This window comes from Arthrobacter sp. ISL-72 (genome assembly GCF_018613755.1).
Taxonomy (GTDB): Bacteria; Actinomycetota; Actinomycetes; order Actinomycetales; family Micrococcaceae; genus Arthrobacter.
This window is the reverse complement of the sequence record NZ_JAGGPP010000001.1, coordinates 55,126-281,935: the sequence shown is the minus strand read 5'-3', so window position 1 is coordinate 281,935 and position 226,810 is coordinate 55,126. Positions and strand designations below refer to the sequence as shown.

The window sequence follows — 226,810 nt, the reverse complement described above, 5'->3', positions numbered from 1 at the left end:
GGACGGCGATGACGACTGATCCGTCCTTCGGGTCCAGGGCGCGGTTGACGATCAGCTCGTCCCCGTCGCTGATCCCCGCCCCCTCCATCGAGTCCCCGGACACCCGCACGACATACGTGCTGGTGATGTCCTTGATGAGGTGTTCATTGAGGTCGATCCTGCCGTCGAAGTAGTCCTGTGCCGGCGACGGGTAGCCCGCTGCTACCGGAACCGGGGAGATCAGCACCGACAACAGGGAAGTTCCCGCATCTATCACGCGGGGACCGATATCTATGCCCACAACACACCTTTATTCGAATATATGTTCGATATCTTTAGTGTAGACCCTGGGCCCGACAATGTTTACTCCCCGGCAGAGATCCAAGAGTGCTTCACTGGAAGGTACGTCGGCGGTCACTCCGCCTTTCGCTGCCACTGGAGGTGCCTGAATTCGCAAGATCGTGCTGATGTCGATGGTGTCTTTGGACGGGTTCTTCGAAGGGCTCGACCGGGACATCAGCTGGCATCTGGTGGACGACGAGCTCCACCGCCACTTCAACGAGCAGTTCCGGGCGACGGGCGCCTTCATGTTCGGGCGTGTCACCTTTGAGCTGATGGCCAGTGTCTGGCCGACGGCGGAACAGGATCCGGACCTCTCGGCGCCCCTGGTGGAGTTCGCCGGGATCTGGCGCGACATGCCCAAATTCGTGTTTTCGCGAACCCTTACCCAGGCGGGCTGGAACACGACGGCGATCCACCGTCGTGCCTGAACAAATCGCTGAACTGAAGGCCCAGCCGGGCGGCGACATAATCGTTAGCGGGCCCAATTTGGCCTCGACCTTCATGCGGCACCGCCTGATCGACGAACTCCGCATTTACGTGAATCCCGTGGTTCTGGGGCAAGGCCGGCCGCTGTTCGAGGCACCCGATGTGCGGATGAACCTTCGGCTCGAGGAGACGAGGTCGTTTGGCAACGGAGTCGTTCTGCTCCGTTACTCGAGCGACAGCGCCTAAAGTCCAAGGCGCTGCGATTCGCTATTTCGGTCCCGTCATCCGACGGTGATCCGAATCCCGGCGGTCGAGTGCCAACGGCTCCGCGCTCGACCCTGGGCGGGAGAGGAAGATTTGCGCCTCCGTCATGCCTACGCAAGCGGCCGTAACGGTATACGCCCCGGCGGTCTTCACCGTTGCGGACTGACTAAAGCCCACCCCGGGTCCGTCGGCAGGGCCGGAAGCGGCAAGGAGCACGGACCCCCGCGCAACCGCGAGGCGCTTTTCCAGTTCGGCATAGTTGCCCTCTTCGACATCCAGTATCTCCGGACCCTTCGTCGGGACGGAAGGAGCAGGCCGCCTGCTGCGCTCAGGGTTTGCCGCGGGCAGAGCATCGCCCGCATCCTCGTAGGCGCAGCCTGCAATGCCGCCAGCCAGCAACACGCCCAACACCAGTGCCGCGCAACAGCAAACCCGTCTCGTTCCCCCACGACCTGACATGGGCCGAGTCTACGGTCCGTTCGCCGAAAGGCAAGGAGGCGGCGTCTGATGTAGGCCGCCCAAAACGCAGGGCTCAAGTTATTTTCGTCACGCTTTCTGCGTCCTGCCGGGTTCCGGGTTTCCCTGCCCTCATACTGAGATTGACGCGGTGATATCCAGCGGCAAACCAGTCAGGAGGAAGAGCATTGAATACTGTGATGACCGTAGTGACAAACGAGTATTTCCCTGCCGCCGCGGTGCTCTTTGGCGTGGTGCTTTTTTGGACGGTTGCATTCTTCGGCGGCCTGTCACTACTCAGCACCAGCCAGCCCCCTATAGCGACCCTCACCTGGATGCTTTTCGTCTACGCCGCGGCTGTTCTGTCGCCGCTCGCGGGACTGCTTGCCATGGTGGACCTCCTCCGTCGCTGGCTCCGGAACCGCCGCTCTGCCCGTGCAGCGGGCCGCGTGGCCGGGACCGAATCCGCCTAGGCAGACCGGACAAAAACGGGTAGCGTCCACTCGCCCGCAGCGAGGCGGAATCTCCTAAAATTGTTATGGGGCCGGCGGCGAAAAGCCCGCTGAGACCCGGGCTGTCCCCAGTCGCCGTCGGCCCTTTCGACCGGAAGCTTTTTGTGCAGGGCGGGACACCCGGCCGCGATCCCGGACGCCACGGTGCATGTTATGGCCGGAAGGCCGTGTGCTGCGGAGCCCGCCTGCGGTAGTCTGGCTTCGGGTTATGAAGGCAGCCTCCCGATTCTTCGCTGAGGACGCCCGTGGACCCGAAACTATATGCCATCGCTGCACCTGCTGCCGGTTCCGGTGTTCCTGCCGTCTCCGCTGTTCGTCCCCGTACTCTGAGGCTGCCCGCGAGGTGCATGTGACCGCGCGCAGGGGCCGCCGCGCCGGCCTTGCCGAACTGCGCGTCTTCAAGTCCTACGCATCACTGTCCTCAGTCCCCACGGATTAGCTCGAAGTCCTCGCCGGCTTCGTGAGGAACAGCGCCACCAACCCGGGCCCGAACCATGCAGGGCTGGTGGGGCCGGTGGTCATGGCCGAGTTGGCGCGGCGCAGTGGGGCCGAGTGTCACGGCGGCCCGCCCCCGGGCGATCCCGACCGCTAACAGCAGTCATTCACCCGGTTCTGTACCCCAGAGGGCCTTCTGAAGCAGGGCCTTGAGCTGTGCCGATTCGTCGGCGGCCAGGCCGCGGAGCGCTTCCGCCTCTGCCCGTTGAGCCGCCTCCGTGGCCTCCTGCAGCAGCTTTTCCCCTCTGGGGGTGGCGGTGACAGTCTTCGCCCGGCGGTCCTGTTTCCCCGGCGCCCTCACCACAAGCCCCCGTTTCTCCAGCTCATCCACCAGGGCCACGATCTGGCTCGGGTCCAGGCTGAGGAAGTCCGCCATTTCGCGCTGCGTCGGCTCCAGCCCGGTGTTTGCGAGGATCAGGATCGAGTACGAGCGCTCCTTGAGGTCGAATGCCGCCAGCGCGCGGTTGTTCAGCACCGAACCCGCCGCGTGCAATTTGGCGAGCAGGAACCCGAGGTCCTGGCTGATGGACGCGGCGCCCAGCCGGTGGGCCGGTTCCGTGCGCTGACCGCCCTGTGTTTCCGTCGTCATGCCCAGCTCCAATAATCCGCAAAATAAATCGTTGACTTTTTCAACTATCCATATTTTCATGGATACAGAACAGCATCCCACGCCGACGGCTTGGATGCACAAGGTCAGCTAGCAAAGGAGCAGCCATGAGCCTGTCAGGAAAAGTAGCAATCGTCACCGGAAGCGGCAGGGGACTGGGCTTGGCCTATGCCCGGGAGCTCGCCCGCCAGGGCGCCGCGATCGTCATCAACGACGTGGATGCCGGCGTGGCTGCGGAGGCGGTCCGGACCATCGAGGCCGACGGCGGAAAGGCCGCCGCCGTTGTTGCTCCCGTCGGCAGCACCGAAGTCGCCAAGAAGCTCGTCGAGGCAGCAATCAAGGAATTCGGAGGCCTGGACATCCTGGTCACCAACGCCGGCATCCTGCGAGACAAGAACCTGCTGAAAATGACCGACGACGATTTCGACGCAGTCATCAACGTCCACCTCCGCGGCACCTTCACCTGCGTCCGCGAGGCCTTCGCATACTTCAAGGAAAACAACATCGCGGGCCGGATCATCACGATCGGTTCGCCCACCGGCCAGCGCGGCAACTTCGGCCAGACCAACTACGCCGCCGCCAAGGCAGGCATCGTGGGCATGGTGCGCACCTGGGCGCTGGAAATGAAGAAGGCAGGCGTTACCGTCAACGCCGTCATCCCCGTGGCCGCCACCGCGATGACCAAAACCGTCCCATACTTCCAGAAGGCCGTTGAGGCGGACGAACGCGGCGAAGCGATGCCGGCCTTCTTCCGCCATGAACTCGGTTTCGGAACGGCCGACGACGTCTCCGGACTGGTCGCGTTCCTCGCCTCCGACGCTGCTTCCGGCATCACCGGCCAGGCCATCGGCGCCGGCGGCGACCGCCTGCAGCTCTGGACACATCCGGAGGCCGCAGCCACCGAATACCGCGACGGCGGCTGGCGTTATCAGGACCTGGTGGACAACTTCGGTCCGCTGTTTGGTGACAAGCTGCAGACCGTCGGCGAGGAGTTCCTGCCGCTGCCCGACGAGCTGCAGCCTGAAGCGCGTCCTGCCCAGCAGAACCAGCCAGTGGCTGCGAAGGTCGGCTAGCCATGGCTTCCACGCGTTATGAACTGGGCATCGACGCCGCCAAGATCGACGCCGTCGACATGCACGTCCACCTTGAGGTGGACAGCTGCGGGCACGGCTCCCTGCCCGAAGCCCTCACGGAAGCCTCGGCCAAGTACTTCAAGGCCGAGGACCGCACCCCGTCCCTGGACCGCATCGCGGAGGTGTACCGGGAACTGAACATGGCCGCCGTCGTGTTCACTGTCGACGCACGCACCCAGCTCAAACACGAGCCCAACAGCATCCCGGAACTGATCGCCGGCGCTGCCCGGAACAACGATGTCCTGATCCCCTTCGGCAGCGTCGACCCCCGCACCGGCGAGGACGCCATCGCCGGCGCGAAGCACCAGGCAGTGGAACTGGGTGCGCGGGGCTTCAAGTTCCACCCCAGCCTGCAGGGCTTCGACCCCTCCAATGAACGCTTCTACCCCCTCTGGGAGACACTCCAGGAGCTCGGCCTGCCCGCCATTTTCCACACCGGGCAGAACGGCATGGGCGCCGGGCTGCCGGGAGGCTACGGCATCAAGCTGGCCTACTCCAACCCGCTGCTGCTCGACGCGGTCGCCGCCGATTTCCCTGGCCTGCAGATCATTATGGCCCACCCTTCGGTGCCCTGGCAGGACGAGGCCAACTCCATAGCCACGCACAAAGCCAATGTGTTCATCGACCTCTCGGGCTGGTCGCCCAAGTACTTTCCGGAGTCCCTCGTGAAGGCTTCCAACTCCGTGCTGCAGGACAAGGTTCTCTTCGGCACCGACTTCCCGCTCATCACACCGCAGAAGTGGCTCGGCGCGTTCGCGGACCTGCCGCTCAAGGACGAGGTGCGGCCGAAAATCCTGAAGCACAACGCAGTCCGACTCCTCGGTTTGGGAGCCTGAAATGAATACGACGACGGCGGAGCCCGCCGTGGTTGACCCGGAAAACACAAGGCTCTACGACGTTGCCGACTGGTACGACGCAGAGTCCCTCCTGACCGACGGCGAACGCCGCGTGCTGGGACGGCTCCGCGACTTCCTGGACCGGGAAGCAAAACCGTTGCTGGCCGACTACTGGGAGCGCGGCGAGTTTCCGGAGCAGCTCGCACAACCCCTGATCGACCTCGACCTTATGGAGCCCGCTGAACTGACGGGCCGGGGTCTGGAACGCGGCCCCGCCCGTGGCCTCTACCAGGGCTTCCGCATCTTCGAGCTCGCCCGTACGGACGCCTCGCTGGCCACCTGGTACACCGCCCAGGCCGGGCTCTTCCGCACTGCCATCCGCGTGGGCGCCTCGCCGGAGCAGCAGGCCGAATGGATGCCGAAGGTCATTGACTTCACGCTCAAGGGCGTCTTCTCACTCACCGAACCGGAGTCCGGTTCAGACATCGCCGGCGGCCTGGCCACCACCGCGTGCCGGCAAGGTGACGGCACATGGGTCCTGGACGGCGCCAAGCGCTGGATCGGCGGCGCCGCCACGGCGGATGTGCTTGCCGTGTTCGCCCGGGACTTGGCGGACGGACAGGTCAAGGCCTTCCTCGTCGACCGGGAAGCGGAGGGCGTTACCCTGCAGAAGATCCACGGCAAGACCGCGCTGCGGATGATGCAGAACGCCCACATCACCCTGGAGGGCGTTCGCGTTTCCGAGGCCATGCGGCTGCACAACGTGAACTCGTTCCGGGACGTCGCCGCGATGCTCCGGGCCATGCGCTCCGACGTCGCCTGGATCGCCACCGGCATCCAGGCCGGAGCGTTCGAAGCCGCCCTGGCCTATGTCACCGAACGGAACCAGTTCGGCCGCCCGCTGGGATCGTTTCAGCTGGTCCAGGAAAAACTGGCCCGGATGCTCGGCAACGTCACGGCCAGCCTGTCTCTGGTGGTCCGGCTGACCGAACAGCAGGCCAAAGGGACCTACCGCGACCAGGACTCTGCCCTGGCCAAAATGCACACGTCCCTGCTGATGCGTGAAACCGTGGCGCTCGCCCGGGAAGTGGTGGGCGGCAACGGCATCACGCTCGCCGCCGGCGCCGCCCGGTTCCACGCCGACGCCGAAGCCGTCTACTCCTATGAAGGCACGCACGAAATCAACGCCCTCATCGTCGGCCGCGCCCTCACCGGCGAAAGCGCCTTCGCACGCTAGCCGCGCGAACCCGACTCAACCACAACTGAACCCCGACGGCGGCGGCACCGCACCGCCGTCGTACTTCAGCAACTCCAAAAACCGCAACCGAAACACCGCCACAGGAGGCAAAGATGCCCAATCTCGTCGTCGACTTCGACAAACTGCTCACGCTCGCCGGAACCGACCTCGGCGTGACCGAATACCGCGAAATCACGCAGGAACAGATCAACAAATTTGCCGACGCCACCGGCGATGACCAGTGGATCCATGTGGACCCCGAACGTGCCAAGGAGGGCCCGTTCGGCACCCCGATCGCGCACGGCTTCCTCACGCTCTCGCTCATCATCCCGTTCTGGGGCGAGCTGTTCGACGTCGACGGCGTGACCACCAAAGTGAACTACGGACTGGACAAGGTCCGCTTCACGTCACCGGTGAAGGTGGGCTCGCGGATCCGGATGCAGGCCACCATCGCCGAAGTCACCGAGGTCAAGGGCGGCGCCCAGATCAAGGTGTCCAACACCATCGAAATCGAAGGCCAGGAGCGGCCCGCCGTCGTGGCCGAATTCCTCGCCCGCTTCTACAAGTAGACCGCCCTTATCCCTCTGTCCTAAGGAACAGCCATGTCAGGACGCACCACGCTCGCACCTGCGGCGACGGCCGCGAAGCGCAAAGAAGCGCGCACGGTCATTATGTCCAGCTATCTGGGCAGCACCATCGAGTTCTACGACTTCCTGCTGTACGCCACGGCCGCTGCCGTGGCCTTCCCGAAGGTCTTCTTTGCCGGGACGGACGAGTGGGTGGGCGTCGTCGCCGCCTACGCCACGTTCGCCGCCGGCTACCTTGCCCGGCCGCTCGGCGGCGTCATTTTCGGCCACTTCGGCGACCGCGTGGGCCGCAAGGGCATGCTCATCGTCTCCATGGCGGTGATGGGCATTGCCTCCACTCTTATCGGCCTGATTCCCGGCGCCGGCATGATCGGCCCCTGGGGCGGCGTCATCCTGGTACTCCTCCGGGTCTGCCAGGGAATCGCCGTCGGCGGTGAGTGGGGCGGCGCCGCGCTCATGGCCCTGGAACACTCTGATCCCAAACGGCGGGGCTTTGCAGCGTCCTTCGTCAACGCCGGCGCCCCCACCGGCGCCGTGCTCGGCACGGTAGTGATGGGCATCTTCTCCGCCTTGCCGCAGGAGGCCTTCCTTGCCTGGGGCTGGCGGGTGCCGTTCCTGCTGTCCTTTGTGCTCCTGATTGTCGGGATGTTCGTCAGGTTGCGGGTCTCCGAGAGCCCCATCTTCGCCGAGGCAGTGGCCAAGGAAAGCAGGGATGGCGCCAAGCGCAAGATTCCGCTGCTTGAAGTGCTGCGCCGCCCCAAGGCCCTGATCATGATCATGTTCGCCGGTGCCGCGGGCTTCGGTTTGCAGGTGGTGCTGCCCACGTTCTCCATTACCTACGCGGTGTCCAAAGGTGCCCCGCAGCAGGGCGTGCTGTACGCCTTCGCCGGTGCTTCGGCCATCTCCATCCTGTTCGTCCTGCTCGGCGGAAGGCTGTCCGACCGCTTTGGCCGCCGGCCCGTGATGGTTGCCGGACTGGCCCTGTTCGTCGCCTACCTGTTCCCGATGTTCGGAATGCTCGGCTCCGGGAACGTCGGCCTGGTCTTCCTGGCGTTTACCGTGGCCCTGGTGCTGCACTCGAGCCTGTACGGACCGCTGGCGGCGTTTGTGTCGGAGCAGTTTGGCACCACCTCCCGTTACACCGGCGCCGCGGTGGGCTACCAGCTGGCCACGCTGATCGGCGCGGGCTTCACACCGGGAATCGTTGCCGGCCTGTACAAGGATTCCGGACAGAGCGTCGTCCCCGTGGTGGTCTTCCTGTCCGTCATGGCAACGGTTTCGATTGTCTTCATCCTGCTGACGCGGGAGTCTAAGAATAACGACCTCACTTCGGTCGATTAGGAGCACAAGCATGGACAACAACGGAGTTGGATCCTGGCTGCACCGCCGCCGCCAGAAGTCCGGACCCAAGACAGCCCTCGTGTCGGCGGACCGAGCCGTCAGCTACGGCCAGCTCGCCGAGCGCACGGACCGGCTGGCCAACGCCCTTGGCTGCAGGGGAGTGGCCAAGGGCGATAGGGTGGCGTACCTCGGCGAGAACGATCCGTCCTTCGTGGAGACCTTCTTCGCCTGCGGGCTGCTGGGTGCCATCTTCGTCCCGCTGAACACGCGGCTTGCGGCTCCCGAGCTGCAGTTCCAGCTGCAGGACTCCGGGGCTCGGCTGCTGGTGAACGCGAGCGCACTTGATGCCGTGGCGGCAGCGTCCGTCGTGGACACCGCGGTGACCCACCGCTTCGTTGTGGCGTCCGACGGCGGTACGGAAAGTTCCGCTGTTGGGCTGCCATCCGGCGTCGAACATTATGAAGGGGTGCTTCAGGCGGCTGCCGCGACTCCGCTGGACGTGGCCGTAGGCCTCGAGGACGGCGCCATGATTCTCTACACCTCCGGCACCACCGGCAGGCCGAAGGGTGCGTTGCTGACGCACGGCAACATCACCTGGAACTGCTTTAACACCGTGGTGGACATGGACCTGAGCCGGAACGACGTGGCGCTGATGATCTCCCCGCTATTCCACGTGGCGTCACTGGATATGGGGCTGCTCCCGATGCTGCTCAAGGGCGCCACGGTGGTCCTCGAAGCCAAGTTCGACGCCGGCAGGGTGCTTGGACTGGTCAGCCAGCACAAGGTCACCACCCTGAATGGCGTTCCCACGACGTTCCAGATGCTCTGCGACCATCCGGACTGGCCGACGGCGGACCTCGGCTCCCTGGACAAGCTCACGTGCGGCGGGTCGGCAATTCCACGACGCGTGCTGGACGCCTACGAGGAGCGCGGCATCGGCTTCACCAGCTGCTACGGCATGACCGAAACCGCGCCCGGCGCCACCATGCTGCCCGTGGCACGATCCCGGGAGAAAGCGGGGTCCGCAGGCTTGCCGCACTTCTTCACCGACGTTCGCATCGCCAATCCCTTGGGCGGACCGGCCGAGGTGGGGCAGGTGGGGGAGATCCAGGTCTCCGGGCCCAACGTCATCAGGGAGTACTGGAACCGTCCCGATGCCACCGCCGATAGCTATGCGGATTGCACCTGGTTCCGCTCCGGCGACCTGGGCTTCCAGGACGAGGAGGGCTTCCTGTTTGTCTCGGACCGCATCAAGGACATGATCATCTCCGGCGGCGAGAACATCTATCCGGCGGAGGTCGAGGCAGCCATCGCCGAACTGGAAGCTGTGGGCAGCGTAGCGGTGATCGGCGTCCCGGACGACAAATGGGGTGAGGTTCCCCGGGCGGTGGTGACCCTTCGCGAGGGAGCGCAGCTGAGCGAAGAGCAGCTGCGTGCTCACCTGGAGGGCCGGCTGGCCCGCTACAAGATCCCCAAGTCAGTGGTGTTCGTGGACGAGATGCCCCGGACAGCCAGCGGGAAGATCCGGAAAACGGACCTGCGGAAGCTCATGCCAGCGAACGGCCAGCTGCAGTAGCGTGCAAGTTCGCCGGCGGCATCCTGAACAGAGGCCGTTTCCGTTGAGGAGGGGTGACCCTAGGCGGCTGTGAAGAACGCCCATTCAGGGAAGGGATCCACCGGTAGTGGCGGGCCGAGGCCCCCGGCGTCGTAAGGGTTTTCCGCGCTCTCCACCCAATCCGTCCAGTCGGACAGGTCGGGCGGTTCGCTGCCTTGGTCTTCGTCCCCGGGGCCGGTCAACTCGGGCCAGTGTGGTGGTTCCCAGTCCTGGTGTTCGCTGCGGTAGGACCGTCCGGCGGGTGAAGTCCAGCCGGGTGGTTCGTTGGCTGTCGCGCCGACGGGGGTCCAGGCTGTGGTGTGTTTCAGTCGGTGGTGCCTGCGGCAGGGCTGGCCGAGGTTGCTGATCCCGGTAGTTCCGCCGTCTGCCCAGGCCAGGAGGTGGTCCGCGTCGTTGTCCAGGGAGGGGTTGTTGCACCCGGGAAAAGGGCAGCGCCCGTCCCGGAGCCGGAGCCATTGCCGCAAGGTCGGCGGGATCCGGTAGGTGCTGCGTCCGATTTCCAAGGGTGCCCCGTTACGCGGGTCGGTCAGGACCCGCCGGAACGAGGCGGCGCCGTCCGCGACGAGGCGGCGGGCCATGGACGGCGGGATCGGCCCGTACCCGTCCAGCATGGCCGGTTCCTCCGTCAGACCGAGCAGCGAAAACACCGGGACGGTGACCAGGACCTGCGCGGCCGGGGACGGGGTTCCCTCCATCACACCGCCCAGCAGCCACTCGGAAGCAACATCCACCCGGAGCTGCGTCAGGGTCCGTGATTCTGCGGGGCCCTGCAAGGCACGTGCGGCGGTGGTGGCCCGGTCCCAGATCCCCGCCGCGGTATCGGCCGGCAGGTACGCCGAAAGCCACGCCATCCCGTCCCGGTCCGGAACATACTCCAGCCGCCGGTCCGCGGCGCCCTTGGTATGACGGGTCTCGATGCTCACCGGGTGGTGCCGCTCCCGCCAGGCCCGTGCCTTGGCCCGGAACCGGCCAGGCACCAGTTCCCCGGCCGGGCAACCCCGGGCCGGGTTCACCGCGTCCGGGTCCAGGAAATGCGCTTCCAACGCGGCGGCGGCGGCCGGTTCCAGGTTCGCTGTTTCATCACACAGGATCCGTGCGTGCTGCCACGAAATGGTCCCGGCCTGCAACGCGGCCAGCGTCAACGGCAGCCCGGCGGTCAGGGTGCGGGCCTCACACAGCAAGGCACCGGCACTGCGTTCACTGACCGTCAGCACACACGCGACCTCCGCGGTCACCGCCATCTCCTGCGCCGTGTGCTCCTGCGGGGACTTTGCCGGTGCCGCCAAAGCCTCCGCCGCGGCGGCGTAGCCCGCGGCCAGGTGCACCTTCAGCGCGGCCAGCCGGGCCTCCGCCCTGCCCGCCTCCGCCAGGCCGTCCAGGAACGCATCCGCCTGATCCCGCAACGGATCCCCGCCGGCCGGATCCCCGCCCGCCGGATCCCCGCCCGCCGGATCAACACCGGTCGGGGCCACCTCACCGGCCGCGCCGCGGACACAAACAGCCAACGCAGCGACGGAGGACTCGATGCCCTCCAACGCCACCACAGCTGCTCTGCTTTCCATACCCACAGCATGACAGGGGGCACCGACATTTTTGCCGGGATCCGGAATGTGGGTTGTGGCCCCGGCACCTACGGATGCCCTGCACGGGGCTTTGGCGGGAAATTGCCCTGCCCGCCGCGGCCCCGGCTAGTGGATCAGCGCGAGCATGATTCCGACGGCCACGAAAAGCACACCGAAGGTCCGGTTGAGGACCTTCTGCCCTTGCGCGTTATGCGTAAACCGCTGGAACGACTTGGCGGCGGCGGCGAAGAAAAACCACATCACCAGAATGTCGATGACCACCACCGTAGCGGTCAGGGCAAGGTACTGGGGCAGCAGCGGTTGCTCCGGCCTGATGAACTGGGGCATAAACGCCAGGAAAAAGACCACGGCCTTGGGGTTCAGCAGGTTGACCCAAAGCCCACGGCGGAACATGGAGGCGGCCGGTTCGTTCCGGAGTTCGGCCGCTTTCTCCTGGTCCAGGTCCGGCTTGTGCAGGAACTGACGGATGCCCAGATAGACCAAGTAGGCGGCGCCCGCGTACCGGATCACGTTGAAGGCCACCGGCGAGCTTGCAACCAGGACACCTACGCCCAGTGCCACGATCAGAACGTGGACCACCAGCGCGGCCTGCTGGCCCAGGATCCCCCAGATGGAGCGGCGGAAACCCGAATTCAGCGAGTTGCTCATCGTGTTGATGGCACCCGCTCCGGGGGTGAAGCTGATCAGGACGCCGGCGCCGGCCAAGGCCAGCCAAAGGGAGGGTTGCACCCATCCATTTTAGGGGCGGAGGCGGTAGCTGAGGACCATGTTCCCCTTGCTGGTCCGCTGCGAATCCTGGAGCTCCAGCCGCGTCACCGGGTCGCCGTCCTCGAACAACCGCCGCCCGCTCCCGGCCACCACCGGGTGGACCATCAGCATCAGGGAGTCGAGCAGGCCGGCGAACAAGAGCTGCCGCGTCAGGGAGATGCTGGCGAAAACAGCAATGTCGCCGCCGTCGCCCTCCTTGAGGCTGGCCACGAACTCCTCCAGCGGAGCGTCCATGAGGCTCGAGTTCTGCCATCCGAGGTCCCCTGAGAGGGTCCTTGAGGCCACGAACTTCGGCAGCTTGTTGATGAACGTTCCAAAATCGGCGTCATCGGCCGCGCTTGGCCAGTAGCTAACCCATTGCTCGTAGCCCACCCTGCCCATGATGCCGGTGTCCACACGGGCCATCATTTGGTTCATCCCGGCGCCGAGTTCGTCGTCGAAACTGTCGAACTGCCAGAGGTTGGGCGACTCAACCACGCCGTCCACCGAATAGAAAAGTCCTGCCATCAATGTTCGCATTGGGTTCTCCTCGATTGGGTTCCCTCAGCATCCTAGGGACAGACGTGCCCCAGGGGAATGGGCCCAAGGCGATCAGTCAGGCGCCGCAGCGCCGGCACATGTGCGGCACATGTGCTGTAGGTGTGAGCTCTCCCAGTGAGTCATGGTGCATGGGAGGTCATCATGGCTCGGGTATTGATCAAAGTAGTAATGGGCGCCGGCAGACATGTGCCCGGTTTCGTCCTGGCCGAAATGCCCGATCATGCGGAACCCCCGCTGCGCTGCCACGCGCGCCAGCTTCGTCGCCTTACGATGAATTGGATCCTCAGGGTAGTAGTCGCGCTCTGACCAAGTTCCGGCATGGGCGATCGCAAAATACTTGGTCCATTCAGGGTCCAGCGGACTCAGAATTGCATCGAAATGGGGTTCCAGTGACCCGCCGAATTTTTCACTGATAACCTCCAGGCAGTCCAGCTGCATATCGACATCCAGGCCAATCACCACGAGCCTGGGGAGGACAATTCCGTCCTGGACGATGAACGGCCTGGCCAAAATCTCGAGGTCGAAACCTGCTTGAATGATCATTCTCCGAGGCTATGGCTGGCATCGTCCGCGACTCACAGGATTTTTGCCCTATGTGGATATCGCGCCGCCCGGTTGGGGGACCTGACGAACCTAGGCCCGGGCGATGACCTCGCCGTTGGGAATCAGGAACCAGCCGTCGTCCGTGGAGCCCCAGCGGTGCCATCCTGCCGAGATCCGGGCCAGGTCCGCTGCGTTGGCGAAGCCGTACTCCAGCGCCTGGTCCGCGAACGCCGAGTGCAGCACGCGCTCGCCCCACACCCTGGCTTGCCACCTGCGCTGCTGGCCCGTGGCATACAGCCAGTTGCTGCTGGTGGGGGCGACGTCGGTAAAGCCAGCGGCCTGGACCCAAGAAACCAAGCGGCGCCCTGCATCGGGCTCGGCGCCGTTGCGGCGCGCGATCCTCTGGTACAGGTCCATCCACTCGTCCAGTTCGCGGATGGCAGGGTACCAGCTCATGCCGTGGAAATCGGCGTCGCGCACGGCCACAATGCCGCCCGGCTTGGCCACCCGGCGCATTTCGCGCAGCGCCTCCACCGGATCCGTCAGGTGCTGCAGCACCTGGTGGGCATGGACGACGTCGAACGTCCCGTCCTCGAAGTCGAGGTCATAGATGTTGCCGGCCACGAACTCGACGTTCTCCACGCCGCGTTCGGTGGCGAGCTCCGTGGCGCGGGCGATCACGTCCGGGGAGCGGTCCAGCCCGGTCACATGTCCGGGCGCGACGAGCCCGGCAAAATCGCAGGTGATGCTGCCTGGCCCGCATCCTACGTCCAGGACCGACGCACCGCGGGTGAGATGCGGAATCACGAACGCGGCTGAATTCTCAGCCGTCCGCGAGGCATGGGCGCGGACCACCGACTCGTGGTGTCCGTGCGTGTACACGTCTTCAGGCTGCTGCGCACTCATAGGGAAACGCTACAACTCCGGCAGTAAAATGCGATGCAGCGGCGGAACGAAAACCGGGAGTTTATTCTCCGGCCGCTTCCCGGGCTGCGCGGATGGTCGCCTCCATCATTGACCCCATGAAACGCGCGGCCACCTCCAGTCCGCTGGCGTGAATTCTGCCATCGCCGCTCCCATCTCGCGTGCCAGCGGGAGGAACATGGCGCCGCCGTCGCGGTAGGCCTTGGGTGTCATGCGGAGCTGGACCTGCCGGCGATCCGATCCCTGCCGTTCCCGCACCACGTGTCCCGAGTTGTGCAACCGGTCGATGAGCGTCGTGGTGGCGGGCGAGCTGAGGTTCAGCTCTTTCCTGAGCATCCCCGGCGTGACGACCTGGTCCTTGGCGGTGTGCCTCATGATCACGGCGAGCGCGTTGAGGGGTCATTGCGGTGCATGTCGTTGCGGCCGCCGGCCGAATCCACATAACGGTTGGCCTCCAGCGTGAACTCCTGCAGGTGCAGGGCGCCGGCCGCCGGTAGCGCAGTCTCAATCCTGTGCCCGCCACCAGGCAACAGTTGCCGCGGCGGCCTCCGGCAGGGGGGTCGGACGCAATCCCAGGCCCGCCTCGCTCTCCCGGGAGTCCATCACGAACGGCCGCTCGAACTGGTAGAGCATCTCGGCCAGCTCCCGGGTGCCGTGCGAGAACACTCCCATGGCCCGGAGGAGCCAGCCTGGTACGGCGCCCATCTTGGGAGCCGGCACGCCCCCGGCCCCGGCGAAGGCTGCCGCAAGTTGGCGCTGCGTGAGGGCAGGACCGGTGGGCGCGAGCCATACCCGGTTCCACAGTGACGGCGTCCCGGCGGCCCGGATCATGGCTGCGGCAAGATCCGGCACGTACGTGAAGGAGTGCGGCTGCCCCGCACTGCCGATCACCAGCAGCCGCTTCCCGGCCAGGAGCGCGGGCACGATCCGTTCGCCGGCATGCGACGTCCGAACGCGAGGACCAAAGAAATCACCCGCCACGACGCTTACGGTGTTGGTGGGGGAGGCCGCCCGTGCCTTCAGCAGCTCGGTGCGGATGCCGCGTTTGCCGCCCGTTGCCTCCCTCGGGCTGTCCTCCGCCATGACGGTGTCCGGACGGCTGTAGGAGTACAGGCTTTCCGGAAAAACGACGACGGCGCCCGCCTTCCCGGCCGCTGCCAGCGCTGCTTGCTCGATACTTGGGAGCTCCCGCCGCCATGCATCCGCTGTGTAAGCCGAGGCATGAATGCAGTGGAACACGGCCGACGCTCCCGCGAACGCCTGGCCGAGCAGCTGCGGGTCGGAGACATCCAACCGCATCCTGTCCACCAGGGGATGCCGGGGGCCGCTGCCTGAGCGGGTAAGCAGCCGGACCTGCTTTCCCTGGTCCGCAAGCTGTTCAGCGATGGTCCAGCCGACCGGGCCTGCTCCGGTGACAACATACAGTTCGCTCATTTGCTTCTCTTTCGTCTGGCCTCAGCCTGGACTTCCATCCCGGAGAGCGGTGCTCTCGAAATAAGAATGCGCGCCCCATCGCCTCGACGTCAAGAGCGCTGCTCTTATTTGTTGCCGGTGCTCTGAAATGTGGAATGCTAATGGCATGCCAGTCCCCGACTCCACCACGCCGGCCCTCCGCACGCCCCGCGAGCGGGCAAGGGCGCAGACCATCGCCGACATCATCAGGCTGGGCCGCGAGCACCTCGCTGCCCATGGCGCCGCCGCGCTCTCGCTTCGGGCTGTGGCCAGGGACCTGGGCGTCGTCTCCTCCGCCGTGTATAGATACGTGGAAAGCCGCGACGAACTGCTGACCCTCCTGCTGATCGACGCCTATGGAGAGCTGGCTGACGAAGTGGATGCCGCCGTCGCCCGCGTGTCCGAAGTCGACTACGCAGGGCGCTTCCAGGCAGTGGGACGCGCCGTCCGGGGCTGGGCCATCCGCGAGCCGGCCCGCTACGCACTGCTCTTCGGGAGTCCCGTGCCCGGATACCGGGCCCCGGCGGAGCGCACCACCGTTCCGGGGACCCGCGTAATTTACAGCCTGATGGCCATCTTCGACGCCGCCTTCCGGGCCGGCGTGGTGCACGCCGCCGCGGCCGCTCCGGCGGATGCTGCGGCGACGGCTGTGGGCGCAATTCCGGGGCCACTGGCGGCGGACCTGGCCCGAATCCGGGAGGAGCTCGGGCTGGCGATCCCGGACCGGCTGCTGGCCCGCGGCGCGCTGGTGTGGACCTCGCTGTTCGGGGCCATCAGCTTTGAGGTCTTTGGCCAGTATGGTGAGGGCACCTTCGCGGCCAGGGCGGAACTTTTCGAGCATCACCTGCGGGTACTGGCCGGAGTCGGCGGGCTCCAGTAGTATGCGGCCCGCACCCGGGCGCAACAATTTGTGAACGCTAACAAAAACTCTTGAATGTCGATTTACAACGATATAAAGTGTGTGTCAGCCCACAGCCGTCAGGCCCGGCCCTAAGGGCCGGCGTCAGCCGGACGGCCGGCAAACTTTTCCAACGGCTACGTCCATAGGAGAGACGGTGAAGCAAGTTGATTTCCGCCCCACGCAGGTGACCCGCAGGCAATTGCTGCTCGGAGGCGGTGTGCTCGCAGGCAGCCTCGCGCTCGGAGCGGGTCTGACCGGCTGCGGCGGTGCGGCCCAGGCAGCGACGGAGGACATCCGTTTCTGGCACCTGCTCTCCGGCGGCGACGGCATCAAGATGATGGCCATGATCGATAAGGCCAACGCGGACCATACGGAGTACCGGGTCAAGCCCACCGTGCTCGCCTGGGGTGCGCCGTACTACACCAAGCTGGCCATGGCCTCTGCGGGCGGGCGGCCGCCCGAGGTGGCCGTGATGCATGCGGCCAGGGTCCCCGGGTATGCGCCCGGCGGACTGCTGGATGCCTGGGACCTGGACCTGCTGGCGGAGTACGGCGTACGTCCGGAGGACTTCGGCCCGAGAATCTGGGAGAAGAGCCAGTTCAACGGCCAGGTGTTTTCCCTGGCGCTGGACTCGCACCCCTTCGTGATGCTCTACAACACCGAGGTGGCGGACAAGGCCAACGTGCTGGGACGCGATGGCCGAATAGTCGAGATCTCCTCGCCGTCCCAGTTCCTCGAAGTGAGCCGGGAACTTCAGCGCGTCACCGGCAAGCACGGGCTTTCCTACGGATACCTGGGCGACGGTGCGCAGATGTGGCGGCTGTTCTATACCCTCTACCGCCAGCACGGGGCGGAGTTCGTCCTGGGCCCCGGCAATCCGGCCCAGGTGGAGCGCGACGTGGCCATCGACTGCCTGGAATTCATCAAATCGCTGCTGGATAACACCATAGCCACCAAAAGCGGCGACGGCGGCACGGCCATCGCGGAGTTCGCCGGCCAGGGTTCGGGGCTGCTTTTCACCGGCGTGTGGGAGTTGCCCACGATGAAGACGGCGGGTGTTCCGCTGGGCGCAAGCACCATCCCCACCCTTTTCGGCACGCCAGCGGCCTTCGCCGACTCCCACTCGTTTGTGCTGCCGCACCAGGCCAAGCTGGACGAATCCAAGCGCCGCGGGGTGTACCAGTTCGTGGCGTCGATGCTCAAGGGCTCGCTGTCCTGGGCCGAGGCGGGCCATATTCCCGCCTACCAGCCGGTGGTGAAATCCAAGGAGTATGCGGCGCTGAAACCGCAGGCGGACTATGTCCATGCCGCAGACATCATCAACTACGATCCCGAGGCCTGGTTCACGGGTTCCGGATCCGACTTCCAGAGCTATTTCGCCGAGAACGTGCAGAACGTGTTCCTCGGGAGGGACAAAGCCACGGACGGCTGGGACGCGTTTATGAAGCGCATCAATGCGGTCCTCGCCATGCCGAACCCGGTCTAAGCACCCAAACCGGTGTAAGCACCGAACCCTGCCCGGCCCCCGCATCCGGCACCCATGCCGCATCCTGCACGGCCGCCGCATCCCGATTGAGCATCGACCCGTTCGTGACAAAGGAGTCCTCATGAGCACCGCCCCTGCAACAGCGCCCGCCCGGGAATCGTCCGGCATCCGGCGCAGCGACCTTCCGGCACCAGTCGTGAAATCGTCCCGGTCCCGCCGCGACAACATCCACGGCTGGGCCTTCTCAGCCCCATTCCTGGTCTTCTTCCTGATGTTCCTGGTCTGGCCGATGATTTCCGGGGCCATCATGAGCCTCACCGGAAAATCCCTCACCGGCGCCAACAGCGGGTTCATCGGCCTGGCCAACTACACCGAGGCGTTCGCCGACTCGGACATGTGGCGGTCGCTGGGGAACACCCTGTACTTCACCCTCATCAGCACGGTTCCTCTGGTGGTGATCGCCCTGGCCCTGGCAGCCCTCGTCAACATGGGCCTTCCCGCGCAGTGGCTGTGGCGGCTCTCCTTCTTCTCCCCGTTCCTGCTCGCCTCCACCGTGGTGTCGCTCTTCTTTGCCTGGATGTACAACCCGGAGCTCGGCCTGTTCAACGACTTCCTGGCAAAACTGGGCATCCCGCCGGTGGCCTGGCTGAACGATCCCTCGGTGGCGATGTGGGCCATCGTGATCGCAACGGTCTGGTGGACCGTGGGCTTCAACTTCCTGCTGTACCTGGCCGCGCTGCAGAACATCCCGCAGCAGCACTACGAAGCAGCCTCGCTGGACGGCGCCGGCGGCTGGCGGCAGTTCTTCTCCATCAGCCTGCCCCAGCTGGGCCCCACCACGGTGATGATCGTCATCCTGCAGATCCTCGCGTCGCTGAAGGTCTTCGACCAGATCTACCAGATGACCGAAGGCGGGCCGGGCGGGGCGACGCGGTCCATCGTGCAGTACATCTTCGAAGCCGGCTTCACGGGCTACCGGCTGGGCTACTCCGCAGCCATTTCCTACATCTTCTTCGGCCTGATCCTGCTCATTGCGCTGGCCCAGGTCTTCATCACCCGGAAAAGGAGCGCCTAGCCATGGCTACCACCACACTTTCCAAGCCTGCGCTCCAGCCCGAAGGTTCCGCCGAATCGCTGCCAAACCGGCGCCCGAAAACGCCGCTGTCCCGCGCCCTGGCCACCGTCGTGGTGTCCGTCCTCGCCGTGGCGTGGCTCGTGCCCTTTGCCTGGGCCACGGTAACCGCTTTGAAGAGTGAAACGGATGCCGCGTCCACCCCCATCAGCTGGATACCGGCGTCGGGATTCACCTTCGATGCCTTCGCCAAAGTGCTGCAAAGCGGCAACATCCCCACCTGGACGCTCAACTCGCTGTTCACCTCCGCAGCGATCACCGCCATCACCCTGGTGATTTCCGCGTCCGTGGCCTACGCCATTTCCAGGATCGATTTCCGCGGGAAGAGGATGCTGATGGGCGTGATCGTGGCGTCCATCATCATTCCGCCGCCGGTCCTGATCATCCCGCTGTTCCAGCAGATGCAGTCGCTGAACCTCATCGACACCTACTGGGCGCTGATCCTGCCGCAGGTGATCCATTCGCCGATGGTGTTCGTGCTCAAGAAGTTCTTCGACCAGATCCCGCGTGAACTCGAGGAAGCGGCCCTGATGGACGGTGCGGGCCGGCTGCGGATCTTCACCACGATCGTGCTCCCGCTGTCCCGGCCCATCCTCGCCGCCGTCGCCATCTTTGTATTCATCGGCGCCTGGAACAACTTCCTCTGGCCGTTCATCGCCACCAACGAAAGCTCGCTGCTCACCCTGCCCGTCGGCCTGCAGACCATCAAGAGCGCCTACGGCATCCAGTACGCCCAGAACATGGCCTCGGCCCTGCTCGCCGCACTGCCCCTGATCGTGGTGTTCCTGTTCTTCCAGCGCCAGATCATCAGGGGCGTGGCCACCACCGGCCTCGCCGGCACCTGAGCCAGCCCACCACCCAAGCCGTCCCAACCCACACACCAGGACTGGAGCAACATGTCCCGCGCACGAATCACCATTGACCGCGACTTCACCGTAGCCGAGGTTCCCCGCCGGATCTTCGGATCCTTTGTGGAGCACATGGGCCGCTGCGTCTACACCGGCATCTACGAACCGGGCCACCCCCGGGCCGACGAACGCGGCTTCCGCCGTGACGTCATGGATCTCGTCAAGGAGCTCGGAGCAACCGTGGTCCGCTATCCCGGCGGAAACTTCGTCTCCGGATACAACTGGGAGGACGGCGTCGGGCCGGTGGCCGAACGCCCGCGCCGGCTGGACGGCGCCTGGCACACGCTCGAAACCAACGCCTTCGGCCTGCATGAATTCGTGGACTGGTCTCGCGAAGCCGGGGTGGAGGTCATGGAAGCCGTCAACCTGGGCACCCGCGGCGTGGACGCAGCACGCGAGCTGGTGGAATACGCCAACATTCAGTCCGGAACCCGGCTGTCCGACCTGCGCCGCAAGAACGGCCACGAGGATCCGTTCAACATCAAGCTGTGGTGCCTCGGCAACGAGATGGACGGCCCCTGGCAGATCGGCCACAAGACAGCCGAGGAATACGGCCGGCTGGCACAGGAAGCCGCCAAGGCCATGCGCTTCGTGGACCCGGACATTGAACTGGTGGCCTGCGGCAGCTCCAACTCCGGCATGCCTACCTTCGGCGCCTGGGAACAGACCGTCCTCACCCACACCTACGACCAGGTGGACTACGTCTCGCTGCACGCCTACTACCAGGAGCACGACGGCGACGCCGGCAGCTTCCTGGCCAGTGCCGTGGACATGGACTACTTCATCGAATCCGTGGTCGCCACCGCGGACGCCGTCCGCGCCAAGGGCAAGCACAAGAAGCACATCAATCTTTCCTTCGACGAATGGAACGTCTGGTACACCCGCCCCGGTGACGCCGACAGTCCTGCGGAGGTCGGCAGGCACGGCTGGCGCGAGCACCCCCGCGTCATCGAGGACAAATACAACGTGACGGACGCCGTCGTCGTCGGCACCTTCCTCAACTCCCTCCTCCGCCACGGTGACCGGGTCAAGATCGCCAACCAGGCGCAGCTGGTCAACGTGATCGCCCCCATCCTCAGCGAGGAAAACGGGCCGGCATGGAAGCAGACGATCTTCCACCCGTTCGCCCGCATGGCTGAATTGGCGCACGGCCGGATCCTCCGGCTGGCAGTCGATTCGGACAAATACAGCAATGCGAAATTTGGCGACGCCGACCTGGTGGACGTCAGCGCCACCTGGAACGAGGAAACCGGGCGCATCGCACTCTTCCTCGCAAACCGCGGGCTGGACGAAGCGGCGGACGTGGAAGTGGTGCTTCGCGGCTTCGACGCCCGCCAGGTGGTCCGGGCGGAAGTCCTGCGCATCCCCGACGGCGCAGACCGGTTCGTCACCAACACCCAGGGCACCCCGGACGCCGTCGGCCTTGCCCCGCTGGAAGGCGTCAAAGCCGCCGGCGGCGAAGTCCGGGCCAACCTTCCCGCGCTGTCCTGGGCGGCCATCGAACTGGAGGTCGTGCGCAACTGACGTAAGGAACTGAAACGCTGACGGACGACGGCGGGCGGCACGTTTTCGTGTCCGCCCGCCTCGCGTTCCATGGCTGCCGTCCCGCCGCAATCAGTGCCACGCGCCCCTTTTGAAGCGCGTGGCGGATGGATAGACTTCCCGTGCACCCGTCCGGGCGCCAGATGCTTCCAGGAGGGATCCGTCAGTGTCAGAGAACAGTGAATTTGAAGCCGGAAAGCCGCGTACCGGGGAACCCGCCCCGACAACCAAGGGGGAAAGCGGCCAGTATGTCGACGGCGACTACGGCAACGCGGGAATTGCCCACGAGGAGTCAGCGGCCGCCGCAGACGGCGAGTATCCCGAAGGTGACTACGGAGCAGCCGGAGAGGTCGGGGAGCGGGCCGCCGCAGTCGAAGGAGAATACGGGGCCGGTGACTACGGCAGGGCCGGAAAGGCGGGGGAAAACCTGGTGACTGCCGGCGAATCAGAGTATTCGGACGGCGACTATGGCGCTGCCGGAACTGCCGGAACCGCCGGCACTGCCGGAACTGCCGGAGCAGCGGGCCTTGCCTCGGAGCCTGATATTGCTGCGGCGGCCGAGGAACACAGGCTCGAAGAGGATGAAGTGCCGGTGGAGGAAGACACCCTGGACGACGACGTGCCCGGCTCGCTCCCTGAAGACCAGCCGGGGGACCTCCCCTGAGCTTCGCCCGCCTCCTAACCTGCCCACTCTAAGCGCGAACGGACACTTGGGCACCCTCTGCAAGGGGGCCCAAGTGTCCGTTCGCGCTGTCGTTGGGGCCCAAGTGTCCGTTCGCACTTGCCGCCAGATTTTCAAAGTTGAGCGTAGGGGACTCAACTTGGATTGACTTAAGTCCAGCCTTGAGTAAAGTTGAGTCTAGATCGCTCAATGAGTGGGCGTCCCTGAATTTCGACCCAGCCTGAATCGTCCGCCCCGGCGACCGGGCGCCGGATCGTTTCCAAGGAAAGAAGGAAGCAACACATGTCACGTGCAGTAGGTATCGACCTCGGAACCACCAACTCCGTCGTCTCCGTTCTCGAAGGTGGCGAGCCCACCGTTATTGCCAACGCCGAGGGTGGCCGCACCACGCCGTCCGTCGTTGCGTTCTCCAAGGCCGGTGAGGTCCTGGTCGGCGAGATCGCCAAGCGCCAGGCCGTCAACAACATCGAACGCACCATCGCCTCCGTCAAGCGCCACATGGGCACCGACTGGAAGGTCGACATTGACGGCAAGAAGTACACCGCGCAGGAAATCTCCGCCCGTGTGCTGATGAAGCTAAAGAACGACGCCGAGTCCTACCTCGGCGAAAAGGTCACCGACGCCGTCATCACCGTTCCGGCCTACTTCAACGACGCTGAGCGCCAGGCCACCAAGGAAGCCGGCGAAATCGCGGGCATGAACGTCCTGCGCATCGTCAACGAGCCCACCGCCGCTGCACTCGCCTACGGCCTGGACAAGGGCAAGGAAGACGAGCTTATCCTGGTCTTCGACCTCGGCGGCGGAACCTTCGACGTCTCCCTGCTGGAAGTCGGCAAGGACGAAGACGACTTCTCCACCATCCAGGTGCGCGCCACCGCCGGCGACAACCGCCTCGGCGGCGACGACTGGGACAACCGCGTCGTTGAGTACCTGCTCAACCAGCTCAAGGTCAAGGGCATTGACCTCTCCAAGGACAAGATCGCCCTCCAGCGCCTCCGCGAAGCCGCAGAGCAGGCCAAGAAGGAACTCTCCTCCTCCTCCAGCACCAACGTTTCGCTCCAGTACCTCTCCGTCACCCCCGACGGCCCGGTCCACCTGGACGAGCAGCTGACCCGCGCCAAGTTCCAGGACCTCACCAAGGACCTCCTCGAGCGCACCAAGAAGCCGTTCCACGACGTCATCAAGGAAGCCGGCATCAAGCTCTCCGAGATTGACCACATCGTCCTAGTGGGCGGTTCCACCCGTATGCCCGCCGTGTACGAGCTGGTCAAGGAACTGGCCGGCGGCAAGGAGCCCAACAAGGGCGTCAACCCGGATGAGGTCGTGGCTGTCGGCGCCGCATTGCAGGCAGGTGTCCTGAAGGGCGAGCGCAAGGACGTGCTGCTGATCGACGTCACCCCGCTGTCCCTGGGCATCGAAACCAAGGGCGGTGTCATGACGCACCTGATCGAGCGCAACACGGCCATCCCCACCAAGCGGTCCGAGACCTTCACCACGGCCGACGACAACCAGCCGTCCGTGGCCATCCAGGTTTTCCAGGGCGAACGCGAGTTCACCCGCGACAACAAGCCGCTGGGCACCTTCGAACTGACCGGCATCGCTCCGGCTCCCCGCGGCGTCCCGCAGGTCGAGGTCACCTTCGACATCGACGCCAACGGCATTGTGCACGTCTCTGCGAAGGACAAGGGCACCGGCAAGGAACAGTCCATGACCATCACCGGCGGCACCGCGCTCTCCAAGGAAGACATCGACCGCATGGTCAAGGACGCCGAGGAGCACGCAGCGGAGGACAAGGCCCGCCGCGAGGCTACCGACACCCGCAACACGGCCGAGCAGCTCGCCTACTCCGTGGACAAGCTGATCGCCGACAACGCCGACAAGCTGCCTGAAGAGGTCAAGACCGAGGTCCAGGCCGACGTCGACGCCCTCAAGAAGGCGCTCGAAGGCACCGACGACGCCGCCGTGAAGACCGCGTTCGAGAAGCTGCAGGCTTCCCAGACCAAGCTCGGCGAGGCCATCTACGCACAGGCCGGTTCGCCGGACGGTGCCACCGGTGCCGCAGGTGCTGAAGGTGCCGCTGCCGGAGAAAAGAGTGCTGACGAAGACATCGTCGACGCCGAGATCGTTGACGAAGAAGAGAAGAAGTAGCCATGCCGCACCACGGTAACGAGGAAGAGCACAGCTTCTCCAAAGACCAGCAGCAAGGCCGTGACAACGGGGACGGCGGGCAGCAGAAGCCGGTCATCCGGGATAACCGCAAGGTTGACCCGGAGACCGGAGCGGCCCGCCACCCCGAGCAGGCAGCCGGCGCGGACAACACCGCCGAAACCGACGGCGACGCCCTCTCCCAGGCCGAGGAAATCCTCAACCAGGTGGAGGTTCCGGCGGAGGAATCCGTCGCCCAGGGAACCGAAGCGTCCGTGGCAGCCGAGCTGAAGAACGACCTGCTCCGGCTCCAGGCCGAGTACGTCAACTACCGCAAGCGCGTTGAGCGCGACCGCGCCGTGGCAGGGGAGATGGCCGTCATCGGCGTCCTGAACTCGCTGCTTCCGGTCCTGGACGACGTCGACGCCGCCCGCCAGCACGGCGACCTCGCGGACGGCCCGTTCGCCGCGATCGCCGCCAAGCTGGAAAACGCGCTGAAGACCTACGGACTGGTGCGCATCGATGAGACCGGAGTGGAGTTCGACCCCACGATCCACGAGGCCCTCATCCAGCAGCCCGGCGAGGACATCGACACCGACACGGTCAGCCAGGTGCTCCGCTCAGGCTACAAGTCAGGCGAGCGCGTCCTCCGGGCAGCACAGGTTATCGTCGCAGTCCCGGCGTAGGCTTCTTCCGCCTTCGCGGATGAGGGGGCCCCGCCCCTACGCCGGGTGGCCAGGGATCTGCGATCCTTGGCCACCCGGCTCCGGCAGGCCCGATGCCACTCCCGGGCCCCTCATCCGCTACGGCTCAGAGGTAGTCTCGCCTTAACGCTTTTGTACTTTTGAAAGGAAACGCCATTGGCTAGCCAGGATTGGGTGGACAAGGACTTCTACAAGATCCTTGGAGTTGCCAAGGACGCTTCCGACGCCGATATCAAGAAGGCTTACCGGAAGCTTGCGCGGCAGCACCACCCGGACACCAATTCGGGGAACACCGCTTCGGAGAAGAAGTTTAAGGACATCTCCGAGGCGTACTCCGTGCTGTCCGATCCGGATGAGCGGCAGCAGTACGATGCCATCCGCGCCATGGGCGGCGGCGCCCGGTTTGCACCTCACGGTGCCGGCGGTGCCGGTGCCAACGGAGGGTTCGAGGACCTGTTCGGCGGGCTGTTCACCGGCGGCGGCGGACGCCACTCCGGTGGCTACAGCACAGCCGGCGGCATTCCGCCGGAGTTCGCCGACCTGTTCGGCGGAGGGTTCGGCGGCGCCGGCGGTCCGGCCGGCTACCAGCGCGCACCGCAGAAGGGCGCCGACCGTACGGCCACCACCACCATCTCCTTCGCCGGCTCCATCCGCGGGACCACCATCGGCCTGCGCGAGCCGGACGGCGACGTTATCGACGTCCGGATCCCGGCCGGCATCAAGGACGGCCAGAAGGTCCGGGTCCGGGGCAAGGGCCAGTACGGCCCGGCCGGCAACGGTGACCTGATGGTCACCGTCAACGTCAAACCCCACGATTTCTACACGCGCGACGGCGACAACCTCCGCATCCACGTTCCCGTCACCTTCCCGGAGGCGGCACTGGGCGCCGACATCGAGGTGCCGACGATTGATGGCGACAAGGTCAAGGTCCGAGTTCCCGCGGGGACGCCGTCCGGACGCACGCTGCGCGTCAAAGGCCGCGGCGTGAAGCACTCCAAGGCGACCGGCGACCTGCTGGTGACCATCGACGTCGTGGTTCCGCAGAAGCTGACCAAGGAAGCGCAGGACGCCGTGGCGGCCTTCGCCGCGGCCACCAATGGTGAGGACGTCCGGTCCGGACTGGCAGCCAAGGCACGCCTCTAGGGGCCGCAGGTACAGGACAGGGGTTAGGGAGAGGGCCGGCATGGACATTGACTTCGATCAGCCGATCTTCGTCATCTCGGTGGCGGCAGAACTGGCGGACATGCACCCGCAGACCTTGCGGCAGTATGACCGGCTGGGCATCGTCTCGCCGAGCCGCGCGCCCGGAAAGTCCCGCCGGTACTCGCAGCGTGACGTCAACGTGCTCCGGGAGGTGCAGCGGCTTTCCCACGAAGGTGTGTCGCTGGAAGGCATCAAGCGGATCCTGCAGCTGGAGAACCAGGTCGCCGCGCTTCAGCGCCGGGTGACCGAACTGACGGAGGAACTGGGCCGCCGCCGCTCGCCGCTGGATTCACGCATTTTCGCAGCAGGAACAGCCGGGGACGTGGTGAGCCTGGCCCGCGGCCAGCGGCCCCGCGCCCGGTCCCAGGCGCTTGTGGTGTGGCGCCCGCGCCCGTCGGACTGACTGAACCTGCCGGCCGGGACGGGCGGCGCGCCGTTCCTTGACACGGGACGCCGGCCGGAACAGAGTGGGTGGTCACGCCCCGTTCACCGCCCCGGAAGGAACGCCACCATGGCCTTTGTCTCTGTCGGAAAAGAAAACAGCACCGCCGTCGAGCTTTACTACGAGGACCACGGACAGGGACAGTCGGTGGTCCTCATCCACGGTTACCCGCTGGACGGTGCTTCGTGGGAACGGCAAACCGCTGTGCTGCTGGACGCCGGCTACCGCGTGATCACCTACGATCGCCGCGGCTTCGGCAAATCCAGCCAGCCCACCGAGGGCTACGAGTACGACACCTTTGCCGCCGACCTCAACATCCTGCTGACCGAACTGGACCTGTCCGACGCCGTGCTGGTCGGCTTCTCGATGGGAACCGGCGAAGTGGCCCGCTACCTCAGCACCTACGGTTCCGGGAGGGTTTCCAAGGCTGTGTTCCTCGGTTCCCTCGAGCCTTTCATGCTCAAGACGGAGGACAACCCCGACGGCGTTCCGCAGGACGTGTTCGACGGCCTGCTCAGCGCCGTGAAGGAAGACCGCTTCGCGTTCTTCACCGAGTTCTTCAAGAACTTCTTCAACACCGATGACACCCTTGGCAGCCGCCTCAGCGAAGAAGCCTTGCGGGCCAGCTGGGCGACAGCCAGCAAGTCCTCCGCGTACGCCTCCTGGGCGGCGCAGCCCACCTGGCTGACGGACTTCCGGGCGGACATCCCGAAGATCGACGTTCCTGCCCTCATCTTGCACGGAACCGCGGACAACATCCTGCCCATCGACGTCACCGGCCGCCGCTTCAGGGAAGCCCTGCCGGCAGCGGACTACGTCGAAATCGAAGGCGCCCCGCACGGAATGCTGTGGACGCACGCGCAGGAAATCAACGAGGCCCTGCTGGCCTTCCTGAAGAAGTAGCGCCCTGGGAGCGGCACGCTAGCCGGTTGCGGCACTGATCCTGAGCTGCATCAGGGCCAGGTCGATCAGCGGCGTGTCCGCTCCGAGGAGGCGTGCCCGCCGGGTGAAGTCGCCCAGCAGGTGGTCGCTCTCGCCGGCGCGGCCGGCCACCACGTCGCGGTAGAGGGACGAGGTGAAGGTAGATCCGGGCTCGGTGAGCATGCCCAGGGAGAGCTCTGTTTCGCGGTCCGGCACCGGATAACCGGCCGCGGCGGCTACGCTGCCGGCTTCGGCCAGGACCGAGCGCACGAATTCCGTCCCCCCGGGCACTGCGACGATGGCGCCCACGGGTCCCCTCATCAGACAGGTGACGACGCCTGCCGTGACGATGAAAACCCACTTGTGCCACATCGCTGCCAGGGCATCGGCGGTGGCGGACGCCTTGAACCCGGGCACCGTGAGGAGATCCACCGTCCGCAGGACCCGGCCACTCGGCGGGCCGTGCTGTTCCCCGACGGTAAGTGTCGCCAGGGGATTCATCTGCAGGATGTCGCCGTCGTCGGTGAGGGTGGTGACCACCTTGACGATGCCGCCGAGGACGCGCCGGGCGCAGAAGGCCGCCTCCAGCGCGTCCATGTGGGCCATGCCGTTGAGGAACGGAATGAAGACGGTCTCCGGCCCCACCGCGGGTGCAAGGTCTGCCAGGGCCTGGGACAGTCCCGCCGCTTTCACTGTGACCAGCACCAGGTCGTACGGGCCGTCCAGCTCGGCCGCGGTGGCCAGGTTCGGTTCGATGACTTCTTCGCGTCCCAGTCCTACCACGCGCAGGCCGCGTCGGCGCAGCGTCGCGGCACGCCCCTCCCGGACGAGGAAGGTCACGTCCCGGCCGCCCCGCACCAGACACGAGCCGAAGTACCCGCCGGTGGCACCGGCACCGACAACCAGGATCCTTGCTGCGTTCGACTCGGTCGTCATGTTGCTCCTTAGGTGGATGTGTCGGCCCGGATTCGAAGATGACGGCGGCGAAGTTCCCTCAGGTTAGCGTTTCCGCCCCTGTTTTCCGCCATTTGTCAGCGGACTTACTGTCCATGAGCGTTGTGCTAGACGAGTAAGCCCTGCCCGAAATAGCACGGAAACGAACCGTCCTGCCTGCTGAAACAATTCCCTCCTAGATTGAGCGCCATGGGTTCCCATCAGGACCTTTGAACACCAGCCGCTGCCGGGAGGCAGCGCGGAGCGAGAAGCAGGTAATCATGAGGGTTTCAGTAACCAAGCGCTCTTTAATCCCCTTGGCCGCGGCAATAATGGCGACTGCCGTGGCTGGCTGCGGCAGCCAGATTTCGGATCCGGCCGCCGCCAATTCCACCACCAGCGGCGCCAGTTCATGCGTCGACACGTCGGGCAGCAGCGTCAAGGTGGGATTCATCAACTCGCTCTCCGGCACCATGGCCATCAGTGAAAACACGGTTTTCGATTCCCTGAGCCTGGCGGCCGAGGAGATCAATGCCTCCGGCGGCGTGATGGGAAAGCAGCTCCAGGTGATCAGCGAGGACGGCGCCAGTGAACCCACGAAATTCGCGGAACGTGCCGGGAAGCTGATCCAGCAGGACTGCACGGCCGCGGTCTTCGGTGGCTGGACGTCCTCCAGCCGCAAGGCCATGCTCCCCGTCTTCGAAGCCAACGACGCCCTGTTGTTCTACCCGGTGCAGTATGAGGGATTGGAAGCCTCCAAGAACATCTTCTACACCGGCGCCACCACCAACCAGCAGATCATCCCGGCCCTGGACTACCTGGCCGAACAGGGCACCAAATCCATCTTCCTCGTGGGCAGCGACTACGTCTTCCCCCGCACGGCCAACAAGATAATCCAGGCCTACGCCGCCGCGCACGGCATGGAGGTCCTCGGCGAGGAATACGCGCCGCTGGGGTCCACGGAGTTCTCCACCATCGTGAATAAGGTCCGCGATTCCAAGGCCGACGCCGTCTTCAACACCCTTAACGGTGACAGCAACGTGGCCTTCTTCCGGCAATACAAGAGCGTTGGACTGACCGCCGAATCCATGCCCGTGGTCTCGGTATCCATCGCCGAAGAAGAAGTTCCCGGCGTCGGACTGGAAAACGTGGAGGGCCAGCTCACCGCCTGGGACTATTACCAGACGATCGATACCCCTGCCAACAAGAAGTTCGTCGCCGCGTTCAAAACGAAGTTCGGCGCTGAGCGTGTGACCAGCGACCCCATGGAAGCGGCATATACCTCGTTGTACTTGTGGAAGGCCATGGTGGAAAAGGCCGGCTCCTTTGACGTGGACAAGGTCCAGGCAGCCGCCGACGGCGTGACATTCGATGCGCCAGAAGGCACGGTCACCGTGAGCGGGGAGAACAACCACATCACCAAGACTCCCCGCATCGGCAAGATCAACTCAGAGGGCCTGATCGAAACCGTCTGGTCTTCGCCGCAGGCCGTGGAACCTGACCCGTTCCTCGCCAGCTACGAGTGGGCCAAGGAACTGGCCAAGTAGCCGGCTCCACCACGCTGCAGAAAACCCCGGAGGAAAGGCCCACTGGAATGGAACTGCTGATTGGACAGATGTTCGCCGGACTCAGTCTCGGCTCGGTGCTGCTGCTGGCTGCACTGGGGCTGTCACTGACCTTCGGCCAGATGGGGGTCATCAACATGGCCCACGGCGAGCTCATGATGGCCGGTGCATACACGGCCTTCGTGGTGCAGCGGAGCATCTCCGATGCCGGCGTCTCCCTGCTCGTTTCCATTCCAGTGGGCTTCCTGGTGGGTGGTTTGCTGGGGCTGGTGCTCGAGGGCTTACTGCTGCGGCGGATGTACCACCGGCCGCTGGATACGCTGCTGGTCACGTTCGGGGTGGCACTCATCCTGCAGCAGGCCGCCCGGGACATCTTTGGCGCTCCCAGCGTGGACGTCCGGGCACCTGCCTGGCTGCAGGGCAACATGGAACTGCTGGGCGCACCCATCCCGCTCACCCGCCTCTTCATCCTGCTGCTGTCCCTGGTCTGCCTGGCGGGACTCGTGCTGATCCTCAGGGCGACGCCGCTGGGACGCCGCATCAGGGCGGTGGTCCTGAACCGGGACCTGGCCGAAACCAGCGGCATCTCCTCCCGGCGCACCGACCAGCTGACCTTCTTCATCGGATCCGGCCTCGCCGGAGTTGCGGGCGTGGCCGTCACCCTGATCGGCTCCACGGGCCCCTACCTGGGCACCAACTACATTGTGGACGCCTTCCTGGTGGTGGTGGCCGGGGGACTCGGCCAGATCAAGGGAGCCGTGATCGCCGCTTTCGCCCTCGGCGTGCTGCAGTCCGTCTTTGAATTCTCGACAACGGCGAGCATCGGCAAGGTGCTCATCCTTGTCCTGGTCGTGGTTTTCCTTCAGCTCCGGCCGCAGGGCATCTTCAGCCTCAAGACAAGGAGCCTGGCATGAGCACCTTCCTGCAAAGCCGGTGGGCGGCACCGGCCGGCTTGGCCGCCGGCGCGCTGCTGCTGCTTGTGTCAGCTCCCGCAGCGCTCTCGGTCTTCAACCTGGCGCTTCTAGGGAAATTCATCTGCTTCGCGATCGTGGCCGTCGGCATCGGATTGGCATGGGGGCGCGGCGGCATGTTGACCATGGGCCAGGGTGTTTTCTTCGGGCTCGGCGCCTACATCATGGCCATGCACCTGAAGCTGGCGGACGCCTCCCTCTTCGGCGGGTCCGGTGTGCCTGACTTCATGTCGTTGTATGGCAGCGGCGAGGTCCCCGGTTGGTGGGAGCCGTTCCGGAGCCCGGTGGTGACCCTGGCAGCCGTCGTCCTTGCCCCGGCACTGGTAGCCCTGCTCCTGGGCCTCGCCGTGTTCAAGCGCCGGGTCAAGGGTGCGTATTTCGCCATCCTGAGCCAGGCACTTGCGGCAGCTTTCGCAGTGTTCCTGATGGGCCAGCAGGCCACCACCGGCGGTTCCAACGGACTCAGTGGTTTCCGGTCATTCTTTGGATTCGACCTGAAGGACCCGGCCAACAAGCTCATGCTGTATTCGGTGGCCGCCGTTGTGCTGTTGCTGGCCCTGGCTGCGACCCGGCAGCTCATGCACAGCCGTTTTGGCGAACTCCTGGTCGCAGTCCGTGACCAGGAGGAAAGGGTCCGGTTCCTGGGCTACGACCCGGCCACCATCAAGACCCTCACCTACGTGATCGCGGCCGTGATGGCGGGGATCGCCGGTGCCTTGTTCGTGCCCATCGTCGGGATCATCTCGCCGGCAGATGTTGGCGTCATTCCGTCCATCGCCTTCCTGATCGGTGTGGCGATCGGCGGCAGGGCCACTCTGCTGGGGCCGGTCCTTGGCGCGCTTGGCGTGGCCGTTGCCCAGACCAGCCTGGCCTCCACGTTTCCGTCCTTCTGGGTCTATTTCCAGGGCCTGCTTTTCGTACTGGTCATCGGGTTCATGCCGGGCGGCCTCGCGTCGCTGCCGCAACTCGTTTCCCGGCTGAAGCGGCGGCGGATCGAACGCGGCGGCAAGGGGTCGGCCACCGCGCCGGCCACGCACGCGCCGGAACCTGCCCACCCAGCACCAGCCACCGCAGCGAATGTCCCGGAAGAGGCAAGCAGATGACCACCCCCGCGCTGCTGCCCGACGGCGAGCCACGCGCCGGCGGACTCCGCCACGGCCGACCCAAGTACTTGGAGGTACGCGACCTCACCGTGGCCTTCGACGGGTTCGTTGCCGTCGACAGGGTGACCCTCGACGTCATCCAGGGGGATTTGCGGTTCCTGATCGGACCCAACGGGGCCGGCAAGACAACCATCATTGACGCGATCACCGGCTTGGTTCCGGCCGCTGGGTCAGTGAACCACACCGGCACCGAGATCCTGGGCCGGAAGGTGCACAAGATCGCGCGACTGGGCGTCGGCCGGACGTTCCAAACGGCGAGCGTCTTCGAGAACCTCTCAGTGCTTCAGAACCTGGACATAGCCGCCGGCCCCGGCCGGAAGGCCGCGGAGTTGCTGCGGCGCCGGACGAGGGTGGACCCCGCAGTGCAGGAAGCCTTGGAGATCATTGGGCTCGAAAAGGCAGCGGACAAGCAGGCCGGAACGCTGGCGCACGGGCAAAAGCAGTGGCTGGAGATCGGCATGCTGCTTGTCCAGAACGCGGAGGTGCTGCTGCTAGACGAACCCATCGCCGGAATGAGCCAGGACGAGCGTGACGAAACAGGGCTCCTCCTGCGCCGGATCGCTGCGAGCCGCATCACACTGGTGATCGAACATGATATGAATTTCGTCCGGGAGTTCGCCACGTCGGTGACCGTCCTCGCGGCCGGAAAGGTCCTGAGCGAGGGAAGCGTGGCACAGGTGCAGGCTGACAAGAAAGTGCAGGACGTGTATCTGGGAACTGCCGGATTGGAAGGGCACTGATGCTGGAAATCTTGGACCTGCAAACCGGTTACGGGCGCACACAGGTTATTTCCGGAGTGGATCTCACCGTCCCGGACTGCTCACTCGTCTCTGTCCTAGGCCACAACGGAGCCGGAAAGACCACGCTACTGCGCGCCGTCGTCGGACTGCTCAAGCCCACCCGCGGGACCATCAAGCTTGACGGGGAGGATGTGTCCGCCCTCCGGCCGCACCAACGGGTGGCGCGGGGCATGGCCTACGTTCCGCAGGGGCAGCAGTCGTTCGGGCAACTGACCGCCCTCGAGAATCTCCGGCTGGTGGCCGACGGCCGCCGGAACGGCAAGGAACGCGTGGCTGAAGCGCTGGACATGTTTCCGGCGCTCAACCCGCTGCTGGCCCGGCCTGCCGGCCTCCTGTCCGGCGGGCAGCGGCAGCAGCTGGCCATCGCCCGCGCCCTGGTCACGGAACCCACGCTGCTCGTCCTGGACGAGCCCACGGAGGGAATACAGCCCAATGTAGTGGCCGAAATCCAGGAGACCATCATCAAGCTGTCCCAGCGCAGTGGCATGCGTGTCCTGCTGGTGGAACAGCACATCGGCTTTGCGCTGAACGCCGCCGACAGCTACTACCTGCTCGCCGCCGGCCGGGTCAGTTCCCGGGGCACGGGCGGCGCGGAATCCGCGGCAGAAGTACGCGAGGCGATGCTCATCTAACAGCACGCCGCGGCAGGACACCCCCGTCCGGACTGAGTACCCGGAAGAGCGCTCTGCACTCCGCCCCGGAAGAATAGAGTACAGACTACTCGTGACGGACCGGAGCGGCAGCGGCTTCAATGGAGCACAGCTTGGTCTCACAGCTTGTCTCTGGTCTCTGGGGGTATTCCTTATGTGTGTTTTCTGCAGTCCCGTCGTGTCCTGTCCGCGCCCTGAAACGATGGGCGGCGTCCGATGAGCCCGGGGATGGAATCGGTTGCCATGTTCGCCGGATCCATGGCCGGGCAGGTCCTGCTGTCCCTGGGCCAGGCGATGGTGGTGGTGTGCGTCTGCTTCGACATGGTCCGCGCCCTGTCGGTGCCCAGATCCCACCGGCGCTACGTGGCCAGCACCATTTTCCGGACGCTCGCAGTGCCGTCGGTCCTGGTCATGGGCATTAGCGTGCTGATGGACGCCGTGTTCTGGTCCTGGATGGACGTCGTCATGGGTGTCTTTGTAATGGTGATGATCATCTTCCGCCTGCACCACGACAAGGACGAGGACAATTGGTGGAAGGGCAAGGGCAAGAAATTCGCCCGCTGGGCCCGGAAGCAGCTGTCATCCGGACGGTCCCTGGCACCTGCAATGGGCTGACGCCACTCACCAAACTGTCAGTCGTTGAAGAGGCCGGCCAGGTCCTCCGCGGTCAGGGAACCGCCGGAGAGCGCATCGCCCTCCATCACGTCCGCGAACAGCTGCGATTTCTTCGCCTTCAGCGCCATGACCTTTTCCTCGATGGTGTCCTTGGCCACCAGCCGGTAGACCATCACGTTGCGCGCCTGGCCGATCCGGTGGGTGCGGTCCACGGCCTGCGCCTCCGAGGCAGGGTTCCACCACGGGTCCAGCAGGAACACGTAGTCCGCCTCGGTCAGGTTCAGGCCGAAGCCGCCGGCCTTGAGGCTGATCAGGAACACGGGCGCGGAACCGTTCTTGAACTCGTTCACCACGTCGGACCGGTTGCGGGTGCTGCCGTCGAGGTAGCAGAACTCGATCTTCTCTTCGACGAGCCGTTCCCGGACCTTGCCCAGGAAGCCGGTGAACTGGCTGAAGATCAGCGCCCGGTGGCCCTCCGCCACGAGATCCTCCAGCTGCTCGAACAGCACGTCCAGCTTGCTGGACCGGACGCCGGTCAGTGCCGGGTCCACCAGGGACGCGTCCAGGCTGAGCTGGCGCAGCAGGGTGAGCGACTGGAAGATGGTGAAGCGGTTCTTGTTGACGTCGTCGATCAGGCCCAGGATCTTCTGCCGCTCGCGCTGCAGGTGGGTCTGGTACACCTTCTGGTGCCGCGGGTTGAGCACCACCTCGAGGACCTGCTCCTGCTTGGGCGGCAGGTCCTTGATGACCTGGTCCTTCGTCCGCCGCATCATCAGCGGACGGACCCGACGGCGGAGCTTTTCCAGCTGCCCCTTGTCACCGTTCTTTTCCACCGGCTTCTGGTAATACTCAGCGAACCGGCCGGGGCTCGCGAACAGGCCAGGAGCCACGATCGAGGTGAGCGCCCAGAACTCCATCAGGTTGTTTTCCAGCGGGGTGCCGGTGATGGCCAGTTTGAACGCGGCGGGCAGCTTGCGGGCGCACTGGTAGGCCTTGGACTGGTGGTTCTTCACGAACTGGGCCTCGTCCAGCACCAGGGCCGACCATTCCCGTGACGCATACGCCTCGTAGTCGATACGGAACAGGGCGTAGGAGGTGATCACGATGTCAGCGCCGGCCATGGCCTCGGCCGGGTCCGCGCCGCTCTTCGCAAACGTCTCGCCGATCGCGCGGACGGTGAGCCCGGGCGCGAAGCGCGCCGTCTCCGCCTCCCAGTTGCCCACCACGCTGGTGGGGGCCACCACCAAAAAGGGTGCGCCGCCGTCGGCCGCCGTGTCCGCTGCCGTTGCTGGGCCGTCCGCACGGGCGTGCTCCTTCGCGGCGCACGCGAGTGCCAGGGCCTGGACGGTCTTGCCCAGGCCCATGTCGTCAGCCAGCACCCCGCCCAGCCCGTGCCGGTAGAGGAAGCTCAGCCAGTTGAAACCCTCCAGCTGGTACGGACGCAGCTCGGCGTTCAGCGTGGCCGGCAGCGGCAGCCCGTTGATGCCGCCCTCCAGGAGCCCGCCCACCGCCTCGCGCCAGGCCGCGGCCTGATGGTCCACGATGCCCAGGTGCGCCAGCTCATCCCAGAGCCCGGCCTGGAAGCGGCTGATCTGCAGCGGCGCGTCCTTGTTGTCCTGGAGCGAACGGGCCTCCTCGATGAGCGCCCGCAGCTGATGCAGCTCGGGCAGGTCCAGGGAGAAATAGGCGCCACTGGGCAGGAGCATCTTCGTCTGGCCTGCCGCGAGCGCGGAGAACAACGCAGCAAAGGACACCGGCTGGCCCTCGAGGGAAATCTGGATGCCGAGATCGAACCAGTCGCGCTGGTCCGTGGCCTTGGTCGAAATGGAGACCACCGGGGCTTCTTCTGCCTCACGGTAGTCCGCGATGTCGCCCGAGGTATCCACGATCACGTCCGGGGTGTTGCGGAGCCGGGGGAGGACTTCCTCCGTGAACGCCAGGGTGTCCAGCCCGCTCAGCTCGGCCGACGCCGCCAGCCGCGGCGTGCCCCAGCCGGCGGTGGCCGATTCGCCCAGCTTGGGGACGATTTCCCAGGGCTGGCCCACGGCTTCGAGGATGCGGGCTTCCGTGGCGTCGTCGCGGTAGCCGTGGTCGCCCGGGTGCCGCCACAACGGCTGCGCCGTGACCAGGTTCCCGGAGGTGTAGTGCCACTCCCAGTGCAGCCGCACTTTGTGGTCCGTGCCGTAGTTGGCCAGGAGGGACAAAGTGGGAACGGCAAGGGTGGGAAGCTCCACCGACTCGTCCGAGGCGGTGACCCGGGCGGTCTGCTTGAGCTTCGGGTAGAAGCCGGTCAGGAAGCGTGTTTCGTCCCGGGCCGGAATATGCAGGGTGCTGCCGGCCGTGACGAACGTCAAAAGTTCCTCGCTGAGGCCGCCCTCCAGGGGAGCCAGCGTGATGACCGATCCGGCACCCACGCCGGGCAGGGCATCGCTTCCGGACGTCAGGAAGATGCCGTGGGCCGGCCGGCCGATGGTCCCCACGGACGCCGGATCAACCACTTCCCCCACAACGGTGATAGTGGGCGCGAGCGTCAGCCCGCCGTCGTCGGGCGCTTTCCCGTTTTGGGCGGCGGTGCCGGCCGTTTCATCCCCGGCCGTTTCGTCACCGGCCGTCTTATCGCCGGAAGCGCCGGAGCGGGTCAGGTTAAGGCCGACGGCGGCCGGTTCCTCCACGAACCGCACGGGTTCCTGGCTGCCGGCATGGACCAGTGCGACGCCGATCTTCCGGGCCTGGGCGAGCAGGCTCCAGAAATTCTTCCCGGCATAGGTGTTCAGCCCCAGCCAGGGTGCCGTGGAATTGTGCTGGCGGTTCGCGAGGGCGGTGTGGGAGGCCAGGAATTCCTGCATCCACTCCACATGCGCCTCGTTGCATTCACGCCGGTAGTTGAGGTAGCTCAGGGTGTTCCAGGAGACGTCGCCGCGGATCCATTTGCCCTTGGCACCCATGATCACCGGACGCGCCTTCAGCTGGCGGACGCTGCGGAGCGGATCCCGCCGGCCGGTGTAGGAGAAATGCGGAGCGGGCTCTTCAATGTCGAACTGCAGGGCCAGTGGAATGCCGTTGGTGGACGGCGTGATACCCGGCCGGGCAATGAGAGGGCCAAGCGCCTGTTCCCAGTCCGGCATCTCCTGTGCGAGCGGCTCACGGGACAGCCGGGCCCCTTCGGCCGGGGCCAGGAGCTGGACGCGGGTGGCCGGGTTGTCCTCGGCCGCGAACAGCAGCGCGGCCACGTGCTTGCAGTCCTTCCGCACCGGGCAGCTGCACACTCCGACCGTGCAGCTCCAGCCGCCGGCCCTGCGGACCAGCTTCGCGGTGGTCGAATAAGGCGCGTCCGCTCCGCCGCGGACCTTGCCGAGCATCAGTCCGGTGGCCGCGTCAAAGGAAATCGCCGAGACCCGGCTGCCCATGGCGTAGGCGAGCCCGGCCGCCAGGGAGCGGTCGTTGATCGCGGGGGTCTGTATTGCCAGTGCCGCACTCTCGTCCGGTTGGGATGGCATGGTGCGCGCTACTTTCAGCAGGTCAAAAATCTGCAGGTTATCTGATCCATCTTATCGAGCCGGAAGACGCCCTGAAACTTCGCCCAACGTTCAACTCCCCCTCAGCCCAAGGACTGCTCCGGCGCCTAGCGTGAAAGGGTCCTGAGCATGAACCGCTTCAGCAGTGAGGATTCCCCATGAACACCGGCCACCCCGTCAGCAAGCACACCGTCGTCCTGACCGTCGAAAGCGCCGAGGCGGCCAATGAGGATGTTGTTGATTCCAACGTGACGGTGGTCAACGCCATGTACGCCGAGCTGCTGGACGCTCCGGAAATCGCGCCCAACGCCCTGCGCAGCTACTACGTCGACTTCTACCTCACCCAGGCGCTCGCTGGCGGTTTCGCGCAGTACGTCTTCACGGTGCCCCAACGCGAAGAGATCGACGCCTACGTCCGGGAAGGCCTTGAAGGCATGGGCGCCACTGCCCACCTGGCGCTGTTCAACCGCACCGCCGCAGCCTTTGATGCGCTGTCCGAAGACGACGCGGACGCCTATTTGGACGGGGACCCGGAGGGATTTGACGACGGCGAGGGTGACGTTGCGGAGGAGGCACGGTCCCGGGCTGCGGTCCGGGACCTTGAAGAGCTCGACGACGAATTCGAGTCGCTGCTGGAAACGGAGGATATCGTCGCCCTCAACGCCGCGTGGCTGCGCGGCCAGGAAGGCCTGCTGCTGCTGAGCGAGGAGCAGCTGGAGCTGCACATCGCCGAGCGGGTGTCCCAGATCCCCAACCTCGCGGAACGCCGGGCCGAGGCCGCGGAAGAGTCCCTCGAGAATGCTCCGGAGTTCGAACTGATCATCCACGAGCTGTGCGACGTCGCGGGCCATGAGCTGCAGAAAATCACCATGGGCGATCCCAACTACCAGCACAACGGGGAGACCATCCTCGGCTGGCACTTCACCACCGACCAGGGCGATTTCGTCATGGTGGAGGAAGACGACGAGGCCTACATGATCAGCCCCTCGACCAACGAGGTCATTGCCGCAGTGGAGTTCGAAGAGGCCGACGCCTGAGGACCCCCGTCCGGCCCCGGGCTGATGCCAACGGGGCACATGGACGCCGTCCCCTGTAAAATTGAGTGAACTCAGACCAGAATGCAGAACGCCGGCGCCGGCTTTAATCCCGGCGCCGGCGTTTTTTGCATCACGATGATCGGTGTCTATGTCACTCAGGTTTTTTCCCAACAAAATCACTCCGCGGGCCCTGTGGGCCGCGGTGGCCGCTGCCGCAGCCCTGGTGCTGGTGGCCGTGGCCATCGTGGCGGGCGTCGGGTCGCGGCCCGCTCCGCCCGGCCCGGCCGAGGAAGCGCTGGCTGACATCGCCAAGGCACAGTCGGAGGCCAAAAAGGCGAAGGGCCGCTACGGCTCATTCTGGCTGGCCGGCGGGGACCGCAGCCTGGAGGCCCTGGCGCATCCGCTGCGGACGGAGGGGGTCGCAGACCTCCGCACGATCGAATGCGCCGACGGCTGGGTGGCCGCGGCACGGGTGGGGCAGGAAGTCTATGCGCGGTCCAGCGCGGGGGACCAGGTGGTGCTGGCAGGCTCGGCTGACATTCCGCGGCCCGACTGCGTCACCCCCGAAGCGGTGACCGCCATGCTGGCCGACCTTGGCGCCGGACCGGAGCTGCCGGCGCCGGCAGAGTCAGCGTTCGAGCGTCCGGACGGAGCCTCGGCCTACCGTCCCGGCTACCACCTCACGCCGCGGGAAAACTGGATGAACGATCCCCAGCGGCCCTTCTGGCTGGACGGTCAGTGGCACTACTACTACCTCTACAACTCGGGTTACCCGGAGGAAAACGGCACTGAGTGGTACCACGTCACCAGCACCGACCTGGTGCACTGGAGGGACGAAGGCGTGGCCATCGAGAAGTACAAGAACGGCCTCGGCGACATCGAGACGGGCAGTGCCGTGGTGGATTACGGGAACACCGCCGGGTTCGGCGAGGGCGCCGTCATCGCCGTGATGACGCAGCAGGACGAGGGCGTGCAGCGGCAGTCGCTGTTCTATTCGACGGACAAGGGGTATTCGTTCAAGGCCTACGACGGCAACCCCGTGATGGACAACCCCGGGGAACAGCATTGGCGTGATCCGAAAATCATCCGCGATGAAGCCAACAACCAGTGGGTCATGGCTTTGGCAGAGGGGGAGAAGATCGGCCTGTACGCTTCTTCCAACCTGAAGGAATGGCGCTACCTTTCGGGTTTTGAAGGCAAGGGCCTCGGAATCCTCGAGTGCCCGGAACTCTTCCAGCTCGACGTCGACGGCGACCCGTCCAAACGAACGTGGGTGCTGGCCGCCAGCGCCAACGGGGCAGAGGAAGGCAAGACCACCGGGGTGGCTTACTGGACGGGGACCTGGGACGGGACCCGCTTTGAGCCTGCGCATGCGGAGCACCAGTGGCTGGACGACGGCCCGGACTTTTACGCCGCCGTGACCTGGGACGATCCCCGGCTCACGGAGAGCCAGCGGATGGGCTCGCGCCATGCGATCGCCTGGCTGAACAACTGGAGCTACGCCCGCAAGCTGCCCACGAAGGACTGGCACGGCGGCATGGACACCGTGGTCAGGGACATCCGGCTGAAGACAATCGCCGGAAAGCGCACCCTGGTATCCACCCCCACGGATGCGCTGAAGTCACTCGAAGGTGACACCACTACCGTGGAGGACCGCAAGCTTACCCCCGCCGGCGCCGAGGGGCTGCCTCAGCCCGCGGGCGGTGCGTACCGGCTCGACCTGACGCTCGAACGCGCTGCCGGTGATGAAGGCTCCGAAGCCAAGGTGGAACTGCTGGCCGGGAACGGGGTTTTCGCCACGGTGGGCTATGACTTCGAATCAGAAACAGCGTTCGTGTCACGGGACGGAGCCGCCAGGGAAACCGCCGGACTCGCCCCCGAATACGGCACAGTCCGGCGGGCGGAAACCCCTCCCCGGGACGGCAAGGTCCAGCTGACGGTCTTCGTGGACCACAGCTCCGTTGAGGTCTTCGCCAACGGCGGGGAAAAGACCCTGTCGTCGCTGGTCTTTTCTGCCGGTGATCCAAAGGGGCTGCAGGCATTGAGCAAGGACGGAACGCTGACGCTCAAGTCGTTCAGCTACACCCCGATGGCTGCCACGTCCTGAGCTGCCGGCTCCTGGGCTGCCCGGAGTTCGTCGAGCGTCGGCGGGTTGGCGCCCGGACGGCTGACCGTGATGGCGGCAGCTGCCGATGCCGTCCGGCCGATGGCTTCGAGCACCGCGGGGGCCAAGCCGTCGGCGCCCCGGGTCAGCAGGCCCAGGATCAGCGCGGCCATGTAGGAATCCCCGGCGCCGATGGTGTCCGCCACGGTGGTGGCCACCGACGGGATGGTGAGCTGGGTTCCGCTGGTGGCAAGGAGGGACCCTTCGGCTCCGGCGGTAATCACGGCAAGTCCGGTGCCGAGCTGCAGGATCCGCTCCGCCGTCTGTTCCAGATCCTGCCCCGGGTACAGCCAGCGGGCGTCTTCGTCGCTGAGCTTGACGACGTCGGTCAACGGGACGAGTTCCTCGAAAAGGGACTTTGCCTCGCCGTGGCTGCCGAGCAGTGCCGGCCTGATGTTGGGGTCGTAGGTGATCATGCAATCCCGGTGGGCCTGCTCCAGCAGTGACCGGACGGTGCCCGCACCGGGCGCCAGGAACGTGGCGATTGAGCCGGTGTGCAGGACTTTGGGAAAGTAGGCCGGCACTACCGGCTCCAGCCGCCACTCAATGTCAAAGACGTAGCTGGCCGAACCGTCCGCGGCGATAGTGGCCGTTGCCGAGGCGGTGCGTGCCAGTGACCTGGCGGCCGGCAGCAGCTCGACACCCGCGCCGGCGAGGTGGTCCTCAATCGCCGCCCCGCGGGCGTCGTCGCCGATTGCCGTGAGCAGCCCGGTGCTGACGCCCAGCCTCCCGAGCCCGTACGCGACGTTCGCCGGCGAACCGCCGGGGTGCTCCACGTCGCCGTCGGGACGGCTGACGACGTCGATCAGCGCCTCGCCGACCACAACCACATCGAGGCTGCGGGCGGGGGCGGACAGGGAACCGGGGTTGGACATGGCATCTCTTTCGTGAAGCCGTCCGCGGACCGGTGATCCGGTCCGCGGACGGAGCCTGGTGTAGCTGGAGGGGGTGGAACTGCTGCTTCTGGTGAAGACTGCGCGGTGTAACTGCCGGGTGTAACTGCGCGGTGTAATTGCGCCTTTCAGGCGGTGGCCGCGCCGGTCATGATGGCCACGGCGTCAGTCATGCTGTGCGACTCCGGGGTGATCGTGGCCGCGCACTTGCCGAGGCGCTGGATGTGGATGCGGTCGGCGACGTCGAACACGTGCGGCATATTGTGGCTGATCAGGATGACGGGCAGTCCCCGGTCCCGCAGGTCCCGCACAAGCTGCAGGACCTGGTTGGATTCGCGGACACCGAGTGCCGCCGTCGGCTCGTCCAGGACCACCACCTTGGAACCGAACGCCGCGGCCCGCGCCACCGCCACTGCCTGGCGCTGGCCGCCGGAAAGGTTCTCCACTGGCACCGTCACGTCCTGCAGCGTCGAAATACCCAGCCGCGTCAGCTCCTCCTTGGCCTTGCGGCGCATTCCTTTCGTGTCCAGGACGCGGAAGATCTTCCCCAGCGGCCCGGGCAGGCGTTCCTCCCGGCCCAGGAACAGGTTGGAGGCCACGTCCAGGGCCGGCGAGACCGCCAGGTTCTGGTACACGGTTTCGATGCCGTGCGCCCGGGCATCCTGCGGCCGCTTGAAGTGCACCTGCTGGCCGGACACCGTCAGCTCCCCGGAATCGGGAATCTCCGCGCCGGTCAGGCATTTGATCAGGGTGGACTTGCCGGCGCCGTTGTCGCCGATGATGGCGAGGACCTCGCCGGGGTAGAGGTCCAGGCTGACCCCGTCGAGGCCAACCACCCGGCCGAAGGTCTTGACGAGGTTACGGGCCTGGAGGATCGGCTGGCGGGTTTCCGGTTTGGCGGACTGTACGTCTGTTGCGGTCATGACTTGACCTTTCGGATCCACTGGTCAACCGACACAGCGATGATGATCAGGATGCCCACGGCGAGCGTCTGGTACAGCACGTCCAGGCCTGCCAGGGAGAGGCCGTTGCGGAACACGCCCACGATGAGCGCTCCGAGGAGGGATCCCCAGACGGAACCGCGGCCGCCGAACAGGCTGGTGCCGCCGATCACGACGGCGGTGATGGAGTCCAGGTTCAGGTCGACTCCGGCGTTCGGGCTGGCGGCGTTGGTCCGGCCGATCTGGATCCAGGCGCCGATGGCCAGGACGGCACCGGCGGCGAGGTAGACGCTCATGAGGACGCGGTTGACGGGGATGCCGGCGAGCCGGGCGGCTTCCTTGTCATCGCCCACTGCGTAGACGTGCCGTCCCCAGGCTGTCTTGCCCAGGATGAACGCCATCGCCACGTAGAGCAGCAGCATCATCACCACGCCGGTGGAAATCCGCACCGGGCCCACCGGGAAGGTGCTTCCGGTCCAGGTCAGCAGGTCCGGCATGCTGGAGCCGCGGACGGTGGACCCGCCGGAATACAGCAGGGTCAGGGCGATGAAGATGTTCAGGGTTCCCAGCGTCACGATGAACGGGGGGAGCCTGAACCTTGTCACCAGGAAGCCGTTGAAGGCTCCCGCGGCCAGGCCGATGACGAGCCCGGCCAGCAGGGCCAGCGGCCCGGGGAACCCGTTGCCGACGGCAATCTGGGCCACCACCATGGAGGCAAGGATCATCACGGCGCCCACCGAGAGGTCGATGCCGGCGGTGAGGATGATCAGCGTCTGCGCAATGGCGAGGGTGCCGACGACGGCCACCTGCTGGGTGATCAGCGACAGGTTCTCCACGCGCAGGAAGCGGTCGTTGAGAAGCCCGAAGACGATCACGGCCACGAGCAGGACGATGGCCGGGCTGAGGGCAGGGTAGCGGTGCAGGACGTTGCGGATCCGGCTCAGGGGTGTCCGGCGGTCCAGGAACTCCTCGGCCAGGTCATGCCCGGCGGCGGGCGGTCCCGCGGTTTGCTGCTGCGTCACGGTTGCTCCTGTCATGGTCCCGGCCTACTTGCCCCAGCAGATCTGGGAAGCATCCGCCGTCGAGATGCTCTTGACGCCGGAGGCGGCCTTGTCGGTCACCAGTTCGACGCCGGTGTTGAAGAAGTCCAGGCCTTCGGAGTTGGACGGCTTGTTGCCGGTCTTGGCCAGGTCCACGATGGCCTTCACGCCTAGTTCGGCCATCTTGACCGGGTACTGCTGGGCAGTGGCGCCGATGATACCGGACTTGACGTTGTTGACGCCCGTGCAGCCGCCGTCGACCGAAACCACCAGCACGTCCTTTTCCTTGCCGGCGGACTTCAGGGCTTCATAGGCGCCGGCCGCTGCGGGCTCGTTGATGGTGTAGACGACATTGATGTTCGGGTTCTTGGACAGCAGCGTCTCCATCCCGGTACGGCCGCCGTCTTCGGCGCCCTGTGACGCCTGGCTGCCGACGATTTCGTAGTCGCCGCCCTTGCCGCCCGTGTACTTTCCGGTCTTGGCCTCGTCGCCGTTCTTCTTCTTGTCCGCGGTGTCGATGCCGAGTCCGGTGAGGAAGCCCTGGTCCCGGTTGTAATCCACCGAAACGACCTTGTCGTCGAACAGATCCAGCAGCGCAATGGTGGCTTTCTTGCCTTCCAGCTGCGCCGCGGTCCACTGGCCGATGAGCTTGCCGGCCTCGAAGTTGTCCGTGGCGAAGGTGATGTCCACGGCGTCGGCGGGGTCCGGCGGGGTGTCCAGCGCGATGACAAAGAGGCCGGCGTCGCGGGCCTTCTTGAGGGCGTCGACGACGGAGGGGCCGTTGGGCGTGATCAGGATGCCTTTGTCGCCCTTGGAGATGGCGTTTTCGATCGCCTGGATCTGGGTGTCCTCGTCGCCGTCGGCCTTTCCGGCAGCCAGCTTGAGGTCCACGCCGTCGGCCTCGGCGGCCTTCTTGGCGCCGTCCTGCATGGATACGAAGAACGGGTTGGACGTCGTCTTGACGATGAGCGAGACGCCGATCTTCTCATCTGACGCGCCGGTGGAGCCAGCGGAAGTGGAGTTATTCCCGCCGCAGGCCGTCAGGCTGAGACTGCCGAGCGTCAGGACGGCGCCGAGGGCGAGCACGCGGGTTGCGAGGGTCCGTGGGGCTGTGGAACTCAACATTGAATCTCCTGTATCCGTGAGGCGCTAGTTGCGCCTGACAACGATGTCATCCATCATGTAACCAACGTCACAGGGTAGAGTCAAGGGAAATATCGATAATGAAGGACGAGGTTTGACAACGATGTCTAATCGTTACCAATCCGAGGTCGCCGCGGGGAGGCCCACCATGCGCCACGTGGCGGCGCTCGCCGGCGTGGGCATCAAGACGGTGTCGCGGGTCATGAACGACGAACCGGGCGTATCCGAGGCCACCCGGCTCCGGGTCCTCGGCGCCTCGCAGCAGCTGAACTACCAGCTGGACATGGCCGCGGGCAGCCTGCGGCGGACGGGCCGGCAGACGCAGAGCATCGGATTGCTCCTGCCGAGCGTGTCCAACCCGTTCAGCGGCGAAATCCACCGCGCGCTGGAAGACGCCCTGGCCGTACGGGGAATCGCGGTGTTCGCTGCGAGCCTTGATGACGATCCCCAGCGGGAGAAGGCGCTGGTGGCGGCCTTCCTGGGCCGCAGGGTGGATGGCCTGGTGCTGACGCCGATTGCCAAAAGTCAGGCGTACGTTATCCCCGAGCACTCGCGCGAGCTCCCCATGGTCTTCATTGACCGCGAACCCGTGGGGATCGACGCGGACGCCGTGGTGACGGACAACGCCGTCGGCGGCGCGAAGGCGGCGGCCCATCTGCTGGCACACGGCCACCGGAAGCTTGCCTACCTGGGCGACCGCGTCGAAATCCAGACCGCCAGGGAGCGGCGGCGGGGGTTCCTGGAGGAACTGGCAGCGGCGGGGGTCGCGACGTCGGCCGTTCCCGTCCGTGAAGGGCTGCACGACGAGGACTCGGCGAGGCTGGCTGCCCTGGAGCTGCTGACCTCCGACGACCCGCCCACGGCCATCTTTTCCAGCCAGAACCTGGTCACCTTCGGGGTGATGCGGGCGCTCAAGGAGCTGAACGCCAGCAAACACGTGGCCCTCGTCGGGTTCGATGACTTCACCCTGGCGGACATGATGGAGCCCGGAATCACAGTCATTGCCCAGCATCCCGAGCGGATCGGCAAGCGCGCGGCAGAGCGGCTGCTGGCCCGCATCGACGGCGACAGGACAGCCCCTGCAACATACGTGGTGCCCTCGGAACTCATCCAGCGGGGGTCCGGGGAGCTGCCGCCGGCGTGACAGCCAGCAAAGCTTCAAAGACCCCTGCCCGACCATCCCTCCGCAAAACACATCCTGGAAAGGGAACACCATGACCAAAACCCTGTACGCAGAATTCACCGTCAAGCCCGGCAGCGAAGCCCGGGTTGCGGAAATGATGCGCGAGCTCACCGAGCACGTGCGCCGTGAGCCGGGGAACCAGCTGTTCCTCCCGTACGCCCGGGAAAGCAACCCGCGTGAGTACTTTGTCTTCGAGGTTTACGACGACGACGCCGCCTTCCAGGAGCACATCAGCGCGGATTACGGGGCACGGTTTAACGGCGAACTGGCCGGTCACATCGAGGAGGACGGCTCGGTCCTGACCTGGCTCCGGCCCGTCGGCTGACAGGCTGCCCGACCGGCAACGGACGGGACGCATTGCCGGAAACGGCCGGACTGCCTAGCGTCGTATCCATGGCACGATTTCCGGCGATGTCCGGCCGGACCTATCCGGCGGGCGTCCCGTCCTGGGTCGACACCGAGCAGCCCGATGTGGACGCTGCCATCCATTTCTATGGCGGGCTCTTCGGCTGGGAATTCGAAGAAGCGCTTGCCCCCGGTTCCGGCGGCCGGTACGCCGTGGCCAAACTCGACGGCAACGAGGTGGGTGCGATCGGCAGTCCAGGCACCGGGCCTGCCGCCTGGAATACCTATGCGGCGGTCGATGACGCCGATGCCGCTGTTCGGCATCTCATCTCGCTCGGCGCGGCCCTCCAATCGGTGCAGGCCGACAGCGGCGCCGGCGGCGTGCGGGCGTCCCTGACCGATCCCGGGGGTGCCGGTTTCCGCCTTTGGCAGGCAGGGGCGCGACCGGGTTCCCAGACGGTCAACATTCCGGGCAGCTGGAATTTCAGTGACCTGCACACGGCGGACATCTCCGCGGCTACCGGTTTTTACGCTGCGGCATTCGATTGGCAGTTCGATGACCTGGATTACGGGACGATGATCCGCAGGCCGGGCTACGGCGACCACTTGGAGGCCACCGTGGACCCTGATATCAGGGTCCGGCAGGCCGGCGATTTCACTCCCGCCGGCTTTGAGGATGCGGTCGGCTGGGTCATGCCGGCGGATCCCGGGGAACCGGTGCACTGGCATGTCTCGTTCACGGTGACTGACCGGGACCAGGTGGTGGACCTGGCGGTGCGCCTCGGCGCCACGGTCCTTCGGCAATACGAAACCGGGTGGACACGCGCTGCCCTGGTCCGCGACCCCGGGGGAGCAGAGTTCACAGCCAGCCAGTTCACGCCGCCGTCAAGCTGATCCGGGCCGTCAAGCTGATCCGGCTGATCGGGCTTAACGGTGGGCGGGCCTGACGGTTGGGGGCGGGCCTGTCGAAATCCGCTGCGCGGTTTTCGACAGGCCCCACTGACCCGTCCTTACCCGGTGAACATTGCCTTGCCCAGCGGCGTGACCGTCAGCGACTTGATGCTGGCCGTGCCGCCTTCGGCAAACAAGGCCACTTGGCGCGCGCCGGCAGCCGGGAAGACCTGGTCCGTGATGGTGCGCAGCCCGTTTTGGGCGAAGACCTCCACGGACGCGCGGTCAACATACACCCGCAGAGTCACGTTCCCGTTGGCGTCCACGTTTACCGGGGCCGAGTCCACAGAGGTGAATAACGGGTGGAATCCGGTGTTTCCGGAGTTGCTCCGGTCCACGTAGACCTCCCCTGTCGCTGCGTTGTAGCCGATCGTGGTGGACGCTGTCCCGTCGCCGAGGACCGTGATGCCCGACTTCGCCGCTGTCCCCGGCGCAAACGTCACATCGATCCGCTGGACATCGCCCCATGCTGGGGCCGGAAGCGGGTGGACGCCGGGCGCAATGCTGCGGGCTTTCTTCTCGCTGTAGGAAGCCTTGGCGGCCAGCTTGTCCACCTGGGCTGCGGCAATCTGGGTGAGTCTGGGGCCGTCCGCTGTTTGCGTCAGGCCGACTTCCCGCGGCAGCGACATGGCACTGCGCCAGGGGGAGGTGGGGATGAGGTTGGCGTAGTCCCAGTTGTTCATCCATCCCAGCATGACGCGCTTGTCCTGGGGCATGTTGCCGAAGGACACCGAGGCGTAGTAGTCGCGGCCGTAGTCCAGCCAGTCGTAGCCCTGCAGCGGGGGCTTGGCCGGTGCCGCCGAGGCTACGAATTCGTCGGCGAGGATGTGCCCCCAGCCGAAGCGGTTGTTATCAACGATCCGGATGCTGGCCTGCCGCCCCCTGAACTCCGAGACGTTCCAGGAGGCCCAGTCCAGGACCTCGCTGTTGGCGCCCGTAGCGGAGCGGACCACTTGCCCGTCCACCAACAGGTTGACGGTGGTTTCGTCGGACCGGGGAACGGCGGCCTGGTCCGTCAGCATGACGTGGTCCAGCGTGAGGTGTCCTCAGCCGCCGGCTGCCTGGTCCACGATCCTCAGCTGGGCATTCTGTCCGGCGAACTCAGCGACATCCCAGCCCTTCCAGTTGAGGGCTCCGGCGTTGTCTCCGGCGAGGGTCCTGACAACGTTGCCGTCCACCAGGAGCTGGACTTCAAGGACTTCCTTTGAGCCGGCGTCGCGTTGCCCGCCGCCCACGAGCATGCTCATGAATCCCCGCGTGAGAGTGAACTCAGGGGATGTCAAAGTTCCCTGCCGCTCATCGGAGGGAGCTCCGCCTGTTTCGAAGGTGTTGATCCGCTTGGCCCCGATGAAGTAGTCGCCGCCTGCCGTGGCAGGCTGGAACACGGGTGCCAGGTCGGCTGTCCCGGTCCAGCCGGCGTCGGACAGGGTGCTCCCGTCGGGAACCTCGAAGCCATTGAACAGCAGCTCTCCCGCCGGGGGCGTATTGTCCAGCTTGTCCGAGACCCGCGGGTGCTGTCCGCCGCCGACGAGGAAGTTGAGGTAATCGCTGCTGACCGTGAAGTCCGGTGAGCTCGCGGAGCCCAGCGGCCAATCGCCGTCGTTGAACGAATTGACCAGGCCGGCGCCGGCATGGCCGACGACCTGGTTCTGCCCGGGGAGCGTTCCCGACGCCGGTGCGTCACCGAACGGGCCGTTCTTCCAGTTGCCGGGTTCGTTGTTGACCGTCCAGCCGCCGTAGCTGCCGTCGTTGAAGCCCGCCAGCGGGGTTCCGGCCGGGAGGGAGTCCACCGGGTCCGTGGTGTCCGAGGTGAACGTGGTGCCGTCGAAGTCGCCGACGAAGTACTGGCCCGCCGAGCCCCCCGCCACGCCGCCGGGGTTGATGTTGACAACCATGACCCACTTGACGTCCGGGTTGCCGTCGACTGCCAGGGGGAAGAGGTCGGGGCATTCCCAGAGGCCTCCTGTTGCGTTGGCCGGCCCGAATTCACTGAGCTGGGTCCAGTCCTTGAGGTTGCCTGATTTGTACAGGACCACCTTGTGCTCAGTGGCCTCCACCGCGGTCATCACCCAGTAGCCCCCGCCGGGGGTGTCGTACCAGAAGACTTTGGGGTCTCGGAAGTCTGCTGAGTTGCGGTTCAGGACGGGATTCCGGGCGTACTTGGTCCAGGTCTGGCCCTGGTCCAGGCTGTAGGCCAGGGACTGCGCCTGCAGGCCGTGGTAGGGGGACGATGCCTTGTAGGCGCTGGTGAAAATGGCCACCAGGGGAGGATTTTCGGTGGTGCCGAAGCCGGAGGAATTGTTCTTGTCCACCACGACGCTTCCGGAGAAGATGTCCTGCTGGTCATCAGTGGGGATGGCCAGCGGCTGCTCCTTCCAGTGGACCAGGTCCGTGGATGTCGCGTGGCCCCAGGACATGTTGCCCCAGGTGTTTCCGGACGGGTTGTGCTGGTAATACAGGTGGTAGACGCCCTTGTAGAAGACCATTCCGTTGGGATCGTTCATCCAGTTCTTCTCCGGCGAGAAGTGGAACGCCGGCCGATACTGTTCTTCCCCCTGCGTGGTGTCGGCTCCGGCGGGGATGGCCCCGGCCAGGGCACTGCCGAGGGCCAGCCCGGCCAATGCCACGGCTGTCACCGTCCGCAGGCTAATGGTTCGTGATTTGTGCATAGTGCGAGCTCGCCCTTCATCGCGCGTGCCTTTCCTGAAAAAGACAACGTTGTCAGTGCACGGAACGCTAAATTAAGTCCACGAGACAAGTCAACGGTGCGGGACGGGATTGGCCGCCTCATCCTACGGGGGGCTTGCCCTTGGATGGCCTCAGTCCTGCACGTACCCTTGGTCGGTCGCGCCGATCCGGTACGAGCCGAGGAACGTGGCGATCCTGCGCACGGCTTCCTCAATGTCCTCGACGGCCGGAAGGATGACAAAGCGGAAGTGGTCCGGCCGGGGCCAGTTGAACGCCGAGCCGTGTGACACCAGGATCTTCTGTTCCTTCAACAGGTCCAGGACGAACTGTTCGTCGCTTCTGAACGGGTAAAGCTCCGGGTCAAGGCGCGGGAACAGGTACATGGCGCCGGCCGCCGGGACGCACGTGACGCCGGGAATGGCAGTCAGCAGCTCGAACGCGCGGTCGCGCTGCTCGCGCAGCCTGCCGCCAGGCCGGATCAGCGCCTCAATGCTTTGGTAACCGCCAAGGCAGGTCTGGATCGCATGCTGTGCCGGCACGTTGGGGCACAGGCGGAGGGAGGCCAGCAGCTCGAGCCCTTCCCGGTATGCCTGCGTCGCGGCGCGCGGGCCGGTGACGGCCACCCAGCCCGCACGGTAGCCCGGCATCCGGTAGGCCTTGGACAGCCCGCTGAAGGTGAGGCAGCAAACGTCTTCGGCCACCGACGCCGTATGGATGTGCTCGGCGTCCTCGTACCGGATCTTTTCGTAGATTTCATCTGAGAACAGCACCAGGCGGTGCTTGCGCGCCAGCTCGGCAAACTGCTCCAGGATGTGGCGGGGGTAGACGGCCCCCGTGGGATTGTTCGGGTTGATGATCACGATTGCCTTGGTGCGCTTGGTGATCTTTGCTTCGACGTCGGCCATGTCCGGCCACCACTGCTCATCCTCGTCGCACAAGTAGTGCACGGGCTTGCCGCCCGTCAGCGTCACGGCGGCCGTCCAGAGCGGGTAGTCGGGGGCCGGAATGAGGACTTCGTCGCCATTTTCCATAAACGCCTGCAGGCACATGGAAATGAGCTCACTCACGCCGTTGCCGATGAAGATGTCCTCGACGCCGATCTGCATCAGGCCCCGGGTCTGGTAGTACTGCGAAATGGCTGTGCGGGCCGAGAAGATGCCTTTGGAATCGCTGTAGCCCTGCGCGCCGCGCAAGTGGTGGATCATGTCCACCACCACGGACTCGGGCGCCTCCAGCCCGAAGGGTGCGGTGTCGCCAAGGTTCATCTTGAGGATCCGGTGGCCTTCGGCTTCCATCTCCTTTGCCGCCTGGAGGATAGGGCCGCGGAGTTCGTAACGGACATTTTGGAGTTTGCTGGAGTGCTGCATCGGACGCATGCTTGATCTTTTCACAGCGCCCGCGTGCTCAGCTGTTCTGGTGGAGCGCTTTCGCCAGGAGGCCCAGGACTTCGTCGTCCACTTCCTCCACTGAGCCCAGCCGCACCTTGCGGTCGAAGAAGTCGCCTTCGCGCGCTTTGACGGCGCTCAGCCGCCCCTCGGCCAGGGCGTCCAGCCGAAGCGTGACGTCCACCAGTCGACGTCGTGGCCGGACTTGTGCATCAGCAGCGCCCGGTTGTTGTCCACCATGCTCTGCCAGGTCTTCGCGGCGTTCTTCAGATCGGTCGGTGTGCCCATGCCCTGATCCTAATGCTGCCCGCCGGGAGGTCCCCGGAAAAGAATTTCGGGAACCGCGTAACTTTTCCGGAACCCTCAGCGATGTAAGGGGAGTGCGGACCGCGTCCGCACTTGAAGGCCGGATCGTACCTGGCCGTTACTGACACTGTTGTATACGTTTTCGGAGGGTTCCATGTCCTTTTTCACTGTTTTGGCCACCAGTAAAGTTGCTGCCGGCGCATTGGCAGCAGGCACGCTGGCGATCGGCGGCACCGGCGCAGCCGCCTACGCCGGAGCTCTTCCCGCTGATGTCCAGCAGAGCGCTCACGAACTGCTCGGCGCTCCCGCCCCGAAGGTAGGCGGCGTTTCCGAGACCGCCAAGGCCGGTGCCACCGCAGAAGCTTCCGCATCCGCCACCCCGTCCGCTTCCGCCGAAGCCGCTGCTGACGCTGACGGCCAGAAGGCCGACGCCAAAGCTTCGGCAACCCCTGTTGGCCCGGACGCCGCCGGTCCGGCCGCTTACGGCCTGTGCACCGCGTTCATCAACGGCGGCCTCGAAGCCTCCTCGACCGCTTTCAAGTCGCTGGCCGTCGCGGCCGAAGGCGAAGCCAACATCGAAAGCTACTGCGCGGACGTAACTGCCGCAGGCAAGTCAGCCGGCAAGTCCGAGGACCACAAGGTTGAAGGTGCTGTCTCTGCCGACGTCGAGGCCCCGAAGGTCCCGGAAACACCGGAACTGCCCACCCAGGCTGCCGTTCCCGCCGCACCGGAACTCCCCGCCGAGGTCCCCACCGAGCTCCCCACGTCAGTTGGCCGTCAGTAACACAGCCGCCTATGGTTGATCGCGGGACTCCTTCGCTTCGGCAGGAGTCCCGCGGTGCAACAGGCGCCAGTCCGCACCCTTCCGGACCCCGGAGGATGTGACCATGCTGCGCGGAATGGAGGAGCCTGACGGTGCTCGACACTTTGGTAGACGAATATGTACACACGGACGGGACCGACCCCGCCGTGCTGTTCACCCTTCTCTACCGCAAGTTCTCCGGCGCCGTGCTCGGTTACCTGCGGGCCCGGGGAGTGGATGACCCGGAAGCGGTCACCCAGGACGTCTTCCTGGCCTTCTATCCGAAGCTGGACGGCCTGAGCGGCGGGCTGCAGGGTGCCAAGTCGCTCATCTTCTCCATTGCCCACGCGCGGATGGTGGACCACTACCGCCGCAACGAGCGCACTCCGACGCTGAGCCCCTACAAGTCCGACCTTGACGGACGCAGCACAGCATCCGCCGAGGAACTCGCGCTCGCAAACGTGGACGGCGCCGGGGCCCTCCTCGACGGACTAAGCCCGGACCACCAGGAAGTCCTGGCACTCAGGGTGGTTGCGGATCTGTCAGTGGAACAGGCCGCGGAGGTCATGGGGAGAACCCCGGGAGCCGTTAAACAGTTGTATCGACGGGCGCTCAGCGCCCTCAGGGATCGCGCCTCAATAGGAAGCCAGGCACATCATGAGTGACACCTCCTCATCGCGGAACCAGCGGATCATCGACGAACTGCTGGCCGACGCCGGCATGGACAACGCCGGCATGGCCGACGCCGCAGTGCTTGGCCCCGTCCTACTGGAACTGCGTTCCCTGGCAGCCGACAGCCCGCGGCCGTCCGCCGAGGTGGAAGCCCTGATGGCATCATCCGCTGCACTTTCGCGAGTCCCCGCGGCCGCCGCGGCACCCGCCGTCGATGAACTGGCTGCCCGACGTCGGCGCAAACGCCGCATGCCGCTCACCGCCCTTTCCGTGGCGGCAGCCCTGGCCGCCGGCGGTGCCGCCGCCGCAGCTTCGGACGGCAATTTCCGCCAGACGATGGGAAACGTCGGACATGCGGTGACCCTCTTCGTCGGGACCATGACCCCGGGCCACGGTGGAAAGACTGCCGGTCAACCTGCGCAGGAACCGGGCACCCCGGTGCCCGGTTCGCCCACTCCGACACCCGCCACACCGGCGCCCGCTCCTGCAGACGGCGGATCCGCAACCGGCAGCCAAGGTGACCAGGGAGCGACGCACGGCTCCGGCACGCCTTCACCGGGAACGCCCCGCACGCCCGCGCTTAACCTGCCGGCGAAGGCTGATCCCCGGAACCCGGGAACTGTTCCGGGAACCGGCCAGGCGCCTGCCGGGAAGCCGCTTCCGACTGCCCCGGCAAGCCCGGATCCGTCCGGGCTGATCGGCACCCCGCCCGTGGAGCTGCCGGGGCCGGAAGTGCCGAGCCCTTCCCCGAACCGCTAATCCCTCGCCCGATCAGGTCGCGCCTCAAATGCTTGAGTAGCCAGAGGGCCAATATCCGGACAGTCAGTAGCCGCCACCGGTGGCCGCGGTCTTGACCATCTCGCCTTCGGGACTCACGAGGTACCAGACGTCGTTGACGCCCTGGCCGGTGATGTCCCCGGCGGCCTTGTCCTTGACGTAGTAGTACACTGGCAGCCCGTTGACGGTCACCTGTTTTTTGCCCTCAGGCGTCGGGATCGTGCCCACGGTGCCGGTCACCCCGTCAACTTCCGGCGAGTCCGATTCCGTGAGGACGGGCGGCCACGCGGCGATGCACTGGCCGGTGCATGCACTGGTGCCGGAGTCCTTTGCGTCCTTTGTGAAGAAATAGACGCTCATGCCCTTGGCGTCCACCACGATCCGGCCCGCGGCCGATTCCGCCGTCTTGACTTCGGCAGTGCCGGCAGGGACCGGGGAAGACGCAGGTGCGGACGCCGACGTCGGACTTTCCGCTGTGGTGGGTGTGGTGGTTCCGGTGCCGCCGCCACAGCCGGTGAGAACCGTTGCCAGCGCCACAGCGGACAGTCCCAGGCCCAATTGCTTTTTCATGTCCAGCTCCTTGGATGAGTGCCGGCCAAACGGTGCGGCCCGGCTAACCGGTACGACGCGCCTGGGCGGAGAATGGTTCAAAGCGGCGGAGTACTGGATCGGCGCCTCAGTGAATTGGCCATGCACTGAATCAGCGCCGCAGCGAATCGGCGCCGCACTGAACCGTTTGGTCCGCCGCGGCGTCGTAACGGGGGTACGGCGGGCGTCCGGCCTGCCGCAGCGGCACGAGGCAGTACACATAATGCAGGACACCATCAGCACAGCGGGAGGGGCGCGGATGCCGCTCGATGAAGACGTGGTGGCGGCGATCTACCGCGAGCACGGCGCGGCGCTGCGGCGCTTTGTGCTGAGCGCCTCACGGGACCCGCATATGGCCGACGATGTGGTCCAGGAAACCGTGCTCCGCGTCTGGCAGCAGGCACCGGAGATTACGGGCAGCCTGCGGAGCTACCTTTTCCGCACTGCCCGGAACATCATGATCGACAACTACCGCAGGGCCCAGCGCCGCCCGGTTGAAGCGACCGAACGGGACGTCCCGGACACGGCGGAGGCCAGCGAACGGGTTGACGAGCTGCTGAACCGCGTGCTGATGGAGGAAGCCTTGCTGCGGCTGAGCATGGAACACCGGGACGTCCTGGTGGCGCTGCACTACCGCCGCTGCACTGTCACAGAAACGGCCGTGGAACTGAACATCCCCGCGGGGACCGTGAAGTCGCGCGCCTTCTACGCGGTGCGGGCGCTGCGGGCCATCCTTGACGAAATGGGGGTGCAGCGGTGAGCAGTGCTGAACTCCATCACTTCCTGGGCGCCTACCTGCTGGGCGGACTGGAACCCGCCGACGCGCTCAAGTTCGAGCAGCATCTGGCCGGGTGCGCCGATTGCCGCCGGGAGCTGGACGTTCTCGCCAGCCTGCCGGCACTGCTCGATGCGCTGCCGGTCGCCGACGCCCTCGCCCTGACCGGCGCAGCCTCCCCGCCCGCGGCCGTTCCGGACGACCCCGCGCCGCCAGCCGCCGGTTCCCGTGCCGACGGGACCGACAACGTCCCCGTGGAAGCTGCGTCGTTGGGGGCAGCTTCCGCGGGGAGCCCGGCCGCGCTGCTCGACGAACTGGCCGTCCGGCGGCGGAAATCACGACGGCGGTGGACGGCGATCGTCGGCGCGGTGGCCGCCGCGTGCCTGGCACTGGGCGTGCTGGCCGCTCCGATGCTCAACCAGCCGCCCCGGCCGGACGCGAGCTATTCGGTGGAGGCTCCCGGCGGGCTGCAGGTCCAGCTCGCCCTCATGAAGAAGCAATGGGGCACTGAGGTGTCGTTTTCCGGGACCAGCCTGCCCACCAAGGGCACCTTGTCCCTGTGGGTCCTGGGCCAGGACGGCACGGAGGACCGGGCCTGCAGCTGGTCCGCGACCCCCGGGGGACGGTCAAGGATCACCGGTGCAACGCCCACGCAGATGAGCGGCATCAGCAGGGTGGAACTGCGCAACGAGGGGCAGCAGACAGTGGCGGTCATTTCCATGGTGGACGGTACATCCGGCGCCCATTGACGCGGTCCGGACCCGGTGGGACGCTGGGCACATGGTCCGCGGCAGGACCGGGCGCTTTGCCCGGATTCAGCCCTTCGGCATCGACAGGGTGGCAGCCGCCGTCGGTGGTGATCCCGACGTGCTTCGCATGGAGAACCTGGACACGGACGTCGCGCCGCCGCCGTCGGCCATCACCGCCACCCGCGATGCCGTGGGCAGCAGAGCCGCCAACAGCTGGCTCCCGTTCACCGGGGCGCTGGCACTCCGCCAGGCTGTGGCCCACCGGCTCCGGCAGCAGACAGGGCTTGCCTACGATCCGCGCTCCGAGGTGGTGATCACCGGCGGCGCCCTCGCCGGGATGCTCAGCGTGCTGCTGGCAACCGTGGACCACGGCGACGAAGTGATCCTTACGGACCCCACCTATGCGGGCATGATCAACAGGGTCCGGCTTGCGGGGGCGGTGCCGGTGTTCGTCCCGCTGATGGTTTCCGGCGGGCGCTGGCGCCTGGACCCGGCACGGCTGGCGGCAGCGGTTTCCGCCCGCACACGCGCCATCCTGCTGATGAGCCCGTCCATGCCGTCCGGGCACGTGTTCAACGACGCCGAATGGGGCGCCGTCCGCGACGCCTGCCAGCATGCCGACTGCTGGCTGCTGTACGACGCCGCCATGGACCGGATCCTTTTCGATGGCCTGCCATACCGCCATCCAGCATCGTTCCCCGAACTGGCGCCCCGGACCATCACCTTGGGCGGCGTCTCCAAGAACTACCGCATGATCGGCTGGCGGGTGGGCTGGGTGGCCGGGCCTGCCGAGGTCATGGGCGACGTGGCGCTGGCCTCGATCTACAACACCGCCGTTGCCAGCGGCTTCGGCCAGGCCGGTGTCCTGGCTGCCCTGACCTCCCACGACGACGGCATCGCCGGGGCGGTCCATGAGTGGCAGCTACGCCGGGACCTGGTCACCGCCGAGCTGGCCGGGCTTCCCATTGTGGTGCCCGAGGGTGGCTGGTCACTGCTGCTGGATGCCGAGGCGCTGGGGATGCGCGCACCGGAGCTATCCCGGCGGCTCCTGGCTGCCGGCAGGATCGCGGCGACCCCCATGACGGCGTGGGGCCAGGACATCGCACCGCGCTACGTGCGGCTGGTCTACGCGACCGAACCCCTGGAGCGGCTGACGGGGGTCGGCGCGCGCGTCCGGAGCTCGCTCTAGGGTTTCGGCACCCGTGTTCATCCGGGGGTCAGCGGTCCCGGAACTCCGCCACGAGCTGCGGGTCCTCGCATGCCCGGGCGAACGCTTCGATGCGCTTTTCGATCTCGCGGCCCAGCAGCCAGCTGCCGATCCTCTCCGCCACGGGCCGCAGCCAGGCCGGCCGGCAGGAGAAAGTGTACTTCCAGACCGCGCGCGTGCGGCCGTCGTGCGGGGTGAACCGCCACCCGCCACCAAAGTTGGCGAAGAACCACGGCCCGGACACCATGGTCATGCCGACGTTCCGGGGCGGAGCGAAGGAGACGTATTCGCTGACCATCACCAGGCCCATCCTCGAAACCGTCCGGGTGCGGACGCCCTTACCGGCGGACTCGGCGCCGTCCAGCCAGCCCTGCGCCGAGATGAAAGGGTCCCACTTGAGCCGGAACTCCCCGCTGGTCTGCGAGAACGCGAAGGCCGTCTCGGGATCGAGTCGGATGAAGCGTTCGGCGCGTACCTGGGGCATGCCCCCACCCTAGCGGGCCGTGGGCAGCCCGCTTACATCCTGGCCAGTTTTGCCCGCACCACCTGGAATACGCCGTAGCAGATCAGCCCGATTCCGACGGCGGCCAGCAGGTACAGGCCGAACGGCTGGTCCCGCAGGGCCTTCAGCCCGCCGTCGAGCCCGGTGGATTCCTCCGGATGCGCCCGCACGGTGGCAACCACAATCAGCATGCCCACTAGCAGGAGCGCAATGCCCTTGGCGACGTAGCCCGCCACGCCGATGGCTGTCACCAGGGTGCCCGGCGTGCCCGGCGCCGGAAGCCTGAGGTTCTTTTCGAACGACTTCCGGCCGCCGCGGATACCGTACGCAACGCCGGTGATGGCCACCGCTGCACCGATGACGATCAGCAGGGCAATGCCGCCCGGGGCCTTCATCATGGCCAACGTGAAATCACTGGTGGACTGCCTGTTGTCCTTGCCGGTCCCCACGGCAAACGAGGCGAGAGTGCCGGCGAACGCGGCGAAAACCGCAGCCTGCCCGGCCGCCTTGAGCTTCCTGAGGACCTTGTCGCGCTTCGGCAGGTAGCGGTAGTCGAAAATCGCGTCGCTCGTCTGCCAGATGGCCAGGGCGACGCAGGCGGCGAAGCTGGTCCACAGCAGGATGGGGCCCGCCGGCTGGCCGGCAAGCTCCTGCACGGCACCGCTGACATCCGCGTGGCCCTGCCCTCCCGTGGCCAGCCGGATGGCGATGGCACCCACCAGGAAATGCAGGATGCCGCTCACGGCGAACCCGGCACGGGCCATCAGCTCCAGGGGGCGCGAGTTGGTGACTTCCTGAGCCGTTCCGGCGACTTCTCTCAGTTCTTTTTTGATGTCCGGATCCTCGTGCAGTTCTCGTAGCTGCGGGCTGGTCCCGCTGTGGTGTTAGAGGCCAATAGTGCCACGGGATCAGGCTCCGGAACAGCGTCCGGTTCGGTCAACTGCCGGCCTAAACCCGCCGGTAGCAAAGATCGAAGATGAAGCGGCCTGCCTCGTGGGCCTTGTTTTCGAAACTTGTCCGGATGCGGCCTTCGAACCGCGGCGCCCAGCCGCCGGTTTCGTCCACGCCTTCGTTGGGACCGGTGTGTTCGGTGCTCACCGGGGCGCGGCCCTCCTTGACGGGCGCGCCGCCCACCAGGGACTCGACGCCGGACTGCCACACCTGGGTGAGCGGGCTTTCGGGGCCCCTGCGCTCGCCGTCGTGCAGGTTCACGAAGTCGGGAGAGCCTGCCATGACGTAGCGGACGTGGACGGCGTAGTTGGACCAGTCGGTGGCCACGCGGAACAGGCCGCCGGGCTTCAGCGCGGTGGCGACCAGAGCGGCGAACTCGGGCTGGATCAGGCGGCGCTTGTGGTGGCGGGACTTGTGCCAGGGGTCGGGAAAGAAGACCCATACCTCGCTGACGGACCCTGCCGGGAGCATGGTGGCGAGGACCTCCGGCGCGTTGGCTTCAACCACGCGGACGTTGCTGAGCTTCCGGCTGTTGATCTTGATCATCGTGTTGGCGAGGCCGGGCGTGTAGACCTCGACGGCCAGGAAGTCCCAGCCCGGGTTCTCTTCGGCTGCGTGGCACACGGCGTCGCCAAGGCCGGAACCGATTTCCACGATCAGCGGCGCCTTGCGGCCAAACTCGGCCTCGGCGTCGAACCTGTAGTCCGGGTGCACCGAAGTGTTGGCGATGTGCCGCGGGATGTCCACCGCCCAGCGGTCCGAGTGTTCCTCCCAGGCCTGCTGCCGCCGGCCCTGCAGGCGGGTTCCCCGGCGCACGAAGCTGACGGGGCGGCCGCCGTACGTTCCGAACGAGGCCTGGCTGCCGGGGGTCACCGGCCTTGCAGCCTGGGATCTCCCGGCGGCTGCCTCGGGGCCGGGCTCCTCGGTTGCTTCCGGGGCCGTCTCCGGCATCCGGGCGTGCGTCGGTTCGGGGTTTTCTGGGGTTTCACTCATCCTTTCCAGAATATCCCGTCCGGCATGCTCGAGTTTTTGTCCAGATAACGTGACTTTGCCGCACTCCAACTCGCGATAAGTGGACAAAAACTCCACCGGGAGGGGCGGCAGAGGGTGAGCGGCCGCCCGGGCCGGCGCCTTCTAGACTGGATAGTGCTTCACGTAGGCCGGAACGCAGTTCCCCTGACACCATTTCGGAAGCAATCCACTTGCCTGAAGGGGTTCTGAATACTATGGGTGCGCTCGGATATCTCGCGGCTTCTGTTCCGCCACGAATGGCGAGTGCCGGTGCGGCTGTAGCGCTTCCCATCCTGGCCGTGCAGCGGCTGGGTGATGTCGCCGTCGGGGGCCTGCTGGTAGCTGCATCGCTCGGCCCGAGCGTCCTTGCCGCCCCACTGGTTGGTGTCGCCCTGGACCGGGCGGGCCGGCCAGGCCTGCTGGTGGCCGCATCGGGAATGGTGACCGCCGTGGCCTTCGCGGCGGCCGCGTTCATCGGCCAGATGCCACTGCCTGCGGCCTTCGTATTGCTGGTTGCCGCCGGAGCGGTCTCGCCCTTTTACATGGGCGGGTTGTCCAGCTTCGCGGCCGGCGCGATTCCCGATGTACGCCGGGCCTTTGCCTACGACGCATTGTCCTACAACGTCTCTGCCGTAGCCGGGCCGGCGCTGGTGGCCGTCATCGCCGCATTTCTGCCGGCCCAGGCCGCCCTCTGGGTGCTCGCCGCTGCCGCCGCCTTTGGCTCGCTGGCCATACGCGCCGCCGGCCTTCGCCCCCACTCCCGCAGGGGAGGTTCGCCCATGAAGGCCATTAAGTCAGGCCTGCACCGAATCGTTAGCCATCGACCCTTGGCCGTAGTCACCGGCTCGTCCACCCTGACCCAGCTCGGCCAGGGTGGCCTGGCGATTGCGGCGGTGGCCCTTTCAATTGAAAGGGCGGGATCACCCACCGAAGGCGCGGCTGTGGTGACGTCTTTCGCGATTGGCAGCCTCTTTGGCGCACTCTTCGAAACGGCCCGGCCCACGCGCCGCCGCCCGCAGTTCGTCATGATGGCCGGTTTCCTTGCCACCGGTCTGCTGACGATCGCGGCTGCGATGGATTTGGGGATCGCCTGGACTATCATCGCGATTGGACTGTCAGGGTTCTTCACGGCTCCCACCGCGGCGGCGATGCTCTTTCTCCGCAACGGGCACAGTCCGTCCCACCTTAGATCCCAGATTTTCACAGTCAGTGCAGGGTTGCGGGCCAGTGCCTCCGCGGGCGGGGCAGCGTTGGCCGCGTCGGCTACAGGATTCGCGGGAGGGGCGCTGACGGTGGGTGCCGTCGGACTTATCTGGATTGTTTCCGCCGCCCTAATGCTCATCTACCCCAACCCGGCGGCGGGTCCGCCAGGTGCGGGGACGGCGAGCTAAATGCCCCGGCCCGCGCCGTTGCCGCGCAAGGGCGGTTACTCAAAGCGGGTGGCAGAGATGCCCGTATTGCCCCGGATCAGGCCGAACGTTGCAATGACCGCTCCGAGGGCCAGGAGCAGGCTCAGGCCCAGGGCTATAAAGTAATCGGGCGCCGGCCACGTCACCCGGTAGGCGTCGTTGATGCCGGTGACCATCAGCCATGCCACCAGGAACCCGAGCCCGATCGAGAGCAACAGCACGGTCAGCAGCGGAACGGCTGCCTCGCGGGTGATGAGCCGGCGCAGGACGGAGACCGGCATCCCCATCAGCCGCATCAGCCCGAGGACTCTCCTTCGGTCCAGGACAGCGGAGGCGGTGGCCACGGCCAGGGACAGCCCGGCGATGGCGACGGCGACGAACATGCCGAGGTAGGCGAGGACCGCCAGTCCCTGGACTAGCCGGGTGGCCGACTGCAGTTGGATGTCCGATGGGGAAGTGGCCGGCGTGGCCGTGACCCCTGAACGGTTCAGTGTGGTCCGGGCCCGGTCCATGGCCTCGGGAGTACCGTCGGTGCCCACCACCATCACCACCGGCACCAACCCGTCCAGGGTTCCCGCGGGAGCCGGGGCCAGTGCCAGCGGCTGCGTCGAAAAGCGGAGGAACGCCGAGTCAACGGCAACGACCTCCGTTCCCGGGATGTCCTCGAACCCCAGGCCGGGAGCATCCGCTGCGCGAAGGTAGATTTCCGGACCGGCATCCCTTTCGTGGAGGGCGGCCGGGCCATAGCCGACGACGGAACTTCGCACTCCAGGCAGTTCGGCCGCCTTGCTCGCGGCCGCCGTGACCTGGTCCGGAGTCTGTCCGGTGCCCACAGTGGCGTGGAGGCTGGCGGGCTGGAGCAAACCGGGACGGGCAGTGGGCGCTTCCGTTGTTTGGATGATGCTGGAACCGCCGGCGAACACGGACACAACGAACACCGCGATCACCAGCCCCGAGACGGAACGGAACGTTGCCACCGGGGTCCTTTGGATCCTGCTCGCCGCAATGACGGCCGCCGCGCTCCGCGCCCGGCGCAGCCCGACCCGGCTTACGCACAGGGTAAGCCACGGGCCGATGACCACAATGCCCACGAGGATCAGCATAAAACCGCCGATAAGGAGCGGTGATTCGAGCCACGGCACGCGCACCTCCAGGACCCGGATGATGACGACTGCCGCCGTCATGGCACCCAGGCCGGCAAGCAACGGGACCATCCGCCACGGCGTAGGAGTCTTTTCGTGCACCGCCCGCGTCACCCCCAGCGGACCGATGCCTTCGCGGGTAGTGCGGTTCCCCGCCGCCACGGCTGAAGCCGTCACTACCAAGCCGACGACGGCGGTGCCGGCCGCCCACCCGGTGGCCAGGTCGGCGTCGAACATCCTGGTGCCGTTGACCGGTATCTGCGCCGCAACCGGCCTCAGCAAGGCCGCCAGTACAACGCCCAGCGCCGCGCCGAGCAGGCTGGGGACGGCGGTTTCGACGGCGGCGATGCGCGAGACTGCCTGCGGCGAGGCGCCAATCAAGCGCAGGGTCGCGAACCGTTCCCGGCGCTGGGCTGCACCAAGGCCGGTGACAATGCTGATCAGCAGCAGCACGGGGAAGAACACCGCCATGGCGCCGATGAGCAGCACCGTAACGTAAGCCGCCGCGCTGCCGCCGTAGGGGTTGGTGGTGAATCCCGATACCAGGAAGGCAGTCCCGCCCTGACGGAGTTCGGCTTCCGTGGCCCCCGTGACGACGATCAGGGAGTCCGGTCCGGGCAGGGCCGCATCGTCAATCGTTCCGGCGAACTCCCCGAAGCGGTCACCGAGCTGGTCCCTGGGCGTTGATTCGATCAGGCGCTGGAGGGCTGGCGAAGCGTAGTAGCGGCCGGGCGCCGGCGGGCGGCCGACCCCGGGGATCCGGACGTTGGTTGAGCCCAGTGCCGCGAAATCCCGGCGGTTGATCAGCTCACCGCGGAACACCTCCACCGGGTTTGCCCGCATAAGCACCGTGTCCGGGGTCAACGGCAGAGGTGTTGCCTGTTGTGAAGCGGACGGGTCGCTGGCCGGCGGGGCTGCCGGATTGCTGGCCGCCGGAACGGATGCGTCGCTGGCCGCCGGAACGGACACGGCGGGGCTGCCGGTTTCGCGCAGCCAGGCGCCGCGGTTATCGCGTGCGCTCAATCCGTTGGCGCCGCCCCACAGCAACAACAGCAGGCAGACGCCGACGGCTACTCCCGCAGTGATGCCGGCAAGCCTGCCGAGCGACGACCGGCTACCGACCACCGCCAGTTTGAGCAGCCCGGGGTTCATGCGGTCACCCGGTAACCGGCGGCGATATCGCCGTCGCGCACTATGACTTCCCGGTCGGCATAGGCGGCTGTGCGCGCGTCGTGGGTGATCATCACTACTGTCGTGCCGGTTTCCCGGACGAACTCGAGCATGAGGGTCAGCACGTTCTCCGACGCGAGGGAATCCAGGGAGCCGGTCGGCTCATCCGCAAACAGCACGGCCGGGGCTGTCACCAGCGCACGGGCAACGGCGACGCGCTGGGCCTGGCCGCCGGAGAGCTCACCGGGCAGCCTGGCGCCCAGCCCGTCCAGTTCGAGCCGTTCCAGCAGCTCCGACGACCGGCGCATCGCCTCCGGGCGCCTGGTTCCCGCCAGGAGCAGCGGGATGCTGACGTTATCCACCGCACTGAGCTCCGGCAGCAACTGGCCAAACTGAAAGACGAAGCCGAAATCGGTCAGACGCAACCGGGCCCGTTTCGACTCGCGCAACGCACTGATCTCCAGTCCGGACCGTCCGGGAGGACGGTACGTCACTGCACCGGCGTCGGGGATAAAAACGCCGGCCAGGCAATGCAGCAATGTGGACTTGCCCGACCCGGACGGTCCCATGACCGCGAGCACCTCCCCGGCCTGAACGTCGAGGTCGATGCCGCGCAATGCCTGGGTCGGCCCGAAGGAATGGTGCAGTCCGCGGGCACTGAGGATGGGTGAAGTTGTAGACGTGGTTTTCATGCGCTCTGGAGCTCCTTCTTGAGTTGGGTCAAGCGGGCGCCGGTGAGGTCAATCCAACGCAGGTCGGCTTCGATATGGAACAGGCCGTGGTCGCACATCAGTATCTGCAGCAGGTCGCCCTCCTGCTTCAGGCGCGTCAGTTCACGCATCCGGGCCATGTGCTCGCTGCGCTGCAGGTCCAGCAGCTGCTCGGCGTCGTTGCCGAGCAGCAGGGCGATCACCGTCTTGGCGAAGAGGTTGCTTTGCAGGTTTTCCGATGGCACGTCGGGGGTGAACAGCCACTCGTGCACCTTGTCCTCGCCGGCACCGGTGATCTCGTACTTCTTGCGGTCCGGACCGGCGCCGGTTTCCTCTCCCAAGGCCCGGATCAACTCGTCACGGACCATGCGGGCCAGCGTGGAATACACCTGCCCGAAGGCCAAGGCCTTGCCGGTGCCGAAGTATCGGTCGTAGGAGTGCTTGAGGTCGTAGCCGTAGCTCGGCTCCCGGTTCAGGAGGCCCAGGAGGGTGAGGGAGTTGTTCACACGTACATCTATACACCGAGTTCATAGTGAGGCGCCAGCTTCTGAATGCGGCGGGGCGGTGCGTATCGCGGGAGTGGCGCGTCGCCGTCGAGGTTTTTGTCCAGATAACGGGAGTTGCGAGCGCTTTAACCCTCGATAAGTGGACAAAAACTCCCGCGGGAGCTGCCTACACCCGGACCACCGCGTCGATCTGTACTTTTGCCCCGAGCGGCAGGCCGGCCACCTGAAGAGTCGTTCGGACCGGGAAGGGCTTGGCGAGCCGCTGCCCGTAGACGACATTCATGGCTTCGAAGTGCTGGTAGTCCGTCAAATAGACCGTGGTCCGCAGGATGTCGCCCAGGCCCAGCCCCAGTTCGTCCAGCAGAATCTCCAGATTGTCCATCATTGCCGAGCATTGGTCCGCGACATTGTCGGATACCAGCGCTCCGGTTTCGCGGTCCTGGCCGATGATGCCGGCGGTGTACCCGGTCTGGCCGTGCTGGACGAAATGTGAAAACGGGGCGCTGGACTGGTGCAGGCCCGGGCTGAAGTGGAACCGGGTCATAGCTGCCTCAGATCAGACGCAATTTGAGCGAAGGCGGCGGCTGCGCGGCTGCCCGGTTCGGCTGTGTACGTCAGGATGCGGTGCCCGGAATCGTCGGGCAGGGTCAGCACTTCAAAGCCCAGCTCCAGCACTCCCAGATCCGGGTGGTTCATGGTTTTCCGCCCCGACATGCAGTTCTCCACGGGATGTTCCGCCCACATCGCCCCGAATTCCGGACTCTTCAGTGTCAGCTCGCCAACCAGGGCAGCCAATTCGGTGTCGTCCGCGAACCGCCCGGAAAGCAGGCGCAGGGATGCGACCGCGCGGCCAGCCTCCGCGTGCCACTGCGGGTAGAGGCTGCGCGTGGCCTCCTCGAGGAACAGCATCCGCGTCATGTTGGGGCGGCCGACAACTGATTCCGGCGCGTCAAAATCGAGCTGTGAGGCGACCAAACGGTGGCCGGCAGGGTTCCAGGCCAGCACTTCGGTACGTTTGCCCATCACCACAGCGGGCACGCTGCTCATTGCCTCGATCAGCCGCTTTGTCCCCGGCCGCACCTGGTCGGGCCGGCTCCGGGCAGTCTTGGAGCGCGCCTGCCCCCGCCCTCGCCGGATGCCGGAGAGGTCGGCGAGGTGTTTCTTTTCAACCTCGGTCAGGGACAGCGCACGGCTCAGCGAGTCGATGACGGCATCCGAGGCGTTGAGGTGCTGGCCCTGTTCCAGCCGGGCGTAGTAGGTCACGCTCATGCCCGCCATCATCGCCACCTCCTCGCGCCGCAGGCCCGGGACCCGCCGGGTGCCGTAATCCATCAGGCCGACGTCGCCCGGACTCAGGGCGGCGCGGCGCTTGCGCAGGAAGTCGCCCATGGCTGCTGGTTGGTTCATAACCCCGAGTATTCCCGAACTTCGCCGACCGTGGGTAGCACTGCCAGTGCTACCCACAACACGGCGTGGCTGTCCCTGGCGCTGGGCGGCACGGTGGAACGGAACACCTGCCCGCCGTCGTCTGATTGGAACCATTGCCATGACCGCCCAAGACACCCCCGCTGTCCCTCAATTCACTGCGCCACCGGTTGCGGACCACTCATCCGACCAAGCATCCAACCGGGCGCCCAACCGGATGACTGGCCGGCAGCGCCTCATCATGGTCGTGCTGCTGACCGCCAGCTTCACCCTCGCGGTGGACTTCTCCATCCTGAACGTCACCCTGCCAAGGATCGGGGCCGACGTCGGCATCTCCCTGGAACATCTGCAATGGATCGCGACGTCGTTCGCACTGTGCGCAGCCGGCTTCACATTGTTTTTCGGTCGGGTCGCCGACCTGTTCGGGCGCAAGCGACTCTTCATCACGGGGATGGCGCTGCTGGGCCTCGGCTCGCTTCTCGGCGGCCTCGCCGCTGACTCGGGGCTGCTGCTCACCGCCCGCGTGGCCCAGGGCATTGCCACAGCCGCCGTTACCCCGGCCGCCCTGTCGTTGCTCACCACGTCCTTTCCGGAAGGGCCCCTGCGTGCCAAGGCGCTGGGCCTGAACGGATCCCTGATGGCTGCAGGGTTCACCGCCGGCGCGATCCTCGGCGGGCTCCTGACGGATCTTTTGAGCTGGCGGTGGGCGTTCTTCATCAACGTCCCGGTGGCACTGTTCGTCCTCTTCCTCGCCCCGAAGCTCCTGACCGAATCCCGGCGCGGCGGCAGCAACACGCTGGACATGCCGGGCGCTGTCACCGTCACCGGCGCGTTGCTGCTGCTGGTCCTGGGTTTGACGACAGCCGGCGAACGGGGCTGGGCTGATCCGATGGCGTGGGGGCCTTTGGTCCTCGCTGCGGTGCTGTTCGTCATGTTCTACGTCATCGAGAAAAACACTGTCCACGCGCTGGTGCCCGTCACGATCCTGCGCCGAAAGAACATCGCCTGGGGCAACATCGCCGGGATCATCGCGTTCGCCACCGAAACATCGCTGGTCTTCTTCCTCACCCTGTACCTCCAGCAGGTCCTCGGCTACACGCCCCTTGGCGCCGGCCTGTCCTTCGCTGTCCTCGGCGCGGGCACCGTCGTCGGCGGGATTCTCGCACCTCAGCTGATCGGCCGATTCGGTCCCAAGAACACCATCATCACCGGACTCAGCATCCAGGCCGCTGCCACTGCTTCGTTGCTGTTCATCAACACCGGGCCGGTGTCACTCATCGTTGTACTGGTGGCAACCTTCATCGGAGGAGTCGCCAACCTCGCTGCCATCGTCGGCTTTATGGTCACGGCCACCACCGGGCTGCCCAACGCCGAACAGGGCCTTGCCACCGGCCTGGCCACCATGAGCCAGCAGATCGGCATCACCCTCGGCATCCCGGTCATGAGCACCGTCATGGCCGCCACCCTGCAGCACCAGTCCGGGGCGCCCTCCCCGGGGCAGGTCCTGGACAGCGTCCTTCCCGCCGTCGGGACCAACGCCGGACTGTGCTTCGCCGCCGCCCTTGTCCTCGCCTTCGCGCTGCCCCGCAAGGCAACCGGCGCGTGACGTCCCGCCCGCGACCGCCGTCGAGTTTTTGTCCAGATAACGGGCGTTGCGGACGCTTTAACTCGCGATAAGTGGACAAAAACTCAATCCCAAGGGGGCGGCCCTGCGAGAATGGGCCCGTGACCGAAGCCCAGAACGCAGCGTCCAAAACTCAGAACGCAGCTTCCAAAACCGCGGCCTCCGTGCGCGGCCGGCCCGACACCTCCGGAACGCTGGTGGACGCCGAGGTCGACGAACTGCCCGCCGCCGAGCCCACGCAGGTTACCGGGCGGCGCGGCCTGATCTACCTCGGCGTGTGCCTGGTGCTGATCGGGCTGAACCTGCGCACCGTGTTCTCCAGTTTCGCCGCAGTGCTCCCGGAGATAAGGTCCGACGCCGGGCTGCCGGGCTGGGCGGTGGTGGTGCTCACCACCGTGCCGGTCACCCTGCTGGGAGTTTTCGCCCCGCTGGCTCCGGTCCTTGCCAGGCGCTTCGGCGCGGAACGCGTGCTGCTCGGAGCCATGGCCGTGCTAACCGCGGGGCTGCTGCTCCGCCCGGTCGAACTGCCGGGGGCCGGGCACGTGCCCGCGCTGCTTGCCGGAACAGCCGCATGCGGCGCCGCCATTGCCCTCTGCAACGTGCTGCTGCCGGGCCTCGTGAAGCGGGACTTTCCGAACCGGCTGGGGCTGATGGGCGGCCTGTACACCACCGCCATCTGCGCCTCCGCAGCACTGGGCGCCGGATTCACCTTCCCCGTGTTCGCCGCTTCGGGGGAGTGGACCGTGGCGCTGTGGTCCTGGGCGCTGCCCGCCGCCGTCGTGCTTTTGCTGTTCCTTCCGCTAGCCGTCCGGCAGCGGCACCCGCGGCACCAGACCGTTGCCGACGGCGTGAATGTCTGGCGCTCGGCGGTCGCCTGGCAGGTCACCATCTTTATGGTGCTGCAGGCCATGATGTCCTTCAGCGTGTTCGCCTGGCTCGCGCCCATCCTGCGGGAACGGGGAGTGGACGGCGGGACGGCCGGGCTGGTCGTGTCCGCGTCCATCGTGCTGCAGATGCTCGGTTCGCTGTTCGCGCCGGCGCTGGCCGCCAGGTTCCGCGACCAGCGCATGATCAACACCGTCGTCGCGCTGATGACCGGCGGCGGCTTCGCACTGAGCATTTTCGGGCCGCTGGACTTCATCTGGGTGTGGACCGGGCTGCTGGGCCTGGGCCAGGGGAGCCTGACGGCGGTGGCGCTGACCATGATCATGCTGCGCACCCGGGATGGACATACGGCCGCGCACCTGTCAGGCATGATGCAGGGCGTGGGCTACGGCCTCGGCTCCACCGGCACACTCATGGTGGGGCAGCTGCACCAGGCCACGGGATCCTTCGCGGCGGCCGGCATGCTGTTCCTGGCCGTGGGGGCGCTCGCCGCCGGGTTCGGCTACCGCGCTGGCCGCAACCGCTTCATCGGCGGCTGACCCGCGGGCGGGCCTCAGCCCGGTGCCGGTGCGTGGCCGGTGGATCCCCGGACCATGAGCTGCGTGGCGACCAGGTGCAGCCGCTGCGGCAGTTCCGGACGCTCCCGGCGCTCCAGGATGAACTTGCCGGCCTGCAGCCCGACGGCGATATTGCCGTTGTCCACCGACGTCAGGGACAGGTGGCGGATTTTGGCGAGGTACGTGTTGTCGTACCCCACCAGGGAAAGCTCGTCCGGGACACGAAGACCCTGGTCCGCCGCCGCCGAGAGGGCTCCGATGCACGCGATGTCGTTGAACGCGAAGATGGCTGTGGGGCGCTCGCCGCGGGACAGAAGCCGCTGCGTTGCGTCGTACCCGCTTTCCTCGCTCATGCCGCCGGCCACCACCAGCGGCTGGAGGCCGGCCGCCCGCATGGCGGATTCGTACCCTTCGCGCCGGAGTGCGGCGATCAGGCCCGGCCCCTGAAGGTGCGCGATCCGCTGGTGGCCCAGGGAAATCAGGTGCTCCGTTGCCTGGAGCGCGCCCGCTTCATCGTCGTTAACCACGACGTCGGTCCGGCCCAGTTCGGGCTCGCGGGTCCCGGCGAGGACCACGGGAACCGTTGCGGCCGCCGCCTGGAGCGCGGCGGTTTCGGTGGTGGTCCCGACGACGACGATGCCGTCGATGCGCTGCTCGAGCAGGGTTTCCACCGAGTTCCGGCCCACCCGGTGGTCGGTGTAGGAGTCGACGAGGACGGGGGAGACGCCGGCCGAGTGCAGCGAGGCGGCCAACCCCTCCAAAAGTTCCACAAACCACGGATTGCGCAGGTCATTGAGCAGCACGCCGATGGTTCCGCTGCGCGGGCTGGAAAGCCCGCGTGCCAGCTGGTTGGGGCGGTAGTTGAGCTCGGCCATGGCGTCCTGCACGGCCTGGCGGCGGCTCGGGCTCACGCTGGTGGAGCCGCCCAGCACCAGGGACACCAGGGACTTGGAGACGCCGGCGCGGTCCGCTACGTCACGGATGGTGGGGCGGCGCAGCGGTTCGCCGATGGCGGGTGAACTGTCCATGCTGCGTCTCCTCTCAGGTCCCAACTCAGCATAAGGGGTTGACCAACGGCTCTTATCCATCCGATTATGGACCGGTCCAAGAATTTGTCCAAGAGTTGAGGGAACGTTATGAGTGCACCGTATGAACGCCGGCTGGTCGCGGGAATGGTCGGAGGCGGCGCCGGGGCGGACATCGGCAAAACCCACCGCTACGCAATGCGTCTGGACGACCAGTTCGAGCTGAACTCGGGGGTGTTCGGCCGGGACCGGGACCGTTCCCTCGCCGTCGCCGCCGAGCTGGGCATTGCGGAGGACCGGTCGTACCGCGATTACGCGGAAATGGCAGCGGCCGAGGCCGCACGGCCGGACGGCGCCGACGTCGTGGTAGTCGCCACGCCCAACGACAGCCACTTCGACATTGCCCGCACCTTCCTGGAGACCGGAATTTCGGTGGTGTGCGAAAAGCCGCTGACCCGGAACTCGGACACCGCCGCGGAACTGGTGCGCCTTGCCGAGGAGAACGGGGCGTTCCTCGCGGTCCCGCACTGCTATTCGGCGTACGCGATGGTGCGGCACGCGGCGCGTATGGTCCGCGACGGCGACCTCGGCAAGGTGACCTTCGTCGACGTCGAGCATGCCTCCGGGTGGGCGGCCTCGCCGCTGGAGGAACAAGGCCACAAGCAGGCCCGCTGGCGCACCGATCCGGACGTTGCCGGGTTCCCGAGCGTCGTGGCGGACCTGGGGACCCACGCCTATCACCTGCTGCGCTACATCACGGGACTGGACGCGGCCCGTGTGTCCGGCCGGCTCAGCACGCTGGTGCCCGGCCGCAGCGTCTTCGACCACGCCACCGCCGAACTGGAGCTAACCGGCGGAGTGCCCGCCAGGCTCTGGGCAAGCATGGCCGCCACCGGACACAACCATGGCCTGCGCATCAGGGTTTTCGGTGACAAGGGCAGCCTGGAATGGCAGCACGAGGACCCGCACCACCTCACGGTCCAAGACCTGAACGGCGCCACCACCATGCTCACCCACGGCCTGAGCACCCTCTCCGAAGACGCCACCCGCCTCACCCGCGTCGGCCTGGGCCACCCGGAAGGGTTCCTCGAAGCCTTCGCGAACTTCTACCGCGACCTGGCGGACATCCTGCGTTCCCGCCGCGACGGCACTCCGCCGCCGGAGCGGGAACTGACCATCCCCACCGGACGAGATGGACTCATTGGCGTCCAGTTCGTCGAAGCCGTGGCGGCCTCCTGCCACCGTGACTCGGCCTGGGTCGCCCCCGCGTCCACGCTGGCGACATCCACGGCGGCGTCCACCCAGAAGGCAGGAGTCTGACATGCAGCGTTTCGCCCTCCTGGGCGCCGGCTTCATCGGCTCCGTCCACGCCGCCAACCTTGCAGCCCATCAGGGCATCCAGTTTTCACGCATCTACGACATCGACACCGAACGGGCCAAGGCCCTCGCGGAAACCCACGGAACCCAGGCTGTCAGCGACCTGGACGAGGTTTTCGACCCCGACCACGTCGATGCTGTGTTCATTGCCTCCTCCACCGACACGCATGCCGAGCACCTGGTCCGTGCCGCCAACGCGGGCCTGGCGGTGCTGTGCGAAAAGCCGATTGACCTCGACCTGCGCCGCGCCCGGGAGACCGCCGCACATGCGGCCGGACGCGGCGTCCCGGTGATGGTCGACTTCAACCGCCGCTTTGACCGCGACTATCTGGAACTCAAGCGGATCATCGACGCCGGGGAGGTGGGCGACGTCGAACTCCTCCAGCTCTCCACGCGTGGACCGGCAGTGCCGCCGCTGTCCTACATCGCCGCGTCGGGCGGCCAGATGCGGGACCAGACCGTGCACTTCTTCGACCTGGTCCGCTGGCTGACCGGGCTTGACCCGGTGGAGGTGTCCGCCGTCGGGTCCGCCCTGGCGGAACCCCGCCTGGCCGAGTACGACGACGTCGACACCTCCGCCGTGACGCTCCGCCTCCCCACCGGCGCGCTGGTGCAGATCGACAGCATCCGGCGCACCACGTACGGCTACGACGAACGCATCGAGGTGTTCGGCTCCGAAGGGATGGCCGAGACCCAGCGGCGCCGCACCGGCGCGGTTTCCCGCTACCGGGCGGGGCAGGTGGTCGACGACGGCCTGCACTCCGGATGGTTCGAACGGGTTCGGCCCACGTACGCCGCTGCGCTGGCCCACTTCGTTTGCACGTTGGAAAACGGCGCGGCGCCAACCCCCTCGTTGGAGGACGGGCTCAAGGCCCAGGCCATCGCCGAGGCGGCCGTCCGTTCCCTGCGCAGCGGACGGACCGAGCGGATCGAGTACTGAGCGGATGGAACACTGAGTACCCGCCCGCGCTCAGTGCTCCATCCGCAGCCGCTTAGTCCTTGCCGAGGCCGGCAGCACTGACCTTGCTGCCGCCGGCCTCAGCGGTGACGCTGTTCAGGGCGGTGAGGTCGAAGATGCCGTTGATGTCCGCCTGCTTGGTGGTGCCGGCGTCGACGCCGTCCTGCAGCAGCTTCTTGTAGGTTCCGGCCAGCGGATCCACCGTGAAGATGATGTTCTTCAGCGAGCGCTCGACGATGTCCGGCTTCAATTCCGCGCCGGACGCGTCCTTCAGGGCCGCGTTGATGACGGTCGATTTCTCGCCGGGGGCGGCGTCGTTGAGCCATTTCACGGCTTCGGCGTGGCCCTTGAGGAGTGCCTTGACGGTGTCCGGGTGCTCGGCGGCAAACTTCTTGTTCACGGTCAGGATGGTGGTGGGGAACTCGCCCGGCTTGCCCGTCAGGGATCCGTCCCACAGGTCCTTCTCGTCCACCAGGACCTTCGCGCCGGCCTGCAAAACCAGCCGGGACGCCCACGGCTCAGGCAGCCACGCGCCGTCGAGCTTGCCGTCCTGGAACAGCTTCAGGGTCTGCGCGTTCTCAGTCGGGTTGATGGCCACGTCGCCGCTGCCATCGGTATTGGTCTTGTAGCCCTGCCCCGCGAGCCAGGCCCGGAGCGCCACGTCCTGCGTGCCGCCCAGCTGCGGCGAGGCCAGGGTCTTGCCCTTCAAATCCGCCGCCGAAGCAATCCCGGGCTTCACCACCAGCTGCGCCCCGCCGGCCGCGGCGCCGGCGATGATGCTCACGGACTCGCCCTGGCTCTTGACGAACGAGTTGATGGCCGGGTTCGGACCGATGTATGCCGCGTCGATCGCGCCGGCATTCAGCGCCTCGATCGCGGCGGGCCCGGCGTTGAAAACCTGCGTGCTGAGTTTGGTTTCGCCCAGGTTCTTGGCGATGAAGCCCTGCTTGACTCCCACGAGGGCCGGGGCGTGCGTGACATTGCCGAAATAGCCCAGCTTCAACTCTGGGGCAGGGGTGCCGGTCACGGCCGCAACCGGCTGGGATCCGGTGTTGCCGGCCAGCGAAGACGCCACGACCGCCCCTCCGGCGATCAGGGCGACGAGGCCTGCGGCGATGCCGATGCCAAGGGCGCGCTTGCGTTTGGCCTTGGGGGCTTGGCCCGCAACGATGCGGGTGGATCCTTCGGGGTTCTGATGCGACGACATGGGGATTCCTTCACGATTGCGAACGTGGATTGCGGTGCGTGGGACTGAGATTACGGTCCGGCTTCCGCCGGTATCAACGGTTCTCGACGCGCGCGTTCATTGGCGTTCACGCAGTGACTCAGGACGTCATCCAGAGCCCCTGATCAGGCGGCTGGCGGGGCTGCCAGGTATCCGGGCGTCACCTGACGTAACGGCCGTCGTCGTACTTTTCCATCCGCTTTTCGACCCGACGGCCGCAGCGCCTCAACCTGCTGAAGCCCTTGAGTTTTTGTCCAGATAACGTGCTTTGGAGGCACTCCAAGTCGCGATAAATGGACAAAAACTCCAGTGGGGGGAGCGTTCCATGGGTTAAACGCGTGGCGGGCCGGAGTCTCACCGGCCCGCCACGGAGAAACGGAGAAGATTAGTTGCAGAGCTGCCCGAAGGTGGCTCCGGCTTTTTGGTAATCGGCCTGAAGCTGGGCCACCTTTGCGGCGTCGGGGGATTCCTTCGCGGATTCGTCCGCGTAATCCAGGATCGCCTGCACGGCGGGCTTGAGTTCATCGGAAGCACCGGCCACGATGGGGCGGAGCTTGTTGCCCAGGATGACCATTCCGGTCCTGCCGGCGCTGGCGCTGGGGTCGGACACAACGATCTTGAGCCGGTCGCAGGTTTCTGCGGTGGTCAGTTGCGCCGGTGCGGAGCAGGCGGACGCGGAGAGGATGAGCCCGGCGGCGAGCAGGGCCGTGGTGAGTTTCTTCATGGTTCCCTTGGTAGGTTGCTGTCGCTCGATTGTATGCAGATCCCGCCGGGGACTCCTAGGTTGAGGCGATTCGCAGGGCGTGATCGGCCTCGGCCGGCGTCAGCTCTCCGGCGGCGGTCCCGAGGAACTTCCAATGACTGACCACGCCGTCAGGAGCCGTGACGGTCCCCTTGCGCAGAGCCCGTTCTATCCGGCGCCGCACCTCGGATTCGTGTTCCGGCTCCGTGGCGAACACTACCCTCAGCAGAACCGTTCCGCCGTCCCTGCTGGCCCGGGTGTGGTGGGCGGCCAAGGGGCAGGGCGCCGGGTGGTCCCAGCCGCCGCATAATTCCAGGGTGACGGCACCGCCAGGGGCTCCGAGATCGCCGTTGGGAATCATGCGCACGGCGGCCTCATGTACATACGGTGCGCGCATGGCTTGATTCTCCCACACGGGTCAACAGCTAAAGGCCGCCACCAGCTAAATGTTCAACAGCTAAGGGCCGGGCGGCCAAGCCGCCCGGCCCTTAGTCCTTGTCTCGAAAGACTTAGTGGGTCAGGTCCTTGCCCTTGGTCTCCGGGATGGTGAAGACGAACGCGATGCCAATCAGCAGCAGGAGGACCGCGTAGACGTTGAACAGGCTCGCCTGTCCGACCGTGCCGAGCCAGGTCTGCAGGTAGGGGGCCGTGCCGCCGAAGACTGCGACGCAGATGGAATAGGGGACGCCCACCCCGACCGTGCGGATCTTGGTGGGGAAGAGCTCCGCGTAAACAGCAGGAACGATGGCGGCGCTGGCTGCAATGAAGAACAGCATCACTGACATCGAGACGGCCAGCTGCCAGGGGGAGTCCTTCAGGAGCCAGGTCATCGGGAAGTGCAGCAGGGCTGCCCCGGCGGAGCCCATGATCAGGACCGGCTTGCGGCCGATGCGATCGGACAGCTTGCCCCAGAACGGCAGCGCGGCGATGAAGACGATGTTGGCGATGACACCGGCCCACAGGGCTTCACCGCGGTCCATCTTGAGCGCTGTTGCGGCGTAGCTCGGAGTTACCACGCCCCAGATGTAGTAGCTCACTGTGAGGCCCACAGTCAGGCCGATGACCTGCAGGGCCTGCTTGCGGTGCCGCCAGATCTGCGGCCACATGGGCTGGTGCTTCTCTTTGGGGGTCTCGGCTTCGAAGGCCCCGGTTTCCTTCATGCGCGCCCGCATGACCAGGGCGTAGATGCCCAGGGCTCCGCCGATCAGGAACGGGATGCGCCAACCCCAGGCGTTCATGTCCGCCTTGCTGAGCATACCCGTCAGGATGGCGCCGAGCAGGGTGCCTGCCAGGATGCCGGCGGTGCCGGAGGTGTAGATCAGCGTCGCCCAGAAGCCGCGTTTTTCCTTCGGGGCCATCTCGGACAGGTACGTCTGCGACGACGGGAGCTCGCCGCCGTGGGCCAGGCCCTGGATGAGGCGGGCAACCAGCAGCAGCAGGGAGGCAAATGCGCCGACGGCCTCGAAGGTCGGGGCGATGCCGATCAGCAGGCTGCCGAGGGCAGCGAGACCCACTGCGAAGGTCATGGACGTTTTGCGGCCGATCCGGTCCCCGATCCACCCGAAGACGAAGCCGCCGAAGGGACGGGCCACGAAGCCGACGGCGAAGATCGCCAGTGTGGACAGGACGGCGGACGTCGGGTCGGCGCTGCTGAAGAGCTGGCTGGCGATGAACGGGGCGAAGGTTGCGTAAATGGCCCAGTCGTACCATTCCACGGCGTTGCCGATGCCGGTGCCGATGAGGGTCCGCAGGTGGGACTTGTGAACCTGGACCTTGGCGGGGGTGCCTACGGTTGAAGTCATGTGATGCTCCAAAGATTGGTGGGAGGTCAGTTGCCCGCAGCCGCAAGGGCTGCGATACGGGAAACGGCGAGCTCGGCGTACAGGGCTGCACCGTCGGAGAGGACGCCGTCGTCGAAAGTGGCGTACGGGGAGTGGTTGAACGGGGTGGACGTGTGGTCCGCGCCCGGGGCAACGGCACTGAGCCCGATGAAGGTGCCGGGCACCTCCGCCATCACCCGGGAGAAGTCCTCCGAGCCGCTGAGCGGGGTGGCCCAGCGGGTGAGGCGTGAATCCCCAAACAGGTTCCGGATGGTCTTCTCGGCTGTGTGCGTCTCGTCCTCGTCCGTGACGCTGAGCGGATACTCCGAGCGGTAGTCGACGTCCACCTCCAGGCCGTGCGCTGCGGCAATGCCCTTGAGGAGGACCGGGATGGCGGTCATCATCCGTTCCCGGGATTCATCCGAGAAGGTTCGGATGGTGGCTTCGAAGCGCGCGGATTCGGGGATGACGTTGCGCTTGGTGCCGGCCTGCAGGAGGCCGACGGTGAGGACCACGGGATCGAACATGTTGAACTGCCGCGTGATCATCACCTGCAGGGCCGTCACCATTTCCGCGACGGCGGTGACCGGGTCCTTGGCCGAGTGCGGCGCGGAGCCGTGGCCGCCGGCACCAAGGACCGTGACAAAGAGTCCGTCCGAGGCACTCAGCATGACGCCCGGCTTGGTGCAGAACTGGGCGTACGGCTCCAGTGCGGAGAACACGTGCATGGCGTAGGCGGCGTCCACCCGGCGGCCGGCGGCATCCAGGACGCCTTCGCGGATCATGTGGGAGGCCCCGTCGAAGCCTTCCTCGCCGGGCTGGAACATCAGGACAACGTCCCCCGCCAGCTGGTCCTGGCGTTCGGCCAGGAGGCGGGCGGCGCCGGCAAGCATGGAGGTGTGGAGGTCGTGGCCGCAAGCGTGCATGGCACCGTCAATGCGTGAGGTGTAGTCGACGCCGGTGCGTTCCTGGACGGGCAGGCCATCCATGTCCGCGCGCAGCAGGACCGCCGGCTTCCGGGACGAAGCGTGCGGTGCGCCGCCGCGCAGGACCGCGGTGACCGACGTCGTGCTTTCCCCGAGGGTGATTTCGTAGGGCAGTCCGTCCAGCTCCTTGAGGACTTTTTCCTGGGTGCGGGGAAGGTCCAGGCCGATCTCGGGCTCCCGATGAAGCTCATGGCGGAACCGGGCAATTTCGCCTTGCAGTTCCTTGGCATCGGCGGCGATAGACATTGCACTCCTACTTTCCGAACGATTGGTAAGTGACCTGCCATCCATTGTGGAGTGAGCTGATTCACAGGGAAGCAAATGGCCCGAAAAATTCAAAAGTATGATGGTTTTCGCAGGATTCGCGCATTGGAGAGGAAGGATGGCCAGTTGGACGTTAGCGAAGACGATCTCCACCTCATCAACGCGCTGCAGATCGCACCCCGGATCAGCTGGTCCGATGCAGCCGGCATCCTGGGCGTGCACGCCACCACGCTGGCTGCCCGCTGGGACCGGTTGCGGGCATCCGGCGCCGCTTGGACCACGGCTCACCTGATCGGCGATCCCAAACAGATGTGCCTCGCACTGGTGGACGTGGACTGCGAGATGCGCCAGCGCGCCGACGTCACGGCGGCCCTCGCAGCCATCCCGGAAGTGGTCACGGTGGAGGAAGCCGCCAGCAACCGCGACCTGATGCTGACGGTCATCACGCCGACGCTTGGCCGCTTCAGCGACGCCGTGGTGCCGCAGCTCAAGGAGATCCCCGGCCTCCTCAAATACCGGACGTCCCTCTGCACGCGGCTGCATGTGGGCGGCTATGCCTGGCGCCTCAATGTCCTGGACAAGGCCCAGCAGAACGCCCTCAAAGCATTCGCCGGGCCCGAGGCGTCCGGCACGGCGCCGCCCGCCGTGCCGGGTGCGCCGCTGCCGCAGAGCCACCTGGACCTGGTTCCGTTCCTCGCGCAGGACGGCAGGGCGACGGCGGCGGAGATCGCCCGGAGCCTGGGCCGCAACCCGGCCACCGTCCAGCGGCAGCTGAACCGGGTGCTGTCCAGCGGTCTGCTGTCCTTCCGCTGCGAGATCGCACAGCAATATTCGGGCTACCCGGTTACGTGCCAGTGGTTCGCCAACGTTCCGCCCGGCGGGCACGAGGCCGCTGCGGCTGAGCTGCGCAGCTTCCGCAACGTCCGGCTTGCCGCATCGACCACCGGCCGAACCAACTTCGTGATCGTGATGTGGCTGCATTCGCTGGCCGACGTGATGAACGCCGAACTCGCCCTCCAGCAGCGGATTCCCGGGCTGGAACTGGCCGAAAGCGTCGTGGTCCTGAGCGCGGCCAAGAGGGTGGGGTGGATGCTCAATCCGGACTCGACGGCCAGCGGGGCAGTTGTTCCGGCGGTCGGGCTCGGGCTGGAGGGGTAGCCGCTTAACCGTGTCCCTCCTGTTGCGCGCCGCAGGCGTCCGCGGACGTCCGGCAGGCGTCCGGTAGGCGCCCACCCGGTAGGCCAGGCATTACACTCGGGCAGGTAAGCCCGGGCGATGCCCATGACTACCGATCAGGCCACCACCGTGCAACGAAGCGCCCCCGCCTCCGCCCCCGAGGCCGCAGGAATCCTGCACCGCCACTACCTGCTGGTGATGTCCGGCGCGTGCGCCTTGGTTTTCCTGGCTGCCTTCGAGTCCCTGGCGGTCACCACCATCATGCCGCTGGTCAGCCGGGAACTTAACGGTGCCGGGCTGTACGCCCTGGCCTTTGCAGGGCCGCTGGCCACGGGCGTGATCGGCATGGTGGCTGCCGGCAACTGGTCCGACCGGCGGGGACCTGTGGGGCCGCTCTACGCCTCCGTTGCGATGTTCGTGCTGGGCCTGCTGATCGCAGGCACGGCAGGAAGCATGGCGGTCCTGGTGGCCGGGCGCCTGGTGCAGGGCCTGGGCGGCGGCGCCATGACGGTGGCCCTGTACGTCGTGGTGGCGCGTGTCTACCCTCCCGTGCTGCACCCGAAGATCTTCGCCGCCTTCTCCGCAGCGTGGGTCATTCCGTCGCTTGTGGGGCCCTTCGCCGCCGGCATCGTGGCGCAGGCCGCCAGCTGGCACTGGGTGTTCCTGGGCGTGGTGGGGCTGGTGGTGCCGGCCCTCCTGATGATCGTGCCGGCCCTGCGCGGGCTGCGACCTGCCCCGGCAAAGGCCGACGGCCCCGAGTCCAGTGCGAATGAGAAGCGGGGGTCCTACGGCCGGCTGGCGTGGGCTGCCCTCGCGGCGCTCGCCGTCCTGGGCCTGAACCTTTCCTCACACGTTCCGGTGGCCGGCGGCGCGCTGGCCACGGCCGCCGTCGTGATCGCCGTGATAGCGGTGCGGCCGCTGGTGCCGCCCGGCACCCTGCTGGCCCGACGCGGGCTGCCGAGCGTCATCCTGGCCCGCGGTTTGGTCTCGGCGGCGTTCTTCGGGGCCGAGGTGTACCTGCCGTACCTCCTGGTGGAGCGGTACGACTATTCACCTACCTTCGCCGGGCTGACCCTGACGTTCGGGGCGCTGGCCTGGGCCGGCGCGTCCGCTGTCCAAGGCCGGCTCGGCACCAAGCTCAGCCACGTCCGCGCCATGCGGATCGGATCGGCGATGGTGCTTGCCGCCGTCGTCCTTGCCCTGGTGACCACCGTCCTGGGCTGGCCTGCCGTCGTCGCGATTGCCGGCTGGATTTCGGCCGGCGGCGGCATGGGCCTGATGTACCCGCGCCTCAGCGTGATGACCCTGGCCCTGTCCACGCCGGACACCGAGGGGTTCAACAGCTCGGCCATGTCCATTGCGGACTCCCTCGGCGGCGCGCTGGCCCTGGCCACCACCGGGATCGTGTTCAGTTCCTTATCGATAACGGCAACGGCAACGACGACGGCGGGCGGGGTTTCGGGCGCTTCCTTCGCAGGAGTGTTCGCCCTCACGGCCGCCATCGCCGTCGTCGCTGTGGTTGTTGCGCCGCGCGTTGCCGCCCGCAGGAAGCCCTGGCCGGACCGGAATCCTAGCTCAGGGCAGCGGTCTTGTCGGTAGAGGTGACCTTGCCTGCGGCCGTTACGGCCTTCCACTCTTCAATCCGTGCCTGCTGGAGCGGGCTCTTCCGGTTGAAGTACCAGGCTGCGCCCAGAATCAGGAACCAGAGGGGAGCAACCACCAGGGCAAGGCGGGTGTCCTCCGCCTGGGCCAGCGCCACGAGCATAAAGACGAAGAAGGCGAGCACCACGTACGGCATGAAAGCGCCGCCGGGCATCTTGAAAGCGGACACAGCGTGCAGTTCGGGCCGGCGGCGGCGGAACACGATGTAGCTGATCAGGATCATGGACCAGACGAACATGGTGAGCACCGAGGCAACCGAGGTGACCACCGTGAAGGCGCCGATGACGGAATCGCCCGAGTACAGCAGCACCAGTCCGGCCAGCAGGAAGATGCAGGAGAACAGCAGGGCGTTTTGCGGAACCTTGCGGACGCTCAGCTTGCCGAAGGCCTTCGGTGCGTTGCCGTCCTGGGCCAGGCCGTAAACCATGCGCGACGTCGAGTAGATGCCCGAGTTGGCGCTGGAAGCCGCGGAGGTGAGGACCACCAGGTTGATCACCACAGCGGCGATGCCCAGACCGGCCAGGGTGAACATGCCGATGAACGGGCTGCTGGCGGCGTCGATGCTGCGCCACGGGTTGACCGCCATGATGACCACCAGGGCGCCTACGTAGAAGAGCAGGACGCGGATGGGGATCGAGTTGATGGCGCGCGGCAGGTTCTTCTCCGGGTCCTTCGTTTCAGCGGCCGCGGTGCCCACCAGTTCGATGCCGGCGAAGGCGAAGATGGCGATCTGGAAGCCGAGGATGAAACCGAACATGCCGTGCGGGAACATGCCGCCGTCGTTCCACACGTTGGCGAGGCTGGCCACCGCACCGTTGGGGGAGGTGAAGTTCGTTGCGATCATCACGACGCCGGTGGCGATCAGCGCCAGGATGGCAACCACCTTGATGATGGCGAACCAGAACTCGGCTTCACCGAAGGCCTTGACCGTGGGGAGGTTCAGCAGGATCAGCACAACGGGGGTGATGAGTGCGGGGATCCACAACGGGGTTCCGGGCGCGAGCTTGTCGACGTACCCGGCAATGGCGACGATGTCCGCCACGCCGGTGACAACCCAGAAGAACCAGTAGGACCAGCCGGTGAAGAACCCGGCCCATGGGCCCAGGAGGTCACCGGCGAAGTCGCTGAAGGACTTGTAGTTGAGGTTGGAAAGCAGGATTTCGCCCATGGCCCGCATCACGAAGAACAGCATGAAGCCGATGAGCATGTAGACGAAGATGACGGACGGGCCGGCGAGGGAGATGGTCTTGCCGGAACCCATGAACAGGCCCGTACCAATGGCGCCGCCAATGGCCAGCAGCTGGATGTGGCGGTTGCCGAGTGCGCGGGCAAGGTGCGGTTCCTGGCTGTGGCCGCCTCCGCTGGTTTGTTCCGTTGCAGTGTTCCTGGCAACCGTGGTGGTGCGTTCAGACATCAGTGCTTCTTTCCTTGTCTCAGGCGGACGGTGTTACAGGGGTCTGCCCTGGGGGCAGGGTGCATCGCCGTCCGCACGGAGCCGTCACGACTGTGACGGAGGTAACAGTTGGGGGTGGATTAAGACTAGGTGCCGGGTTGCGGCCTTTCCGCCGCGGGCCGTTGCTACTCGGGCCGGGTGGCATCGACCAATTTCGACGGCGGCGGGTCTGGCGGCGCCGCCGGCTTCCGGCCGGGAAAGGGCGTGCTCCGGCGTGGTGCCGCGCTGGGCGTATAGGGCGTGCCCTCCCTGTCTTCGTCTGCCGGAAGGGCGGATCGGGCGCCGTCCGTGTCGTTTGCCCCTCGACAAACGTCGAGACTCAAAGCATCAAGTGTAGTCCGTTGTTGGGCGCTCCACGGTCCTCCCGGGGGAGCCGGGTGGTATGGGCTCAAAAGCGCCGCAGGTGCCGGCCAGGGTCCGCACGGCACGCCCTGCCCGGGCTCGGAAACGCGGAGCGGTCGCGCCGGATGCTAGACTGGTGAAACTTGATGTGCAGTGATGCCCACTTTGCGTTCGGTTGACCGGCTTCGGTTCGTCAACCGGATCCCCCAAGGTTTAGACCGGCGGGAGTGGGTTTTTTCATGTGAGAGGCACATCCTGCGTCGATGAACGCGTTCCATTTGGTCCCGGCCGCCGTCCTGCAAGTGGCAGCTGGCTGGTTGATCACCTGACTTTTCTTCGGCGAACCCTTGGCCCAACCGGCGCCGGGGGCCGATATCCGTATGGATACCGCCTGAAAGACCTTTGACTACATGACTACTTTTGCTGCCCTCGGCACGCCCAAGGCCCTTGCCGACACCCTCACCGCCCAGGGAATCGAAACCCCGTTCCCCATCCAGGTGAAGACCCTCCCTGACACCCTGGCCGGACGCGACGTCCTGGGCCGCGGCCGCACCGGCTCCGGCAAGACCATCGCCTTCGCCATCCCGCTGGTGGCCCGCCTCGCTGAACGCGAAGCTGCCTACTTCCGCAAGCCCGGCCGTCCCATGGGCCTTGTCCTGGCTCCCACCCGCGAGCTGGCCACCCAGATCAACGCCACCATCGAGCCGCTGGCCAAGGCCGCTGGCCTGACCACCACCGTGATCTACGGCGGCATCTCCCAGGCGCGCCAGGAAAAGGCCCTGCGCGCCGGCGTCGACATTATCATCGCCTGCCCGGGCCGCCTGGAGGACCTGATCCGCCAGCGCATCCTCACCCTCGAGGCCGTGGAGATCACCGTCCTGGATGAGGCCGACCACATGGCCGACCTCGGCTTCCTGCCGGTCGTCAAGAAGCTCATGGACATGACCCCGAGCCAGGGCCAGCGCCTGCTGTTCTCCGCCACCCTGGACAACGGCGTGGACAAGATCGTCCAGCGCTACCTGTCCAACCCGCTGACCCACTCCGTGGATGACCCGCAGGCCGCGGTGACCACCATGGAACACCACGTGCTGGTGGTCAACGACCAGACCGTCAAGAAGCAGCTGATCGTCGAGCTCGCCTCGGGCTCCGGCCGCCGCGTGCTCTTCATGCGCACCAAGCACCACGCCCGCAAGCTGGCCAAGACCCTGACCGACGCCGGCATTCCCGCCGTCGACCTGCACGGCAACCTCTCGCAGAACGCCCGTGACCGCAACCTCGCCGAGTTCTCCTCCGGCGACGTCCGCGTCCTGGTGGCCACCGACGTCGCAGCCCGCGGCGTCCACGTGGACGACGTCGAACTGGTCATCCACGTTGACCCGCCCACCGAGCACAAGGCATACCTGCACCGCTCCGGCCGTACGGCCCGTGCGGGTTCGGACGGCACCGTGGTCACGCTGACCCTGCCCGAGCAGCAGTCGGACGTCAAGAAGCTCATGAAGGCTGCCGGCGTCGAGGTCAACTTCGAGCGCGTCACCGCCAACTCCCCGCTGGTTGCGGAACTCGTTGGCGAAATGGCCGACAAGATCGATCCCCGCACCCGCGCCGCACTGCTCGCAGCGAAGGCCGCTCAGCACGGCGGCGGCACCTCCACCGGTGCCAACGCCGAACGCAAGCGCGCCCGCCGCCAGGCGGCACCCACCGCGGGCGGCCGCGGCGGACGTGGCGGACGCGGACGCGTTTCGGCTGAGGCGCCCCGCACGGACCTTCCCCGCGCAGAGCGCCGCGCCGTCGCCTATGAAGGCCAGGCCGCTGCCCGCAACGCCGCTGAACGCGTTGCCGAGAAGAACCAGGACCGCGCCGACGCCGAGCGCGCCGAGCGCCGCAATGCACGCGGCCGTGGCCGTTCCACGGCGTACTCGCACCACAACGATGTTCCCGCAGCAGGCGGCCGTGCATCGGCCGGCCGCGGGTCTGACGCACGTGCGACCGACGGCCGTGGCGACGCCCGCGGCGGCGCAACCCGCACCAGTGCACCCCGCGGTGGCGCACCCCGCAGCGGTGGCGCGCCCCGCACCGGCGGAGCAACGGGTGGCCAGCGCAGCGGACGTCCGGCAACGGGCCAGCGCGCCGCTGCCGGCAGCAAGTCCGGCTCAGCAGGCGGCAACGCTGCAGTCTGGTCCTCCAACACCGGCGGCACCTCGGGCGGTTCCTACTCCGGCGGCGGCAACGGCCGCTCCAGCGAAGGCCGTCCGGCACGCAGCGGCCCCCGCCGCGCGTCGGCTCCGGCGTCGAACGAACGCCGCGGCCGCTAACTAGCAGCTGCCGGCCTACCAGCCGCGGGCGCGCCACTCCGCCAGGTGCGGACGCTCCGCACCCAAGGTGGTGGGCTTGCCGTGGCCCGGATGCACCACGGTGTCATCCGGGTACACGTCGAACAGCCGCTCGCTCACGTCGGTCATCAGCTGGTTGAACCGATCGGGATCCTTCTGGGTGTTGCCCACGCCGCCCGGAAAAAGGGAGTCCCCGGAGAAGATGTACGCAGGGCCTTCCGGGTCCTGGTACACCAGGGCGACCGAACCCGGAGTGTGTCCACGGAGATGTACGGCGGTCACATCGAAGCCGTCGAAGTTGCCCACGTCCCCGTGGTCCAGCAGCACGTCCACCTTCACCGGCAGCTCCGGGGCGTCATCCTTTCCGGCGGCGGTCTTCGCTCCGGTGGCTTCCACCAGCCCCGGCAGGGCCCGCACGTGGTCCCAGTGCTGGTGCGTGGTGGCAATCAGCGCCAGCTTCGGCGGCGCTGAACTGTCCGCGGCCGCATCCGCGAGCATCGTTTGGATGGCGGGCAGGTCATCCGCGGCATCGATCAGCAACTGCGCACCGGACTCCTTGGCGGTGAGCAGGTAAACGTTGTTGTCCATCTCGCTGACGGAAATTCGGCGGATGGTGACGTCGCGGAGTGAATGAATGAGCGTTTCCATGCGCATCAGTCTACGAAGTTGAGCTACGAAGGTTGAGCGCTGACGCTCTTGCAGGGCCGCCGGCTTTCTGCGGATTCCAGTATCGGAATGCGGAGGGCCGGCGTTTCTGCGTTTAATCAGCAAACCCCGCGGTCCACCCCGGCAGGACCCACCCCATAGCCGGGCCGACCCCCGGCAGGACCCAAGCCCTCCCGCGGCGCAAGTCATAGCGACGCAATGCGCAACCGGGCAACCGTGGTAGCTTCCGCTAAGAAGATTCCTAGGGGAGGAACGCTTATTTTGGCGTCGCAGTCTGAAACCGGAGCCGGTATTGCCTTTATCGGCGTCACAAAGTCCTACGGGCGGCGGGTGGTGGTGGACTCGGTGAGCTTCATCTGCCCGCCCGGTTCCATCACCGGGTTTCTGGGCCCGAACGGTGCGGGAAAATCGACAACCCTCCGTATCGCCGCCGGTCTGAGCAGGGCGGACGCCGGCGAAGTCCTCTTCGCCGGGCGCCGGCGTCGTGACCTGGAAAACCCCGGACGCTGCATCGGGTTCGTGCTGGATCCCACCGCCCTGCATCCGGGACGGTCCGTGCAGGAAACCCTCAAGCTCAGTGGCCTGCTCCTTGAGCTCCCCGCTGCCCACATCGACGAAGTCCTCGTCCTGACCGGACTGGTTGCTGTCCGGCGCAAGCGGGTCGCGGCGCTGTCCCTCGGCATGCGCCAGCGGCTGGTCCTGGGCCTTGCCATCCTGGCAAAACCGCAGTTCCTAGTCATGGACGAACCCACCAACGGGCTGGATGCGGACGGTGCCGTGTGGGTGCGCAATTTCCTGACGCACTTCGCCTCTGAAGGCGGGACGGTGCTCCTGTCGAGTCATCTGCTCCGGGACGTGCAGGCTGTGGCGGACCACATCGTGATGATCGACAGGGGCCGCATCGTGGCCGCCGGCGGCGTAGCCGAATTCAGCACAGGCGTCGGAACCAGGGTGGCAGCAGCGGAACCTTGGCGGCTCGCGGAGGTGTGCTCGAAGCAGCAGTGGCCGTTCCGCCGCGATGGCGACACTTTCCTGGTGGAAGCGCCGCCGGAAGAGATCGGCCTGGCCTGCCTGGAGCATCGGGTGGCTCTCATTCACCTCTCCAACGTCACCGAATCGGCGTTGGAAGAGAAATTCCTTGCCCTGACCTCCGGCGAATTCGCCAGCCGAAACAACTCCTTGGAGTCCACCGCATGAGCCGCCGCATCAGTTTCGCCCTGCTGACCTGGGTGGAGATCAGGAAGCTGCTGGACACCCGGAGTTCCCTGGCTATCCTGGCCGTCCTGACCGCTGTCGCCGCGGCCCTTGTGGTGGGCTTCGCCCTGTTCAGCCAGAGCAACGGCACGGCGGTGACCTTCGCGGGGCTCGCGGGAAGCATCGGGCTCTTCACGGCGCTGGCGATGCCCCTGATCGGGATCCTCGGAATGACATCGGACATCGCCCACCGCACCACCCACGTGTACTACCCTTTGCTCGGCGGCAGGAGCGGCCAGTTCTGGGCGAAAGTGACGGCAGCCGCGGCCGTCGCGCTCGCCTTGCAGCTTTTCGTGTTGCTGCTCCTCGCGGCAGTCGCCGCGGCTGCGATGGGGAACGCGGCCGCTCCCGAAGTGTTCCGCGACGCCGCAGGGACCACCGCGCGGGGAGTGGTGTCGTGCCTGTTGAGCACCATGTTCGGCGTCGCCCTGGCTGCGGCCATCCGGCGGACCGCCCTGGCGATCGTCGCCGTCATCCTGGTCACGCTGGTGGGCAACGGCCTCATCCTCACGCTGCTGCCCGACGCCAGCGGCTACTTCAGCACGCTCACGGCCGGGGCCGCCCTGGTGGGTGGCCCCGAGGCGCCGTCGGCGCTGGAGGTGATCACATCGCTGGCGATTTGGTATGCGCTGCCATTGGCCATCGGCTGGTGGATCACCGAAAACGGCGAAGCCTGAAGCCCCTCCCTACTCGCGGCCCTGCGACACCCAGTTGGGGTCCGCTGAACGGGAGCCGACGACGGCGTCCGCGGCGGCGTCGAGCTTCTCCAGCTGCGCCTGGGTGAAGTTGAGCCCCAGTGCGCCGAGGTTCTCGTCAATCCGTTCCGCCTTGCGGGTGCCGGGGATGGGGACCACCGGCAGGCCGAGCCGCCTGCCCTGGGCGAGCAGCCAGGCAAGCGCCACCTGGGCGGGGGTCGCAGGGAGACCTGCCACGGAGTGCTCAGCGGCGACGGACTGGACCGCCGCCACCACCACCTGGTTGGCGTCCGCGGCGGATTCGGCAAAGCGCGGAATCTTCCGGCGGAAGTCGTCGCTGCCCAGCTGCGACGCGTCCACGGTGCCGGTCAGGAATCCGCGGCCCAGCGGCGAGTAGGGCACGAAGCCCACGCCAAGCCCGGCAGCAGCGGGAACAACGTTGCGTTCCACGTCGCGGCTCCAGATCGACCACTCGCTCTGGACGGCGGCGATGGGGTGGATGCTGCTGGCCTCCCGCAGTTCCTCCGCAGTCACTTCCGACAGGCCGAGGTGCCGGACCTTGCCCTGCTGCACCAGCTCCGCCATGGCCTCCACCGTTTCCACAATCGGAACGCGGAGGTCGCGGCGGTGCATGTAGTAGAGGTCGATCGTGTCCGTCCCCAGGCGCCTGAGGCTGGCCTCCACCGCCTGCCGGACGTGGATGCGGTCACCCCGGATGTCCGTGTACCCCGCCGAGGGCGTGCCCACCAGCCCGAACTTGGTGGCCAGCTGCACTTCATCCCTGCGTTCCTTGAGCAACCGGGCGATGAGCTCCTCGTTGCTGCCGCCGCCGTAAATATCCGCGGTGTCGATGAACGTGACGCCGGCATCCACCGCATGGTGGAGGGTGCGCAGGGCATCGTTCTGGTCGACGTCGCCGTAGACCGGAGTGAGGGCCATTCCGCCGAACCCCAGAGGGCTGACGTTGAGGCCGTCGCCGAGGTGGACCGGAGTTGCTGTTGTCATGACGGTTCTCCTTGTTGGTTACGTCCAGGGAATGACTCGGTCCGCGGCAGCGCGGGTGGTTTCGACCAGCCGGGCGTTGGCTTCATCCGAGCCCGCGGCCCATGCCTCCGCCGCTAACCGGTCCATGCCAAAGTGCATATGCCGGTCCACCAGCCGCCGCAGGCGCAGGTCCGCGGGAGTGTCCATAAACCAGACCTCGTCGAGCTGCGCGCGAATCTGCCGCCAGACGGGGTGATCCACCAAAAGGTAATTCCCTTCGGTGATCACTAGCTGCACGGACGCCGGAACGGCGATGGAAGCCGCCACCGGTTCGTCGATCTGGCGGCGGAAATCAGGGGCGTAGACCACGGGCTCGTCCCGCAGCGCCAGCCGGCGCAGCAGCGAGAGGTAACCGCCGGCGTCGAAGGTGTCGAGTGCACCCTTGCGCTGCCGCAGCGGGGTGCCGTCGATGATCGCGTTGCCCAGATGGAATCCGTCCATGGGCACCACCACGGCCGCGCCTGCACCGAATAGGCGGTGCAGGCCGGCCGCGAACGTGGATTTGCCGGAACCCGGCGAACCGGTGATGCCGAGCAGCATCCGCTGCCCTGATTCGAGTCGGGCGCGCAGCTCCGCCACAGCCGCCGTTACGGCCGGATGCTGGACCGCGCCATCCAGGGGCAGCACAGGGTTCGGGTCCACCGGGGAGGTTGCCATGGCCACCAGCCTAATCCGGCTGCCGGGCCTCGCGGGTTTCCCGTCGCCCTGCAGCTGCTACTCATCCTGGAACATTTTACTTGTCCTGAAACACCGCCACAGTGCGGGCGGGCACGGTGAAGGTTCCGGTCGCCGGGTCGTGGACGGCCGACTTGACCACTGAGTCGATGCCCGCTGCCTGTATCGGGTGGAGGGCGTAAGCGGACCCTGCCGTCCCGGCAACTGTCTGGTTCACTGCCTCATCCGAGGCGTTGAAGACCACCACCAGGCCGCGCAGGTTCTTGTCCACGTCCGTGCCGACGGAATCGTCAATGCGCATCACCACCACGCCCGGGGTCTGTTCGGGGCCACCGGCCGGGAAGGAGACCTTCTGCTGGACCAGTCCGGCCTCGCCCAGGTGGAACAGCGGCGTGCTCTTGCGGATCTGCAGCAATTCGGCCGCCCGGCCGCGGGCTTCCGCGATCTCCGCTGAAGCCGGCTTCTGCGCCGGGTCTGCCAGCAACGGGCGCATGTAGTCGTACTTGTCCTCGTTGTCAGTTTTGGGCGGCAAGCCACGGCCGAAGCCGTTGGTGGCATCCGTGTGGTCCAGGACGTTGAACCAGTCGCCGGAATCGTAGCTGTTGCGGTCCAGGGACTTGCTGCGCAGCGATTCGCCTCCGGCGTGCCAGAAGGAGATGCCCTGGCCGAAGGCTGTGGTGCTGAGGGCGAGAGTCTGCATCCGTGTCCGGTCGGCCATTGCCGTGTGTTGGGGAAGCTTCAGGGCAAGGGCGTCGAACAACGTCTCGTTGTCGTGGGCTTCCACGTAAGTGACGGCCTCCTGCGGGTCGCTCGCGTACCCGGCAGGGGCGCCGTTGTACGGCACCGCCGCACCCGTAACGGTCGCGCCCGTGCGGTCAATGAAGGAGTAGTCCTTCAGGTTGCCGGTCAGGCCCACCTTCACAAGGTCCTGGGCGAGGAGCAGGGCGGCTTTTTGCTGTTCGGGGGTGCCGTTGGCCGAGGAGCCGTTGGGATCCGTGAAAAGGCCGGAAGCGAATCCCTGAACCCGCGGATCCGGGTCGAACGGGCTTCCGCCGCGGACGGCGTCGCGCAGGCGGTCGTTGAACGTGCCGATGCCCGTTCCGGCCATGTTCGCCTGGGTGGCCTGGACGAACCTGGCGTTGTTGGCCACTTCGCCGAAGTTCCAGCCCTCGCCGTACAGGGTGATGTTCTTGCCGTCCACTCCGTCCCTGGCCAGGGTCAGCTTATCGAGGGCTGCCCTGACGTCCAGCATGTTCTGCTTGGAGTGGTGCCCCATGAGGTCAAAGCGGAAGCCGTCCAGCTTGTAAGTCTTGGCCAGGGTCACCAGGGAATCGATCATGAGCTTGCCCATCATGGCGTTCTCGGTGGCCGTGTTGGCGCAGCACGTGGACGTCTCGAGGGATCCGGTGGCGGCATTCAGGCGGTGGTAGTAGCCCGGAACAATCCGGTCAAGGTTGTTGCTGCCGGACTGGCCGGCACTCGAGGTGTGATTGTAGACAACGTCCTGGATCACCCGCGCCCCCGCGGTGTTGAGTGCGGCCACCATGCCGCGGAATTCGGTGATCCGAGTGGCTCCGTCCGGGTTGGTGGAATAGGAGCCTTCAGGCGTTGTGTAGTGCAGGGGATCGTAGCCCCAGTTGAAGCCGTCCTTGGCTGCCGTCCCTGCCACGCAGGCCTGCTGCTCCTCTGAATCGGACGGAAGGGCAGCGAGGTCACAGAGCGGTTCACGCTGCTCGCTGCGGCGCTCCTCGATCGTGCCGATGTCGTTGACGGGCAGCAGGTGGACCGCATTCATCCCGGCGTCCACCAGTTCCCGGATCCGACTCATGCCTTTGCTGCCGGGGTCAGTAAACGCCTTGTACGTGCCACGGTGCTCGGCCGGAACTGACGCATCGGTGATGGAGAAGTCGCGCACGTGCAGCTCATAGAGGGAGAGGTCCTCCGGCTTGCCGAGCTCCGGCTTCTTCAGTTTGCCCCAGTTGTCCGGTGCCAGGGACTTGTCCTCCAGGTCCACAAAAAGGCTGCGTTCGGAGTTGGCGGAAAGGCCAACGCTGTAGGGGTCGGTGACGAGGTTCCGCTCGACCTTGCCGGTTTCCGGGACGAAGACCTCTACCTCGTACAGGTAGTAGGTGCCGTTCCAATCCTTGTCCCCGGTGACGGACCAGACGCCGTCCCTGGCGGGTTTCATGGCCTTGCTGGACACGGGGCTGCCACCGGATCCGGAGGCGTACGTGTGGACGGTGACGCTGCGGGCCGTGGGGGCCCACAGGGAAAGCTCCGGGCGCTTGCCCTTCCACGCCAGTCCGAGTTCCTGCTCCGCCGCTCCTTGGTAGAGCATGTCCAGGACTCCGGGGATCTGGACTCCGGTAGTGGCTGTGACCTTGCCGTCCGTCCCGATGGCGGCCACGAGCAGCTGGCCTTTGAGCAGGTCCTTGGCCCGGAGCGCGTCCTCCTCCCCCAGCCGCAGGGAGGCGAGGCCAGCCAGATGGGGATACTTGGCCGCCAGGCCGGCCTCCAGCGCTTCGGCATCCTGCTCGAGCGGTAGGAAAGTGCCTCCGGTGATCTGTCCGTCAGCAACGGTCAGGCCGCCGTCGGGAGCGCTATAAAGCCGGTACGTGGTTCCTTCGGCCGCGGGGGCTTGCCATGCGATGGTGTCCGCCGTCAGCCAGTGAGCCCCGGCATCGGCTCCCAGCGCATCCGGGACGTCGTTGCTGAGGGTGTGGCTGGCGTGGTCGTAGGTGAAGGTCACGGGTCCTCCCGGGGCGGTGAGCACGATGTCGCCGCCTCCGGCCACTCCGCCTGTGCCGTAGTTCTCGTCCCATGAATTGTTGAGGGCAACCTTCATGCCGTAGGTGCCTGCGGGGATCTCGAAGGTGGCTTGGTACAGGGTTGCGGATCCCGCCACCGGCAGTAGCCTGCTGGCGATGCACTCCGGCTGCCAGTCTCCGGGGCAGCCGATTTCGGACTGCAGCGATCCTACGAGCGCCACGGCCTCCGGCACGGCTGTGTGGTCTGCAAACGCTGGGAGGGCAAGGGCTCCCAACGCCAGGGGAGTGACACAGGCCGCTGCCAATGCAGCCGCGAATTTCCTGTTAAGGGTGGGTGGGGGCCCGGGCGGGCGCGAGTGACGAGTCATGGAAGACCTTCCTTGGCAATGCCCCAGAACGGCATCAGCGGTGAGCGGGGATACCGACGAGCCTAGGTATCCGTTCTCAGCACGTCAACCATTTACTGAAAATTTCACGCTTTGTTTTCATGAAACGCAGCACGCGGCTTCCGTACACTGGAAATACGATGACTTCCGGACGGCCGTTCCGGTGAAGGAGCCTGATGAGCATGACTGGGGGCGGGACGGAACCTGCTGCAGCGGAGCGTCCTAAACTGGAGGACCTCGCACGGAAGGTCGGTGTCAGCATCGCCACCGTGTCGCGCGTGGTCAATGGCCGCAAGGGCGTTTCACGGGAGGTGCGGCAGGCAGTTCTCGCCGCGATGGACGACCTGGGCTACGAGCGCCCGGACCGTGCCCGCAGCGCCACCAGGGGACAGGTGGGGATCATCGTCCCGGACCTGACCAATCCCATTTTTCCGGCAATTGCCCAGGCCGTGGTTTCGCTCCTTTCCCAGGAGGACTTCATTCCGATCATCTGTGCCCTGCCGGGCGGCGGACGCTCGGAGGACGAATACATTGAGATGCTCGTGGGGCAGGAGGCGTCCGGCATCATTTTCATCTGCAGTGCACACGCCGATGGCCAGGCCAGCCTGGAGCGCTACCACCGTCTGCGCGGCCGCGGCGTCCCGTTCGTCCTTGTCAACGGCGCCCGGCCGGAACTGGCAGCTGCTTCCGTATCCAACGACGACGCCGCGGCAATCAGCACGGCGGTACAGCACCTTGCCAGCCTGGGGCACCGGAAGGTGGGGCTGGCAATCGGGCCCCACCGCTTCATTCCCAGCCGGCAGAAGCTGGCCGGATTCCGCTCCGCCCTCGCCGAGTACCTGGGTACCGATGACCCGGAACCTCACACGGCCACCAGCATGTTCACGGTGGAAGGCGGTCAGAGCGCGGCCAATGAACTCCTGGACTCCGGCCACACCGCGATTGTGTGTGGCTCCGACGTCATGGCGCTGGGCGCCATCCGCGCGGCGCAGTCCAGGGGATTGCGCGTGCCGGAAGACGTGTCCATCGTCGGCTTCGATGATTCCGCGCTGATGGCGCTCACCAATCCGCCGCTGACCACGCTCCGTCAGCCTGCCGCCGCGATCGCCCACGCCGCCGTCCATGCACTCGCTGCCGAAATTGCCGGCGAACAGTCAACGCGCTCGCCGGTGGTCCTGGCGTCCGACCTTGTGGTGCGCGGCTCTACCGGTCCTGCGGCAGGCGCTTCAGACCCGCAGCGCAGCCCACGATCCCGGCGATGAACAGCAGTTTGAGCGGGCTGGCGGGCTCGACGCCGGTGGCCATGGCCCAGCCCACGGTCAGGGCAGCGCCGATCCCCACCCAGACGGCGTAGGCGGTCCCGAGCGGGATGGTTTTCACGGCGGTCCCAAGGCCACTCATGCTCAGCGCGGCCGTGACCGCAAAGATGGCGGTGGGCAGGGCCTGGGAGAAGCCATCGGACAGCCCCAGGGCGGTGGCCCAGACCGCCTCGAGGACGGCGGAACCGAGCAGGGTCAGCCAGGCAATCGTATTCTTGGTCATTACGCCACCACCTTCAGGCCCACAACGCACGCGGCGATCCCGGCGAGCAGCAGCAGCCGGGCCGTCGTCGCGCGTTCCGCCTTGGTGACGATCGCGTACGCGGAGGTCATCACCACGCCCACGCCTACCCAGACCGCGTAGGCGGTACCGGTGGGAATGGACTGCATCGCGATGGCGAGGCCGCCGGTGCTCGCAATGACGGAAACCAGGAAGATTACCGTGGGCAGCACGCGGCGAAGGCCTTTGGTCTGGGAAGTGCGGTGCAGCGCTGCGGCCCACACGGCCTCGAGCGCCCCGGAGAGAATGAGGATTAACCACGACATGACAGATCCTTTGGCCAGTCTTGTCGCGTGCCGGGTACTGAACCGTCGTCCGGAGGTTCCGGAGGGGGAACCTTGATCCCAGCGTAGCAACGCCCGACGCCGGGAGGCGACCGTTGGTGGTTAAGGTCACCCGTGGGGGAACCGGGCGGTTCCCCCACGGGCACGCGGGATCCGCGCTCCTCGACAGAGCGGGCAGGAACCGCTGTAAGAACCCTGGGTCACAGGGAAGATTGGATGATCACTGGGATGACGGTACCGCCGGCAACCGTGCGAGGAAAAGGCTCCCTACGCAGTGGGGGCGGCGTGTGGGCTCGGCGGGCCGTGGGGGATCGTCGGCCGGTGCGGAATTGACGAGGCGAGGGCAAGCACAATGACGAATGACGCGCCCAGGACGCCGACCCAGGCGCCGCGGGGTTCGGTCAGGGCGAGCGCGGGACCGGCAATCCCGGGCCCGGTCAGGGCAAGTAGTGCGGTGAGGGCGGCGCTGACGAGGCCACAGACGAGCCTGGCCCAGAGCGGCCCTCGACCGGAGAGCGCGTAGCCTCCGCCGAGCCCCATCAACGCGACCGCAATGGCGCCCCCACCCAGCCCTTGAGTCAGTAGCGCCTCAACTGCGCCGGGCATAAGCAGAGGGGCAATGGCGAAGGCCAGCGGCGCAAGGGCCAGCCACCGCCAGCCCCGCCGCCCGCCTGCGCGCCGCAGTGCTTCCGCCCAGCCCAAAAGTCCCCCGGCAACAGCTCCAGGCACAAGGATCGCGCCGAAGGTTCCCCACCAGCTGAAAGCGGACGCGGGACCGGCGAGCTCCACCATGTAGCCACGGAACCCTGCGGCCCAGGCAATCCCGCAGATCACACCAGCCGCAACCGGCGCCGCACTTCTATGGCGGGCCGGGCGGGCCTCAGGTGAAACTTGTACGGACGCTTTTTCGGACATGATCGGCTCCACAATGCGCAGTGTGGCCGTTCGGTCGCTGCCGCCCAGCCGTGCAGGGTCACCGAATGGTCTTGGCTTTGATTCTCCCATCCTCCGCGGGACAATGCGGCGGCTGCGGGAATGCTCAAGGTGCAGCGAGTGGCAACGGAATCCGTTCCACGACGCGCGGCGCAAGGAGGAGCTGCCTTTCCGGGCCCTCTCCACGGCTCAGCAGCGAGGCTCCGCTGCCGTCCAATTCGTGCGTCAGCACGCGGATGACGTGGCGCGCGGCCTCCTCCACGGGCTGGGCGACACTGGAAAGCCCCAGTGCGGCAGCCACGGGAGTATCGTCAAAGCCCACAACCGCTGCCTGTCCGTCCGGCCCGGCAGGGCCTCCGCCGCGGAGGAATGCCCCGGGCCGTGATTCCCGGAGCTGCCCCATGGCCCCCAGCGCCAGTGAGTCGCTGGAGCAGACCATGGCCGTGGCACCCCTCGATGCCAGCACGGCCGTCCCGGCTGCTCCGCCGGCAACAGTGTCTTCCGCCTCCACGTTGAGCGTGACCAGATCCTGGCCGTATCCCGCCGCGCTCATGGCGCGCTTCCAGCCCAGCCGGCGGTCGTTCCCCACCGGGCTGCCCGTGTGCCAGCCCAGGAACCCGATTCTCGTGTGGCCCTGCGCCAGCAGCATCTTCACTGACCCTTCGGTTCCGGCGGCGCCGTCCACGTCCACCCAGGGGTGGTCGGCAGCGACGGGTTGTCCGGCCGAATCCCAGGGCCGGCCGAAAACAGCGAAGGCCGTGCCGCGTGCGTGCAGCCAGCGGGTCCGCGCGTCGTCCGGGGTGCTGGAGGTCAGGATGAAGCCGTCCAGGCCGGCGACGTCGAGAAGCTGTTCGTACTGGCGAATCTCCTCCTCGTCCGACTCTGCGCAGAACAGCGTAAGCCGGTACCCCGCCGACTGGGCCGCCTCCGTGAGCGCATGCAGGAAGCGGTCCAGGATGGCGCCGTTGATGCCGTCCGTGGCGGGCAACAGCCGCATGCCCAGGTTCATCGACCGCTGGGTGCGCAGCTGGCGGGCAGCGGCCGAGGGCCGGTAGCCTGCTGCGGCGATGGCGGCCTGCACGCGCTCCCGGGTGGCAGGCTTGACCCTGTGCGGAGCATTCAGCACATTCGAGATGGTCTGCCGCGACACGGCAAGTTCGCTGGCCAGGCTGGCGAGGGTGGGCCGGGACAAGGGGGCTCCTCAAGACGGGGGTCGGGCCGGGCGGCAGCCGGGGGCGTACCGGAAGACCGCAGCCGGCCTTTTCCTTCTCACAGTAACGTGTGAGACGATTTAAGCTCACAATTTTGATCGATCAAATCCGTGTGCCCAGGTTCACGCCCGGCAATGCGTACGCCATCCTTGCACCCCCCAATCAAGCATCTCCAGGAGTTGTTTTTCCGTGGCCCCTGAACAGCCATACCTGCACAACCTTTCCGGCGTTTTCAGCGCCCCCATCCAAGCCTGGTCTGACGCGCACGGGCAGATCCGCCATGCCGGGGCACAGGGCATCTACTGCGGCGATGATCGCGTGCTCCATACTGCCGTCCTCAGCGTGGACGGCCGGGAGCCGGAGTGGGTCTCCACCCAGCTGCGTTCCACCAAGGAAACCGACTACATCTACTTTGTGCGGGCCGACGCCGAAGTGGCGGACCCCCTGCTCTCCCTGGTGCGCACGCGCACAGTCGAGTCCGGCCGCATCCGCGCGGGCGACGACGGCGAGTCCCCCACCGGCTGCTCCGGCCGGGTGGCCGAGACACTGCACCTCGAATCGGCCATGCGGGAGCCGGTCACGCTCACAGTACGGCTGACCCTCGGCGCGGACAACACCACCATGGAACACATTAAGCAAGGTGGAGCGAACGGCGCCGCAGTGCAGCCGCAGCAGACCACCTGGTCCTGGCGCGACGAGGACACCGCCCTGGCGCTCGCAGCGGAGAATGCAATCATCAGCTTCGAGGGCAGCAAGGTGACCATCGAATGGGCCGTGGAAGTCCTGCCCCGCGTGCCCGTCCAACTGGGCTGGTCCGTTGACCTCACGGATGCAGATTCACCGATGCTCGCAGGGGACGGACAGCCCATCTTCGCTCCGGCCTCGGATGACCCCCGCCTGAACCGGCTCCTGGAACGGTCCGTCAGCGACCTGAACAGCCTGCGCCTGGCGCACTACTCGCACCCGAATGACACCTTCCTGGCGGCCGGTGCCCCCTGGTTCTTCACCATGTTCGGGCGCGATTCGATCATTGCTGCACGCATGCTGCTGCCCATCAACACAGCCATTGCCGGCGGAACGCTCCGTGCGCTTGCCGGCCGGCAGGGAACGGAGACGGACCACACCACCGCCGTCCAGCCGGGCAAGATCCTGCACGAGGTCCGCCGGACCGTGCTGACCATGGCAGAAAGCGACCAGGCGCTGCGCCTGCCGCCGGTTTACTACGGCACCATTGACGCCACTCCCTTGTGGATCTGCCTCCTGCATGATGCCTGGAAAGCTGGCATGCCGGACGCGGAAGTTGAGGAGCTCCTGCCCAACCTGCAGGATGCCCTCGAATGGCTCCGGGACCACGGCGACCTGGACGGGGACGGCTTCCTGGAATACCTCGACGCGTCCGGCGCCGGCCTCGTGAACCAGGGCTGGAAGGACTCCGGTGACGCCATCCGCTGGCACGACGGATCACTCGCGAAAGGACCCATCGCCCTGGCCGAGGTCCAGGCGTACGCGTACGAAGCCGCCGTGGTGGGTGCGGAAATTCTCGATGCTTTCGGACGTCCCGGTGCGCAGGAATGGCGTGATTACGCCGGGCGCATGGCCCGGCGCTTCCGGGCGCAGTTCTGGTGCGAGGACGAGCTGGGTCCGTATCCGGCGCTCGCCCTGGACGCTGACAAGCGCCCGGTGGACGGGGTGACCTCCAATATGGGGCACCTGCTGGGGACCGGAATCCTGAACGAGGAAGAACGGCAGCTGGTGGTGCGCCGGGTCATGGATCCCACCATGTTTTCGGGCTACGGCGTGCGGACCCTGTCCACCACGAACGGCGGCTATTGGCCCACCCGCTACCACGCCGGCGCCGTCTGGAGCCATGACACCGCCCTGATCATCAGTGGCATGCTGGCGGACGGCTTCCCGAAGGAGGCAGCGGAGCTTGCCGCCGGGCTGCTGCGGGTGGCGGAGGCCAACGACTGGCGGCTGCCCGAGCTCTTTGGCGGCCACGGATCAGACACCATGCACACCCCGGTGCCGTTCCCCGCGAGCTGCCGTCCGCAGGCGTGGGCGTCGGCCAGTTCCGTGGTGATCGCCGCGGCGCTCACGCCGGCGGGACCTGCGCAGGAGGACCTCCTGCAGGCGTCAGCCGGCAGCCTGTAACGCGGCGCTAGGCTGCAACGCGGTCGATCGACACGACTGCCAGGAACCCCCGGCCCAGGACTTCGGGCGTCCGGGAGTCGGAGCCGACGACGGCGTCATAGCGGCCCAGCGTCTCCGGCTCGCCGGGCGCCTGCGCTGGTTCGGATGTACCGTTGCTGTCGGAGGCCGGAGCAGCAGTCCCGGCGGTGCCGGGGCTGACCGTGGCCTGTCCTTGGAGCAGGACGCCCAGCTGGCCGTCGAAGACGGGATGGGCGCGTTTCTTGGAGAGCTCGATGATGGACGTGTAACCCTTGAACGCGCCGTTCCGCGTGATGACGTTGAGGTCGCGGATATCCCCGGTGGGAAGTGCGCTGGCGGTGTCGGCGTCGCCGGGGAAACGGAAGGGCCGGTACTTTTCCAGCGGGTGTTCGGCGCCGTCCACGGTCAGCAGCAGCAGCTCGCCGTCGATCACGGTGAGCACGCGCTCCATGCCGGGAAAGGCGGAGAAAGCGCCCGCCTTGGATACCTCCGCGATGCTCACCCGCCAGTCCCACGCGCCGTCCTGTGCGGACGCAGCCTTCGGGTGGCTGGCCAGCTCGCGGGTAACGCCGCCGCCGTTTCGCCACGGTTCGGCCCTGAGTTCTGCATAGCGGATGATCTCCATCCGCCCAGCCTAGCGGCCCCGGGACCGGCCGCGTTTACATGAACGCGGCAAAGGAAAACCACCCCCCGTACGTAACCTCGGCGCGGACTTGCTAACGGCGGACTTGCTAACGTCAGATGGAGGAAAAGGATTGCAGGAGGAACCAGAGATGTTCGTCAAGGTGTGTGGGCTCAGTACCCCGGAGTCCGTGCGGGAAGCGGCCGCAGCCGGTGCGGACGCGGTCGGCTTTGTCCTGACCAAAAGCCCCCGCGAAGTCACACCTGCGCTGGCGCGGGATCTCCTTGCCCACGTTCCGGCCGGAACCCCGGCGGTGGGCGTGTTCCGGCACGAGCCGGTGGTGGACGCCATCGCCGTCGCGCGCGACGCCGGACTGGAGTGGATCCAGCTCCACGGGGAGCGCACCCCGGGGGACGTCAAAACAGCGCACGACGCCGGCATGAAAGTGATCAGGGCAGTCACCATGGGTGCCGCCCCGGAAGCGTTCGACAACTGGGGCGAAGAGCTGCTGCTGATCGATGCCGCCGTGCCCGGCTCGGGCGAGGCCTGGGACTACTCCTCGGTGCAGGCCAGGGGCTTGTCCGGACGGAACTGGCTGCTCGCCGGCGGCCTTGACCCTGTGAACGTTGCCCGGGCGGCGAAGGAAGCCGGCGCCTGGGGAGTGGATGTCTCCTCCGGCGTCGAGAGTTCCCGCGGAGTCAAGGACCTGGCGAAGGTCCGGGCCTTCGTGCTGGCGGCGAAAGCGTAGCCGCAGGCCCGACGGAATGCGGCCGGCCCGCAGCTTGTTGCCCAGTCATGAAGCGCATCGGATTTCTGTCCTTCGGCCACTGGGGCAACGCTGAGGGGTCCATGACCCGAACAGCCCGCGATGCCCTGCTCCAGGGCATCGACCTGGCCGTCGCTGCCGAAGAGCTGGGCATCGATGGCGCCTTTTTCCGGGTGCACCATTTCGCCCGGCAGCTGGCCTCGCCGTTTCCGCTGCTGGCAGCCATCGCCGCCCGCACCAGCCGGATTGAAATGGGCACCGGCGTGATCGACATGCGGTACGAAAATCCCCTGTACATGGCGGAGGAGGCATCCGCCACGGACCTGATCAGCGGCGGACGGCTGCAGCTGGGCATTAGCCGCGGCTCACCCGAACCGGCGAGGGACGGCGCGGCAGTGTTCGGCCACGTTCCTGCCGAAGGCGAGAGCCCCGCGGACATGGCCCGCCGGCATGCCGCGGTGTTCCGCCACGCGATCACCGGCGCAGGGGTGGCTGAGGGGGATCCCCGCTTCGGCGGAGGCACCGGCAAGCTGCCGGTCCAGCCGAACTCACCGGACCTGGCCCGGCGGATCTGGTGGGGAGCAGGATCCCGGGCCACCGCCGTCTGGGCAGCCGGGCAGGGCATGAACCTGATGAGCTCGACGCTGCTTACCGAAGACACCGGGGTGCCTTTCGACGAGCTGCAGGCTGAACAGATCAGCATGTTCCACAAGGCGTGGGCCGATGCGGGCCACCAGCACACGCCTCGCGTGTCGGTCAGCCGCAGCGTCCTCCCCATCGTGGACGAGGAGGACCAGCGGTACTTCGGGCTCAGCGCACTGCGGGAGAAACGGGACCAGGTGGGCATCATCGACGGCCTCGTGGCGAGGTTCGGGAAGAGCTACGTGGGCGAGCCCGGGGCGATCGCCGAGGAGCTGGCGGCGGACGCAGCAGTGCAGGCGGCCGACACTTTGCTCCTCACCGTCCCTAACCAGCTGGGCGTCGATTTCAACGCCAAGCTCCTGGGCAACATTGCCCGCCACATTGCACCCGCGATCGGCTGGCAGCCCAAATGGCCGGCAGCCGCGGGGCCCGGTCCGAAGGCTAGCCGCGGCTGAGCGTCTTCGCTAGCATTCAGCTGGGGAGTACCCCGAAGAACAGGCGGGCCAGGCCTGCCAACCCAGTCGAAGGAGACCGTTGTGACTCTGCCCCAAGGTATTACTCCCGGCATTTGGACCCTCGACACGTCCCACAGCGAAATCGGGTTCAGCGTCCGCCATGCCGGCATCAGCAAGGTCCGCGGCCGTTTCACCGATGCCTCGGCGGAGGCCCACGTGGGGCCGTCCCTGGCTGCCTCCAGCCTGCACGCCACCGTGAAAACGGCCAGCTTCGACTCCGGGGACGCGAACCGTGACGCCCACGTGCGCGGCGCGGAGTTCTTCGACGTTGAGAACTTCCCGGAGATAACCTTCCGGGCCACCGGCATTGAAGGTGACGGCCAGGATTACACCGTCACCGGTGAGCTCACCATCCGCGGCATCACCAAGCCCGTGGAACTCGAGGTGGAGTTCACTGGCGTGGCTGTGGATCCCTTCGGCGCCACGCGGGCAGGCTTCAGCGCCGAGGCTGAAATCAGCCGCAAGGAATTCGGCCTGACGTGGAACGCGGTCCTCGAAACCGGCGGGCTGCTGGTCAGCGACAAGGTCAAGATCAACGTGGACGCGGCCCTGGTAAAGAAGGAGTAGGCGCCTAGATCCATTTGTTGCGCTTGAACGTTATGTACAGGGCCAGTCCCATGGCGACCATCAGCCCCAAGGCCATGGGGTAGCCGAAAATCCAGTCGAGCTCCGGCATGGTGCGGAAGTTCATTCCGTAGATGGTGCCCACCAAAGTGGGCGCGAAGAGGATAGCGGCCCAGGACGAAATGCGTTTGACCTGCTCGCTCTGCGCAAAACTCGATTCCGTCAGGCGCCGCATTTCATCGTTCTGCCGCTGGGCCACAAGCGCGGCGTTGACAGTCAGTGCGTTCTGCAGCAGCGCCCGGAAGGACGTGGTCCGCTCGCCCAGCCGGAGAACGTGGTCCAGGACGTCCCGCAGGTGGTCCTGGAGCTCCGGACCGGGCCTGTGCTCGGGTGTTCCGGAGATCAGGGCCTGCAGGATCCCCGCCAGCGGGCTGGTGCTGCGCTGGAACGTGATGACCTGACGGGAGAGCTCATAGATCCGGCGTGAGACATCCGGGTCGCCGCCGAAGAGGTCATCCTCAATTTCGTCGATGTCGTTTTCCAGCCCGGCGGCCACCGGCTCGTACTCATCCACCACCTGGTCCAGGATGGCGTACAGCACGGCATCGGGTCCCAGGGCCAGGAAATCAGGCTGGGACTCCATCCTCCTGCGGACGCGGCCCAGGTCCGGTGACTCGGCATGGCGGACGGTGACCACAAAATCGGTGCCCACAAAAACGTGGATCTCGCCGAACTCAACCTTTTCGACGTCGTCGAGATAGCGGGCCGGGCGCAGCACCATGAAAAGGGTTTCGCCGTAGTGCTCAAGTTTTGCCCGCTGGTGCCCGGTCAGGGCGTCTTCCACCGCCAGGTGGCTGAGGTCGAACTCGTCAGCCACGGAACGCAGTTCCTGTGAGTCCGGCCGGTAGAGACCGATCCAGGCCATCCCTTCACGCTGCCGGAGCAGGAAGTACGTCTCCTCGAGTCCATCCGGGTCCGTGGTCCGGCGGCCATTCACATAGACGGCATTATCAACAATGGCCACGCTGCGCCTCCTTCTGCGGACGGCCCCTGCTGTGACGGTAACCCTTCGACCGCCTGCTGCCAACAGCATGCAATCCGGCTCGCGGGAAGCCAAGGAGGGCAGCGTAAGGATTTCGTAAAAACCGGGGTACGCCGAAATGAGGCGATGCTACGCTCCGTGATGCGTCGAACATCAGGCGCGGTGCCGGACGGCGTGCGCGCACCCGCCGAAGAGAGGATTCTACCCATGTCGGTACCGCTGACTGGGCCGGCGAAGGTGCGCGCATACATCCGGCCGAAGGAAAGCCGGATCAGGCGCCTGCTCCTGCATCCGGTCAGGTCGCTGCCGATCGCGTTCCTCGCCGTGATCGTGCTGGGGGCTGCCCTGCTGACGCTTCCCGCCTCCCATTACCCCACCGAAGCCGATACCGTGCTGCCCGCCCTCTTCACCTCGGTTTCCGCCGTGTGCGTGACCGGCCTGGTCACGGTCGACACGGCCACCTACTGGACGCCGTTCGGCCAGGGAGTGATTCTCGGACTGATCCAGGTGGGCGGCTTCGGCATTATGACACTGGCAACCCTGCTCGCCTTGCTGGTCCGCAAGAACATCGGACTCCGCGGCCAGCTGGTGGCCCAGTCCGAGACCCACACCCTGAACTTTGGTGATGTCCGGTCGGTGCTCGTGACGGTCGTCAGGATCATGGCGACGATCGAGGCGTCCATAGCTGCGGTGCTGACGGTCCGCTTCTGGATTGCCTACGACAGCAGTCCTGCTACGGCACTCTGGCACGGGGCTTTCCATGCGGTCTCTGCCTTTAACAATGCGGGCTTTTCGCTCTACAGCGACAACCTCATAGGTGTCGCCGAGGATCCGTGGATTATTGTCCCCATCTGCGCCGCAGTGGTGGCCGGCGGGCTCGGATTCCCCGTGATCATGGCTTTGATGCGGGAAGGTGCCCGGATCAAGCGCTGGACGGTCCACGTCCGCCTGACGGTCTTCGGCACGCTGGGACTCCTGCTCGTGGGCAGCGCACTCTTCGCCGCGTTCGAATGGAACAGGCCCGAAACCCTGGGATCACTCTCCACCGGCGGTAAGTTCCTGGGTGCCCTGGCGGGCGGCGTTTTCCCGAGGACCGCCGGGTTCAACAGCATCGACTACGGCGCGGCAACGCCGGAAACCCTGATGGTCACGAACGTCCTCATGTTCATCGGGGGCGGCAGCGCCGGAACTGCGGGCGGAATCAAAATCACCACGTTCCTGATCCTCGGATTTGCGATCTGGAACGAGGTCCGGGGACGCGAGCAGGTCACCATCGCGCACCGTTCCATCAGCTCCTCCGCCCAACGCCAGGCGCTTTCCGTTGCCTTGCTGGGTGTCGCCGCCGTCATCACCGGCACGCTGCTCCTCCTGATGCTCACCGACCACAGCCTCGAGAAGGTGCTCTTCGAATCCATCTCGGCCTTCGCCACGGTCGGAGTGAGCACGGGCATCACCTACCACCTGCCCGCCGGTGCACAGTGGGTGCTGATGGCCCTCATGTTCATCGGCCGCATCGGGACCATTACGGTCGCTTCCACCCTGGCCCTGGCCACGCACCCGCGGCTCTACAATCTGCCGGAGGAACGGCCTATCATCGGGTGACGGCCCATCAAGGGGAGAATGGCGGTATGAAGACACTGCTCAACATCATTTGGCTGGTATTCGGCGGACTCTGGCTCGCCCTCGGGTACTTCTTCGCGGGGATCATCTGCTGCCTCCTCATCGTGACCATTCCGTGGGGCATCGCGTCCTTCCGGATTGCCTCCTACACGCTGTGGCCGTTCGGCCGAATGGTGGTGGAGAAGCCGGGCGGCAACGGCGTGTTCGCGCTGCTGGGGAACGTGATCTGGCTGCTGGTCGCCGGAATCTGGATCGCGATCGGACACGTCGTGACGGCGTTCGCCATGGCCATCACCATCATCGGCATCCCGCTGGCCATCGCCAACCTGAAGCTAATCCCCGTCTCGCTGATGCCCCTCGGCAAGCAGATCGTTGCCACGGACCGGCCGTTCGTCACCGGCTACCGCTAAGCAGCGCTCGACGCCCTACGCCCGGCGGAACGCGCCGTCGTCGAGAAGTGCGACGGCGGCGCTGCCGTTGAGTTCAGCGGCGATCTCCACGTCCTCCTGGTACCCGCCGAACACGAGCTCCCGTCCGCTGGAGCATTCCAGCAGCGTGGCGCCAAGCCGTGGTTCGGCAGCCGCGAACGAGTCCATGGCCCACTGCGCCTCGGGTGAGAACCCGGCCCTGCGGTGTTCGGGGAGCGAGGCCAGGAAGGCGCCCGCCCCCAGCTGGTCCTCCAAAGCCGGGCGGAGCCCGCCGTCGGGCCATTTTTCCCCGGCGGCAACGACAGCGATCACCGCGGCCGGCGGCAGGTTCCGCGCTGCCCAGTCCGCCGTGGCGCGTGCATTCCTGAGGCATACGGCGGCCACGCGGGGCACTGTTCCGGCCAGCGAAAGGGTTAGCGCCGAACTGTTGGGCGAAGGCAGCACCACCCTGTCCAGGCCGGGCGCGGAACGCAGGCTGGCGGCGGAGAGGCTCAGCCCGGTCCCGCCGCGCCGGCCGGCGAGCACTGCTCGCTGCTCCTCAGCCAGATCAGTGGCGCTGCGTTCCTTCCAAGCGCCGTCCTTCCAGGGGAAGGGATACACCTGGGCTCCGCGGTCGACGGCGACGCTCACGCACGTGCTGAAACTCAGAACGTCCACCACCACCGCCAGTTCGGCGCCGGGCGCAACGGCCATGGCGCCGTCGTGCCCCCAGTCGAAGCGGACCGTGAACGGCAGCTGCCGGTGTGCGGCCGGCACTTCTCTCACGCGGGCTCGCCTTGGACGCTGAGCTCACCCTGGAGTTCGCGTTGGCCGTTGAGCTCACCCTGGAGGTTGCGGCGGGCGGCGGTGAGCCAGAGCTCGCGGCCGCGGGCTGTGTTGAAGAGCGGGTCCAGTTCCAGCAGGTGACGGACGACGGCGGCCCGTCCGGCCGCGAAATCGGCATCGCCGATGTGCGCGAAGTCTTCGCGGACGGCGCTGACGTAGCGGCCGTAGGCTTTGGATTCGCCGCCGAGAACGGACAGGTCCGCGTCGCAGAGGAGGGCGCCGTCGTCGTCCCCTGCTTCCGGACGGTGGTCGGCCGTGAGCCGGACCAGCCGCCCCACCTCGAACGCTTCGTCCTCGGACAGCCCGGTCTGCAGGAGCCGGTCCTCGGCCAGCCGTGCCGATTCCTCCTCGTCCTGGCCGGCGATGCCGCGGTACACGGCATCGTGGAACCAGGCGGCGAGGACCACGGTCCGGGGCGGGTCGGCGGGCTCGGTGAGGAGGTCCAGTGCCTCGAGGACGGCCAGCAGGTGGGTGCGTCCGTGGTACTTCCTGTGTTCCTCGCCCCACCGGTCCAGGAGGTCCAGGAAGAGGGCATCATGGCCGGGCAGCACGGCGTTCCAGCGGTTCAGCAGCGGTACTTTGAGTGCTTTGCCGCGCTCGCGGGCGGGGATGCGGAGCCCGCTCGCGATCAGCTTGCGGACCAGGACGCGTGCCTCAACGGGGAGGGCTCCGGCTGCCACCAAATCGTCGTACCTGGCCGCCGAGACGTCGTAATGGTCGCCGTCGAATGCCCGTTCGGGAATGCCGGCGGCCTCTGCGAAGCGGTGCAGCTCGTCGACCGACGTGTCGGAAATCAGGTGCGAAAAGTGGGTTCCGTGGGCTGGCCACAGCGGCGGATCCAAGTAGATGGCCATGAGGGAAGTCTAGTGGGGACGGGAAATTTCGGCCCCAGGTCCCTGCGAGCAGGAGACGTTATTGTCACACCCCTTTGCGAGAGTTATCCCATGGAAGCCGTCGGAGGACCCGCCCCAAACCAGGCCAGGCGCCTTGGGCGGATTTCCGGCGCGCCCTTTGCGCCCGTGCCGAGACGGAACGTGCGCTCCGTGCCTCGGGCTGCCCGTTCCGGCGGCCAGCCCGAGGCCCTTGAAGCCTGCGGTGGTTCCGGTGGTCTGTTCCGGTGCCTTGAGCTGCTGAGGAGCGCGGGTTCGACGGCGGTGGCGGAAGCTGCGCTGTTCAGTTTCGGTGAGGCTGTTGATTTCGCCGCGGGGGTGGAGGAGATCTCCCGTGCCGCGGAGTTCCTGCAGGTGGTCGCGGCCGGAGCGGTGGACCGGACCCGACGGCAGGATGCAATGAGCACCAGCACCGGGGCCAGCACGACTACACCTGCGCCGGCATCAACACTTACGCGGGTGCCGGCGGGATGTTCTGGTTGCCGCGGAAGACGTTGTCCGGGTCATACTCGCGCTTGACCTGCGACAGGCGGATAAAGTTCTCATTCCCGAACGCGGCCTGAATGCGGGCCTGCCCTTCGTCACCGACAAAGTTCAGCCAGACTCCGCCGGTGGCGTACGGCGCAATGTCGTGGCGGAACCTTTTGACCCACGCTTTGGCTTCCTGCCCGCCTTCGGGGGTCTCCTCGATCCCGAAAGGATGGCTGACCCAGTTGGCATTCCGGTTCTGCAGGGGAGTCAGCCCGGCAGCTGGCCCACCCACAGCCCCGCCCCACCGGGCAATCAGCTGTTGCGAGTGCGGTCCAGGCAGGCTGTTGGCCGAGGCGATGAAGATATCGAGTGCCTCGTCCGAGAGCTCGTTGTGGTAGTCCGCGCTCCAGTAGTTGTAGAGGTTTGGCGGGTCGTCGATCATGCATTGGAAATCGGCGTAGTTCATGTCGCCCACAAGGTCCACCGCCGGATTCAACCCTCGGAACGGTTTGGCCTGTTCCGCCCCTTCGGCCGGGTCGCCTGCGAATAGAAACGCCATCCCAACGGCCATCTTCCCAAGCATGTCGTCCGGCACGAAAGGCTCCGGCGGGGCGGTCAGGTAGACCAACGCTGACCCGACAGGATCTGGCGCTTGGAGTGCCAGATCCCGGTAGGCCCTGCTGACCTCCGGCGCGGCATCGCCGGGCCACAGCATCAGCCCGGCATGGACCGTTGGTCCCAGCTTGTGGAGGGCGAAAGTGAAGGACGTGGCAACGCCGAAATTGCCGCCGCCACCGTGCAGTGCCCAGAACAGTTCAGGGTTCTCCTGGGCGCTGGCCGTGACAAGGTCTCCGCTGGCCGTTACCAACTCAACGGAAACCAGGCTGTCGCAGGCGAAACCGTAGGCGCGTTCCAGCCAGCCGGAACCGCCGCCGAGGGTGAAACCTGCCAGGCCGGTCGTGGAGGCCCGTCCGCCCGTCATGGCCAGGCCGTACTCCTGCGTGGCGCGGTCAAACTCCCCGCAGGTGACGCCGGCGCCGGCGCTCACTGTTCGGTTTTCCGGATCCACGGTGATGGTTTTCATCGGGCGCACGTCCACCACCAGGCCGCCGTCGTTGGTGGACATTCCCGCCACCGAATGGCCGCCTGCACGGACAGCCACAGCTAGTTCGTTGTCGCGCGCGTGCTTCAGGGCTTCGGCTACTTCGGCGGGCGTGGAACATTGGGCGATGACGGCCGGCCGGCGGTCGATCATTGCGTTGAATAGCTTCCGCAATTCGTCGTAGTCCGGATTTTCAGGCCTGATCCATTTCATGGAAACGCTCCTCGGCGTTCGCGGCTCCGCCCCCACGACGAATCGTACTGCGGCAGCCGACGGCGGGCTACGGCTGTTTGTTACTCCAAGACCTCACATCCGTGTGGATCCTCATTTGCGGAGCCCGGCCGCTTTCGCATCCGCAAATGAGCCAATAAGCTGGAGGAATGTCAACCATTCGAATTTCGGAAGCTGCCAGGTTCCTCGGCGTCAGCGACGACACCGTGCGCCGCTGGACCGAGAACGGAAGCCTCACTTCCGTGAAGGACGCATCCGGCCGCCTGGCTGTTGACGGATTCGAACTGGCCAAGCTTGCGCGCGACCAGGCCCAGCTGCCCGTTGATCCGACGCGGGTGGGCAGCTCGGCGCGCAACCGGTTCGTCGGCCTGGTCACCGGAATCACTGCGGATAAGGTGATGGCGCAGGTCGAACTGCAGTGCGGGCCGTTCCGCGTGGTGTCGCTGATGAGCAGCGAGGCTGTGCGCGAACTCGGACTCGAACTAGGGTCCGTGGCCACCGCCGTCGTCAAAGCCACCACGGTCATCATCGAGACGCCGCAGGGAAAGAGCATCATTTGAACACCCCGAACCACCGACTCGCCGGACTACTGACGGCGCTCTTGCTCGCCTCCGCCTTGGCCGCCTGTGCGCCCGCACCGCAACCCGCGTCGCCGTCCGGGCCCTCGCTGTCCGGGCCGTCGGCCGAGGGGGCGGAACGACTCTCCGGCACGGTCACCGTCTTCGCGGCGGCTTCCCTCAAGGCAACCTTTACGAAACTCGCCAGCGAGTTCGAGGCACAGAATCCCGGTACCAAGGTGACGCTCAGCTTCGCCGGTTCCTCGGACCTCGCCACCCAGATCGGCCAGGGCGCCCCGGCCGATGTCTTCGCTTCGGCGGACGCCAAGAACATGGCCAAACTGTCCGACGCCGAACTCATCGACGGGACAGCGGCGAACTTCGCCACGAACACGCTGGAGATCGCCGTGCCGCCGTCCAACCCGGCGTCGATCGCCTCCTTCGCCGACCTCGCCAGACCCGGCATCAAAGTGGTGCTGTGCGCAAGCCAGGTCCCGTGCGGGGCCGCCGCGGAGAGCGTAGAAGAGGCCGCCGGCGTCACACTTTCCCCGGTCAGCGAAGAATCATCCGTCACTGACGTCCTGGGCAAGGTCACCTCGGGCGAGGCCGACGCCGGCCTGGTGTACGTCACGGATGTCAAGGCCGCCGGCGGCAGGGTCAGGGGCATCCCGATCCCCGAAGCAGCCACGGCGGTCAACACCTACCCCATCGCCTCAGTGGGTTCGAGCCGGAACAAGGAACTGGCCGCGGCCTTCATCGCGATGGTGACCGGCCCTGACGGCCGGAAAACCTTCTCTGACGCCGGATTCGGCGCACCGTAGGGGGACCATTGGAACAGCCCAGGGCCGGCGGGTATCACGGGATTCCGCGCTGGATCTACGCCCTCGCCGCAGCCGGCGCCCTATTCGTCCTGCTGCCGCTGGCGGCAATGGCGGCCAGGGTCAACTGGCCGCAATTCATCCCGCTGGTAACGTCAGAATCCTCCCTGACGGCCCTCGGGCTCAGCCTGAGGACCTCAGCCGCAAGCACCGCCCTGTGCATCGTCTTCGGAGTGCCGCTGGCATTGGTGCTGGCCCGGTCGAGATTCCGGGGCCAGCAACTGCTGCGCGCCTTCGTGCTGCTGCCTTTGGTGCTGCCGCCGGTGGTGGGCGGCATCGCCCTCCTCTACACCTTCGGCCGCCAGGGTCTGCTGGGCCGGAGCCTGGAGGCGGCCGGCATCCAGATCGCATTTTCGACGACGGCGGTGGTGCTCGCGCAGACCTTCGTGGCACTGCCGTTCCTCGTGGTGAGCCTGGAAGGCGCCCTCCGCACAGCCGGCGGACGGTTCGAGGCGGTGGCCGCAACGCTTGGCGCCGGGCCCACCACTGTGCTCCGCCGCGTCACTGTGCCGCTGGTGCTCCCCGGCCTGGCATCCGGCGCAGTCCTTTCGTTCGCCCGGAGCCTGGGCGAATTCGGTGCCACGCTCACCTTCGCGGGGAGCCTGCAGGGGGTGACCCGGACCCTGCCGCTGGAAATCTACCTGCAGCGGGAAACGGACGCCGATGCCGCCGTTGCACTTTCACTCGTGCTGGTGGCCGTCGCCGTCACCGTGGTGGGGCTGACGTACCGCCGACAGGGGCAGACGGATCGGGGCAGCGCCGCGCCGGCCGGCGAACGGCTGGACGGCACGCAGTGAGCTTTCGGATGCAGGCAACGGTGGACGCCCGCGGATTCGACGTCGGACTGGACCTGGCGCCGGGCGAAACCGTGGCGATCATGGGTCCCAACGGGGCTGGGAAATCGACCCTCCTAAGCGTCATCGCCGGACTCCTCCGGCCGGATTCCGGCAAGGCCGAAATCGACGGAAAAGTGCTGTTTAACCTCGACGGCGGCGCTTCCGTGTGGACTGCCCCGCACCACCGTGGCACGGCCCTCCTGGCGCAGGAACCGCTCTTGTTTCCGCACCTGAGCGCCTTGGAGAACGTGGCTTTCGGACCCCGCAGCTCGGGGACCGCAAAGAAAACAGCTCGCGAGTCGGCCCGGAAATGGCTGGCTGCAGTCGATGCCGGGGAACTCGAAGCGCGGCGCCCGGCGGAACTCTCCGGCGGGCAGGCGCAGCGCGTTGCAGTGGCCCGGGCCCTTGCAGCGAACCCGGAAGTGCTGCTGCTGGACGAGCCCATGGCGGCCCTGGACATCCACGCCGCCCCGCTGCTCCGCAGGCTGCTGAAGAAGGTGCTGGCGGGACGCCGGGCCATCATCATCACCCACGACGTCCTCGATGCCCTGATGCTGGCCGACCGCGTGATCGTCCTTGAAGGCGGCAGGATCACCGAGGAAGGGCCTACCCGGCAGGTCCTGCAGAGGCCGCGGAGCCGGTTCGCGGCCGGGCTATCAGGGCTGAACCTGATTCCGGGAACCCTTACCGCCGCGGGCATCCGGACGGCTGAGGGACTGGAGGTCGCCGGGCACCAGGACGAGGAGGCGGCTCCCGGAGGTGCCGGGCGGCCCGGCGTGGCCGCGTTCCCGCCGTCGGCCGTGTCTGTGTTCCTGAGCGACGCGCACGGCAGTCCGCGGAACTCATTCCGCGTCACAGTCACGGACCTGGAGCAGCATGGCGACCAGATCCGGGTGCGGGCCGGCGGAATGTCCGCCGACGTCACCCCGGCTGCCTCCGCGGATCTGGGGCTGGTCCCGGGAATGAATGTCTACTTCGTCATCAAGGCCGCCGCGGTCGCCGTCTATCCGGCCTAGCTATTGCCTAGCCCTGCGGCTGTTTCTGCGGTTCGGGCTGTTCGTGAGGCCCAGGTTGTTTGTGCGGCTCCGCCTGGTCCTTTGCTTCACGGCGCACGGGGTGCTGGCTGGTCATGGACACACGGTTGAACGCGTTCATGGTGATCACCAGCCAGCTCACGGCCGAATATTCGGCCGTATTCAGGTGCTGCCGGGCGTAGGCGTCCTCCCGTTCACGCGTGTGGGCGTCGGGCAGGGTGGTGATTGACTCCGCAAGGGCGAGGGCCGCGCGTTCCTTGTCCGTGAACAGGGCAGTGTCCCGCCAGGCGGACAGCACGGCCAGCCGCTGTGTGGATTCGCCCTTCTTGATGGCGTCGGCCACGTGCATGTTCAGGCAGTAGGCGCAGCCGTTGATCTGCGAGATGCGGACGTTGAGCAGTTCGGTGAGCGCCCTGCTGATGCCGGCTTCGTCGGCGGCTTCCCGTGCCTTCAACCCCAGCCCGTTCAGCGCCCGCCACACGGAAGGGCTCTCCTTGTCCAGAAAGATGTGCTTGGTGGTGGGACTGCCGGCGTCGGTATTGTGGTCCATGGGCCCACAATACCGATCCGCGAATGACAGGATTTGTCATTGTCGTGACATCTCCACGAAGTCGTTGTAGTGTTTTCAACGGATCGTCGGCGCGCCTCGCGGCGGACGGCGGTCCACCAAAACGAGGTTGTAGCGTGGGGCTCCGTAGCGGGGGTGAGCGGAGAGCCACACCAGCAGGAGGGCGGTTCCTTGGGGGAACCGCCCTCCTGCACGTTGCGGGCCCGGTCCAATCACGCCGGTGGCCGGCCCCCGGACTCACATTCCTGGTATGTCCAGTGCCTCGTAGACCTGGACGCTTGCGCCGGGCAGCATAAGGTGCGGGTGGCCGTCGAGAAGTGCCAGGGCGCCGTCCATGTCATCCGCCTGCAGCACGCTGTAGCCGCCAACGTTGGTTGCCGAGTCCGACGTAGCTGATGCGGTCACTTCCTTTCCTGCGCCGAGCGGCGTCCCGACGTCGACTATGCCGTCACCTGCCTTGTCCGCCCATTGCGTCCACGCCTTCATGCCTTCCTGTGCTGCTTCGGGCGTGCTCTCCGCCATCAGTTCCTGTGCTGACCGTGTCGCGACGTACAGAACTACGAACTTCTTCATGAGGATCCTCGTCTCGGTGGGTGCTGATTGTTGGGCAACTGGCACATTTGCGGTGCCCTCGGCCGCCGGGCATCCTTGGGCAGTGTGGCCGCCCAAGGCAAAAGCGTAGGGTGAAAGCGCTCCCTGCACCACAGGTTCGGGTGAGGAATTGCTTCGGCCTATCGCCGGGGCCGATCGTCCCTAGACAGTCATTTCGCCGTGGGCAAACATTGAACTTAAGGTGTCATTCTCAAACTTGAGCGTTGTACACTCAACTTTAAGAGTTGATCTATACCCGAAAGGAGCTCTCTTTGGACGCCAAGTTCACCACCAAGAGCCAGGAGGCTCTTTCGGCGGCAGCAATGAACGCCTCAACGGCAGGAAATCCGCTGGTTGAGCCGGCCCATCTCCTCAAAGCGCTGATGGACCAGCGGGAGGGCGTCGCCGTCGCCCTTTTGCGTGCCACCGGAGCCGATCCGGATGCCGTCAGCGTCCAGGCCAGCACCGCCATCAAGGCGCTGCCTGCCTCCTCCGGCACTTCCGTGCAGCAGCCCCAGCTGTCCCGCCCCGCCCTGCAGGCCCTCCAGAACGCCCAGAACGAGGCCGACAAACTGGGGGATACCTTCGTCTCCACCGAGCACCTGTTGCTGGGCCTCTCCGCGGGCAGCGACGCCGTTGGAAAGCTAATGCGCGACGCCGGCGCCTCCCATGAGGCCCTGCTCGCCGCACTGCCGGGTGTCCGCGGCGACCGGAAGGTGACCAATGCGGACCCGGAGAATACCTTCCAGGCGCTGGAGAAGTTCGGAACGGACCTGACTGCAGTCGCCCGTTCCGGCAAGCTGGACCCCGTGATCGGCCGCGATGCCGAAATCCGCCGCATCATCCAGGTACTGAGCCGCCGCACCAAGAATAACCCCGTGATCATCGGCGAGCCGGGCGTCGGCAAGACCGCCGTCGTCGAAGGCCTGGCCCAGCGGATCGTGGCGGGCGACGTGCCGGAGAGCCTGCGCGGGAAGACGCTGGTCGCCCTGGACCTCGCCTCGATGGTGGCCGGGGCCAAGTACCGCGGTGAGTTCGAGGAGCGGCTCAAGGCCGTCCTGGAGGAGATCAAGAGCTCCGAAGGCCAGATCGTCACGTTCATTGACGAGCTCCACACCGTGGTGGGAGCCGGTGCTTCGGGCGACAGCTCCATGGATGCCGGCAACATGCTCAAGCCCATGCTGGCCCGCGGCGAGCTGCGCCTGATCGGCGCCACCACCCTGGACGAGTACCGCGAGAACATCGAAAAGGACCCCGCGCTGGAGCGCCGCTTCCAGCAGGTCTTTGTGGGCGAGCCGAGCGTGGACGACACCATCGGCATCCTCCGCGGCCTGAAGGAACGCTACGAGGCCCATCACAAGGTGTCGATCGCCGACTCCGCCCTGGTCGCGGCGGCAACGCTTTCCAACCGCTACATTTCCGGACGGCAGCTGCCGGACAAGGCGATCGACCTCGTGGATGAGGCCGCGTCCCGGCTGCGCATGGAGATCGACTCCGCGCCCGAGGAAATCGACCAGCTGCGCCGCCAAGTGGACCGGCTGACCATGGAAGAACTCGCCCTGCAGGGTGAAACCGACGCGGCCTCGATGGAGCGCCTTGCTGCCCTGCGGGCGGACATGGCGGACAAGAAGGAAGCGCTGTCGGCCCTGAATGCCCGCTGGGAAGCCGAAAAGGCCGGCCTGAACCGCGTGGGTGACCTCCGCGCGAAACTGGACGAATTGCGCTCGACGGCGGACAAGGCACAGCGCGAGGGGGACCTGGAAACGGCATCGCGGATCCTCTACGGCGAGATCCCCGCACTGGAACGCGAACTGAACGCCGCCGCCGAAGCCGAAGCCGCCGTGTCGGACAAGTCATCGCAGATGGTGGCCGAGGAAGTCACGGCGGACGACATTGCCGAGGTGATCTCCGCCTGGACCGGCATCCCGGCCGGCCGCATGCTGCAGGGCGAAAGCCAAAAGCTGCTGCACATGGAAGGGGAACTCGGCAAGCGGCTGATCGGCCAGAAGAAGGCCGTCACTGCCGTGTCCGACGCAGTCCGCCGGGCCCGTGCCGGGATCAGCGACCCCAACCGGCCCACCGGCTCCTTCCTGTTCCTGGGACCCACCGGCGTGGGCAAAACGGAGCTGGCCAAGGCGCTCGCGGACTTCCTGTTCGACGACGAGCGCGCCATGGTGCGGATCGACATGTCCGAGTACGGCGAGAAGCACTCCGTGGCACGGCTGGTCGGTGCACCTCCGGGCTATGTCGGCTACGAGGAAGGCGGCCAGCTGACCGAGGCCGTCCGCCGTCGGCCGTACTCCGTGGTGCTGCTGGACGAAGTGGAGAAGGCCCACCCCGAGGTGTTCGACATCCTCCTGCAAGTGCTCGACGACGGCCGCCTCACCGACGGCCAGGGCCGCACGGTGGACTTCCGCAACACGATCCTGGTGCTGACGTCCAATCTGGGCAGCCAGTTCCTGGTGGATCCCACCCTGGATGCACAGGCCAAGCGGAACGCGGTCATGGCCACCGTGAACGCGTCCTTCAAGCCGGAGTTCCTGAACCGGCTCGACGAAGTGGTGCTGTTCGATGCCCTGTCCGTGGACGAACTCGCCCGGATCGTGGAGCTGCAGGTCGCCGAGCTGGGACGCCGGCTGCACGACCGCCGGCTCACGCTGGACGTGACGGAGGGGGCACGTGCCTGGCTCGCCATGTCGGGCTTCGATTCCGCCTATGGTGCCCGCCCGCTGCGCAGGCTGGTGCAGCGCGAAATCGGCGACCGGCTGGCCAAGGCCATCCTCTCCGGGGATATCGCCGACGGGGACACGGTGCTGGTGGACACCGCGGCCGACGTCGACGAACTCACCATCGAGGGAATCGAGTCCTTGGCCAACCCCGACGGCGGCGTCCTCGCCGGCAGCGGGCTGTCCGTTCGGCGGAAGGGCTAGGCCTCAGGGGAGAAGCGACTCCATGATGACGTTGCCCTTGTCAGCCGTGACGTAGCAGTCCACCCGGCGGTCGCCCTGGTCCCAGCTTGTATCGCTGGGGTACGCGTTGCGCTGCATGAGGACGTAGTTGGCCACGGCGTCGGTCAGTCCGGCGCCCTGGCAAATCTCGCGGCCCTTCTTCCGCAGCGCATCGATGCCAGGATAGGAGTCCGATTCCGCGTAGCGGTGCACTGCGACCAGCTGCGCGGAATGCCCGGTGGTGCAGGCCACCACGCGGGATTCGGTGGCTTCGGGGTCGAAGCTCTCGAAGCAGTCACCCAGCTGGTAGTCGAGCGCACTGACGCCGTCCTGGGGAAGCTGGGAGCGGGTTGGCTGCGCAGACGGCGACGCCGACTCCGACGCGGCGGGGGCCGGCGTGGTGGGCTGGCTTTCGGACTCCCGGCTTCCGCTCGCGAGCAGCGCAACCAGCCCCCAGACGAGCAGTCCCAGCACCACCAGGGCGCCCGCCACGAAGCCGACCTTCAGTAGCGTCTGCCTTCGTTCTGCCGCCGATTTGTTGCTGGTGGGCGGGTTGTCCTTGGCAGGCTTGCCGGTGGCGTTGTCCTTGGGCAGTCTGTTGTTCGTCGGAGGGCCAGCAGGCTGCTGGACGGGAAGGCTGCTGGTCGGCGGCCGGGCAGGCGGGGGCGGAATGACCGGCGGCATTCCGCTGCCCGGGGTTGCCTTCCGGTTCCCGGCGCTGGTGCTTGTGTTCTCGTCAGTCACGTAAGGATTCACCTTCCCGGCGTCTTTTTCCTCGGCCGGCCGCCATGTCTGCAGCCGGTGGCGTGGAGTCGCTCAAACGACTCTACCGAAGAAAAACGGGGACCGGATATGGCCCGGACCAGCGCAAACGTGGCAACAGTTGCCCAGTGGTGCGAAACCGGGGAGCAGTTACCGCTGAAAGCATGTAATCTAGGTGTACGACAAATTGACCAAACATTCCGGGGCCTCACTAACGCCAATGGTGACCACCTCCGGTCCGAGTACAAAAGGGGGTCACGCCATGGGGCGCGGCCGTCAAAAGGCAAAAGCTACCAAGCAGGCTCGGGATATTAAGTACTATTCCCCGAACACTGACTACTCAGCTCTTCAGCGTGAGCTCAAGAGCACGGAGGGTCGTGCACCGAGCCGTTTCTCGAGTGAGCCGGTTGAACCGGATTATTCGGCTTATGTGGACAAGTACGCGGATGATTTGGAAGAGGACGACGACGAGGTAGACACCCGTCGCATCGGCTAGTTGTCGCCCGCTGAGCCTGCCGTCACGGCACTTAGCGGCGCGCCGCCGTCGAACTTCTCACCACCGTGACCCGTACGACGCTTCTGCTCTTCTTTTCCAGCACCCAGTGTGCTGACCTGAGTTATGAGGCCCGTGAGGCCATGCCGGATTCCGGCGTGCTCTCACGGGCCTTTCTGCTGTCAGCTGCCGTCCGCGCCTGCCGCCTGTGCACGCGCTGCGGCCTGTGCACGGCGGATCGGCATTAATGTCCGGGGCGGACCGGCAGCGGCCAAAAAGCTGAGAATGAGGCTGTTGACGGCGGCCGGCTGTTCCAGGGGCAGCCCGTGGGAGGCCCCGGGAACCACCGCCAGCTGGGCGTCAGGCAGGGCTTCGTACAGGGACACGGTGTGCGGCAGCGCGACCATGTCGTCGTCGCCCACCACAACCAGGGCAGGTCGGCTGATTCTGGCGATATCGGCCGTTGTGAGGACCGGCTCGCTACTGAACATCCGGAAACTCTTTTGCAGGACGACCTCCAGGTGCTCGGCTCCGTCAGGGGACCGTTCCGCGTAGGCCCTGCCGAGCTGCTGCGACACCGGAGATTCCGGCTCCATTTCCACTGGCATGCTGCCGTCGAAATGGTAGTTCGCACCGATGGCAACAAGCTTGTTCACCAGGTCCGGACGGCGGAGCGCGACGAGGAGGGCAATGATTCCGCCGTCGCTCCATCCGACAAGATGGGCAGGGCCGCCTACCACTTGTTCCAGTACCGCAATGGTCTCAGCCGCCATGTCCTCGTAGTGGAAGTCGGCGTCGGTGTCGGCGGTGTAGCCATGGCCGCGGCGGTCGAAAGCGATCAGGCGGAAGTGCTCCGAAAGGCCGGGCCCCATGCTGTTCAAGAGGTCATCACTGTTCCCCAGGCCGCCGTGCAGCAGCAGGAGGGGTGTGCCGCCTCCTCCGCGGTCGTCGACCCAGGTAGGGTGCCCGTTAATGTCCACGAGGCCGGCCATAGTGCACTCCGTTCCGGAAAATCTGGCTGGGACCGCACCTAATTGGCGATCCGTTTCGGGGGCTATTCTCCTCTCGAGGCCCGGCCACCACAACGAGTGTCCCTATGTCCGGCCGCGGGAATCCGGTGGGATGTTGTCAGTGTCAGTGGCCGGTACTAGGTTGGGCGTGGGCCGATTCGTCGCCCGATTTCGTCAGCGTGTCCCGTCAGGGTCCAGTAAGCGGTTCTTAGGGGATTGAGTTCGATGCCAGAAGTCCAGAGCTACAAGCAGGGCACATCATGACCGGGCGGACCACGTTTGAGGTAGGCGAAATCTGCTGGACGGACCTGCAGACCAGGGATGTGGAGGCCGCCAAATCGTTCTACGCCGCAGTGTTCGGGTGGCGCTACGAGGACCTGCCCACGCCGGACGGGCGCAGCTACTCGAAGGCGTTCCTGGGCGATGACCTCATCACCGTCATCGCACCCCGGAACCCGCAGCAGGAGGCATCCGGCAAAGCCGCTCAGTGGAACATCTACTTCGCAGCCGTAGATGCCGAGGCCATGGCGGAGGATGTTCGGCATGCGGGCGGTTCCGTGGAGTTCGGGCCGGAAGAAGTGGGGGACACCGGGACCATGGTCTTCCTGGCGCCGCCCGGCGGCGGCACCACGGGAGTATGGCAGCCGGGAACGCATACGGGTGCAGCGCGCTACAACGAACCGGGTGCCCTCTCCTGGGCGGAGCTGCTCACTCCCGAGCCGCAGGCCGCCGTCGCTTTCTTCCAGCAGCTCTTCGGGCACGAGGTCACCGAATATCCCCAGGACGACGGCGGCACGTACACCACGCTGCTGGTGAACGGCGCCGAAGTGGCGGGGATCGCCCCGCTGCCGCAGGAGGACGAGCCGGAGGAGGCCTGGGCGGAGGAGGGCCTGCGGCAGGAGGACCTGGCGCAGACCGGCTGGCAGGTGTATTTCGGCGTCTCCAGCATCGAGGAGGCAGTGGCTGCAGCGGTGGCGGCGGGCGCCGCCGTCCTCGTCGGACCGGAAGTTGAGGGTGACGGTGAGGACGAGGCCGGAAGCGTGGCCACCCTGAAGGATCCGCAGGGCGGTGTGTTCAGCGTGCTGGAGCTTGAAACGCCGAGTGCTCCGATGGGAGTTGGTTAGGCGTAGGCGTTCACCAGTCGGACTGCGCCGCCGTCAACACCCTTGGCACCTTGGACGTAGTCGGGGCCGGTCTTGACGATGGCGTCGGAGTTCTCCTCGACGGTGCCCATGATCCAGGACGGAAGGCCCCGATCGTTGAGGCGGTTCACGGCGGCGTCGGCGGCTTCCGGGGAGACGATGGCCACCATGCCCACGCCCAGGTTGAGCGTGCGCTCGAGGTCGGCCAGCGGGACGTTGCCCAGTTCCGAGACCAGCTTGAAGATGGCGGGCAGTTCCCACGTGGCGCGGTCCACGGTGGCGATGAGGCCCTGGGGGAGGACACGGGCGAGGTTGGCTGCGAGGCCGCCGCCGGTGACATGGCTGAAGCCGTGGACTGCGGCGCCGGCGGTGACCGGGAAGGTACGGGCCAGGTCCAGGCAGTCGGCGGCGTACACGCGGGTGGGTTCCAGCAGTTCCTCGCCCAGGGTGCGCCCTAGCTCGGACACCTGGCGGTCCAGTGCCCAGCCGGCGTGGTTGATGACGCGGCGGACCAGGGAGTAGCCGTTGGAGTGCAGTCCGGAGGAGGCCATGCCGATCACCACGTCGCCGGCGCGGACGCGGTCCGGGCCCAGCAGGGCGTCAGCTTCGACCACACCGGTGGCGGCACCGGCGACGTCGTACTCGTGCTCGCCCAGCAGGCCCGGGTGCTCGGCGGTCTCGCCGCCCACCAGGGCGGTCCCCGCTACGGAGCAGGCAGCTGCGATGCCGCGGACGATGTCGGCGATGCGCTCGGGAACAACCTTGCCGCAGGCGATGTAGTCCGTCATGTAGAGCGGCTCGGCGCCTACCACCACGATGTCGTCAACCACCATGCCCACCAGGTCGAAACCAATGGTGTCGTGGATGTCCATGGCCTGGGCGATGGCCACCTTGGTGCCCACGCCGTCGGTGGACGTTGCCAGCAGGGGCTTCTTGTAGGTCAGCAGCTTGGAGACGTCGTAGAGGCCCGCGAAACCGCCGACGCCGCCGATCACCGATGCATTGTGGGTTGCCTTGACGGCGTCCTTCATCAGTTCAACGGCGCGGTCTCCCGCTTCGACGTCCACGCCGGCAGAGGCGTAGGTGATCCCGGCTTTCTGGGCGGCATTCATGTCAGCAGTGGAGGATGCGGAAGTCATAGGGACTCTTTCTTGTCAGCGCCGGCGGCAGCGGCGTGTACGTCTGGCACGAGGTCGGCTTCGGTGAGCAGGTTTTCAAACTCCGAGTCCGGGCCCGGGTCGCAGCCGGTGGCGCCGGACTTCTCGGCCGGGTCCTCATGGGAGTCCACGGTCAGCGCAGCTGTCTCGCCGGGAAGCGCGGAAGGCGACGGCTTCAGACCGCCCAGGTCCCTGCGTTCCAGCAGGTTCTTGCCCAGCTTGTCCGAACCCGGGAGTTCGATCGGGTACTTGCCCGTGAAGCAGGCGGTGCACAGGCGTTCGCGCGGCTGCTGGGTGGCACCGATCATGCCGTCCTCGGAAATGTACGCCAGCGAATCGGCGCCGATGGCCTGGGAAATTTCCTCGATGGTGGCGCCGTTGGCGATCAGCTCCGCCCGGGAGGCGAAGTCGATGCCGTAGAAGCAGGGCCACTGGACCGGCGGGGAGGAGATCTTGACGTGGACGGCGGCGGCACCGGCTTCGCGGAGCATCCGGACGATGGCGCGCTGCGTGTTGCCGCGGACGATCGAGTCATCCACCACCACCACGCGCTTGCCACGGATCACGGACTCCAGCGCGTTGAGCTTGAGCCGGATGCCCAGCTGGCGCAGCGTCTGCGAGGGCTGGATGAACGTGCGGCCGACGTAGGAGTTCTTGACGAAACCGTGTGCGAACGGGATGCCGGATTCCTCGGCGTAGCCCACGGCGGCGGGCGTGCCCGACTCGGGAACCGGGATGACGATGTCCGCTTCCTGGGTGTTTTCCCGGGCCAGCTGGCGGCCCATCTCCACGCGGGATTCGTACACGGAGCGGCCCGCGATGGCGGCGTCCGGACGGGCAAGGTAGACGTACTCGAAAACGCAACCCGCCGGCGTCGGCTCCGCAAAGCGCTGGGACCGCACGCCCTCTTCGTCGATGGCGATGAACTCGCCGGGTTCGATTTCGCGGATGAAGCTGGCACCGACCGTGGCCAGGGCCGACTGCTCGGAGGCGACCACCCAGCCGCGCTCCAGCCGGCCGAGGACCAGCGGACGGATGCCGTAGGTGTCGCGCGCCGCGTAAAGGGTGCCCTCATCCATGAAGACGAAGCAGAATCCGCCCTTGATCTTAGGCAGCAGCTCAGTGGCCGTCTGCTCGAGGGACTTGCCCTCTTCACCCTCCAGCAGTGCCGTCACCAAAGCGGTGTCAGAGGTGTTGCCCTGCTTCATCTCGCCGCTGAGCTGGCCGCCGTTGCGCTCGTTGATCATGGCGTTGAGCTCGGCGGTGTTGGTCAGGTTGCCGTTGTGGGCCAGGGCCACCGTGCCCGTGGCCGTGGCGCCCAGCGTGGGCTGGGCATTGGCCCAGTGGCTGGCGCCGGTAGTGGAGTAACGGCAGTGGCCGACGGCCAAGTGCCCGGTCAGGGTGTTCAGCGTGGTCTCGTCAAAGACCTGGGATACGAGGCCCATGTCCTTGTAGACGTTGATCCGCTTGCCGTCGCTGGTTGCTATGCCAGCCGACTCCTGACCGCGGTGCTGCAATGCATACAGCCCGTAATAGGTAAGTTTTGCTACTTCTTCACCTGGTGCCCAGACCCCGAAGACGCCGCAAGCGTCCTGGGGGCCTTTTTCGCCAGGGAGAAGATCATGAGAAAGTTTTCCATCGCCGCGTGCCACTGGTCGATTATCTCACGGGATGGGGTAGGACTTTTCCGGCCGCCGGTTTATGACCGGGAGCCCGGCCCGGTGCCGCTGTCGGCGCCGTCTTCCGGGCCGCCGTCGGAATCGGTGTCCGGAACCGCTTCGACGACGGCGTGCCTGGCCCGCCGGACGCTGAGCCGGTCCAGCAGGAGGGCAGCAATGGCGCCCAAAATCACACCGCCGGCGCCGAAAAGGACCATGAAGAACCCGAAGACGGAGCTGGGATCGTAGCTCGCGTCTCCCGGCAGCGCATATGCGATGACCGCCGCCGCAATGATGCCCACGAGTCCGCCCAGTATGAGGAACGGCACGTATCTGGGCGCGCGGCGGACGGTGATATCCCGCCGCTCGGCGGGGGTGTCTTCAGAAGCCATGCCTTCTAGCCTACTGCCCCGCACCGCCCCTCCCGCCCGAGTTTTTGTCCACATAATGGCCTATAAAAGCGTTTTTGGGCGCGTTAAGTGGACAAAAACTCGTCCGGCGGGGGTGGGGGCTGCGGCGGGTTGGGTTAGCTGCCGCGGTACGTTGAGTAGGCGAACGGACTGAGCAGCAGCGGGACGTGGTAGTGCTCACCGGCGTCGGACACTGTGAACACCAGGTCCACCTCCGGGAAGAACGTGGCCGTGCCCAGGCCCTCGTAGTAAGCGCCGGTGGCGAAGTTCAGCCGGTACGTCCCGGCAGGGAGAAGCTCCGGACCAAGGTCCTTCGCCCGGCCGTCACCGTCAGTGGCGCCCGAAGCAATGAGGTTCCATCCGCCGCCGTCGCGCGCGTAAAGCTCGACGGCGACGCCGGCAGCCGGGCGCCCGGCCCCGGTGTCCAGGATGTGGGTGGTCACCTGTGAAACGGTCATTCGCTGATCACTCCTTCGAGCCGGAGCAGGGCGATTTCGCGCAGCTGCTGGGCCACTATGGCGTCTTCTTCGTCGGGGGTGTGGGTGAGGCGTTCGTGCAGTGCTGCCAGGATTTCCGGCGCGGTGCGTCCCGCGGCACGGATCAGGAACACCCGGCCGAACTTTTCCTCGTAGGCCCGGTTGCCCTCGGCCAGGGCCCCGGTCACGTCCTGGTCTGAAGGATCCACGCCGGCCTGCTCCGAGCGGGACATGGAGGCCTCGGTGGTGGCGGCGGTGGGGCGCTCCCCGATGCGCGGGTGGTGGGCCATGGCCGACTCCACCTCGTCCGGCGTGAACGGGGACGCAGCATTCCGGGCGAAGTCCAGCAAAGCCTGGCTGTTGGCGAACGGGCGGGCATCAGCGATCTGGTCTACCCAGCGCTGGACATCAATACAGGGGCGAAGTGCGGCGGTGACTTCCGCGCGGTCCGCCCCGTTGAATACGGCAAGCTCCATGCTTGATCATCCCTCGTGCAAATGCTGGCATCCATGGCGTCGGCTATGCGGAAAGGGGGATGTCCCCGCTGTAGTGGCCCGCGGCAAAGCACGGACACTACATTCCACATCATGGAACTGTTATTTCAGCATGCGTAATAGTCAATCGGAAATTTGCGGTGGATGTCAAGAGAGTACCGCACCCGGGATGACGGCCGTCTACTCCGCTAGATGTCGTGGTGGCCAACATTCCCGCGCTGCAGCGAGAGGGTCGCGTTAGACCGGCGGGATGTGAGAGAGCGTTGCGTTCGATGCGGCGGGATGTGAGAGAGCGTCGGGTTAGGGGCAGGGAGTCAGGGAGCAGGGGTTGGGGAGGCGCCGCCCAGGCGCGCAGTGACCCGGGCCGCGGCTGCCTTGCACGATTCCCCAAGGCTCTGCAGGATGTCCGGGGAGACCCGGAAGCGGGGGGCCGGGATGAGGACCGCCGCCACGATGTCGCCGCGGTGATCGTAGACGGGGGCTGCCAGGCCCACTTCGTCCAGTGAGGACTCGCCGTAGTTGATGGCCCAGCCGCGCTTGGCGACGTCGCCGAGGCGGATCAGGTAGGCCTCGAGGCCTGCGTCGTCCAGGCCCGGGTAGGAGATTTCGCCGCTGCGGAGCAGTACACGTACACGCTCAGCTGGCTCGGCGGCGAGGAAGACCTGCACGGAAGCGCTGAGGGCGTCCCTGTACCGGGCACCCAGCGGGGTGGTGTGCTTGATCTGGTGATGGCTGGCGATCTGCTCCACACACATCGACTCCGACCCGTTCCAGACCATCAAGGCACTGGTTTCGCCGGTCTGCTCCGCAAGTTCGCGCAGGACCGGGTAGGCCACGCGGCGCTCCTCGAGTTCGGCCAGCAGCGGCCCGGCGACGGCGATGAGGCCCAGGCCCAGCCTGAACCGGCGGGTTTCCGGATCGCGCTCCACCAGGTGCTCCTGCTCGAAGGTCGCCAGGATGCGGGAGACGGTGCTCTTGTGCATGCCGACGCGGTTGGCGATCTCGGTGACACCGAGCAGCGGCTCGTCGGCCGTGAAACTGCGCAGGACGGCGATGGCGTTGACGATGACGGACGTGCCCTTGGCATCGCCGTTGCTGCTGGTTTCGGGAGCTTCTGCAGGGGTCATGGTGTCCACCATCATTCCGTATGTGAGCCGAAAGCGGCGCCACGGGTTACGCGGCGCCGCTTCGGAAAGGGCAATGCCCACAGGCAAAACCGGGAAGTAGCTATGCCCCGATGATGTTGTACTCCGGACCGAACGGGAACTTGGTGATGTTCTCCGCGCCGTCCTCGCCCACCACCAGAATGTCGTGCTCGCGGTATCCGCCGGCGCCGGGCTGGCCGTCGAGGACCGTGATCATCGGCTCCATGGAAACCACCATGCCGGGCTCCAGCGCCGTGTCGATGTCCTCGCGGAGCTCCAGCCCTGCTTCGCGGCCGTAGTAGTGGCTGAGGACACCGAAGGAGTGGCCGTAGCCGAAGGTGCGGTTGGCCAGGAGGCCGTGGCCCACGTAGATCTCATTCAGTTCGGCGGCGATGTCCTTGCAGACGGCGCCGGGCTTGATGAGTTCCAGGCCGCGCTTGTGGACCTCCACGTTGATGTTCCAGAGCTCCAGCGAGCGGGCATCCGGTTCGCCGTAGAACAGGGTGCGCTCCAATGCGGTGTAGTAGCCGGAGGTCATGGGGAAGCAGTTCAGGCTCAGGATGTCGTGCTCCTGGATCTTCCGGGTGGTGGCCCAGTTGTGAGCGCCGTCGGTGTTGATGCCGGACTGGAACCACACCCAGGTGTCGCGGATTTCTGAGTCCGGGAAGGTGCGGGCAATCTCGTGCACCATGGCCTCGGTTCCGATCAGGGCAACCTCGTATTCCGTGACGCCCGCCGTGATGGCGTTGCGGATGGCTTCACCGCCGAGGTCGCCGATGCGCGCACCGTGCTTGATGACCTCGATCTCCTCGGCGGACTTGATCATGCGCTGGCGCATGGCGGCCTGGGCGACGTCCACCAGCGCCGCGGACCCGAAGGCGGCCTGGATCTTGTTCCGGTTGTCCAGCGGCAGCGAGTCGTCCTCGACGCCGAGCCGGCGCACGTTGATCCCGCGGGTGCGCAGCACTTCCTGGATCGCGTGGATGTAGTTGTCCCGGCGCCAGTCCGTGTACACGAGGTTGTCGCCGAAGCTGCGGCGCCATGGCATGCCGGCGTCGATATTTGCGGTGACGGTGACAGTGTCGTCCTTCGTGACCACCATGGCGTAGGAACGGCCGAAGTACGTGAACAGGAAGTCGGAGTAGTACTTGATCGAGTGGTAGCTGGTGAGGACGACGGCGTCCAGTTCCTTCTCGGCCATGATCCGGCGGAGCCCCGCCAGCCGGCGTTCGAACTCCGCGTCGGAGAAGGTCAGCTTTACTTTTTCGCCGTTGTTGAGGACCTTCAGTCGGTCCAGCTTGGCGACATCGTTGACGGCCTCGGTTTCGATGGTGGTCATGGGTTTATACCTTTCTTAGTGCTGAAAATATGGTGAGGAAAGAGTGAGGAAGTGCCGGTCAGTCCTGCGTGAGCGGCTTCTTCGAGGTCTCTGCGGCGAACAGGACCGCGACCAGGGAGACGACCGATGCCCCCACCAGGTACCAGCCCGGCGCCACCTTGTTCTGGGTAAGGCCGATCAGCAGCGTGGCCATGAACGGGGCAGTACCGCCGAAGAGTGCATTGGAGAGGTTGAAGCTGACGGCGAACCCGGTGTAGCGCACGCGGGTGGGGAAGAGTTCCGCCAGGAAGCTCGGGAGCGTGCCGTCGTTGAGTGTCAGCATGCCGCCCAGCAGGATCTGGATCAGGACGATCACCAGGAAATTGCCGGTGTCCAGCAGCATGAACGCCGGAACCGTCAGCAGGATGAAGAGCACCGACGCGGTAATCAGCATGCGTTTGCGACCGAACCTGTCCGACGCGATGCCCGTCAGGAAGATGAAGCCGATGTAGCTGGCCAGGGCGATGGTGGTGGCCAGGAAGGATTCCGCCGCCCCGAAGCCCAGTTCCTCCGAGAGGTACGTGGGCATGTAGCTGAGGATCACGTAGAACCCGACCGCGTTGAGGAGGACGGCGCCGGTGGCAATGATGAGCTGCTTGCGGTAAGTCCGGAACATCGCGAAGACCGGAGTCTTGACCGTGTGGTCCTCGGCGGCGAGGGCCTGGAAGGCGGGGGTGTCCTCCAGCTTGGTGCGGATGTAGCGGCCGATCAGGCCCATGGGCGCTGCCAGCAGGAACGGCAGCCGCCAGCCCCACTCGTGAAGTTGCTCCGAGGTGAGCACGGTGCTGAGGAGCGCCGCAATCAAGGAGCCGAGCAGCAGGCCCGCCGCTGTGCTCGCAGGAACGACCGCGGCGTACAGCCCGCGCTTATTGGCCGGCGCGTACTCCACCAGGAAGGCGGACGCGCCGGCGTATTCACCGGCGGCGGAGAAGCCCTGGACGATCCGGACCAAGAGCAGAAGGACAGGTGCCATCACTCCGATGCTGGCGTATCCCGGGATCAGGGCGATGCAGAACGTCGAGACGGACATGATGACGATGGAGAGCGACAGTGCTTTCCGCCGTCCCAGGCGGTCGCCGATGTGCCCCCAGACGAACCCGCCCAGGGGGCGGACGAAGAACGAGACCGCAAAGACGCCGAAGGTGGCCAGCAGGGCTGCCTGGCGGTCGGCTTCCGGGAAGAAGACCGATGAGATGGTCGCGGCGAGATAGCCGTAGACCGCGTAGTCGAACCATTCGACGAAGTTGCCGATGAAGCTGGCCGTGACCACCTTGCGGCGGGTCTCCTTGCTGACGCCGCCGGCCGGAGCTGCAGGACCGCTCAACGCGGGGTGTCCGGAGGATGCACTGCCATGCCCGCCATTCGACTCCAGGCTGACGTCTTCCGCAATGGCCGGGGAAGAGCTTTCGTTTGTCATGTTTCCACCAAAGGGTTGTGGAGTTGCAATGAATGCAACGCTGTTGCAACAAGACTAGGGGTGACCTGGCCCACAGTCAATGCTTTTCTTTCGCTGATTCGACCGACAGAGAAGAACGTGCGGCGAAGAGGGGCTGAAGGAAGCAATCCTCGTGTTGCTATAAACGGAACACGGTTGCAATCAGGAGGAGCGAGGGCGCGGTCACATATCGGGGATGGCCGTAGCACGGCTGCTATCTATTGACACCCCCATGTGATGGCTGTCATATTTTCCAGTACGCGCAAAGCGCATCGTGTTGTGTAATACGCAATTCAGCGATAGACCAGTGCGGCCCCTGGCCGCCCTATCCAAGGCAAGCCGGCGCGCGCCGCGGGTCCGCACGACGTAAGAGGAGGCTGTGCAGAATGACAGGGACGAACTACGACTACGTCATGGTAGGTGGGCGTTCGGGTGGTGCCTGCAGTGGGGCGGTGTCATCTTCGTCGGCGCAGTGGCAGTGGGCGGCGCCCTCCTCTACCGTTTGAGGATCAGGCACCACACCGGCATTCCGGCCGAACACGCCGCCGCGGTGGCCGGCCACCCGTCGTCGGGCCCGCCTGAGCAGCCGCAACCGGCCGAAAACCCGGTCCGCGCCGAAGCGGACAGGGACACGGACCAGGGCCTCGAGCCGCTGGAAGAAGATTTTGAACCGTAACGAGTCAGTTAGATTGGCAACGGATGCCGTTGCCAACGGGTCCCTCGGGACCCAGGAAAGGAACACCGAAATCATGGTTCACAAAGTAAAGGCCGTCGTAGCCAAGGAAAAGAATGCCCCGGTCTCGGTGGAAACCATCCTGGTGCCGGATCCCGGACCGGGTGAGGCGCTGGTGGACATCCTTACCTGCGGTGTCTGCCACACGGACCTGCACTACAAGCAGGGCGGAATTACTGACGATTTCCCCATCCTGCTGGGTCACGAGGCCACGGGTGTGGTCAGCGCCGTCGGTCCTGACGTCACCGACGTGGCCCCCGGCGACCGGGTAATCCTGAACTGGCGCGCCGTGTGCGGCGAGTGCCGGGCCTGCGCCAAGGGGCAGCCGCAGTACTGCTTCAACACGCACAACGCCACCCAGAAGATGACCCTGGAGGACGGCACCGAGCTTTCTCCCGCGCTGGGCATCGGAGCCTTCGCCGAGAAGACGCTGGTCGCCGCCGGACAGTGCACCAAAGTTGACGAGGACGCCGATCCCGCCGCCGTCGGGCTCCTTGGCTGCGGCGTCATGGCAGGCATCGGCGCCGCCATCAACACCGGCGAGGTCAAGCGCGGCGAATCCGTCGCCGTCATCGGCTGCGGCGGTGTGGGCATCGCCGCCATCGCCGGTGCGAAGCTGGCCGGCGCCACCACGATCATCGCGGTGGACATCGACGACAACAAGATCGAGATGGCCAAGTCGCTCGGCGCCACCCATGGCGTGAACTCCAGCAAGGAAGACCCCATCGAGGCCATTCGCGCGCTGACCGGCGGCAACGGTGCCGACGTCGTCATCGAGGCGGTCGGACGCCCGGAAACGTACAAGCAGGCGTTCTACGCCCGCGACCTCGCCGGCCGGGTGGTGCTGGTGGGCGTCCCGACGCCGGACATGAAGCTTGAGCTGCCGCTACTGGACGTCTTCGGCCGTGGCGGGTCCCTGAAGTCCTCCTGGTACGGCGACTGCCTGCCGTCACGCGACTTCCCGATGCTGGTCCAGCATTACAAGCTGGGCAACCTGAACCTCGACGCTTTCGTCACCGAGCGCATCACCATCGACCAGGTGGAAGAGGCCTTCGGCAAGATGCACGAGGGCAAGGTGCTGCGTTCCGTCGTTGAGATCCGTCCAGGCAGTGCCCGCCCGCGCACCGACGCCGCTGCAGTGGCGGCTTCCGCATGAGCGTCACCATCGAGAACCTGGTCACCTCCGGAACGTTTTCGCTCGACGGTGGAACCTGGGACGTGGACAACAACGTCTGGATCGTGGGCAACGACGACGAATGCGTGATCATCGATTCCCCGCATGACGCCGCCGCCATCATCAGCCAGGTCCGGGGCCGGAAGGTCCTGGCCATCCTGCTGACGCACGCCCACAACGACCACATCGGGGCAGCCCGCGAGGTGGCCGAAACCGTCGGCGCGCCCATCTACCTGAACCCCGAGGACCACGTCCTGTGGGAACAGGTTTACCCGGACACTAAGCCGGACCGCAGCCTCGCTGACGGCGACGAGTTCCAGGTGGGCGGCGCCACGCTGAAGGCCATCCACACTCCCGGCCACTCACCCGGCTCCACCTGCTTCCTGCTGGAATCAGAAGGAACCGTCTTCACCGGGGACACCCTGTTCAACGGCGGCCCCGGCGCCACCGGACGGTCCTACAGCGATTATCCGACCATCCTGGCCTCCATCCGCGAACGGCTGCTGACGCTGCCGGCAGAGACGGTGGTCCGCACCGGCCACGGCGACAACACCACCATCGGGGCGGAGCGGGAGACGCTGGCCAGGGTCAGCCAATGAAAGGCATCCCCAAGCTCGGCAGGCAGCCCGCCCCAGTCGCGGACATCAACGAGGACAACCTCGAAGTCCACAAGCCGAAGACCGAGGCGGCCGGGGTCAAGGCCGTGTTGGTTGCGCTGGAGCGCGCCGTGGCGCAGGCGGGTGTGTCCCGGACGGCGCAGTCGCTGCTGCGGCTGAACCAGCGCGGCGGCTTTGACTGCCCGGGCTGTGCGTGGCCGGAGTCGGACAAGAAGCGCAAGGCGGCCGAGTTCTGCGAGAACGGTGCCAAGGCGGTGGCGGAGGAGAACACCCTGCGCACAGTCGGGGCGGAGTTCTGGGCCAGGCATTCCATTGCCGAGCTGTCGGGGAAGACCGAGTACTGGCTGGGCAACCAGGGCCGGCTCAGCGAGCCGGTGGTGATCCGGGAAGGTGAGACGCACTATTCGCCGATTTCCTGGGCGGACGCGTTCGAGCTGATCGGGGAGCATATTCGGGCCAGCACACCGGACCGCTGCGTCTTCTACACCTCCGGCCGCACGGCCAACGAAACAGCATTCATGTACCAGCTGTTCGCGCGGGCCCTGGGCACCAACAACCTGCCGGACTGCTCCAACATGTGCCACGAGTCCTCGGGTTCGGCGCTGAACCCGACCATCGGCATCGGCAAGGGCACCGTTTCGCTGGATGACATCCACGACTCGGAGCTCATCTTCGTCGTCGGACAGAACCCGGGCACCAACCATCCCCGGATGCTCTCCGCGCTGAAGGAATGCAAGGACAAGGGCGGCAAGGTGGTGGCGGTGAACCCGCTGCCCGAGGCCGGCCTGTTCAATTTCAGGGACCCGCAGACGATTTCGGGTGTGGTGGGCGGCGGCACGCCGCTGGCCGACGAGTACCTGCAGATCAAGGTGGGCGGGGACCTGGCGCTCTTCCAGGCACTGGGCCACCTGCTCCTGGCGGAGGAAGAACGGAACCCCGGAACCGTCGTCGACCGTTCCTTCGTTGAGGCGCAGACTGACGGGTTCGAGGCGTACCGCGAGGCACGCCGGGAGCTGGACTGGGAGGAAACCGAAAAGGCCACCGGCCTGGACCGGCAGCAGATCGAGGACGTGGCCGGGATGCTCATGGCGTCCAAGGCCACCATCTTCTGCTGGGCCCTGGGCGTGACCCAGCAGCCGCACTCGGTGGACACCATCAAGGAAATGGTCAACGTCCTGCTCCTGCAGGGCAACTTCGGCAAGCCCGGCGCCGGCGCGTGCCCGGTGCGCGGACACTCCAACGTCCAGGGCGACCGGACCATGGGCATCTGGGAAAAGCCGAAAGAGTGGCTCCTGGAGGCCCTGGACAAGGAGTTCGGCATCGAGTCCCCGCGCGGACACGGCCACGACGCGGTCGAGTCAATGGAGGCGTTCGAACGCAACGAGGTGGACGTGTTCGTCTCGATGGGCGGGAACTTCTCCCTCGCCTGCTCGGACACCGAAACCCTGGAAGCGGGCATGCAACGGATCGGCCTGACCGTGCATATCTCCACCAAGCCCAACCGGTCCCACGTGGTGCACGGGCGCACCTCGCTGATCCTGCCCACACTGGGCCGGACGGACAAGGACGACAAGCACCCCAAGGGCGCCCAGTTCCTGTCCGTGGAGGACTCCATGTCCGTGGTCCACTCCACCCAAGGCCGGCTCCAGCCGGTCTCCGAGCACCTGCTCGCCGAACCGGTAATCGTGGCCCGGATGGCCGAAGCCACCTTCGGCCCGGACCACCCGGTGGACTGGAAGGCCATGGCCGAGGACTACGACGTGATCCGCGACCATATCGCCCGCGTCCTGCCCGGGTTCGAGGACTTCAACGCCAGGGTCCGGACCAGGAACGGCTTTGTGCTGCCCAACCCGCCGCGCGACACCCGCTCCTTCGCCACCGACATCGGCCGCGGCCGCTTCACGGTCAGCCCGCTGGAATACCTCACCCCGCCGAAGGGCCACCTGGTGCTCCAGACCATCCGCAGCCACGACCAGTACAACACCACGTTCTACGGCGTTGATGACCGCTACCGCGGCATCTCGGACGGCCGCCGCGTGATCCTGGTCCACCCCGAGGACCTGGCCGAACTCGGCTTCCAGGACCGCGACCTGGTCGACGTCGTGAGCACTTTCAGGGGCCACGACCGGCAGGCGGACAAGTTCCGGCTGGTGGCCTACCCGACGGCGAAGGGCTGCGCCGCGGCGTACTTCCCTGAGGCCAACGCCCTGGTCCACAAGGAAAACGTGGCCCGCGAATCCAACACCCCCGGGTTCAAGGCCATGTTTGTCCGGTTCGTGCCCCACGCTGCAGAGCAGCACTCTGAAAAAGCAGTTGGGATTCCGGCAGGAGCGGGGACGCCCTAGTCCTTTCCCTTCATCCGGGCCCGCTGCACCAGGTCGGCCATCCAGGGGCGTGTTCCATGATGGAACACCATGCCGTCAGGCAGTCCCTGGATGGCCGCCTCGGAGCCGGAAATGTCGATGGTAATTCGGCCGCCGGCCATGGGGGCGTTGGTGATGTGCAGGTCACCGTAGGCTTCCGGAAGCACGGGATCCATCCAGAGGCCGCCCTCGGAAACGTGCGGGTAGTAGCGCATCAGGTTCGTCACCAGGGAGATCGGCGTGGTGGCCGCCCACGCCTGCGGTGAGCACGCCGTGGGGTAGGGCACGGGGGCGGTGAAGTTTTTCCGGTCGAAGCCGCAGAACAGTTCGGGCAGACGCCCCTCCGAGTACTCGGCCGCTTCCAGCAGAGCCGTGGAGATCCGTTGTGCCTCCTCCACGAACCCGTAGCGCAGGAGGCCGGCCTGGATGACCGCGTTGTCGTGCGGCCAGACCGAGCCGTTGTGGTAGCTCGCGGGATTGTACGCACCCATGTCGGACGCCAGGGTCCGCACACCCCAGCCGCTGAACATTTCCGGGGACATCAGCCGTTCCACCACCATCGGCGCCTTGTCCTCGTCGATGATGCCGTTCCACAGGCAATGGCCCATGTTGGAAGCGCACGCATCGACCGGACGCTTGTCGCGGTCCAGCGCGATGGCATAATAGCCGCGCTCGGGTAGCCAGAACTGTTCGTTGAATTGCTTCTTCAGACGGGCCGCGCAGTCCCGGAGGTCGGCGGCCAAAGCCTCATCGCCGGCGTCGTACGCCAGCCACGACCGCGCCATGTACGCGCCGTAGACGTAACCCTGTACTTCGCACAACGCGATCGGCGCCTCGGCCATGCGGCCGTCGGCGAAATTGACGCCGTCCCAGGAATCCTTCCAGCCCTGGTTGATCAGGCCCTGGTCGTTGAGGCGCGCGTATTCGACGAATCCGTCGCCGTCGCGGTCCCCGTAGTTACGGATCCATTCCAGGGCCCGGTCCGCGTGGGGCAGCAGGGCCGCGATGGTGTCCGCGCCGAAACCCCAGCGGCTCACCTCTCCCAGCACCAGGACGAACAGCGGCGTTGCGTCGGACGTGCCGTAGTAGGCGGTCTTTCCGCCCAGTGCCAGCCCACTGGAGACATCGAGCCGGACCTCGTGCAGGATCTTGCCCGGCTCTTCCTCGCTCATCGGGTCCACCACGCTGCCCTGGCGGTCGGCGAGCGTCTGCACGGTGCCCAGGGCCAGGGACGGATCCACCGGCATCGCCATAATGGAAGCGAACAGCGAGTCCCGCCCGAACAAGGTCATGAACCAGGGTGCGCCGGCCGCCACTACGATCCGGTCCGGGTCGTGCGGATCTTCAATACGGAGCGCCCCGAGATCGTCGTAGCTGCGGCGGAGCGTCCGTTCGATGGAGCGGTTGCCCATGTGCAGCACCGGGATCTTGGACACCCAGGCCTGCCTGCGCCGGTCGCGGGGGGATGTTTCCCCGGCACCGGTATGGGCGAACGGAGCGGCCGGATCGGTGCCGTCCACCTTGGGCACCACGCTGAGCCGCGTGCTCCAGCCCCCGTGCGGCGGGATGACCGTCCGGTACGTCAGGGCATCCGTTCCGACGTCGGCTCCTGCGGCGTTGACCACGACTCCTTTCCGGACGTCCTGCCAGGCGGCCAGGATGGTCAGCGAGTCGCCGTCCGGTTGGCGGATCTCTTCCCACCGCCGTTGGATCCGGGCGTCCTTGACCTCGAACAGGTCCGCGAAATCGGATTCAACAGTCAGCTCCACCACGCACTCGGCAGCATCCGGGGAGTAGTTCCGGACGGTGATCTCCTCCAGGATTCCCGTACCAACTTCACGCAGGCGCTCCACGATCAGCGGGCTGTCCGCATACCCGTCCGAGCGGGGAACACGGCCGGCAAAAAAGGCGCGGTACGGCTCCTTCGTCTCCGCCGCCAGCGGCTCGATGGACTGACCGTTGACGGTCAGGTTCCAGCGGGACAGGATACGGGTGTCTTCAAAGAAAACCCCGTGCGGGTGTTCCGGATGGATGTCTCCGTTGGCCGAGGAAATACAGAATGATGAACCCTCCACCAGCGTGACCGTCCCGGACCCCAAAGGCCCGGCAGCTGTATCCGCGTTCCATCCGGCCATCGCCGACTCCTTCAATGGACTGGCATCGGAGAGGCAGCGCCGGGAATAACTCCTCGGTGGCCGCCTTGGTCTGTTTCATTGACGCTACGCCTAGCCGCCCGCTGATACCAGAGTGGAAGGAGGTCTGATCTTGAGGGAATCCTTTGACCTCCTTGAGCCGATGCTGAGCTGGCCTCGCGACACTCGAAGTGAACAGTTCAAGGAAGAGATCGTCCGCGCACTGGGTGGTGAAGTCCGCATGGAAAAAATTCAAACAGGGCAGAAACTGGTGGCCGATGCACTGGCCGGAGCCCTCCTGCTGGTGAAGCGAAGCCCTGAGTACAAGAGGCGGGCGCTCCACTACCTGAGGCACTCGTGGAAGATGTACTACCTCTCCCGCGCACTGGCCAAAGCCCTGGAAGACTCCTGGGAGGCCTCCAGCTGGCCCGGCGACCGGCTCCAGGTGGGTACGCGCATGTCCCGGCGGGTGGAACTGATCACCCAGCGCCTTCAGCGCGAAAACGACGCCTACGCGGGCTAGCCAGCTGAACAGGACGCTCCCGGCGGCGTGACCCTGAAGATGGCGCTATTGGGCTGAGCGGACCCCTGCCCGCAACTGCAGGTAATCCGGGGCTGTGGCTGAATGATGAACGCAACCGACGGATGTTCCATACGGGCCGCAACCACCTAGGTGGCCGGCGGATTCCAGCTCGGGTATCGCAGCGTTCGGTGCTGACGGCAGGACCATGAGGACGAGGACCGCGGCCGACGCACCTATCGTTTTCAGTCCTTGGAAGAGCGTACGTGCAACGTCAACAGACCCATTCAGGCTGTCGGCGCCCAAAGGGCAGCGGGACGGGGATGACAGGATTTCGAGGATCCGGACAGCCGTGAGTGGTGAGAGCACCGCCGGCAGGAGGCCGGGATTCAGGAGGCCTTGCATTCTGGAACGGACATGCCGCAAACCTTGGAGTGCGCGGCGACAGTTCCGGCACGTGCGGACATGTCCGTCGACTTTGCCCTGGCCTGCCACCGTGGTGCTGTCGAGGGCGGCTTCGGCCAGCATCCGCAGCATGGAGTCGCAGCCGCGGCTTTCGGAGTCGAGCAGATAAACCAGGAGATAGGCCTCTCGAAGTCCCTTGCGGGCGCGCCGGAGGAGGGCGGAGAGTGCGTTGGGGGCGACGTCGAGGAGCGGCGCGGCTTCACGCGGCTTCAGTCCTTCGATCTCGACATACCAAAGGACTTTTTGCCAACGAAGGGGGAGAGTTGCGAAGGCGTCCGCCACGAAGTCGTGCTCCTGGGAGCCGCTATGGAGAGCGTGAGCGTTCTGGCCGTCAGCCAGCTCGACGATTCGCCCTGACGGGTGCTCAGTGGACGAATGACGGTCAAATACCGCAGTGCGGACAGCCCTGAGGAGGTAAGGCCTGACCGGGCCGTCCGGCCCTTTTCCGCGTCGCATCGCGGTCAGGGATTTCAGGAATGCAGTGGCGGCGGCGTCCTCTGCATCATGTGAAGATCTGCTCAGCGCGTTGGCGTAAGCCAAAGCGGGCTCCCAGTGGGTCCTGAACAGTTCCAGAACGGCGCCGGTCTTGCCTTCCCGGCAATCCTGGACGAGCCTCGCTTCGGAGTCTGCCGCGGCGGCGCCGCCCATGCCCGCGGACGTTACGTCCTGCGGGGTCGCAGGGGCCTTCATGGACGGGAAGCTGGGTACCATAGTGACTCCGGGCGGACGCTGAATTCCTGGCGGCACGCAATGTGTTAGCGCTCACTCAATCACCTAATCAAAAGCCCAGGGCGTTTTGATCATAAAAAACATGAACAAGTCAGCGGGTGACGGCGCTGGCCCCTACTCGCGGCGGTCGGCGCCGGCCGGGTATGGTGCCTTGCTGTTCTAGTCGGACCACTCACGGTTCACTTGCTCGAACTCCCGCAGGCCCACTGATAAGGTCAGCCGCCCCTCAAGCCCTTCCGGCATACCGGACACCCCCCATTGCTACGTATGCTGATTGGTCCTCATTTTACGGGTCAGCGTTGATCCGGTCTGTCGACTGGCCAGGAGATTCCGTGCAGGAACGGCACCCCGCAGTTGCGCTCCTGCCAGCCGCCAACGGATTGCCGGCCACGATCCGTCAGTCGGCAGTCGTTCCATGAGTGTTGTTGGCCCCCGCAGCAGGCAGGGACCAGAGTGAACTGCGAAAACCTGCAAATCTTCATTGAAACCCGTCCGCCTCTTTCAAGACCGGCAGACCGGCCAACCAGGCCTGGTGATTCCGGGCATGCCGGCTGAGCGGACGCCCATACTGGAAAGCTCTTCCGGCGGCGGCGAGGTTCAGGCCTTCCCGCTTCAGGGCTTTCTCTATTTCGCTGATGCTGCCGCTCCCGAGGCCGTGAATCTCGTTCTTTAGATCCTGCCGCGAACGTGCAATCAGCTGTCCGACGGTGTTCACGCCGTGCCGGGCGAGGCCGTTGGCTGCCCGTGCAGGGAGGCACAGTTCAGAGATCGGACGAGCCAGCTGCAGCTCGATGGAACTCGGTGACAATGACCTCTGGCCATCCGGCATCACAAGAATCCTCCCGCAGTAATTTTGGACCCCGCCACGTCGGGGGAATCCACGGACTTAACCGTGCTGCCTTAACCGTGCTGCCCGGAGTCCGTGACGGACAATTGCGCGCCGGACTCCAGCGGCCCGGACGGGCAACCCCTGCAGGCGCTTTAGCAACGATTTTGGTTTCGGCGTCATGAAACGGGCTCACCCGGGGTGAATAGTGTGAGGCGCCTGAAGTGCGTTCTCGCTTTCCGGCGTCGAGGGCAGGCAACCACATGGAAACAATCGAGTACGTTTCACCCGGGGGCGGGGATCTGCGCCGTGCTACATCCGAGGAGCCATCCGGCGTCCAGGGCGATGAATCGGATTTGATTGCCCGCGTCCGGGCCGGTGACGGTGCGTCCATGGCGGTGCTGTATGAAAGGTATCGCGGGCCGGGGCTGCGGTTTATCGGCAGCCTGATGTCTGGCGCACAGGAATCCGAGGATGTGCTCCATGACGCGTTTACGAAGGCTGTTGGCGCGATCAGGAACGGATATGGGCCCTCGGATGTGTTTGGCCCGTACCTGAGCACCGCAATCCGTTCCGTAGCGATGACCTTCTGGAACAAGCGCGTTCGGGAGCGGCCGGCACCTGACGAAGACCTGGATCCCGGATCTGCCGATGACCCGGGACTCGAGGCGGTACTGACTGTGTTCGAGCAGGAACACGTCGCTGCAGCGATGCGTTCCCTGCCGGAACGGTGGCGGACGGTGCTCTGGTACGCCGAGGTCATGGGCGAGAAACCACGAAACATAGCGCCGATCCTGGGCATCGAAGCCAACGCGGTGTCCGCGTTGCTAATCCGTGCCAAGGCGGGGCTGCGCACCGCGTACGAGCAACAGAGCGGATCGAAACCGGGTTCCGTCAGTGGAGCGAACTGACACTGACGGGGAAAGCCGGCGGAATATCGGCTGGCCCCGGAGGCACGCTGCCAGTGAGATCCACAATGCTCCCCGTGACTGCTGCCTCCCGCACGGCCCAGATTCCGGCAATGGCGACGTCCTCGTAGGCGTAAGCCTCCGAGGTGAGCATCACCTCACCATCCTCTGCGACAAGTCGGAACCTGAAGCAATCGTCCGCGTCCATATACAGTTCGAACAAAGCGGCCAAGGGTCGTTCTCCTAACGTGATGATGCGAGTTGTTCACAACGCAGGGTCTTAACCGCGTGAAGAGGGGATCATGACGGGCACCGCCGTTGACCTTCCTTAAACCAAGAACGACGGCGACACTCCGGACAAGCCGGAGTGTCGCCGTCGTTCTCTCGCAATAGGGGGTCAGGACGGCGGGAGGCGTCAGCCGCGGAGCCGCTCCATTCCGGGGTCGAACAGCGGCTCGGCGGTCACGGTAGCGGCCACGCGCTCGCCGAAGTACTCGACCTCCACGGCGTCACCGACCCCGACGGCGGCCGGCAGCCAGGCGTACGCGATCGGCTTGCGCACCGAGTAGCCGTAGGCGGCGCTGGTCACGTACCCGGCGGCTTCGCCGTTGACGTACACAGGCTCCTTGCCCAGCACGATGGAGGTGCCGTCGTCCACGGTCAGGCACCGCAGCACCTTCCCGGCGGGCTGTTCCTTGCGGGCGGCCAAGGCCTCGGCCCCGACGAAGCCCACCTTGTCCATGGCCACCGAGAAGCCGAGGCCGGACTGGTACGGGTGGTGCTCGGACGTCATGTCCGTGCCCCACAGCCGGTAGCCCTTCTCGAGCCGCATGCTGTTGAAGGCGCCGCGCCCGGCAGCGATGATGCCGTGCTCCTGCCCGGCCTCGAACAGCAGGTCCCAGAGCTTGAGCCCGTACTCAGCGGTGGTGTACAGCTCCCAGCCGAGTTCGCCCACGTACGAGAGCCGCATGGCCGTGACCGGGATGCCGCCCACCGAGATTTCCTTGGTGCGGAAGTACTTCAGGCCGTCGTTGGAGAGGTCGTCGCCACTTACCTTGCCGATCACTTCACGTGCCAGCGGACCCCACAGGCCGATGCAGCAGGTGCTGCCGGTGATGTCCGAAACATGCGCCCACTGGGCCGGATCCGCGGCCGTCTGCTTCCTGGCCTCGACGCGCAGGTAGTCGAAGTCCACGTTGCTGTTCACACCGAGCTGGAAGTCCTCTTCCCCAAGCCGGGCCACCGTCACGTCGCTGCGGATGCCGCCGTCCTCCTCCAGCAGGAGGCAGTAGGTGACGGCCCCCGGCTTTTTGGTGATGTTTCCGGTGCTGAGCCGGTGCAGCAGGGCCAGCGCGCCGGGACCGGTCACCGCCAGCCGCTTGAGCGGCGTCATGTCATAAAGCCCGACGGCGGTGCGCGTCTTCCACGCTTCGGCCGCCGAAATGGGGGAGGAGAACATCGCTGCCCAGGGTTCGCGTTCAGGCGCCTGCCACTCGGCCGGAAGCTCCTCGAGCAGGCCGCGGTTGGCCTCGAACCAGTGCGGACGCTCCCAGCCGGCGGATTCCAGGAAGAACGCGCCCAGCTCCTTCTGCCGGACGTTGAACGGGCTCACCCGCAGGTCCCGGGGGGATTCCTTGGGCTGCAGCGGGTGCAGGACATCGTAGATCTCCACGAAGTTCTGCTGCGACGTTTCGCTGACGTATTCGTCGCTGGTCTGGACCTTCTCGAAGCGGGTCAGCTCGCAGCCGTGCAGGTCGGTGTGCGACTGGCCTTCGATGAGCAGTTCGGCCATGGCCTTCGCGACGCCGGCGGAGTGGGTAACCCACACGGCTTCGGCCACGAAGAAGCCCTCGAGGTCGGGTGCCTCGCCCATGAGCGGGCCGCCGTCGGGCGTGAAGGAGAAGATGCCGTTGAACCCGTCCTCGATCTGTGCCCGGTGCAGCGCCGGCAGCAGGTCCTGGCTGTCCTGCCAGGACTGCGCGAAGTCTTCGAGCGTGAAGTCCAGCCGGGACGGCATGCGGTGCTCGGACATCTGGTCGGCGGCGACGCGGGGCAGGGTGTCCATGTCCACGGGCATGGGGCGGTGGGCGTAGCTGCCGATGCCGATGCGGTCGCCGTGCTCGCGGTAGTAGAGGTCGCGGTCCTGGAATCGCAGGATGGGCATGCTGGCCCCGTTGGGCATCTGGTTGCGGCCGGCGAGCTCGGCGATGGGAGTGGACTTGACGTACTGGTGGGCCAAGGGAAGCAGGGGCACCTTCATGCCCACCTGCTTGCCGAGTTCACGTCCCCAGAAGCCGGCACAGGACACCACAATGTCCGCCGGGATCACGCCGTTGGCAGTTTCGACGCCGGTGACCTTGCCCCCTGTTTGCTCGATGCCCGTCACAGCGGTGGAACCGAGGTAGGTTACGCCGGCTTCCCGGGTGCGGCTGATCAGCAGCTGGACAGCACGTGCGGCTGATGCCAGGCCGTCCGAGGGGACGTAGAGGCCGCCGAGGACTGTGCGGCCATCGGCGAGGGCCCCGCTGTTCAGCAGCGGCCAGTGCTTCTCGCACTCGTCGGCGTCGATGAGCCGGGCATCGACGCCCCAGGAGGTGGCATAGCCGAGCTTGCGTTTGAGGTCCTGCAGCCGCGTCTCCGTGGTGGCCAGCTCGAGTCCGCCCAGCTGGTTGAAGCAGGACACGCCGTCGGCGCTGAGGGAAAGCAGCTTGTCCACCGTGTAGCTGGCGAACTCCGTCATGGTCTTGGACGGGTTGGTCTGGAAAACCAGTCCCGGTGCGTGCGAGGTGGAGCCGCCCGCCAGTTCCAGCGGCCCCTGTTCGACGACAGTGATGTTGGTCCAGCCCCGGCTGGCGAGTTCATCCGCAAGATTGGTGCCGACGATGCCGGCGCCGATGATGACGACGCGTGGTGATGCGCTCATGAAATTGTTTCTCCTGTTGTTGCGTTAGCGGAAGACGACGGTGCGGGTGTTGTTGAGCAGGACGCGGTGCTGGCAATGCCACCTGACCGCCCTGGACAGGGCCTGCGACTCGGCATCGCGGCCCACCGTGACGAGGGCGTCCGGGTCGAGGCTGTGGTCCACGCGGAAGACCTCCTGCTCGATGATGGGTCCTTCATCCAGGTCGGCGGTCACGTAGTGCGCGGTGGCGCCAATGAGTTTCACGCCGCGGTCATACGCCTGGTGGTAAGGCTTGGCGCCCTTGAAACCGGGCAGGAACGAGTGGTGGATGTTGATTGCCCTGCCTCGCAGTTCGTTGCACAGCCCGTTGGACAGCACCTGCATGTAACGCGCCAGGACCACCAGGTCGGCATCGTACTCGGCGACAAGTTCCAGCAGCCGCGCCTCTGCCTCGGGCTTGTTTGCGGAGGTCACCGGAACGTGGATGAAAGGCAGCCCGGCGTTTTCCGCCATGGGGCGCAGGTCCTCGTGGTTGGAAACCACGACGGCGATCTCGGCACCCAGGCTGCCTGCCCGCCACCGGAAGATCAGGTCGTTGAGGCAGTGCCCGAACTTCGAGACCATGACCAGCAGCCGCTGGGGCCGGCCGTCATGGAAGGCGAAATCCATGCCGAAATCAGCGGCTGTCGGGGTGAACTCGGCCGTGAGGAGTGCGGCGGTCTGCTGGTTGGCGTCCGGCAGCGGTTCCGGATCTGAGCCCGTGAAGTCCTGATGTGCCCGGTCGCGCGTTTCGGTTCTGCTGCGCGTGAAGGCGGTGCGCAGGTACAGTTTCCCGCTGATGTGGTCATCAAACTGCTGATGCTCCACGATGTCGAAGCCGCGGTCGGCGAGGAACGTGGTGACCGCCCGGACGATGCCTGGCCGTTCGGGGCAGGCCAGGGTGAGGACGAATTCTGCGGTGCGGGTCCCGGGTGCCGAACGTGCGGCAGTGGCTTCGACCGTTACGGCCGGAACGATGCCGCCGGGGCGGGCGTCAAGGGTGGTGGTCACGGTTCTCTCCTAATTGGTGGCGGCGCTGGTACGCGACGGTGTCGCCGGCTTCGCGTCGTTGTCGTTGCTGTCTTTGGGCTCGTTGTCTTTGACGTCGCCTGCACAGCGCGAATCGGCGGCACAGCGCTCGTCGCATTCATGCCTGGTGACGAGGTCGAACTGGACCCCGCCGTGCTGGTCCACTCCGGTACGGATGGCCCGTTCCATCACCGACGTGGCCAGTCGACGTCGCAATGCCAGCGGATCACGGCGGAGATCCTTGGCCAGGGCGAAGCACAGCAGCAGCATGACCAGCACGAACGGCAGCGCCGCCACGATGGTGATGCGCTGCAGGCCGGACAGCGCCTCCGACGGTTCGTCGCCGCCGGCCAGGAGCATGACAGCAGCCACAGCACCGGTGAGCAGGCCCCAGAAGATGACGAGTCCGCGGCGGGGGTCGCTTGCCCCGTTGGAGCTCAGCGAGGCCATGATGATGGATGCCGAGTCCGCTCCGGTGATGAAGAAGATGGCTACCAGGACCATTGCCAGCACGATGACGGCCGCCGTTGCCCAGGCGGGCATGTCCAGGTTCTTGACCAGGTCGAAGAGGGCGCCGTCGAACGAAATCGAAGGGACGCCGTCGACCATTTTGAGGAGGCCGTCCGCGGGGTTGTCAGTCTTGTCGGCTTCCTGCTGAATGTGGAAGGCGGTGCCGCCAAAGATGCCGAACCAGATGACGCTGACGACGCTGGGGACCAGCAGGACGCCCGTAACGAACTGGCGGATGGTGCGTCCCCGGCTGATGCGGGCAATGAACATGCCCACGAACGGGGTCCAGGACAGCCACCAGGCCCAGTAGAAGATGGTCCAGCTGGACATCCAGCTCCGGAGCGCCTCGTCGCCGACGGCTTCGGTGCGCGAAGACATCTCGGCCAGGTCGCGGGCATAGTCACCGACGGCAGCCGGAATCAGGTTCAGGATGAAGAGCGTGGGACCGGCGACGAACACGATGAGGGCGAGGACGACGGCCAGCACCATGTTGATGTTGGACAGCCATTGGATGCCGCGGCTGATGCCGGAAACAGCTGAGGCGACGAAGCAGGAGGTGAGGATCGCTACGATCACCACGAGCACCGGAGTTCCGATTTCCCCTACCCAGCCGTTCGAGGTCAGCCCGCTGCCGATCTGCAAGGCGCCCAGTCCAAGGGAAGCTGCGGTGCCGAAGAGGGTGGCGAAGATGGCCAGGATGTTAATGAACTTGCCTACCGGTCCTTCCACCATCCTGATGCCGAAGAGCGAGGTGAAGGCCGCGGAGATCAGTTGCCTCCGGCCGAGACGGTAGGTCCCGTAGGCCATGGCGATTCCGACGACGGCGTACATGGCCCAGGGGTGCAGGGTCCAGTGGAAGATGGAGGTGGCCATGGCGGTCTGGATGGCCGCGGGCGTGCGGCCGTCCACGGTTCCCGGCGGCGGCGAGATGTAGTGGTAGAGCGGTTCGGCGACGCCGTAGAACATGAGGCCAATGCCCATGCCGGCCGCGAACATCATCGCGATCCAGGAGATGGTCCGGAACTCCGGTTTCTCCCCGTCCTTGCCGAGCGGGATGTTTCCGAACTTGCCCAGGGCCAGCCACAGGACGAAGACCACGAAGAGCGAGGCAGTGACCATGAACAGCCAGCCGGTGTACTCCATCACCCAGTTCAGGACGTTTGTGGAGGTGGCGGACAGGCTGTCCCTGCCAAGGAAACCCCAGAGCACGAAAGCGACCGCAATGGCGCCTGTGATTCCGAAGGTGACTTTATCGAGGACCAGCTTTCGGTTCCGCCGCTGTGTCACAGCGTGTTCGGTTTTCGTCTGGCGCAGTTCCAGGAGGATCTGGTCGTGGTCCTCTGCGTCGTGGAATTCTGTTTCGGGGATGGTGCCTGGGATGGTGCTTAAGTCACTTTTCACGCTGATGTCGCTGTTCAAAGCCATGAGCAAGTCCTTTAGATGTGGCCGTCCACTGTCAGGCCAGGGGGGAGATTGGGAACCTCTTTGGATTCGGTAATCATGATGTCGCCGTCGATGACGGTCACTTCGTGGGAGCGGACCGGCAGCTTGGCCGGCGGTGCGTCGACGCTCCCGTCGCGCAGGTTGAACCGGGAGGCATGGAGCGGGCATTCAACCCAGCAGTCCTCTACGTAGCCGTCGGCCAGCGACGCATCCTGATGGGTGCACGTGTCGTCAATGGCAAAAAGTTCACCCTCTTCAGTGTGGAAGACGGCGATGGGGGGCGACGTGTTCAGGCGCAGCGCTTCACCGGGTGCCAGTTCACTGAGCGGGCAGGCTTTGTGCATGTGATGACCTCATTCTTCGGTCGCGGATCGTTGGGGCGCGGCCACCGCTGTGATGTTCCGTATAGAACAACAGCAATCGCGATAAGCAACAGCGTGCGGTAGGTCACAGTCGTTGTCAAGAGTTTTCCCTTCTATTGCGGGCATTTTCCCTATCTGACGGCCGCTCTTGACAGGCAGAGTGGCATGGATCACTCTGTTGCATATAGCGATGGTCGTTGCGTAAGAAGCAATGGAAGAGGATATCGAATGCAGACGCTTGCGATTGTGGGAGCCTCCCTGGCGGGACTCTCCGCCGCCCGGGCGGCGCGGGCCCAGGGCTTTTCCGGACGGATGGTCATCATTGGCGATGAGCCGCACCGTCCCTATGACCGCCCGCCGCTGTCCAAGGACTTTCTCCTCGGCAGAATCACCGCCGAGGACCTTTACCTGGAGGCCGAGACCGACGAACTGCAGGCGGAATGGTTGCTCGGTGCCGGCGCTGCATCACTGGATGCTTCCACGCGCACCATCGTCCTTAAGGACGGGCGGACAGTGCAGGCGGACGGCATTATCATTGCCACCGGCGCAAAGGCACGGCAATTGCCTACCTTGGCCGGACTGAGCAATGTGTTCACCTTGCGCACGCTCGCGGACGCACAGAGCCTTGCTCCCGAGCTGGTTCCCGGAAGCAGGATGGTTGTCATCGGTGCCGGCTTCATCGGCGCAGAGGTGGCCTCGGCTGCAGCCTCACGGGGGATGCAGGTCACCATGATTGACGCCAAGCCCGTGCCGTTCACCGCCCAGCTCGGAACGGAAATGGGTGCTGTCGTCGGTGGGCTTCATGCTGCCAACGGAGTGGAGCTTATTTCTTCCGCGACCATAGAAGACTTCTACAGCGGCGAAGGCAACGTCACCGGAATGCGGCTGGCGGGCGGACGCTACCTTGCCGCCGACGTCGTGGTGGTGGGCATCGGAGCGGAGCCGAACACCGGCTGGCTGGAAGGTTCCGGCCTGGAGCTGAACGGCGGCGTCGTGTGTGACGCGATGGGCCGTACCAACATCCACGGCATTTCCGCCGTCGGGGACTGCGCCGCCTGGTTCGACGAAGCCTCCGGCACGCACCGCCGGATTGAGCACTGGACCGGAGCGCTGGAACGCGCCGCATTGGCCGTGGAGGCGCTGCTGGGCCCGGACGCCGTCCAGAAGCCGCACAAGCCGCACTACTTCTGGTCCGACCAGTACGGCGTCAAGCTGCAGTTCGCCGGGCACTCCGCGGGGTACGACCGGCTGGAGATCGAGGTGGGCGACGCGCTGACGCACAGTTGCCTGGCGGTGTACTACCGCGAGGACATCCCCGTGGCGGTTCTGGGCATGAACCAGCCGCGGCTGTTCACCAAGTGGCGGCGCAGCCTGGCCGTAAATCACGCGGCCGCCATGGAAAGCACTGCTGGCCTGGCTGCCCCCGAACTCGTGGGGGCGGTCGCATCCTGAGGCCCCGTTGACTCTGTCCCGGCGCCGGATGTTCCCGAATTAGTTCTAAATCCTTTGTTTGGTTGTTATGTAGTTGGTTAGGAGTACAAATTGTCTGTTGAGGTAACCACTCCGAGTTTGATTCCCACGTTGCCGGGGTCGACGTATGTGGATGAGGCTGTTTTCCGGGCTGAGCAGGAGCGGATTTTCGAGCAGATGTGGTTCTGCGCGATCCGTTCGGCGGATCTGGACAAGCCCGGGGCGTGGCAGACGGTGCAGGTGGGCCGGGAGAGCGTGCTGATCTCGCGGACCCGCAAGGGCCAGATCCGTGCGTTCTATAACATCTGCCGGCACCGCGGCGTGAAGCTGTGCATGGAGGAAAAAGGCGAGGCTGCCCGCAACTTCCAGTGCCCGTACCACGCCTGGACGTATGACTTTGAGGGCAAGCTGATCGCGGCGCCGAACCTGACGAAGATGCCGGACATCGACCGGGATGAGTACGGCCTGGCCAAGGTGCACATCCGTGAGTACCTGGGCTATGTGTGGGTGTGCCTGGCCGAGGAGCCGCCGTCCTTCGAGGAGGATGTGATGGGTGCGATCGAGGAGCGCCTGGGCGATGTGCACGCCATTGACGGTTACGATGTGGCCAATCTGTCCCTGGGCCGGCGGATCAAGTATGACGTGAAGGCCAACTGGAAGCTCATCATTGAGAACTTCATGGAGTGCTACCACTGCGCCACGATCCATCCGGAGCTGACCGAGGTCCTGCCGGAGTTCGCCGACGGGCTGGCCGCGCAGTACTTTGTCGGTCACGGTGCGGAATTCGGTGAGGACGTCAAGGGTTTCACGGTGGACGGGTCCGAGGGTCTTGACCTGATCCCGGGGGTGAGCGAGGACCAGGACCGCCGCTATTACGCGATCACGATCAAGCCCACGGTGTTCGTGAACCTGGTTCCGGACCATGTGATTATCCACCGGATGTTCCCGCTGGCTGCGGACCGGACCATTGTTGAGTGTGACTGGCTTTACCTGCCGTCGGTGGTGGAGTCCGGCAAGGACGTCACGGCGTCCGTGGAGCTCTTCCACCGGGTCAACCAGCAGGACTTCGACGCGTGCGAACGCTGCCAGCCGGCGATGGGCTCGAAGGTCTACTCCAAGGGCGGTGTGCTGGTCCCCAGCGAACACCACATCCGGGCCTTCCACGACTGGATCGAAGAAAAAGTCGGGGACACCATTCCGTCCTCCTAGATAGGAAGCCAAGGCTGGCTAGGTAGCCCCCGATGAGCCCGGTCCTTGCTGGCCGGGCTCATCGGCGTCTGAAGCCCATTTTCCCGCTGATCGCGAAGCCGGCTTCCTGCATGCCCTCGATGAGTGCGGGGTCGTCTTCCGGGCTGAACCGGAAGGCCGGCCCGGAAATGCTCACGGCCGCGACGACGTTGCCCAGGTGGTTGTAGACGGGAACGGCCACCGCGGTGAGCCCGATTTCGAATTCCTCATGAACAATCGCGTAGCCATTGCGTGAGACGTCCAGTAGCTGCTTCTCCAGTTCCGCACGGTTGGTGATGGTGCGCGGCGTACGGGCGCGAAGCCCGGTCTCCTTCAGGATCCGGTCCCTTTCTTCCGCGGTCAGCGCAGCCAGCAGGACCTTTCCGCTGGAGGTTGCGTGGAGCGGCGTCAGGCTGCCCACCCAGTCGTAGGTGGCGAGCGTGGACGGACCCATGGCCTGGTCCACGTTGACCGCGTAGTTCGAGCGCAGGACGGCGAGATTCACCGTTTCCTTGAACTCCTCCGCAAGGCTCTCCAGCATGGGCCTGGCCTCACGCACCAGGCTCAGCCTCCCGGGGATGGAACTCGCCAGCCGCAGGATGCCAAACCCCAGCTGGTACTTCCCCCGTTCGCTGTTCTGGCGGACCAGTTCCCGGCCCACCAGCGACCCCATCAGCCGGGACACCGTCGATTTGTGGACGCCCATTTCCTCCGCGATTTCGCTCACGCCGGCGTCACCTTCCCTGGCGAGGATTTCCAGGATCTGCAAGGCACGGTCTACGGACTGGACGCCCCCGCCCTGTACGTCGGCGTCCTTTTCAATATCGGGGTCATTGCGTGCGGCCATAATGCCTCGTGTCATGTTCCATGTCAGGCGCCGGGGCCGGAAGCCTCAAGCTGTCCTGCTGCCTCATCATTTCTCATCCTAGTCCGACTCCGGCACGGCCGTTCACGCTGCTTTACATCCAACGCAAAAGGAGAGGCGTCCCGCTTGACCAGGTTCAATGCGGGACGCCTCTCCGTTCGGGAGGGCTTTTAGAGCTTGTTTGCTGCTTCGGTGGCGGACTCATGCGGTTGTACGGCAAAGTCTTCGGCGCCGACCCATTCCACCGCGCCGTTGTCCAGGAATTGTTCCTTCCAGATAGGCACGCGCGCCTTGATGCGGTCCACGAGCTCCGAGCACACGGCAAAAGCCTGTCCGCGGTGGGCGGCGGATACCGCGCATACGAGGGCGGGATCACCAACGTCGAGCATTCCGAGCCTGTGGGCCGCCCAGACCCGGACAGGCTGCTGCGCCTCCCCGGAGTGTTCTGCGATGAGCTCGGCCACGACCTCAGCCAGAACCTGCCGCGCGGTGGGGTGCGCGGTGTAACTCAGCCTGTCCACGGCCTTCCCGCCATCATGGTTCCGCACCACGCCGCTGAAGCTCACAACTGCTCCTGCTTCGTTGCCCTCGACCGCAGCTATCGCCTGGTCCACGGAGATGGGCGCCTCGCTGAGCTCAGCGAACATTACGTCAAAGTCGGGCATAGCTGTCCTCACCGGCCAACATGCGCGGGCGGGCCAGCCTGTCCCGGCCCGCGTAAACGTTGAGGCTGTTTCCCCTGCTGAACCCGACCAAGGTCACCCCGGTCTCAGCGGCAAGGTCAGCGGCCAGGCTCGAAGGGGCGCTCACGGCAGCCAGCACGGGAATACCCGCAAGCGCAGCCTTTTGGACGAGCTCGAAGGAGGCCCGTCCGGAAACCTGCAGCACCGTCCCGCTCAAGGGCAGAAGGTCTTGGCGCAGGGCCCAACCCACCACTTTGTCCACTGCATTGTGGCGCCCGACGTCCTCCCGAAGGCATAACAGTTCCGGCCGTCCTGCATCGTCGATCCTGAACAATCCGGCTGCGTGGACGCCGCCGGTCTTGTCGAACACCGCCTGTGCCTCGCGCAGCCGGTCGGGAAGTTCCGCGAGAACGTCCACCGGAACCCGCAGCTGATCCTGCGCGGGGTCGAAATGGAGGGTCTTGCGGACGGCGTCAATGGAGTCTGTGCCGCAGATGCCGCAGGAGCTTGACGTGTACACATGCCGCATCGTGTCCGGCATCGGGACATCCGGCCGCAGCTGGGCCTCCACAACATTGAACGTCTGCCGGCCCTCGGCTTCACCGGCGCAGAAACGCAGGGAGATCAGCTCGGACTGGCGGCGGATAATGCCCTCTGAGACCAGGAACCCGGCCACCAGGTCAAAATCATCCCCGGGCGTTCTCATGGTCACGGCGAAAGAGCGGCCGCCGATCCGTATTTCCAAGGGTTCCTCAGCCGCCAGGACGTCTTCTTTGAACCGGACCGGGTATTCGGTGGCCGATCCGTCCAGGTGGAAGCGGTGAATCTTTCGGCGCTGCGTCATGCGTGCCATGGGGTATCCCGTCGTCGCTCGATGGTGGGGGAGTTCCATGGAAGGGGAACGACAGGAACCCGCTCGCCCGAATCGACTCCGCGAGGGGGAACGGCCATGACGCAGTCGGCCCAGGCCAGGCCGCGCATCATGCCGGGGCCGGTGTGCGCTGCGGGGAACGCCAGTCCGTGGATGATTTTGCAGGGGATGAGGCGTGTCCGGCCGGGATCCGGCTCGATGTCGTTGCCGGAAAGAACATGATCGACCGGCGGCAGGGGCCTGCCTCCGAGTGCCGCCAGCAGCGGGGCCCCGATTGTCATGAGGGCCATCATGGCAGCCAACGGATTTCCCGGCAGTCCGACGACGAATCGGCCGTCGGGGAGCTCGGCCAGGACGGCGGGGTGGCCGGGACGCATAGCGACACCGTCCAGCAGCACGTGACCGCCAAGCGCCCTCACGGCAGCCCGGAAATGGTCCGTTCCGGACCGGCCGGTTCCGCCGGTGGTTATGGTCACGTCCGCCAGTTGTCCTGGAAGTGCGGCTGCATCTTCCAGGGCCGTAAGCCATTCGTCGTAGGAATCCCCGATCCTGAGGGGGTTGCCGGGAGTCCCTCCCAGCAGCGAAATGACCGTCCCCAGTTGCGGGCCGAAGGTGTCCCTGACCTGTCCCGGTGCGGGAACGCCTGACGTCACCACCTCGGAACCGGTGAGTACGACGGCGACCGTTGCTTTGGCCTGGACCTGCACTTCGTCGTGGCCTGCCACCGCCGCCAAAGCGATGTGGGCAGGGTTGAGGATGGTCCCGGCTGGAATGAGGACGTCACCCGCCGTGGCTTCTTCGCCTGCCGGACGCATGTGCTGGCCCCGTCGCGGCTCGCCGTATTTCGCGTGGGCATTGAGCCTGAGCAGAGGCGTGCCGGCCGGACCTTCCGTGACCTGTCCGCTTTCCTTGCGGAGGATGGCTTCAGCGCCCTCAGGTACAAGTCCGCCGGTGGCGATGACGCCGGCTTGGTCCGCTGACAGTGCGTGTCCGGGTTCCGCGAGGATCCAGGGTCCGGCGCCGTTGACCGCCCAGCCGTCCATGGCGGAAGAGGCATAATGCGGAAGGCTTTGCAGCGCGGTCACGTGCCGGGTTAGTGTTCGCCCCGCTGCTGCCGCGAGGGGGAGGCTCACCGGCGGGAGGGGGCTTGCGCAATCGAAGGCCATTTGCCGGGCTTCTGGCCAGGCGGGAGAGGGCGCGGGGGCAGCCGTCTGCCGGGAAGCGTGGGCGCCGACGGCGATGTCGTGGGTGAGCATCGGTGCCGCCTTCCTGAAGGTCTTAATGCAGAGGGATGTCTTGATGCAGCTTGATGCTGCGGGGCGGACCGGGGACTGCAAAGCCTGCACGCGTGTGGTGTTTGCTTTGCAGTCCCCGGAAAATCGCTGTTGCTTACGAGGCTTTGACGTAGCCGTTCGGGTTCAGCACGAACTTCGTTGCAGATCCGGCGTCGAATTCGGCGTAGCCGCGCGGCGCCTCCTCGAGGGGAATGGCCTTGGCGTTTACTGCCTTGGCGATCTGGACCTTGTCATGAAGGATGGCCATCATCAGTTGACGGTTGTAGCTCATGACGGGGCACTGACCCGTGGTGAAGGACAGCGACTTGGCCCATCCGGTGCCCAGGGACAGCGAGAGGGAGCCATGCTGTGCTGCGTCATCAATTCCCCCCGGATCTCCGGTGACATAGAGGCCGGGAATGCCCAGGGCGCCGCCTGCGGCAGTGATGTCCATCAGGGAGTTCAGCACGGTGGCCGGGGCTTCGTGGGAAGAGTCCTTACCGTGGCCGCGCGCCTCGAATCCGACCGCGTCCACTCCGCAGTCCACCTCGGGTACGCCAAGGATCTGTTCGATCTGGTCCTTCGGGTCCCCCTTAGAGACATTCACGGTTTCGCACCCGAAGGACCTGGCCTGTGCCAGGCGGTCGTCGTTCATGTCGCCGACAATCACGACGGCGGCGCCAAGCAGCTGCGCGCCGACAGCTGCTGCCAGGCCGACCGGACCGGCCCCGGCCACGTAGACCGTGGATCCGACGCCGACTCCTGCGGTGACCGCTCCATGGAAGCCGGTGGGGAAAATATCCGAGAGCATGGTCAGGTCCAGGATTTTTTCGAGGGCCTGGTCCCTGTCCGGGAACCGCAAAAGGTTCCAGTCAGCGTAGGGGACCAGGACATATTCGGCCTGGCCGCCGACCCATCCGCCCATGTCCACATAACCGTAGGCGCTGCCTGGCCGGTCGGGGTTGACGTTCAGGCAGATGCCGGTTTTGCGTTCCTTGCAGTTCCGGCAACGGCCGCAGGAGATGTTGAAGGGCACCGAGACGATGTCGCCCACCTTGATGAACTCGACATCCGGACCGACCTCAACCACTTCACCCGTGATTTCGTGTCCGAGCACCAGGTTCTTGGGTGCCGTGGTGCGGCCGCGCACCATGTGCTGGTCCGAACCGCAGATGTTGGTCGTCACGGTGCGCAGGATGGCGCCATGTGGAACCTTCCGGCCAACGTTGGCCGGGTTTACACCGGGCCCATCCTTGAGTTCGAACGTTGGGTAGTCGGTATCAATGATCTCGACGACACCCGGTTCCTTGTAGGCGACGGCTCTGTTTCCTGACATGAACACTCCTTTGGGCAATACGTGATGCTGGGTTTGGTGGCTGCCTCGTTGCCCGAAAGCGATGCTTCGATGATTACCTCCCCAGGTTTCAGGCACCGAAACGCCGAAACACCGAAGCACCGTTCACGGGAACGAGACGGGTCATCCCTGGTAAGGATGAACACGGTGCCGGGAGGCCCTGGCCCGCATGGCCGGTGCCTCCCGGTGCTGCCTTAGACGTTCGCTGCTTCGCTCGCTGCGGTCAGAATGGCATCTGCCTGGGCCTGGGTGATATCAGACATGTTTCTCCCTTGGGGATGATTTGTGAGGGCCTTCTTGCTGCGGCGCAGAGGGCGCCTGGAAGAGCGGCAAAATGAAGCTGATATGTTGAATACCTTCTAAAAGATATATCAGTTACATCCTAAGCTAGGCCGCCCTCCCTGTCCAGAGTTTTTTAGCGGCCGTGGATCAGGCTGAGGGCCTCGGCCCGGGCAGCCGGAAGCCGAAGCTCGCCGCGCACGGCGGAGGTAATCGTCTTCGCCCCGGGCTTGCGGATGCCCCGCATGGACATGCAGAGATGCTCGCATTCGACCACAACGATCGCCCCGAGGGGGCGAAGGGACGTGACCAGGGCGTCAACCACCTGTGTGGTGAGCCGCTCCTGAACCTGCGGCCTGCGGGCGTAGACGTCCACCAGTCTGGCAAGCTTGCTCAGCCCGGTCACGAGTCCCTCTGCGGAGGGGATGTATCCGACATGGGCCACCCCATGGAACGGCACCAGATGATGCTCGCAGGTGGAGTAGAAAGGTATGTCCTTAACGATGACCATCTCGCCGTGGCCAAGGTCGAAGGTCTTGTCCAGCACGCCGAGGGGGTCCTCATGGAGTCCGCCGTACATTTCCTCGGCGGCACGGGCAACGCGTGCCGGAGTGTCCGCCAGGCCGGGCCTGTCCGGGTCTTCTCCGATGGCCAGGAGGTACTCGCGGACCGCATGTTCCACCCGCGAGCGGTCCACGCCCTTGCTCGGTGCAACTGTCGCGAGGCTGTCAGTCATGGTTCTGCCCGTTCCAGCCGGACCACAACCGACTTGGACGTGGGGGTTCCGCTCGTATCGGCTACCGAATCCAGCGGCACGAGGACGTTGGTTTCCGGGTAGTAGGCAGCCGCGCATCCCCTGGGTGTCGAATACGAAACAATCCGGAAGTTCTCTGCGCGCCGCTCGGTGCCCTGGAATTCGGAGATCAGGTGGACCATCTCCCCGTCGGTGAAGCCCAGTTCGGTGATGTCGGCTTCATTGACAAGGACCACGCGGCGGCCGCCATGGATGCCGCGATAGCGGTCATCCTTGCCGTAGATGGTGGTGTTGTACTGGTCGTGTGAGCGCAGCGTCTGAAGGATAAGCCGTCCGGGGGGAACGCTGAGGTATTCAAGCTCATTGCCCGTGAAATGCGCCTTGCCGGAAACAGTATCGAACTTCCTGGCGTCGCGCGGGGGGTGGGGAAGGATGAAGCCGCCCGGTTTTTGGACTCGTTCCTCAAAGTCGTCGAAACCGTCGACGACCGCCTCGATGTGCTTCCGGATAAGGGAGTAGTCGTCCCTCAGTGAGAGCCAGGCTGCCTTGGGCTTGTTGGGCAGCGCCCGGTTGCTGCTGTCCGTAAAGAGGCGGTGAGCCAGGTTGCAGACAATGGCCACTTCCGACAGGAGATGCTCGCTGGCAGGTTTGAGGCGTCCCCGCGAAGCGTGGACGGCACTCATGGAGTCTTCCACCGTTACCCTCTGGTCGCCTGTGAGCTGGGTGTCCTTCTCCGTCCGTCCGAGCGTCGGCAGGATCAGGGCCCGCCGGCCTGTCGACAGGTGGGAGTGGTTCAGCTTCGTGGAGATCTGGACGGACAGCCGGGTATTGGCAAGGGCTTGCTCCGTGACTTCAGAGTCAGGGGCTGCCCGTACGAAGTTGCCGCCCATCCCCACGAACACGCGGACCTTGCCGTCGCGCATTGCACGGATGGCCGCGACGGTGTCGAAACCATGCTCCCGCGGCGAGAGGAACCCGAACTCGTGGTCCAGCCGGTCGTGGAACTGCTCCGGCATTTTTTCGAAGATGCCCATGGTGCGGTCCCCCTGGACATTGGAGTGGCCGCGGACCGGGCAGACCCCCGCCCCTGCCTTGCCGATGTTGCCTTGGAGAAGCAGGACGTTGACAACGTCGCGCAGCGTGGGGACTGAGTGTTTGTGCTGGGTAAGGCCCATGGCCCAGCAAACGATGGTTGCGTTGGAGGCGAGCAGGCGCTCGCCGGTGGCCTTGATCTGATCAAGTGTCAGGCCGGTCGCTTCGATGATGTCGTCCCATTCGACCTTTTCGATCTGCTGCAGGTACCCATCGATGCCTACGGTGTGGCTGTTGATGAAGTCGTGGTCGAGGACCGTGGACAGTCCCGGGGTGTTCCTTCCCAGGGTTTCCGCCTCCAGAAGGTACTTGCCCAGCCCTTGGAAGAGGGCTTGGTCGCCCCCGGCCCGGATCTGCAGGAAGTCGTCGGTCAGTTGCGTGCCCACCAGCATGCCGGAAACGGTCTGCGGGTTTTCGAACCTCAGGAGCCCGGCTTCGGGGAGGGGGTTGACCGACACAATGACGGCGCCGTTCTTCTTTGCCTTTTCCAGCGCGCTTAGCATCCGGGGGTGGTTGGTGCCCGGATTCTGCCCCGCTACGAAAATCAGCGACGCCGTCTCCAGGTCCTTGAGGCTAACGGAGCCCTTGCCGATGCCAATTGTCTCGACGAGGGCCGAACCGGAGGACTCGTGGCACATGTTGGAACAGTCCGGGAGGTTGTTCGTGCCTATGCCCCGCACCAGGAGCTGGTAGACGAACGCCGCCTCATTGGAGGTGCGGCCGGAAGTGTAAAAAACCGCCTGGTCGGGATCGTTCATGTCCCCAAGCTCGTGGGCCATCAGGTCAAAGGCGTCTTCCCAGTCGATGGGCCTGTAGTGGGTTGCACCCTCATCCAGGAGCATCGGGTGGGTAAGCCGGCCCTGCTGCCCCAGCCAGTAGTCGTCGCGCTGTTTCAGTTCCGCGATGGAATGGTTTGCGAAGAACTCCGGTGTGACGCGGCGGCGCGTCGCTTCCTCAGCCACGGCCTTGGCGCCGTTCTCGCAGAATTCAGCGGCATGGCGCTTGTCGTGTTCTGGCCAGGCGCAACCCATGCAGTCAAAACCGTCGATCTGGTTCACCGCAAGGAGTGTCTGCACGCTGCGCAACGGGCCCATCTGTTCCAAGGACATTTTGAGCGCGTTAGTGACCGCCGGCAGGCCGACTGCCTTGGACTTCGGCTTGGTGAGGGTCAGCTTTGACTCATCGATATTTTCGCGGGGGGCTTTAGAGGCCATGCGATTTTCCCTTCACGTCTTGGCAGGAAATAGGAGCTTGCGGGCGTTGGTGCCACTGCCGGAGCGCGGCTCCGCCACCGGCAGGCTGGCCAGAAGTCCCGGCAGCCGGTCGAGGTCGTTGAAGGTATAAACATGGAACCCGGCAAACAAGGGGTGGTGTGCCAGCTTCTGCTGGACTTCCCGAATCAGGCGGGTGCTGTCAAAGTCCAGCAGGTCGCCGCGTCGCAAGAGCGCTGCCGCCATGCCTGTTCCGCGGGCCAGTTTGAGCGAACGGCCCACTCCGAGGCGGGCGCCCATCGCGAGCAGCTTCTTCACGGAGACCGGCCCGGGGACGCCGACCCAAACGGGGAGGTGGACTCCGCTGCGCCGGAGTGATTCAAAGTATTGGCTGATGGCCTCGGCGGAGAAGCACATTTGCGTGACCAGGGAAGCGGCCATGGGTGCCTTGGCCTCCAGGCTGCTCCTCAACTGCTCCGCGTTGAACTGCGGGTGGCCTTCCGGGTATCCGGCGATACCGATAGAAAAGTCCGGTGAGAAGGCCTTGACCTCTTCCATGAGCTGGCCGCTCCAGGAGTATGGCCCTGCCGGGGTGCGGCGGTCGCCTGCCACGAGGAAAAGTTCCTTTATACCCTCATCGAGCAGGCGTTGCAGCAGCGTGTGCAGTTCGGCGGTGCTGCCGATGCTTCGGGCGGCGAGGTGGGGGACAGGCGTGTAGCCGTGCCGCGCCAGCTCGAGGGAAGTTGCTACCGTCTTAGCGGGGCCGTGATGCGGAAGGCAAGTGACACTTACTGTGCCCGGCGCCTCAACGATGAGCGGGAGCCGGCTGAGCAGATCGGCAGAGGGAACGACTTCCAACCGCAGTTGCGCGTCAGCTTCCGTTCTCATGATTCTCCGTTCATTGGCAAACCCGGCCACTGCCCGTTGCGGCAGGCGTCCTTGCGGGGGAATACTGACATTCCTGTTGGTGCGTATTGATATATCAGCTATAGGAATACTATGTTCAGGGAGCGTTCGAGTCAAGGCTCCTTCACGCAGCGGAAGGGACGTGAAAGTGACAAGCAGCCGCGAGTTACCGGCCGAGACCGGAAGTCCTGGCGGGCCCGCACGGCAGTCTGACGAGACCTACGCCGATTATGCCTATCGGGTGCTTTGCGACGAACTGATCGTCCTCGACATCAAACCCGGAGAGCCGCTGAACGACGACGTCATTTCGCGACGGCTCGGTGTGGGAAGGACGCCCATCCGGGAAGCCATGAAGCGTCTTGAGACTGATCACCTGGTGGTGGCCTACCCGCGCCGGGGCACGTTTGCCTCCGGCGTTGATATTACAGACCTTGCCGAGATCTCCGAGATACGGCAGCTCCTGGAACCCGCTGCATCAGCGCGCGCTGCCCGGGTGGCTTCACCCCGGACGAGGCAGGAGCTGAAGGAGTTCGCCCGTGAAGTGGAGCAACTCCTGGCCGGCCGGCAGGCGCAGCGGGATCTCATGCGGCTGGACATGCGGGTGCACCGGACGATTTACCGGGCGGCGGGCAGCCGGCACCTTGAGGATGTCCTGGTCCGCTACGACAACCTGGCGACCCGGATCTGGAGCCTCGTCCTGGAAAAGCTGCCCCCGGTCTCGGAACACATTGCGCAGCACATCGAGTTGCTGGAGTGCATTGCCGAGGGTGACTCCGAGGCCGCCGCCCGGCTGACCTCGAAGCACGTCGCCGAATTTGAGAACCTGATCCGGTCCGTCCTCTAGCCTACGGGCAGCCGGCCGCCCACTGACTGCTCCCGGGCAGCCTCGGCAGTGTGCAGAAGCAGTAACGCGGTGGTGACAGAGCCCACTCCTCCGGGGACCGGAGTCAGTGCCGCCGCAACGCCGCGGACGCTCTTCTCGTCCACGTCTCCCACGAGGGAACCGTCCGGAAGGACGTTGGTGCCGACGTCGATTACCACCGCTTGAGGGGAAACCTGGCTGCCGGTCAGCAGGCCGGTCCGCCCGGCGGCGACAACCACGACGTCGGCGGCCTTGGTGTATTTCTCCAAAGGGCCGGACCTCGAGTGGCAGACGGTGATGGCGGCGTCCCTTTCCAGAAGCAGAAGGGACAGCGGCTTTCCCACCACGGCTGAACGGCCGATCACGACGACGTTCCGGCCCGCCACCGGGATGTCGTAGTGGTCGAGGATCTCGACGACGGCGCGGGCGGTAGCGGGTGCAAAGGCCGGCTGCCCTACAGCCAGCCTGCCAAGGCTCAACGGATTGGCGCCGTCGATGTCCTTTTCCGGGGCAATGTGGCCCACCAGCTCGTCAATCCGGACGTTGGAAGGCAGCGGGGTCTGCAGAATGATGCCGTTGACGCCTGGTGCTGCGCTCAGGTCCCTCAGCACGCTGGCCAGGACCTGCTGTGTGGCGTCGTGCCCCAGGTCGATGATTCGGCAGCCGATACCCGCGCGTTCTGCCGCCCGCTCGATGGACCGGACGTACCAGTGTGTGGACTCGTCGTCGGTTGCCACGACTACCGCGAGGGTAGGGCGCAGGCCGTCGTTTTCGAGCGTCCGGGCCTCGTCCTGGGCCCTCTGCTGAATGAGGGCTGCCAGTGGCTTTCCGGAAAGCGTCGTAGTGCTCAACTCAGGATCCTTTCGCGTACTCGTGCTACAAGGGTGTCAGCTGCCAGGACGACTTTGTCCTCGAGCCCGTCTGTTTGGTGGGCCAGCAGCGTGCGTGCCTCCGTGTCCTTGATGGCAACCACGTTGATGTCGATGTTCACGCGCGCGGTGGTCGCGGCTGCCCGGGCGGCATCGGCGGCAGCCGCGACGTCACTGATGACGTTCGGGTTGGCAACGTCGAATAGTTCGGTGGCGAGGTCCACCACTGCGCCGGCAAGTTTGATGAGCTGCGCGGGAGTCTGGGCTGCCTGAACAAGGGCAGCCTTAATTGTTGCTGCCCGTGCGGTTTTGAGTTCTTCCGTCCCGGCCGGGAGCTTATAGGCGTCGATGACGCCCTGGAATGCATGCTCGTCGGCATCGGCGAGGCCCAGGGCTTCACCAATGAGGCTGTCAGCCGCCTGGATGATGCGCTGCACTGCTGCGGCGTGCTGCTCATATTTGCCGCCGGTGGTGTAGCGGCCAACCATGGCGACGAGCGCGGCGCCCTGCGCGGCATGCAGGGCGGCAGCCGCGCCTCCGCCGGGAGTCGGCTCGCGCGAGGCAAGCCTGGTGAGGTAGTCGTTGACTGTTTCTGATCTGATCATGGGTCTTCCTGGACTATTAGCCGCGGAGCCTGGACATGGTGGGGTCGTACAGCGGATCCTCGGTGACGGTGGCTTGGATGCGCCGGCCGAAGTACTCGATTTCCACGGAATCACCCAATGAAACTGCACTCGGCAGATAGGCATAGGCGATCGGCTTTGCAACGGTGTAGCCGTAAGCCGCGCTGGTGACATAACCCACTGCCTGGTCCTTGTAGAACACCGGTTCCTTGCCAAGCACGATGCTGCGGCCGTCGTCGACCGTCAGGCAGCGCAGCCGGCGGGACGAGTTTTCCTCCGTGCGCCCTTCCAGGGCTGCCTTTCCGACGAAGTTATCCTTGGCCATCTTCACAGCGAATCCAAGGCCGGCTTCGAGCGGGTCGTGCTCGGTGGTCATATCGGTTCCCCACGAGCGGTAGCCCTTTTCCAGGCGGAGTGAGCTGAAGGCCGCCCGGCCGGCGGCTATTACACCGAAAGGCTGGCCTGCCTTCCACAATGCGTCCCAGAGGCGCTGCCCGTTGTCTGCGCTGGTGTACAGTTCCCAGCCCAGTTCTCCGACATAGGACAGGCGCATGGCCGTTACCGGCACGCCGCCGATGACCACCTTCTTGGAGCGGAAGTAGCGAAGCCCTTCATTGGAGAAGTCGTCACTGCTGACGGTGCTGACGAGGTCGCGTGCGAGCGGGCCCCAGAGGCCGATGCAGCAGGTGCCGCCGGTCGTGTCGCGCACCTGGACCCAGTCGCTGGCCGTTCCGCCTTCTGTCTGGTGGCGTGCCGCCCGCTCAAAGTAGGCGGTGTCGATGTTCCCGTTGGCTCCGAGTTGGAAGGTGTCTTCGCTCAGCCGGGCCACCGTGATGTCGCTTCGGATCCCGCCCGCGTGATCCAGCAGGAGGGTGTAGGTGACTGCACCGGGCTTCTTGTTGAGGTCGGCCGTGGTCAACTCCTGGAGCAGCTTGAGGGCACCGGGACCGGAAACCTCAAGCCGCTTCAGTGGCGTCATGTCGTACATGGCCACCGCGGTGCGGGTCTTCCAGGCTTCGGCCGCGGCGATGGGCGAGCTGAACATCGCCGACCAGGCGTCGCGGGCCGGCGGCTGCCACGCAGCGGGCATCTCCTTAAGCAGTTCAGCGTTTGTTTCAAACCAGTACGGGCGCTCCCATCCGCCGGATTCCAGGAAGAACCCTCCCAGCTGCTTGTGGCGGGCGTGGAAGGGGCTGACGCGCATGTTGCGCGGCGAAAGCTTGGGCTGGAGCGGGTGGAGGACATCGTAGATTTCCACGAAGTTCTGCTGGGACGTTTCGCTGACGTACTCAGGGGTCAGCTGTACTTCTTCGAAGCGGTAGATGTCGCATTCACCGAGGTCCACCTGGGACTTGCCGGTGACCAGCAGTTCTGCAACGGCACGGGCAACACCTGCCGAGTGGGTCACCCACACGGCCTCGGCGACGAAGAAGCCGTCCAGTTCCTTGGACTCCCCAACGAGCGGGCCGCCGTCGGGGGTGAAGGAGAAGATGCCGTTAAAGCCGTCCTCGATGTCGCTTTCCCGCAGCGCCGGGAGCAACTGCTTGGTCGCCTCCCACGCCGGGAGGAAGTCCTCAAGCGTGAAGTCCAGCCGCGAAGGCATGTTGTGTTCGCTGATGCTGTTTGGCTCGTAGTTTCCGAGCTCCTCAAGGTCCACGGGCATCGGCCGGTGGGCGTACGAGCCGATGCCGTAGCGATCGCCGTGTTCGCGGTAGTACAGATCCTGATCCTGGTGCCGCAGGATGGGCAGGGAGGCTCCGTTGGGAAGTTCATTGCGGCCCCGCTGGGCCGGCACCGGCGTGGTCTTGACGTACTGGTGGGCCAGGGGGAGCAAGGGGACAGCCATGCCGATCATGGCGCCGATCTTCGCACCCCAGAAGCCGGCGCAGGAAACCACGATATCGGCCGTGATGACTCCGTCGGGGGTCTGGACGCCGGTGACGCGCCCGCCTGACTGCTCAATTCCGGTGACGGCGGTGTTGCCAAGGTACTTCACGCCCGCGGCTTCGGTGCGCTTGATCAGCAGCTGTACGGCCCGTGCGGCACTTGCCAGGCCGTCCGAGGGGACATGGAGGCCGCCCAGGACGTCCGCGTCGTTCAGGAGCGGATAGAGCTCCTTGCACTCTGAGGGGGAAAGGATGCTGCCTTCAATGCCCCAGGATGCTGCGTAGCCGAGCTTCCGCTTCAGGTCTGCAAGGCGGGTCTCAGTGGTGGCGATTTCCAGGCCGCCAACCTGGTTGAAGCAGCTGACACCGTCCTCGGTCAGCGACAGGAGCTTTTCCACTGTGTACTTGGCGAGTGTCGCCATGGTTTTTGAGGGGTTGGTCTGGAAAACGAGGCCCGGGGCGTGGGACGTTGAGCCGCCGGGCATGTTCAGTGGTCCCTGGTCCAGGACAGTGACGTTGTTCCAACCCCGGGTCACAAGTTCGTCGGCCAAGTTGGTGCCGACGATTCCAGCTCCGATGATGACAATGCGTGGCGTCGATGCCATGTGGTTTCTCCTGCTGATGTTCGTGTGTGGACGCTGCTGGGTGGCCTGTGGTTACCGGAACACGACTGTGCTGGTCTGGTCCAGCAGCACGCGGTGCTCACAGTGCCACCGCACAGCGCGGGACAAGGCCAGGGCTTCCGCATCCTGGCCGATGGTGGAGAGGGTGGTCGGGCCGTACGTGTGATCGACCCGGATGACTTCCTGCTCGATGATGGGCCCCTCGTCGAGGTCCGCTGTCACGTAGTGCGCCGTGGCCCCCACGAGTTTGACTCCGCGGTCGTAGGCCTGGTGGTACGGGCGTGCGCCCTTGAAGCCTGGTAGGAAAGAATGGTGGATGTTGATGGCGCGGCCTTCCAGGGCCCGGCAAAGGTCGTCTGAAAGCACCTGCATGTAGCGCGCCAGCACCACGAGGTCGATGTTGTGCTCGTCAACCAGGTCGAGCAGCCGGCGCTCTGCTTCTGCCTTGGTGTCGGACGTCACTGGAATGTGGACGAACGGGAGGCCCGCGGCCTCCGCCATGGCCCGGTGGGTTTCGTGATTCGAAACCACCAGGACGAGTTCGCCGCCCAGGCTGCCGCCGCGCCAGCGGAAGATCAGGTCATTCAGGCAGTGGCCGAACTTGGACACCATGACGAGGACGCGTTGCTTGGTCTGGTCGTGAAAATTGAACTTCATCCCGAAGCGGTCAGCGATCGGACGGAACTCTTCTTCGAGCTTGTCCGGCGAGTAGGCCGAGGAACGGGAGAATGCGGTGCGCAGGTGAAGCGTTTGGCGGAGGCCGTCGTCGAACTGCTGGTGCTCGTCGATGTTGAAGCCGCGCTCAAACAGGAAGGTGGTGACTGCCTGCACGATGCCCGCTCGTTCGCCGCACGACAGTGTGAGCACGAACTTCTGCACCGCTTTGTCCGCTGCTGCGTCGGGCCGGGCCAGGGTGCTTGTCGATGAGCCGGTATCCACCAGGGTCATGGTTCCTCCTTTAGATATATTCTTGTGTTCTAAACTGATATATTAGATTTACTGCCTAGCGTATACTGGGCGTAGGGTGAGGTCAATAGCCGTAAATGGCTGGATGGAAGGGGTCGCGAGCGTGGCATTTGAATCTCTGGCATTTACGGATGCTGCTGCCGGAAGGTCCCTAGCGGACGTCGCGTATGCGAGCATCCGGGACCGGCTGCTGATGCTGGACATCAAGCCGGGCGACCTTCTTAATGACGAGCTCCTTGCCAAGGACCTGGGGGTGGGGCGCACGCCCGTGCGGGAAGCCCTGAAGCGCCTCGAGCTGGACCGCCTGGTGGTCACCTATCCCCGCCGCGGAACGTTCGCCACCCGGGTTGAGGTGACGGACCTTGCTTTTATCTCGGAAATCCGCGCCCAGCTTGAGCCGCTCGCGGCCGCCCGGGCCGCGCGAGTGGCCTCGCCGGCCACCAGGGAGCGGCTACGCAGCGTGATGGCGGAGGTTGAAGCCTTTGACGTCAGCGCCGCCTCCGTCGTCGAAACCCTGCGGCTCGATGCCAGCGTGCACCAGGGCATTTATGCGGCCGCTGCGAACCCCCACCTGGAAGACGTCCTCATTCGTTACGACAACCTTGCCACCCGAATCTGGTGCATGGTTCTGGACCGCCTGCCCGATCTCTCCCACCATGTGCGCGAGCACCTCGACCTTCTGGCCGCAGTTATCAACGGAGATGAGGCCAAGGCTGCGGAGCTGGCGCGGGTTCACGTCAGTGGCTTCGAGCACGCCGTCCGCCAGGCGCTCTTTGCCGCCTAGCGGACGGCCTCCTGCCGGCTCCGACGGCGCGGGCGGCGGCAAAATACCTGACGAGCACTGCTGATCAGCCTCCGATGGCGCTCATGCTGCGGTCCGGCTGGATGAAGTCGGCGGCACCCAGCCCGCCGTGGTCCATGCCATGGGCCCTGGGCTTGACCCACATGGCGTCCTGCCAGCGGACGGCCAGTTCGTCGTCGTCCGCACCCTCCCGCAGGAGGCCCAGCAGGTCGAACTCCTCGCGCGAAAACAGGCAGCTCATGATCTTTCCCTCGGCTGTGATGCGGGTCCGCCGGCAGTCCGAACAAAAAGGTTCTGTTACTGAGGCGATAATTCCGGCCGTTCCGAGTACCGGTCCCGTGGCCTCTCCGCGGGCGGGGTCCCGGCGACGCACCTGGAACCGGGCTGCTGGTGCCCCGTCACGTGCGCGCGGGTCGGGCCGGAGGCAGAACTCCTGTGACAGAAGTCCATGGATCTCGTCCGCGGTGATCATCGCCCTCCTCGTCCACCCATGATCGGCGTCCAAGGGCATTTGTTCGATGAAGCGCAGTTCGAAACCGTGTTCAAGAGCCCAGGCCAGCAGCCCGGCTGCCTCGTGGTCATTGATCCCGCGCATCAGTACCGCATTGATCTTGAGAGGCCCAAGTCCCACGGCCCGGGCCGCTTCGACCCCGGCCAGTACTTTGCTAAGGAACGGGCGCCGGGTCAACCTTGTGAAGGTCTCCTCGTGCAGGGAGTCGAGGGAAACGTTGATCCGGGTAAGCCCGGTTTCTTTGAGGGCCTGCGCTTTCCGGTCCAGTCCGACGCCGTTGGTTGTCATGGAAATCGGCAGATCCGGATGGTGCTCACGGAGGGCAGCGATGATGGCTGCCAGATCGGGGCGGACCAGGGGCTCCCCGCCGGTGAGCCGGAGTTCCCTCACGCCCAGGCGTTCCACGCCGATTCCAACGATTCGCACTATTTCGCCAGCGGTCATAACTGCCTGCTTCGAGAGCCACTGCAGTCCTTCCGCCGGCATGCAGTAGGTGCAGCGAAGGTTGCATTTATCCGTGACGGACAGACGCATGTCCGTTGCTTGGCGGCCAAAGCGGTCCACCAGGCCTGCTCGCAGGCCTGGTGGACGCGGTTCGGGTGCGGGTCCGCGCCCGTCGGGCGCAGCGCGTAGCACGGGGATGCCCAGCTGAACGGTCATGATTTCAAACTATGCACGTTTCGAGGAACAGCCCCGTCCTCGTCATCGCGAACCCGGGTCGCTGTCAACGTAGGAGCCGGGCCGGGGCGTGGTGTGCTGGCAAGTGCAGCCGCCGTCAACCTGTAACCGGACTGTTACTGGTGTGGATGCGTCGAGCTGGAGGGTCACGGTGTCGCCGCCCTCGCTGGAGACGCGAAGGACGCGTTCTTGTTCCTGGTGCTGGGACATGTTTGGTTAGCCTTTGCTGGTGCGATGGAAGTTCTGTCCCCGGTGCACAGGGTGCCACCGGGGACAGAACAGGGGATTAATTGAGGTCGGTCTGTGGTTTGGTGTCGCCGCTGCCAGGGTTCCCGGGTGTCGGGGTCCCGCTGGTTGAGGTCGCGCTGGTCGGGGCCACTCCGGGGCAATCCGAATCGGAACACTTTCCGGCGCAATCGTGCCTCGTCACGAGGTCGAATTGGACGCCGCCATGCTGTTCCACTCCGGTACGGATGGCCCGTTCCACCACCGAGGTGGCCAGGCGCCGGCGCAGGGACAGGGGATCACGGCGGAGGTCCTTGGCAAGGGCGAAGCACAGCAGCAGCATGACCACAACGAACGGCAGTGCCGCCACGATGGTGATGCGCTGCAAGCCTGACAATGCTTCCGAAGGCTCATCGCCGCCGGCAAGGAGCATGACCGCCGCGACTGCACCGGTGAGCGTTCCCCAGAAAATGACCACTCCCCGCCGCGGCTCCTCGGCGCCGTTGGAACTAAGCGACCCCATCACAATGGACGCCGCATCGGCACCCGTGATGAAGAAGATCGCGACCAGGACCATCGCCAGGACGATGACCGCTGCCGTCAGCCAGGCCGGCATCTGCAGGTTCTTGACCAAATCGAAGAGTGCACCATCGAAATTGATGGAAGGACTTCCGTTGACCATCGTTACCAGGCCGGGGGTGTTTGCCTTGTCGGCTTCCTGCTGGATATGGAACGCCGTGCCGCCGAAGATTGCGAACCAGATGACGCTGACGACGCTGGGGACCAGCAGGACGCCCGTGACGAACTGGCGGATGGTGCGTCCCCGGCTGATGCGGGCAATGAACAGACCCACGAAGGGCGTCCAGGAGATCCACCAGGCCCAGTAGAAGATGGTCCAGCTGGACATCCAGGTGCGCAGGGCCTCGTCGCCGACGGCTTCGGTGCGGGAGGACATCTCGGCGAGATCGCGGGCATAGTCGCCAACCGCGGACGGGATGAGATTGAGGATGAAGAGCGTGGGGCCGGCCACGAACACGATGAGGGCGAGGACGACGGCCAGCACCATGTTGATGTTGGACAGCCATTGGATGCCGCGGCTGATGCCCGACACAGCGGAGGCGACGAAGCAGGAGGTGAGGATCGCTACGATCACCACGAGCACCGGAGTTCCGATTTCCCCTACCCAGCCGTTGGAGGTCATGCCGCTGCCGATCTGCAAGGCACCCAGTCCAAGGGAAGCTGCGGTGCCGAAGAGGGTGGCGAAGATGGCCAGGATGTTAATGAACTTCCCGATCGGCCCTTCAACTGTCCTGATGCCGAAGAGCGAGGTGAAGGCCGCGGAGATCAGTTGCCTGCGGCCCAGTCGGTACGTGCCGTAGGCCATGGCGATTCCGACGACGGCGTACATGGCCCAGGGGTGCAGGGTCCAGTGGAAGATGGAGGTGGCCATGGCGGTCTGGATCGCCGCGGGCGTGCGGCCGTCCACGGTTCCCGGCGGCGGCGAGATGTAGTGGTAGAGCGGTTCGGCGACGCCGTAGAACATGAGCCCGATGCCCATGCCGGCCGCGAACATCATGGCGACCCAGGAGACGGTCCGGAATTCAGGCTTCTCGCCGTCCTTGCCCAGGGGAATGTTTCCGAACTTGCCGAGGGCCAGCCAGAGGACGAACACAACGAACAGGGAGGCCAGCACCATAAAGAGCCAACCGGTGTATTCCATCACCCAGTTGAGGGCGTTTGTGGAGGTAGCGGACAGGCTGTCCTTGCCTACAAAGCCCCAGATCACGAAGGCGACGGCAATGGCGCCTGTGATTCCGAAGGTGACTTTGTCGAGGGTGAGCTTGCGGTTCCGACGTTCGGACACTGCCTGCTCGGTCTTGGTCTGGCGCAGCTCCTCAAGGATCTGTGCGTATTCTTCTTCATCCGGCAGACTTGCTGTTTCATCCTCTGGTTCGAGGGCTGCGGCCGGAATTTCGTCCGTGGAGATAGGTGTTACTTCGGTGGAGCTATCCGTACCTACAGGGTCCGGATTTTTGGGGGAATCCGCCGGATTGCTGTCGGCAGGAAGCCCGTTGGGCTTGGGGGATGTTAGTTCACTATTGATAGCCATGAGCGGGTCCTTTGCTCGGCGAGTCATGGGCTTGCGTTTAAACATGGCCTTCGGGGGTTAAACCGGGCGGAAGGTTGGGGGCTTCGTCCGATTCGATGACCATGATGTTGCCGTCGACGATTTTTACTTCGTGGGTGCGGACCGGCAGTTTGGCCGGCGGGGCGTCCAGGGAGCCAGTGCGCAGGTTGAACCTGGAGGCGTGGAGCGGGCACTCGACCCAGCAGTCCTCTACGTAGCCGTCGGCCAGTGAGGCATCCTGATGGGTGCATGTGTCGTCGATGGCGAAAATCTCGCCTTCCTCGGTGTGGAAGATGGCGATAGGCGGAGCGGTATCGAGCCGTATTGCCTCCCCGGGAGCGAGTTCACTGAGCGGGCAGGCCTTGTGCATGGTGCACCTCTTTAGAGTTCAGGGACTAAGTTCGCAAACGCTGGGCGATGGGGATCGGGAGCGTTCCGCGACAATCAACACATTTCGCGGTAAGCAACAGAGTGCGCCACGTCACACGTCAATGTCAAGGTGTTCGGGCCCTTGCGCCAGTGCCTTGACACCGCCAGTGTCATGCGTCACTCTGTTGCTTATCGTGATGATTGTTGCGTATAAAGCAATTAGGAGGGTGGATTATGGAGACGCTTGCGATCGTGGGAGCTTCCCTGGCCGGCCTTTCGGCAGCCCGGGCAGCCCGCGCTCGAGGCTTCGCCGGCCGGCTGGTCATCATTGGCGATGAACAGCACCGTCCGTACGACAGGCCCCCGCTGTCAAAGGACTTCCTCCTCGGGGACTCCGTTCCCACGAATTACCCCGCCCCGGGGGCTTAGCGCCCTGCGGCTCATTGAGTCTGTCAAATCGATGTTTCGGCAGGCTCAATCATTTTAAACAGAACTCGATCTGCCTCTCGGGTTCGGCTGAACTATCGCCGGGTGTAGCCCATTTTGGCGCTGATCTGCAGTCCCGCCTGTTTGAGCCCCTCGAGGAGGCCGGGAGCCTCCTCGGGTTCAAAGCGGAAGGCCGGCCCGGAGATGCTGACCGCACCAATCACCACACCCAGATGGTTGTACACCGGTACAGCCATCGAATTCAGCCCGATTTCGAACTCTTCCCGGACCACGCCGTATCCATCCCGGGCGACGTCCACCAACTGGTTCTCCAGCTTGCTCCGGTTCGTGATGGTGCGTGGCGTGCGGGCAGGAAGCCCGGTCTCCTTCAGGATCCGGTCCCTTTCTTCCGCGGTTAGCGCAGCCAGCAGGACCTTTCCGCTGGAGGTTGCGTGGAGCGGCGTCAGGCTGCCCACCCAGTCGTAGGTGGCGAGCGTGGACGGACCCATGGCCTGGTCCACGTTGACCGCGTAGTTCGAGCGCAGGACGGCGAGATTCACCGTTTCCTTGAACTCCTCCGCAAGGCTCTCCAGCATGGGCCTGGCCTCACGCACCAGGCTCAGCCTCCCGGGGATGGAACTCGCCAGCCGCAGGATGCCAAACCCCAGCTGGTACTTCCCCCGTTCGCTGTTCTGGTGAACCATTTCCCGGCTCACCAGCGACCCCATCAGCCGGGAGACAGTGGACTTGTGGATGCCCATCTCCTCTGCGATTTCGCTCACGCCCGCATGGCCGTCACGCGCCAGGATTTCCAGGACAGCAAGTGCCCGGTCCACCGACTGGACACCACCGTGCTGGCCGCCGTCCGCATCGTTGTCGGTTTCGGTGTCATTGTTCGAAGCCATGATCCATACTCTCCAGTAGTTTCTGCGGCTTCGATCCTATGACGGGAAGTGTGACGTAGGCCGCATTGCGTTAAGCGCCTTAACGAAGCGCCGCCCATCAGCGCAGCTCGCGGCGCATGAGCACGCGCGGAAAGCCGTTGATCACAGACCCGGTGTCGGCTGCCTTGGTGAACCCTGCCTGTTCGAAGAGGCTCCGTGTGCCGACGTACGCCATGGTGAGGTCCACTTTCCTGCCCTGGTTGTCCACCGGGTAACCCTCGACGGCGGGCGCACCGTAGCTCCGGGCGAACTCCACCGCACCCTGCAGCAGGCGATGCGAAATTCCCTTGCCGCGGGACCCCGGCCGAACCCGTAGGCACCACACCGACCACACGTCGAGATCATCCACGTGCGGAATTTTGCGGTTGCGGGCAAAGCTGGTGTCGGCGCGCGGGTGGACAGCCGCCCACCCCACTACCTCGCCGCCGTCGTACGCGAGCACCCCGGGCGGCGGATCCTGCCGCAGGAGCTGCTTCACGAGGGCGCCGCGCTCAGGGCCGCGCAACTCAACGTTCTGTTTCGAGGGGATGCGGTAGCTGAGGCACCAGCAGACAGTGGCATCGGGGCGCTTGGGCCCAACCATCGTTTGAACGTCCTCGAACAGCGTCGCCGGACGAATTTCGATTGCCATGCCGCCACCCTGTCACCGGTATTGGGCAGGGGCAAGGGTGCTGGCTAGCGCAGCCCGCCGCTGTGGGCCATCGCGATGGCTTCCGTGCGCGATGAAGCGCCCACCTTCCGGTAGATGTTCCGAAGGTGGAACTTCACGGTGTTCTCGCTGATGTGCAGTCTTGCGGCGATGGCCCGGTTCCGCTGGCCGGCGGCGAGCAGCTGCAGGACATCGAGTTCGCGCTCGCCAAGCTTCCAGCCGGAGACATCTGCCAGCGGGCCGGCCGGCGGGTCGAGGGGGAGTGAGACGGCGACGTCTGCCCCCCAGCCGGACATCACGTCCACCGACATGCGGCCGTTGAGGGCTTCCACTCGCTGGCCGAGGCGGGCCATGTTCGGTGCCTCCCTGGACAGTTCGCCCGGGCCGTCGTCGCGGACGTTGACCAGGAGGTTCTCGCCGTCGCAGTCCCACTGGGTGCGGATCCGGCGTAGGCCGCCCTGATCCACCATGGCAAGCACCAGTCCCCGGACGATCGCCCGCGCCGCGTGGGCGACTTCGCCGGGCAGGGCGCGGCCATTGAGCGGAGGCTCGATGAACTGGACGTCGATTCCGCTGAAGTGCATCAGCGGCTTCAGGTCCTCGCGGAGGCGCTGGAACGCGGTGGCGACCGGTTCCTCCACGAGTTCCGTGGTGCGGTCGTTCAGCGTGCGGAGTCCCACCAGGGCCTTGGCAGCGACGTCGGTGGCTGACTTCCGGGCTGCTTCGTCGCTCAGGGCGGGGGAGCGCAGCGCCGCGAGCAGCGTTTCCAGGGTGGTGGAGTGGCTGTCCACCAGTTCCGCTGTCACCCTGACCCGCTCGGCGGATGCGGCGCGGGATTCAATGAGGTACGACGGCGGCGCATCGGCCACCTTCTCCCGGATGCGTTCGGCTGCGAGGGCCCAGAGGTAGCGGAGCGTCCGTTCTGCCTCCGCGTGTCCGGCCGGATCCGGAAGAGGCTGCGGGTCTGTGAAAACCAGCAGGGCGTTGCTCGGCGATGAGAGGGCCAGGACCATCCGTTCCTGACCGCCGAGGACGGCTTTGCCCTGCCAGGTCCCGCCCTCCGGCAGCAATCCCCGGATGTGGTCGAGTTCGGCAATGGAAACCCGGCTGATGACGGCTTCGTCGCCGGCTTTCTTCTGTGGCCGGCCGGTGCAGTCTTCGGTGAAGATGACCAGGGCGCTGCTGCCCAGGTAGGGGAGCACGGCGTCCCGCAGCCGCTGTGCGATGGTGGCCAGCGGCGCCGTGGACAAGGCGGCTATGGCGCCAAGCAAAGACTGCGCCTCCTCGACCGACCGGGGGAGCCCGGGGGTGGGAATAAACAGGGCAGCACGGGCATCGGAGGGTTTGCTCACCTGCCCATTCTACGTTTCTCCGGCCCCTTGCCTACCCCTTTGGGTGGTTAAGACCATCCCATCATGGCGTTGGGCCTGCCCCGCAGGTGGGTCAGGATGAATAGGTAACGACTTTCGTAGAAGGAGGTAGCAGCCAATGAGCGTCATCACGGAAACCGACCCGGCCGCCCATGCCGATACATCCCGTGCCTTCAGCCGCAACCGGATTCTTGTCCAGGACGAAATCAGCGAAGTGTTCCAGCGCGTGGATCCCGCCCAGGTGGCGTCCCTCGTGACCGAACTGAGGCTGGCCGACAGGATCTTCGTAACCGGAGCCGGACGCAGCGGCCTCGTCCTGAAAATGGCGGCCATGCGGCTCATGCATCTCGGCCTGACAGTGCACGTAGTTGGCGAGACGACCGCCCCGGCTATCCGCCCGGGCGACCTGTTGCTCGCAGCCTCCGGCTCCGGCACAACCGCCTGCGTCGTCAAGGCGGCGGAAACCGCAGCAGCACAAGGCGCCCGGGTGGCCGCCTACACCACGAACCCGGGTTCCCCGCTCGCGGCAGTAGCCGCCGCCGTCGTGCTTATCCCGGCAGCCCAAAAAACGGATCACGGCTCGGCCGTGACCCGGCAATATTCCGGAAGCCTCTTCGAACAGGTGCTGTTTGCCACCACCGAAGCGGTCTTCCAGAGCCTTTGGGACGAGGACGCGGCGGCGCCGGAAGAGCTCTGGAAACGCCACGCCAACCTCGAATAGCCACAGACCCGTCCACGCACCACCCAAAACAAACCCAAGGAAGAAAACACATGAAACTGCAAGTCGCCATGGATGTCCTCACAGTCGAAGCCGCCCTTGAACTGGCAGGCAAGGTGGCCGAATACGTCGACATCATTGAGCTCGGCACCCCGCTGGTGAAGAACGCCGGGCTCTCCGCCGTGACCGCCGTCAAGACGGCCCACCCGGACAAGATCGTTTTTGCCGACATGAAGACGATGGACGCCGGTGAACTCGAAGCCGAGATCGCCTTCAGCGCAGGCGCAGACCTGGTCTCCGTCCTGGGCAGCGCGGACGACTCCACCATCGCCGGCGCCGTCAAGGCGGCGAAGGCCCACAACAAGGGCATCGTGGTTGACCTGATCGGCGTCGCGGACAAGGTGACCCGCGCCAAGGAAGCCCGCGCGCTGGGCGCCAAGTTCATCGAATTCCACGCCGGACTCGACGAGCAGGCGAAGCCGGGCTACAACCTGGACGTGCTGCTCAGCGCCGGCGAGGAAGCCCGGGTGCCGTTCTCCGTGGCCGGCGGCGTAAATATTTCCACCATCAACGCGGTCCAGCGCGCCGGCGCCGATGTAGCCGTCGTCGGCGGTTCCATCTACAGCGCCGCTGATCCCGCGCTGGCCGCCAAGGAACTGCGCGCCGCGATCATCTAATTCGGTCACGGCAGATTGCGAAGCCGTCGTTGCCTAGGGCGACGACGGCTTCGCAGCTGTTTGCCCGGCAGGCTTCCGGCACCAAACCTTCGTTGCACTATCTGTTATCGAGCGAGTAGCGCAGGCCCTCGTTGGCGCCTGGACAGAGCATCATTCGAGTAGTGCTCGCCGTTCCGTCCCTTGCCGCGGCGTGCCAGACTTGGTGGAACTATCGATTGACTGGGGGGATCCACATCAGGAGATCGTCATGGGCATTCTGGTACACACCACCGCGGGACGCCGGCCGGAGGTGAGCCGCGCATGATAATGACCGGATGGGCCTACCTGATCGCGGCGATCATGACGATCGATTCCCTGATGCTGGGCGTGCTGCTGCTGAACATGAAGTGGCCGAAGCGCTGGAAGCGACACGGCTGAAGCCTTTCGCAGGTGCCATTCCGGCATTCACAGCGCAGTGACAGTTTTCCAACAGGCCTGACTGATCTTCGGCGCGCATCTTTGTCTCAGACGGTGAAACAGCCGCTCTTCCGCAAGAGCCGTTCTGCACGGCGGATCAAGGAGACAAACGATGTCACGCACGAAAAGAATCACCCTCGGCCTTACGGCCGGGGCATTGGCCCTCGGCGCCGGCATGGGCGTTACCGGAATGGCTTCGGCTGCCGAGACTCCCACGCCAAGCCCGAGCGCCAGCGCATCGGCTGGGACCACGGCGCCGGCGGACGGCCAGGGAATGCGCGGCGGCCACAAGGGCGACCGCGGCCAGCTTGCTGCTGACCTAGCGACAAAGCTTGGCGTGGAAGAGGCGAAGGTGACCGAAGCCATCCAGGCGTTCCGGGAAGCAAACAAGCCCACTGAAGGCACCAAGCCGGCTGATGGCACCAAACCGGACCGTTCGGCCCAGGATGCGGCGCTGGCCAAGGCGCTGGCCGAGTCGCTAGGGGTCGAGGAATCAAAGGTCACCGCGGCCTTGGAGGAAATCCGGACCGCTGACCAGGCCGAACGCGCGGCCGCGCTCAAGGCCAGGCTGGACACGGCCGTCACCGACGGCAAGCTGACCCAGGCCGAGGCGGACGCCGTCACGAAGGCCGTGGAACAAGGCGTGATCGGCGGGGGCGGCCACTAGTCCTTTCCCGTAACCCTCAGCGCGCGGCGCGTTTCCTCGCATTTGAGGGAGCGCGCCGCTTTTTATTGTGGAGCGCCAGCTTCGCCCAACCGTTGCCTGGAAGCCGGCGCTCGCGGGCGCAAGCGGCAGGCGACCGCGAAGACCCATGCCATGAATATGACAAGAATGGTGCGCTGGACAAGGCCCTTGCACTCGAACAGACCGCCACCGGGCTGCTGACTGACCTTGAGCAGCCCGTTCCCGACGACGAGGAAAATCCCGCTGGCCAGCGTCCAGCCCGCCAGCGGGTGCCAAAGCTGATCGCTGCGGAAGCGCCGGTAGAACACGAAGCAACTGAGAGGGGCGAATGTGAAGACGATGGCCCCGAAGATGCCATGCACTATGCCGTGCACGCTGGTCTGGTCAAACACTGACGAGGGGTCCGTCGTGAACGGTCCGGACGCAATCAGGCTGGCTAACCATCCAGCCAGCCGAAAAGACTGAACACCGTCACGAATAGGATCGGTCCGGTCATGCCCGCCGCAGCGGCCGTGCCAAGGCGATCACGCCCGGGCATAGCCCTACAGCACCTTCCGGATGGTCTCCTCGAAGCTCGTCACGTGGTGCAGCGCCAACTTGCCGGCCCTGTCGGCATCGCCTTCCGCCACGGCTTCCAAGAGTTCCACGTGCTCGGTGATGTGCCCGCTCACCGAAGGGACCTTGTCCAGGACCACACACCAGATCCGCGTTGCCAGGTTGTCGTAGCGGATCAGGGTGTCCTCGAGGTGCGGATTCGCGGCCGCCTTGTAGATCAGGCGGTGGACGGTCAGGTCGTACCGCATGAGGTCACGGGACTCCGCGGGGCTGGGATCCAGCTCGGCAATGGTTTTGGCGACGTGCAGCAGTTCGCGGCGCATGGCCGCACTTGCCCTGGTGGCAGCGCGGCGCGCCGCCAGCGGTTCGAGCAGCTCCCGCACCTCCGAGACGTCAGCCAGTTCCGTGAAGTCCACGTTGGTGGCGAACGTTCCCCGGCGCGGATAGGAAACCACAAGGTGGTCCACCTCCAGCCGCTTGATCGCCTCGCGCACGGGAGTGCGGCCGGAGCCGAACTCGGCCGCCAGCTGCCCGTCATTGATGGGTTCGCCCGGCCGGATCTCGAGCATGATGAGTTTGTCGCGGAGCTGCCGGTACGCGGCCTCCGCCTGGGACGGGGCCTCGTCCTCGGCGGGAGGCAGGAGGGGAAGTGCGTTCAAGGCGCCGCTCCGATCATCGCTACTCAGAATCAGGGTTCAAACGGAAGCTTAGTGCCATTTTAGGCTGACCCCTTGACTCTCTTGTGATCCTAATCATACCATTGATTCCACACTAATATATTAGTTATCTAGCAATAGTATTTCAAAGGAGCAACCGTGGTTGAGCAGTTGAACGAGCGACTTTCCGCAGTCGACCCCGAGGTCCAGCAGGCCATCGTCCGCGAGCTGGATCGCCAGCAGTCAACACTGGAAATGATTGCCTCGGAGAATTTCGCCCCCGCCGCGGTCATGGAGGCCCAGGGCTCGGTCCTGACCAACAAGTACGCCGAGGGCTACCCGGGGAAGCGCTACTACGGCGGCTGCGAGCACGTTGACGTGGTTGAGCAGCTTGCCATTGACCGGGTGAAGGCCCTGTTCGGCGCAGAGTTCGCCAACGTCCAGCCGCACTCCGGCGCGCAGGCCAATGCGGCCGCCATGTTCGCACTGCTGAACCCGGGCGACACCATCCTGGGCCTTTCCCTGGCGCACGGCGGACACCTCACCCACGGCATGAAAATCAACTTCTCCGGCAAGCTCTACAACGTGGTGCCCTACCACGTCCGTGAGTCCGACCTTCGGGTGGACATGGCGGAAGTAGAGGCCCTCGCCCTTGAACACAAGCCGAAGCTGATCGTGGCCGGTTGGTCCGCATACTCCCGCCAGCTCGACTTCGCCGAGTTCCGCCGCATCGCCGACCTCGTTGGCGCCTACCTCATGGTGGACATGGCCCACTTCGCCGGCCTGGTCGCCGCGGGGCTTCACCCCAACCCGGTGCCGTACGCCGACGTCGTCACCACCACCACCCACAAGACCCTCGGCGGACCGCGCGGCGGAGTCATCCTGGCCAAGGAGCAGTACGCCAAGAAGATCAACAGTGCCGTCTTCCCCGGCCAGCAGGGCGGCCCGCTGGAGCACGTCATTGCCGCCAAGGCCGTGGCCTTCAAGCTCGCCGGCTCCCCGGAATTCAAGGAACGCCAGGAACGCGTCCTGCAGGGATCCAAGCTGCTGGCTGAGCGCCTCCTCCGGGACGACGTCGCCGCAGCCGGCATCTCCGTGGTCAACGGCGGCACCGACGTCCACCTGGTCCTTGTGGACCTCCGGAACTCACGGCTGGACGGGCAGCAGGCCGAAGACGCGCTGCACCGCATCGGCATCACGGTCAACCGCAACGCCGTTCCGTTCGACCCCCGCCCGCCGATGGTGTCCTCCGGCCTCCGGATCGGCACCCCCGCCCTCGCGACCCGCGGCTTCGGCGCCACGGAGTTCGCCGAAGTTGCGGACATCATTGCGACGGCGCTGATCGCCTCCGCCAGTAGTGGCACAAACAGTAACGGCACCGGTGAGGGTGAATCGCTCAGCGAGGACACCGCCGTCGAACTCCGCGCCCGGGTCACCGCGCTCGCCGAACAGTTCCCGCTCTACCCCCACCTCATTAACGGCACCGAAATTGCCGCCTACACCGAACTCGAGACAGCAATGATTGGAGCAGCCCAGTGAGCACCCAGCAGCTCCCGGAGCACCCGGATTTCCTCTGGCGAAACCCGGAGCCCAAGTCCTCCTACGACGCAGTGATCGTGGGCGGCGGCGGACACGGCCTGGCCACGGCGTACTTCCTGGCCAAGAACCACGGCATGACCAACATCGCCGTCCTGGAAAAGGGCTGGCTGGCCGGCGGCAACATGGCCCGCAACACCACCATCATCCGTTCCAACTACCTGTGGGACGAGAGCGCGGCCATCTACGAGCACGCACTGAAGCTGTGGGAGATCCTGCCGGAGGAGCTGGAATACGACTTCCTGTTCAGCCAGCGCGGCGTCATGAACCTCGCCCACACCCTGGGCGACGTCCGCGAAAGCATCCGCCGGGTGGGAGCCAACAAGCTCAATGGCGTGGACGCTGAATGGCTGGAACCGGACCAGGTCAAGGAACTGTGCCCCATCCTGAACATCAGCGACAACATCCGCTACCCCGTCATGGGTGCCACCTACCAGCCCCGCGCCGGCATCGCCAAGCACGACCACGTGGCCTGGGCGTTTGCCCGCAAGTGCGACGAACTCGGCGTGGACATCATCCAGAACTGCGAAGTCACCGGCTTCCTCAAGGACGGCAACCGCGTGGTGGGCGTCAAGACCAACCGCGGCACCATCAACACCGAAAAGGTAGGCCTGTGCGCCGCCGGGCACAGCTCGGTCCTGGCGGAAATGGCGGGCTTCCGGCTCCCCATCCAGTCCCACCCGCTCCAGGCGCTGGTCTCGGAACTGCACGAACCGGTCCACCCCACCGTGGTGATGTCCAACCACGTGCACGTCTACGTCTCGCAGGCACACAAGGGCGAACTGGTCATGGGCGCCGGCGTTGACTCCTACAACGGCTATGGCCAGCGCGGCTCCTTCCACGTGATCGAAAACCAGATGGCCGCCGCCGTCGAACTGTTCCCGATTTTCGCCCGGGCGCATGTGCTCCGGACCTGGGGCGGCATCGTGGACACCACGCTGGATGCCTCGCCGATCGTCGGCACCACACCGGTGGACAACATGTTCGTGAACTGCGGCTGGGGAACCGGCGGCTTCAAGGGCACCCCGGCTGCCGGACTCACTTTCGCGCACACCATCGCCACAGGCGCCCCGCACAAGCTGAACAAGCCGTTCGCGCTGGAACGCTTCGAAACCGGAGCCCTGATCGACGAACACGGCGCAGCCGCCGTCGCCCACTAGCCGCCGTCCATAGAAAGAAGACGCACATGCTGCTCATCACATGCCCCAACTGCGGCTCGCGCGACGAGACCGAATTCCACTACGGCGGCCAGGCCCACGTGGCCTACCCGGAAAACCCGAACGAGCTGAACGACCGCGAATGGGCCGAGTTCCTGTTCTACCGCGAGAACACCAAGGGCACCTTCGCCGAGCGGTGGGTGCACAGCACCGGCTGCCGGCAGTGGTTCAACATGCTCCGCGACACCGTCACCTACGACATCCAGGCCGTTTATCCGATGGGTACACCGCGCCCGGCCGCGGCCGTCCCGCCGGCGGCCGAATCCGGCACTGCCAGCACCGCCGCTGACAGCACCACCACCGGCACCGCCGCCCCTGACGCCGCTTCGTCCGGCACTGCCAGCACCACCGCCCCGGAAGGAGCAACCAAGTGACTTCCCAGAACGCCCGCCTCGCCGCCGGCGGACGCATCGACCGCAGCATCTCCTGGCGTTTCACCGTGGACGGCGAAGAATTCACCGGACACCCCGGCGACACGCTCGCCTCTGCGCTGCTCGCCAACGGCCGCATCGCCGCCGGCAACTCGCTCTACGAGGACCGTCCCCGCGGCATCATGTCCGCCGGCGTCGAGGAAGCCAACGCGCTGGTCAAGGTTGCGGCCCGCTTCCCGGGCCACGTTGCCGAGTCCATGCTCCCCGCCACCACCGTGTCCCTGGTGGACGGACTGAACGCGGAACTGCTCAACGGCCTCGGCCGGCTGGACCCGGAGGAGGACCGCGCCGAGTACGACAAGAAGTACGTGCACACGGACGTCCTGGTGATCGGCGGCGGCCCCGCCGGCCTCGCCGCGGCCCGCGAAGCCGTGCGCACCGGTGCCCGCGTGATGCTGCTGGACGATCAGCCCGAACTGGGCGGATCGCTCCTGTCCGGCTCCACTGCATCGGACCTGGCCGACTCCATCGAGGGCAAGCCAGCCCTGGAATGGGTGGCCGACGTGGAGGCCGAGCTCGTCTCAGCCGCTGAATCCACGGTCCTGAACCGCACCACGGCCTTCGGCGCCTACGACGCCAACTACGTCATCGCCGTGCAGAACCGCACCGACCACCTGTCCAGCCCGGCCGCCCCGGGTGTGTCCCGGCAGCGGATTTGGCACATCCGTGCCAACCAGGTGGTCCTGGCCCCCGGAGCGCACGAACGGCCCCTGGTCTTCGAGAACAACGACCGGCCCGGCATCATGCTCGCCTCGGCCGTCCGCAGCTACCTCAACCGCTACGCGGTGGCAGCCGGGAAGCGCGTGGTCATCAGCACCACCAATGACAGCGCCTACACCCTGGCCGCGGACCTGCGGGCCGCCGGCGTCAAGGTGGCGGCCGTCGTCGACGCCCGTCCCCGTCTCACCGAGGTGGCCGCGGCCGCCGTCGAATCCGGCACCCGCGTGCTGATCGGCAGCGCGGTGGCAAACACCGCCTCCTCCGAATCCGCCGCCGGCACAAACGCAGGCCGGCTGGACAGCGTCACCGTCCGCAGCATCAACGACGACGGCGAACTCACCTCCGGCATCGAAGAGATCGCCTGCGACCTGCTGGCAGTCTCCGGCGGCTGGAGCCCGCTGGTGCACCTCCACTCGCAGCGGCAGGGCAAGCTGCGCTGGGACGAGGAGCTGGCGGCTTTCGTGCCGAGCACCGTGGTCCCGAACCAGCAGATTGTCGGCTCCGGCCGCGGCAGCTTCGAACTCGCTGACTGCCTCACCGAAGGCATCTCCGCCGGCGCTACGGCCGCCATCGCCGCCGGCTTTGAATCCGCCGTGCAGCCCGCCCCGATCGGCGAGCCGAAGGCCTCCGCCCCCACCCGCCAGCTGTGGCTGGTCCCGGGCCAGGCCGGTACGCCGGATGACTGGCACCACCACTTCGTTGACTTCCAGCGTGACCAGTCCGTGGCTGACGTGCTGCGGTCCACGGGAGCCGGCATGCGCTCGGTGGAGCACATCAAGCGCTACACCTCCATCAGCACCGCCAACGACCAGGGCAAGACCTCAGGCGTCAACGCGATCGGCGTCATCGCCGCGGCGCTCCGCCAGGCTGGCGAAGCGTCCCGGGGCATCGGCGACATCGGCACCACCACCTACCGGGCACCGTTCACCCCGGTGGCGTTCGCGGCCCTCGCCGGCCGCCAGCGCGGCGAACTGTTCGATCCCGCCCGCGTCACCTCGATCCACCCGTGGCACGTTGCCCAGGGCGCGCTGTTCGAGGACGTCGGGCAGTGGAAGCGTCCCTGGTACTACCCGCAGGACGGCGAGGACATGGACGCCGCCGTGCTGCGCGAGTGCGCCGCCGTCCGCGACTCCGTGGGCTTCATGGACGCCACCACGCTCGGCAAGATCGAAATCCGGGGCAAGGACGCCGGGGAGTTCCTCAACCGGATCTACACCAACGCCTTCAAGAAGCTCGCACCCGGCTCCGCCCGCTACGGCGTCATGTGCATGGCGGACGGCATGATTTTCGACGACGGCGTGACCCTTCGCCTCGACGAGGACCGGTTCTTCATGACCACCACCACCGGCGGCGCCGCGAAGGTGCTGGACTGGCTGGAGGAGTGGCTGCAGACCGAATGGCCGGAACTGGACGTGCACTGCACCTCGGTGACCGAACAGTGGAGCACCATTGCCGTCGTCGGGCCGAAATCCCGCGCAGTGATAGCCAAGGTGGCACCGGAACTCGCCGCCGACGGCGGCCTGGATGCCGAAGCCTTCCCGTTCATGACCTTCCGCGAAACCACCCTCGCCTCCGGCGTGCAGGCGCGGATTTGCCGCATCTCCTTCTCCGGTGAACTGGCCTACGAAATCAACGTGCCGTCCTGGTACGGGCTGAACACCTGGGAATCCGTGGCCGCCGCCGGTGCCGAATTCAACATCACCCCCTACGGCACCGAAACGATGCACGTGCTCCGCGCCGAAAAGGGCTACCCGATCGTCGGGCAGGACACCGACGGCACGGTCACCCCGCAGGACGCCGGAATGGAATGGGTGGTCTCCAAGGCCAAGGACTTCATCGGCAAGCGCTCCTACTCCCGGGTGGACGGGCAGCGCGAGGACCGCAAGCACCTGGTCAGCGTCCTTCCCGTGGACGGAACCCTGCGGCTCCCGGAAGGCACCCAGCTGGTCGAAAAGGGAATTCCGACCAACCCGGCCTACGGCCCCGTGCCCATGCAGGGCTTCGTGACCTCGAGCTACCACAGCGCCGCCCTGGGCAGGTCGTTCGGGCTGGCACTGATCAAGAATGGCCGCAACCGCATCGGCGAGACCCTGGTGGCCGCCGCCGGCGACCAGCTGGTGGATGTTGTCGTCGCAGAAACCGTACTTTTTGACCCCGAAGGGACCCGCAAAGATGGCTAACACAGCAGCACTCGAAGGCATCAATGGACTCCGGGACATCCGCCGCAGCCCGGCCTCACACCTGGCCGGCGCACTGGAAGCCGGGTCCGTCGAAGGAACCGTTGTCCTGAAGGAGGGCCCGTTCCAGACCATGGCGGGCGTCCGCGTGGACCCCCGTTCCGAAGCGGGGTCACGCATCGCTTCCGTCGTCGGCGGCCTGCCGGCACGGTGCGGCGAAGTGGCCGGCACGGAGCGCGTCAGCGTCCTCTGGCTGGGACCGTCCGAGTTCCTGATGGTGGCACCGGAAGAGGCCCACGACTCACTCGGCGGAGACCTCATCGGCTCCCTTGTGGCCGCCCTGGGTGACGCTCCGGGCCAGGTGGTGGACCTCTCCGCCAACCGCACCACATTCGAACTCGCCGGCCCGCGCGCCCGCGCCGTCCTGGAGAAGGGCTGCGCCCTGGACCTGCACCCCCGCAGCTTCACCCCGGGAACTGCAGTGAACACGGAAGTCGGCAACATCCCGGTCATCCTGCTGAAGCCCGGCGAGGAAAGCTACCGGATCTTCCCGCGGGCCTCCTTCGCGGACTTCCTGGGCAGGTGGCTCCTGGACGCCATGAGGGAGTTTGCTTCCCCCGAGGTGCCCTGATGGCGCTCAGCGCCCTGGATCTGTTCTCCGTTGGCATCGGGCCGTCGTCGTCACACACGGTCGGCCCGATGCGGGCGGCGAAACTGTTCGCTGACGGACTCAAAGCTGACGGCCACCTGAACGCCACCGTCCGGGTCCAGTCGGAACTGTTCGGATCGCTCGGTGCCACCGGCCGCGGCCACGGCTCCGACAAGGCCGTGGTGCTCGGGCTCCAGGGCCTGGACCCGGAAACGGTGGACACCTCCACCGCTGACGACCAGGTGGCTGCCGCGGCACTCGACGCCGAACTCCGGATCGGCGGGGACCACCGGGTGGACTTCAACTGGGACGAGGACGTGGTGCTGCACCGCCGCAAGTCCTTGCCCGCCCACCCGAACGGCATGACCTTCCGGGCCCTGGACCACACCGGTGCCGTGCTCAGCGAACGGAGCTTCTATTCGATCGGCGGCGGCTTCGTTGTTGACGGCGACGCCGACGCCGGTGACCAGGTCGTGGCCGATGAGACCCCGCTGCCGTACCCGTTCACCACCGCCAACGAGCTGTTGGAGATCTGCAGCCGCGAAGGCATGTCGATCTCGGACGTGATGCTGGCCAACGAACTGGTGTGGCGCAGCGAAGCGGAGCTCCGCGAGGAACTGCTGAAATTGTGGGCCGTCATGCGCGAATGCGTGAACAACGGCTGCGCCGCGGAAGGGATCCTTCCCGGCGGGCTGAAGGTCAGGCGCCGGGCGCCGCAGCTCTTCCAGACCCTGACGGCGGACACCGGCGTCACGGACCCGCTCCGGGCCATGGAGTGGGTAAACCTCTTCGCGCTGGCCGTCAACGAGGAAAACGCGGCCGGCGGGCGGATCGTCACGGCCCCCACCAACGGGGCGGCCGGCATCGTGCCGGCGGTGCTGCACTACTACGTCAAGTTCGTTCCGGGAGCCGACGACGACGGTGTGGTCCGTTTCCTGCTGGCGGCGGCCGCCGTCGGGATTCTCTTCAAGATCAACGCCTCCATCTCCGGCGCCGAAGTGGGGTGCCAGGGCGAAGTCGGCTCGGCCTGCTCCATGGCAGCCGCCGGGCTGTGCGAGGTGCTCGGCGGCACACCCGCACAGGTGGAAAACGCCGCAGAAGTGGGGATTGAACACAACCTCGGGCTGACCTGCGATCCCGTGGGCGGCCTGGTGCAGATTCCCTGCATCGAACGGAACGCGATCGCCAGCGTGAAGGCCATCAACGCCGCGCGGCTGGCCCTGCACGGCGACGGCAGCCACAAGGTGTCGCTGGATAAAGCAATTAAGACAATGCGTGAGACAGGAGCGGACATGAAAACCAAATACAAGGAGACGTCCCGTGGGGGCCTCGCCGTGAACGTGATCGAGTGCTGAGCCATGACTGCCATTCAGACTGAATCCTTCTCCGGCCAGCCCGCGACCACCGTGGAACACGTCCTGACGCTCGACTGCCGGGAGTCGCCGGGCATCGTCCACGCCGTCTCCGGCTTCCTGCTGGAACACGGCTGCGACATCATCGACAACCAGCAGTTCGGCGAACGCTCCGAAGGCCACTTCTTTATGCGGGTGCACTTCGCGTCCGACGGCGATGCCTCCACCGCGGACACCCTGCGGGCCGCTTTTGCCCCCGTGGCCGAACGCTTCGGGATGCGCTGGCGGCTTGAGCCGAACGGCGCCAAGCGCCGCGTGCTGATCATGGTGTCCAAGTTCGGGCACTGCCTCAACGACCTCCTGTTCCGCGCCCGGATCGGGGAACTGCCGGTGGACGTGGTGGCCGTGGTCTCCAACCACACCGACCACCAGACGCTGGTGGAATGGCACGGCATCCCGTTCTTCCACGTGCCCGTCACTGCCGCCACCAAGCCCGAGGCGGAAGCGAGGCTGCTGGAACTCGTGGACGAGCTCGACGTCGAACTCGTGGTGCTGGCGCGCTACATGCAGGTCCTCAGCGACAACCTCACCCGCAAGCTCGAGGGCCGGGCCATCAACATCCACCACTCGTTCCTGCCGAGCTTCAAGGGCGCCAAGCCGTACCACCAGGCCTACGCCCGCGGCGTGAAGACCGTAGGCGCCACCGCGCATTACGTCAACGCCGAGCTCGACGAGGGGCCGATCATTGCCCAACAGACCGTGGAAGTGGACCACACCTACGGCCCGGAGGACCTGGTGGCCGCCGGCCGCGACACCGAGTGCAAGGCCCTCAGCAACGCCGTCCGCTGGCACTGCGAGGGCCGGGTGATCCTGCGGGGGAACAGGACAGTGGTGCTCCGGTAACCCGAGCCCAACCCAACCCCGACGCTCTCTCACTAACGGTCGGTTAAACCGGGACCCTCTCTCACTACCGGTCGGTTAAACCGGGATCCCCTCTCACCGCGGTGAGAGGGGATCCCGGTTTTTCTTGCGTTAAGTGAGGGAGCGTCCCCTGGGTCCCGGCTAGAGAACGGCCAGGCGGGTGGCCAGGTGGAGTGCAGCGAGCCGGCCCGTTCCCCGGGGGTCGCCGCCGCACAGCTCAAAAATCCGCTGCAGGCGGTGGTGCATCGACTGCCGTTCCACATGCAATTCCCGGGCGGCCTGCGCCGTATTGCAGCCGGAATCGAGCCAGACTGCCAGCGTGGCCAGCAGTTGCGAGTTCCGCCGGGCATCGTGCTCCAGCACAGGGCCCAGCTGCTGACGGACAAAATTTTGCCGCGCGTCCTGGTCCAGGTGCTGCACCGCCAAGCGCTCCACGGCGAGATTTTCGACGTCGTGCACTACACCTTCCGCGTCCGACGCCGGCCGTGCCGCCGTCCGGCGCGAACCGTTCACGGTAAGGTCCAAGGCACATTTAGCCTCCGAGAGCGACCACGGCGCGTTTTCGATGCCGCCCGCCAACGGGCCCACCGCCGTCATGGTTCCGGCCTCCACGGGGAGTTCCCGCAGAGCAGCCACGAGCTCGGCCCGCGCCGCCGCGGCCCCGTCAAAAGGAAGAGCGGCAACGGCGAGGAACTCCGCATTGTCCACGTAGCTGGCACTCTGCTGCGCCCACCGCTTCAGGACTTTATCCATGGCCGCCCGCAGATGTTGCGACGTGGAAGTCCTGACGACGACGGCCACCACCGTTGCCGAGGGCGGGATCCCGGCCGCCGGCGAGAGCTGCTGAAGCCGCCACGGCTGGCTGCCCGAGCTGACCGCCCGCAGCAGTGCAGTCCCGGCCACCTCTTTCAGCCCCGGCGGCATCCGCTGCAGCAGTGCCAGCGAAAGGATGTCCACGCAGCGTCCGCCGGCAACGCGCGCGAGGTTGACGTCGCCGTCGGACGGGACGTTGATCAGCAGCCGTGCGGAAGGCACGCCCCGGACGGGAACGTCGATGTTGATCAGGGTTCCGTCAGCCGGGCTGGCAGTGGCTGGGCCGGAAACCTCCGATGCTGCGGTCCCGAGCGTCACGCCGGACACCGTCGATAGCTCCAGCGTCGCTCCAATGATTCCGGCCAACACGGCCAGAATCTGATCCAGGCCACTGCCGTGGGCCAACTCGACAGCCATGGCGTGGCTCGCCTCATCCGCGCGGCGCAGATGGGCCACCGACTCGCTGACAAGCATCGAGTTGATGGCCTGCATGATGCCCACAAACGGCACCACTTTGCGGAACTCGATCAGGGGCAGTCCCGCTTCTTCCGCCGCCCGGATCATGGAGGACGGCAGGGACGCAAGGGTCTGCCCTGTTTCCACCACCAGCGCGCCGACACCGCGTTCAGCCAACTGCCGGACGTACTCCGCCCGCCGCCCGTCAGGGGCCGAAACCAATGCGTCGCCGCCGGTGAGAAGCAGTTCACCGCCGCTCAGCAACGGCGCAATGTCCAGGACCTCGCTCGAGTGAACCCACCGCAGCTGCGTAGCCGCGACTGCGGCCGCACCTGCGCGGATCACCGGATCAGCGGCCGTGAGAGTCGGGTGTTTCAACACTTCCGAGAGGAATATAGGCATTACGCTCCGTCACGCAAAAGGTCTATTTGATGTACACATCGTATCTTGTTGGGTGTGGCCTGTGACACATAATCTGGCGGTATCCCTTTCCCCCACGGAGGCACCACATGCACAACAACTCCTCTGCAGTCCCGGCCGGCCAAGCGCCCGTGGCCGGCGAAGATGTCGAAGCCTGGCTACAGCCCATCCCGGAATCAAAGCGGACACGGAAGGTTTCCGGGCAGTTCTGGATCTGGGCCGGAGCCAACCTGGCACCGATCAACTGGGTACTCGGCGCCCTCGGCATCCACCTCGGTCTCGGGTTTGCCGACACCGTTACCGTCCTGGTTTTGGGGAACCTGATCGGCATGCTCCTGTTTGGCTGCTTCGTCCTGCTCGGACAGAAGACGGGCGCCACCGGCATGGTGCTGGCCCGCGCAGCTTTCGGCAGGCGCGGAAACTACCTGCCCGCCGCCATCCAGGCCCTGCTGGTCATCGGATGGTGTGCGGTCAACACGTGGATCATCCTGGACCTGGTCATGGCATTGTTCGGCACCCTTGGCTGGGTTGACCCAACGGCCCATAACTACGGCTGGAAGATCGGCGTGGCCACCACCATCATGGCTGCACAGGTAGCCATCGCCTGGTTCGGCTACAAAGCCATTGCCGCGTTTGAAAAGTGGACAGTTCCGCCCACCATCATCATCCTTGCTGTCATGTCCGCCGTCGCGTGGTTCGGCATGAAGATCGACTGGGCATACGCCGGTCCCGCCGACAACATCCTCGAAGGCTCGGAGCGCATCGCCGCGATGAGCGCCGTGATGACAGCAATCGGAATCGGCTGGGGCATCACCTGGTTCACCTACGCCGCCGACTACTCACGCTTCGTCAGCACCGAAGTGCCGAAGCGGAAGGTCTACCTGGCCTCGGTCCTGGGACAGTTCATCCCGGTCGTCTGGCTCGGCGTCCTGGGCGCCAGCCTCGCCACCAACAGCGGCGAAATCGACCCCGGAAAGCTCATCGTCCAGAATTTCGGAGTCCTTGCACTTCCCGTGCTCCTGATGGTCCTGCACGGGCCCATCGCCACGAACATCCTGAACATCTACACCTTCTCCGTCGCGACGCAGGCACTCGACATCACCATCAGCCGCCGCAAGCTGAACCTTTTCGTCGGCGTGTTCTCGCTGGCCGCCGTCGTCTTCTTCATCTTCCAAGAGGACTTCGCCGCCGTGCTGGACGCCTGGCTCATCGGACTCGTGGCGTGGGTGGCTGCCTGGGGCGGCGTCATGCTGGTGCACTACTTCTGGATCGAGAAGCGCTGGCCCGGCGACACCGCGCGGCTGTTCGACCGCGTGGGCACCAAGCGGCTCCCCGGTGTCAACTGGGCCGGCGTCGCGTCCCTCCTGTTCGGCATCTTCGCCACCTGGCTGTTCATGTACGGGCTGGTCCCGGTAATGCAGGGCCCCATCGCCGTGGCCCTGGGCGGCTGGGACCTGTCCTGGCTGGCCGGCGGACTCAGCAGCGCCGGGTGCTATGCGGTTCTCGGCCCCCGGGTTCACCGCAAGTTCCTGGCCAACGCGGGAGCGCAGCCGGTCCCGGCAGACGTGCCGGAAACAGCAGCCCGCCCGTCCACCACAGCCGTCTCGCTCTAGAAAGGAACCGGACCATGGATTTTCCCGCCTTCCCGGACTCCGCCCACCCCATCACCTGGCCCGAAGGGTTCAAAGCTGCCGCATCCTTCACGTTCGATGTCGATGCCGAGTCATGCACCATTGCCCATGATCCCGCCAGCACACGCCGGATGTCCCTCATGAGCCACCAGTCCTACGGACCCAAGGTTGCGGTGCCGCGGCTGCTCCAGATCCTGCAGCGCCACGACATCCAGGCCACGTTCTTCATCCCCGGATTCACTGCCGAAAGCTACCCGGATGTGGTTCGCCGGATCGCGGACGCGGGGCACGAGATCGCGCACCACGGCTACCTGCACGAACCCATGCAGGGCATCGACGCCGCCACCGAGGCACGGTACATCGACCGCGGCCTGGAAGCGCTGGCCAATGTCGCAGGAGTGCGGCCGGTGGGCTACCGCGCCCCCTGGTGGGAATTGAACTGGCACTCGCCGGCGCTCCTTGCGGACCGCGGCTTCCTCTACGACTCAAGCCTGCTCGACGGCGATGCCCCGTACCGCTTCAGCGTCGCCGACGGCGACTCCAGGGACCTGGTCGAGATCCCGGTCGACTGGGCACTGGACGACTGGGAGCAGTACGCCTTCTACCCGGGAGTCACCGGCAGCGGAGTCATCGAAAGCCCCGCCAAGGTCCTCGAGATGTGGACACTCGAGGCCGAGGCTCACCACGCGGCGGGAAGTTGCTTCGTGCTGACGAACCATCCCTTCATCTCCGGCCGGCCGTCCAAAGCGGTGGCGCTGGAACAGCTGATCAGCCAGGTCAAGGCAATGGACGGCATGTGGGTCACCACCCTGGCCAAGATCGCCGAGCACACGCGGGCCACCGTTACTGAAGTCCACAGCCATGCCCGCATCGAGGTTCCAGGCTTCCCCGACGCCGGAGCCCGCTTCACCCCGGCTCAGGTCCGTCAGCCAGTGCTGGCCGCCGGCCAGCTGTGAGCAGGGGGCGCGGGCCCCGGAGCAGCGGGGCCGTGCCGGGCCCGGCCTTTCCCGGCCAGGGTCCCCTCTAACCACCCCGACGCTTTCTCACTTCCTGTCGCTTAAACCGGAACGCTCTCTCAATGGTGAGAGAGCGTTCCGGGTTTTCTGGCTGGTAGTGAGAGAGCGTCCTAGACGCCGAGGGCTTCCTTCAGCGCCGCCACGTGGCCCTGGGCCTTGACCTGGTACTGGGCCAGCTTCACTTTGCCTTCGGTGTCCAGCACCACGGTGGAGCGGACGATGCCCTCGGTGACTTCGCCGTCGCGCAGCTTCTCACCCCAGGCGCCGTAGGCCAGGGCCACGGAGTGGTCCTCGTCGGCCAGGAGCGGGAAGGTCAGGGCGAAGTCGCCGGTGAAGTGGGCCAGCTTTTCGGGGGCGTCGGGGGAGACGCCCAGGACCTCGTAGCCGGATCCCTGCAGGGACGCCAGGCTGTCGCGGAAGTCGCAGGCCTCAGTGGTGCAGCCGGGGGTGGCGGCTTCCGGGTAGAAGTACACAATGACGTTCTTGCCGCGGTAGTCGGCCAGCGACGTCGGAATGCCCTCGGCGTCGGGCAGGGTGAAGTCCGGTGCCTGAGTTCCGGGCTGAAGCTTGATGGTCAGGGTGGGGCTCATGAGGATCCTTTGGGAGTCTGATTCTGACAAAGCTGCGTACTCAACGTACCCAACGGGTGTGGCAGACGGCTGTTACTGAAACAACCACGCGTTCAGATGCAGTATTCCGCAGGTCCGCGCACTTTCGTGTGCGGGCCCGGGACAAACTGGTAGCCGCCGCCACGCACCGTGGCGATCGCGTGCCGGCCCCGCAGCAGCTTCCGCCGCACCCGGCCCACGTACACATCGATGGAACGGGAGGCCGCCGCGGGCGAATCGAACGACTCCAGGAACAGCCGCAGCTCCTCCCGGCTGATGGCCCGCGAGCAGTTCTCCACGAGGTAGCGCAGCAGCTTGAATTCGACGCCGGTCAGTGCCACCGGCTGTCCGTCCAACCGCACCTCGCCGGCGGCAAGGTCAACGGAGACGAGGCTGGCGGGGCCGGCCGACGGCGGGAGGGGAGTTGCGCCGTCGTCGTCCTCCGGGGAGTCCTCCGGAACGGACGACGACGGCACCTGGGTTCTGCTACCGGCGTGCCCTTGCGGTCCCCCCGGCGGGGCGGCGGCGGTAGCGGAGTTTGCAGCTCCGGCGGCGGGCCAGACATGAACTTCCGCCTCCGGAGCAATCTTCAGTGCACGCGCCAGCAACAGTTCCGCGGCACGTGCCAGCACGGCGTCGTCAATGTCCTCGCCGCCCGGAGTCACCCAGACGGCCAGCCCATGGGCCTTGAGCGCGGCGCCAGCCGGGGCCGGGCCAGCCGGCGCCGGACCCTCTCGCACTGGCCCGGCCGGCACCCGCCCCACTTTCGCAGGGCCGGGCGTACATATGCCGCGCGGGGAATGTACCTGGACTGCCATGGCGGTATGCCTCAGACGCCGCCGCGGCGGATGAGCTTTCCGCCCGGAGTCCGGCCGTCCACCACGTTCCCGCGCAGGAATGTCTTGCGGACCACGCCGGAGAGTGCTTTGCCGTCGTACGGAGTGATGGGGTTCTTGTGCTTGAGCTTGGACACGTCCACCACGAAGGCCTCGTCGGGAGCGAAGACGGAGAAGTCGGCGTCGTAGCCGAGCGCCAGCTGCCCCTTGTTGGAGAGCCGGGCCAGGGCGGCCGGCTTCTCGGCCATCCAGGACACCACCTGCTCCAGCGGGATGCCGCGGTGACGGGCTTCGGTCCAGATCAGGGACAGGCCAAGCTGCAGGGAGGAGACCCCGCCCCAGGCCACGGCGAAGTCGCCGTTCTCCAGGTCCTTCAGGTCAAGCGTCGACGGCGAGTGGTCCGAGACGATGCAGTCGATCGTGCCGTCCTGCAGCCCCTGCCAGAGGAGCTCGCGGTTGGAGGCCTCACGGATGGGCGGGCAGCACTTGTACGCCGTGGCGCCGTCGGGGATTTCCTCGGCCATCAGTGTGAGGTAGTGCGGGCAGGTCTCCACGGTGAGGTGCACGCCGTCGCGCTTTGCCGAAGCGATCATCGGCAGCGCGTCGGAGGAGGACAGGTGCAGGATGTGGGCGCGGGCGCCGGTCCAGCGGGCGCGCTCGATCACCTCGGCGATGGCCTTGTTCTCGGCACCCCGGGGGCGGGAGGCCAGGAAAGTGGAGTAGTGTGCGCCGCCGGGGTGGGGTGCGTGGTCGATTGCGTGCGAGTCCTCGGCGTGGACGATCATGAGCGAGTCGAAGGATTTCAGCTCGCGCATGTCCTCTTCCATCTCGTCCGCCTCCAGGTGCGGGAATTCGTCCACGCCGGAGTGCAGCAGGAAGCACTTGAAACCGAACACACCCTCGTCGTGCAGCGGGCGCAGGTCCGCCTTGTTCCCGGGGATGGCACCGCCCCAGAATCCGACGTCCACAAACGCCTGGTCTTCGGCCACCTCGCGCTTGAGCTTGAGGCCTTCCACGTTGGTGGTGGGCGGGATGGAGTTCAGCGGCATGTCGATGATGGTGGTCACGCCTCCGGCCGCGGCTGCGCGGGTGGCGGACGCAAAGCCCTCCCACTCGGTGCGGCCGGGCTCATTGACGTGGACGTGGGTGTCCACCAGGCCGGGGATCAGGGTTTCGTCGTCCGCCAGTTCGATCACCTCGGCGCCGGACAGGCCGTTGCCGAGCGGCTCGATGGCGACGATCTTGCCGCCGCGGACTCCTACTTCACGGGCTGCGATGCCGGCGGTGGTCAGGATGCGCCGGCCCCGGATGACGAGGTCAAAGCTTTCTTCAGACATTGAGGGGCTCCTTTGAGGCGGCGCTGTTCGTTGGCATCAGGTCTGCCAAGTGACGGCCGATATTTTTTCCTAATTGTTCAAGCAGGGGTCCTGCTTCGGCTATACATATTTCTACCTTGGACTCCAGCGACGTCAGCGGGTAGACCTGCCGGAAACCCGATTCCTTCTGCTGCTCCGGAGTCAGCGTGGTCCGGCCGCAGACTGCCACCACCGGAACGCCGGCGCGGGCAGCCGCCCGCGCCACGCCCATGGGAGTCTTGCCGAGCAGGCTCTGTTCGTCCAGGCTGCCTTCGCCCGTGATCACCAGGTCCGCGCCGGCCAGCCGGTCCGCCAGTCCGGTGAATTCAAGCACGACGTCGATGCCCGGCCTGCGCGTCGCGGCCAGGACCGCGATGGCCGCGTAGCCCACTCCGCCCGCCGCTCCTGCGCCGGGTGCGTCGGCTGCCCGCACTGCGCGGGAGCCGATTTCAGCTGCGAGCACATCCACGAAACGGGCCAGAGCGGCGTCGAGGATTTTTACGTCTTCGGGGGTGGCGCCCTTTTGCGGTCCGAAGATTGCAGGGGCGCCTTCGGCTCCGAGCAGTGGATTGTCCACGTCGCTGGCGAGGACAAACCGGGCCTCGTCAAGGCGGGAATCGAATCCGGAGAAGTCGATCCTGTCGAGCCTGGCGAGGGCCGCGCCGCCGGGCGGCAGTTCGTTGCCGTCGGCGTCGAGGAGCTGGGCGCCGAGACCCTGCAGCACGCCGGCGCCGCCGTCTGTGTTGGCGCTCCCGCCGACGCCCAGAATGATCTGCCGGCACCCGGCGTCGAGCGCTGCCCGGATCAGTTCCCCGGTCCCGAGGCTGGTGGCGCCCTTGGCGCTGGCCGAGTCCGGCCGGCCGCCGTCACCGTCTCCGGTGCCGTCACCGTCGCCGCCGGTGCTGTTGCCGGGGAGGGCGGCGAGGCCGGAAGCGGCCGCCATTTCGATGACTGCTTCCCGGCCGCGGACCGCGAAGCCCGCCCGGAGCGGTTGCCCGGTAGGGCCGCTGACCGTGGCGCTCCGGCGGGTGAAGCCGGAGCCGACGGCGGCATCGAGGGTTCCCTCGCCGCCGTCGGCCACCGGAATCCGGAGGACGTCAAGGTTATGGCCGGTTGCCGACTGCAGCCCGGCGTCGAGGTGCCGGGCCACCTCCGGCGCGGACAGCGAACCCTTGAACTTGTCCGGTGCGATCACGATCCGCATGATTAGGCCTGCAGGGCCAGGATGGCGGTGGGGGCGTCGGCGCTGGTCTCCGCGAGTTCCTCGAACTCGTTGACCGCGTTGATTTCCACACCCATGGAGATGTTGGTGATCTTTTCCAGGATCACTTCCACCACCACGGGCACCTGGAACTCGCCGGCCAGGGCCTTGGCCTTGTCGAACGCGGAGGCCAGGTCGTTGGGGTCCTCCACGCGGACGGCCTTGCAGCCCAGGCCCTCGGCCACCTTGATGTGGTCCACTCCGTAGCCCGCTGCGTTCGCGGAAAGATCAGTGGAGTTGATGTTCTCGAACGCCAGGGAGACGTTCTGTTCCATCTTGAAGCCGCGCTGGGACTGGCGGATCAGGCCCAGGTAGGAGTTGTTGACCACCACGTGGATGTACGGCAGGTTGAACTGCGCGCCCACGGCCAGTTCCTCGATCATGAACTGGAAGTCGTAGTCACCGGACAGGGCAACCACGGTCTCGTCCGGCTTGCCGCGGACAACACCCAGGGCCGCGGGAGCGGTCCAGCCCAGCGGGCCGGCCTGGCCAGCGTTGATCCACTTGCGCGGGCCGAACACATGCAGCATCTGGGCGCCGGCGATCTGGGACAGGCCGATGGTGGACACGTAGGTGGTGTCCTTGCCGAACGCCTTGTTCATCTCCTCGTACACGCGCTGCGGCTTGATGGGGATGTTCTCGAAGTGCGTCTTGCGGTGCAGGCTGGCCTTGCGCTCGGCGCACTCGGCAACCCAGGCAGTGTAGTCCGGCAGGGTGCCGGCCGCGCGGCGTTCCCGGGCCAGTTCCAGCAGTCCGTCCAGTGCGGCACCGGCGTCGGACGCGATGCCGAAGTCGGGGGAGAACACGCGGCCGATCTGTGTGGGCTCGATGTCGATGTGCACGAACGTGCGGCCGGCCGTGTAGGTGTCAAGGCCGCCGGTGTGGCGGTTGGCCCACCGGTTGCCGATGCCGATCACGAAGTCGCTGCGCAGGTAGTTCTCGTTGCCGTAGCGGTGGCTGGTCTGCAGGCCCACCATGCCGGCCATCAGGGGGTGGTCGTCGGCGATGGCGCCCCAGCCCATCAGGGTGGGGATGACGGGAACGTTCAGCAGCTCGGCCAGTTCCACCAGCTGCGCGGAGGCGCCGGCGTTGATGATGCCGCCGCCTGCAACGATCAGCGGGCGTTCGCCGGCGGTCAGCATGTCCAGGGCCTTTTCCAGCTGCTTGCGGCTGGCCCTGGGCTTTTCGATGGGCAGCGGCTCATAGGTGTCGATGTCGAACTCGATCTCGGCCATCTGCACGTCGATCGGCAGGTCCAGCAGCACCGGGCCCGGGCGGCCGGAGCGCATCAGCTGGAAGGCCTTCTGGAACGCGCCAGGAACCTGGCCGGGCTCCAGGATGGTCATGGCCATCTTGGTGACGGGCTTGGCGATGGACTCGATGTCCACGGCCTGGAAGTCTTCCTTGTGCAGCTTGGCAACGGGGGCCTGGCCGGTGATGCAGAGCATGGGGATGGAGTCGGCCCACGCCGCATAAAGCCCCGTGATCATGTCGGTGCCGGCAGGGCCGGAGGTCCCGATGCAGATGCCGATGTTGCCGTCCGCGGCACGACTGTAGCCGTCGGCCATGTGGCTGGCGCCTTCAACGTGGCGGGCCAGGGTGTGGCGGATGCCGCCGTGGTTCCGCATGGCGGAGTAGAACGGGTTGATCGCCGCGCCTGGCAGGCCGAACGCCTCGGTGGCGCCCTCCTTTTCCAGGATCGCGACGGCAGCGTCTACGGTGCGCATCTTGGTCATTGTGTGCTCCTAGGGGAAGTCTGTGGCGGGGCTTGTCTAGCCCGAAAATGGGTGTGCTGAAGAAAGCCCGGGTGGCAAAGCCTTTCGAAACGCCTGCCCAAACCGGTGCTGCTGCTACGAGTTTTTGTCCAGATAATGGCCTCTAAAGGTCCATTTGCGCCGATTATCTGGACAAAAACTCGGGAGGGGGAGTGGGTTACTTCCGGCCGCTGAGCTGGAGGACCTGCTTGAAGAGTCCCGAGTGGTCCAGGCCGCCGTCGCCCTGATTCACGGTGGCGGCGACGAGCTGGGCGACGACGGCGCCGAGCGGGATGGAGACGTTGGCTTCGCGGGCGGCGGAGGTGACGATGCCCAGGTCCTTGTGGTGGAGGGCCAGGCGGAAGCCGGGGTCGAAGTTGCGGTCGAGCATCTTCTGGCCCTTCTGGTCGAGGACCTTGGAGCCGGCCAGGCCGCCGCCGAGGACCTTGAGGGCGGCGTCCGTGTCCACGCCGTAGGCCTCGAGGAAGGCGATGGCCTCGCCGAGGACCTCGATGTTGACGGCGACGATCAGCTGGTTCGCAGCCTTGACGGTCTGGCCGGAGCCGGAGGGGCCGACGTGGACGATGGTCTTGCCGACGGCGTTGAGGACGTCCTGCGCTGCCTCGAAGTCAGCTGCCTCGCCGCCGACCATGATGGACAGGGCGGCGTCGATGGCGCCCTGCTCACCGCCGGAAACCGGGGCGTCGAGCGGGCGGATGCCTGCTGCAACGGCGTCCTCGGAGAGGCGCTTGGCGACGTCCGGTCGGATGCTGGACGCGTCGATCCACAAGGTGCCCTTCTTCGCGTTGGCGAAGACGCCGTCCTCGCCGCTGACTACGCCCTCAACATCGGGGGAGTCCGGCACCATGGTGATGACGACGTCGGCATCCTTGACGGCGTCCGCGATGCTCGTGGCACCCTTGCCGCCTTCGGAGACGAGCTTGTCGATCTTGTCCTGGCTTCGGTTGAAACCGGTGACGGTGTGCCCGGCCTTGACGAGGTTGATGGCCATGGGCAGTCCCATGATTCCGAGTCCGATGACTGCAACGTTGCTCATTGTGGTTCTCTTTCTGAAGTCTGTGGTGGTGCCGGTGTGCTGGGGGGCGGGTGGGGACTACTGGGAGACGCGCTGGCGGATGGCCCAGCTGAAGGCGGTCTCCGCCGGTTCCTTGTACTCGAGGCCGATATAGCCCTCGTAGCCGAGTTCGCGGCTGCGGGCGATCCACTCGCCGAGGGGAAGCTGCCCGGTTCCGGGAGCCCCGCGGCCGGGGTTGTCGGCGATCTGGATATGGCCGAAGTCCTTGGCGTGGTTTTCGATGACGGCGGCGACGTCGTCCCCGTTGACGGCCAGGTGGTAGAAGTCGGCGAGGAGCTTGACGTTGTCGACGCCGGCCTCCGCCTTGACGCGGGCAATCACCTTGAGTGCGTCGTCGGCGGTGAGGAGCGGGTACTTGGGCGCGCCGCTGACGGGTTCGAGGAGGACGGTGCCGCCGATGCGGGCGACGCCGGCTGCCGCGGCCGCGAGGTTTTCGGCACCGATGGCGTCCTGCTTCTCAGCGGACTCACCGTCAACACGGTTGCCGTAAAGGGCGTTGAAGGCCTTGCAGCCGAGGCGCTCGCCGATGCCGGCGACGACGTCGATGTTGTCCTGGAATTCGGCGGAGCGTGCCGGCCAGGAGACCAGGCCGCGGTCGCCGCCCGGCATGTTGCCGGCGTTGAAGTTCAAGCCGGTGAGCTGAACGCCGGCGTCCTTGATGGCGTTCTCGAACCCGGTGACCTGTGCGTCGGTGGGAACGGAGGTTTCGAAGGGCCACCAGAACTCGACGGCGTCAAAACCGGCTGCCTTCGCGGCTGCGGGGCGCTCGAGCAACGGCAGCTCCGTCAGGAGGATGGAGCAGTTCACTGTGTACGTCATCGTAGGTCCTTCCGGGGAGGGGCTTTGATCTAGCTTCCTATGCTTCTCGCCTCTTCGCGATCGGCTAATACTATTCCGCTTGGTGGAAATTAGATTCTGCTTTATGAAAAGTCTAGGGAAGGCGTGGGTGCGAGTCAAGAGGGCGGATATTTGGGATACCAAAAAGCCTTGGCCTAAACCACTAGCCTCAGCGGCCGGCGTCCAAGCCCAACGGTGATCTCCTGCCCCCAGGAAGCGGTCAGCCGGTCGTCCTCCATGCCGTCGCCGAATGCCACCAGCTGGTCGGATGCCACGGTGATCCTTACGGCTTCACCCGTTTCCAGGGAACCTTCGGTCAGCGATACGCCGGTGATGGGGGAGGGCCAGGCTTCCCGGACGAACCATGTGAGCCGGGGGTCCGTGGGCGCAGGCAGGACCCGGCCGCCGCGCTCCAAGGCAATGGACGCGCACCATCCGGTGGCGCCCGTCCCGGTCGACACGATCAGGCCCGACGACGACTGCCGCTCGGTCCGGCCGTCCGGCGTCGTGAGCTGGTAGCGGGCCGACTGATGCGCGGCGTGCCCGATGAATATCTCGTTGAGCCCGGAAAGTTCCTGGCCGTCGTCGAGCCGAGCCGTCACAGTGGTGAGGGCTTGGCAGCGTAGGCCGCCCGCCCCGGCCAATGCGGCCTCCTGCAGCAGCCGCACGGCAGCCTGCGGAGTGTGCCGGACCAGGACGCCCGGGTTGGTCCCTTGTTCCGGATCGATGCCGATGGCCGGCTGGCCATCAAGGTACTTGGCCACGTTCGCCACCAGTCCGTCCTGGCCCACCACCGCCATGATGTCTTGGGGTGAGAAGAGGAAGCGGCTCAGATCGGCGCGCTCCACCTCCGCATGGCGCCAGTCGGCAGGAACCGCGGCGCGGACCGTTGCCAGGGCCAAGGTGAGCCGGTCGTGGCGCTCCTGTACGTCCTGGATGCTGCGGCCCCGCGTGCGAAGGAAGAATTCGGCCTGGCCGCGGGTGGCGTGCCGGTCCAGGAGATCCTGCAGTTCGGTCCGGCGGTGGATGATGACGAGGCGCGGGTTTGCCATGACAGTTTCCCTACTTCCCGATCCGGGCGGCGGGTGTGCCGACCGCTCCGGTGCCGGCCGCAGCCGGATCCCGGAACAGGCCGGCAAGCGCGCCGCTCAGCAGGTCGGGGGTGATGGTCAGGTTCCCGATGGAGGGCAGTGAGCCCGCGGCGTCCCGCAGGGCCAGGGCCAGCAGGGTGGCCTGTTCCATGCCGCGGTAGACCTCCATGGTGGCGGCCTCGCGTGCTGCCGCCGCCTCGCCCACCAGCCGGATCTGATTGGCTTCCGACGTAGCGCCGATGCCCTTGCGTTCGGCCGAAGCCTGCGCTTCGATGAGGCCCGCGGCGGCCTTCTCCTCGGCCTCCCGCCGCGCATTGGTGCCTTCCTGGCTCACCAGGTTTTCGCGCCGAACGGCCAGTTCGATCTGGCTGGACATCTCGTTCTCCGAGATGGTGCGTTCCCGCTCGACGGCGAGTGCCCGGCGTTCGTACACGGCCCGGTCCGCTTCAGCCTGGAGCTGTTCGCGCACCGGCGTCTGCAGGGCCCGCTCGACGTCGGCCTCCGGACGTACTGCCAGAACCTGAACCCCGAGGATCTCGATGCCAGTGGACAGCAGCCGCGCGTCGGCGCGGAGGGCCTCCGTGAGAACGGAGCGAAGCCGGCTGACTCCGCTCTCCAGCGCCTCGGCCAAGGTGGTCGTAGCGATCTGGTCGATCGCGTGGCTCTAACATAACTGGCCGATGATGGTGGCCACCTGCTCCCTGCCGGATGCCGGAGCGGAACCTAGCGGCTGCAGGCCGAAATCGAGCCTGTTCGAAACCGCCACCGGGTCCACAAAGCGGTATGTCACGTTGGCCTGGACGCTCACGTCCTGGTGGTCGCGGGTGATTGCGTGGAAGAGCGTGGGCAATTCCTGGTCATCAACGGGAACCTCGCTGAGCACGGAGTTTGCCGGCCGGAACCAGAATGCCTGACCCACACCCTGGTGTTGGACCGTGCCCTTCTGCAGGTGCACCACGTATCCCGTGGGGCTGCCCAGGAAGTGGCTGATCCAGGGGTATCGCTTGATGTTTGCCATGGCATTCTCCTCAACGGTTCTACTTCTCGTCAATTTGACGATAATCAAACGATAGACCGCCATTGGAGTTACCGTCAAGATGACGATAAGTACTAGGATGAGTGCATGCCTGATTCCCACCCGGCGCCCGCGCGCTTTCCGGTGACAGTGGACATCGCCGCCCTCACGGTTCGCGACGACGTCCTTAATGTCCTGCTCATCACCCGCCTCATCGAGCCCTTCCGCGGCCGGCTGGCGCTGCCGGGCGGCTTCGTCCTGGCTGGCGAGGACCTGGCGACGGCGGCGGGCCGGGAGCTGGCGGAGGAAACCGGCGTCGAACGGGTTCCGGGGCATCTCGAGCAGCTGGGCAGCTATGGCCCGAAGGGGCGCGACCCAAGAGGCGACGTCCTGACCGTTGCTCATCTGCTTCTGGCGCCCAACTTCCCTGTCCTTTCGGCCGGGAGCGACGCCGCGCATGCCGCGTGGTATCCGCTCAGCCAGGTCCTCGACGGTGAGCTCCAGCTGGCCTTCGACCATGAACGGATCCTCGGTGACGCCCTGGAGCGGGCAAGGTCGAAGCTCGAGTACTCGCCTTTAGGTGCGGCCTTTTGCGGCGAAGAGTTCACCATCGCCCAGCTCCGCGCTGTGTACGAAGCCGTCTGGGGCACACGTTTGGACCCCCGGAATTTTCACCGCAAGGCAACGGGTACTCCTGGCTTCCTGGAGGACACCGGCAGAATGACAGGGGGCGACGCCGGCAGGCCGGCGGCGCTTTTCAGGCTCGCAGAGGCGGCGCGACCGACGGTGGGCCGGCCGGCCCGCGCCGTACTCAACCCGCCGCTGATGCGGCCGCGCACCTGAAATCAATTTCAGCTACCCAGCTCGGACCGAAAGCCGTACCCTTTAGATCGTAAGCTTGCTTCTTATCTTGAAGGGGTGGTTCGGGTGGACAAAGTACCGGTTCTTGGGTTGGCGGCAGCAGCGGTCCTGGCATTGGCGGCGTGCACAGGCGGAGGAGGTACCCCGAGCCCCTCGGCGACGACCACCACCACCGAGGCAGCCCAGGACAAGGTGTACACGGAGGACGAGCTCCGCCAACTGATCTCGGGCATGAAGGATGCTGAGGGCAACGAGCTCAAGCTCTATTCCAAGGACCAGGTGGACCAGGGCGGGCGCATTGCAAACCTGCTCATGAGTGCTGCTAAGACCGATCCTGAGGACTGCAAATCCATCGCCACCGCCGGCTTGCTGGACACGGTGGACAACGGCGAAGTGGCAGTTGCCATTTCTGAAAGCAAAGAGCCGCGCACGGTATCCGCCCAGTCCGGCAGTGAAGGGCCCGACGCCGTCGGACTGCTCAAAGAGGTGAGCGGCAAGATGGACCAGTGCGACAAGTTCTCCCTCGATGTGCTGGGCCAGAAGTACGACGTCTCCAGCAAGGAACTGCAGGCGAAGACGGACGCCGAGGAAACGTTCGGCACCGTCAGCACCCGGGGAACCGGCACTACAGACATGCTGATGCAGGTCTCCGCCGCCGAGGGGAGGCTCCTGGTTGTTGCCACGAAGGGCGGCGCGGACCTGGGAGACAGCGATCAGAAGGAACTGGAAGAAGTAATCAACAGGGTGCTGCAAAAGGCTGAAGGTGGCGGCACCGGAACTTCCAGCCCGACCACTTCGGGCACCGCCTCACCGGACGGCACGTCCACAGTCACCGAGTCGCCCAGCGAATCGCCGACGGCGACCGTAACGGAAACGGAAGGTGACACCGTGTCGCCGTCGCCCACTGCCACGGTGACTGTCACCCCGTAGCCGTCGTCGCCCTTAGGGGACAGATCATAAGAAATGCGTTCATAAGAAATGGGTGGTTCCCGAGGGAACCACCCATTTGACCAGTCCGGGATCAGTGGCGCCTGAAGGCCTGCCGGATCTTTTCGCCGGCCTGCTTGAGGTCGGCCCTGAACTCCTGGCCCTTGCCTTCGGCCCTCATCCGCTGGTTGCCGCTGGCCCCGCCGGCGGCTTTCTTTCCCTTGCCGTGAAGTTTCTCCGCGGCGTTGTGGATCCTGTCACCCAAACCCATTGCGGTCCTCCTTGTGGTGTGTGGCGAAACGGCGGGTTGCCGATGACGCCGACAGTTAAATTGTAGAAAGGAACGGCCTCCGCGCACCCAGTACATGCGCACTCAGCCAGAACGGCTTGCTCATCCGTCAAGTGCTTAGTCCTCAGTGCTGGCCGAGGCCCCCTCCCATCGGCGGGAGGTGGCCGTCATTGCGGTGCTGCTCCCGATAGCGCTCCGCAGCGCTGTAGTTCTCGCCCTCTGCTGTTTCATCGGATTCGCCGCCCAAGTCGACCAAGCCGTTCGTCTGGTCGAACGGATGCGCGAAGCGGTTGTAGGGCGGAGTGGCGTCCACTGCGGCCTCGGCCGGGACAGAATCTGAAGGGCTGGACTCCACGGTCCCGGCTTCGGTGGTACCGGCTGCCGCCATGCCCGCGGTCGCTGCCGTTCCTGCAGCGCCGCCGGGAACGGATCCCCGCCAGGCGCCTGTCGCGTGGCCTTCGTGCTCGATGAATTTCTTGAACTTCTTGAGGTCGTGCTCCGCCTGCCGGGACACAATGTGGAGCATGTCGCCCAGTTTCTCCACGGCACCCGCGGGCTGGTACTCGAGGGTGAGCTTGATCGAGGTCTTGCCCCCGCCGGCGCCACGAACTCCACGGCGCCGGAGTTTGTGGCGCCCGAAATTGCCGCCCATGCCACACGACGGTCCGGGATTTGTTCGAGGATCTTGGCCTCCCACTCGCGACGGACGCCGGCGATGTGGGCGACCCACTTCAGGCGGTCGTCACTTAACTGCCTGACGCTCTCCACCCCGTCCATGAAATGGGGGAAGTCCTCGAACTGGGTCCACTGGTTGTAGGCCGTGTTCACCGGGACATCGACCACGATCTGCTTTTCTACTGTGGTGCTCACAGCGTCTCCTTCGATTGGAACCGAAGCTGATGAAGAGACGTGCAGGTCATCAGTAGGTCAAAGATAACGCCGGCCGCGGGGGCCTGCCAGAGGCCGATTGGCCCTACTTCGCTCCCTGAAAACGGTGGCCTTTGTGACCACGAAATGTGGGGCAGCGAAGAGCCAGGGACGGGAAGCCCCTGGCTCGAGGATGCGCGGATAGCACAACGGTCAGTGGATTGTCACGACTTCGCTCCGTTCCCACTTGGTCCAGTCTGACCAGTTGTTGCCGGTCTTCACTTGGAAGGAGACCTCGTGGTAGACCTTGTCGCCCTTGTGGACGTCGCAAGGGCAGTTGGTCGTGACACGGCCATCATGGCTTGAGAAATGCTTCTCGAACTTGCAATAGCCCAGGTCGCGCCCGTGCGAGTCCTTCTTAAAGAGCTTCTGATGGATCTTCACGGTTTTGTTCCCGTTGCAATCAATGCGAATTTTGAAATCTACCTCTTTCTTCCATTCACCTTTCTTCCATTCGTCTTTCTTATGTTCCGTCGTCGGCTTTAACGGGTCCACGGTACAACCGCGTAGCGACGTGGAAGCGTCAGCCGGGATGGCCAGTGCAACAGGTCCTCCAATTAGACCCAGCGAAACAGCCGAAATCAGAGCAAATCGGGTTCCAAAAGGGCGGGATTTCGTTGATTGAGCGATGGTCATTTCTCTTGCTCCTACACTAAGGATGCGAGTGATTATTTCCGGGCACGACTGACAAACCGCGCTATCACCCCACGTGACGCGGCACTCGGTTCCATCCGGTTTCAAACAGCACGCCCGGTCTCCGCGGGGGCTTGACTCCGGGCTCTGCCCATGGCAGTTCGTGGCCCGGTAATTCAATCGTGCACCTGCTTTTGCCCGGGCGCCAGAGAAGTTATTGCCCTTTTGAGGGATTTTCGCTCGCGAGGTAAGGCTACATAACAAGCGGAAATCTGGTCACTCGGGTTACGCAACCAATAGGCTGAAGATGCCGCTGAACCGGCGAGGCAAGACCTGCAAACCACGAGCGAAAGGTGACGACATGACCGACCCGAAGGAAGCAGCCACCGACCCCGCCGGACTGATCGGCCCGGGGGACCCGGACGCCGTCGATCCCCAGCAGCCCCACCCCGGCAACGGCGCAGCGAAGAACATCCGCGAGGAACAGCAGACACAGGCGGCGGGTACCGTGCCGGCGGCGTACATTGGCAGCGGCGATGCGGGTGCGGAGCGCAAGCCGGAGGAGGCTGCCGGCGAAGCGGGCACTTGGGATGACGAGGTCTAGGTGTAGTTCTGGCGGTCCAGCGCGACGAGCGTTGCACCGGTGACGATCCCGTAGGCCAGGTGCGGGACGATGTCGCTGAGCCAGTCCGCGCGCGTCCAGGCCCGCGGGTCCGTCAGTCCAAGAGCAGTCATGGGGCCGTTGCCAACCACGAGGGCCCCGGCCGTCGCTGCCAGTGACGTACCGACCAGGCCGGTCCGGTAGCTGGCCGCACGGGCCAGTCCGACGGCGGCGCCGACGCTGACTCCGGCAAGGAGGCCCATCAGCGGACCCAACCCGGCCACGCGGTTAGCGCGTTCTTCCTCGGTACCGGGGATCGTGATGCCGGCGAGCTTGGCCAATTTTTCTGTTGTCGCTTCAGGCATGCTGCTGGCAGGCCGTGCCCGCCACGCCATGTCCAGGTACGCGACGATGTTCAGAGCCGTTGTGCCTGCGGCTCCGGCCACAGCCCCGCTCGCCAGGGCACCTATGGCGTTCATGGTTACGGTTCCGGGAGTACTTTTTCGGGTCATGGCTCCTCCGTCGCTGTCATGGGGTCATCGGCTGGAACGTTCTCTGCCATCGTGGCCCCGGACGCCCCCGTCAGCAAGGGCGGCGGAAGTCTTTTTTGAAGGTCACGGGCCCGTCTGGCGAGCAGACGCATCTTCCTGACAGCTGCAGAAATCGGGATGTTGACAGGCGGCTGCTTCTCCTTTTTACTATGAGCAGCGGTGACCCTGAAGAGGGGACATCACGGTCTCGAGCGCTAGAAGTATGACGTCGTGGGCCTAGTTTCAGGAGAGCGCATGCTGACTAAAGCAGTGCTGGAACAGTTCTTCGCCGAGTGCACCTGCTGTGAAGAAGACAGCGAAGGCCTATGCCTGGACGAGGTGTACGGCCTCTACGTCAGCTGGTGCACCCTGACGGGCCGGACGCCCGCGTCGGACCGGTCGTTCCGGGCGGCCATGCACCACATCAGGATCAGCACCGCACGCCATGGTCGAAAGCAGGTCTGCACCGGGCTCGCCATGGCCGGTCCCGCGGCCACGGACTACATCGTCCACAGCGAAGTACCGTGGGCCTGAGCTCCTCTTCGCCTCAATCGGCCCGAAAAATGGTGGCCCGGACCGTCAACAATCATGAAAACGGCCGCCCGTGGTATTAAGGATCAACACATGATTGGTCAGCCCAATCCTGCTCCCCGCACCCGGCCCGTCAGGGCCGATTACACCGGGCACAGCCAGCATCATGAAGTGCGGACACCTGAGCAGATCCGGGAAGTGGGCCGACGCCGGCGGGATGCCGAAGGAAAACTCCTGCAGCATCTGCTGGAAGCCCGGAGCAAGCCCCTCGTTGTTCCCGATACCGGAGATGCGGACGAGTAGCTGACGCTGCCTTTCTTTCCGTTTTGCGGTTAAACAATTCCGCGATATGGATTTAGCCTCCCTGAAACATCGGGATCCTAGCGTTGCCAATGACCTGAAGGCGTCCAGAGCGCCTATTCCCCGTTGATTGGCAGCCCCGATGAAAATCCCCTCGAGCCCGTCCCCCGTGCCAGAAGTTGCACCCGTACGGAAAGCCGGCTCCGAAGCCGGCGCCCTGCCGCCGCGGAAGAAGCCCCTGTACCGCTCGCTCTTCTTCCAGATCCTCGTGGCGGTGTGCCTTGGGATCGGCATCGGCCACTTCTGGCCGGACCTCGGCTCCGCGCTGCGCCCGCTCGGGGACGGCTTCATCCAACTGATCAAGATGATCATCGCCCCGCTGATCTTCCTGGTGATTGTCACGGGAATCTCGGCCGTGGGTGATGTGAAGGCCGTCGGCCGGGTGGGAGTGAAGGCGCTGGTGTACTTCACCGGAGCCACGCTCTTCGCCCTGGTGTTCGGCCTGGTGGTGGGCAATATCGTCCAGCCCGGCGCCGGCCTGAACATTGATCCCGCCACGCTCTCGCAGGACGCGCTCAACGCGAAGACCGGCACGGCTCCGCCCAAGGACGCCGGCGCGTTCCTGCTCGGCATCATCCCCACCAGCGTGGTGGGTGCCTTCGCCTCCAACAGCCTCCTGCAGGTGCTGTGCTTCGCCGTCTTCTTCGGCGCCGCAATCGTGGTGGTGGGCCGCGAGCGGTGCATGCCGGTGATCACTCTGATGGAAACCGTCCTGGAGCTGTTCTTCAAGATCATGGCCTGGGTGATGCGCGTTGCCCCGGTGGGTGCGTTCGGCGCCATGGCGTTCATCATCGGCCAGTACGGGCTGGGGTCGCTGAGCACGTACGCGTTGCTGATCGCCGCCTGTTACTGTGCAGCCATCGTCTTCATCGGGCTGTTGTTCGTGGTGGCCTGGGTCTATCCGCGGGTGCCGTTGTGGCAGTTCATCAAGTACAGCCGTGAAGAGTTCCTGCTGGCCCTGGGCACCGCATCCACCGAGTCCGTGCTGCCCCGCATCATGACCAAGCTGACCAACGCCGGCTGCTCCCGCGCCACCACCGGACTCGTGGTGCCCACGGGCTACTCGTTCAACCTGGACGGAGCCGCACTGTACCTGTCGATTTCCCTGCTGTTCCTGGCCCAGGCCTTCGGGCACAACCTTGACCTGGGCCAGCAGCTCGCAGCCCTGAGCATCCTGATGCTGACCTCCAAGGGCATGGCGGGTGTTCCGGGCTCCGCGTTCCTGGCACTCTCCGCCACGGCAGCCGCCCTGGGCATCTTCCCCGTGGCCGGCGTCGCCCTGCTCCTCGGCGCCGACCGCCTGATGGACTCCATGCGCGTCTCCGTGAACCTGCTGGGGAACTGCGTGGCCACCTTCGTCGTCGCAAAATGGGAGGGCCAGTTCGACCGCGACGCCATGCTCCGCGCCTTCCGCGGAGAAATCAGTGACAGCGGCGAAACCAGCACGACGGCCGCCGGCGCACCGGTGGCGGCTCCGCAGGAGGCTCCTGCCGCCGTCGAACCGGCAGGGGTGCGGTAGCCGCGCCGCCTCAGTCGCTGACCAGTTCCAGCGCACCTTCCCGGAGCCGGGTTGCGAACCCAGTGGCGTGGGTGCTCAGCTCGGCCCGGGCCGCCCGACGTGAGGCGCCGACGTCGTGGTTCAGTACGGTGGGCGCGAAGCGGACATGGGTGGCGTCAGTGATCCCGACGAAATTCAGCCAATCCGCGAAGAAAGTGCTGCTGAAATCCTGACCGAAGGCAGGCGGCACACCGGGGGAGTAGACGCCGCTCGTGTGGATGGCCAGTGCCTGCTTTCCCTCCATGAGCCCGGTATAGCCGGCGGCGGGGTCGAAACCAAAGCTCCAGCCGGGCTGGGTGACAATGTCGATCCACTGCTTCAACGCATACGGCACGCCTGCGTTCCACATCGGGATGTTGAAGACGTAGGCGTCGGCTGCGGCGAACCGGTCGAAGACGGCGCGGGCATCGGACCAGGCCCGGAGCCCCTCATGGGTCTGGTCCCGGCCGGAGAACACCGCCATCTTGGCACCGGCGGCAGTGGTCCCGAACCCGGGGAGGGCGCCGTCGTCGAACACGTTCAGCGTTTCGACGTCAAAGCCGCCGTCTTCGACGTCGCTGGCTGCCTGCACCTCGGAGATGAAGTGGCGGGCAAGCAGCAGCGAGTCGCTGAGGTCTCCGCGGGGTGAAGCGTTGATATGCAGGATTGTGGGCATGGCGGACCTTTCGTCGGATCTTTAGTGGGGCGGCGGACGCCTGTGGCGCGGGGCCATTCCGATCCTCGCCCGGCCGGAGGGGCGGCGGAAGAACGCACTTTGGACTGCCTAGGGAACCTCGAAGTGCCTACCTGCGGTGTGCGCCGCTAGGCTGGGGGGCGGCAGCAGCACGGAGCCACGGCACACGGAGCCACGGCAACAGGACAGGTCAACCGGCAACAGGGGGATGGGCGGCGTGACTTTTACAGCGCACCAGAAACGGCAGGCGGCGCAGGCCCAATACGCCGACGGGCTGGAACTGTGCCCGGCGCGCCAACTCCTCGAAGCGATCAGCAGCAAGTGGGTCACCCTGGTGATGCTGGAGCTGGCGGACGGGGAGCTCCGGCACAGCGAGCTGCGGCGGCGCATTCCGGGAGCCAGCCAGAAAATGCTCACCTCCACCCTGCGCTCGCTGGAACGCGACGGCCTGGTGACCCGTTTGCTCACGCTGTCCGTTCCTGTCCGGACAGACTACGAACTCACGCCCCTGGGTCACTCCTTGCTGGGGGTCATCCACGGCCTGAAGGAATGGGCGGACGAAAACATGGGCCAGGTGGAGGAAGCCCGCGGTGGTTACGACCGGGCGCGCGAAAGTGCCGGCTAGCGGCCTGCAGTGTCGATGACGCAGAAACGGTTTCCCTCCGGATCTGCCATGATCACGTAGTCTGCGTCCGCAGGGCGTTTGCTCCAGTAAACGCGGCTGGCGCCAAGGCCAAGAAGCCGCTGCACCTCGCCGCCCTGATCCTCGGTGTACAGGTCCAGGTGGATGCGCGGCGGAATATGGACCGACGACGGGACGCGGTCCAGCGAGATGCACGTGCCCACGCCGCCCGGCGGCTGCAGGATCACGAAGTCGTCCTCCGGTTCGTGCCGCGGCTCGTAGCCGAGGGCTGCCTGCCAGAAGGCCATCTGGCGGGGAAGGTCATCAACACGGATCACGATCGAGCCAATGCTCAGCATCCGGCCAAGCTACACCGACGCGAACAGCCCTGCAACGCAGTTGAACCGTCGTCCTCCATTAGGCTGGCAGCAAAGGAACCCTCCCGGCAGGCCGCACTTCGGTGGCGTTTGCCTGCCACGAGCCGACGGAGCAGTTGGAGAATGATGACCCGGAAGATCACTGTCAGCCTGCCGGACGATGTGCTTCGTGAATACCTCACGCCCAGCCCGGATGTCACCGTCGTGGAGTGGGACTTCACCGGCGAACCCCCGCAGCAGCAGATCGACATCGTGGTCCCGCCGTACAGGGGCGGAACGCGCATCCTCCGGAGTCTTGAGGCTGTGGAAACCAGGCTGGTGCAGAGCCAGTCGATCGGGTACGACGGCGTGGCGGACTCGCTCCCGGAAGGCCGGATGTTCGCCAACGCCGCCGGCGTGCACGAAACCTCCACTGCCGAACTGGTCCTCGCCATGATCCTGGCCAGCCAGCGGGAATTCCCGCGCCTCATGAAGAACCAGTGGGAGGGCCTCTGGGACGCCCGGCCCACCGCCAGCCTCGCCGACCGCCGCGTCCTCATCGTGGGGTACGGCGGCGTCGGCCAGGCCGTCGAGCAGCGGCTCATCCCGTTCGAAACGAGCGTCACCCGGGTGGCCAGCCGGCAGCGGACAGACGAGAGCGGCGTCATCCACGGCATTGACGAGCTGCCGGAGCTGCTGCCGGAACACGACATTGTGGTGGTCGGCGTCCCGCTCAGCGACGCGACGCATCATCTCATCGACGACAAATTCCTTGCGGCAATGCCCGACGGCGCGCTGCTGGTCAACGTGGCCCGTGGCCCGGTTGCGGACACCGAGGCTCTGGTCCGCCACACCGCCGCCGGACGGATCCGCGCCGCCCTGGACGTCACTGATCCCGAGCCGCTGCCCGGGGACCATTCGCTGTGGGGCACCCCCGGCGTCATCATCACCCCGCACGTGGGCGGGGCGAGCTCGGCGATGCGCCCGCGCATGGGCAGGCTGCTGCAGCGGCAGATCGACCTCATGCTGACTGGCGAACCGCCGGTGAACGTGGTGCTCGGCGGCTGATCCGACTAGCGAACCCGGCAGCATCACGACCGCAGCGCACAGGAATCCAACAATGCGCGTACTATTCGGAGGTTGATTTGGAAACCGTCAATCAGCTCCTTGACTCGATCAAGGACGTGGGCCGAGACACGGTTCGCGGAGGCTACTCCCGCGCTGTTTATTCGACCGCGGAGCTCGACCTGAGGGCATGGTTCATCGAACAGGCGCTCCAGCGTGAACTTGCCGTGGAGACCGACCGCAACGGCATCATCTGGGCGTGGTGGGGCAAGCCGCAGGACGGTGCCCTGGTCACGGGCAGCCACCTCGATTCCGTGCCGGGAGGAGGGGCCTTTGACGGCCCTCTCGGCGTCGCCTCAGCACTCGCCGCCGTCGACATCCTTATTGCCCGCGGAAAAGTGCCGAACCGGTCCCTGGCCATCACGGTGTTCCCGGAAGAGGAGGGCTCCCGCTTCGGTGTGGCCTGCCTCGGATCCCGCCTTCTCACCGGAGCCATCGACGTCGACAAGGCTCGCAACCTGCGTGACGGCGACGGCAACACGTTTGCGGACGTCGCACGGGTGAACGGCCTCGATCCCCGGCACGTCGGTCCGGATCCCCAGGCCCTAGCCCGGATCGGCGACTTTGTGGAACTCCATGTCGAGCAGGGCAAAGGTCTTGGGGAGCACGGCCCGGCCATCGCCGTCGGAAGCTCCATACTCGGGCACGGGCGCTGGAAGCTGAGCATCAGCGGCCAGGGCAACCACGCCGGGACCACCCTGATGGCGGACCGGGCGGATCCGATGGTTGCGGCTGCAAAGATGATCGTTGCTGTCCGCGACACCGCCGCGGCGCAGCCGGACGCGCGTGCCACTGTCGGACGACTGATGCCGGTGCCAGGCGGAACCAACGTCATTGCCTCTCGCGTTGACATGTGGCTGGACGCCCGCCATCCCGACGACGCCGTCACCGCCCGGCTGATCGAATCGATTTACGGCACTGCCCAGCAGATTGCGGCCGGTGAGGGATGCTCCGTTTCCCTCACCGAGGAGTCCTACAGTGACACCGTCCATTTCGACCCCGGACTGACCCGCCGGATCAGCGGGATCCTGCCTGGGGCCCCCGTGCTGGCCACCGGGGCCGGCCACGACGCCGGCGTGCTCTCCGCGCATGTGCCGTCCGCGATGCTGTTCGTCCGCAATCCCAGCGGCATTTCGCATTCCCCGGAAGAGTATGTCGCTGACGAGGACGCCAACGCCGGCGCCGAGGCCCTGGCGGATGTCCTGGCAGGCCTGCTGTGAGCGCGTTTTGGTGTGAGTCGGCTGTTGTGGCGGTCGACGGCGGCCCGGCGGCAGCCGGCGCGGCGCTCGCGTCAGTGCGGCTGGACGTCCGGGACGGCCGGATTGCCACGATCACACCGGGTGCGGAGCCGCAGCCCGGCGACCAGGTTTTGAAGGGCGTCATCTTTCCGACTGCGGCCAACGCCCACTCCCACGCCTTCCACCGGATCCTGCGCGGGCGGACCCATGACGGGCGCGGCGACTTCTGGGTATGGCGGGAGCAGATGTACCGGAGCGCGGGCGAGCTGACACCTGAGGCCTATGAGAAGCTCGCCACCGCCGTGTTCGCGGAGATGGTGGTGGCAGGTTTCAGCAGCGTGGCCGAGTTTCACTATGTCCACCATCAGCCGGACGGGGCCCCCTACTCGGAACCGCACGCCATGGAACTGGCCCTGGCCCGGGCGGCAGTGGCCGCCGGGATCCGCCTGACGCTCTTGGACACCCTGTACCTGGCCGGAGGCATCGGAACGCCGCTGAGTGCCGAGCAGGCGCGGTTCGGCGACGCCGACGTCCACGCCTGGCTGAAGAGACTCGCCTCGCTCCGGTCCGAAATAGCTCGAAGCTTTCCCCCGGAGATGGTCGGTGTGGGGGCCGCGCTGCATTCCGTGCGCGGGGTTCCCGACAAGGACCTGGCGGTGGTGGCCGCGCAGCTGCCCAAGGACATGCCTCTTCACATCCACCTCAGCGAACAGCCGGCGGAGAACGAGGCGTGCCTCAAGGCCTACGGCGTTACCCCCGCAGCCCTGCTTGCGCGCCACGGACTGCTTTCCCAGCGGCTTTCGGCCGTGCACGCCACGCACTTGACGGAAGGCGACATCGCCCTGCTCGGCAATGCCGGCGCCACCGTGGTGATGTGCCCCAGCACCGAGGCCGACCTTGCCGACGGCATCGGCCCGGCGCGCGCGTTGTCCGACGCCGGAGCCACCATTGCGCTGGGCACGGACCAGCACGCCGTGATCGATCCGTGGATCGAAATGCGCACGCTGGAACATGGAGAACGGCTCGGCTCCGGCCAGCGCGGCAGGTTTTCGCCGCGGGAGCTGCTGCAGGCCGCCACGGACGCGGCCGCCGGTTCAATGGCCACACCCATCGCTCCGTCAGCTCTGGAGGTCGGAGTGGTCTGCGACCTGATGGCCGTGGATCCCGGTTCGGCCCGCACGGCCGGTTCCGAGGCACTGCAGTTTCCCTTCAGCGCCACGGCCAGCGACGTCACCGACGTCGTCATCGCCGGGGAACTGGTGGCCTCCAATGGCATCCACAGGCGGCTCGGCCCGCCTGGCCGCCTCCTGACGGAGGCGTTGAAGGACTTTTCCTGAGCGGCCGGGTTTCCGTCTTGCCCGGGTGCATCTTGCGCTATTGGAGGTAGGGCCGGGTGATGAGTTCGACGGCGTGCCCGGCGGGGTCTTTGAAGTACACACCTCGTCCTCCGTGTTCGCTGTTGGTCTCGTTCGGCCGGGTCATCTGCGGGGAAATTGCGGAGCCCGAACCACCGTGTGGTGACATGATGGGCGCATGAGCCAAGTCACGTGCGATCTGACGATCTCCCTCGACGGATTCCTGGCCGGGCCGAACCAAAGTATGACGGACCCCTTGGGCGAGGGCGGCGAGCTCCTACACAGGTGGATGTTCGAACCCGAGGCCAACGCGGCCGCGCTCGAAGGCATCCTCGAAGCCGGCGCCTACATTATGGGACGGAACATGTTCGCAGGACCTGGGGCGTGGGATGAGGAATGGCGGGGATGGTGGGGTGACGAGCCGCCCTATCACGCACCCGTGTTCGTTCTCACCCATCACCCACGCGAGCCCCTGGAGATGCAGGGCGGCACCACGTTCAACTTCGTGACCGATGGCATCGAATCGGCGCTGGCCCAAGCGCGGAAAGCCGCTGGCAGCAAGGACGTGGCCATTGCCGGCGGAGCGCAGACCGTCCGCCAATACCTTTCGGCGGGGCTGATCGACGAGCTGCGACTCCACATCTCGCCCATGCTCCTGGGCGCGGGCGAGCGGCTTCTGGACGGCGTTGCCAACGTCGAGCTTGAGCAGACGGAAGTGAGCGGTACCCGCCTCGTTACCCATGTGCGGTACCGGGTGAATCCGCTGAAAGGCTGACGCTCGATCGTCGCGGACCTAGAGCGAAACGCGACCGCTCACCACGGTGCGGCTGGTCAGCGACTGTCCTTATCTGTGACCTTGGGCGCGAGGACTTGAGCGGGTTTTCCTATATGGCGGGGAACGGTCCCAAGGTGTCAGGGGGCGCTCTGCTGGGACTTTCGAGGCACCCAGCGCTCCCCAAGTTCCTCGCTGCTTGGGGGAGGGGCCGAGAGCGCTTCTGCGCCCGGATTGGAGCGGAGTCCATCCATCAGGACATCCAGGTAGCGGTGGCGGAGGGCTACGGTGCGTGCCTCGTCAAGAAGACGGATGGCAGTGAGCTGTTCAAAGATCATGGGAATATCGTTGGCATCGGCATCTGCCCGCAGCGTTCCCGCTTCGAAAGCGCGGTTGAACATTTCCTCGCCCAGAATGCCTGCCTGAGCGGATAGTTCGCCGAGCTCCGGGGTTGGCGTGAAGGTTCCTGCGAGCTTGACGGTCAGGGCGTGGACTTCGGCATCGACTATGCCCCGGACGAACTCCTTGAGCGCAGTGAAGGGGTCTGGTTGTGCATCCGAATGCCGCTCGGCTACTGAGATGAAAGTTCTAAGACCGTCCGCGCAGAGCTTTTGCAGGAGCTGTTCCTTCCCCGGATAGCGCCTGTACAGGGCTGAAATGCCCACGCCAGCTGCCGTCGCTACAGCCGCTACCGGCGCCTGTGGATTTTGCAGAAAGACGGTCCGCGCCGCAGAAAGGATTATCTGGTCGTTGCGGGCTGCTTGGGCCCGGCGGCCACTGAGACGCCCGGCGTCTCCATCTGAAGCTGTGGATTCCTGCGGGTCCGGCACGGATTATGGAGTTCCCGTGGACCGGGTCCAGCGGCTCCTCGCCCACTGGCGCAACGGTTTCGATTGGCGTGCCTTCGAGGCGAGGCTGAACAGCTTTCCCCAGTTCATCACAGAGATCGACGGGCAGAAGATCCACTTCCTGCACGTCCGAAGCGGCAAGGCCGACGCAACCGGGCTCATCCTCACCCATGGCTGGCCGGGTTCCATCGTGGAATACCTCGACATCATCGAGCCCCTCGTGGCGGCCGGCTACGACGTGGTGGTTCCGTCGACGCCCGGCTTTGGTTTCTCGGGTCCCACCACAGACCGGGGCTGGGACCAACACCGCGTGGCCAGAGCCTGGGTGGAACTCATGTACCGGCTGGGGTACGAACGCTACGGGGCCGTCGGGAACGACGGCGGGTCCATCATCTCCCCGGAGGTCGGTCGCCTGGACCCCACCCACGTTATTGGCGTCCACGTCACCCAGCTCTTTTCCTTCCCCACCGGCGATCCCGCAGAATTTTCAGATCTGACGTCGGAGGAAGAAGCGGCAATCGAGCACTTGAACTGGTTCTGGCAGAATATGGGGGCCTTCAACCAGCTGCAGTCCCAGTCTCCGCAGACGCTGGCCCATGCCTTGGCTGACTCGCCCGCCGGTCTTCTTGGCTGGAACAGCCAGCTCTTCGGTGACGACCTTGACGATGACTTCATTGTGGCCAACGTCGCTGTCTATTGGTTCACCCGGACCATGGCTTCGTCTGTGCGGTTCTACTACGAGATGGCCAAGTCTCAAGAACGCCCGGAAGGACCCACCACCGTGCCCATCGCCCTCGCCGCGGGCGGCAGGGACTTCCAGTCGATCCGGCGCTTCGCCCAGCGTGACCACAGCAACATCGCGGCCTGGGCGGTGTACCCGGAACATGGCCACTACGCGGCCCACGAATCTCCGGAGGCCATGTCCGCCGACATCTGCAGCTTCTATAGCAAGCTCACGGTTCCCTCGCAATAAGGGGAGCCTGGCCGCACGGTGAAGCAGCTGCCACTGCGGCGCTTGCTAGAGGAGGACGTTCACCAAGGTGATAAAGCCGGCGACGGCGGCGAGCACCCACAGCAGGCGCCGCCGTCGTGCCCGGTCCACATGATCCCGGAGTGAATTGAAGCGGTGCTGAAGTTCGGCCGGATCGGTCTGCGGGGCCGGATTCCGGTGCCATGTTCGCGGCACCCGGGCCGCGGACGCAATCCTGTGCACATGGTCTGGGGTGAGCGCCGGACGCAGACTTGCAGCCAGCGCAGCAGTTGGCGGTCCGCCAGCACCTTGGCGCCGTTTACTTTGCCTGCCCGATTCCGTAGAGGCGTTCGCAACGCGGGCCGTCCGTGCAGCATGGGCGCCGTAGACGAAAAGCTGTGGAGCGCCAGCCCTGGGCAGACGTGCTCTGCGGAGAGTGGTCAGCTGGCGCACGACCTCACAGCGAAACGCGGCCGCTCACCACTGTGCGGCTAACCCCGCCAAGCCAGATGTTTTCACCCTCGACGGTGACGGCCACCAGGCCGCCGCGTCCCAGGACGGTGCCTTGTTGGACAGTGTAATTGCCGTCCACCACGCCTTCGCTGATCAGCCACTGTGCCAGCCCGGCGTTGAGGCTGCCGGTTACGGGATCTTCGGGAACGCTGAACCCGGGCACGAACGCCCGGACCTCAAAGTCCGCCGGTCCTCCCTCCGGGTAGCTTCCGATCACGCCAACGCAGAGCTGATCCATAAGGGCGAAGTCGGGCTGCAGGTTCAGCACTGCCTGTGCCGATTGCAGCCGGATTCCCAGCCAGCCCGGGCCGTTGTCCACCCAGTTGCTGCCAAGGACCTGGCCGGCGTCGATGCCGAGGCTGGCGAGGGCCTGTTCCAGCACCGCCGGTTCAACCGGGCCGGAGCGGACGAGGGGCGGTGCCGCGAAGGCAAGATCGGTATCGGCACGGCGGATTTTCACCAGCCCTGCCGCGCATTCCTGGACCAGCTCTCCGTCAAGGCGGGGCTGGCCGCCCTTGTCCAGCCAGGCGTGGGCAGAGCCCAGCGTGGGATGCCCGGCAAACGGCAGTTCGGACGCCGGGGTAAAAATCCTCAGCTTGTAGTCCGCTTCCGGGTGCGTTGGCTTCTGCAGGAAGGTGGTCTCCGACAGGTTGGTCCAGTTCGCGAAGCTCTGCATCTGTTCGGTGGTCAGGCCGTCCGCTTCATGGACGACGGCGACCGGGTTCCCGGCCTTGGGGCCGGGGGCGAAGACGTCTACCTGGGAGAAGGGATATTCGTTCACAACCGTGGGCATGCTGGTCCTTCTTGGGATTGCGGGCAACTCCGGCGGGAGTCCATACCCGTCCACGGTAGGTGGCCGCGACGTGCGCGCACCATAGCCAATTCCGGAAAGTGGCCTTGTTCAGCCTTCGCCGACGATCCCGTCCCAGGACGACTTTGGCCTGCGCGTACCGTCCGTGGTCGGGGGTGCCGTGGACAGGCGGCCGTACGTTCAACGGCGCAGCAGGTAATTGGCCACGCCATCGGGGTTTGCCAGTGCGAGGAGATGGCCGCCGGGCACCACATCAGGCTCGATACCGAGGCGTTCGAGGGCGACCCGTCGCTGGAAGCCCATTGGAAAGAACCGGTCTGCCTCTCCGGTGAGTACGCGGGTTGGGATTTTGGGCCACTCCGTGAAGTCGCACACTGACTCGAAGACAGTGTCTGCTTCGGGTCGTTGATGAGGCTCCCCTTCAGCGGCCACCTCCGGCGGAATGTCATGCAGGAAGTAGGTGTCTGCGTCGAAGTCGGGGCTGTAGCCGTGGGCCGTCGCCGCGGCCTGCTGCGCGGCAGCCCAGCCGGTGTTGCCCCACCAAGCACCGGGAGTCTCACCCGGTACAGGGATCATCGCATTCACCAGCACAAGCTCTCGGACGGAAGCCCTTTGGCAAACGAGCGGGGCCGTGAAACCACCCAGCGACTGCGCGACGAGCACCACATCCTGGAACTCACCGACGGCATCGAGGACCAGGCGCGTGTACTCCGGCAGACCTGCGCTTTCGTCGTGGCCGGGCAAATCGACCGCGACGGCTTCGTGACCGGCACCCTGAAGCAGAGGGACGACGTGGCTCCAGTACCAGGCTGCGCCGCCCGCTCCCGGTATCAGAACGAACCTACTCACTGAAGTGCCACCGTGTTTCTCATCTCCCCATTTTCACTCCTACCGCTCGCGTGCACCTCGAGTAGCAGGCCCGCCCGCTTCGCCCTGAGAGGAACCCGGTCCGCCCTAAGCTTCCAGACGTACACTGGCCTTCGAATCTGTTTGCGCGGGTGATTTCCCGGAACCCCGCGGCGTGATGTGGAGTCCGGATGCTCTGGAAACTGCTCGTTGAATACCTGCGGCCGCAGCGGCGGCTGCTGATCGCCGTCGTGATTTTCCAGCTGGCGCAGTCCATCGCGTCGCTGTACCTGCCCACCCTCAATGCGGACATCATCGATGAGGGCGTGGCCAAGGGGGATACCGGCTACATCCTGCGGCTGGGCAGCGTCATGCTGGTCATCACCCTGCTGCAGATCGCCTGCGCGGTGGTTGCCGTGTACTTCGGGGCGAAGGCGGCCATGGCCCTGGGCCGGGACCTGCGCGGAGCCGTCTTCACCCGGGTGGGGGAGTTCTCTGAGCAGGAGGTCACCCGGTTCGGGGCGCCGAGCCTCATCACCCGCTCCACCAACGACGTCCAGCAGGTCCAGCAGCTGGTGCTGATGTCCGCCACGCTGATGGTGGCCGCGCCCATGCTCAGCATCGGCGGCGTGATCATGGCCATCCGGCAGGACGTGCAGCTGTCCTGGCTGATAGCCGTCAGCGTGCCGGCGCTGCTGATCGCCGTCGGGCTCATCGTCACCCGGATGGTGCCCCTGTTCCGCAAGATGCAGGTCCGGATCGACACCGTGAACCGCGTCCTCCGCGAGCAGCTCACCGGCATCCGGGTGGTGCGGGCGTTCGTGCGGGAGGACATCGAAACGGCCCGGTTCGGACGGGCCAACGAGGACGTCACGGACACGGCGCTGCGGGCCGGCCGGCTCATGGCGCTCGCGTTCCCCGTGGTGATGCTGGTGCTGAACGTCTCCAGCGTGGCGGTGATCTGGTTCGGCTCGTTCCGGATCGAGGACGGTTCCATGCAGGTGGGCACGCTGATCGCCTTCCTCAGCTACCTGATGCAGATCCTGATGTCCGTCATGATGGCCACGTTCATGGCCGTGATGATCCCGCGTGCCGCGGTCTCGGCGGACCGGATCGGGCAGGTGCTGAACACGGAGTCGAGCGTGCGGCCGCCGGAGCGTCCGGTCGCCGCCGGTACCGGCCGGGGAGGGGCGGGCAGCGGCGAGCTGGAGATACACGACGTCGGATTCGCCTACCCGGGTGCCGAGCAGCCCGTGCTCAGCAACGTCAGTTTCACTGCCCGGTCGGGGCAGACGACCGCAATCATCGGCAGCACCGGGTCCGGCAAGACCACGCTGGTGAACCTGCTGCCGCGGCTTTTCGACGCCACCAGCGGCTCAGTGAAGTTCGACGGCGTGGACGTCCGCGAGCTGCACCCGGACCAGCTCTGGGGTCATATCGGGCTGGTGCCGCAGCGGCCGTACCTGTTCTCCGGCACGGTGCGCAGCAACCTGCTGTACGGCAAGCCGGACGCCTCCGAGGACGAGCTGTGGCGGGCGCTGGCCACGGCGCAGGCACAGGACTTCGTCCGGGAGATGGAGGGCGGGCTGGACGCACCGATTTCGCAGGGCGGCACCAACGTCTCCGGCGGGCAGCGGCAGCGGATCGCGATTGCCCGGGCGCTGGTGAAACGGCCCGAGCTCTACATTTTCGACGACTCGTTCTCCTCGCTGGACACCGCGACGGATGCCCGGCTGCGCAGGGCCCTGCGGCATGACACCTCGGGGGCCACCCTGGTGATCATCGCCCAGCGCGTGTCCAGCATCGCCGACGCGGACCAGATCCTGGTGCTCGACGACGGCAGGATCATTGGGCAGGGCACGCACGACGAGTTGCTGGAGACGTCCGAGACGTACAGGGAGATCGTGTCCTCGCAGCTGGCAGCGGAGGAGGCGGTATGAGCGGGCGCAGCACCCCCACCCGAACGGGACCGGTCCCGGAAACCGGGACCACCGCCGTCGGGCGCCCGCCGCGTCCGCCGATGGGGCCCGGCCGCGGAGGGCCGTTCGCGGGGATGAACATCCCCGCCGAAAAGGCGCTGAACTTCTGGCCGTCAGCCAGGCGGCTGCTGGGCCAGCTCCGGCCGGAGCGGTTGTGGCTGGTGCTGGTGATTGCGCTGAGCGTCGCCGGGGTGACGTTGTCGGTGATCGGGCCGCGGCTACTGGGCGAGGGCACCAACATCATCTTCGCCGGCGTCGTATCCAAGCAGCTTCCGGCCGGGATGAGCAAGGCCCAGCTGATCGCGCAGCTGCGGGCCGCGGGGGAGAACCAGAAGGCGGACATGCTCAGTGCCATGGCGCTGACGCCCGGAACGGGGATCGACTTCACGGCGCTGGCCAGCGTGCTGCTGTGGGCGCTCGCGTTGTATGTATTGGCTTCGGCGTTCATGTGGGTGCAGGCGTACGTACTCAATGGGGTGGTGCAGCGGACCGTGTACCGGCTGCGGGAGCGGATCGAGGCGAAGATCCACCGGCTGCCGCTGCGGTATTTCGATTCGATCCAGCGCGGTGAGCTGCTCAGCCGCGTGACCAACGACGTCGACAACATCTCGCAGAGCCTGCAGCAGTCCATCAGCCAGGCGGTCACGTCGCTGCTGACCGTGCTGGGTGTGCTGCTGATGATGTTCCTGCTCTCGCCCACGCTGGCGCTGATTGCGCTGGTGACGATTCCACTCACGCTGGTGACGACGGCGATGATCGCCAAGCGCTCGCAGAAGCTGTTCGTGGCGCAGTGGAAGCACACCGGCGAACTGAACGGGCAGATCGAGGAGACCTACACCGGGCATGCGCTGGTGAAGGTGTTCGGACGGCAGCAGGAGGTGGGGGAGCGGTTCCGGCAGAAGAACGCGGAGTTATACCAGGCGAGCTTCGGAGCGCAGTTCATCTCCGGACTGATCATGCCGGCCATGACGTTCATCGGGAACCTGGTGTACGTGGGCATCGCCGTGGTGGGCGGCCTGCAGGTGGCTTCCGGGGCGATGCAGCTAGGCGATGTGCAGGCGTTCATCCAGTACTCGCGGCAGTTCACCCAGCCGCTGGCCCAGCTGGGGTCCATGGCCAACCTGCTGCAGTCCGGGGTGGCGTCGGCAGAGCGGGTGTTCGAGCTCCTGGATGAGGAGGAGCAGTCGGCCGAGGCTGCGGGCTCTGCTCCTGTTGGTGGGCGGGGCCGTCTGGTGTTCGAGAACGTCTCGTTCTCGTATTCGCCGGACAAGCCGTTGATTTCGGACCTGAGCCTGGTGGCGGAGCCGGGGCAGACGGTGGCGATTGTCGGGCCCACGGGGGCCGGGAAGACGACGCTGGTGAACCTGATGATGCGGTTTTACGAGCTTGATGCGGGGCGGATAACGCTCGACGGCGTGGACGTCACCACGATGACGCGCAACGAGCTGCGCTCACGGATGGGGATGGTGCTGCAGGATACGTGGCTGTTCGGCGGGACCATCCGGGACAACATCGCATACGGGCGTCCCTCGGCGACGGAGGAGGAGATCCTGGTGGCGGCGCAGGCGACGTACGTGGACCGGTTCGTGCACTCTCTGCCGGAAGGGTACGACACCGTGCTGGAGGACGAGGGCTCCAACGTCTCCGCGGGCGAGAAGCAGCTGCTGACGATTGCCCGGGCGTTCCTGGCCCGGCCTTCCGTGCTGATCCTGGACGAGGCGACGAGCTCGGTGGACACCCGCACCGAGGTGCTGGTGCAGAAGGCGATGAGCGCGCTGCGGTCCGACCGGACGAGCTTCGTGATCGCCCACCGCCTGTCCACGATCCGCGACGCCGACCTCATCCTGGTGATGGAGGCCGGCCAGATCGTGGAACAGGGGACGCACGCTTCGTTGTTGGCTGCCGGCGGGGCTTACGCGCGGCTGTATGAGGCGCAGTTCGCGGCTCCTGTGGCGGAAGTTTAACCGGCGGCTGGTCGGCGCTGTAGGGGCGCGGATACACACGCAAAGAGGGCAGCGCAGCACCGGTAGGCCCGGCCCTCCGGCCCTACCGGGATGACGCTGGAAGGCCTATCTTTGACCTGACACAGCCCGAGCGAGAGGAAAGACGATGTTCACCTTGCAGATCAGCTATCCAGTCCGGGACTACGAGGCTTTCAAGAAAGTATTCGACAGCGATCCTGCCGGCCGCGCTGCCTCCGGCGCCAGGTCTGTCCGCCTGTTCCGGGATGCAGATGACCAGAACAGCGTGGCCGTGCTCCTTGACTTTGACACCAGGGATGCTGCGAACGGCTTTCTGGAACGGCTCCGCAGCGATGTGTGGGACAAACCGGAGGTGATAGGGCAGCTGATGACGGCAGCGCCGGCAGCCAGGATTCTGGAGGAGACGGCCCGCGAGGGCCAGGGCGCGGGCTGACCGCTGAGAATCCGGTGGTCCCCGCCGGATGGGTTGGCCCCAAATTCAAGCCCACGTCCCCACACGGCGGCTGGTCCGCACCACCCGGCGGCGTAGCACATGGAAACACGGCGCAATGTGTCGGGCCTCGCCGTAGTCTTTCTATATGCCTCGTTTTGCGCTCGACGTCGACCCCGTCCCCCGTCCCGTTCGCTCCCAGTCGCTTCTGGATGCAGTGAACCATCGGGTCGTCATTGCCGATGGGGCGATGGGCACCATGCTGCAGGACCGGGAACTGTCGCTCGAGACCGATTTCCAGGGGCTGGAAGGCTGCAACGAGATCCTCAATGATACGCGTCCGGATGTCATCGGAGACATTCACGATGCGTACTTCGCCGTGGGAATCGACGCCGTCGAAACCAACACCTTCGGGGCCAACTGGTCAAACCTCTCCGACTACGGCATCGACGGCCGCATTGAAGAGCTCGCCCGGAAGGGGGCAGCGATCGCCCGCGAGCGTGCGGAGGCTGCGGAAGCCGTAGACGGACGGATGCGGTGGGTCCTGGGCTCGATGGGGCCGGGCACCAAGCTCCCCAGCCTCGGGCACACCAGCTACGACTACCTCAAACAGACCTTCGCCTTGCAGGCCGAGGGCCTCATCGACGGGGGAGCGGATGCATTCCTCATCGAGACGAGCCAGGATCTCCTGCAGACCAAAGCCGCGGTCAACGGCTGCAAGCAGGCGATCGTGGCCCGCGGCGTCCGGCTCCCGATCTTCGTCGAGGTGACCGTCGAGACCACCGGAACCATGCTGATGGGATCCGAGATCGGCGCGGCGCTCACCGCGCTCGAGCCGCTCGGCGTCGACGCCATCGGCCTGAACTGTGCCACCGGGCCGGATGAGATGAGCGAGCACCTGCGCCACCTGTCCAAGCAGTCCTCCGTGGCGATCGCCTGCATGCCCAATGCAGGCCTGCCGGTCCTCACCGCCGACGGCGCCCATTATCCGCTGTCGCCCACCGAACTCGCCACCTCGCACGAGCAGTTCGTGCGGGAATTTGGCCTGGGCCTCGTGGGCGGATGTTGCGGTACGACGCCCGAGCACATGGCCGCCGTCGTCGAACGCCTTGAACCCTTCCGCAGCAGCGCCGCCGTCACCAGCGGCGGGCGTGGAACAGACGGCGGCCGCGTTCCCACCGAACGGGAAGCCGGCATCGCCTCCCTCTACCAGCACGTGAATTTCGACCAGGAATCCTCGTACCTCGCCATCGGTGAGCGCACCAACGCGAACGGCTCGAAGGCGTTCCGCCAGGCGATGCTCGAAGAACGCTGGGATGATTGCGTCGATATTGCCCGGGAGCAGATCCGCGTCGGCGCGCACCTGCTCGATGTGTGCATCGACTATGTGGGGCGCGACGGCGTGGCCGACATCAAGGAAGTCGTCTCACGTTTCGCTTCGGCCTCCACGCTCCCGCTCGTCATCGACTCCACCGAACCGCCCGTGCTGCAAGCCGGGCTCGAACACATCGGCGGGCGCCCGGTCATCAACTCCGTCAACTATGAGGACGGCGACGGCCCGGACAGCCGCTTCGCGCGCATCATGCCGCTCGTGAAGGAACACGGCACCGCCGTCATCGCCCTGACCATCGACGAGCAAGGCCAGGCACGCACCACCGATGGCAAGGTGGCCATCGCCTCGCGCCTCGTCGACGCTTTGGTCGGTGAGTGGGGCATGCGTGTAGAAGACATCATCGTGGACTGCCTGACCTTCCCCATCGCCACCGGCCAGGAAGAGACCCGCCGGGACGGCATCGAAACTATCGAGGCCATCCGCCAGATCACCACAAAGTATCCCGGCATCCACACCACGCTCGGCGTCTCCAACGTGTCCTTTGGCCTGAACCCGGCAGCGCGCATCGCACTGAACTCGGTGTTCCTGCACGAGGCCGTGCAGGCAGGCCTGTCCAGCGGCATCATCGACGCCGCCAAGATCGTGCCGCTCGCGTCACTGCCGGAGGAGCAGCGCCAGGTGGCGCTGGACCTCGTCTGGGACCGCCGCGAGTACGACGCCGACGGCAATGTCACGTACGACCCGCTGGCGAGCATGCTGGACATGTTCGCCGGCGTCGACACCGCGGCGCTGCGCGACCAGCGCGCGGCGGAACTCGCGGCGCTGCCCACCGGGGAACGCCTGCAGCGGCGCATCATCGACGGCGAGGGCAAGGGCCTCGAAGAGGACCTCGACCTTGCCCGCAGCGAAGGCATGACCCCGCTCGGCATCATCAACGACTATCTGCTCGAGGGCATGAAGGTTGTGGGCGAGCGCTTCGGCGCCGGCGAAATGCAGCTGCCGTTCGTGCTGCAGTCCGCCGAGGTGATGAAAAACGCCGTCGCGCTGCTCGAGCCGCACATGGAGAAGTCGGATGCTTCGGGCAAGGGCACCATGGTGATCGCCACCGTGCGCGGCGATGTTCACGACATCGGCAAGAACCTGGTGGACATCATCCTCACCAACAACGGATACAAGGTGATCAACCTCGGCATCAAGCAGCCGATCGCCGACATCATCGCCGCGGCGGAGGAACACGACGCAGACGTGATCGGCATGTCGGGGCTGCTTGTGAAGTCCACCGTCGTGATGAAGGAGAACCTTGCGGAGCTGCAGTCCCGGGGCCTTGGGAAGAAGTGGCCGGTGATCCTCGGTGGCGCAGCCCTGACCCGCGCCTACGTCGAGCAGGACCTGGCGGGCCAGTTCGACGGCGAGGTCCGGTACGCGAAGGACGCCTTCGAGGGCCTTTCGCTGATGGAGCCGCTGGTGCGCATTGCGCGCGGCGAGGCGCCGGACGCGGTCGGACTCCCCGCTTTGAAGAAGCGCCTCCACCGGACGGGTGCGAAGGTCACGTTGACCGAGCCGGAGGCCATGCCTGGCCGTTCCGACGTCGCCGCCGACAATCACGTGCCTTCGCCGCCGTTCTGGGGCACGCGTATCGTGCGCGGCGTGGCACTCCACGACTTCGCGGCTTTCCTCGATGAGCGCGCCACCTTCATGGGGCAGTGGGGGCTCAAGCCCGGCCGCGGCGAGGACGGCGCCTCCTATGAGGAACTGGTGGAACGCGAGGGCCGGCCGCGCCTGCGGTACTGGATGGACCGCATCCTCGGCGAGGGAATGCTCGACGCGTCCGTCGCGTATGGCTATTTCCCGGTGGTCTCCGAGGGGGAACAGGTGGTGGTGCTGCACCACGGAGAGGATCGCGACGGCGTCCTCGGCACCGCGGGACTTCTCGCGCCCGACGGCGGATCAGGCGGTCCGCTCGGCACCGAGCGGCTGCGTTTCGACTTCCCGCGCCAGCGCCGCGACCGGCACCTGTGCCTCGCCGACTTCGTGCGCTCGCGCGAGTTGGGGCAGGTGGACGTGCTGCCGGTGCAGCTGGTCACCGCCGGCGGCAATGTCGATGAGGTGACCGCGGAGCTGTTCAAGGGCAATCACTACCGTGATTACTACGAGCTCAACGGTTTGGTCATGCAGCTCACCGAGGCGCTTGCGGAGTTCTGGCATGCGCGCATCCGCTCGGAGCTGGGTTTCGCGGCCGAGGAGCCGAAGGACAAGGCTGGCCTGTTCAAGCTCGACTACCGCGGTGCGCGCTTCTCGCTCGGATACCCCGCGTGCCCGGACATGGAGGACCGCCGCAAGGTGGTGGAACTGCTGCACCCCGAGCGGATGGGCGTGATCCTGAGCGATGAGCTGATGTTGCACCCCGAACAGTCCACCGACGCGTTCGTGTTCCACCACCCGGAGGCGAAGTACTTCAAGGTGTGAGTTGACGCCGGTCCTTGGCCCGGCCGGATGGAGTTCGCGCGGCTTGACCGCCGGCGCTTCCGCCCGAGCTGGAGACCGGCTTGACCCGCCGCAGTGCAGCGAGAATGGCCCGACCCACCACGCTGATTCCTATGATCGTGGTGATGGCACGCACGGTGTCCCAGCCCGCCGTCGAAGTCACAAGCGAGTAGAGCAGGAAGCTGGAGAGATTGGTGGCCAGCGGCGCGCCGGCCACGTAGGAGATCCCGGTGCCGGCACCGACTGCAAAGGGCCAGAACCACAGATTGGTCAGCAGGCCGAACACGTAGGACGCCAGGATGCCGTAGCCGCACAGCATCCACAGTTCCGCTCTGCCCCGCACCCGGCGGGGGAGCAGGCCGGCCCCCGCGCCCACCCACGCACAGGCGAAGATCTGGAACGGTGTCCAGGGGCCGATCCCACCCCACAACGCGCTTGAGACGGCGATGGTGGTGGCGCCAAGGAGCAGGCCGAAACGGGCACCGAAGGCCCGGCCGGCCAGGATCAGCAGGATAAAGACTGCCTCTACGCCGCCGACGCCGGTGCTCGCCACCCGCACCGCCGAACCGACGGCGGCCAGGACGCCGAGCAACGCCACCGTGTGCGCGGAGCGGACCGAGCCGTCCAAGGACACCACGACGGCGACCGCGGCAAGGGGTGCAATAGCCAGCGCCGCGTAGGGGACGGCCGCGGCGGCATCCTCCGGGAGGGCGGCAGCGAGCAGCGGCCAGCAGAATGCACCGAGCGCCAGAAGGTTTGCCGCTGCGAGGATAGTGAGCTCGACAGCCCGTGGCATCCGGATACGGCGCTGTCTTCCCGCGGCTTTGGAGTCCGTCCGTTCGTCGATGACCGTTGGTTTTGGTCCGGCACCTGCTTGCCGGGGAGACAAGAGGGACGGTTCCGGCGCGTTGGCCACCACTGAGGAGGGGGCCACGCCGTTACGCATTGGGAGGATCCGGGCGCCGAGGCCGTGCGCAAAATCAAGGTCGTGTGTGGCGATCAGGACCGCCGCGCCAGCGTCCGCTGCTGCCCTCAGCGCCGCCGAAACTGCTGTGCGCGCCGCCGGATCAAGTCCGCGGGTCGGCTCATCGATGAGCAGTACCTGTGGGTCGTCCATGGTCTGCAGCGCAATGGCAAGGATTCTGCGCTCCCCCGCAGACAGGTCCCGGGGATGCTCGTGTCCAATGGGAATCCGAACGTCCCCCCGCAAACGGGCAAGGCGTGCTTCCGCGGGCGTTGGGGGAAGCTGGTCACTGCCCGGGCGGCGCCGGTTTGAGCGGCGGTCTGACTGGCGCCAAGCGCGCACCCTTCGTCGCTCGGCCGCGCGGAGCTCTGCTGCGACGGTATCCCTGGTGAAGAGGTCGTCCGAGGCATCCGGGACGAGGGCAACGCGGCCGCCGTCGACCGTACTTTCACCGAGTGTGCCTTCACCGAGGGCGAGCGCCACAAGGAGGGACGACTTCCCGGCACCGTTCGGCCCCACCAGGGCGACCACTTCGCCGCGGTGCAGGGTAAGGGATGCGTCGCGTACGAGCGGCTTGCCCTCGCGCTGCACCGCGACCTTTGTCGCGGTCAGCACGGGCACGTGCGCCGGCGCCTGCTCCGCAGGCTGCGCCGGCGCTGGAGGACGGGCCACAACAGGGGGCGAAGGCGCGGATGTCGCAACTCCCGGCACCAGGGCGCCGTCGTCGATGGTCCACCACGAGTCGGCAATCGGTACGAGCGGCTCCGCGCGGTGCTCCGCCACGATGACGCAGACACCCGCTTCGCGGGCGAGGGTGTTGAGCGCGGCGATGACGCGCCCGCGTGCTTCGGTGTCTAGGTCGGCCAGGGGCTCGTCAACCAGGAGAAGGGCCGGATGCTCCACCACCGCGGCGGCGATGGCCACGAGCGTTGCCTCACCCGCTGAGAGAGTGCTGAGATTCCGGTCCAGCAGCGCCGACACTCCGATGCGCTCCGCGACCTCCAGCACCCAGGCCTTGGCGTCACCGGATGCCACGCCGCGCAGCTCAAGTGCGAGGGAGATTTCGTCCCGTACGCGGGTGGTGGCGAATGCGGCGCGGGGATTCTGCAATACGACGCCGATGAGGCGTGCGGTATCGCGCGGCGGCGTGGTGGCACGGTCCGTTCCGGCGACGTGCAGCGTTCCGGTAATTTCTCCGCCGTCAACGTGGGAGAGGAGGCCCGCGATGCCCCGCAGGATGGTGGACTTCCCGGAGCCAGTCGGCCCGGTAATGACCGTGATTGACCCGCTGGACGGCGCGAACACGGCGACGTCCACCTGTGCGTCACCAATGCGGAACTGTGCGCCCCGGATGAGAACGGGTGCTTCACTGCGGCCGGGTTCGTGTGCTGCCCGGCTCCCAAAGCCCCGCAGCTCCAGGGCCGCGGCAACCCGGGCGGCGTGCTCGATGGTGCGCTCGAGCACGGGAACAAGGGCGCGGGGTCCGAAGCGTTCACCACGCAGTCGAAAAGCCAGGCGCACGGAGCTCACGGCGTCGGAAAGCGCCGGGAGCGCCGCCCAAGCCACCACAAGCGTCCGGGCAATGCCCTGCAGTGGGCCGCCGCGGGCCAGGTGCACGAAGCCGCGGGCCACATCCACCCAGGCATTGATGATGGCGAACGCGAGGATCATCCCGGCAATCGGCAGGGCGGAGAGGACCGCCTCCCACAGGCCAGGGGCCGTTACCGGGCCGAGGAGAACCACATGGGCGTACGGGGCGGGCAGCCGGACCGGCGGCAGGTTGAGCAGAACCGGTGCACCGGTGCCTGCTCCGTTGAAAAGGATGCGGTAAATGACCCGCGCCGCGATGAAGACGACGGCGAGAGCCGCCCCTGCACGTAACGGCGCGGGTCGGAAGGTCATGCCGCGGGTGCGGCCGGTTCGCCGTCGACCGTGAAGAGCAGTTCCAGGCTCTCTCCCGGGCTCACCTTCAAGGTGGCGAGGCCTTCCTGAGCGTATGCCCAGTCACCGGAGACCGGCTTAACCCAGAGCGCCCAGTAGGCGAAGGCAGCGGGCATCTTGCCGCATTCTTCCCGGTACGTGCCGCCCTTGTGGGCGATGTCGAAATCTGCGGCGGGCACACCGTTGACACGGCACACCAGTTCCTTGGGATATTCGGTAGTGCCCTCGGTTTTCACCTTTGCCTCATCGAGCACCTTGGAAGCGGAAGTCGGTGCGTCCACGGGCACGCAAACGGACGTATCAGCGGCAGCCTGCTTCAGTGCGCCCGAATCGACAATGACCTTCACACCGTCGCAGGGCCCGGAGGCGGCGGTGGATGAAGCCGTTGCCGGGGAAGCCGGTGCAGAGGTAGTTGGCTGGGTGGCGGCCGGCGTGGAACAGGCGGCGAGAGTAAACAGGAGACCTGCGGCGGCGAGGGAGCTCGCGGCGGCGGTGCGAATCTTAGTGAATGTCACCTGTCAAGGGTAGGGCGTTGCTTGTCCGGATACGCCTGCCGTCGCGTTGTGTGACGTTGGGCCTCCCATAGGTCCGAGGCAGCATGACCGGCTCCCGTCCCGCATCCAGGACCCCAACGCGGACAAGGACCTCAAGTTCGTCGCGTACGTGGGGGAGGTCCTCTTTACCAAGGGCAAGTGGACGACGGTGGGCACCCACCCGACGTCGTCCGCTTCCTTGCGCTCCGGGCTTGCGTGCCGGCCGGGACAATTGCTTAGAGGCGAAGTTCCATAAAAACGCTGTTTGGGTCCAGGACGTAATCGGCAAACGGCGGACACTCGGTGAAGCCGTTGCGGACGTAGAGGCGCCGCGCGGGAGCGAAGTAGTCCTCGGTTCCGGTCTCGAGATAGATGCGCTGGAGGTTTCGGGTCCGGGCGTCGTCGAGGATGTGGCGGAGCATGAGTGTAGCCACGCCCCGTCCCCGCGCCGTTGCTGTGGTGCGCATGGACTTTATCTCGCCGTTCCGGGCGGATTCCGGAGGGGAATCCAGGAGCTTGAGCGCGCCGCACCCCAGCAGATCGCCGTCCTCACGGGCCGTCCAGAATGTGATCGACGGTGCGGACAGCGCGGAGTGGTCCAGGGCGTGCACGCTTTCCGCCGGCGAGGTGGCGAACATGTCTGCCAAGTGTTCGTTCAGGAGTTGGTGGACATCGCCACGTGCCGGGCCGTCACTTTCAATGTGGATCATCACCTCAAATTTACCGGGTTGGCACTGCGGGCACCTCCCGCGAAAGACTTCCGTGACCCGGATGGAATCATCGTGGAACCTCACGCACCTGTGCTATGGCACCTGCAGCACGGCAGCAGCCGCCACGAGATAGGGTGCGGGGTCCGGGTCCGTCCCGGCCGCCCATTGCATCCAGGCCTCAAACGTCGCGCCCAGGTATGCGGCGCAAAGGTACCCGGCCACGTCCTCGCGGACGCCGGCCGAAACCAGA

At 66.0% G+C, this 226,810-nt stretch carries 215 protein-coding genes, 2 pseudogenes and 1 riboswitch (2 of these 218 running past the window's edge); of the genes and pseudogenes, 100 read left to right on the top strand and 117 right to left on the bottom strand.

Features of this window, described 5'->3' with window-relative positions:
- Positions 1-280: the 5' portion of a LexA family transcriptional regulator gene (locus tag J7I92_RS01360; RefSeq protein WP_214836273.1), read on the bottom strand. Its footprint begins 152 nt before the window's first position; the window shows 280 of its 432 coding nt (coding positions 1-280); the start codon lies at positions 278-280; its stop codon lies beyond the left edge, outside the window.
- 166 nt (positions 281-446) lie between these two features.
- Between J7I92_RS01360 and J7I92_RS23630 the strand changes: the two genes are divergently transcribed.
- The 3 genes from J7I92_RS23630 (at position 447) to J7I92_RS01350 (ending at position 1,940) form a co-directional block, all read left to right on the top strand.
- Positions 447-749, top strand: a complete 303-nt coding sequence (locus tag J7I92_RS23630; protein WP_251039298.1) for a dihydrofolate reductase family protein — start codon at positions 447-449, stop codon at positions 747-749.
- On the top strand, positions 742-993 hold the full coding sequence (locus J7I92_RS23625) for a dihydrofolate reductase family protein (protein ID WP_311380011.1): 252 nt from the start codon (positions 742-744) through the stop codon (positions 991-993). Before J7I92_RS23630 ends, J7I92_RS23625 begins: the two co-directional genes overlap by 8 nt.
- 674 nt (positions 994-1,667) lie before the next feature.
- Positions 1,668-1,940: a hypothetical protein gene (locus J7I92_RS01350; RefSeq protein ID WP_251039297.1), complete on the top strand. Its 273-nt coding sequence runs from the start codon at positions 1,668-1,670 to the stop codon at positions 1,938-1,940.
- Positions 1,941-2,577: 637 nt separating this feature from the next.
- Here the strand turns inward: J7I92_RS01350 and J7I92_RS01345 are convergent.
- Positions 2,578-3,063 (bottom strand): MarR family winged helix-turn-helix transcriptional regulator, encoded by a 486-nt coding sequence (locus J7I92_RS01345; RefSeq protein ID WP_214836267.1) that lies wholly within the window; start codon positions 3,061-3,063, stop codon positions 2,578-2,580.
- Positions 3,064-3,188: 125 nt separating this feature from the next.
- Between J7I92_RS01345 and J7I92_RS01340 the strand changes: the two genes are divergently transcribed.
- The 6 genes from J7I92_RS01340 to J7I92_RS01315 all read left to right on the top strand — a co-directional run bounded on the left by J7I92_RS01340 (position 3,189) and on the right by J7I92_RS01315 (position 9,791).
- Positions 3,189-4,154, top strand: coding sequence for an SDR family NAD(P)-dependent oxidoreductase (locus J7I92_RS01340; RefSeq protein ID WP_214836265.1), 966 nt, complete (start codon positions 3,189-3,191; stop codon positions 4,152-4,154).
- 2 nt (positions 4,155-4,156) lie between these two features.
- Entirely contained in the window at positions 4,157-5,050 is an 894-nt protein-coding gene (locus J7I92_RS01335; protein ID WP_214836262.1) for an amidohydrolase family protein, read from the top strand.
- Between the two features lies 1 nt (position 5,051).
- The gene (locus J7I92_RS01330) at positions 5,052-6,287 is read left to right on the top strand and encodes an acyl-CoA dehydrogenase family protein (RefSeq protein WP_214836259.1); all 1,236 of its coding nucleotides are present in this window, start codon (positions 5,052-5,054) and stop codon (positions 6,285-6,287) included.
- 113 nt (positions 6,288-6,400) lie between these two features.
- Positions 6,401-6,856 carry a MaoC family dehydratase gene (locus tag J7I92_RS01325; protein ID WP_214836256.1) on the top strand — a complete coding sequence of 152 codons (456 nt, stop codon included), beginning with the start codon at positions 6,401-6,403 and terminating at the stop codon, positions 6,854-6,856.
- Positions 6,857-6,889: 33 nt separating this feature from the next.
- Positions 6,890-8,215 (top strand): MFS transporter, encoded by a 1,326-nt coding sequence (locus tag J7I92_RS01320; RefSeq protein ID WP_214836253.1) that lies wholly within the window; start codon positions 6,890-6,892, stop codon positions 8,213-8,215.
- A 10-nt stretch (positions 8,216-8,225) separates the two neighbouring features.
- Entirely contained in the window at positions 8,226-9,791 is a 1,566-nt protein-coding gene (locus J7I92_RS01315; RefSeq protein WP_214836250.1) for a long-chain fatty acid--CoA ligase, read from the top strand.
- 59 nt (positions 9,792-9,850) lie between these two features.
- Here the strand turns inward: J7I92_RS01315 and J7I92_RS01310 are convergent, their stop codons facing one another.
- From J7I92_RS01310 to J7I92_RS01280, 7 genes and pseudogenes are all read right to left on the bottom strand, one after another.
- Positions 9,851-11,392, bottom strand: a complete 1,542-nt coding sequence (locus J7I92_RS01310) for an HNH endonuclease signature motif containing protein (protein WP_214836247.1) — start codon at positions 11,390-11,392, stop codon at positions 9,851-9,853.
- 126 nt (positions 11,393-11,518) lie between these two features.
- Positions 11,519-12,142, bottom strand: a complete 624-nt coding sequence (locus J7I92_RS01305) for a LysE family transporter (protein WP_214836245.1) — start codon at positions 12,140-12,142, stop codon at positions 11,519-11,521.
- A gap of 9 nt (positions 12,143-12,151) precedes the next feature.
- Complete coding sequence (locus J7I92_RS01300; RefSeq protein WP_214836242.1) at positions 12,152-12,700, bottom strand: dihydrofolate reductase family protein; 549 nt, start codon at positions 12,698-12,700, stop codon at positions 12,152-12,154.
- A 72-nt stretch (positions 12,701-12,772) separates the two neighbouring features.
- The gene (locus tag J7I92_RS01295; RefSeq protein ID WP_214836239.1) at positions 12,773-13,264 is read right to left on the bottom strand and encodes a hypothetical protein; all 492 of its coding nucleotides are present in this window, start codon (positions 13,262-13,264) and stop codon (positions 12,773-12,775) included.
- Positions 13,265-13,354: 90 nt separating this feature from the next.
- Positions 13,355-14,170, bottom strand: a complete 816-nt coding sequence (locus J7I92_RS01290; RefSeq protein ID WP_214836237.1) for a methyltransferase domain-containing protein — start codon at positions 14,168-14,170, stop codon at positions 13,355-13,357.
- A gap of 61 nt (positions 14,171-14,231) precedes the next feature.
- A pseudogene (locus J7I92_RS01285) lies at positions 14,232-14,718 on the bottom strand (MarR family winged helix-turn-helix transcriptional regulator).
- Positions 14,693-15,622 carry an NAD-dependent epimerase/dehydratase family protein gene (locus J7I92_RS01280; protein WP_214836234.1) on the bottom strand — a complete coding sequence of 310 codons (930 nt, stop codon included), beginning with the start codon at positions 15,620-15,622 and terminating at the stop codon, positions 14,693-14,695. The pseudogene J7I92_RS01285 and the gene J7I92_RS01280 overlap by 26 nt, the downstream one beginning before the upstream one ends.
- Before the next feature lie 145 nt (positions 15,623-15,767).
- On the opposite strand from J7I92_RS01280, the gene J7I92_RS01275 reads away from it, so the two are divergent.
- From J7I92_RS01275 to J7I92_RS01225, 11 genes are all read left to right on the top strand, one after another.
- Entirely contained in the window at positions 15,768-16,520 is a 753-nt protein-coding gene (locus J7I92_RS01275) for a TetR/AcrR family transcriptional regulator (RefSeq protein WP_214836231.1), read from the top strand.
- A gap of 175 nt (positions 16,521-16,695) precedes the next feature.
- Positions 16,696-18,027: an extracellular solute-binding protein gene (locus tag J7I92_RS01270; protein WP_311380008.1), complete on the top strand. Its 1,332-nt coding sequence runs from the start codon at positions 16,696-16,698 to the stop codon at positions 18,025-18,027.
- Positions 18,028-18,148: 121 nt separating this feature from the next.
- Positions 18,149-19,102, top strand: coding sequence for a carbohydrate ABC transporter permease (locus J7I92_RS01265; protein WP_214836228.1), 954 nt, complete (start codon positions 18,149-18,151; stop codon positions 19,100-19,102).
- Between the two features lie 2 nt (positions 19,103-19,104).
- On the top strand, positions 19,105-20,004 hold the full coding sequence (locus J7I92_RS01260; protein WP_214836225.1) for a carbohydrate ABC transporter permease: 900 nt from the start codon (positions 19,105-19,107) through the stop codon (positions 20,002-20,004).
- Positions 20,005-20,055: 51 nt separating this feature from the next.
- Positions 20,056-21,591: an alpha-N-arabinofuranosidase gene (locus J7I92_RS01255; RefSeq protein ID WP_214836223.1), complete on the top strand. Its 1,536-nt coding sequence runs from the start codon at positions 20,056-20,058 to the stop codon at positions 21,589-21,591.
- A 184-nt stretch (positions 21,592-21,775) separates the two neighbouring features.
- On the top strand, positions 21,776-22,273 hold the full coding sequence (locus J7I92_RS01250; RefSeq protein WP_214836220.1) for a hypothetical protein: 498 nt from the start codon (positions 21,776-21,778) through the stop codon (positions 22,271-22,273).
- 300 nt (positions 22,274-22,573) lie between these two features.
- Complete coding sequence (gene dnaK, locus J7I92_RS01245) at positions 22,574-24,439, top strand: molecular chaperone DnaK (RefSeq protein ID WP_214836217.1); 1,866 nt, start codon at positions 22,574-22,576, stop codon at positions 24,437-24,439.
- Positions 24,440-24,441: 2 nt separating this feature from the next.
- Positions 24,442-25,122, top strand: coding sequence for a nucleotide exchange factor GrpE (locus J7I92_RS01240; RefSeq protein ID WP_214836214.1), 681 nt, complete (start codon positions 24,442-24,444; stop codon positions 25,120-25,122).
- 174 nt (positions 25,123-25,296) lie between these two features.
- The gene (locus J7I92_RS01235) at positions 25,297-26,283 is read left to right on the top strand and encodes a DnaJ C-terminal domain-containing protein (RefSeq protein WP_214836211.1); all 987 of its coding nucleotides are present in this window, start codon (positions 25,297-25,299) and stop codon (positions 26,281-26,283) included.
- Between the two features lie 40 nt (positions 26,284-26,323).
- A complete protein-coding gene (locus J7I92_RS01230; RefSeq protein WP_214836207.1) occupies positions 26,324-26,746 on the top strand; it encodes a heat shock protein transcriptional repressor HspR in 423 nt (140 codons plus the stop codon).
- A 108-nt stretch (positions 26,747-26,854) separates the two neighbouring features.
- Positions 26,855-27,688: an alpha/beta fold hydrolase gene (locus tag J7I92_RS01225; protein ID WP_214836205.1), complete on the top strand. Its 834-nt coding sequence runs from the start codon at positions 26,855-26,857 to the stop codon at positions 27,686-27,688.
- A gap of 18 nt (positions 27,689-27,706) precedes the next feature.
- Here J7I92_RS01225 and J7I92_RS01220 read toward each other — a convergent pair whose 3' ends face one another.
- Positions 27,707-28,642, bottom strand: a complete 936-nt coding sequence (locus J7I92_RS01220; protein WP_214836202.1) for a ketopantoate reductase family protein — start codon at positions 28,640-28,642, stop codon at positions 27,707-27,709.
- 193 nt (positions 28,643-28,835) lie between these two features.
- Positions 28,836-29,081, bottom strand: a complete 246-nt coding sequence (locus tag J7I92_RS23620; protein WP_251039350.1) for a hypothetical protein — start codon at positions 29,079-29,081, stop codon at positions 28,836-28,838.
- Position 29,082: 1 nt separating this feature from the next.
- Between J7I92_RS23620 and urtA the strand changes: the two genes are divergently transcribed.
- From urtA to J7I92_RS01190, 6 genes are all read left to right on the top strand, one after another.
- A complete protein-coding gene (urtA, locus tag J7I92_RS01215; RefSeq protein WP_311380007.1) occupies positions 29,083-30,186 on the top strand; it encodes an urea ABC transporter substrate-binding protein in 1,104 nt (367 codons plus the stop codon).
- A gap of 47 nt (positions 30,187-30,233) precedes the next feature.
- Positions 30,234-31,118, top strand: a complete 885-nt coding sequence (urtB, locus tag J7I92_RS01210; RefSeq protein WP_214836196.1) for an urea ABC transporter permease subunit UrtB — start codon at positions 30,234-30,236, stop codon at positions 31,116-31,118.
- Complete coding sequence (gene urtC / locus J7I92_RS01205; RefSeq protein ID WP_214836193.1) at positions 31,115-32,278, top strand: urea ABC transporter permease subunit UrtC; 1,164 nt, start codon at positions 31,115-31,117, stop codon at positions 32,276-32,278. Before urtB ends, urtC begins: the two co-directional genes overlap by 4 nt.
- The gene (urtD, locus tag J7I92_RS01200) at positions 32,275-33,078 is read left to right on the top strand and encodes an urea ABC transporter ATP-binding protein UrtD (protein ID WP_214836191.1); all 804 of its coding nucleotides are present in this window, start codon (positions 32,275-32,277) and stop codon (positions 33,076-33,078) included. The genes urtC and urtD overlap by 4 nt, the downstream gene beginning before the upstream one ends.
- Positions 33,078-33,770: an urea ABC transporter ATP-binding subunit UrtE gene (gene urtE, locus J7I92_RS01195; RefSeq protein ID WP_214836189.1), complete on the top strand. Its 693-nt coding sequence runs from the start codon at positions 33,078-33,080 to the stop codon at positions 33,768-33,770. Before urtD ends, urtE begins: the two co-directional genes overlap by 1 nt.
- Positions 33,771-34,016: 246 nt before the next feature.
- Entirely contained in the window at positions 34,017-34,403 is a 387-nt protein-coding gene (locus J7I92_RS01190; RefSeq protein WP_214836187.1) for a hypothetical protein, read from the top strand.
- A gap of 17 nt (positions 34,404-34,420) precedes the next feature.
- Here J7I92_RS01190 and J7I92_RS01185 read toward each other — a convergent pair whose 3' ends face one another.
- Positions 34,421-37,900 carry a DEAD/DEAH box helicase gene (locus J7I92_RS01185; RefSeq protein WP_214836185.1) on the bottom strand — a complete coding sequence of 1,160 codons (3,480 nt, stop codon included), beginning with the start codon at positions 37,898-37,900 and terminating at the stop codon, positions 34,421-34,423.
- A 176-nt stretch (positions 37,901-38,076) separates the two neighbouring features.
- Here J7I92_RS01185 and J7I92_RS01180 point away from each other — a divergent pair, with 176 nt between their 5' ends.
- Together J7I92_RS01180 and J7I92_RS01175 are read left to right on the top strand one after the other, a co-directional pair.
- Positions 38,077-38,955 (top strand): hypothetical protein, encoded by an 879-nt coding sequence (locus J7I92_RS01180; protein ID WP_214836184.1) that lies wholly within the window; start codon positions 38,077-38,079, stop codon positions 38,953-38,955.
- A gap of 148 nt (positions 38,956-39,103) precedes the next feature.
- The gene (locus J7I92_RS01175; RefSeq protein WP_214836182.1) at positions 39,104-41,062 is read left to right on the top strand and encodes a glycoside hydrolase family 32 protein; all 1,959 of its coding nucleotides are present in this window, start codon (positions 39,104-39,106) and stop codon (positions 41,060-41,062) included.
- On the opposite strand, the gene J7I92_RS01170 is transcribed toward J7I92_RS01175, so the two are convergent.
- The 4 genes from J7I92_RS01170 to J7I92_RS01155 all read right to left on the bottom strand — a co-directional run bounded on the left by J7I92_RS01170 (position 41,035) and on the right by J7I92_RS01155 (position 45,118).
- A complete protein-coding gene (locus J7I92_RS01170; RefSeq protein WP_214836180.1) occupies positions 41,035-41,994 on the bottom strand; it encodes a carbohydrate kinase in 960 nt (319 codons plus the stop codon). The genes J7I92_RS01175 and J7I92_RS01170 overlap by 28 nt on opposite strands.
- Before the next feature lie 146 nt (positions 41,995-42,140).
- Positions 42,141-42,935 (bottom strand): ATP-binding cassette domain-containing protein, encoded by a 795-nt coding sequence (locus J7I92_RS01165; RefSeq protein ID WP_214836176.1) that lies wholly within the window; start codon positions 42,933-42,935, stop codon positions 42,141-42,143.
- Positions 42,932-43,975: an ABC transporter permease gene (locus tag J7I92_RS01160; RefSeq protein ID WP_214836174.1), complete on the bottom strand. Its 1,044-nt coding sequence runs from the start codon at positions 43,973-43,975 to the stop codon at positions 42,932-42,934. The genes J7I92_RS01165 and J7I92_RS01160 overlap by 4 nt, the downstream gene beginning before the upstream one ends.
- Before the next feature lie 24 nt (positions 43,976-43,999).
- Positions 44,000-45,118, bottom strand: coding sequence for a substrate-binding domain-containing protein (locus J7I92_RS01155; RefSeq protein WP_214836171.1), 1,119 nt, complete (start codon positions 45,116-45,118; stop codon positions 44,000-44,002).
- 166 nt (positions 45,119-45,284) lie between these two features.
- Between J7I92_RS01155 and J7I92_RS01150 the strand changes: the two genes are divergently transcribed.
- From J7I92_RS01150 to J7I92_RS01140, 3 genes are all read left to right on the top strand, one after another.
- Positions 45,285-46,280 (top strand): LacI family DNA-binding transcriptional regulator, encoded by a 996-nt coding sequence (locus tag J7I92_RS01150; protein ID WP_214836483.1) that lies wholly within the window; start codon positions 45,285-45,287, stop codon positions 46,278-46,280.
- Between the two features lie 70 nt (positions 46,281-46,350).
- The gene (locus J7I92_RS01145) at positions 46,351-46,644 is read left to right on the top strand and encodes a putative quinol monooxygenase (protein WP_214836169.1); all 294 of its coding nucleotides are present in this window, start codon (positions 46,351-46,353) and stop codon (positions 46,642-46,644) included.
- 68 nt (positions 46,645-46,712) lie between these two features.
- Positions 46,713-47,558 (top strand): VOC family protein, encoded by an 846-nt coding sequence (locus tag J7I92_RS01140; protein WP_251039295.1) that lies wholly within the window; start codon positions 46,713-46,715, stop codon positions 47,556-47,558.
- Positions 47,559-47,674: 116 nt separating this feature from the next.
- On the opposite strand, the gene J7I92_RS24295 is transcribed toward J7I92_RS01140, so the two are convergent.
- From J7I92_RS24295 to J7I92_RS01120, 5 genes are all read right to left on the bottom strand, one after another.
- Positions 47,675-48,637 carry a GH32 C-terminal domain-containing protein gene (locus tag J7I92_RS24295; protein WP_311380003.1) on the bottom strand — a complete coding sequence of 321 codons (963 nt, stop codon included), beginning with the start codon at positions 48,635-48,637 and terminating at the stop codon, positions 47,675-47,677.
- 24 nt (positions 48,638-48,661) lie between these two features.
- Positions 48,662-50,251: a glycoside hydrolase family 32 protein gene (locus J7I92_RS24290; RefSeq protein WP_311380001.1), complete on the bottom strand. Its 1,590-nt coding sequence runs from the start codon at positions 50,249-50,251 to the stop codon at positions 48,662-48,664.
- Positions 50,252-50,434: 183 nt separating this feature from the next.
- On the bottom strand, positions 50,435-51,679 hold the full coding sequence (locus J7I92_RS01130; protein WP_214836166.1) for a pyridoxal phosphate-dependent aminotransferase: 1,245 nt from the start codon (positions 51,677-51,679) through the stop codon (positions 50,435-50,437).
- Between the two features lie 28 nt (positions 51,680-51,707).
- Positions 51,708-51,872, bottom strand: coding sequence for a hypothetical protein (locus tag J7I92_RS01125; protein ID WP_214836163.1), 165 nt, complete (start codon positions 51,870-51,872; stop codon positions 51,708-51,710).
- On the bottom strand, positions 51,827-51,976 hold the full coding sequence (locus J7I92_RS01120) for a hypothetical protein (protein ID WP_214836160.1): 150 nt from the start codon (positions 51,974-51,976) through the stop codon (positions 51,827-51,829). Before J7I92_RS01120 ends, J7I92_RS01125 begins: the two co-directional genes overlap by 46 nt.
- Positions 51,977-52,148: 172 nt before the next feature.
- Here J7I92_RS01120 and J7I92_RS01115 point away from each other — a divergent pair, with 172 nt between their 5' ends.
- From J7I92_RS01115 to J7I92_RS01105, 3 genes are all read left to right on the top strand, one after another.
- A complete protein-coding gene (locus J7I92_RS01115) occupies positions 52,149-52,778 on the top strand; it encodes a protein tyrosine phosphatase (RefSeq protein ID WP_214836157.1) in 630 nt (209 codons plus the stop codon).
- 131 nt (positions 52,779-52,909) lie between these two features.
- On the top strand, positions 52,910-53,461 hold the full coding sequence (locus J7I92_RS01110) for an RNA polymerase sigma factor (RefSeq protein ID WP_214836154.1): 552 nt from the start codon (positions 52,910-52,912) through the stop codon (positions 53,459-53,461).
- Entirely contained in the window at positions 53,454-54,227 is a 774-nt protein-coding gene (locus J7I92_RS01105) for a hypothetical protein (protein ID WP_214836150.1), read from the top strand. The genes J7I92_RS01110 and J7I92_RS01105 overlap by 8 nt, the downstream gene beginning before the upstream one ends.
- A gap of 63 nt (positions 54,228-54,290) precedes the next feature.
- Here the strand turns inward: J7I92_RS01105 and J7I92_RS01100 are convergent, their stop codons facing one another.
- Positions 54,291-54,815, bottom strand: coding sequence for a hypothetical protein (locus J7I92_RS01100; protein WP_214836147.1), 525 nt, complete (start codon positions 54,813-54,815; stop codon positions 54,291-54,293).
- Positions 54,816-55,092: 277 nt separating this feature from the next.
- Between J7I92_RS01100 and J7I92_RS01095 the strand changes: the two genes are divergently transcribed.
- Genes J7I92_RS01095 through J7I92_RS01085 form a run of 3 tightly spaced genes read left to right on the top strand, consistent with a single transcriptional unit; the run spans position 55,093 to position 57,546 of the window.
- Positions 55,093-55,593 (top strand): sigma-70 family RNA polymerase sigma factor, encoded by a 501-nt coding sequence (locus J7I92_RS01095; RefSeq protein ID WP_214836479.1) that lies wholly within the window; start codon positions 55,093-55,095, stop codon positions 55,591-55,593.
- The gene (locus J7I92_RS01090) at positions 55,590-56,357 is read left to right on the top strand and encodes an anti-sigma factor (protein ID WP_214836144.1); all 768 of its coding nucleotides are present in this window, start codon (positions 55,590-55,592) and stop codon (positions 56,355-56,357) included. The genes J7I92_RS01095 and J7I92_RS01090 overlap by 4 nt, the downstream gene beginning before the upstream one ends.
- Positions 56,358-56,388: 31 nt before the next feature.
- Positions 56,389-57,546 (top strand): pyridoxal phosphate-dependent aminotransferase, encoded by a 1,158-nt coding sequence (locus J7I92_RS01085; protein WP_214836140.1) that lies wholly within the window; start codon positions 56,389-56,391, stop codon positions 57,544-57,546.
- A 28-nt stretch (positions 57,547-57,574) separates the two neighbouring features.
- Here the strand turns inward: J7I92_RS01085 and J7I92_RS01080 are convergent, their stop codons facing one another.
- The 3 genes from J7I92_RS01080 to trmB form a co-directional block, all read right to left on the bottom strand.
- Positions 57,575-58,048, bottom strand: a complete 474-nt coding sequence (locus tag J7I92_RS01080) for an SRPBCC family protein (RefSeq protein WP_214836138.1) — start codon at positions 58,046-58,048, stop codon at positions 57,575-57,577.
- A gap of 32 nt (positions 58,049-58,080) precedes the next feature.
- A complete protein-coding gene (locus tag J7I92_RS01075; RefSeq protein ID WP_251039294.1) occupies positions 58,081-58,830 on the bottom strand; it encodes a DUF1206 domain-containing protein in 750 nt (249 codons plus the stop codon).
- Between the two features lie 184 nt (positions 58,831-59,014).
- The gene (trmB, locus tag J7I92_RS01070) at positions 59,015-60,010 is read right to left on the bottom strand and encodes a tRNA (guanosine(46)-N7)-methyltransferase TrmB (protein WP_396020333.1); all 996 of its coding nucleotides are present in this window, start codon (positions 60,008-60,010) and stop codon (positions 59,015-59,017) included.
- A 233-nt stretch (positions 60,011-60,243) separates the two neighbouring features.
- On the opposite strand from trmB, the gene J7I92_RS01065 reads away from it, so the two are divergent.
- Positions 60,244-61,419 carry an MFS transporter gene (locus tag J7I92_RS01065; protein WP_214836135.1) on the top strand — a complete coding sequence of 392 codons (1,176 nt, stop codon included), beginning with the start codon at positions 60,244-60,246 and terminating at the stop codon, positions 61,417-61,419.
- Between the two features lie 35 nt (positions 61,420-61,454).
- On the opposite strand, the gene J7I92_RS01060 is transcribed toward J7I92_RS01065, so the two are convergent.
- From J7I92_RS01060 to J7I92_RS01040, 5 genes are all read right to left on the bottom strand, one after another.
- Complete coding sequence (locus tag J7I92_RS01060; RefSeq protein ID WP_214836133.1) at positions 61,455-63,731, bottom strand: FtsX-like permease family protein; 2,277 nt, start codon at positions 63,729-63,731, stop codon at positions 61,455-61,457.
- A complete protein-coding gene (locus J7I92_RS01055) occupies positions 63,728-64,441 on the bottom strand; it encodes an ABC transporter ATP-binding protein (RefSeq protein ID WP_214836130.1) in 714 nt (237 codons plus the stop codon). The genes J7I92_RS01060 and J7I92_RS01055 overlap by 4 nt, the downstream gene beginning before the upstream one ends.
- Positions 64,438-64,965, bottom strand: a complete 528-nt coding sequence (locus J7I92_RS01050) for a PadR family transcriptional regulator (protein WP_214836127.1) — start codon at positions 64,963-64,965, stop codon at positions 64,438-64,440. The genes J7I92_RS01055 and J7I92_RS01050 overlap by 4 nt, the downstream gene beginning before the upstream one ends.
- A gap of 166 nt (positions 64,966-65,131) precedes the next feature.
- Positions 65,132-65,509, bottom strand: coding sequence for a RidA family protein (locus J7I92_RS01045; RefSeq protein WP_214836124.1), 378 nt, complete (start codon positions 65,507-65,509; stop codon positions 65,132-65,134).
- Entirely contained in the window at positions 65,506-66,372 is an 867-nt protein-coding gene (locus J7I92_RS01040) for a helix-turn-helix transcriptional regulator (RefSeq protein WP_214836122.1), read from the bottom strand. The genes J7I92_RS01045 and J7I92_RS01040 overlap by 4 nt, the downstream gene beginning before the upstream one ends.
- Before the next feature lie 139 nt (positions 66,373-66,511).
- On the opposite strand from J7I92_RS01040, the gene J7I92_RS01035 reads away from it, so the two are divergent.
- Together J7I92_RS01035 and J7I92_RS01030 are read left to right on the top strand one after the other, a co-directional pair.
- The gene (locus tag J7I92_RS01035; protein ID WP_311379996.1) at positions 66,512-67,996 is read left to right on the top strand and encodes an MFS transporter; all 1,485 of its coding nucleotides are present in this window, start codon (positions 66,512-66,514) and stop codon (positions 67,994-67,996) included.
- 182 nt (positions 67,997-68,178) lie between these two features.
- Positions 68,179-69,438 carry an MFS transporter gene (locus J7I92_RS01030; protein WP_311380027.1) on the top strand — a complete coding sequence of 420 codons (1,260 nt, stop codon included), beginning with the start codon at positions 68,179-68,181 and terminating at the stop codon, positions 69,436-69,438.
- Between the two features lie 14 nt (positions 69,439-69,452).
- On the opposite strand, the gene J7I92_RS01025 is transcribed toward J7I92_RS01030, so the two are convergent.
- Positions 69,453-70,484 (bottom strand): LacI family DNA-binding transcriptional regulator, encoded by a 1,032-nt coding sequence (locus J7I92_RS01025; protein WP_214836117.1) that lies wholly within the window; start codon positions 70,482-70,484, stop codon positions 69,453-69,455.
- A 108-nt stretch (positions 70,485-70,592) separates the two neighbouring features.
- On the opposite strand from J7I92_RS01025, the gene J7I92_RS01020 reads away from it, so the two are divergent.
- Positions 70,593-71,801 (top strand): Gfo/Idh/MocA family protein, encoded by a 1,209-nt coding sequence (locus J7I92_RS01020; RefSeq protein WP_214836115.1) that lies wholly within the window; start codon positions 70,593-70,595, stop codon positions 71,799-71,801.
- 1 nt (position 71,802) lies between these two features.
- Complete coding sequence (locus J7I92_RS01015; protein WP_214836113.1) at positions 71,803-72,798, top strand: Gfo/Idh/MocA family oxidoreductase; 996 nt, start codon at positions 71,803-71,805, stop codon at positions 72,796-72,798.
- A gap of 52 nt (positions 72,799-72,850) precedes the next feature.
- On the opposite strand, the gene J7I92_RS01010 is transcribed toward J7I92_RS01015, so the two are convergent.
- The 5 genes from J7I92_RS01010 to J7I92_RS00990 form a co-directional block, all read right to left on the bottom strand.
- Positions 72,851-74,023, bottom strand: a complete 1,173-nt coding sequence (locus J7I92_RS01010; RefSeq protein ID WP_214836111.1) for an ABC transporter substrate-binding protein — start codon at positions 74,021-74,023, stop codon at positions 72,851-72,853.
- Positions 74,024-74,426: 403 nt separating this feature from the next.
- Complete coding sequence (locus J7I92_RS01005) at positions 74,427-74,765, bottom strand: hypothetical protein (RefSeq protein WP_214836108.1); 339 nt, start codon at positions 74,763-74,765, stop codon at positions 74,427-74,429.
- Positions 74,766-74,820: 55 nt separating this feature from the next.
- Complete coding sequence (locus J7I92_RS01000; RefSeq protein ID WP_214836105.1) at positions 74,821-75,180, bottom strand: hypothetical protein; 360 nt, start codon at positions 75,178-75,180, stop codon at positions 74,821-74,823.
- A gap of 112 nt (positions 75,181-75,292) precedes the next feature.
- Entirely contained in the window at positions 75,293-76,585 is a 1,293-nt protein-coding gene (locus J7I92_RS00995; RefSeq protein ID WP_214836102.1) for an MFS transporter, read from the bottom strand.
- 26 nt (positions 76,586-76,611) lie between these two features.
- Entirely contained in the window at positions 76,612-77,835 is a 1,224-nt protein-coding gene (locus tag J7I92_RS00990; RefSeq protein ID WP_214836099.1) for a M20 family metallopeptidase, read from the bottom strand.
- Between the two features lie 144 nt (positions 77,836-77,979).
- On the opposite strand from J7I92_RS00990, the gene J7I92_RS00985 reads away from it, so the two are divergent.
- Together J7I92_RS00985 and J7I92_RS00980 are read left to right on the top strand one after the other, a co-directional pair.
- The gene (locus J7I92_RS00985) at positions 77,980-79,011 is read left to right on the top strand and encodes an Lrp/AsnC family transcriptional regulator (protein ID WP_214836096.1); all 1,032 of its coding nucleotides are present in this window, start codon (positions 77,980-77,982) and stop codon (positions 79,009-79,011) included.
- A gap of 123 nt (positions 79,012-79,134) precedes the next feature.
- Positions 79,135-80,628, top strand: a complete 1,494-nt coding sequence (locus tag J7I92_RS00980; RefSeq protein WP_214836093.1) for an MFS transporter — start codon at positions 79,135-79,137, stop codon at positions 80,626-80,628.
- Here the strand turns inward: J7I92_RS00980 and cycA are convergent.
- The gene (cycA, locus tag J7I92_RS00975; RefSeq protein ID WP_214836090.1) at positions 80,600-82,105 is read right to left on the bottom strand and encodes a D-serine/D-alanine/glycine transporter; all 1,506 of its coding nucleotides are present in this window, start codon (positions 82,103-82,105) and stop codon (positions 80,600-80,602) included. The two genes, J7I92_RS00980 and cycA, sit on opposite strands and share 29 nt — an antisense overlap.
- Before the next feature lie 791 nt (positions 82,106-82,896).
- On the opposite strand from cycA, the gene J7I92_RS00970 reads away from it, so the two are divergent.
- Entirely contained in the window at positions 82,897-84,798 is a 1,902-nt protein-coding gene (locus tag J7I92_RS00970) for a DEAD/DEAH box helicase (RefSeq protein WP_214836087.1), read from the top strand.
- A 15-nt stretch (positions 84,799-84,813) separates the two neighbouring features.
- On the opposite strand, the gene J7I92_RS00965 is transcribed toward J7I92_RS00970, so the two are convergent.
- Positions 84,814-85,464 (bottom strand): MBL fold metallo-hydrolase, encoded by a 651-nt coding sequence (locus J7I92_RS00965; RefSeq protein ID WP_214836085.1) that lies wholly within the window; start codon positions 85,462-85,464, stop codon positions 84,814-84,816.
- Between the two features lie 279 nt (positions 85,465-85,743).
- Between J7I92_RS00965 and J7I92_RS00960 the strand changes: the two genes are divergently transcribed.
- Positions 85,744-86,679 (top strand): ABC transporter ATP-binding protein, encoded by a 936-nt coding sequence (locus J7I92_RS00960; RefSeq protein WP_214836082.1) that lies wholly within the window; start codon positions 85,744-85,746, stop codon positions 86,677-86,679.
- Positions 86,676-87,413 carry a hypothetical protein gene (locus J7I92_RS00955; protein WP_214836079.1) on the top strand — a complete coding sequence of 246 codons (738 nt, stop codon included), beginning with the start codon at positions 86,676-86,678 and terminating at the stop codon, positions 87,411-87,413. Before J7I92_RS00960 ends, J7I92_RS00955 begins: the two co-directional genes overlap by 4 nt.
- 9 nt (positions 87,414-87,422) lie before the next feature.
- Here J7I92_RS00955 and J7I92_RS00950 read toward each other — a convergent pair whose 3' ends face one another.
- The 3 genes from J7I92_RS00950 to pulA form a co-directional block, all read right to left on the bottom strand.
- On the bottom strand, positions 87,423-88,436 hold the full coding sequence (locus tag J7I92_RS00950; RefSeq protein WP_214836076.1) for an aldo/keto reductase: 1,014 nt from the start codon (positions 88,434-88,436) through the stop codon (positions 87,423-87,425).
- Positions 88,437-88,454: 18 nt separating this feature from the next.
- A complete protein-coding gene (locus J7I92_RS00945) occupies positions 88,455-89,132 on the bottom strand; it encodes a nucleoside/nucleotide kinase family protein (protein ID WP_214836073.1) in 678 nt (225 codons plus the stop codon).
- Between the two features lie 76 nt (positions 89,133-89,208).
- The gene (gene pulA / locus J7I92_RS00940; RefSeq protein ID WP_214836070.1) at positions 89,209-92,286 is read right to left on the bottom strand and encodes a pullulanase-type alpha-1,6-glucosidase; all 3,078 of its coding nucleotides are present in this window, start codon (positions 92,284-92,286) and stop codon (positions 89,209-89,211) included.
- Between the two features lie 194 nt (positions 92,287-92,480).
- Between pulA and J7I92_RS00935 the strand changes: the two genes are divergently transcribed.
- Positions 92,481-93,566, top strand: coding sequence for a LacI family DNA-binding transcriptional regulator (locus J7I92_RS00935; RefSeq protein WP_214836068.1), 1,086 nt, complete (start codon positions 92,481-92,483; stop codon positions 93,564-93,566).
- On the opposite strand, the gene J7I92_RS00930 is transcribed toward J7I92_RS00935, so the two are convergent.
- From J7I92_RS00930 to J7I92_RS00915, 4 genes are all read right to left on the bottom strand, one after another.
- Positions 93,508-93,846: a multidrug efflux SMR transporter gene (locus J7I92_RS00930; protein ID WP_214836065.1), complete on the bottom strand. Its 339-nt coding sequence runs from the start codon at positions 93,844-93,846 to the stop codon at positions 93,508-93,510. The genes J7I92_RS00935 and J7I92_RS00930 overlap by 59 nt on opposite strands.
- Positions 93,846-94,169, bottom strand: a complete 324-nt coding sequence (locus J7I92_RS00925) for a multidrug efflux SMR transporter (RefSeq protein ID WP_214836063.1) — start codon at positions 94,167-94,169, stop codon at positions 93,846-93,848. Before J7I92_RS00925 ends, J7I92_RS00930 begins: the two co-directional genes overlap by 1 nt.
- A 9-nt stretch (positions 94,170-94,178) precedes the next feature.
- Positions 94,179-94,245, bottom strand: a riboswitch (guanidine-III (ykkC-III) riboswitch).
- A gap of 209 nt (positions 94,246-94,454) precedes the next feature.
- Complete coding sequence (locus J7I92_RS00920; RefSeq protein WP_251039293.1) at positions 94,455-95,102, bottom strand: hypothetical protein; 648 nt, start codon at positions 95,100-95,102, stop codon at positions 94,455-94,457.
- 124 nt (positions 95,103-95,226) lie between these two features.
- On the bottom strand, positions 95,227-96,312 hold the full coding sequence (locus tag J7I92_RS00915) for a LacI family DNA-binding transcriptional regulator (protein WP_214836061.1): 1,086 nt from the start codon (positions 96,310-96,312) through the stop codon (positions 95,227-95,229).
- Between the two features lie 208 nt (positions 96,313-96,520).
- Between J7I92_RS00915 and J7I92_RS00910 the strand changes: the two genes are divergently transcribed.
- A complete protein-coding gene (locus J7I92_RS00910; protein ID WP_214836059.1) occupies positions 96,521-98,482 on the top strand; it encodes a glycogen debranching N-terminal domain-containing protein in 1,962 nt (653 codons plus the stop codon).
- A gap of 7 nt (positions 98,483-98,489) precedes the next feature.
- On the opposite strand, the gene J7I92_RS00905 is transcribed toward J7I92_RS00910, so the two are convergent.
- Positions 98,490-99,125, bottom strand: coding sequence for a HutD family protein (locus J7I92_RS00905; RefSeq protein WP_214836057.1), 636 nt, complete (start codon positions 99,123-99,125; stop codon positions 98,490-98,492).
- A gap of 148 nt (positions 99,126-99,273) precedes the next feature.
- Here J7I92_RS00905 and J7I92_RS00900 point away from each other — a divergent pair, with 148 nt between their 5' ends.
- The 3 genes from J7I92_RS00900 to J7I92_RS00890 all read left to right on the top strand — a co-directional run bounded on the left by J7I92_RS00900 (position 99,274) and on the right by J7I92_RS00890 (position 101,612).
- Positions 99,274-99,870: a phosphoribosylanthranilate isomerase gene (locus J7I92_RS00900; RefSeq protein ID WP_214836463.1), complete on the top strand. Its 597-nt coding sequence runs from the start codon at positions 99,274-99,276 to the stop codon at positions 99,868-99,870.
- 47 nt (positions 99,871-99,917) lie between these two features.
- Complete coding sequence (locus tag J7I92_RS00895; RefSeq protein ID WP_214836054.1) at positions 99,918-100,985, top strand: LLM class flavin-dependent oxidoreductase; 1,068 nt, start codon at positions 99,918-99,920, stop codon at positions 100,983-100,985.
- An 81-nt stretch (positions 100,986-101,066) separates the two neighbouring features.
- A complete protein-coding gene (locus J7I92_RS00890; protein ID WP_214836051.1) occupies positions 101,067-101,612 on the top strand; it encodes a YceI family protein in 546 nt (181 codons plus the stop codon).
- A 4-nt stretch (positions 101,613-101,616) separates the two neighbouring features.
- Here the strand turns inward: J7I92_RS00890 and J7I92_RS00885 are convergent, their stop codons facing one another.
- Positions 101,617-102,633 (bottom strand): magnesium and cobalt transport protein CorA, encoded by a 1,017-nt coding sequence (locus J7I92_RS00885; RefSeq protein ID WP_214836048.1) that lies wholly within the window; start codon positions 102,631-102,633, stop codon positions 101,617-101,619.
- 225 nt (positions 102,634-102,858) lie between these two features.
- On the opposite strand from J7I92_RS00885, the gene J7I92_RS00880 reads away from it, so the two are divergent.
- Together J7I92_RS00880 and J7I92_RS00875 are read left to right on the top strand one after the other, a co-directional pair.
- Positions 102,859-104,253 (top strand): TrkH family potassium uptake protein, encoded by a 1,395-nt coding sequence (locus J7I92_RS00880; protein ID WP_214836045.1) that lies wholly within the window; start codon positions 102,859-102,861, stop codon positions 104,251-104,253.
- Positions 104,254-104,279: 26 nt separating this feature from the next.
- Positions 104,280-104,681 carry a YccF domain-containing protein gene (locus J7I92_RS00875; RefSeq protein WP_214836042.1) on the top strand — a complete coding sequence of 134 codons (402 nt, stop codon included), beginning with the start codon at positions 104,280-104,282 and terminating at the stop codon, positions 104,679-104,681.
- Between the two features lie 15 nt (positions 104,682-104,696).
- On the opposite strand, the gene J7I92_RS00870 is transcribed toward J7I92_RS00875, so the two are convergent.
- The 3 genes from J7I92_RS00870 to J7I92_RS00860 form a co-directional block, all read right to left on the bottom strand.
- Entirely contained in the window at positions 104,697-105,464 is a 768-nt protein-coding gene (locus tag J7I92_RS00870) for a 2-phosphosulfolactate phosphatase (protein WP_311379989.1), read from the bottom strand.
- On the bottom strand, positions 105,461-106,378 hold the full coding sequence (locus J7I92_RS00865; RefSeq protein WP_214836040.1) for a DUF4031 domain-containing protein: 918 nt from the start codon (positions 106,376-106,378) through the stop codon (positions 105,461-105,463). Before J7I92_RS00865 ends, J7I92_RS00870 begins: the two co-directional genes overlap by 4 nt.
- Before the next feature lie 487 nt (positions 106,379-106,865).
- A complete protein-coding gene (locus tag J7I92_RS00860; RefSeq protein WP_214836038.1) occupies positions 106,866-108,200 on the bottom strand; it encodes an FAD-binding oxidoreductase in 1,335 nt (444 codons plus the stop codon).
- Positions 108,201-108,367: 167 nt separating this feature from the next.
- Here J7I92_RS00860 and J7I92_RS00855 point away from each other — a divergent pair, with 167 nt between their 5' ends.
- The 4 genes from J7I92_RS00855 to J7I92_RS00840 are packed head-to-tail and all read left to right on the top strand — an operon-like array spanning position 108,368 to position 111,505.
- Entirely contained in the window at positions 108,368-108,778 is a 411-nt protein-coding gene (locus J7I92_RS00855) for a molybdopterin-binding protein (RefSeq protein WP_214836036.1), read from the top strand.
- Positions 108,775-109,596 (top strand): molybdate ABC transporter substrate-binding protein, encoded by an 822-nt coding sequence (gene modA, locus J7I92_RS00850; protein ID WP_214836034.1) that lies wholly within the window; start codon positions 108,775-108,777, stop codon positions 109,594-109,596. Before J7I92_RS00855 ends, modA begins: the two co-directional genes overlap by 4 nt.
- A gap of 8 nt (positions 109,597-109,604) precedes the next feature.
- Positions 109,605-110,450 (top strand): ABC transporter permease, encoded by an 846-nt coding sequence (locus tag J7I92_RS00845; RefSeq protein ID WP_214836032.1) that lies wholly within the window; start codon positions 109,605-109,607, stop codon positions 110,448-110,450.
- Positions 110,447-111,505: a sulfate/molybdate ABC transporter ATP-binding protein gene (locus J7I92_RS00840; RefSeq protein ID WP_214836030.1), complete on the top strand. Its 1,059-nt coding sequence runs from the start codon at positions 110,447-110,449 to the stop codon at positions 111,503-111,505. Before J7I92_RS00845 ends, J7I92_RS00840 begins: the two co-directional genes overlap by 4 nt.
- 7 nt (positions 111,506-111,512) lie before the next feature.
- On the opposite strand, the gene J7I92_RS00835 is transcribed toward J7I92_RS00840, so the two are convergent.
- Entirely contained in the window at positions 111,513-112,073 is a 561-nt protein-coding gene (locus J7I92_RS00835; protein WP_214836027.1) for a carboxymuconolactone decarboxylase family protein, read from the bottom strand.
- A 255-nt stretch (positions 112,074-112,328) separates the two neighbouring features.
- Positions 112,329-112,664, bottom strand: a complete 336-nt coding sequence (locus J7I92_RS00830) for a hypothetical protein (RefSeq protein ID WP_214836024.1) — start codon at positions 112,662-112,664, stop codon at positions 112,329-112,331.
- 290 nt (positions 112,665-112,954) lie between these two features.
- Here J7I92_RS00830 and clpB point away from each other — a divergent pair, with 290 nt between their 5' ends.
- Positions 112,955-115,612: an ATP-dependent chaperone ClpB gene (clpB, locus tag J7I92_RS00825; protein WP_214836020.1), complete on the top strand. Its 2,658-nt coding sequence runs from the start codon at positions 112,955-112,957 to the stop codon at positions 115,610-115,612.
- A 3-nt stretch (positions 115,613-115,615) separates the two neighbouring features.
- On the opposite strand, the gene J7I92_RS00820 is transcribed toward clpB, so the two are convergent.
- Complete coding sequence (locus J7I92_RS00820) at positions 115,616-116,374, bottom strand: septum formation family protein (protein ID WP_214836018.1); 759 nt, start codon at positions 116,372-116,374, stop codon at positions 115,616-115,618.
- A 280-nt stretch (positions 116,375-116,654) separates the two neighbouring features.
- Between J7I92_RS00820 and J7I92_RS00815 the strand changes: the two genes are divergently transcribed.
- A complete protein-coding gene (locus J7I92_RS00815; protein WP_055802618.1) occupies positions 116,655-116,888 on the top strand; it encodes a DUF3073 domain-containing protein in 234 nt (77 codons plus the stop codon).
- A gap of 179 nt (positions 116,889-117,067) precedes the next feature.
- Here J7I92_RS00815 and J7I92_RS00810 read toward each other — a convergent pair whose 3' ends face one another.
- Complete coding sequence (locus J7I92_RS00810) at positions 117,068-117,877, bottom strand: alpha/beta fold hydrolase (RefSeq protein ID WP_214836016.1); 810 nt, start codon at positions 117,875-117,877, stop codon at positions 117,068-117,070.
- Positions 117,878-118,155: 278 nt separating this feature from the next.
- Here J7I92_RS00810 and J7I92_RS00805 point away from each other — a divergent pair, with 278 nt between their 5' ends.
- The gene (locus tag J7I92_RS00805; RefSeq protein ID WP_214836014.1) at positions 118,156-119,019 is read left to right on the top strand and encodes a VOC family protein; all 864 of its coding nucleotides are present in this window, start codon (positions 118,156-118,158) and stop codon (positions 119,017-119,019) included.
- Here J7I92_RS00805 and purM read toward each other — a convergent pair.
- The 8 genes from purM to J7I92_RS00765 all read right to left on the bottom strand — a co-directional run bounded on the left by purM (position 119,016) and on the right by J7I92_RS00765 (position 127,172).
- Positions 119,016-120,176, bottom strand: a complete 1,161-nt coding sequence (gene purM, locus J7I92_RS00800) for a phosphoribosylformylglycinamidine cyclo-ligase (protein ID WP_214836012.1) — start codon at positions 120,174-120,176, stop codon at positions 119,016-119,018. The two genes, J7I92_RS00805 and purM, sit on opposite strands and share 4 nt — an antisense overlap.
- The gene (gene purF / locus J7I92_RS00795) at positions 120,173-121,846 is read right to left on the bottom strand and encodes an amidophosphoribosyltransferase (protein WP_214836008.1); all 1,674 of its coding nucleotides are present in this window, start codon (positions 121,844-121,846) and stop codon (positions 120,173-120,175) included. Before purF ends, purM begins: the two co-directional genes overlap by 4 nt.
- A gap of 47 nt (positions 121,847-121,893) precedes the next feature.
- The gene (locus J7I92_RS00790) at positions 121,894-122,244 is read right to left on the bottom strand and encodes a hypothetical protein (protein WP_214836005.1); all 351 of its coding nucleotides are present in this window, start codon (positions 122,242-122,244) and stop codon (positions 121,894-121,896) included.
- 134 nt (positions 122,245-122,378) lie between these two features.
- Entirely contained in the window at positions 122,379-122,720 is a 342-nt protein-coding gene (gene uraH, locus J7I92_RS00785; RefSeq protein WP_214836001.1) for a hydroxyisourate hydrolase, read from the bottom strand.
- Positions 122,717-123,214 carry a 2-oxo-4-hydroxy-4-carboxy-5-ureidoimidazoline decarboxylase gene (gene uraD, locus J7I92_RS00780; RefSeq protein WP_214835998.1) on the bottom strand — a complete coding sequence of 166 codons (498 nt, stop codon included), beginning with the start codon at positions 123,212-123,214 and terminating at the stop codon, positions 122,717-122,719. Before uraD ends, uraH begins: the two co-directional genes overlap by 4 nt.
- Positions 123,215-123,546: 332 nt before the next feature.
- Positions 123,547-124,359: an IclR family transcriptional regulator gene (locus J7I92_RS00775; RefSeq protein WP_214835995.1), complete on the bottom strand. Its 813-nt coding sequence runs from the start codon at positions 124,357-124,359 to the stop codon at positions 123,547-123,549.
- A 100-nt stretch (positions 124,360-124,459) separates the two neighbouring features.
- On the bottom strand, positions 124,460-125,716 hold the full coding sequence (locus tag J7I92_RS00770; RefSeq protein ID WP_214835992.1) for an aminopeptidase P family protein: 1,257 nt from the start codon (positions 125,714-125,716) through the stop codon (positions 124,460-124,462).
- A 58-nt stretch (positions 125,717-125,774) separates the two neighbouring features.
- A complete protein-coding gene (locus J7I92_RS00765; protein WP_214835990.1) occupies positions 125,775-127,172 on the bottom strand; it encodes an MFS transporter in 1,398 nt (465 codons plus the stop codon).
- A 397-nt stretch (positions 127,173-127,569) separates the two neighbouring features.
- Here J7I92_RS00765 and J7I92_RS00760 point away from each other — a divergent pair, with 397 nt between their 5' ends.
- The 4 genes from J7I92_RS00760 to J7I92_RS00745 all read left to right on the top strand — a co-directional run bounded on the left by J7I92_RS00760 (position 127,570) and on the right by J7I92_RS00745 (position 132,059).
- A complete protein-coding gene (locus tag J7I92_RS00760; RefSeq protein WP_396020332.1) occupies positions 127,570-127,866 on the top strand; it encodes a hypothetical protein in 297 nt (98 codons plus the stop codon).
- Positions 127,867-127,939: 73 nt separating this feature from the next.
- On the top strand, positions 127,940-129,079 hold the full coding sequence (locus J7I92_RS00755) for an S-(hydroxymethyl)mycothiol dehydrogenase (protein ID WP_214835988.1): 1,140 nt from the start codon (positions 127,940-127,942) through the stop codon (positions 129,077-129,079).
- Positions 129,076-129,696, top strand: a complete 621-nt coding sequence (locus J7I92_RS00750) for an MBL fold metallo-hydrolase (RefSeq protein ID WP_214835986.1) — start codon at positions 129,076-129,078, stop codon at positions 129,694-129,696. Before J7I92_RS00755 ends, J7I92_RS00750 begins: the two co-directional genes overlap by 4 nt.
- On the top strand, positions 129,693-132,059 hold the full coding sequence (locus J7I92_RS00745; protein ID WP_214835984.1) for an FdhF/YdeP family oxidoreductase: 2,367 nt from the start codon (positions 129,693-129,695) through the stop codon (positions 132,057-132,059). The genes J7I92_RS00750 and J7I92_RS00745 overlap by 4 nt, the downstream gene beginning before the upstream one ends.
- On the opposite strand, the gene J7I92_RS00740 is transcribed toward J7I92_RS00745, so the two are convergent.
- Entirely contained in the window at positions 132,056-134,212 is a 2,157-nt protein-coding gene (locus tag J7I92_RS00740; RefSeq protein WP_214835982.1) for a glycogen debranching N-terminal domain-containing protein, read from the bottom strand. The genes J7I92_RS00745 and J7I92_RS00740 overlap by 4 nt on opposite strands.
- A gap of 130 nt (positions 134,213-134,342) precedes the next feature.
- On the opposite strand from J7I92_RS00740, the gene J7I92_RS00735 reads away from it, so the two are divergent.
- Positions 134,343-134,732, top strand: a complete 390-nt coding sequence (locus tag J7I92_RS00735; RefSeq protein WP_214835980.1) for a hypothetical protein — start codon at positions 134,343-134,345, stop codon at positions 134,730-134,732.
- Between the two features lie 45 nt (positions 134,733-134,777).
- Here J7I92_RS00735 and J7I92_RS00730 read toward each other — a convergent pair whose 3' ends face one another.
- Together J7I92_RS00730 and J7I92_RS00725 are read right to left on the bottom strand one after the other, a co-directional pair.
- Complete coding sequence (locus tag J7I92_RS00730; protein ID WP_214835978.1) at positions 134,778-135,884, bottom strand: RNA polymerase sigma factor; 1,107 nt, start codon at positions 135,882-135,884, stop codon at positions 134,778-134,780.
- A 517-nt stretch (positions 135,885-136,401) separates the two neighbouring features.
- Entirely contained in the window at positions 136,402-136,752 is a 351-nt protein-coding gene (locus J7I92_RS00725; protein ID WP_251039323.1) for a DNA-directed RNA polymerase subunit alpha C-terminal domain-containing protein, read from the bottom strand.
- A gap of 260 nt (positions 136,753-137,012) precedes the next feature.
- Here J7I92_RS00725 and J7I92_RS00720 point away from each other — a divergent pair, with 260 nt between their 5' ends.
- Positions 137,013-137,660 carry an RNA polymerase sigma factor gene (locus tag J7I92_RS00720; RefSeq protein WP_214835974.1) on the top strand — a complete coding sequence of 216 codons (648 nt, stop codon included), beginning with the start codon at positions 137,013-137,015 and terminating at the stop codon, positions 137,658-137,660.
- Here J7I92_RS00720 and J7I92_RS00715 read toward each other — a convergent pair.
- The 5 genes from J7I92_RS00715 to J7I92_RS00695 all read right to left on the bottom strand — a co-directional run bounded on the left by J7I92_RS00715 (position 137,644) and on the right by J7I92_RS00695 (position 143,924).
- Positions 137,644-137,865, bottom strand: coding sequence for a YegP family protein (locus tag J7I92_RS00715; RefSeq protein WP_285290046.1), 222 nt, complete (start codon positions 137,863-137,865; stop codon positions 137,644-137,646). The two genes, J7I92_RS00720 and J7I92_RS00715, sit on opposite strands and share 17 nt — an antisense overlap.
- Before the next feature lie 207 nt (positions 137,866-138,072).
- Positions 138,073-140,580 (bottom strand): FAD-dependent oxidoreductase, encoded by a 2,508-nt coding sequence (locus J7I92_RS00710; RefSeq protein WP_214835970.1) that lies wholly within the window; start codon positions 140,578-140,580, stop codon positions 138,073-138,075.
- A gap of 24 nt (positions 140,581-140,604) precedes the next feature.
- Positions 140,605-141,609: a formyltetrahydrofolate deformylase gene (gene purU / locus J7I92_RS00705; RefSeq protein WP_214835968.1), complete on the bottom strand. Its 1,005-nt coding sequence runs from the start codon at positions 141,607-141,609 to the stop codon at positions 140,605-140,607.
- Between the two features lie 9 nt (positions 141,610-141,618).
- Complete coding sequence (locus J7I92_RS00700; protein ID WP_214835965.1) at positions 141,619-143,562, bottom strand: BCCT family transporter; 1,944 nt, start codon at positions 143,560-143,562, stop codon at positions 141,619-141,621.
- 11 nt (positions 143,563-143,573) lie between these two features.
- A complete protein-coding gene (locus J7I92_RS00695) occupies positions 143,574-143,924 on the bottom strand; it encodes a bifunctional 3-phenylpropionate/cinnamic acid dioxygenase ferredoxin subunit (RefSeq protein ID WP_214835962.1) in 351 nt (116 codons plus the stop codon).
- A gap of 246 nt (positions 143,925-144,170) precedes the next feature.
- Here J7I92_RS00695 and J7I92_RS00690 point away from each other — a divergent pair, with 246 nt between their 5' ends.
- Together J7I92_RS00690 and J7I92_RS00685 are read left to right on the top strand one after the other, a co-directional pair.
- The gene (locus tag J7I92_RS00690; RefSeq protein ID WP_214835959.1) at positions 144,171-145,394 is read left to right on the top strand and encodes an NAD(P)/FAD-dependent oxidoreductase; all 1,224 of its coding nucleotides are present in this window, start codon (positions 144,171-144,173) and stop codon (positions 145,392-145,394) included.
- A 90-nt stretch (positions 145,395-145,484) separates the two neighbouring features.
- Entirely contained in the window at positions 145,485-146,621 is a 1,137-nt protein-coding gene (locus J7I92_RS00685; RefSeq protein WP_214835956.1) for an aromatic ring-hydroxylating dioxygenase subunit alpha, read from the top strand.
- A gap of 58 nt (positions 146,622-146,679) precedes the next feature.
- Here J7I92_RS00685 and J7I92_RS00680 read toward each other — a convergent pair whose 3' ends face one another.
- From J7I92_RS00680 to J7I92_RS00645, 8 genes are all read right to left on the bottom strand, one after another.
- Entirely contained in the window at positions 146,680-147,486 is an 807-nt protein-coding gene (locus tag J7I92_RS00680) for an IclR family transcriptional regulator (protein WP_214836459.1), read from the bottom strand.
- Between the two features lie 188 nt (positions 147,487-147,674).
- Complete coding sequence (locus J7I92_RS00675; protein WP_214835953.1) at positions 147,675-148,169, bottom strand: molybdenum cofactor biosynthesis protein MoaE; 495 nt, start codon at positions 148,167-148,169, stop codon at positions 147,675-147,677.
- Positions 148,156-149,040: a formate dehydrogenase accessory sulfurtransferase FdhD gene (gene fdhD / locus J7I92_RS00670; RefSeq protein ID WP_214835951.1), complete on the bottom strand. Its 885-nt coding sequence runs from the start codon at positions 149,038-149,040 to the stop codon at positions 148,156-148,158. Before fdhD ends, J7I92_RS00675 begins: the two co-directional genes overlap by 14 nt.
- Positions 149,028-150,314, bottom strand: coding sequence for a molybdopterin molybdotransferase MoeA (locus J7I92_RS00665; protein WP_214835948.1), 1,287 nt, complete (start codon positions 150,312-150,314; stop codon positions 149,028-149,030). The genes fdhD and J7I92_RS00665 overlap by 13 nt, the downstream gene beginning before the upstream one ends.
- A 133-nt stretch (positions 150,315-150,447) precedes the next feature.
- Positions 150,448-151,668: a formaldehyde dehydrogenase, glutathione-independent gene (fdhA, locus tag J7I92_RS00660; RefSeq protein ID WP_214835946.1), complete on the bottom strand. Its 1,221-nt coding sequence runs from the start codon at positions 151,666-151,668 to the stop codon at positions 150,448-150,450.
- A gap of 433 nt (positions 151,669-152,101) precedes the next feature.
- Positions 152,102-152,701: a GTP cyclohydrolase I FolE gene (folE, locus tag J7I92_RS00655; protein WP_214835943.1), complete on the bottom strand. Its 600-nt coding sequence runs from the start codon at positions 152,699-152,701 to the stop codon at positions 152,102-152,104.
- Positions 152,698-155,025 (bottom strand): FdhF/YdeP family oxidoreductase, encoded by a 2,328-nt coding sequence (locus tag J7I92_RS00650; RefSeq protein ID WP_214835940.1) that lies wholly within the window; start codon positions 155,023-155,025, stop codon positions 152,698-152,700. The genes folE and J7I92_RS00650 overlap by 4 nt, the downstream gene beginning before the upstream one ends.
- Positions 155,026-155,037: 12 nt before the next feature.
- Positions 155,038-155,910 (bottom strand): methylenetetrahydrofolate reductase, encoded by an 873-nt coding sequence (locus tag J7I92_RS00645; protein ID WP_214835936.1) that lies wholly within the window; start codon positions 155,908-155,910, stop codon positions 155,038-155,040.
- 166 nt (positions 155,911-156,076) lie between these two features.
- On the opposite strand from J7I92_RS00645, the gene J7I92_RS00640 reads away from it, so the two are divergent.
- Positions 156,077-156,772, top strand: a complete 696-nt coding sequence (locus tag J7I92_RS00640) for a GntR family transcriptional regulator (RefSeq protein ID WP_396020331.1) — start codon at positions 156,077-156,079, stop codon at positions 156,770-156,772.
- Here J7I92_RS00640 and J7I92_RS00635 read toward each other — a convergent pair.
- The 4 genes from J7I92_RS00635 to purU (J7I92_RS00620) are packed head-to-tail and all read right to left on the bottom strand — an operon-like array spanning position 156,769 to position 161,739.
- Entirely contained in the window at positions 156,769-157,641 is an 873-nt protein-coding gene (locus J7I92_RS00635) for a bifunctional 5,10-methylenetetrahydrofolate dehydrogenase/5,10-methenyltetrahydrofolate cyclohydrolase (RefSeq protein ID WP_214835931.1), read from the bottom strand. The two genes, J7I92_RS00640 and J7I92_RS00635, sit on opposite strands and share 4 nt — an antisense overlap.
- Positions 157,638-158,264 carry a cyclodeaminase/cyclohydrolase family protein gene (locus J7I92_RS00630; protein WP_214835928.1) on the bottom strand — a complete coding sequence of 209 codons (627 nt, stop codon included), beginning with the start codon at positions 158,262-158,264 and terminating at the stop codon, positions 157,638-157,640. Before J7I92_RS00630 ends, J7I92_RS00635 begins: the two co-directional genes overlap by 4 nt.
- Positions 158,265-158,280: 16 nt before the next feature.
- Positions 158,281-160,773 (bottom strand): FAD-dependent oxidoreductase, encoded by a 2,493-nt coding sequence (locus J7I92_RS00625; protein WP_214835925.1) that lies wholly within the window; start codon positions 160,771-160,773, stop codon positions 158,281-158,283.
- A 51-nt stretch (positions 160,774-160,824) separates the two neighbouring features.
- Entirely contained in the window at positions 160,825-161,739 is a 915-nt protein-coding gene (gene purU / locus J7I92_RS00620; protein ID WP_214835922.1) for a formyltetrahydrofolate deformylase, read from the bottom strand.
- A 121-nt stretch (positions 161,740-161,860) separates the two neighbouring features.
- Here purU (J7I92_RS00620) and J7I92_RS00615 point away from each other — a divergent pair, with 121 nt between their 5' ends.
- Entirely contained in the window at positions 161,861-162,541 is a 681-nt protein-coding gene (locus J7I92_RS00615; RefSeq protein ID WP_214835920.1) for a GntR family transcriptional regulator, read from the top strand.
- Between the two features lie 64 nt (positions 162,542-162,605).
- Here J7I92_RS00615 and moaA read toward each other — a convergent pair whose 3' ends face one another.
- The 4 genes from moaA to J7I92_RS00595 form a co-directional block, all read right to left on the bottom strand.
- Positions 162,606-163,730, bottom strand: coding sequence for a GTP 3',8-cyclase MoaA (moaA, locus tag J7I92_RS00610; RefSeq protein WP_214835917.1), 1,125 nt, complete (start codon positions 163,728-163,730; stop codon positions 162,606-162,608).
- A gap of 42 nt (positions 163,731-163,772) precedes the next feature.
- Positions 163,773-163,958: a hypothetical protein gene (locus J7I92_RS00605; protein WP_214835914.1), complete on the bottom strand. Its 186-nt coding sequence runs from the start codon at positions 163,956-163,958 to the stop codon at positions 163,773-163,775.
- Between the two features lie 76 nt (positions 163,959-164,034).
- Positions 164,035-166,083 (bottom strand): BCCT family transporter, encoded by a 2,049-nt coding sequence (locus J7I92_RS00600; RefSeq protein ID WP_251039291.1) that lies wholly within the window; start codon positions 166,081-166,083, stop codon positions 164,035-164,037.
- Between the two features lie 37 nt (positions 166,084-166,120).
- A complete protein-coding gene (locus J7I92_RS00595; RefSeq protein WP_214835899.1) occupies positions 166,121-166,471 on the bottom strand; it encodes a bifunctional 3-phenylpropionate/cinnamic acid dioxygenase ferredoxin subunit in 351 nt (116 codons plus the stop codon).
- 233 nt (positions 166,472-166,704) lie between these two features.
- Here J7I92_RS00595 and J7I92_RS00590 point away from each other — a divergent pair, with 233 nt between their 5' ends.
- A complete protein-coding gene (locus tag J7I92_RS00590; protein ID WP_285290042.1) occupies positions 166,705-166,899 on the top strand; it encodes an FAD-dependent oxidoreductase in 195 nt (64 codons plus the stop codon).
- A gap of 92 nt (positions 166,900-166,991) precedes the next feature.
- On the opposite strand, the gene J7I92_RS00585 is transcribed toward J7I92_RS00590, so the two are convergent.
- The 3 genes from J7I92_RS00585 to J7I92_RS00575 all read right to left on the bottom strand — a co-directional run bounded on the left by J7I92_RS00585 (position 166,992) and on the right by J7I92_RS00575 (position 169,760).
- Positions 166,992-167,801 carry an IclR family transcriptional regulator gene (locus J7I92_RS00585; protein WP_214835897.1) on the bottom strand — a complete coding sequence of 270 codons (810 nt, stop codon included), beginning with the start codon at positions 167,799-167,801 and terminating at the stop codon, positions 166,992-166,994.
- A 97-nt stretch (positions 167,802-167,898) separates the two neighbouring features.
- Entirely contained in the window at positions 167,899-168,471 is a 573-nt protein-coding gene (locus J7I92_RS00580) for a GNAT family N-acetyltransferase (RefSeq protein ID WP_214835894.1), read from the bottom strand.
- A gap of 44 nt (positions 168,472-168,515) precedes the next feature.
- Positions 168,516-169,760, bottom strand: a complete 1,245-nt coding sequence (locus J7I92_RS00575; protein ID WP_396020336.1) for a LuxR C-terminal-related transcriptional regulator — start codon at positions 169,758-169,760, stop codon at positions 168,516-168,518.
- A gap of 217 nt (positions 169,761-169,977) precedes the next feature.
- On the opposite strand from J7I92_RS00575, the gene hxlB reads away from it, so the two are divergent.
- The 3 genes from hxlB to J7I92_RS00560 all read left to right on the top strand — a co-directional run bounded on the left by hxlB (position 169,978) and on the right by J7I92_RS00560 (position 172,377).
- Entirely contained in the window at positions 169,978-170,580 is a 603-nt protein-coding gene (hxlB, locus tag J7I92_RS00570; RefSeq protein ID WP_214835893.1) for a 6-phospho-3-hexuloisomerase, read from the top strand.
- 50 nt (positions 170,581-170,630) lie between these two features.
- Positions 170,631-171,254, top strand: a complete 624-nt coding sequence (gene hxlA, locus J7I92_RS00565) for a 3-hexulose-6-phosphate synthase (protein ID WP_214835890.1) — start codon at positions 170,631-170,633, stop codon at positions 171,252-171,254.
- Positions 171,255-171,822: 568 nt separating this feature from the next.
- Positions 171,823-172,377 (top strand): hypothetical protein, encoded by a 555-nt coding sequence (locus tag J7I92_RS00560; RefSeq protein ID WP_214835887.1) that lies wholly within the window; start codon positions 171,823-171,825, stop codon positions 172,375-172,377.
- 62 nt (positions 172,378-172,439) lie between these two features.
- On the opposite strand, the gene J7I92_RS00555 is transcribed toward J7I92_RS00560, so the two are convergent.
- Both J7I92_RS00555 and J7I92_RS00550 read right to left on the bottom strand, forming a co-directional pair.
- Entirely contained in the window at positions 172,440-172,847 is a 408-nt protein-coding gene (locus tag J7I92_RS00555) for a DUF998 domain-containing protein (RefSeq protein ID WP_285290045.1), read from the bottom strand.
- Between the two features lie 90 nt (positions 172,848-172,937).
- Positions 172,938-173,609, bottom strand: a complete 672-nt coding sequence (locus J7I92_RS00550) for a GntR family transcriptional regulator (RefSeq protein WP_214835885.1) — start codon at positions 173,607-173,609, stop codon at positions 172,938-172,940.
- Between the two features lie 156 nt (positions 173,610-173,765).
- Here J7I92_RS00550 and glyA point away from each other — a divergent pair, with 156 nt between their 5' ends.
- The 7 genes from glyA to purU (J7I92_RS00515) are packed head-to-tail and all read left to right on the top strand — an operon-like array spanning position 173,766 to position 182,651.
- Positions 173,766-175,145 carry a serine hydroxymethyltransferase gene (gene glyA / locus J7I92_RS00545; protein ID WP_311379982.1) on the top strand — a complete coding sequence of 460 codons (1,380 nt, stop codon included), beginning with the start codon at positions 173,766-173,768 and terminating at the stop codon, positions 175,143-175,145.
- Complete coding sequence (locus tag J7I92_RS00540) at positions 175,142-176,362, top strand: sarcosine oxidase subunit beta family protein (RefSeq protein WP_214835882.1); 1,221 nt, start codon at positions 175,142-175,144, stop codon at positions 176,360-176,362. The genes glyA and J7I92_RS00540 overlap by 4 nt, the downstream gene beginning before the upstream one ends.
- A gap of 26 nt (positions 176,363-176,388) precedes the next feature.
- The gene (locus tag J7I92_RS00535; RefSeq protein ID WP_214835879.1) at positions 176,389-176,793 is read left to right on the top strand and encodes a sarcosine oxidase subunit delta; all 405 of its coding nucleotides are present in this window, start codon (positions 176,389-176,391) and stop codon (positions 176,791-176,793) included.
- Positions 176,790-179,750: a sarcosine oxidase subunit alpha family protein gene (locus tag J7I92_RS00530; protein WP_214835877.1), complete on the top strand. Its 2,961-nt coding sequence runs from the start codon at positions 176,790-176,792 to the stop codon at positions 179,748-179,750. The genes J7I92_RS00535 and J7I92_RS00530 overlap by 4 nt, the downstream gene beginning before the upstream one ends.
- The gene (locus J7I92_RS00525; RefSeq protein ID WP_214835873.1) at positions 179,743-180,378 is read left to right on the top strand and encodes a sarcosine oxidase subunit gamma; all 636 of its coding nucleotides are present in this window, start codon (positions 179,743-179,745) and stop codon (positions 180,376-180,378) included. The genes J7I92_RS00530 and J7I92_RS00525 overlap by 8 nt, the downstream gene beginning before the upstream one ends.
- Positions 180,378-181,751: an L-serine ammonia-lyase gene (locus J7I92_RS00520; RefSeq protein WP_214835870.1), complete on the top strand. Its 1,374-nt coding sequence runs from the start codon at positions 180,378-180,380 to the stop codon at positions 181,749-181,751. The genes J7I92_RS00525 and J7I92_RS00520 overlap by 1 nt, the downstream gene beginning before the upstream one ends.
- A 3-nt stretch (positions 181,752-181,754) precedes the next feature.
- Positions 181,755-182,651, top strand: coding sequence for a formyltetrahydrofolate deformylase (purU, locus tag J7I92_RS00515; RefSeq protein WP_214835867.1), 897 nt, complete (start codon positions 181,755-181,757; stop codon positions 182,649-182,651).
- A gap of 159 nt (positions 182,652-182,810) precedes the next feature.
- Here purU (J7I92_RS00515) and J7I92_RS00510 read toward each other — a convergent pair whose 3' ends face one another.
- On the bottom strand, positions 182,811-184,340 hold the full coding sequence (locus J7I92_RS00510; protein WP_214835864.1) for a PucR family transcriptional regulator: 1,530 nt from the start codon (positions 184,338-184,340) through the stop codon (positions 182,811-182,813).
- A 107-nt stretch (positions 184,341-184,447) separates the two neighbouring features.
- Between J7I92_RS00510 and J7I92_RS00505 the strand changes: the two genes are divergently transcribed.
- Both J7I92_RS00505 and J7I92_RS00500 read left to right on the top strand, forming a co-directional pair.
- Complete coding sequence (locus tag J7I92_RS00505) at positions 184,448-185,971, top strand: cytosine permease (protein ID WP_214835861.1); 1,524 nt, start codon at positions 184,448-184,450, stop codon at positions 185,969-185,971.
- 14 nt (positions 185,972-185,985) lie between these two features.
- Positions 185,986-186,945 (top strand): polysaccharide deacetylase, encoded by a 960-nt coding sequence (locus tag J7I92_RS00500; RefSeq protein ID WP_214835858.1) that lies wholly within the window; start codon positions 185,986-185,988, stop codon positions 186,943-186,945.
- A 170-nt stretch (positions 186,946-187,115) separates the two neighbouring features.
- Here the strand turns inward: J7I92_RS00500 and bcp are convergent, their stop codons facing one another.
- The 10 genes from bcp to J7I92_RS23605 all read right to left on the bottom strand — a co-directional run bounded on the left by bcp (position 187,116) and on the right by J7I92_RS23605 (position 196,861).
- Positions 187,116-187,595, bottom strand: a complete 480-nt coding sequence (bcp, locus tag J7I92_RS00495) for a thioredoxin-dependent thiol peroxidase (protein WP_214835855.1) — start codon at positions 187,593-187,595, stop codon at positions 187,116-187,118.
- A 92-nt stretch (positions 187,596-187,687) separates the two neighbouring features.
- Complete coding sequence (locus tag J7I92_RS00490; protein ID WP_214835852.1) at positions 187,688-188,431, bottom strand: winged helix-turn-helix domain-containing protein; 744 nt, start codon at positions 188,429-188,431, stop codon at positions 187,688-187,690.
- 11 nt (positions 188,432-188,442) lie between these two features.
- Entirely contained in the window at positions 188,443-189,786 is a 1,344-nt protein-coding gene (allB, locus tag J7I92_RS00485) for an allantoinase AllB (protein ID WP_214835849.1), read from the bottom strand.
- On the bottom strand, positions 189,779-191,008 hold the full coding sequence (locus J7I92_RS00480; RefSeq protein WP_214835846.1) for a glycerate kinase: 1,230 nt from the start codon (positions 191,006-191,008) through the stop codon (positions 189,779-189,781). The genes allB and J7I92_RS00480 overlap by 8 nt, the downstream gene beginning before the upstream one ends.
- Positions 191,009-191,010: 2 nt before the next feature.
- Positions 191,011-192,801, bottom strand: a complete 1,791-nt coding sequence (gcl, locus tag J7I92_RS00475; protein WP_214835844.1) for a glyoxylate carboligase — start codon at positions 192,799-192,801, stop codon at positions 191,011-191,013.
- A gap of 196 nt (positions 192,802-192,997) precedes the next feature.
- Positions 192,998-193,876, bottom strand: a complete 879-nt coding sequence (locus J7I92_RS00470) for a 2-hydroxy-3-oxopropionate reductase (RefSeq protein WP_214835841.1) — start codon at positions 193,874-193,876, stop codon at positions 192,998-193,000.
- A 57-nt stretch (positions 193,877-193,933) separates the two neighbouring features.
- Entirely contained in the window at positions 193,934-194,734 is an 801-nt protein-coding gene (locus J7I92_RS00465; RefSeq protein ID WP_214835839.1) for a hydroxypyruvate isomerase family protein, read from the bottom strand.
- A 173-nt stretch (positions 194,735-194,907) separates the two neighbouring features.
- A complete protein-coding gene (locus tag J7I92_RS00460) occupies positions 194,908-195,804 on the bottom strand; it encodes a hypothetical protein (RefSeq protein ID WP_214835837.1) in 897 nt (298 codons plus the stop codon).
- 10 nt (positions 195,805-195,814) lie between these two features.
- Positions 195,815-196,489 (bottom strand): hypothetical protein, encoded by a 675-nt coding sequence (locus J7I92_RS23610; RefSeq protein WP_396020335.1) that lies wholly within the window; start codon positions 196,487-196,489, stop codon positions 195,815-195,817.
- Positions 196,490-196,507: 18 nt separating this feature from the next.
- Complete coding sequence (locus tag J7I92_RS23605; RefSeq protein ID WP_251039289.1) at positions 196,508-196,861, bottom strand: SPFH domain-containing protein; 354 nt, start codon at positions 196,859-196,861, stop codon at positions 196,508-196,510.
- Positions 196,862-196,966: 105 nt separating this feature from the next.
- Between J7I92_RS23605 and J7I92_RS00450 the strand changes: the two genes are divergently transcribed.
- Together J7I92_RS00450 and J7I92_RS00445 are read left to right on the top strand one after the other, a co-directional pair.
- Entirely contained in the window at positions 196,967-197,701 is a 735-nt protein-coding gene (locus J7I92_RS00450) for an NrtR DNA-binding winged helix domain-containing protein (RefSeq protein ID WP_214835835.1), read from the top strand.
- Positions 197,702-197,785: 84 nt separating this feature from the next.
- Entirely contained in the window at positions 197,786-198,649 is an 864-nt protein-coding gene (locus tag J7I92_RS00445) for a hypothetical protein (protein ID WP_214835833.1), read from the top strand.
- Between the two features lie 91 nt (positions 198,650-198,740).
- On the opposite strand, the gene J7I92_RS00440 is transcribed toward J7I92_RS00445, so the two are convergent.
- The 3 genes and pseudogenes from J7I92_RS00440 to J7I92_RS00430 form a co-directional block, all read right to left on the bottom strand.
- Positions 198,741-198,917: a CsbD family protein gene (locus J7I92_RS00440; protein WP_214835830.1), complete on the bottom strand. Its 177-nt coding sequence runs from the start codon at positions 198,915-198,917 to the stop codon at positions 198,741-198,743.
- Positions 198,918-199,059: 142 nt separating this feature from the next.
- Positions 199,060-199,805 (bottom strand): annotated as a pseudogene (locus J7I92_RS00435) (SRPBCC family protein).
- A gap of 210 nt (positions 199,806-200,015) precedes the next feature.
- Complete coding sequence (locus J7I92_RS00430) at positions 200,016-200,498, bottom strand: hypothetical protein (RefSeq protein ID WP_214835827.1); 483 nt, start codon at positions 200,496-200,498, stop codon at positions 200,016-200,018.
- 358 nt (positions 200,499-200,856) lie between these two features.
- Between J7I92_RS00430 and J7I92_RS00425 the strand changes: the two genes are divergently transcribed.
- Entirely contained in the window at positions 200,857-201,099 is a 243-nt protein-coding gene (locus J7I92_RS00425; RefSeq protein ID WP_214835824.1) for a hypothetical protein, read from the top strand.
- On the opposite strand, the gene J7I92_RS00420 is transcribed toward J7I92_RS00425, so the two are convergent.
- Positions 201,096-201,608 (bottom strand): hypothetical protein, encoded by a 513-nt coding sequence (locus J7I92_RS00420; RefSeq protein WP_251039288.1) that lies wholly within the window; start codon positions 201,606-201,608, stop codon positions 201,096-201,098. The genes J7I92_RS00425 and J7I92_RS00420 overlap by 4 nt on opposite strands.
- Positions 201,609-201,881: 273 nt before the next feature.
- Here J7I92_RS00420 and J7I92_RS00415 point away from each other — a divergent pair, with 273 nt between their 5' ends.
- From J7I92_RS00415 to J7I92_RS00405, 3 genes are all read left to right on the top strand, one after another.
- On the top strand, positions 201,882-202,160 hold the full coding sequence (locus J7I92_RS00415; protein ID WP_214835821.1) for a hypothetical protein: 279 nt from the start codon (positions 201,882-201,884) through the stop codon (positions 202,158-202,160).
- Positions 202,161-202,250: 90 nt separating this feature from the next.
- Positions 202,251-202,460, top strand: coding sequence for a hypothetical protein (locus J7I92_RS00410; RefSeq protein ID WP_214835817.1), 210 nt, complete (start codon positions 202,251-202,253; stop codon positions 202,458-202,460).
- Positions 202,461-202,599: 139 nt separating this feature from the next.
- A complete protein-coding gene (locus J7I92_RS00405) occupies positions 202,600-204,036 on the top strand; it encodes a cation:dicarboxylate symporter family transporter (RefSeq protein ID WP_251039287.1) in 1,437 nt (478 codons plus the stop codon).
- Positions 204,037-204,046: 10 nt separating this feature from the next.
- On the opposite strand, the gene J7I92_RS00400 is transcribed toward J7I92_RS00405, so the two are convergent.
- Positions 204,047-204,730 carry an FMN-dependent NADH-azoreductase gene (locus J7I92_RS00400; protein WP_214835813.1) on the bottom strand — a complete coding sequence of 228 codons (684 nt, stop codon included), beginning with the start codon at positions 204,728-204,730 and terminating at the stop codon, positions 204,047-204,049.
- 235 nt (positions 204,731-204,965) lie between these two features.
- Between J7I92_RS00400 and J7I92_RS00395 the strand changes: the two genes are divergently transcribed.
- A complete protein-coding gene (locus J7I92_RS00395; protein ID WP_214835809.1) occupies positions 204,966-205,373 on the top strand; it encodes a helix-turn-helix domain-containing protein in 408 nt (135 codons plus the stop codon).
- On the opposite strand, the gene J7I92_RS00390 is transcribed toward J7I92_RS00395, so the two are convergent.
- Positions 205,370-205,729, bottom strand: a complete 360-nt coding sequence (locus J7I92_RS00390) for a VOC family protein (protein ID WP_214835806.1) — start codon at positions 205,727-205,729, stop codon at positions 205,370-205,372. The genes J7I92_RS00395 and J7I92_RS00390 overlap by 4 nt on opposite strands.
- Positions 205,730-205,873: 144 nt before the next feature.
- Here J7I92_RS00390 and J7I92_RS00385 point away from each other — a divergent pair, with 144 nt between their 5' ends.
- From J7I92_RS00385 to J7I92_RS00375, 3 genes are all read left to right on the top strand, one after another.
- Complete coding sequence (locus J7I92_RS00385; protein ID WP_214835803.1) at positions 205,874-206,794, top strand: 2-hydroxyacid dehydrogenase; 921 nt, start codon at positions 205,874-205,876, stop codon at positions 206,792-206,794.
- 77 nt (positions 206,795-206,871) lie between these two features.
- Positions 206,872-208,071 (top strand): allantoate amidohydrolase, encoded by a 1,200-nt coding sequence (locus J7I92_RS00380; RefSeq protein WP_214835800.1) that lies wholly within the window; start codon positions 206,872-206,874, stop codon positions 208,069-208,071.
- The gene (locus tag J7I92_RS00375) at positions 208,068-209,426 is read left to right on the top strand and encodes a formimidoylglutamate deiminase (RefSeq protein ID WP_214835797.1); all 1,359 of its coding nucleotides are present in this window, start codon (positions 208,068-208,070) and stop codon (positions 209,424-209,426) included. The genes J7I92_RS00380 and J7I92_RS00375 overlap by 4 nt, the downstream gene beginning before the upstream one ends.
- Positions 209,427-209,463: 37 nt before the next feature.
- Here the strand turns inward: J7I92_RS00375 and J7I92_RS00370 are convergent, their stop codons facing one another.
- Positions 209,464-209,613, bottom strand: a complete 150-nt coding sequence (locus tag J7I92_RS00370) for a hypothetical protein (RefSeq protein WP_251039286.1) — start codon at positions 209,611-209,613, stop codon at positions 209,464-209,466.
- Positions 209,614-209,622: 9 nt separating this feature from the next.
- Here J7I92_RS00370 and J7I92_RS00365 point away from each other — a divergent pair, with 9 nt between their 5' ends.
- Entirely contained in the window at positions 209,623-210,219 is a 597-nt protein-coding gene (locus tag J7I92_RS00365) for a dihydrofolate reductase family protein (RefSeq protein ID WP_214835794.1), read from the top strand.
- Between the two features lie 137 nt (positions 210,220-210,356).
- Here the strand turns inward: J7I92_RS00365 and J7I92_RS00360 are convergent, their stop codons facing one another.
- Positions 210,357-210,956 (bottom strand): TetR family transcriptional regulator, encoded by a 600-nt coding sequence (locus tag J7I92_RS00360; RefSeq protein ID WP_311380024.1) that lies wholly within the window; start codon positions 210,954-210,956, stop codon positions 210,357-210,359.
- On the opposite strand from J7I92_RS00360, the gene J7I92_RS00355 reads away from it, so the two are divergent.
- On the top strand, positions 210,874-212,037 hold the full coding sequence (locus J7I92_RS00355; protein ID WP_251039284.1) for an epoxide hydrolase family protein: 1,164 nt from the start codon (positions 210,874-210,876) through the stop codon (positions 212,035-212,037). The genes J7I92_RS00360 and J7I92_RS00355 overlap by 83 nt on opposite strands.
- Before the next feature lie 45 nt (positions 212,038-212,082).
- On the opposite strand, the gene J7I92_RS00350 is transcribed toward J7I92_RS00355, so the two are convergent.
- The 3 genes from J7I92_RS00350 to J7I92_RS00340 form a co-directional block, all read right to left on the bottom strand.
- Positions 212,083-212,277: a hypothetical protein gene (locus tag J7I92_RS00350; protein WP_214835784.1), complete on the bottom strand. Its 195-nt coding sequence runs from the start codon at positions 212,275-212,277 to the stop codon at positions 212,083-212,085.
- A gap of 214 nt (positions 212,278-212,491) precedes the next feature.
- Positions 212,492-213,340, bottom strand: a complete 849-nt coding sequence (locus J7I92_RS00345; protein ID WP_214835781.1) for a PhzF family phenazine biosynthesis protein — start codon at positions 213,338-213,340, stop codon at positions 212,492-212,494.
- Between the two features lie 198 nt (positions 213,341-213,538).
- Positions 213,539-214,207 carry an alpha/beta fold hydrolase gene (locus tag J7I92_RS00340; RefSeq protein WP_214835778.1) on the bottom strand — a complete coding sequence of 223 codons (669 nt, stop codon included), beginning with the start codon at positions 214,205-214,207 and terminating at the stop codon, positions 213,539-213,541.
- A 188-nt stretch (positions 214,208-214,395) separates the two neighbouring features.
- Between J7I92_RS00340 and J7I92_RS00335 the strand changes: the two genes are divergently transcribed.
- The 4 genes from J7I92_RS00335 (at position 214,396) to metH (ending at position 222,394) form a co-directional block, all read left to right on the top strand.
- Complete coding sequence (locus J7I92_RS00335) at positions 214,396-216,144, top strand: ABC transporter ATP-binding protein (protein ID WP_214835776.1); 1,749 nt, start codon at positions 214,396-214,398, stop codon at positions 216,142-216,144.
- On the top strand, positions 216,141-218,147 hold the full coding sequence (locus J7I92_RS00330) for an ABC transporter ATP-binding protein (RefSeq protein WP_285290041.1): 2,007 nt from the start codon (positions 216,141-216,143) through the stop codon (positions 218,145-218,147). Before J7I92_RS00335 ends, J7I92_RS00330 begins: the two co-directional genes overlap by 4 nt.
- 145 nt (positions 218,148-218,292) lie before the next feature.
- Positions 218,293-218,598: a hypothetical protein gene (locus tag J7I92_RS00325; protein WP_214835774.1), complete on the top strand. Its 306-nt coding sequence runs from the start codon at positions 218,293-218,295 to the stop codon at positions 218,596-218,598.
- Between the two features lie 145 nt (positions 218,599-218,743).
- The gene (metH, locus tag J7I92_RS00320; protein WP_214835772.1) at positions 218,744-222,394 is read left to right on the top strand and encodes a methionine synthase; all 3,651 of its coding nucleotides are present in this window, start codon (positions 218,744-218,746) and stop codon (positions 222,392-222,394) included.
- Here metH and J7I92_RS00315 read toward each other — a convergent pair.
- From J7I92_RS00315 to J7I92_RS00300, 4 genes are all read right to left on the bottom strand, one after another.
- Positions 222,384-225,278: an ATP-binding cassette domain-containing protein gene (locus tag J7I92_RS00315; protein WP_214835770.1), complete on the bottom strand. Its 2,895-nt coding sequence runs from the start codon at positions 225,276-225,278 to the stop codon at positions 222,384-222,386. The two genes, metH and J7I92_RS00315, sit on opposite strands and share 11 nt — an antisense overlap.
- Positions 225,275-225,832, bottom strand: coding sequence for a hypothetical protein (locus tag J7I92_RS00310; RefSeq protein ID WP_214835768.1), 558 nt, complete (start codon positions 225,830-225,832; stop codon positions 225,275-225,277). The genes J7I92_RS00315 and J7I92_RS00310 overlap by 4 nt, the downstream gene beginning before the upstream one ends.
- A 254-nt stretch (positions 225,833-226,086) precedes the next feature.
- On the bottom strand, positions 226,087-226,560 hold the full coding sequence (locus J7I92_RS00305; RefSeq protein WP_214835766.1) for a GNAT family N-acetyltransferase: 474 nt from the start codon (positions 226,558-226,560) through the stop codon (positions 226,087-226,089).
- 93 nt (positions 226,561-226,653) lie between these two features.
- Positions 226,654-226,810 carry the end of a TetR/AcrR family transcriptional regulator gene (locus J7I92_RS00300; protein WP_214835763.1) on the bottom strand. The gene runs 443 nt beyond the window's last position, so 157 of the gene's 600 nt are visible here — the last part of the coding sequence; the start codon falls outside the window, past its right edge; the stop codon is at positions 226,654-226,656.

Bases quoted from the DNA above. Each gene is read 5' to 3' on its own strand.
- J7I92_RS23630 (WP_251039298.1), top strand. From the start codon at position 447: ATGTCGATGGTGTCTTTGGACGGGTTCTTCGAAGGGCTCGACCGGGAC.
- J7I92_RS01350 (WP_251039297.1), top strand. From the start codon at position 1,668: ATGACCGTAGTGACAAACGAGTATTTCCCTGCCGCCGCGGTGCTCTTT.
- J7I92_RS01345 (WP_214836267.1), bottom strand. From the start codon at position 3,063: ATGACGACGGAAACACAGGGCGGTCAGCGCACGGAACCGGCCCACCGG.
- J7I92_RS01340 (WP_214836265.1), top strand. From the start codon at position 3,189: ATGAGCCTGTCAGGAAAAGTAGCAATCGTCACCGGAAGCGGCAGGGGA.
- J7I92_RS01335 (WP_214836262.1), top strand. From the start codon at position 4,157: ATGGCTTCCACGCGTTATGAACTGGGCATCGACGCCGCCAAGATCGAC.
- J7I92_RS01330 (WP_214836259.1), top strand. From the start codon at position 5,052: ATGAATACGACGACGGCGGAGCCCGCCGTGGTTGACCCGGAAAACACA.
- J7I92_RS01325 (WP_214836256.1), top strand. From the start codon at position 6,401: ATGCCCAATCTCGTCGTCGACTTCGACAAACTGCTCACGCTCGCCGGA.
- J7I92_RS01320 (WP_214836253.1), top strand. From the start codon at position 6,890: ATGTCAGGACGCACCACGCTCGCACCTGCGGCGACGGCCGCGAAGCGC.
- J7I92_RS01315 (WP_214836250.1), top strand. From the start codon at position 8,226: ATGGACAACAACGGAGTTGGATCCTGGCTGCACCGCCGCCGCCAGAAG.
- J7I92_RS01310 (WP_214836247.1), bottom strand. From the start codon at position 11,392: ATGGAAAGCAGAGCAGCTGTGGTGGCGTTGGAGGGCATCGAGTCCTCC.
- J7I92_RS01300 (WP_214836242.1), bottom strand. From the start codon at position 12,700: ATGCGAACATTGATGGCAGGACTTTTCTATTCGGTGGACGGCGTGGTT.
- J7I92_RS01295 (WP_214836239.1), bottom strand. From the start codon at position 13,264: ATGATCATTCAAGCAGGTTTCGACCTCGAGATTTTGGCCAGGCCGTTC.
- J7I92_RS01290 (WP_214836237.1), bottom strand. From the start codon at position 14,170: ATGAGTGCGCAGCAGCCTGAAGACGTGTACACGCACGGACACCACGAG.
- J7I92_RS01280 (WP_214836234.1), bottom strand. From the start codon at position 15,622: ATGAGCGAACTGTATGTTGTCACCGGAGCAGGCCCGGTCGGCTGGACC.
- J7I92_RS01275 (WP_214836231.1), top strand. From the start codon at position 15,768: ATGCCAGTCCCCGACTCCACCACGCCGGCCCTCCGCACGCCCCGCGAG.
- J7I92_RS01265 (WP_214836228.1), top strand. From the start codon at position 18,149: ATGAGCACCGCCCCTGCAACAGCGCCCGCCCGGGAATCGTCCGGCATC.
- J7I92_RS01260 (WP_214836225.1), top strand. From the start codon at position 19,105: ATGGCTACCACCACACTTTCCAAGCCTGCGCTCCAGCCCGAAGGTTCC.
- J7I92_RS01255 (WP_214836223.1), top strand. From the start codon at position 20,056: ATGTCCCGCGCACGAATCACCATTGACCGCGACTTCACCGTAGCCGAG.
- dnaK (WP_214836217.1), top strand. From the start codon at position 22,574: ATGTCACGTGCAGTAGGTATCGACCTCGGAACCACCAACTCCGTCGTC.
- J7I92_RS01240 (WP_214836214.1), top strand. From the start codon at position 24,442: ATGCCGCACCACGGTAACGAGGAAGAGCACAGCTTCTCCAAAGACCAG.
- J7I92_RS01230 (WP_214836207.1), top strand. From the start codon at position 26,324: ATGGACATTGACTTCGATCAGCCGATCTTCGTCATCTCGGTGGCGGCA.
- J7I92_RS01225 (WP_214836205.1), top strand. From the start codon at position 26,855: ATGGCCTTTGTCTCTGTCGGAAAAGAAAACAGCACCGCCGTCGAGCTT.
- J7I92_RS01220 (WP_214836202.1), bottom strand. From the start codon at position 28,642: ATGACGACCGAGTCGAACGCAGCAAGGATCCTGGTTGTCGGTGCCGGT.
- urtB (WP_214836196.1), top strand. From the start codon at position 30,234: ATGGAACTGCTGATTGGACAGATGTTCGCCGGACTCAGTCTCGGCTCG.
- urtC (WP_214836193.1), top strand. From the start codon at position 31,115: ATGAGCACCTTCCTGCAAAGCCGGTGGGCGGCACCGGCCGGCTTGGCC.
- urtD (WP_214836191.1), top strand. From the start codon at position 32,275: ATGACCACCCCCGCGCTGCTGCCCGACGGCGAGCCACGCGCCGGCGGA.
- urtE (WP_214836189.1), top strand. From the start codon at position 33,078: ATGCTGGAAATCTTGGACCTGCAAACCGGTTACGGGCGCACACAGGTT.
- J7I92_RS01190 (WP_214836187.1), top strand. From the start codon at position 34,017: ATGGAATCGGTTGCCATGTTCGCCGGATCCATGGCCGGGCAGGTCCTG.
- J7I92_RS01185 (WP_214836185.1), bottom strand. From the start codon at position 37,900: ATGCCATCCCAACCGGACGAGAGTGCGGCACTGGCAATACAGACCCCC.
- J7I92_RS01180 (WP_214836184.1), top strand. From the start codon at position 38,077: ATGAACACCGGCCACCCCGTCAGCAAGCACACCGTCGTCCTGACCGTC.
- J7I92_RS01175 (WP_214836182.1), top strand. From the start codon at position 39,104: ATGTCACTCAGGTTTTTTCCCAACAAAATCACTCCGCGGGCCCTGTGG.
- J7I92_RS01170 (WP_214836180.1), bottom strand. From the start codon at position 41,994: ATGTCCAACCCCGGTTCCCTGTCCGCCCCCGCCCGCAGCCTCGATGTG.
- J7I92_RS01165 (WP_214836176.1), bottom strand. From the start codon at position 42,935: ATGACCGCAACAGACGTACAGTCCGCCAAACCGGAAACCCGCCAGCCG.
- J7I92_RS01155 (WP_214836171.1), bottom strand. From the start codon at position 45,118: ATGTTGAGTTCCACAGCCCCACGGACCCTCGCAACCCGCGTGCTCGCC.
- J7I92_RS01150 (WP_214836483.1), top strand. From the start codon at position 45,285: ATGCGCCACGTGGCGGCGCTCGCCGGCGTGGGCATCAAGACGGTGTCG.
- J7I92_RS01145 (WP_214836169.1), top strand. From the start codon at position 46,351: ATGACCAAAACCCTGTACGCAGAATTCACCGTCAAGCCCGGCAGCGAA.
- J7I92_RS01140 (WP_251039295.1), top strand. From the start codon at position 46,713: ATGGCACGATTTCCGGCGATGTCCGGCCGGACCTATCCGGCGGGCGTC.
- J7I92_RS24295 (WP_311380003.1), bottom strand. From the start codon at position 48,637: ATGCTGACGGACCAGGCCGCCGTTCCCCGGTCCGACGAAACCACCGTC.
- J7I92_RS01130 (WP_214836166.1), bottom strand. From the start codon at position 51,679: ATGCGTCCGATGCAGCACTCCAGCAAACTCCAAAATGTCCGTTACGAA.
- J7I92_RS01120 (WP_214836160.1), bottom strand. From the start codon at position 51,976: ATGGGCACACCGACCGATCTGAAGAACGCCGCGAAGACCTGGCAGAGC.
- J7I92_RS01115 (WP_214836157.1), top strand. From the start codon at position 52,149: ATGTCCTTTTTCACTGTTTTGGCCACCAGTAAAGTTGCTGCCGGCGCA.
- J7I92_RS01105 (WP_214836150.1), top strand. From the start codon at position 53,454: ATGAGTGACACCTCCTCATCGCGGAACCAGCGGATCATCGACGAACTG.
- J7I92_RS01100 (WP_214836147.1), bottom strand. From the start codon at position 54,815: ATGAAAAAGCAATTGGGCCTGGGACTGTCCGCTGTGGCGCTGGCAACG.
- J7I92_RS01095 (WP_214836479.1), top strand. From the start codon at position 55,093: ATGCCGCTCGATGAAGACGTGGTGGCGGCGATCTACCGCGAGCACGGC.
- J7I92_RS01085 (WP_214836140.1), top strand. From the start codon at position 56,389: ATGGTCCGCGGCAGGACCGGGCGCTTTGCCCGGATTCAGCCCTTCGGC.
- J7I92_RS01080 (WP_214836138.1), bottom strand. From the start codon at position 58,048: ATGCCCCAGGTACGCGCCGAACGCTTCATCCGACTCGATCCCGAGACG.
- J7I92_RS01075 (WP_251039294.1), bottom strand. From the start codon at position 58,830: ATGGCCCGTGCCGGGTTCGCCGTGAGCGGCATCCTGCATTTCCTGGTG.
- trmB (WP_396020333.1), bottom strand. From the start codon at position 60,010: ATGAGTGAAACCCCAGAAAACCCCGAACCGACGCACGCCCGGATGCCG.
- J7I92_RS01065 (WP_214836135.1), top strand. From the start codon at position 60,244: ATGGGTGCGCTCGGATATCTCGCGGCTTCTGTTCCGCCACGAATGGCG.
- J7I92_RS01060 (WP_214836133.1), bottom strand. From the start codon at position 63,731: ATGAACCCCGGGCTGCTCAAACTGGCGGTGGTCGGTAGCCGGTCGTCG.
- J7I92_RS01055 (WP_214836130.1), bottom strand. From the start codon at position 64,441: ATGAAAACCACGTCTACAACTTCACCCATCCTCAGTGCCCGCGGACTG.
- J7I92_RS01045 (WP_214836124.1), bottom strand. From the start codon at position 65,509: ATGACCCGGTTCCACTTCAGCCCGGGCCTGCACCAGTCCAGCGCCCCG.
- J7I92_RS01040 (WP_214836122.1), bottom strand. From the start codon at position 66,372: ATGAACCAACCAGCAGCCATGGGCGACTTCCTGCGCAAGCGCCGCGCC.
- J7I92_RS01035 (WP_311379996.1), top strand. From the start codon at position 66,512: ATGACCGCCCAAGACACCCCCGCTGTCCCTCAATTCACTGCGCCACCG.
- J7I92_RS01025 (WP_214836117.1), bottom strand. From the start codon at position 70,484: ATGGACAGTTCACCCGCCATCGGCGAACCGCTGCGCCGCCCCACCATC.
- J7I92_RS01020 (WP_214836115.1), top strand. From the start codon at position 70,593: ATGAGTGCACCGTATGAACGCCGGCTGGTCGCGGGAATGGTCGGAGGC.
- J7I92_RS01015 (WP_214836113.1), top strand. From the start codon at position 71,803: ATGCAGCGTTTCGCCCTCCTGGGCGCCGGCTTCATCGGCTCCGTCCAC.
- J7I92_RS01010 (WP_214836111.1), bottom strand. From the start codon at position 74,023: ATGTCGTCGCATCAGAACCCCGAAGGATCCACCCGCATCGTTGCGGGC.
- J7I92_RS01005 (WP_214836108.1), bottom strand. From the start codon at position 74,765: ATGAAGAAACTCACCACGGCCCTGCTCGCCGCCGGGCTCATCCTCTCC.
- J7I92_RS01000 (WP_214836105.1), bottom strand. From the start codon at position 75,180: ATGCGCGCACCGTATGTACATGAGGCCGCCGTGCGCATGATTCCCAAC.
- J7I92_RS00995 (WP_214836102.1), bottom strand. From the start codon at position 76,585: ATGACTTCAACCGTAGGCACCCCCGCCAAGGTCCAGGTTCACAAGTCC.
- J7I92_RS00990 (WP_214836099.1), bottom strand. From the start codon at position 77,835: ATGTCTATCGCCGCCGATGCCAAGGAACTGCAAGGCGAAATTGCCCGG.
- J7I92_RS00980 (WP_214836093.1), top strand. From the start codon at position 79,135: ATGACTACCGATCAGGCCACCACCGTGCAACGAAGCGCCCCCGCCTCC.
- cycA (WP_214836090.1), bottom strand. From the start codon at position 82,105: ATGTCTGAACGCACCACCACGGTTGCCAGGAACACTGCAACGGAACAA.
- J7I92_RS00970 (WP_214836087.1), top strand. From the start codon at position 82,897: ATGACTACTTTTGCTGCCCTCGGCACGCCCAAGGCCCTTGCCGACACC.
- J7I92_RS00965 (WP_214836085.1), bottom strand. From the start codon at position 85,464: ATGGAAACGCTCATTCATTCACTCCGCGACGTCACCATCCGCCGAATT.
- J7I92_RS00955 (WP_214836079.1), top strand. From the start codon at position 86,676: ATGAGCCGCCGCATCAGTTTCGCCCTGCTGACCTGGGTGGAGATCAGG.
- J7I92_RS00950 (WP_214836076.1), bottom strand. From the start codon at position 88,436: ATGACAACAGCAACTCCGGTCCACCTCGGCGACGGCCTCAACGTCAGC.
- J7I92_RS00945 (WP_214836073.1), bottom strand. From the start codon at position 89,132: ATGGCAACCTCCCCGGTGGACCCGAACCCTGTGCTGCCCCTGGATGGC.
- pulA (WP_214836070.1), bottom strand. From the start codon at position 92,286: ATGACTCGTCACTCGCGCCCGCCCGGGCCCCCACCCACCCTTAACAGG.
- J7I92_RS00935 (WP_214836068.1), top strand. From the start codon at position 92,481: ATGAGCATGACTGGGGGCGGGACGGAACCTGCTGCAGCGGAGCGTCCT.
- J7I92_RS00930 (WP_214836065.1), bottom strand. From the start codon at position 93,846: ATGACCAAGAATACGATTGCCTGGCTGACCCTGCTCGGTTCCGCCGTC.
- J7I92_RS00925 (WP_214836063.1), bottom strand. From the start codon at position 94,169: ATGTCGTGGTTAATCCTCATTCTCTCCGGGGCGCTCGAGGCCGTGTGG.
- J7I92_RS00920 (WP_251039293.1), bottom strand. From the start codon at position 95,102: ATGTCCGAAAAAGCGTCCGTACAAGTTTCACCTGAGGCCCGCCCGGCC.
- J7I92_RS00905 (WP_214836057.1), bottom strand. From the start codon at position 99,125: ATGGAGATCATCCGCTATGCAGAACTCAGGGCCGAACCGTGGCGAAAC.
- J7I92_RS00900 (WP_214836463.1), top strand. From the start codon at position 99,274: ATGTTCGTCAAGGTGTGTGGGCTCAGTACCCCGGAGTCCGTGCGGGAA.
- J7I92_RS00895 (WP_214836054.1), top strand. From the start codon at position 99,918: ATGAAGCGCATCGGATTTCTGTCCTTCGGCCACTGGGGCAACGCTGAG.
- J7I92_RS00880 (WP_214836045.1), top strand. From the start codon at position 102,859: ATGTCGGTACCGCTGACTGGGCCGGCGAAGGTGCGCGCATACATCCGG.
- J7I92_RS00875 (WP_214836042.1), top strand. From the start codon at position 104,280: ATGAAGACACTGCTCAACATCATTTGGCTGGTATTCGGCGGACTCTGG.
- J7I92_RS00865 (WP_214836040.1), bottom strand. From the start codon at position 106,378: ATGGCCATCTACTTGGATCCGCCGCTGTGGCCAGCCCACGGAACCCAC.
- J7I92_RS00860 (WP_214836038.1), bottom strand. From the start codon at position 108,200: ATGAAATGGATCAGGCCTGAAAATCCGGACTACGACGAATTGCGGAAG.
- J7I92_RS00855 (WP_214836036.1), top strand. From the start codon at position 108,368: ATGTCAACCATTCGAATTTCGGAAGCTGCCAGGTTCCTCGGCGTCAGC.
- J7I92_RS00835 (WP_214836027.1), bottom strand. From the start codon at position 112,073: ATGGACCACAATACCGACGCCGGCAGTCCCACCACCAAGCACATCTTT.
- J7I92_RS00830 (WP_214836024.1), bottom strand. From the start codon at position 112,664: ATGAAGAAGTTCGTAGTTCTGTACGTCGCGACACGGTCAGCACAGGAA.
- J7I92_RS00815 (WP_055802618.1), top strand. From the start codon at position 116,655: ATGGGGCGCGGCCGTCAAAAGGCAAAAGCTACCAAGCAGGCTCGGGAT.
- J7I92_RS00810 (WP_214836016.1), bottom strand. From the start codon at position 117,877: ATGGCCGGCCTCGTGGACATTAACGGGCACCCTACCTGGGTCGACGAC.
- J7I92_RS00805 (WP_214836014.1), top strand. From the start codon at position 118,156: ATGACCGGGCGGACCACGTTTGAGGTAGGCGAAATCTGCTGGACGGAC.
- purM (WP_214836012.1), bottom strand. From the start codon at position 120,176: ATGACTTCCGCATCCTCCACTGCTGACATGAATGCCGCCCAGAAAGCC.
- J7I92_RS00790 (WP_214836005.1), bottom strand. From the start codon at position 122,244: ATGGCTTCTGAAGACACCCCCGCCGAGCGGCGGGATATCACCGTCCGC.
- uraH (WP_214836001.1), bottom strand. From the start codon at position 122,720: ATGACCGTTTCACAGGTGACCACCCACATCCTGGACACCGGGGCCGGG.
- uraD (WP_214835998.1), bottom strand. From the start codon at position 123,214: ATGGAGCTTGCCGTATTCAACGGGGCGGACCGCGCGGAAGTCACCGCC.
- J7I92_RS00775 (WP_214835995.1), bottom strand. From the start codon at position 124,359: ATGACCCCTGCAGAAGCTCCCGAAACCAGCAGCAACGGCGATGCCAAG.
- J7I92_RS00770 (WP_214835992.1), bottom strand. From the start codon at position 125,716: ATGACCACCATCGAAACCGAGGCCGTCAACGATGTCGCCAAGCTGGAC.
- J7I92_RS00765 (WP_214835990.1), bottom strand. From the start codon at position 127,172: ATGACAAACGAAAGCTCTTCCCCGGCCATTGCGGAAGACGTCAGCCTG.
- J7I92_RS00755 (WP_214835988.1), top strand. From the start codon at position 127,940: ATGGTTCACAAAGTAAAGGCCGTCGTAGCCAAGGAAAAGAATGCCCCG.
- J7I92_RS00750 (WP_214835986.1), top strand. From the start codon at position 129,076: ATGAGCGTCACCATCGAGAACCTGGTCACCTCCGGAACGTTTTCGCTC.
- J7I92_RS00745 (WP_214835984.1), top strand. From the start codon at position 129,693: ATGAAAGGCATCCCCAAGCTCGGCAGGCAGCCCGCCCCAGTCGCGGAC.
- J7I92_RS00740 (WP_214835982.1), bottom strand. From the start codon at position 134,212: ATGGCCGGATGGAACGCGGATACAGCTGCCGGGCCTTTGGGGTCCGGG.
- J7I92_RS00730 (WP_214835978.1), bottom strand. From the start codon at position 135,884: ATGAAGGCCCCTGCGACCCCGCAGGACGTAACGTCCGCGGGCATGGGC.
- J7I92_RS00725 (WP_251039323.1), bottom strand. From the start codon at position 136,752: ATGCCGGATGGCCAGAGGTCATTGTCACCGAGTTCCATCGAGCTGCAG.
- J7I92_RS00720 (WP_214835974.1), top strand. From the start codon at position 137,013: ATGGAAACAATCGAGTACGTTTCACCCGGGGGCGGGGATCTGCGCCGT.
- J7I92_RS00715 (WP_285290046.1), bottom strand. From the start codon at position 137,865: ATGGACGCGGACGATTGCTTCAGGTTCCGACTTGTCGCAGAGGATGGT.
- J7I92_RS00710 (WP_214835970.1), bottom strand. From the start codon at position 140,580: ATGAGCGCATCACCACGCGTCGTCATCATCGGCGCCGGCATCGTCGGC.
- J7I92_RS00700 (WP_214835965.1), bottom strand. From the start codon at position 143,562: ATGGCTTTGAACAGCGACATCAGCGTGAAAAGTGACTTAAGCACCATC.
- J7I92_RS00695 (WP_214835962.1), bottom strand. From the start codon at position 143,924: ATGCACAAAGCCTGCCCGCTCAGTGAACTGGCACCCGGTGAAGCGCTG.
- J7I92_RS00690 (WP_214835959.1), top strand. From the start codon at position 144,171: ATGCAGACGCTTGCGATTGTGGGAGCCTCCCTGGCGGGACTCTCCGCC.
- J7I92_RS00680 (WP_214836459.1), bottom strand. From the start codon at position 147,486: ATGGCCGCACGCAATGACCCCGATATTGAAAAGGACGCCGACGTACAG.
- J7I92_RS00675 (WP_214835953.1), bottom strand. From the start codon at position 148,169: ATGCCCGACTTTGACGTAATGTTCGCTGAGCTCAGCGAGGCGCCCATC.
- fdhD (WP_214835951.1), bottom strand. From the start codon at position 149,040: ATGGCACGCATGACGCAGCGCCGAAAGATTCACCGCTTCCACCTGGAC.
- J7I92_RS00665 (WP_214835948.1), bottom strand. From the start codon at position 150,314: ATGCTCACCCACGACATCGCCGTCGGCGCCCACGCTTCCCGGCAGACG.
- fdhA (WP_214835946.1), bottom strand. From the start codon at position 151,668: ATGTCAGGAAACAGAGCCGTCGCCTACAAGGAACCGGGTGTCGTCGAG.
- folE (WP_214835943.1), bottom strand. From the start codon at position 152,701: ATGACTGACAGCCTCGCGACAGTTGCACCGAGCAAGGGCGTGGACCGC.
- J7I92_RS00650 (WP_214835940.1), bottom strand. From the start codon at position 155,025: ATGGCCTCTAAAGCCCCCCGCGAAAATATCGATGAGTCAAAGCTGACC.
- J7I92_RS00645 (WP_214835936.1), bottom strand. From the start codon at position 155,910: ATGAGAACGGAAGCTGACGCGCAACTGCGGTTGGAAGTCGTTCCCTCT.
- J7I92_RS00630 (WP_214835928.1), bottom strand. From the start codon at position 158,264: ATGATCAGATCAGAAACAGTCAACGACTACCTCACCAGGCTTGCCTCG.
- J7I92_RS00625 (WP_214835925.1), bottom strand. From the start codon at position 160,773: ATGGCATCGACGCCACGCATTGTCATCATCGGAGCTGGAATCGTCGGC.
- purU (WP_214835922.1), bottom strand. From the start codon at position 161,739: ATGACCCTGGTGGATACCGGCTCATCGACAAGCACCCTGGCCCGGCCC.
- moaA (WP_214835917.1), bottom strand. From the start codon at position 163,730: ATGACCGTTCAGCTGGGCATCCCCGTGCTACGCGCTGCGCCCGACGGG.
- J7I92_RS00605 (WP_214835914.1), bottom strand. From the start codon at position 163,958: ATGTCCCAGCACCAGGAACAAGAACGCGTCCTTCGCGTCTCCAGCGAG.
- J7I92_RS00600 (WP_251039291.1), bottom strand. From the start codon at position 166,083: ATGGCTATCAATAGTGAACTAACATCCCCCAAGCCCAACGGGCTTCCT.
- J7I92_RS00595 (WP_214835899.1), bottom strand. From the start codon at position 166,471: ATGCACAAGGCCTGCCCGCTCAGTGAACTCGCTCCCGGGGAGGCAATA.
- J7I92_RS00590 (WP_285290042.1), top strand. From the start codon at position 166,705: ATGGAGACGCTTGCGATCGTGGGAGCTTCCCTGGCCGGCCTTTCGGCA.
- J7I92_RS00585 (WP_214835897.1), bottom strand. From the start codon at position 167,801: ATGGCTTCGAACAATGACACCGAAACCGACAACGATGCGGACGGCGGC.
- J7I92_RS00580 (WP_214835894.1), bottom strand. From the start codon at position 168,471: ATGGCAATCGAAATTCGTCCGGCGACGCTGTTCGAGGACGTTCAAACG.
- hxlB (WP_214835893.1), top strand. From the start codon at position 169,978: ATGAGCGTCATCACGGAAACCGACCCGGCCGCCCATGCCGATACATCC.
- hxlA (WP_214835890.1), top strand. From the start codon at position 170,631: ATGAAACTGCAAGTCGCCATGGATGTCCTCACAGTCGAAGCCGCCCTT.
- J7I92_RS00560 (WP_214835887.1), top strand. From the start codon at position 171,823: ATGTCACGCACGAAAAGAATCACCCTCGGCCTTACGGCCGGGGCATTG.
- J7I92_RS00535 (WP_214835879.1), top strand. From the start codon at position 176,389: ATGCTGCTCATCACATGCCCCAACTGCGGCTCGCGCGACGAGACCGAA.
- J7I92_RS00525 (WP_214835873.1), top strand. From the start codon at position 179,743: ATGGCTAACACAGCAGCACTCGAAGGCATCAATGGACTCCGGGACATC.
- J7I92_RS00520 (WP_214835870.1), top strand. From the start codon at position 180,378: ATGGCGCTCAGCGCCCTGGATCTGTTCTCCGTTGGCATCGGGCCGTCG.
- purU (WP_214835867.1), top strand. From the start codon at position 181,755: ATGACTGCCATTCAGACTGAATCCTTCTCCGGCCAGCCCGCGACCACC.
- J7I92_RS00510 (WP_214835864.1), bottom strand. From the start codon at position 184,340: ATGCCTATATTCCTCTCGGAAGTGTTGAAACACCCGACTCTCACGGCC.
- J7I92_RS00505 (WP_214835861.1), top strand. From the start codon at position 184,448: ATGCACAACAACTCCTCTGCAGTCCCGGCCGGCCAAGCGCCCGTGGCC.
- J7I92_RS00500 (WP_214835858.1), top strand. From the start codon at position 185,986: ATGGATTTTCCCGCCTTCCCGGACTCCGCCCACCCCATCACCTGGCCC.
- bcp (WP_214835855.1), bottom strand. From the start codon at position 187,595: ATGAGCCCCACCCTGACCATCAAGCTTCAGCCCGGAACTCAGGCACCG.
- J7I92_RS00490 (WP_214835852.1), bottom strand. From the start codon at position 188,431: ATGGCAGTCCAGGTACATTCCCCGCGCGGCATATGTACGCCCGGCCCT.
- allB (WP_214835849.1), bottom strand. From the start codon at position 189,786: ATGTCTGAAGAAAGCTTTGACCTCGTCATCCGGGGCCGGCGCATCCTG.
- J7I92_RS00480 (WP_214835846.1), bottom strand. From the start codon at position 191,008: ATGCGGATCGTGATCGCACCGGACAAGTTCAAGGGTTCGCTGTCCGCG.
- gcl (WP_214835844.1), bottom strand. From the start codon at position 192,801: ATGACCAAGATGCGCACCGTAGACGCTGCCGTCGCGATCCTGGAAAAG.
- J7I92_RS00470 (WP_214835841.1), bottom strand. From the start codon at position 193,876: ATGAGCAACGTTGCAGTCATCGGACTCGGAATCATGGGACTGCCCATG.
- J7I92_RS00465 (WP_214835839.1), bottom strand. From the start codon at position 194,734: ATGACGTACACAGTGAACTGCTCCATCCTCCTGACGGAGCTGCCGTTG.
- J7I92_RS00460 (WP_214835837.1), bottom strand. From the start codon at position 195,804: ATGGCAAACCCGCGCCTCGTCATCATCCACCGCCGGACCGAACTGCAG.
- J7I92_RS23605 (WP_251039289.1), bottom strand. From the start codon at position 196,861: ATGGCAAACATCAAGCGATACCCCTGGATCAGCCACTTCCTGGGCAGC.
- J7I92_RS00450 (WP_214835835.1), top strand. From the start codon at position 196,967: ATGCCTGATTCCCACCCGGCGCCCGCGCGCTTTCCGGTGACAGTGGAC.
- J7I92_RS00440 (WP_214835830.1), bottom strand. From the start codon at position 198,917: ATGGGTTTGGGTGACAGGATCCACAACGCCGCGGAGAAACTTCACGGC.
- J7I92_RS00430 (WP_214835827.1), bottom strand. From the start codon at position 200,498: ATGACCATCGCTCAATCAACGAAATCCCGCCCTTTTGGAACCCGATTT.
- J7I92_RS00425 (WP_214835824.1), top strand. From the start codon at position 200,857: ATGACCGACCCGAAGGAAGCAGCCACCGACCCCGCCGGACTGATCGGC.
- J7I92_RS00420 (WP_251039288.1), bottom strand. From the start codon at position 201,608: ATGACCCGAAAAAGTACTCCCGGAACCGTAACCATGAACGCCATAGGT.
- J7I92_RS00415 (WP_214835821.1), top strand. From the start codon at position 201,882: ATGCTGACTAAAGCAGTGCTGGAACAGTTCTTCGCCGAGTGCACCTGC.
- J7I92_RS00410 (WP_214835817.1), top strand. From the start codon at position 202,251: ATGATTGGTCAGCCCAATCCTGCTCCCCGCACCCGGCCCGTCAGGGCC.
- J7I92_RS00405 (WP_251039287.1), top strand. From the start codon at position 202,600: ATGAAAATCCCCTCGAGCCCGTCCCCCGTGCCAGAAGTTGCACCCGTA.
- J7I92_RS00400 (WP_214835813.1), bottom strand. From the start codon at position 204,730: ATGCCCACAATCCTGCATATCAACGCTTCACCCCGCGGAGACCTCAGC.
- J7I92_RS00390 (WP_214835806.1), bottom strand. From the start codon at position 205,729: ATGCTGAGCATTGGCTCGATCGTGATCCGTGTTGATGACCTTCCCCGC.
- J7I92_RS00385 (WP_214835803.1), top strand. From the start codon at position 205,874: ATGACCCGGAAGATCACTGTCAGCCTGCCGGACGATGTGCTTCGTGAA.
- J7I92_RS00370 (WP_251039286.1), bottom strand. From the start codon at position 209,613: ATGTCACCACACGGTGGTTCGGGCTCCGCAATTTCCCCGCAGATGACC.
- J7I92_RS00365 (WP_214835794.1), top strand. From the start codon at position 209,623: ATGAGCCAAGTCACGTGCGATCTGACGATCTCCCTCGACGGATTCCTG.
- J7I92_RS00355 (WP_251039284.1), top strand. From the start codon at position 210,874: ATGCCCACGCCAGCTGCCGTCGCTACAGCCGCTACCGGCGCCTGTGGA.
- J7I92_RS00345 (WP_214835781.1), bottom strand. From the start codon at position 213,340: ATGCCCACGGTTGTGAACGAATATCCCTTCTCCCAGGTAGACGTCTTC.
- J7I92_RS00335 (WP_214835776.1), top strand. From the start codon at position 214,396: ATGCTCTGGAAACTGCTCGTTGAATACCTGCGGCCGCAGCGGCGGCTG.
- J7I92_RS00330 (WP_285290041.1), top strand. From the start codon at position 216,141: ATGAGCGGGCGCAGCACCCCCACCCGAACGGGACCGGTCCCGGAAACC.
- J7I92_RS00325 (WP_214835774.1), top strand. From the start codon at position 218,293: ATGTTCACCTTGCAGATCAGCTATCCAGTCCGGGACTACGAGGCTTTC.
- metH (WP_214835772.1), top strand. From the start codon at position 218,744: ATGCCTCGTTTTGCGCTCGACGTCGACCCCGTCCCCCGTCCCGTTCGC.
- J7I92_RS00315 (WP_214835770.1), bottom strand. From the start codon at position 225,278: ATGACCTTCCGACCCGCGCCGTTACGTGCAGGGGCGGCTCTCGCCGTC.
- J7I92_RS00305 (WP_214835766.1), bottom strand. From the start codon at position 226,560: ATGATCCACATTGAAAGTGACGGCCCGGCACGTGGCGATGTCCACCAA.